Here is a 227,244-nt window from a genome sequence, read left to right as displayed (position 1 = left end):
CACCCGGCGTCGTGGCCCCGAGATCGTCATCGACCTGGCGCACCAGCGGGCGCCCGGCGGCTTCCGCGCGGTGCACGACATCTTCCCGGGCTCCGAACTACAGGACATATCGCAGGAGTTCGCACGGATCGGCGGCTTCGACCCGGCCACCGTCAACGAAGGGGTGTCCCGGTGAGAATCGATGTCTGGTCCGATGTGTCGTGCCCGTGGTGCTACATCAGCAAGCGGACCTTCGAACGCGCCCTCGCCTCCTTCGGGCGGCCCGGCACCGAAGTGGTGGCGCACCCCTACCAGATCGACGGCGAACATCCGGCCGAGCCGATGCCGATGCTGGAGTGGCTCGGCGGCAAGTACGGGGCGGACCGGGCGCGCGCGATGAGCGAGGAGGTCACGGCGGCCGGCCGCGGCCACGGCATCACCTTCCGCAACGAGCGGGGGTTCGCCGCCAACACCCTCGACGCCCACCGTCTGCTGTGGTGGGCGGGGCGGGTGTACGGCCGCGGGGCGCAGAGCCATCTGGAGGAGCTGGTGTTCGCCGCGTACTTCACGGAGGCCGCCGACATCTCGCGGCCCGGGGTGCTGGCCGGCCGCGCGGCGGCGGCCGGGATGGACGAAGGCGCCGCCCGGGCCTTCCTCGGCTCGCGGGAGGGGATCGAAGAGGTCAGGAACGCGGTCCGTTCGGCCCGTGATCTGGGGATTCGGGCCGTACCCGTGTACCGCTTCGACGGAGGGGAACGGTTCGAAGGTGCTCAGACCGATCCGCGGGTTTTCGAAGCGGCGCTGAGCCGGGAGAGTGAGGAGAGCACCGCATGAGCGTGCTGGCGGACATCATCACCGGGGTGCGGGCGGACCTGGAAGGGCGCAAGGCCGCCGTGCCCGAGAGCGAACTGCGGGAGCGGGCGGCGGCGTACGGGGGCGGTCCTGCGGCCGGTGCCGCGACCGCCGCGCGGCTGCGGCGCCTGGAGCCCGGCGGGCTGCGGGTGATCGCCGAGGTGAAGCGGGCGAGCCCGTCCAAGGGGCCGCTGGCGGAGATCGCCGACCCGGCCGCGCTCGCCGCCTCCTACGCGGCGGGTGGCGCGGCGGCGATCAGCGTGCTGACGGAGGGCCGCCGCTTCGGGGGCTCGCTGGCGGACCTGGCGGCGGTGCGGGAACGGGTGCACGTGCCCGTCCTGCGCAAGGACTTCATCGTCGACCCTTACCAGGTGTGGGAGGCGCGGGCGCACGGCGCGGACCTGCTGCTGCTGATCGTGGCGGCGCTCGACCAGCGGCAGCTGACCGGGCTGAGCGCGCTGGCCACGGAGTTGGGGATGTGCCCGCTGGTGGAGGTGCACGACGAGGAGGAGGCAGGGCGCGCGCTGGAGGCGGGCGCGGAGGTGATCGGCGTCAACGCCCGTGATCTGCGCACCCTGCGCGTGGACCCGGACACGTTCGGGCGGGTCGCGCCGCTGATCCCGGAGACGGTCGTGCGGATCGCCGAGTCCGGCGTCCGGGGCCCGGCGGACGCCGCCCGGTACGCGGCGCAGGGCGCGGACGCGGTCCTGGTCGGCGAGTCCCTGGTCACCGGCGGGGATCCGGCCACGGCGGTCGCGGCCCTGACGGCACCCACCGCCCTGCGATGACGCCCGCCCGGTTACTCCGGCGGGGCCCTGAGCGCGGGGCCCCGCACGCGGCGGGTGCGGCGCGCACGTCACCGGGGGCGGTACGGCACGGGCACCGGCTCGGGCACGGCGGATCGCCGGCCTCGTGGTGGGCGACGGCGGGCGGTCGGCGAGCCCCAAAGATGCGCTGCCTGCCGGGGTTCACGCGCACCGGTGGTCACGGCCGGGAACGGCGCCGCGCGCTCCGGCCCCCGCCCCGGGCGGATCAGGCGACCGGCGCGCCCTCCGCGTGCTTCGCGCAGGCGTCCGTCCAGCGGGACAGGACGGCCGCCGCCGCGCCCGAGTCCAGGGCGGCGGTGGCCCGTTCCAGCGCCGTGGCCAGCCGATCGGCGACCGTTCCGTCGGTCGGCTCCAGGGCGGCCAGGCCGGCCGCCGCGTTCAGCAGCACCGCGTCCCGTACCGCCCGCGCCACCGGCTCCCCGCCCAGCAGCGCCCGCGCCACCGCGGCGTTGTACGCCCGGTCCCCGCCGTGCAGCGCGTCCGGGTGCGCGCGCGGAATGCCCAGCGCGGCCGGGTCGAACGTCTCGCGGCGCACCGCGCCGTTCCCTACCGACCAGATCGTGGAGGTGGTGGTCACCGTGATCTCGTCCATGCCGTCGTCGCCCCGGAAGACGAGCGCCGACACGCCCTGCCGGGCCAGTACCCCGGCCAGTGTCCCGGCCGCCGCCGGATCCGCGACGCCCAGCGCCAGCGCGGCCGGCGCGGCCGGATTGGCCAGCGGGCCCAGCAGGTTGAAGACGGTACGCACCCCCAGCTCACGCCGGGTGGCGGCCGCGTGCCGCATCGCGGGATGGAACAGCGGCGCGAACGCGAAGGTGATGCCCGCCTCGTCGGCGATCTCCGCGACGGCCTCCGGGTCCAGCCGTGGCTCCAGGCCCAGTTCCACCCCCAACTCCTCCAGCACGTCGGCCGAACCGCACCGCGAGGACGCCGACCGGTTGCCGTGCTTGACGACCCGCGCTCCGGCCCCGGCCGCCACGATCGCCGCCATGGTGGAGACGTTGACGCTGTCGGAGCCGTCCCCGCCCGTTCCCACGATGTCCACCACCGGACCCGGCACCGACAGCGGCAGCGCGTGCGCGCGCATCGCCCGGGCCAGTCCCTCGATCTCGGCGGACGTCTCGCCCTTGGCACGCAGCGCCACCAGCAGGGCGGCCAGTCGGGCGGACCCCACCTCGCCCGACATCACCCGGCCCATGGCCCATTCGGTGTCGGTGACGTCCAGATCCCGGCCGGCCAGCAGGGAATTCAGCAGCAACGGCCAGCGGTCCTGCTCCGGTTCGGTCACGGAATTCTCCTCCGCTGTGGCGGCGCGGCAAAAGGCCGGGGACAAATGAACGCGCCGCCATCGTGACCGGGAATCCGGCCGCACACCAGACCAGTTCCGCACCGCCGGCACATACCAGTGAGGGAGAGCATTCCCGTGCCCCTGCACATGGCCATCTCCATATCCCGGAATTCCGGGGCATCACTCACCGCGCAGATCCAGGAGTTCATCCGGGAGGAGATCGAGGAGGGCACGCTCCAGCCCGCGACCCGTCTGCCCTCCAGCCGCCGGCTCGCCGAGGATCTCGGCGTCTCGCGCAGCGTCGTGGTCGAGGCGTACGCGCAACTGGTGGCCGAGGGCTACCTGGACACCGCGCGCGGCGCCAGTACCCGCGTCGTGCGGCATCTGCCGCGCGAGACGGTGCTCTCCCCGCTGCTGGACGCGGGCCATGTGCCGTCCGCCCGCTGGGATCTGCGCACCGGCGGCCACAGCAGCGCCGTCTTCCCGCGCGCCGAGTGGCTGGCCGCGTACCAGCGGGCGCTGGCCGCCCCCGGGGCGGGCGACCGGGACGACGGCTATCCGCCGCTGGCGGGCGAGACCGCGCTGCGCGTCGAACTCGCCCGCTACCTGGGCCGCGCGCACGGCGTCCGAACCGCCCCCGAACGCATCGTGATCACCGGCGGGTTCGCACAGGCGCTCAGCCTGCTCGGCGCCGACCTGCTGGAGCGCGGCGTCAGCACGCTCGCCGTGGAGGACCCGGGCCACCCGGGGCTGCGGCACTTCATCCACGCGTCGGGGCTGCGCCCGTGCCCGGTACCGGTGGACGAGGAGGGCATCGACGTGGAGCGGCTGGCGGATTCGGGGGCCCGCGCCGTTCTGGTCACCCCCGCCCACCAGTTCCCCACCGGTATCACGCTCACCCCGGCCCGGCGCGAGGCGCTGGCCCGCTGGGCGCGGGAGCGGGACGGCTGGATCATCGAGGACGACTACGACGGCGGCCTGTGGTACGACCCGGCCCGCACCCGCCCGCTGGCGCTGCAACGGCTCGTCCCGGAACGGGTGATCTACGCGGGCACGGCCAGCAAGACGCTCAGCCCCGGGCTGCGGCTGGGCTGGCTCGCCGCCCCCGAGCCGGTGCTGAGCCGGCTGCTGCGGCTGCGCGCCCGGCTGGACCTGGGCAGCGAATCGCTGAGCCAGCGGGCGTTCGCCGAACTGCTGCGCGGCGGCCTGTTCGACCGGCATCTGCGCCGGCTGAACAAGCTGAACGCCGTCCGCCGCGCCGCCCTGGACGAGGCCGTGCGCCGTCATCTGCCCGGCGCCCGCGTCCTGGGCCCGGCGGCCGGGCTGCACGCCTACGTACGGCTGCCGCGGCACACGGACGAGGCGGCGCTGGTGGCCGGGGCGCTGCGCCGCTCCGTCCTGGTGCGCGGCGGCGCGGCGTTCCACACCCGGCCGCGCCGGGACGCCCCCGCGCTCGTGCTGGGGCACGCCCGGCTGCCCCGGACGGGGGTGGCGGACGCGGTACGGGAGCTTGCGGCCCGGGCGTGAGACGACGGGGGCCGGCCGGCCCACCACGCACCGCGCCCCGCCGCCGTCAGCCGCCGGGGGTCAGTGCCGGGCCGTGCGCGGCGCGGGCCAGGAAGTTCTCCATGATCTGGAGCCCGCCGGTGGTCATCACGCTCTCGGGATGGAACTGCACGCCCTCCACCGGCAGCGTGTGGTGCCGCAGCCCCATCACATAGCCGTGGTCGACGGAGACGGCGGTGGTCAGCAGCGGCTCCGGCAGCGGTTCGGCCACGATCAGGGAGTGGTAGCGGGTGGCCTCCAGGGTGTTGCCGAGGCCGGCGAACACCCCCTCCCCGTCGTGCCGTACCGAGCTGGTGCGCCCGTGCATCACCTGGTCGGCGATCTCCACCCGGCCGCCGTACGCCAGGGCGATCGCCTGATGCCCCAGGCACACCCCCAGCAGCGGCACCCGGCCGGCGAACCGGCGTACCAGCTCCACGTGCCCGGATACGGCCGGATGGCCGGGCCCCGGGCCCAGGACGACGGCGTCCGCGCCGAGCGCGGCCAGTTCGTCCGGCGTCGCGGACCGGGAGCGCACCACCTGGGTGTCGGCGCCGAGGGTGCGCAGGTACTGGTCGATGATGTGCACGAAGCTGTCGTAGGCGTCGACGAGCAGCACCTTGGGCGCGGCGGTCACAGCAACTCCTCACCGGTGAGCGCCCAGTGGGCCGCCCCCATCTTCGCCAGGGTCTCCCGCCATTCGGCCGCCGGATCGGACTGCGCGACCAGGCCGGCCGAGGTCTGGGTGGAGTACGTGGCGCCGTCGTACGCCACGGTGCGGATGCACAGCGCGAGTTCGCTCCAGGTGCCGCGTGCGTCCAGCAGCCCCACCGCCCCCGCGTACGCGCCGCGCGCCTCCTTCTCCAGGCCGTCGATGATCTCCATGGCGCGGATCTTGGGCGCCCCGGTCATGGTCCCGGCCGGGAAGGTGGCCCGGATCGCGTCCCACGCCCCGGTGCCCGGCGCGAGCCGCCCGGTGACGGTGGACACGAGGTGGAAGACGTGCGAGAACGTCTCCACCTCCATCAGGTTCTCCACCGGGCGGGTGCTGGGGACGGCGACCCGGCCCAGGTCGTTGCGGCACAGGTCGACCAGCATCACGTGCTCGGCCCGCTCCTTGGTGCTGGCCCGCAGTTCCTTCACGCGCCGCTGGTTCTCGGCGTCGTCGGGGCCGCGCGGGGTGGTGCCCGCGATGGGCCGCATGGTGATCTCCCCGGCCACGATCCGCAGATGCAGCTCGGGGCTGGCGCCGATCAGCAGCCCGCCGGCGCGCGGCGCCAGATACATGTACGGGGACGGGTTGCGGGCGCGCAGCCGCCGGTAGACGTCACGGGGCGTCAGATCGCTCTGTACGTCGACGCGGTGGCCGATCTGGATCTGGTAGATGTCACCGACCCGGATGTGCTCCAGGCAGCGCTCGGCCCACCCGAGGAAGGTGTCGCGGCTGACGCTGTCCCGTACGGCGTGCGGGCGCGGCGCGTCGGGCACGCCGCGCTCGTCCGCGAGCGGCGGCGGAGGGAGGGGCGGGATTCCCTCCCCGGCCGGGGCGGCGGGGAACGCCTCGCTCTCGGCGTGCAGATGGAGCGCACCGGCCGGGTCGCCGTCGTACCGGACGGCGTCCCGGAACAGCGCGAGCGTGATGTCGGGGCCGTGCGGCGGCTTGGTGCGGGCCGGGAGTTCCTCCATCAGCCAGGCCGACTCGTAGGCGAGGGTGGTCAGGAACCCGAAGGCGTACCGGTCGGGCGGCTGCTCCGTGTCCACGGCGAACAGCCCCTGGACGGCGGCCAGGACGTCCCACACCTGCCGCGGGTCGCCGAACCGCGCCCCGTCCGGGGCCGCGTCCATGCCGTGCCGCCGGGCGAGCGCGGCCAGCGTCCCGCGCAGCGCCGGCACCCCGGTGATCTCCATTCGGCCGCCGCCGCCCTCGGCGGCCCCGTACACGCGCAGTTCCGCCAGCCGCCCGTATCCGACGACGGCGGACCGGCGCCCGCCGTCGTTCTCCAGCTGCTCCAGCAGGAACACGTCGTCGGCCGGCCGCGTCTCGCGCAGCCGCGTCCACAGGTCGAGAGGATCATGCGGAGGAAGTCCGGCCGACGTCACCCGCACCCGAATCGGTTCACTGTCCGGCATCGACATGGCTGAACTCCTCATGAATTCCCGCTCCTTTCGCCACGGGAAAGCGAAACACCGCCTGCCGTACGGGGACCAGACCAGTCCGCCGCTTTCGATGCGGTCCATTCCCGGAATTCTTGACCGGCCCGCCGCCCGTCCCGTGAGCTGGTGGCACACGAGGGGAAAGGAAAGGGGAATCGCCGTGAACGCACAGCAGCCCGACTGGCCGGACCCGGACCTCCTGCGGGCGGTCACCGGCCGCCTCGGAGCGGCCCCGCCGCTGGTCTTCGCCGAGGAGTGCGACCGGCTGCGGGAGCGGCTGGCGGGCGTCGCCCGCGGCGAGGCGCTGCTGCTCCAGGGCGGGGACTGCGCGGAGACCTTCGCCGGGGTGACGGCGGACGCGGTGCGCGGCAAGCTGCGCACGCTGCTGCAGATGGCGGTGGTGCTCAGCCACGCCAGCGGCCTTCCGGTGGTCAAGGTGGGCCGGATGGCGGGGCAGTTCGCCAAGCCCCGGTCGAGCCCCGTGGAGCGGCGCGGCGCGCTGACGCTGCCCTCGTACCGGGGTGACGCCGTCAACGGTCAGGAGTTCACCGAGGCGGCCAGGCGGCCCGATCCGCGCCGTCTGGAGCGGATGTACGAGGCGTCGGTGGCGACGCTCAATCTGCTGCGGGCCCATGTGGGGGGCGGGTTCGCGGACCTGCGGCAGGTGGCGGAGTGGAACGAGGAGTTCGTGGCCGGCTCGCCCTCGGCGGGGCGTTACGCGCGCCGGGCGCGGGAGGTGAGCCGCGCGCTGGCGTTCGTGCGGGCGAGCGGCGCCGATCAGCGCACGCTGCGCACGGCGGAGTTCTTCGTCAGCCACGAGGGGCTGCTGCTGGACTACGAGCGGGCGCTGACCCGTACCGACGAGCGCACCGGCCGTCTCTACGCGACCAGCGGGCATCTGCTGTGGGTGGGGGAGCGCACCCGGCAGCCGGACGGCGCGCACATCGACTTCCTGAGCGGGGTGCACAACCCTGTCGCGGTCAAGCTCGGCCCGGGCACCGAGCCCGACACGGTGCTGCGCTATCTCGACCGGCTCGATCCCGCGCGTACCCCGGGGCGGCTGACCTTCGTGGTGCGGGCGGGCGCCGAACGGGTGCGGGACGTCCTGCCGGTGCTGGTGGAGAAGGCGCTGGCGGAGGGCGCGCGGGTGGGCTGGGTGTGCGACCCGATGCACGGCAACACGGTGACCGCGCCCAGCGGGCACAAGACCCGTGCCTTCGAGGCGATCCTGGACGAGGTGCGCGGCTTCGTGGAGGTGCACCGGGCGCTGGGCAGCCACCCGGGCGGCGTCCATGTGGAGTTGACCGGCGAGGACGTCACGGAGTGCACGGGCGGCGGCTCACCGGTCCGTGCCGAGGACCTCCCGCTGCGCTACACGACGGCGTGCGATCCCCGGCTGAACCACGGTCAGTCGCTGGATCTGGCGTTCCGGCTGGCGGAGTTGTACGCGCGGGCGGGAGACGGGGCGCGGGAGCGCCCCGTCCCGGAGCGGCCCGCGCTCATCTGACCAGGGCGAGGGCGACGTAGCAGGCGAGCGAGAGCGCCAGGCGGAGCACGATGTCCAGCCAGTCCGCCCAGGTTCCGGCGAATGACCAGGTCAGGAGCGCGGCCAGCACACCGGCCGCCGCCATGGTCGTCGCGTACGCGCGGCCGGCGGCACGGCGGTGGACGAGCGTGCCGAGCAGGGCGGCCGGCAGTTGCACCGTGACATGGCAGATGACCACCATCGCGATCCCGGCGAGGATGACCAGTGCTGGCGGATCGATCACGCCGTACGCCTGTGTCTCCCACGCGGGTGGGAGGACGAGGAACGATGCCAGCAGCACGAAACCGCTGACGTGCATCGCCAGCAGGTGGAGGAGCACACGCTTGCTCAGCCGGGGCAGACCCCGGGTCAGAGCCTGCTCGATCCGTACTTCCCTCGGTACGTCCATGACACGTCAGATTACGCCCCGGCAGCAACCCCTGCTATCCGGGTGACCGTTGGTGCTCCGTCCGCTGCCGGGGCAACGCCCATCGCACTCCTGCGGCGGTGAGGCTCCGCTGTGCGCTACGCCGTCCAGCGGCTCACTCCGTCTGCACGCCACTGCCCCCGCCCCCGGGGCGGTCAGCCCAGGCGCGAGCGGTGCTTCACCGTCGCCTTCTCCGTCTTGCCGTGGGTCTTCGCCGCCACCGCCCGGGCCTGGTGCTCGGCCTCCTTGACCCGCTCCGGGGTCAGCGCGTGCTTTCCGTGACCGGCTGTTTCCCGTTCGTGGTGGGCCCGGTGCTTCGACATCGTCACCGTCTCCTCGATCGCGTGCGTCGTCGCGTTCGCATCCCCTGTCCCCTTTGTCCATCCTCTCTCCACCCGTCCCGGATAGCATCCCGGCATGGGAAACGGCCAGTGGTTTCCGGCGGAGTGGGCGGGCCGGGTGCGTGAGTTCGTGCGCGGGGAGATCACGCCCGCCGTGCCCCGGCGGGCCGCCACCGTGCTGCTCACGCGCGAGGGGCCGGGCGGGCCGCAGGTCTTCCTGCTGCGGCGCCGGCTGTCCATGGGGTTCGCGGCCGGCGCGTATGCCTACCCGGGCGGTGGTGTCGATCCCCGGGACGCCGCCGCCGACGCGGTGGCCTGGGCCGGACCGGGGCGCGAGGAGTGGGCCGAGCGGCTCGGGGTGGACGCGGACGGCGCGCAGGCCATCGTGTGCGCCGCCGTCCGCGAGACCTTCGAGGAGTCGGGCGTCCTGCTCGCCGGGCCCGACCCCCACACCGTCGCCGACGACACCACCGGCCCCGGCTGGGAGGCCGACCGCGCCGCCCTGGCCGCCCGCGAGCTCTCGCTCGCCGCGCTCCTCGCCCGCCGCTCCCTCGTGCTGCGCAGCGATCTGCTCACCGCCCGCGCCCGCTGGATCACCCCCGAGTTCGAGCCGCGCCGCTACGACACCTGGTTCTTCAGCGCCGCGCTCCCGGTGGGACAGCGCACCCGCAACGCCTCCACGGAGGCCGACCGCACCGTCTGGCTGTCGCCCGCCGAAGCCCTGGCCGGTTACGCGCGCGGCGAGATGGTGATGATGCCGCCGACCGTCGCCACCCTCCGGCAGCTCGCCGCCGGCCCGCACCCCACGCCCGTGGGGCCCGTCGAGCCCGTTCTCGTACGGCTGCGGACCGAAGGCCACCAGATTGTGCTCAGCTGGCCTGGGCATGACGAGTTCGAAAGGCGGGTGGAGAGATGAGCGACGCGACCGCGCTGCCCGGCGCGCCCCGGATCGGATCACCGGCCGGCCCGGCCACCGAGCGCGCCACCTGTGTGCTCGCGCCGAACCCCTCGGCGATGACCCTGGACGGCACCAACACCTGGATCCTCGCCGAACCCGGCTCCGACCGCGCCGTCGTCCTGGACCCGGGCCCCGAGGACGAGACGCATCTGCGCCGGGTCGCCGAAACCGTCGAGCGGGCCGGACGCCGGGTGGCGTACACCCTGCTCAGCCACGGCCACCAGGACCACAGCGGCGGCGCCGCCCGGTTCGCCGAGCTGACCGGCGCCCCGGTACGCGCCCTCGATCCCCGGCTGCGCCTCGGTGACGAGGGACTGGCCGCCGGGGACGTGCTCACCGCGGGCGGCCTGGAACTGCGCGTCATCGGCACCCCGGGGCACACCGCCGACTCGCTGTGCTTCCTGCTGCCCGCCGACAACGCGCTGCTCACCGGCGACACCGTGCTCGGCCGCGGCACCACGATCATCGCCCACCCCGACGGCCGGCTCGGCGACTACCTCGACTCGCTGCGCGCCATGCGCCGGCTGACCGAGGACGAGGGGGTCCGTACCGTACTGCCCGGCCACGGCCCGGTACTGCGCGACGCCCTGGGCGTCATCGACTACTACCTCGTGCACCGCGCCAAGCGCCTGGCCGAGGTGGAGAACGCGGTCGAGGACGGCTACCGCACCGCGCCCGAGATCGTCGCCCACGTGTACGCGGACGTGGACCGCGCCGTGTGGCCGGCCGCCGAACTCTCCGTCCTCGCGCAGCTGCAATATCTGCGCGAGCACGGGCTGATCCCACCGGACGCCCCGGACGGCGCCCCGTCCGAGTAGGGAGGCCCGCCGGCACCCGCGTCGCGCTCGGCCGGGGGCATGAAAAAGCACACCGGCCACCCGCGAGGGGTGTGCCGATGTGCTCAGCAGGTCCGGATCTGGATCCGGGTCCGGGTCCCGGCCGGGTCAGCGGGAGCGGCGCGCCAGCCGCTCGATGTCCAGCAGGATCACGGCCCGGGCCTCCAGCCGCAGCCAGCCACGGGCGGCGAAGTCGGCCAGCGCCTTGTTGACGGTCTCCCGGGAAGCGCCCACCAGCTGGGCCAGCTCCTCCTGGGTGAGGTCGTGCACCACGTGGATGCCCTCGTCCGACTGCACCCCGAAGCGCCGCGACAGATCCAGCAGCGCCTTGGCGACCCGGCCGGGAACGTCCGAGAAGACCAGGTCGGACATGTTGTCGTTGGTGCGGCGCAGTCGGCGGGCCACCGCGCGCAGCAGCGCCGCCGCGACCTCGGGCCGTACGTTCAGCCAGGGCTGGAGGTCGCCGTGGCCCAGACCGAGCAGCCGTACCTCGGTCAGCGCTGTGGCGGTGGCGGTGCGCGGGCCCGGGTCGAACAGGGACAGCTCGCCGATCAGCTCACCGGCGCCCAGCACGGCCAGCATGTTCTCGCGGCCGTCGGGCGAAGTGCGGTGCAGCTTGACCTTGCCCTCGGTGACGACATAGAGCCGGTCGCCCGGATCGCCCTCATGGAAGAGGGTCTCACCCCGGGCCAGGGTGATCTCGGTCATGGAGCCGCGCAGCTCAGCGGCCTGCTCGTCATCGAGCGCCGCGAAGAGCGGGGCGCGCCGCAGAACGTCGTCCACGAGTTCTCTCTCCTTGTCGGCCAGGCCGTGAAGGGTCATGCACCCCTCATCATGCCGGACACCACAGCAGTGCTATCAGTCACAAGTTTGACTTACCGGGAAAGCCCGGACAGCGCCAGGGGCTGATTCGGGTGACGTATGGGGTGAGCGCCCCACGATCGTCGGTGTGGCCGTTTACGCTGGCCGGGTGGCCAACGGCCCTGTGCACGTACGGGGCTGGGCCACCCGGAGAGACCAGGAAGAGAGGCCGGGAGGGTGAACGCGACGGCGAATTCCGCTGATGGCGAACGCGGGGCGGCCGGGTCGGCGAAACCGGCACGAAAGCCCGCGCGGAGCCGTACGGGCGGGCCGGCGGCGTCGGGAGGATCCGCCGGGGCGGGCACCGCCGCCACCCCCGCGAAGCGGACGAAGCAGGCGAAGCAGGAGAGCCGTACGGCCCTGGTGCGCCGGGCCCGCAAGATCAACCGCGAACTGGCCGAGGTGTACTACTACGCACACCCCGAGCTCGATTTCGAGAACCCGTTCGAGCTGCTGGTCGCCACCGTGCTGTCCGCACAGACCACCGACCTGCGGGTGAACCAGACCACCCCCCGGCTGTTCGCCGCCTACCCCACCCCGGCGGCGATGGCGGACGCCGATCCGGCCGACGTGGAGGAGCTGATCCGCCCCACCGGCTTCTTCCGCAACAAGACCAAGTCGCTGATAGGGCTGTCCACGGCCCTGCGCGACCGCTTCGACGGCGAGGTGCCCGGCCGCCTGGAGGACCTCGTCTCGCTGCCCGGTGTCGGCCGCAAGACCGCCCACGTGGTGCTCGGCAACGCCTTCGGCAAGCCGGGGATAACGGTCGACACCCACTTCCAGCGGCTGGTGCGGCGCTGGAAGTGGACCGAGCAGACCGACCCGGACAAGATCGAGGCCGAGGTCGGGGCGATCTTCCCGAAGAAGGACTGGACGATGCTCTCGCACCGGGTCATCTTCCACGGCCGCCGGATCTGCCACAGCCGCAAGCCCGCCTGCGGCGCCTGCCCGATCGCGCACCTGTGCCCCTCCTTCGGGGAGGGTGAGACCGACCCGGAGAAAGCGAAGAAGCTGCTGAAGTACGAGATGGGCGGCTATCCGGGGCAGCGGCTGAAGCCGCCGGCCGACTACCCGGGCAAGCCCGCCCCGGCGGCGGGCGGCGAGCCGGCCGGCTGAGCGGCCCGCCCCCGTACCGCTGCCGCCCCCCGCGCCGCCGCAGCCGCCGCACCACCGCCCGCCGCCCCCACCGACCGGGGCATCAGCGCCATCCGCCGCCAGCGAAGGGACCATCCCATGACCCCGCGCGACGCCCGCCGCGCCGAGCCACCACCGGTGCGGGTGAGCGCCGAGGGGCTGCCGTCCTGGCTGGAGCCGCTGGCGGAGGTGGCCGTGACCCTGCGGGCCGGGCAGCTCAGCCGCTGGCTGCCGCCGCCGCACGGCGGGCGGCCCTCCGCCGTCCTGGTGCTGTTCGGGTCCGGGCCGCACGGCCCCGAGCTGCTGCTCCTCGAACGCGCCTCCAGCCTGCGCGCCCACGCCGGCCAGGCGTCCTTCCCCGGCGGAGCCCTCGATCCGGAGGACGGCGACCCGGCCGGTCAGGGCCCGCTGCGCGCCGCCCTGCGCGAGGCCGAGGAGGAGACCGGCCTCGATCCGGCCGGGGTGCGGATCTTCGCCGTGCTGCCCCGGCTGTACATCCCGGTCTCCGACTTCACCGTCACCCCCGTCCTGGGCTGGTGGCGCGAGCCGACGCCGGTGGCGCCGGTGGATCCGGCCGAGACGGCGCGGGTGTTCACGGTGCCGGTATCCGAACTGGCCGACCCGGCACGGCGCCGCAGCGCGGTGCACCCCTCCGGATACCGCGGTCCGTGCTTCCTGGTCGGCGACACCCTGGTGTGGGGGTTCACCGCCGGGGTGATCGACCGGGTCCTGCATTTCGCCGGCTGGGAGCTTCCCTGGGACGCCGATCGGGAGATACCTCTGGCTCCCGGGGCATGAACCGCCCATACATGAGAGCGTGTCGGGCATGAATATGCTCGACGTGCTGCTGCTGCTGGCCGCCGTGTGGTTCGCGGTCGTGGGCTACCGGCAGGGCTTCGTCGTGGGGATACTGTCCGTCGCCGGGTTCCTGGGGGGCGGACTCATCGCCCTCTACATCCTCCCCGTGATCTGGAACCGGATCAGCTCCGGCGCCGAACCCGGGCCGATAGGCGTCATCGTGGCGGTCGTCATCGTCATCGTGTGTGCCTGCTCGGGCCAGGCGCTCACCACCCACCTCGGCAACAAGCTGCGCCGCCACATCACCTGGTCACCGGCCAAGGCGCTGGACGCCACCGGCGGCGCGCTCGTCAACGTGATGGCCATGCTGCTCGTCGCCTGGCTGATCGGTTCCGCGCTGGCCACCACCACCCTGCCCACCCTGGGGCGTGAAGTACGCACCTCCCGGGTGCTGCTGGGCGTCTCGCAGGTGATGCCGGTCGAGGCCGGAACCTGGATGAATGACTTTTCGGCCATTCTCGCCCAGCACGGCTTCCCGCAGGTCTTCGCCCCGTTCACCAACGAGCCGATCACCCGCGTCGATCCGCCGGACCCGGCGCTGGCCGGCAGCCCGGTCATCGAGCAGGCGGCCGGCTCCATCGTCCGCGTCTCGGGCACCGCGTCCGGCTGCGGAAAGGTCCTGGAGGGCAGCGGCTTCGTCTTCGCCGAGGACAAGGTGATGACCAACGCCCACGTGGTGGGCGGGGTCACCGAGCCCACCGTGCAGATCAGGGGCGAGGGCAAGCTGTACGACGGCCGGGTCGTGCTCTACGACTGGGAGTCCGACGTGGCCATCCTGGACGTGCCGGGACTCGACGCGCCGCCGCTGGAGTTCAGCGACCGCGACGCGCTCTCGGGCGACGACGCCGTCATCGCCGGCTTTCCGGAGAGCGGCCCCTTCGACGTACGGCCGGCCCGGGTGCGCGAGCGCTTCACCGCCAACGGCCCCGACATCTACCGCCGGGGCACCGTGAGCCGCGATGTCTACTCGCTGTACTCGATGGTCAGGCAGGGCAACTCGGGCGGCCCGCTGCTCACCCCGGAGGGCGAGGTGTACGGCCTGGTGTTCGCCAAGTCCCTGGACGACGACAACACCGGGTACGCGCTCACCCTGGAGGAGATCGAAGACACCATCGAGCGCGGCATGACCGCCACGGCGCCCGTGGACAGCCAGAACTGCGCGATGTGAGACCGGGCGCACCCGCCCGCTCCCGTCCCCGTCCCGGGCCCACGGGCCCCGGTGGGTGGCGCTGTTCTTCCGCCGTGCCGTTCCCGGGTCCGGGCGGGCGGGCCGCGCACCCGCGCGCCGCCGTCCGTCCGTCCGGAGTCAGGCCGGCTGTTACTAGCTTCGCGGATGCCGCAGGCGCGCGCCGACCCAGCGGGCCCGACGGCGCAGGATATGCGGAAAGCCGATCGGCGGATCCGGGAAACCACCCTCCGGAAACCGCCGCACGGCGCTGCCCGGCGCCCGAGCGGCGGCTCCTTTGCCGCTGCGATTACGTGCCACGTCACGGTAGTCGTGCGTCCAGCCCATACTGGGCTCCCTGCCCGGGCCCCAAGGTCAGTAACCTCCCGGTGGCCGGGGAATCGGACTATGCGCCAGGCATGTGTGCGCGGAGGGCACGGGCCGTCAGCGGCGGTCGGGCTCGGGGTCCTTCAGCCAGTCGATGAGTTCGGTGCTGAACGCCACCGGATCCTCCTCGTGCGGGAAATGCCCCAGACCGTCGAACAGCCGCCACCGGTACGGGGCCTCCACGTACTCCCCGGATCCCGCCGAACTGCGCGTGCGCAGCACCGGGTCGAGCGAGCCGTGCAGATGCAGCGTGGGCACCAGCACCGGCCGCTTCATCCGCCGGTTGAACTGGATGCCGTCCGGGCGGGCGATGGAACGCACCATCCACCGGTACGGCTCTATGGCGCAGTGCGCCGTCGACGGGATCGTCATCGCCTGCCGGTACACCCGGACCGTCTCCGGCTCCGGCTGCCGCGGCCCGGACCACTCGGTGAGCATCGTGCCGACCGCCGCCGCGTCGTCCGCGACCAGCTGCCGCTCCGGCAGCCAGGGCCGCTGGAAGCCCCACACTGAACCGCTGGCCAGCGTCTGCTTCGGGTCGCGCAGCAGCGCCGAGCGCCAGCTGCGCGGATGCGGCATGGACGCGACGACCAGCCGCCGGACCAGCTTGGGCCGCATCACGGCCGCCGTCCACGCCAGATAGCCGCCCAGATCGTGGCCCACCAGGGCGGCGTCCGGCTCCCCGAGGGAGCGGATCACGCCGGTGACGTCCAGGGCGAGATTGGCCGGGTCGTAGCCGCGCGGAGTGCGGTCGGAGCCGCCGACGCCGCGCAGATCCATCGCGACCGCCCGGTAGCCGGCCTCCGCCAGTGCGGTGATCTGATGCCGCCAGGTCCACCAGAACTGTGGGAAACCGTGCACCAGCAGGACGAGCGGACCATCACCCTGCTCGGCGATGTGGAATCTGGCGCCGTTGGCCGCCACATGGCGGTGCGTCCACGGCCCGTCGCGCAGCACGACCGCGGAACGGGCCTCGGAGTGTCCCTCGGAGCTCATACGGGCGTGCCGGCCTTGCCGTTCGCGGCGGCCCGCGGGTGCGGCCGTACCCCGGACAGCACGGACGCGGACTCCTTGGCCGAACGGATGGACCGTTCCGGCGGGGAGATCCGCTTGAACTTGGCCGCCGCCAGCGCGGCGAAGATCCCCGCGATCAGCAGGAAGACACCCGCCGTGACGAGGAAGGCGATGGCCGGCGGGGCACCCCACCAGGCGCGGATCCAGAACGCCAGGGCGATCGCCAGCAGCGGCAGCGCCACCAGCGCCAGGACACCGGCGATGACACCCACGACACCGCCCAGTTTCACGCGCTGGACGTCCTGCCTGATCTCGGCCTTGGCCAGCGCGATCTCGTCATGCACCAGTCCGGTGAGATCGTCGGTGGCCGAGGCGACCAGCTCTCGCAGGCTGCGGCCCTCGTCGGCTGCGTCGCTCATCGCGTTCCCCTCTTCCCTCTCCAGGAGGCTCGTGCCGTTGCTGTGTGTGACAGTAGTGCGCGTGGTGCGCCGACGCCGCCCGAGCGGCCGTTTGACGCCCTGTCGTAGCCCTGGGGAGTGATCACAGCCGCCCCGCCCCCACTCGTTCGGCCCCCCTGCATGGTATGCGGGACAGGGCGCCCCACACGCGCGAGGGCGCCCGGCGGGTCGCCGGACGCCCTCGTGCGTCGCTCGGATACGGGGTGGGTCACTCGTCGCGGGCGGCCCCGGGGAGCTTGGCCTGGATCAGATCCATCACCGCCGAGTCGGTCAGGGTGGTCATGTCCCCCAGCTCACGGTTCTCCGCGACATCGCGCAGCAGCCGGCGCATGATCTTCCCGGAGCGGGTCTTGGGCAGTTCGTCCACCGGCAGGATGCGCTGCGGCTTCGCGATCGGCCCCAGCACCCGCGCCACGTGCTGTCGCAGCTCCTCGACCAGGGCGCCGTCCTCGTCGGAGGCGTCCACCGCGCCGCGCAGGATGACGAACGCGCAGATCGCCTGCGTGGTCGTCGGATCCGTGGCGCCCACTACGGCCGCCTCCGCGATCCGGGGGTGGGAGACCAGCGCGGACTCGACCTCGGTGGTGGAGATGTTGTGGCCGGACACCAGCATCACGTCGTCGACCCGGCCCAGCAGCCAGATGTCGCCGTCCTCGTCCTTCTTGGCACCGTCACCCGCGAAGTAGCGGCCGGGGAAACGCGACCAGTAGGTGTCCAGATAGCGCTGGTCATCGCCCCAGATGGTGCGCAGCATGGACGGCCACGGCTCGGTGAGCGCCAGGTAGCCGCCGGATCCGTTGGGCACCTCGTTGCCCTCGTCGTCCAGCACGGTGGCCGAGATGCCCGGCAGCGGCACCTGTGCCGAGCCGGGCTTGGCGACCGTCACCCCGGGCAGCGGGCTGATCATGATGCCGCCGGTCTCGGTCTGCCACCAGGTGTCGACCACGGGGGTGCGGTCGGCACCGATGTGCTTGCGGTACCAGATCCACGCCTCGGGGTTGATCGGCTCACCGACCGAGCCCAGGATCCGCAGGCTGCTCAGGTCGAACTGCGCGGGGATGTCGTCGCCCCACTTCATGCAGGTGCGGATCGCGGTGGGCGCGGTGTAGAGGAGGGTGACGCCGTACTTCTGCACGATCTCCCACCACCGGCCGTTGTGCGGGGTGTTGGGTGTGCCCTCGTACAGCACCTCGGTCGCGCCGTTGGACAGCGGTCCGTACACGATGTACGAGTGCCCGGTCACCCAGCCGACGTCGGCCGTGCACCAGTACACGTCGGTCTCCGGCTTGAGGTCGAAGACCGCGTGATGGGTGTAGGAGATCTGGGTGAGGTAGCCGCCGGTGGTGTGCAGGATGCCCTTGGGCTTCCCGGTGGTGCCGGAGGTGTAGAGGATGAACAGCGGGTGCTCGGCGTCGAACGCCTGCGGGGTGTGCTCGGCGGGCTGGCGCTCCGTCACCTCGTGCCACCACAGGTCCCGGCCCTCCTGCCAGGGGATGTCCTGGCCGGTGCGGCGCACCACCAGGACGTTGCGCACCCGGCCGGCCACCCCGGGGCGGGTGAGGGCCTCGTCCACGGCGGGCTTGAGCGCGGAGGGCGCGCCCCGGCGGTAGCCGCCGTCGGAGGTGATGACCACCTTGGCGTCGGCGTCCTCGATGCGGGCGGCGAGCGCGTCGGCGGAGAACGCTCCGAAGACCACGGAGTGCGGGGCGCCGATCCGTGCGCAGGCCAGCATGGCGACGACGGTCTCGGGGATCATCGGCAGGTAGATGGCGACCCGGTCGCCCGCCTGGACGCCCAGCTCGGTGAGTGCGTGCGCCGCCCGGGAGACCTCGCGCAGCAGCTCGGCGTAGGTGAGGGACCGTGAGTCGCCCGGCTCACCCTCGAAGTGGATGGCCACCCGGTCGCCGTTCCCTGCCTCCACGTGCCGGTCCACGCAGTTGTAGGCGACGTTCAGCGTGCCGTCCGCGAACCACTTGGCGAACGGCGGATTGGACCAGTCGAGCACCTCGGTCGGCTCGTTCTGCCAGCTCAGCCGGCGCGCCTGCTCGGCCCAGAACCCCAGCCGGTCCTCGGCGGCCTCGGCGTACGCCCCGGCGGTGACATTGGCGTCGGCGGCTACCTCGGCGGGGGGAGCGAACCTCCGCTCCTCCGTCATGAGATTGACCAGGCTCTCGTTACCCACAGTCCAGCTCCCTTGCGGCGTGGTCCCACTGCTGTGTCCCAGGGCACACCCCATCAGCACCACGTCCCTTTGACAAGGGAATGCCCCCCGAGTGCGGCGAACGGTCCCCACCCGGCGCCGAACGGTTCCGGAGACCGGTGGGGACCGCCCGCCGTGTGCCGCCCGCCGCCGGTCCCGCGGCGGGCGACCGGGCCGTCAGGCCGTCAGGACATCGGGCCGTACCGGGGTGAACACCGGCGGGCCCGCCATCGGGGTGCTCCCTTCGTGCTCCAGCACATAGGCCTGTGCCTCACCGACATGGAAGTACATCCCGCGCAGCGCCAGGGAACCTTCGGCGAGCCGCTGTGCCACGCACGGGTGCTGGGCCAGATGGTCCAGCTGCTGCACCACATTGGCCAGGCACAGTGTCTCCAGCTCATCGGCCGCCGGCCGCCCGGCCAGCATCGGCCGCGCGTCGTCCGGCGCGGTCAGCCGCGCCACGCTGGGTCGGCCGTGCCGCAGCCACCGGCCGAGCGAGTGGGCCCCCGGCACGGCGAGCCCGCCGTCCACGGTGGCCTGCAGCGCCTGCATCGCGCCGCACCCCGAGTGCCCGCACACGGTGATGGTCGGGACGCGCAGCACCGTCACCGCGTACTCGATGGCCGCGGCCACGGAGTCGTCGGAGGTCTCCGCGCCGGGCAACGGCACCAGATTGCCCACGTTGCGCACCGTGAACAGGTCGCCGGGACCGCTGGAGGTGATCATCGAGGTGACCAGCCGCGAGTCGGCACAGGTCACGAAGAGCTGCCCGGGCTGCTGCCCCTCGGTGGCGAGCCTGGCCAGCTCCTTGCGCACCAGGGGAGCGGTGTGCCGCTGGAAGTTGCGCACCCCGCCCATCAGCCGGTCGTCGTCGCGCCGCCCGCCCGGCACCTGGCCCTTGGGGGCCGGGCTGGCCGTGCACTGGTGGTTGTGCCACGGCGTCCAGGGCCGGCAGCGGTGGGAGGCCTCCGGCTCGGCCACCACCTGCCCGGAGCGACCGGTGATCTCCACCGCCGCCCCGTGCGCGATGTGCGCGGTGCGCCAGTCGTGCAGCGTCTCGTACGCGGCGTGGTCCATGAAGGACCCGTCCAGCTCCACCGACGCCGGGGCGTTCTCGGGGACCTGGGCCAGCGCCCGGCTGAGCCGGGGCACCGCGAGGAACGTCAACTGACCGCGTACCCGCACCAGGTGACTGCCGTCGGGCCGCCGCTCCTGGCTGATCCGGGTCTGGGTGAGCCGGTGCAGCGCGATGGCCACCGCCATCGCGATGCCGATCGCCACCCCTTCCAGTACGCCCAGCAGTGCCACCCCGAGGGCGGTGGCCGCGTACACCACCACCTCCCGGTGCCGGGTGACGGTGCGGATGTGCGTGATGTTGACCATCTGGATGCCGACCACCATCACCAGTGCGGCGAGGGTGGTGAGCGGGATCTCCTCCAGCAGGGCGACGAGCAGCCCGGCGGACAGCAGCACCCAGCAGCCGTGCAGTATCGAGGACCAGCGGGTCATGGCCCCGGCCGCCACATTGGCCGCGCTGCGCACCGCGACCCCGGTGACCGGCAGCCCGCCCAGCGATCCGGAGAGCAGGTTGGCCGCGCCCTGTCCGCGCAGCTCCCGGTCCAGGTCGGCCTTGGGCACCCGTGGCCCGCCCTGTCGCTGCCGCGCCGCGGCCAGCTTGTCCACCGCGACGGCCGACAGGAGCGACTCGACGCTCGCCACCAGGGTGATGGTGAGCACGGCGGCGATCAGGCCCAGCACCGGGCCCTCGGGCATCTGCGGCAGCGCGTGGCTGCTCCAGGAGGGCAGGTCGACCCGTTCGACCCCGGCCGAGGTGGCCCAGGTCAGCACGGTGGCCAGGGTGACGGCGGCCAGCGCGGCGGGGAACGCCTTGCGTACGGTGCCGCCGGCCCGGCCGGGCAGCCGGGGCCACAGCAGCAGCACGGCCACCGTGAGCGCGCCGATCAGCAGCGAGGTGGTGTGCGGCTGCGCCAACTGGCCGGGGAGCTGGGCGAGGTTGGCCAGCGCCTCGCTCTCCGGGCTGCCGCCCAGGACGATGTGGAGCTGGGCGAGCGCGATGGTGATGCCGATGCCGGCGAGCATCCCGTGCACGATGGCGGGGCTCACCACCAGGGCGGCTCTGGCCACCCGCAGTGCGGACAGTCCGAGTTGGGCGAGCCCGGCCAGTGCCGTGATGGCGCAGGTGACGCGCCAGCCGTACTGGATGATCAGCTCGGCGGTGACCACCGTGAGGCCGGCGGCGGGGCCGCTCACCTGGAGTGGGGCACCGCCCAGCCAGCCGACGACGATCCCGCCGACGGCGGCGGCCACCAGCCCGGCCTGGAGCGGGGCTCCGGTGGCCAGGGCGATGCCCAGGGAGAGGGGCAGCGCGATCAGGAAGACCGAGATCGAGGCCGGCAGATCGGCGCGCAGCACGGGGCGGCGTCCGCTCGCGGGCGGTGGGGAGGAAGGGGGTGGGGTGGATGAGGTGGGCGCGGGGGCGCAGGCGGACATTTCCGTCTCCGTCCAGGTCCAGTGTTCAGAACCGAGAGCAGCCACGCTTGGTGACGGTATGACTACTCTCAAGCATTGGTAAACGAAGAGTAATGCCGCGTAAAGCAAGTTTCTAGAGCAGATCCCCGATCGGCGGACAAGTTCCGCCTATTGAGTGAAGTAATCATAAAAGCCGCTTGTCGTACAAACATCTCACCGGATTTACGGAGAGGTTGAGTCCAGGTCGGACCACCCCGGCCACCAGGCACTCAGTACGGCGGGAGGACCGATGGCGGTCACACGCGGCACAGGCGGCACGCGCGAACCACGGGGCGCGCGGCGCACACGGCACACACGGCGCGGAAGGTCGGGGGCGGTGACGGGTACCGCGGTGCTCACCGCTCTGGTGCTCGGCCTGAGCGGCTGCGGAAGCGGCGACGGCGGCCGTGCCGGCACAGCCGCCGACCGCACGGGCGAGGAAGAGGGCGCCGCCGCCCGCGACGCCCCCGCCAAGATCGCCCCGCAGCTGATCGGCGACGGTTCCACCGCGTTCACCGGAACCCAGCCCCACCAGCCCGACGTGACCCGGCTCGAACCGGGCGAGACACCCCCGCAGTTCGTCGTCTTTTCGTGGGACGGGGCCGGTGAGGACAGCAACAAGCTCTTCTCCCGGTTCCGCGAGATCGGCCGGGAGTACGACGCGCACATGACGTACTTCCTCTCCGGCGTCTACCTGCTGCCCGAGGCCGAACGCATGGCGTACCAGCCGCCCGGCCACTCCGCCGGCGCCTCCGACATCGGCTACCTCAAGGACGAGAACATCGCCGCCACCCTCGAACAGGTACGGGGCGCCTGGCTGGACGGCAGCGAGATCGGCACCCACTTCAACGGCCACTTCTGCGGCCCCTCCGGCGTCGACAGCTGGTCCGCCCAGGACTGGATCAGCGAGACCGAGCAGGCCAAGTGGATGGTGCAGAACTGGAAGACCACCACCGGCTGGACCGACCTCGAACCCCTGCCCTTCGACTACGACAAGGAACTCGTCGGCGGACGCACCCCCTGTCTGGAGGGCCGCGACGCCCTCCTGGAGGCCGCCGGCGAGCTCGGCTTCCGCTACGACTCCAGCGGCAACGGCAAGCAGGTGTGGCCCGAGCAGACCGACGGCATCTGGGACGTCCCCCTCCAGGCCGTCCCCATGCCGGGCCGCTCCTTCGAAACCCTGTCCATGGACTACAACTTCATGGTCAACCAGTCAGGGCCCAGCAGCGGCGACCCCGCCATGCACACCACCTGGGGCAACCAGATGCGCGACGGCCTGCTCGCCGCCTTCGACCGCGCCCACAACGGCAACCGCGCCCCGCTGATCATCGGCAACCACTTCAACAGCTGGAACGGCGGCGTGTACATGGACGCCGTCGAGGAAGTGATCAAGGAAGTGTGTCCGAAGGAGGACGTGCACTGCGTCTCCTTCCGGCAGCTCGTCGACTGGCTCGACGCCCAGGACCCGGAGGTCCTGGAGAAGCTGCGCACCCTGGACGTCGGTGAGCAGCCGGCCGAGGGCTGGCAGACCTTCCTGACCACACCCGCCCAGCCGGCCACCGAACCGGACACTCAGCCGACCGCCTGAGCCGCCCGTTCCTCCCGCAGCACGAAACCGGGGTCGACCTGCGCCGCCAGGTCGGCCCCGGTGCGCTCGTTGCCCCAGCTCGCGGCGTTCTTCAGATGGAAGTGCACCATCTGCTGCGTGTAGCGCTCCCAGTCCCGCCCCTCGTACGCCGCGTCCGCCTCGCGGTGCAGGACGGACAGCGCCGCCCGGTTGCCCTCCTCCAGCTCGGGGAACGGCCGCCGCACCCCGCGCTCCAGAGCCCGCACCCAGTCGGACTGCCCCAGCGTCACCAGCAGATCGTCGCCGACGTGCGCGCGCAGGAACTCCTCGTCCTCCGCGCCCAGCACCTTGTTCCCGACGACGCGCAGCGCCACCCCGAAGTCCCGCGCGTACTCCCGGTACTGGCGGTACACCGACACCCCCTTGTGGGTCGGCTCCACCACCAGGAACGTCAGGTCGAAGCGGGTGAACATCCCCGAGGCGAACGAGTCGCTGCCGGCCGTCATGTCGACCACGACGTACTCCTCGCGCCCGTCCACCAGGTGGTTCAGGCACAGCTCCACCGCCCCGGTCTTCGAGTGGTAGCAGGCCACGCCGAGGTCCTCCTCGGTGAACGGCCCCGTCGCCAGCAGCCGGACGGGCCGCCCGCCCGCGACGGGCTCCACCGTGCGCGCGCAGGCGGCGAAGACCGGGTTGTCCTCGTCGAGCCGCAGCAGCCGTGAACCGGCGCCGGGCGGCGTCGTCTTGATCATCGTCTCGGCGGACAGGATCCGCGGGTTGTCGCCGCGCAGGTACTCCTTGATCAGCGGAAGCCGCCCGCCCAGCGGCGGCACCGCGGCCGCCTCCTCGTCCGACAGGCCGAGCGCCGGGCCCAGATGCTGATTGATGTCGGCGTCCACCGCCGTGACCGGCACCCCCCGGTGCGCCAGGTGCCGGATGAACAGCGAGGACAGCGTGGTCTTGCCGCTGCCGCCCTTGCCTACGAAAGCGATCTTCATGTTCATTAGCGTAGTGGTCCGGCGACCCTTCGCGAGCCAAGCCCTAAGCTTCGGCACCATGCACGCCAACACCCCCGCCGACCCCCTCACCCCCCTGGCCGAACTGCCCGGGGTCCCCGACACGGTGGCCTCCGTCCGTACCGCCGTCGACCGGCTGTACGGCCACCGGGTGATGCGCCGCCGCGCCACCGAGGTCGCCGGCGAGGCCGCCCTGCGCGGCGCCCGCGGCTCCGCCGCCCTCTCCGGTGCCGACTGGGCCCTGGAAGAGGTACGCCGGCGCACGGACTTCGGCGACGGCGACCAGGCCCGGACGATCGGCGCCGCGCTGCGGGTCACCGCCGAGGCGGGCGGCTCGCTTCAGGTGTGGCGCGCGACGCCGCTGCGCGTACTGGCCCGGCTGCACCTGCTGGCCGCCTCCCGGGAAGTGCCGGGCGGGGCGCCGGAGGAGACCATCGGCCGCCCCCGGCTGGCGGGCGAGACGGTCGACGAGCCCGCACTGGCGGAGGGTCAGATTCGGCTGCCCGGCGCCGAAGAGCTGGCGGCCCGGCTGGATGGCCTCAACCAGCTGCTGGTGACCGGCTCCGCCGCACCGGCCCTGGTCACGGCGGCCGTCGTGCACGGCGAACTCCTCACCCTGCGCCCCTTCACCACGCACAACGGCCTCGTCGCGCGCGCCGCCCAGCGCATCGTGCTGCTCGGCTCGGGCCTGGACCCCAAGGGCGTGGCCCCGGCCGAGGCCGGACACGCCGAGACCGGAACCGAGGCGTACGCCCAGGCCCTTGCCGGCTACGCCTCCGGCACGGCACAGGGCATGGCGGAGTGGATCGCGCACTGCGGGCGCGCCGTGGAGCTGGGGGTGCGGGAGTCGGTGGCCGTCTGCGAGGCTCTTCAGCGCGGAGCGGCCTGAGCCCGGGTTCCGGCCCCGGGGCGTGAAGCGGCGGCGCCGCTGTGACGCCGCGCCGCCGACCGACATCGAACGCCGAGTGAACAGTGCGTGCGCGACAGTTTGTGCCGATCAGGTGCGGGACTCGCGCCCCGTTCCCTGTGCGGCTGGCCCGGTTGGCGGGTCGGCTTCGCGTGGGTGCCCGGTGTTCATGTCAGACGGTCCGTGGGCCGTTGTGAACGGGATCCTCTCGGATGCCGCTGGTTCACGGGCCGTCAATTCCTTTGTACTCCGTTCGGGGGCGAAGGGAAACCTGAATCGGCCCCGAACGGCCTTTTTTTACTTTTCGCCCGGAACTTTGCGAAACGCCTGAACGGCCCGGACCGCTCGGCCGGCGCGGCGCCGGCCCACGTACCAGACCAGGCCCGCGGTGGCGACGGCGGCGACCACCGCGGCACCGGCCGCCAGCGCGGGCCGGGTGGGCATCGACAGCGACGGCAGCCGCTGCCGCAACGGCACCGGGCGCTCGAACGCCAGCACCGGCCAGGAGCGCGCCGCCGCCTCCTTGCGCAGCGCCCGGTCCGGGTTCACGGCGTGCGGGTGGCCGACCGACTCCAGCATCGGCACATCGGTGATCGAGTCGCTGTAGGCGTAACAGCGCTCCAGGTCGTATCCCTCGGAGGCTGCCAGCTCCCGGACCGCCTCCGCCTTGGTCGGGCCGTAGGCGTAGTAGTCGACCTCGCCCGTGTAGCGGCCGTCCTCGATCACCATCCGGGTGGCCACCACCCGGTCGGCGCCCAGCAGCTGCCCGATGGGCTCGACCACTTCGGAACCCGAGGTGCTGACGATCACCACGTCCCGGCCCGCGGCGTGATGCTGCTCGATGAGAGAGGCGGCCTCGTCGTAGATGATCGGATCGATCACCTGGTGCAGGGTCTCGGCGACGATCTCCTTCACCTGGGCTACGTTCCACCCGCGGCACAGCGCCGACAGATACTCCCGCATCCGCTCGGTCTGCTCGTGGTCCGCGCCGCCCACCAGATAGAGGAACTGGGCGTATGCGGTGCGCAGCACGGCACGGCGATTGATCAGCCCGCCCTGGTAGAAGGAGCGACTGAAAGTGACTGTGCTCGACTTCGCGATGACCGTCTTGTCCAGGTCGAAGAAGGCGGCGGTGCGCGGCTGGGACAGGTTTTCCACCTGCCCGAGCATAAGGGGCCGCCATTCGGCGTACGCTGGGGCGCGTGGGTTTGCCTGAGAAGGCTCTCGGGTACACCATGGAAGTCACGGATCGTTCGCGACCGTGCTAACCCGGTCCGGCTCCTCCCCCCGAGTCGGCCGTGGAAGACGACCCCCGCTCTCCCCCCCGGCGGGGGTCGTCGCATGTCCGGGCCCGGTTACGGCGCCCACCTCGACCGATGCGCCCGCGTGAGCGCCGGGGCGATGGTGAATCCCCACTCCCTTAACCGTAGGTAATCGTTGTGCTGCGGTAAGCCTTTGGCGTGAGGTTCACCGAATGGGGTGACGAAGTTATCCACAGGGCTGTGGTTATCCACAGAATCCCAGCGAGATCCCCGTCATCCCGTGACATCGGTCACCGTGATTCCCGTCGCTGCCGCACCGCCGAAGGGGACGGGACTCATGACCACCACGCGCCCGATTCTGATCGTCACCGAAAACGAGAACACGCTGGACGACCTGTTGCGCCTGTGCGCCGCCGCAGGCGCCCCCGCCGAGGTCGCCCCCGGGGTGCCCACCGCCGAACAGTGGGCGGACGCGCCGCTCGTCCTGGTCGGGGACGACCGGGCGCTCGCCCGGCAGGGCCGCGGCTGGCCGGGGCGGCGTCCCGGGGTGCTGCTCATCGCCCGGGACCTGGACGACCACACGGTGTGGGCGCGGGGCATGGCCCTGGGAGCCGAGGAGGTCGCACATCTGCCGGACGCCGAACCGTGGTTGGCGGACCGCATCGCCGACGCCTTCGAGGCCACCGGCCGCCCCGCGCTGACCATCGGCGTGCTCGGCGGGCGCGGCGGCGTGGGAGCCTCCGCCCTGGCCGGCGCCCTCGCCGTCACCGCCGCTCGCCAGGGCCATCGCACCGTGCTGGTCGACGGCGACCCCTTGGGCGGCGGCCTGGATGTGCTGCTCGGCGGCGAACGCGCCACCGGGTCACGCTGGCCGGCCTTCGTCACCGCACAGGGCCGGCTCTCCCGGGCCGCCCTGGAGGAATCACTGCCCAGAGTGCACGGAGTGAGCCTGCTCAGCTGGGACCGGGGCTCCGTCCTGCGGCTGACCGGGCAGGCCATGCGGTCCGTGCTCACCGCCGCGCAGCGCGGCGGCGGCCTGGTCGTCCTGGACCTGCCGCGCACCGTGGACGAGGCCGGCGCCGAGGCACTGGCCCAACTGGACCTGGGCCTGCTGGTGGTCCCCGGCGAACTGCGCGCCGTCGCAGCCGCCCGCCGGGTCGCGGGCACCGCCGGGGCACTCGTACGGGATCTGCGGGTGGTCGCGCGGGGACCACGGCTGCCCGGCGGGCTGGCCGGAGCCGAACTCGGGCAGGTGCTCGGACTGCCGCTCGCGGGCGAACTGCCGGAGGAACCCGGCCTCTCCCAGAAGATCGAGGAGGGCCGTCCACCCGGCGACAACGCCTCGGGGCCACTCGCCCACTTCTGCGCCGAACTGCTCACCCACGCCCTGCCCGCCGCGCGAGCCGCCGCGTGAACGCCATGGCGGAACTGCTCGAAACGGTCCGCGTACGACTGGCCGAGCGGGGCGCCGAACCGACAGCGGGGAACGTGACCGCCGCACTCGGCGATCGGGGCCGGTTGCTGGGCGACACGACCGTGCGCGAGGTGGTCCGCACCCTGCGATCCGAACTGGACGGTGCCGGGCCGCTGCAACCCCTGCTCGCCGCACCGGACGTCACCGATGTGCTCGTCAACGCCCCCGACGAGGTCTGGATCGAACGCGGCAACGGACTGGAACGGGCCCCGGTGCGCTTCCCCGACGCCGCCGCCGTGCGCCGCCTCGCCCAGCGGCTCGCGGCAACCGCCGGGCGCCGCCTGGACGACGCCAGCCCCTGGACGGACGCCCGGCTGCCGGACGGCACCCGCATGCACGCCGTGCTGCCGCCCGTCGCGGCCGGCGGCAGCACCGTGCTGTCGCTGCGGGTCATCAGGACCCGCGCTTTTCAACTGGCCGACCTGGTCGCCGCCGGAACGGTACCGCCCGGCGGCGAACCACTGCTGCGGGCCGTCCTCGCGGCCCGGCTCTCCTTCCTGGTCACCGGCGGCACCGGCTCCGGCAAGAGCACCCTGCTGGCCACCCTGCTCGGTCTTGCCGATCCGGCGGAGCGGATCGTCCTGGTCGAGGACTCCGCCGAACTGCGGCCCAGCCACCCCCACGTGGTGCGGCTGGAATCCCGCCCGGCCAACCAGGAGGGCGCCGGCCGCGTCACCCTGCGCGACCTGGTGCCGCAGGCCCTGCGGATGCGCCCCGACAGGCTGGTCATCGGCGAGGTCCGAGGACCTGAAGTCCTCGAACTGCTCTACGCCCTGAACACCGGCCACGAAGGCGGCTGCGGAACGCTCCACGCGAACGCCGCGGCCGATGTCCCGGCCCGTCTGGAAGCCCTCGCCAGCGGCGCGGGCCTGTCGAGACCCGCCCTGCACAGCCAAGCGGCCGCCGCCCTCTCCCTGATCGTGCACGTCGTGCGCGACCGTGCCACCGGGCGCCGCCGGATCGACGAGATCCACACCCTGGGCCGCGACCCCGCCACCGGCCTGGTCACCACCACACCGGCGGCCCACTGGAGCGCGGACGGCTTCGTCCCCGACCGGGGCCACGCGGAACTGCTGGCCCTGTGCGCGAGGGGCGGTGCGCAGCTGTGAACAGGACCGGGAGGACGGCCGAAGCACACCCGAGGAGGAGGCGCGGAGATGGATGAGTACCTGACGCGGCTCGCGCCGTTCGTGGTCGCGCTGTGCGCGGGAGCGGCGGCGTGGCTGCTGGTCACGGCCGCGCCGTCGCGCGGTCGCCGGGTCCGGGCGGTGCTGGAGGGCGGTCGCCCGGACCGGGCGAAGCGGTGCCGCCGCCGATGGCGCGTACGGCCGAGGCCACCGGCGGAGGGCACGGCACGGGTGCTCCTGTGGTGCCTGACGGCGGGCGGACTGCTCTCCCTGTGGGGCCGTTCCGTGCTGCCGCTGATCGCGGCCGGTCTGGCGGCACCCGTGGTACTGCGCTGGTGGCGCCGTCGTCAGGAGCGGCGGGAGGCCGACCGGCGCCGCGAGGCGGTGATCGACTTCTGCCGTTCGGTGGCGGCCGAGGTACGGGCCGGACGGCAGCCCTCCCAGGCGCTGGCGGCCACTGGCGTGAGCGGGTTCGGCGGGGCGGGTGCGGCGATCCTGGCCGCCGCCCGGTACGGCGGCGACGTCCCCCGGGCACTGGGCGCCGCCGCCGACCGACCCGGAGCGGAAGGGCTGCGCGGCGTGGCCGCCTGCTGGCGGGTCGCGGTGGACAGCGGCGCGTCCCTGGCCCTGGGCCTGGAGAAGGTCGCGCGGGCGCTGCGCGCCGAACGCGATCAACAGGAGGAACTGCGCGCCCACCTCGCGGGCCCGCGCGCCACCGCCGTGCTGCTGGCCGCCCTGCCCCTGTTCGGGCTGCTGCTGGGCGCGGTGATGGGCGTGGAACCCCTGCGTGTGCTGCTGCACTCCACCGCCGGCCTCGGCTGCCTGCTGATCGGCGTCCTGCTGGAACTCGCGGGCCTGGCCTGGGTCACGGCCATCACCCGCTCGGCGGAGAAGGCGGCGACCCGATGACCGGAACCCTGCGCGCCGCGCTGCCCCTGCTGGCGGCGGTGGCCGCCCCACTGATGCTGCTGCGCGTGCTGGCCGCACGCCGGACGAGGGCCGCCCGGCTGGCAGCCCTGTGGAAGGAGCCCGGCACCGAGCTGTGGCGGGACAGGCTGCGGTGGCCCGGGGTGGGCACGCGCCGGCCTCGTCGTGAGGATCCGCAGTTGCCCTTGCTGGCCGAGCTGTTGGCTGCCTGCCTGGCAGCGGGTGCCGCCCCGGGAGCGGCGGCGGGCGCGGTGGGGGGCTCGCTGAGCGGACCGCTCGCGGCGGGCCTGCGGCGGGCGGCCACCGAGCTGCGGCTGGGCGGCGAGCCGGCCGCCGTATGGAAGAGATTCGGCCAGTTGCCCGGGGCTTCCGGGCTGGCCAGACGGCTGGAGCTGGCCGATGTCAGCGGCGCCCCCGCCGTGGCCACGGTGGCGGCGGAAGCCGCCGAGTGCCGGGCGCGGCGCGGCCGCGCCGCCCAGACGACCGCCCGGCGGGCGGCGGTCCTGGTGACGGGGCCCCTGGGCCTGTGCTTTCTGCCCGCGTTCTTGCTGATCGGGGTCGCCCCCGTGGTGATCGGACTCGCGAAGGAGCTGATGTGAGATGACCAGGTGGATGAAGCGGAGTGCGCTGCGGGGTGCGCGAGGTGACGCCGGGATGAGCACGGCCGAGTACGCGGTGGGAACCATCGCGGCGGCGGCGCTGGCCGCCGTGCTGTACCAGGTGCTCACCTCGGACACCGTTGTCAGCCTGCTGCGCGGCACGATCGAGCAGGCGTTCAGTGGGCCGCTGTGAGCGTCGCCGTGGGCGCGAACGGGGCTATGTCACCGCCGAGACGGCCATTGTCGCGCCCGCGCTGGTGGCTCTGCTCGCCATGCTGCTGTGGGCACTGGGCGCGGTGGCGACCCAGTTGCGCTGCGGTGACGCCGCGCGGGCCGCGACCCGCGCGGCCGCCCGGGGCGAACCGGCCTCCGTCGTGCTGGCGGTGGCGCGGGCCGCTGCGCCCCAGGGCGCGGATGTCCGGTTGCACACCGAGGATCAGCTGCAACGGGTGGAGGTCCGGGCCCGAACCCCCGGCCCCGCCGCCCTGGGACTCGACGTCTCCGCCGCCGCCACCGCCCATGCCGAGCCTCGGGAGAGCCCTGTTCCTGCCATCGCTCAGGCCGACGCCCGCGAAGAGCCTGCCCTCGCCGCCGCCCACGCCGAGGCCCGGGAGGGTCCCGTCCCCGTCGACGCTCATGGCGGGGTCCGGGAGGAGCCTGGACGCTTCACCGGTCCGAGCGGGGCACCGAAGGGCCGGGCGCCGGTCACCGGCGGGTCGGCGGCCCGCGTGGCAAGGGGGCGGCGGGGCCGGCGGGCCGGCGACCGTCCGTCGTCACGGTCCGACTCCGGGCCATGCACCGGGCACGGCCGGGCCGCCACCCCGCTCGGCCGGGACGATCGGGGGATCGCCTCCGTGTGGGGGGCGGCGGTCGGGGCGCTGCTGTGCGGGGCGTTCGGCGCCGTCCTCGTCCTGGGACAGGTGGTCGAGGTACGGCAAAGGGTCGCCACCGGTGCCGACCTGGCGGCGCTCGCCGCCGCCGACCACGCACTCGGCGGGTCCCGTACGGCCTGTGCGGCGGCCGAACGGGTGGCGCTCGCGCATCGGGTGCGACTGGCGCGCTGCGACATGGCCGGGGAGATCTCCGACCTCTCGGTCGAGGGCGGCGTGGGCCCTTACACCGTCACGGCGCGGGCTCGGGCGGGGCCTCATGACGCAGCAGTTCCGTGAGCAGCCGGATGGCGCCGCGCTTGTGCAGGGGCTCGTTGCCGTTGCCGCACTTGGGCGACTGGACGCACGACGGGCAGCCGGCCTCGCAGCCGCAGGCGGCGATCGCATCCCGGGTGGCGGTCAGCCAGGCGCGGGCGGTGTGGAACCCGCGCTCGGCGAAGCCCGCCCCGCCCGGATGGCCGTCGTGGACGAAGACCGTCGGAAGGAGTGTGTCGGGGTGCAGGGCGGTGGAGACGCCACCGATGTCCCAGCGGTCGCAGGTGGCGAACAGCGGCAGCATGCCGATGGAGGCGTGTTCGGCGGCGTGCAGGGCGCCCGGGAGGATCTCCGGGGTGATCCGGGCCGCGTCCAGTTGGTCCTCGGTGACCGTCCACCACACCGCCCGGGTGCGCAGCGAGCGCGGCGGCAGGTCCAGGCTGGTCTCGCCCAGGATCTCGCCCGTCAGCAGTTTGCGGCGCAGATAGGAGACGACCTGGTTGGTCACCTCCACCGAGCCGAAGCACAGCTTCGCCGGGCCCCACGGGATCTCGGTCTCCGTCTCCAGGATCGAGATGTCGGCGACATCACGCGCCGAGGTGGACCAGGGCGGGCTCGACTCCTCGACCAGGGCGACGGAGTCCGTCAGGTCCAGTTCCCGCACGACGTAGCTGGAGCCCCGGTGGAGGTGGACGGCGCCCTCGTGAACGGTGGAGTGGGCGGCGGACGCGTCCACCGTGCCCAGCAGCCGCCCGGTGGCCTGCTCCACCACCTGCACCGGCCGCCCGCCCTGTCCGCGGATGTCGACGAGGTCGGCGGGCCGCTCGCGGCGCGTCCAGTACCAGCCGGTGCCGCGGCGGCGCAGCAGGCCGCGGTCGGCCAGTTTGGGCAGCAGCGCGCCCCCCGCCGCGCCGAACAGGTCCTCACCGCCGTCCGCCTCGGTGAGCGGGACCTCGGCCGCCGCCGCGCACAGGTGCGGGGCGAGCACGTACGGGTTGGCCGGGTCCAGCACCGTCGATTCGACCGGCTGCCGGAAGAGCGCCTCTGGGTGGTGCACCAGGTAGGTGTCCAGCGGGTCGTCGCGGGCCACCATCACGGCCAGCGCGCCCTGCCGTCTGCGTCCCGCCCGCCCGGCCTGCTGCCACAGCGAGGCCCGGGTCCCCGGGTAGCCGGCCAGGATCACGGCGTCCAGGCCCGCGATGTCCACGCCCAGCTCCAGGGCGTTGGTGGCGGCGAGTCCCAGCAGTTCACCGCTGTGCAGGGCGCGTTCCAGGGCGCGGCGTTCCTCGGGGAGGTAGCCGCCCCGGTACGCCTGGACCCGGCCCGCCAGGGAGCGGTCCACCTCGGCGAGACGTTCCTGGGCGATCAGCGAGATCAGTTCGGCGCCGCGCCGCGAGCGCACGAAGGCGACGGTGCGGGCGCCGGCGACCGTGAGGTCGGTGAGCAGGTCGGCGCTCTCTGCGGTGGCGGTGCGGCGCAGCGGTGCGCCGCGTTCCCCGTGGGCCTCGGTGAGGGGTGGCTCCCACAGGGCGAAGACGACCTCGCCGCGCGGGGCGGAGTCCTCGGTGACCTCGGTCACGGGCAGCCCGGTGAGGCGGGTGGCTGCGGCGCCCGGTTCCGCGGTGGTGGCGGAGGCGAGCACGAAGACCGGTTCGGCGCCGTGGTGGCCGGCGACCCGGCGCAGCCGGCGCAGCACCTGGGCGACGTGCGAGCCGAAGACGCCCCGGTAGACGTGGCACTCGTCGACGACGACATAGCGCAGCCGGCGCAGGAAGCCGGACCAGCGGCGGTGTCCCGGCAGCAGGGACCGGTGCAGCATGTCGGGGTTGGTGAGCAGCGCGTTGGCGTGCTCGCGCGCCCAGGTGCGTTCCTCGGGCGGGGTGTCGCCGTCGTACACGGCGGGTCGTACGGCGCTCCCCAGGGGGGCGGCCAGGGCGCGCAGGGCGCGGCGCTGGTCGGCGGCCAGGGCCTTGGTGGGGGCGAGGTAGAGCGCGGTGCCGCCGTCGAGCAGCCCGGTCAGCAGGGGCACCTGATAGGCGAGGGACTTGCCGGAGGCGGTGCCGGTGGACAGCACGACGGAGGTGCCGGCCAGCGCGAGCTCGGCGGTACGTGCCTGGTGGGCCCAGGGCAGGTCGATGCCGGCGGCCCGTACGGCGTCGGTGATCGCGCTCGGTATCCCTTGCGGCCAGGGGGCATGACGGCCCGTTCTGGCGGGCAGGTGCTCCGTATGGGTGATCCGCTCGGAGCGGTCACTTGGCCTGCCCAGGCGCGCCAGCACCTCCCCCGGGGAGGGCCGGCGGGCGGCGGGGACGCCTGCGATTGGCGGTGGCTGGTCGTGGGACATCAGCACCGAGTCTGTCACTGGTTGGACGGACAATGGCTGTAAGACGTCGTCGTGGGCAGGCGGTAGGTGATTGAATGCCATGGCGGCTGCCGATCCATGGGGGGCGACCGCTCGTTAGCAAGGTGCTGGAGGAGTCCGTGGACCTGTCCCTTTCGACCAGGACCGTAGGTGACCGTACGGTCGTCGAGGTCGGTGGCGAGATTGACGTATACACCGCGCCCAAGCTGCGCGAACAGCTGGTAGAGCTGGTGAATGAGGGCAATCACCACCTGGTGGTGGACATGGAGCGCGTGGACTTCCTGGACTCCACCGGTCTGGGTGTGCTGGTTGGTGGTCTGAAGCGGGTCAGGGCCCAGGAGGGTTCGCTGCGGCTGGTGTGCAACCAGGAGCGGATCCTGAAGATCTTCCGGATCACCGGTCTGACGAAGGTGTTCCCGATCCACGAGTCGGTCGAAGAGGCGATCGCGGCGACCGACTGAGTCGGCGCGGGATCCGTACGACATCATCACTGTGAGCCGCCCCGGACCGGCATCGGTCCCCGGGGCGGTGTCCGTGTACGACCGAGGGGGATGGCATGGCCACCGTCGAACTTCGCTTCAGCGCGTCGCCCGAGCATGTGCGGACCGCCCGGCTGGTGGCCGCCGCGGTGGCGCGGCGGGCCGGCGTCGACGAGTCGGCGCTGGACGAGCTGCGGCTCGCGGTGGGTGAGGCGTGCAGCCGTGCCGTGGGGTTGCACACGGCGCACGGGCTGACGTCCCCGGTGCGCGTGACCCTCACCGAGGCGGAGAAGTCGTTCACGATCGAGGTCGGGGACGACGCGCCGAGCGTGGTGCAGGTGCCGCACGGCAAGCCGGCGGCGGAGGCCGCCGAGGAGACGGATGAGCTGGGGCTCGCGGTGATCAGCGGTCTGGTGGACGACGTGGAGGTCATCGCCGATGAGCACGGCGGTGCGATCCGGATGAGCTGGCCCACCATGGACGCCGCTTTCTCCTGATCCGGCCTGCGCTCCGTGATCCCTTTCCCGGGCGGATTTCTTGATCCACCGATTTCTTGATCTCTTTCCTTCTTCGATCTTTCCCCGTTATTGATCGCACGTTTTCCTTTCGCATCCCCTTTTTGGATCGCGTAGTTCTCCCTACACTCCGGCCACGTCCGTTTCGGATCAACGCCTGAGCGTCAAGGAGGACGAATGGCGGGAATTCCGTACATCCATGCCGCCGAGTTGACCGGTGGTGATCGTGGCCTGGTGGTGATCATCGCGGTGGTCGCCGCCGCCGCGCTGGGCCTGGCCGTGGTGCTGGCCCGGCAGGTGCTCGCCGCCGGTGAGGGCACCGCCGGCATGCAGAAGATCGCCGCCGCCGTGCAGGAGGGGGCGAACGCCTATCTCGCCCGCCAGTTGCGCACGGTCTCGGTTTTCGCCGTCGTCGTGTTCTTTCTGCTCTTTCTGCTGCCGGCCGACGACTGGAATCAGCGCATCGGCCGTTCGCTGTTCTTCCTGATCGGCGCGCTTTTCTCCGCCGCCACCGGTTACATCGGAATGTGGCTGGCGGTGCGCAGTAATGTGCGGGTGGCGGCAGCGGCGCGTGCGGCCGATGAGCGCGACGCGGTACCGGCTCGGCATCGGGCGATGCGGATCGCGTTCCGTACCGGCGGTGTGGTCGGCATGTGCACGGTCGGCCTCGGGCTGCTCGGCGCCGCCTGCGTGGTGCTCGTGTACGCGGCCGACGCGCCCAAGGTGCTGGAGGGCTTCGGTCTGGGCGCCGCGCTGATCGCGATGTTCATGCGGGTGGGCGGCGGCATCTTCACCAAGGCAGCCGATGTCGGCGCCGACCTGGTCGGCAAGGTCGAGCAGGGCATCCCCGAGGACGACCCGCGCAACGCCGCCACCATCGCCGACAACGTGGGCGACAACGTCGGCGACTGCGCGGGCATGGCGGCCGACCTGTTCGAGTCGTACGCGGTGACGCTGGTCGCCGCCCTGATCCTGGGCACGGTGGCCTTCGGTGACGCCGGGCTGGCCTTCCCGCTGCTGGTCCCGGCGATCGGTGTCCTCACCGCCATGGCCGGGATCTTCCTCGTCGCACCGCGGCGCGGGGATCGCAGCAGCATGACCGCCATCAACCGTGGCTTCTTCCTCTCGGCGGGTATCTCGCTGGTGCTGGTGGCGGTCGCCGCCTACGCGTACCTCCCGGCCTCCTTCGCCGAGCTGTCCGGGATCGGCGATCCGGAGATCGCCGGGCACGACGCCGACCCCCGGCTGTTCGCGCTCGCCGCCGTGGCCATCGGCATCGTGCTGGCCGCCCTCATCCAGCAGCTCACCGGCTACTTCACCGAGCCGTCCCGGCGTCCCGTGCGGGACATCGGCAAGACCTCGCGGACCGGGCCCGCCACCGTGGTGCTCGCCGGGTTCTCACTCGGTCTGGAGTCGGCCGTCTACACGGCGCTGCTGGTGGGTCTGAGCGTGTACGCGGCGTTCCTGCTGGCCGGCTCGACGATCATGCTGGCGCTGTTCGCGGTGGCCCTGGCGGGTACCGGGCTGCTGACGACGGTCGGGGTCATCGTCGCCATGGACACCTTCGGCCCCGTCGCCGACAACGCGCAGGGCATCGCCGAGATGTCCGGCGACGTGGAGGGCGAGGGCGCCCGGGTGCTCACCGATCTCGACGCGGTCGGCAACACCACCAAGGCCGTCACCAAGGGCATCGCCATCGCCACGGCGGTGCTGGCCGCCGCGGCGTTGTTCGGCTCGTACCGGGACGCCATCGCCACCGCCATCGGAGACGTGGGGGTGGAGAAGATCACCGATGTGACGCTGCTGTCCCTGGACATATCGCAGCCCAACAACCTCGTCGGTCTGATCATCGGGGCGGCGGTGGTCTTCCTGTTCTCCGGGCTCGCCGTCAACGCCGTCTCGCGCTCGGCGGGCTCCGTGGTGTACGAGGTGCGCCGGCAGTTCCGCGAGCGCCCCGGGATCATGGACCACAGCGAGCAGCCCGAGTACGGCAAGGTCGTGGACATCTGCACCCGCGACTCACTGCGCGAGCTGGCCACCCCCGGCCTGCTGGCGGTGCTGGCCCCGATCGCGGTCGGCTTCAGCCTCGGGGTCGGCGCGCTGGGCTCCTACCTCGCCGGATCGATCGCGGCCGGCATCCTGATGGCCGTGTTCCTGGCGAACTCCGGCGGCGCCTGGGACAACGCCAAGAAGCTCGTCGAGGACGGCCACCACGGCGGCAAGGGCAGCGAGGCGCACGCGGCCACCGTCATCGGGGACACGGTCGGCGACCCGTTCAAGGACACCGCGGGCCCGGCCATCAACCCGCTGCTGAAGGTCATGAACCTGGTGGCCCTGCTGATCGCCCCCGCAGTCGTCACGCTCAGCTACGGAGACGACGCGAGCGGGCCGCTGCGGGCCCTGATCACCGCCGTCGCCCTCGTCATCATCGTCGGAGCCGTGTACGTCTCCAAGCGGCGCGGCATCGCGGTCGAGGACGACGAGGAGCACGAGGAGGTGAGTGCCGCGCCCGTTCCCGGACGCTGACCCGGTCGCTCCCCCTCGGTCCCGGTCGCCACGCCTCGGCACCCGGCTCTCGGCCGTCGGCCCCGTGCGGCCGGTCCCGGGGCACGACGCGGACCCGCCGCCGCGTGCGCCCCGGCCGTGACGGCGGCCGCCAGGGCCAGACCCCACACAGCATCCCGCGCCCGGGCCGGCCGCAACACGCCGGCCCGGCGCAGCCGCCCCGCGCCCGCACCCGCCTCCGTTCCGGCCGCTTCGCTCACAGCGCCCCTTCCCGCTCCAGCAACAGCCGCTTGCGCTCGATGCCGCCCGCGTAGCCGGTCAGCGAGCCGTCCGCGCCGATCACCCGGTGACAGGGGCGTACCAGCATGAGCGGATTCGCCCCGATCGCGCCGCCCACGGCACGTACCGCCGCCCGCGACGCCCCGATCGCCTCGGCGACAGCACCGTACGTCGTCGTCGTGCCGTACGGAATGTCCTCCAGCGCCGCCCACACCCGGCGCCGGAACTCCGAACCGAGGGGGAGGTACGTCAGCTCGAAGCGGGTACGGCGCCCTGCGAAGTACTCGGCCAGCTGCCGCACGGCGTCCGCGAACACCGCGTCGTCGCGCCGCCAGCCGGGGTCGACGGCGAAGCCCTTCGGCGACTCCGGGAGCCCGATGGCCGACAGGGCGCCGCCGGGGTCGCCCACCAGCACCAGCTCACCCACCGGGCTGTCCGTACGTGTCCATACCGTGGTCGTCGTCATCGGTTTCTCTCTCCCTCTCCACTCTCACCTGCCAGCCTGCGCCCTCACCGGCCCCGGGTCCGGCGGATTTCGGACATGACAGTGGGCCCGCCCGCACACCGGGTAGGGCCACCCATTCGGGAATCGAGCGCCGTGAGCGGGGAAGGCGTGCCCCATCCGGTGCCTCAGGCGCAGCTCCTCCACACGGCGGACGCTCCCCGGGTGAAGGATGAGATCGACTTCGCTGCGACGCGATCTCGCTCGTGTACGGGTCCCATTCCTGGGCCGACTTGTTGAGGTGACGAAACGTGCTGGGTGCGGTGCTGTGCGACATCGACGGGGTGCTGCGGCTGTGGGACGACACGGACCGGGAGCGGATGCGCCCGGTGTACGAGCTGGCGTTCCAGCCCGACCGGCTGCTGGCCGCCGTCACCGGAGCGGTCACGGACGAGCAGTGGCGGGCCGCCGTGCGTGAGCTGCTGCCCGCCGGTCAGCGTGCGCTGGCCGACGAATGGTCGGCGGGGGCCGGGCGGCTGGATCCCGAGGTGGCGGGGATGCTGCGGGAGGTGCGCCGCAAGGTGCCGGTGGTGCTGGTGTCCAACGGCACCACCCGCCTGGAGGCGGACCTCGCGCGTCTCGGCGCCGCCGATGTGGCCGACGGGGTGGTCAACTCGGCGCGGATCGGCATCGCCAAGCCGCAGCCCGGAATCTACGAGATCGCGGCCCGGCGGGCGGGGGTGGCGCCGGGCCGGTGTCTGTTCGTCGACGATGCCCTGGAGAATGTCCAGGCGGCACGGAGAACCGGAATGACCGGGGTGCACTATCAAGACGCCGGTCAGTTGCGGGAGATGCTGGTGCCGCTGATGCAAATGGCTGCAATCCGGGGCGACCGCACCGCCCGTCACTCGGAAGAGGGATCGACGGCGTAGTAGGTTCCGCCCCAGCGGCTCGAAGGGATGAGGGAACGGTGTACTACGGACGCGCGGTCACATGGTCAAGCGGCGCGGTGCTGGCGCTCACGCTCACGCTGACGGGGTGCGGGAGCGACGACAACGCCAAGGCCGACGAATGGGCCAAGTCCGTCTGCGACAAGATGCAGCCGGAGGTCGAGAAGATCCGTTCCGCCAGCGCCTCCATCACCGAGGCCAGCCAGGGCGGCAAGCCCGCCGCCGAGGTGCAGCAGGCGGACTCCGCGGCGTTCCAGGAGATCTCCGACGCCTACTCCTCGCTCGCCACCATCGTCAATGACGCCGGGGACCCGCCGGTCGACAACGGAGCGCAACTGCGGCAGGACGCGGTCGGTGAGCTGAACAGCATCTCCGAGTCGTACGCCGGTCTGAAGACCTCGGTCGACGAGCTGAACCCGGATGACGTGTCCGCGTTCTCCGACGGCCTGAAGGACATCGCGGGCCAGCTGAGCACGCTGGGGCAGAGCGGTGACCAGGCGCTGAGCGAGTTGCAGTCGGGGGATCTGCGCACGGCGATGCTGAAGCAGGAGGGCTGCCAGAGCTCGCCCGCCCCGTCCGGTTCCGGCAGCGAGAACCAGGAGGACGCCGACGCCGGGAAGGACGCGGACGCCGACGCCGAGGGCGATGAGGACACGGACGGTGCCGACGACGCGGCGGACGCCGACGCCGACGACGCCTGAGCGCGCCCCACAATGGCAGGGTGAGCACTGCTGATCTCCCCCTCCCCACCGCCGCCGGTACCGCCCGCCTCCGGGCGGCGCTGGCGGCGGACGCCTTTACCGCCGACGGCCTGCTGGACTTGCTGGGCGCCCCCGCGTACGCCGCCCTGGCCCGTGGCGAGACCGTCCCGGCGGCCCGCGCGATCCACGGTGACGACGGCGCCGCGGCCGTACTCGTGCGGCTGTTCCTGCTGCAGCGGCCCGTGCCCTACGAGTCGGCGCGCGCCGTGCTCCCGGCCGATGAACTCCTGGGCGACGGCTGGCTGGTGCGCGAGGGCCCGTCCGTGCGGGCCACCGTCGACGTCCGCCCGTACCCCGGCCCGGACGGCGAGGACTGGTGGGTCGTCTCCGACCCGGGGTTCGGCGTCGGCGGTGCCGGCGGCGCCGGCGGCAAGGAACGCGATGTGGTGCTGGGCGTCGGCGGGGCCTCCATGACGCTGGCCCAGCTGACCGTGCGGCAGCCGGTGGGGCGCGTGCTCGACCTGGGGACCGGTTCCGGAATCCAGGCGCTGCACGCCGCACAGCACGCCGAGCGCGTGGTGGCCACCGATGTGAACCCGCGCGCGCTGCGGATGGCGGCGCTCACCCTCGCGCTGTCGGGCGCCGCGGAGCCGGAGCTGCGGCAGGGCTCCCTGTTCGAGCCGGTGGCGCGCGAGGCGGGCTTCGATCTGATCGTCGCCAACCCGCCGTTCGTCATCTCGCCGCGCCGGGACGACACGGACGCGCTCACCTACCGGGACGGCGGGATGGACGGTGACGAGCTGTGCCGCACCCTGGTGGAGCAGTCCGCGGCGCGGTTGAACGACGGCGGCTGGTGCCAGCTGCTCGCCAACTGGCAGCACGTGGAGGGCGAGGACTGGCGGGAGCGGCTGGCCTCCTGGGTGCCGGCCGGCTGCGACGCGTGGATCGTGCAGCGCGAGCGGCAGGACGTGACGGAGTACACCGAGCTGTGGCTGCGGGACGCGGGGGCGCACCGGGGCGACCCGGACGCGTACGAGCGGCTGTACGGGGAGTGGCTGGCCGAATTCGAGCGCCGGCGCACCCGGGGCGTGGGCTTCGGCTGGATCACGCTGCGCAAGACCGGAACCGACCGGCCCGCCATCACGGTGGAGGAGTGGCCGCACGCGGTGGAGCAGCCGCTGGGGGAGACCGTACGGCGGCACTTCGCGCTCGCCGACTTCCTGCGGGAGCACGACGACCAGGCGCTGCTGGCGGCGCGGTACACGCTGGCGGACGGGGTGGTGCAGGAGCAGGTGGGCGCGCCGGGCGCGGAGGACCCGGAGCACGTGGTGCTGCGGCAGCGGCACGGGATGATGCGGGCGCACTCGGTGGACACGGTGGGTGCGGCGCTCGCGGGCAGTTGCGACGGGACGCTGCCGGCCGGGGTCATCGTCGACGCCATCGCGCAGTTGCTGGAGGCGGATCCGGGGCAGGTACGGGCCGGGGTGCCCGAGGTGCTGCGGACCCTGGTGGGCGACGGGTTCCTGCTGCCGGTGTGACCGGTGTGACCGGACGGGAGGGCGGCGGCACGGCAAAAGGGCCGGCCCCGGGCGTCCCGGGGCGGCCCTCCGCCTGGTGCCGTCGGATTACTTCTTCAGGACCAGGCCGTCGGAGTCCGTGCGGTCTTCCTTGACCAGGAAGAGGATGCCGTCGATCAGGGCCCAGATGCCCAGGCCACCGCAGGTCAGCAGCTGGGCCACGGCCATGCCGTAGTGGCCGGTGTACCAGCGGCCGGCGCCGACACCGCCGAGCAGGATCTGCAGGATGCCGGCGACGACCTTGGACTTGGGGGACTCGGGAGCGCCGGCGGGGACACCGGGAGCGGGGGCCGGGGGATAGGTCATGAGCGGGATTCCGTTCCGAATGGTGCGATCAACTGACAAGCCGGTTGGCTTGTTGGTGCTCAGACACCCCGGAACCCCTCCTGGTTGCACTGGATCTGCCACCGATACACAAGTGAGATCCGTTACCCCATCACATTGCGCACAACAGCCCATACCACCGCGATCCCGACGATCGCCGCCATCCCGGCGCGGCCACCGAGCCGGGGCACGTAACGGCGCCCGCGCAGCCCCTCGTACAGCCAGCGGCCCCCCACCCACGCCGCGAGCGGCACCCCGAGAAGCAGCAGCACGGCGTTGTCGTGCAGCGCCGCGGCCACGTCTCCGTGCAGCAGGTCGTACGCCATCCGGGTACCGCCGCAGGCGGGACACTGCAGCCCGGTCGCCCAGTTGACGGGGCAGCGCGGCAGCAGCCCGCCGCCCTCGTGCGGATTGGTGTGCCACAGATAGACGGAGCCGGCCAGGCCGGCGGCGAGGGTGGCCAGCGGCAGCACCGCGGGGTGGAACCGCCGCCGTCCCCGCGTGATGCTGCTCACCCGTCTCCCCTCGCCACCCGGTCCGGCCCCGGTCCCCGTCAGCTCTTGAGGACGCGGCCGTCGGAGTCGGTGCGGTCGTCCTTCACCAGGAACAGGATGCCGTCGATCAGCGACCAGATGCCCATGCCGCCACAGGTGAGCAGCTGGGCCACCGCCAGGCCGTAGTGGCCGGTGTACCAGCGGCCCGCGCCGACACCGCCGAGCACCAGCTGGAGCACGCCCGCGATGATCTTCGACTTGGAGGAGTACGGCCGGCCGTACTGGTCGTAGCCGAACGGCGCGTTGGGGTCGACCGCACCGTAGGCCGCGCCGGGCTGCTGGCCGTACCCGGGCGGCGGGTACTGGCCGTAACCGCCACCGGGCGCGCCCGGCATCGGGCCGGTCGGCTGCTGCGGGTAGCCGTAACCCGGCTGGCCGGGCTGACCCCCGGGCGGCGGAGTCCCCGGCTGACCCGGCTGCTGATACGGGTTCTGGTTCGGGTCCGGCGGCGGCTGCTGATACGGATTCTGGTCGGTCATGAGTCCCCCTTGCGGATGGATGAGCGGATGGGCGGCCGGTCAGGGACGGACCGGGGCCACGGCCGACATCCTGCCAGGGGCATGGGGCGGCGGGAACGCGGGCTGTCGGGTTACGGTTCGAGTGGCGTCGCGGGGTATTCCCGTTTGACACGGAGCCGGGAGGTAGCGTCACACTCCGCACGGGGCGCGGCGAGCGTACCCACCCCGTACGTATCGCACGCAGCACGCCGAGAGCTACCGGAGAAACCGGAGAGAAGAGAGCGAGAAGTTGTCCCCGACCAGCGAGACCACGAACGGCGGACGCCGGCTTGTCATTGTCGAGTCGCCCGCCAAGGCCAAGACGATCAAGGGCTACCTCGGCCCGGGCTATGTGGTAGAGGCGAGCGTCGGACACATCCGCGATCTGCCGAACGGTGCCGCCGAGGTTCCGGCCAAGTACAAGGGGGAGTCCTGGGCCCGGCTCGGCGTGAACGTGGACGCCGGCTTCCAGCCGCTGTACGTCGTCAACAGTGACAAGAAGGACCAGGTCAGAAAGCTCAAGGAGCTGCTGGCCGAATCCGACGAGCTCTACCTGGCCACCGATGAGGACCGCGAGGGCGAGGCGATCGCCTGGCATCTGCGCGAGGTCCTCAAGCCCAAGGTGCCGGTGCGCCGGATGGTCTTCCACGAGATCACCCGGGACGCCATCCGGGCGGCCGTCAACAACCCGCGCGAGCTGAACCAGCTGCTGGTCGACGCCCAGGAGACCCGCCGCATCCTCGACCGGCTCTACGGGTACGAGGTCTCGCCGGTGCTGTGGAAGAAGGTCATGCCCCGGCTGTCGGCGGGACGGGTGCAGTCCGTGGCCACCCGGCTGGTCGTGGAGCGCGAGCGCGAGCGGATCGCGTTCCACCCGGCCGCGTACTGGGACCTGACGGGGACGTTCGCCACGGACGGCGGCGGCGCCGACGGCGGCCCGGACACCTTCGGCGCCCGCCTGGTGTCGGTCGACGGACGGCGCATCGCGCAGGGCCGCGACTTCGGCCCGGACGGGCAGCTCAAGAACCCCGGGCAGGTGCGCCAGCTGGACGAGGCGGCGGCGCGGGAGCTGGCGCAGAGCCTGGCCGGCGCGGCGTTCTCCGTCCGCTCGGTGGAGTCCAAGCCGTACCGGCGCTCCCCGTACGCGCCCTTCCGCACCACCACCCTCCAGCAGGAGGCGTCGCGCAAGCTGGGGATGGGTGCGAAGGCCACCATGCAGGTGGCGCAGCGGCTGTACGAGAACGGCTTCATCACCTATATGCGGACCGACTCGACCACGCTGTCGGAGACGGCCGTCGCGGCGGCGCGGGCGCAGGTGACGCAGCTGTACGGGCGGGAGTACCTGCCGGAGAAGCCGCGCACGTACGCCAGCAAGGTGAAGAACGCGCAGGAGGCGCACGAGGCGATCCGCCCCTCGGGCGACCGCTTCCGCACCCCGGCCGAGACGGGCCTGACCGGCGAGCAGTTCCGGCTGTACGAGCTGATCTGGAAGCGGACCGTCGCCTCGCAGATGAAGGACGCGGTCGGCCAGTCGGTGGCGGTGCGCGTCGCCGGGACCGGCGCGGGCGGGCAGGACTGCGAGTTCGGCGCCACCGGAAAGATCATCACCTTCCACGGCTTCATGAAGGCGTACGTGGAGGGCGCGGACGACCCCAACGCCGAACTGGACGACCGCGAGCGGCGGCTGCCGCAGGTCGCCGAGGGCGACCCGTTGGCCGCGCGCGAGCTGGCGGCGGACGGGCACTCCACCAAACCGCCGGCCCGGTACACCGAGGCCAGCCTGGTCAAGGAGCTGGAGGAGCGGGAGATCGGGCGGCCGTCCACGTACGCCTCGATCATCGGCACCATCCTGGACCGGCGCTACGTCTTCAAGAAGGGGACGGCACTGGTGCCGTCCTTCCTCTCCTTCGCCGTGGTCAATCTGCTGGAGCAGCACTTCGGGCGGCTGGTGGACTACGACTTCACCGCCAAGATGGAGGACGACCTCGACCGGATCGCCACCGGCGACGCGGAGGCGGTGCCGTGGCTGCGCCGCTTCTACTTCGGTGAGGGCGGCGAGGGTGTCGGGGTCGCGGCGGAGGCAGGCAACGGCGACGGCGACCACCTGGGCGGGCTCAAGGAGCTGGTCACCGACCTGGGCGCGATCGACGCCCGGGAGATCTCCTCCTTCCCGGTCGGTGAGGGCATCGTGCTGCGGGTGGGCCGGTACGGCCCGTACGTGGAGGCGCCGCCCGAGGAGGGCGCGGCGGAGGGCGAGCCGGGCAAGCGCGCGGACGTGCCGGACGAACTGCCGCCGGACGAGCTGACGGTGGAGCTGGCGAAGGAGCTGCTGGCGAAGCCCAGCGGCGACTTCGAGCTGGGCACCGACCCGGTCAGCGGGCACCCGATCGTGGGACGGGACGGGCGGTACGGCCCGTACGTCACGGAGGTGCTGCCGGAGGGTACGCCGAAGACCGGCAAGAACGCCGTGAAGCCGCGTACCGCCTCGCTGTTCAAGACGATGCGGCTGGACACGATCACGCTGGACGACGCGCTGAAGCTGCTGTCGTTGCCGCGTGTGGTGGGTACCGACCCGGAGTCCGGTGACGACATCACCGCGCAGAACGGCAGGTACGGCCCGTACCTGAAGAAGGGGACGGACTCGCGCTCGCTGGAGAGCGAGGAGCAGCTGTTCACGATCACCCTGGAGCAGGCGCAGGCGATCTACGCCCAGCCGAAGAAGCGCGGGCGGGCCGCGGCCAAGCCGCCGCTGAAGGAACTGGGGACCGACCCGGTGACGCAGGCTCCGGTGGTGGTGAAGGACGGGCGGTTCGGTCCCTACGTGACGGACGGCGAGACGAACGCGACGCTGCGGCGGGACGACGATCCCGAAACCATCACCCCTGAACGTGGGTTCGAGCTGCTGGCGGAGAAGCGGGCCAAGGGGCCGGCGAAGAAGACCGCGAAGAAGACGGCGGCCAAGAAGACCACCAAGAAGGCCGCGGCGAAGAAGACGACCACGAAGAAGGCCGCCGCCAAGACCACCGCGGCGAAGAAGACCGCCGCGAAGAAAACCTCGGCGGCGACGAAGACGGCGGCCAAGAAGACGACCGCGGCGAAGAAAACCTCGGCGGCGAAAAAGGCCACGTCAAAGGCCGAAAACGGCCCCTCGGAGGAGTAGCCCCGGCAGGGCGGCGCGCGGGAGGCGGAGCCCGGCCGGTGTGTGCGGAAGGAAAGCCGTACGGCCGGGTGGCTCATGGCGGCGCCGCCACGGTCGTTCCCCGGGCAAATGTTCGGGTAGCTGACGCCTGTGTCGGTGGTGGCGGTTACGCTGGCCGAATGACGCGAGCAGAGCAACACCCGGTTGTTGACCCCACCTGCGGCGCCACCGACGAGGCACTCGCCGCGGACTCCCGGGAGCGCGCCCGGCGGGCGTTGCTGCGGGTGCCGGAGCTGCGGCGCCTGTGGGAGGCGCAGTTCACCGGCGGTATCGGCGACATCCTCGCCGTCCTGGTGATCACCCTGCTGTCCGTGCAGGCGGCGTTCCACGTCACCGCGGGCGGCGAGATGCTGTTCGGCGGCGGCTACCGGGGCGTGGCGCTGGCCATCACGCTCGCGCTGACCGTACGGGTGGCGGCCGGGGTGCTGGGCGGCGTCCTGCTGCTGGGGCCCGTCAGCAAGCTGCTCGCGCCGGCCGGAAAGCTGGACCGGCGCTGGACGATGATCGGCGTGGACGGGCTGCGCGCCGCCCTGCTGATCGTCGCCCCGCTGTGGATCGTGTGGGTGCCCGACAGCGCGTACATCTATCTGCTGGTGACGCTCGGTGTGGCCGGGCTCGCCGAGCGGGTGTGGACCACCGCCAAGGACGGCGTGGCCCCCGCCCTGCTGCCGCCCCCGCCGCCGGAGGGCGCCGCCGTACGGCCGCTGCCCGACCACGGCGAGGCACTGCGCCGGCTGTGGCTGCGCAGCGCGTTCCTGTCGGTGCCGGCCGCGGCCGCCGTGCTGGTGGCCGTCACCCTGGTGAGCAATCTGCTGGCCACCGGGATCGACTGGTTCGGCCAGCACCAGGCGGCGCTGGCCTCGTACGTTGCGGCCGGCTTCTTCGCCGCCTCGATCTCGGTGCTGTACTTCCTGAAGCTGCCGGTGGGCGACGGGCGCCGCCCGGTCTCCCCGCTGGAGGGGCTGCGCCGGCCGGCCGCCGGCACCACCCCGGACCGCGGGCGTACGGGCGCGATCCCGGTGCTGGTGCTGGGGTGCGCCGCGCTGGCGGCTGCGGTGGCCGCGGCGGTCGCGCTGGGCGTGCTGCGGGTTCTGGAGTTCGGCGGCGGTCCGGTCGCCTACGGGCTGTTCGTCGCCGGGCTGACCGGCGGGGTCGCGGCCGGGGTGCGCTCGGCGTCCGCGGTGCTGCCCGCCCTGTCGCGGCGGCGGGTCTTCGCGCTGGCGCTGGCGGTCACGGGCCTGGGTCTGTTCGGGGTCGGCATGATCGCCGACCCGGCCACCGTGCTGTTCACGGCGGTGGCCACCGGTGTGGCGGCCGGGGTCGCGGCGGCCACCGGGCACGTCCTGCTGGACCAGGAGACCGAGGAGTTCCGCCGGCCGCGGCTGACGCAGCACCTGCACGCCGTGGTCCGGATCGCGGTCGGGCTCGGGGTCCTGGTGGCCCCGCTGGTGGCGGCGCTGATCGGCCCGCACCGGGTCGAGCGCGGCGACTTCGTCATCGACCACGGGGGCGCGGCGTACACGCTCATGATCATCGGTGCGCTGCTGCTGCCGGTCGGAGCGCTGGTGCTGGGCCGTACGGATGACCGGCGCGGAGTTCCGCTGCGCCGTGACCTGGTGACGGCCGTGCGCGGCGGCGGCGTGGAGCCGGCGCAGGCGACGGCCGCGAACGGGTTCTTCATCGTCGTCGAGGGCGGCGACGGGGCCGGCAAGACCACGCAGGTGGAGAAGCTGGCCGAGTGGATCCGCAGCAAGGGCCACGAGGTGGTGGTGACCCGCGAGCCCGGAGCCACGCCGGTGGGTCAGCGGCTGCGGACGATCCTGCTGGACGTCTCCACCGGCGGGCTCTCGCACCGGGCCGAGGCGCTGCTGTACGCGGCGGACAAGGCCGAGCACGTGGAGACGGTGGTGCGGCCCGCGCTGGAGCGGGGCGCGGTGGTGATCTCCGACCGGTACATCGACTCGGCGGTGGCCTACCAGGGCGCCGGGCGTGACCTGTCGGCCACCGAGGTGGCGCGGATCTCGCGGTGGGCGACGGACGGGCTGCTGCCGCACCTGACCGTGCTGCTGGACGTGTCGCCGGAGACGGCGCGCGAGCGGTTCACGGAGGCGCCGGACCGCCTGGAGTCGGAGCCGAGCGAGTTCCACCAGCGGGTGCGGTCCGGGTTCCTGGCGCTGGCCGCCGCCGACCCGGCGCGCTATCTGGTGGTCGACGCCGGGCAGGACCCGGAGTCCGTCACCACGGCGGCACGGCACCGGCTGGACCAGATGCTGCCGCTGAGCGAGCAGGAGCTGCGGGAGCAGGAGGAGGCCCGGCGCAAGGCCGAGGAGGAGGCGCGGCGGCGCGCCGAGGAGGAGCGCCTGCGCAAGGAGGAGGAAGAGCGCCTGGAGCGGGAGCGTCAGGAGGAGCTGGCGCGGCTGCGGGCGGAGGAAGAGGAACGCAAGGCGCGCGAGGCCGAGGAAGCACGGCTCGCCGAGGAGCGGCGCAAGGCCGAGGAGGCCCGGCGGGTCGCCGAGGAGGCGCGCCGGCTGGCCGAGGAGGAGCGGCGCCGCCGGGAGGCCGAGGAGCGGCTGCGGCGTGCCGAGGAGGAGCGTCTTCGCCGGGAGGCCGAGGAGGAGGCGCGGTTGCGGGCGCAGGCCGAGGAGCGGCGCCGGGAGGTGCAGCGCAAGGCCGAGGAGGCGCTGCTCGCGGCCGAGCGGGCGCGGCTGGCGAAGGCCGACAACAGCGAGACGGTGCAGATCCCGCAGGTCGAGGGCACCGACCGGCCCTCGGGCACGGACGGGGCCGACAGCAACAGCGAGACGATGCAGATCCCGAACTCGTACCCGGGCCCGGGGGACGACGAGACGCGCGTGCTGCCCAAGCCGGGCGAGGCGGGGGAGACCCGGCCGATCCCGAAGGTGGACGAGGAAGGGCGCGGGAATCCCCCGCAGGATCCGCAGCAGCGGTCGCGTCCGGCGTGGGCCGAGGAGACCCCGCTCGATGATCTGCCGACGCTCGCCGATGAGCTGCTGGGACGCCGCCGCGACGAGGACGAGGACGGCAAGGGCCGCTGAGCCGGCCGATCGACGCGTGCAACGGCGCTTCCCCCTGCGGGGGAAGCGCCGTTTCGGCTTGTCGGGGGCCGCGGGTTACCGCTCGGCGGGGGCCGGGAGCGTCTCGGCCCCGTCCCCGGCCTCCGTCCCTGTCTCGGCCCGGAGCAGCGGGAAGGGCTCGTGGATGGTCACCTCCGCGCCGGGGGCGACCCGGTAGGGGCCGTCGCAGACCTCGTCGGGCGCGGGCATGGCGTAGCCGGCGGGGGTCTGCGAGACACAGGCGTAGTACGTGCGCTCCCCGGGCACGAAGGCCACGCCGCACCGGCCGCTGGCGTCGGTGGTGCAGGTGTCGATGAGGGCGCCGCGTTCGTCCACGACGTCGAAGACCACGTCCTTGACCCCGTGCCCGGCGTCGGCGTCCTCGGCGACGGAGATGAGCACGCCTTCCTCGACGACGGCCTCCTCCTCGGCGGGCTCCTCGGCCTCCTCGATCTCCTCCTCTTCCTCCTCCGGCGGCGGGACGAGGGAGGGGCAGGTGACGGACCCGATGACGACATCCCCGGCGAGGAGGCCGGCGCCCTCGCCCAGGGTGAGGCGCAGGGCGTTGACGGTGAGGGAGCCGTCCGCTCCGGTGACCTGCTCGTTCAGGACGATCCGGCCGAGACCTCCCGGCAACTGGAAGGTCGTGTTGGGCTGCGGGTTGCCGGTGACGTTGACCCGGGCGGACTCGGGGACGGCGACGACGGCGTCGTTGACGCGCACCCGGGCGGTGGGTGCGGAGTCCGGCTCGGTGACGCAGCGGGCGCTGACCGAGCCGGTGCTGAGGGTGGCGGCGGTGAGGTCGAGTTCGGTGCTGGCGACCCCGGCCTCGGCCGCGGTCCCGCCCGTACGGTGCTCGCCGGTGACGGCGTAGATGCCGGCGACGGTGCCCAGGGAGCTGAAGCGGGCGGAGGACACATCGGCGCGTACCGGCCCGGTGGGGTAGGCGGCGCGGGCCTCGGTGATCTGGATGCTGCTGCCGAGGGTGGCGGTGAACCCGGTGGCGGCGAAGCCGGTGGGGTCGGCGGCCTGGGCGGAGCCGGGGAGGGCGACGGCGAGGACGGCGGCCAGGGTGACGGCGGGGAGCGCTTTGCGGGGGGACATGAGCCGGGGACTCCAATCATCGTGACACGATGACCACATAGTGTGATGAATGGAATCAAAGGTCTACGCGCCCCACCCGCCGTGCTCCGAACGGCGCAGCGAACCGCGGGTCCCGGACTGTCAGTGGAAGACGGCACAATGAGGGACGGCATTCAGCGGTGTGGAGCGGCTTGGAGCAGTGACGGAATGACGGTCTGGGACGAGCTGGTGGGCCAGGACCGGGTGGCGGCGCAGCTGACGGCGGCGGCCCGGGACGCCGACGCCTACGTCACGGCGATCGACGCCGGGCAGGAGCCGCGGCTGGCGGGGTCCTCGATGACGCACGCCTGGCTGTTCACCGGCCCGCCCGGATCCGGCCGGGCCACCGCGGCGCGGGCGTTCGCCGCCGCCCTCCAGTGCCTGAGCCCGGACCGCGCCCTGGGCGGCGCACCCGGCTGCGGCTTCTGCGACGGCTGCCACACCTCCCTCATCGGCACCCACGCGGACGTCGAGGTCATCCGCACCGACCTGCTCACCATCGGCGTCAAGGAGACCAGGGAGCTGGTCCGCCGCGCCCAGCTGTCACCGGCCGGCGGCCGCTGGCAGGTGATCGTCATGGAGGACGCCGACCGCCTGACCGAGGGCGCGGGGAACGTCCTGCTGAAGGCCGTCGAGGAACCCGCGCCCCGCACCGTGTGGCTGCTGTGCGCACCGTCCACCGAGGACGTCCTGCCCACCATCCGCTCCCGCTGCCGCACGCTGTCGCTGCGCACCCCGCCGGTGGCCGCCGTCGCCGACGTACTCATGCGGCGCGACGGTGTCGACCCCGAGGTGGCGCAGGCCGCCGCGCGGGCCACCCAGGGGCACATCGACCGGGCACGGCGGCTGGCCACCGACGAACGGGCCAGGGCCCGCCGGGCGGCGGTGCTGCGCATCCCGGAGCGGGTGACGGACATCGGCGGCGCGCTGCGCGCCGCACAGGAACTGGTGGACGCCGCCGCCGAGGACGCCAAGCAGCTCGCGGAGGAGCGGGACGACAAGGAGACCGAGGAGCTGCGGGCGGCGCTGGGCGCGGCGGAGGGCAAACGCCTGCCGCGCGGCACCGCGGGCGTGATGAAGGACCTGGAGGACCGCCAGAAGCGCCGCGCCACCCGCACCCAGCGGGACGCCCTCGACCTGGCGCTCACCGAGCTGACCGGGTTCTACCGCGACGTGCTGGCCCGGCAGTTGGGCTCCGCCGTCGCGCTGGCCGGCGGGGAGAGCGCGGCGGCCGTGGAACGGGTGGCGGCGGCGAGCGCGCCGGAACGCACCCTGCGCCGCATGGAGGCGATCCTGGAGTGCCGCACGGCCCTGGACCGCAACGTTTCTCCGTTGCTCGCGGTGGAGGCGATGGCGGTGGCCCTGCGGTGAACGGATACGCTCCAGGGATCCGCGATCAAGGTCACGCACGCCACGGGGGCCCGAAATGACTCGAAAGACCCGGTATCTACCGCTGCTGACGGTCGGCGCACTGCTGCTGGCCTCGGCCTGCAGCTCGGAAGAGCGCGCGGAGGAACGCCCCAGCCCGACCCAGTCGTCCGGCGAGGAGACCGCGACCGGCGGCTCGGAGAGCTCCGAGGGCGGCTCGGCGATCGACGCCCCGGCGCTCGACCCGCTGCCCGAGGAGATCTCGGCCGACCTCCAGCCGTACTACGAGCAGGAGCTGACCTGGCGCGGCTGCACCGGCGTGCCGGGCTTCCAGTGCGCGATGCTGACGGTGCCGCTGGACTACACCAGCGTCGACCCGGCCGACGACATCCAGCTGACCGTCACCCGCGCCCGGGCCGGCGGCGCCGACCGGCTCGGCGCCCTGCTGATGAACCCGGGCGGCCCCGGAGCCTCGGCGGTGGACTTCGCGCAGAGCTCGGCGAGCTACATCTTCCCGGCCGAAGTGCGCGAGCGGTACGACATGGTCGGACTGGACGCGCGCGGCACCGGTGGCAGCGAGCCGATCGAGTGCCTGACCGGCCCCGAGATGGACGCCTCGACCCAGGTGGACCGCACTCCCGACGACGCGGAGGAGCAGCAGGCGCTGCTGACCGCGCACGAGGAGTTCGCGGCCGGCTGCCAGGCCAACTCCGGGCGCCTGCTGGAACACATCTCCACCATCGAGTCGGCCCGCGACATGGATGTCCTGCGCGCGGTGCTGGGCGACGAGCGGCTGCACTACGTCGGCTTCTCCTACGGCACCAAGCTCGGCGCGGTGTACGCCGGGCTGTTCCCGCAGCGCGTCGGGCACCTGGTACTGGACGCCGCCGTGGACCCGCGCCTGTCCACCCTGGACCTGGACCGCGAACAGGCCGGCGGCTTCGAGACGGCCTTCCGTTCCTTCGCCGAGCACTGCGCGGCCCGCAACTCCTGCCCGCTGGGCTCCGAAGGCGGCGACGACGCCTCGCAGCGGCTGTCGGCCTTCTTCGCGGAGCTGGACGAGAAGCCCCTGGCGACCGGCCAGGACCGCCCGCTGACCGAGTCGCTGGCGACGACGGGCGTGGCGATGGCGCTCTACAGCGAGTCCCTGTGGTCGCAGCTGCGGCAGGCCCTGTCGGCCGCGATGAACGAGGGCGACGGCTCGCCGCTGCTGGAGCTGGCCGACACGTACAACGAGCGCGAGGCGGACGGCTCGTACGGCACCACGATGTTCGCCTTCCCGGCGATCAGCTGCCTGGACAGCCCGGCCGCGACGACCACCCCCGAAGAGGTCCTGGCCCAGCTGCCGGCCTACGAGGAGGCGTCCCCCACCTTCGGCCGCGACTTCGCCTGGGCCACCCTGCTGTGCGGCGTGTGGCCGGTCGAGCCCAGCGGCTCCCCGGTGACCATCGCGGCGGCCGGCGCCGACCCCATCCTGGTCATCGGCACCACCCGCGACCCGGCCACCCCGTACGCCTGGTCCGAGGGCCTGGCCGAGCAGCTGGAATCCGGCATCCTGCTGACCAACGACGGTGACGGCCACACCGCCTACGGCGACAACGCCTGCATCGACGCCATGGTGAACGACTACCTGCTGGAGAACGTCAGTCCCGAGGAAGGTGCTTCTTGCCCATAGCCTGTGCGGGCTACCGCCCCGCGATCTCGGCCCGCACGGAGGGCAACCCCCTCCCCGCAGGCATGACGGACGCCCAACTGGACGCTCACTTAACCGAGTGCCCGGACTGCAACCGCTGGGCCAAACGCCTGCGGGCCCTGCGCGCGGCAACGGACGACCTCCACCGCCGCCGCCTCCGTGTCACCCCACCCCCGACCCCCATGTAGAATCAACGAGCACCACCCGCCGCCTTAGCTCAGTCGGCCAGAGCGACGCACTCGTAATGCGTAGGTCAAGGGTTCGATTCCCTTAGGCGGCTCAGCCGGAAGCCCAGGTCACATGCACTGTGACCTGGGCTTTTCCATGCCAGCAGATACGCCGACGGCGGCGTGCGCGCTCAGCTCGGGTCGGCCCGGTCTCAGTTGTGACCTGGGGCGTCGGCATGAAGGCGTCACGCATGCGTCGCATCGCCTACCGTTGCCCCTCTTCTGTCGGTGGTTCGCCGCACCGCCCGGGCAGGAGAGGGTGAAGGGCTGCTGGCAGCGACAGGTCAGCCGCAGGCGCCCTCGCGTGCTGAGACAGAGAGTTTCAGATACGAGGTGGTGCTGGTGCTGCCCTCGGCGCCTGGCACGTACACGTCTTGTGACGATGCCCTAACCACGAGGCAGAAGGGATGCTCCCCAGCAGCGGTGGTCACGGTGTACTGCTCCCCCGACACGTGCGTGGCGACAAGTTCGAGGTCGTGGGGCGAAGCCTGTCGGACAGCCGATTGAACTTGTGAGTTGTAACGTCCGGTTGCCGAGTTGGCGGATCCGCCGCTCGTGACGTCAGCCTCCTCCATCCGCTCGGCCGCCTTTTCGACTGCCTGGCGAACGCGGGCTTCCTCCGACGTGAACGTGCCTTGCCAGTGAGCGGTCGAGAGCGCGCCGACGAAGGATGTCGCTGACAGCGCGATGTATCCGAACCGCTGGACGGTGTAGGCGGCGTCGGATGGTTCGTTGGCCTGTGGGTCTCGGTGAGCCCACGCCCCGAAGGCCCAATAGAGCTGTCGGGGCCCAACCCAGGTCAGCAAGGCGAAGGCGTCGCCCACCACCGCCAGCAGAACAACAAGTGCCATGCCCGTCGCCCTACGTGATCTGCTCGCGTGAAGCTGAGGCCACGCGAGTAACTCAGTGTAAGGATTCGCCGGGGGCAGATACGAAACGCCTCAGGCCCAGGGAAAGCTCATGGTGCCGGACGAAGTGGGTCCGTGCACGGGCTCGATCAGTGCAAGGTCGCAGTCACGCTCCTGCCGTTCATCGAGCGAGTGTCGGCCGTGAGACGAGTTCCGATGGAAAGCCGTCGGACATGAACGCCCTCGTCCGCCGAAATGACATCCAGGCGATAGCCGCGGAGCAGGACCGTGACGGTGTCGCGCTTCGTGGTGGGGTCCGCGATTGCGATCGAGAGGGTGCCGTCGGGGGTGGTGTGGAGGAGGACGGAGGCGGGGCCCTCGATGGTCAGGGGGCCGGTGTGGTGGGGACCGGGGGTGAAGGTGTTGGCCATCAGGAGGGAGAGGTTCCTGTGTTCGACGGCCTGGAGGTGGGGGGTGTTGGACAGGATGGTCAGGGGGCTGTCGCCGTACGAGGCCAGTTGGGCGCGTGTGGCGTTGGGGAGCAGGGCGTAGGCCAGTGAGTGGGGGTGGGGCGTCGGGGGGTGTTCCTGGAGGAGGGTGAAGATCTGTTTTGTGATCGGGGTGTCGGGGTTGGCGGTGCGGATCAGGCGGCGGGAGTTGGTCACCGTGGTGAGCCGTGCGGTGGGGGTGGTGTTGGTGAGGAAGACGTAGCCGAGGGAGAAGTCGGGGCCGGTGCAGTGGAGCCAGTTCGGGCCTTCGGTGAGGGTCAGGGGGGTCGAGGGGGCCGTGATGCGGGTGTCCAGGGTGGTGGTCAGGGGGCGGCCGGCCGGGTCGTGCACGTCGGCGGTCAGGATGACGATCTCGTCGTCGAACATGAACCAGGACTTCGTGGCGCGGGCGTTGGCGTAGGTGACGAAGTCCGGGGGGAGTTCGTGGCGGGCGGCGTGGGCCGCGTCGTCGCCGAGGACGAGGGACGCCGTGCCGTAGGGGCCGAGGTGGGCGCCGCCGGAGTGGGTGTTGGTGGCGAGGGGGAAGTAGACGTACTGGTTTTGGCGCGTGGAGGAGGCCGTGAAGCCGGCCTCCGGGTTGTCGTACCAGGGGGCGCCGTAGAGGTCCGGGATCGTGCGCCGGGGTTCGACCGGGGCCGTGACGCCGGCGAGGTGGTACGGGGAGACCGTCGTGAAGTGGTCGATGCCGAAGGTCTGGGTCTGGTCCTGGCCGGTCAGGTAGAGGTAGTGGGCGCCGTCGCCCTGGAACCAGGGGGTGAGGTTCTCGCCGTTCATGTACTCGTACTTGCTGATCCGCCGCGAGCTGCGGGCCAGGGCGAAGGCGTAGCCGGGGCGGCGGTGGACCGTGCGGTCCATCGCGTTGAAGGCCGCGTGGTGTTCCCGGGGCACGAGGTCCTGGGCCGGGATGGTGGGGTCGGCCAGAATGTCGGCGTACGCGGCGATGGTGAGCGGGGAGACGAAGTCCTGCGGGTCCGGGGGTGAGGGGGAGACCTGGGCGATGGACTTCGCGTAGGACTTGAGGACGTGGGCGTCCTGGTCTGAGGTGTGGGAGGAGAGGTCGGTGACCGCTTCGACGATGGTGGAGACGTCCGCGTAGCCGGTCTGTGGGCGGGAGACGGTGCGGCCCTTGACGATCTCCATCAGCCAGCCCTCGAAGATGACGGGGGCGAAGCTGTGGGTGATCCAGCCCTGGATGACCGGGGCCAGGGGTGTGGCGGGGGCGAAGCCCGTGCCGTGCAGGAGTTTGAGGGTCTGGACGGCGCGGGTGAGGAGGTTCTTGCCGTAGGCGCCGGTGTAGGCGACCGATTCGTGCTGGATGAAGGAGCCGTCGGCGTGAAAGCCGTCGCCCTCCTCGACCGTGGCGTAGACGGTGAGTTGGTCGGCGACCGCCTTGGTCACGCGGGCGCCGTCGCCCGTCAGTGCGCCCTGGAGGATGCGGTTGGTGGTGATGTCGGCGAGGTTGGCGCCGGTGTGGAAGCGGGAGTCGAGGTCGACGTCGCCGTCCTTGCCGTTGCGCAGGTAGGCGTCCATCGAGGCGAGGTAGGTGGCGGTCAGGGTGGGTTGGTGGGTGGCGAGTTCGTCCCGCAGCAGGACGAGGGCCCTGGTCACGTGGGTGGAGATGCCGATCTCCCAGGTGAACCAGTTGCCGTAGTAGCCCCTGGACTGGTCGCCGTAGTACGTGTCGTGGAGCTGGGCCAAGGCGTCGATGACGCGGCGCTGGGTGGCGGGGGACGGGGTGGCGAGGGCGATCTCGTACAGGTAGCGGTAGGTGGTGTGGAGGTTCGGGTCGCTCGTGCCGAGGGGGAGGTTCGGGAAGAGTTCGCCCGGGGTGGCCCGGTCCATCGCGGTGAGGTGACGTTGGGCGGTGGACGCGATGTCGGCGAGTCGCGCGGCCACTTCGGGGTGGGCGTTGGACTCCGGGGTGCCGGTGAGGATCGCGAGGGCGTTGGACAGGATTCTGGCGTGGTCGTCCACCCCCGGCGCGGCGGCCGGGGAGCGCGCGGGCGCCGCCACGCTCAACAGGGCGGACGCGGGCAGGGTGGTCAGCAGGGCGCGGCGTGAGAAATCCATGGGGGCCTCCCCCGTCCAAGCAACCACGCCCGGACGGGGGCGGCAAGACACCCGTCAGGTGGTGGAGAGGTCCAGCAGGACCTTGGAGGCGAGTTCGCGGTTTCCGGCCAGGTCGAAGGCTTCGGTGGCCCGGTCGAGCGGGAAGGTGTGGGTGATGACCGGGTCGACGGGGAGGCCCTGAGCCAGGAGGGACAGGGCCTCGTCGAATTCGGTGTCGAACCGGAAGGCGCCGCGCAGCTCGAGTTCGCGGGTGACCGCGACGTTGCCGAGCAGGCCCACTTCGCCGGGCGGCAGCAGCCCGAGCAGGACGACGGTGCCGCCGCGCCGGGTGCGTTCCACACAGGTGCGCAGGCCGGCCGGGGCGCCGGATGCCTCGATGGTGATGTCGAACGGGGCCGCCCAGGCCGGGTCTTCGGGGTGGTCGGCCCGGACGGTGGCGGTGGCGCCCACCTCGGCGGCGATGCGCAGGGGCTCGTCCACCAGGTCGGAGGCCACGATCTCGGCGGCGCCGTGGTGGCGCAGCGCGGCCACGACGAGGCAGCCGATGGGGCCGGCGCCGGTGACCAGGACGCGCTTGCCCCGTACGTCGCCGGCCCGGTTGACCGCGTGCAGGGCGACGGACAGGGGTTCGGCGAGGACGGCGCGGTGCAGGGTGAGGCCGGGGTGCAGGGCGCGGATCTGGGCGGCCGGCACGGTGACGCGCTGGGCGAACCCGCCCTGGACGTGCGGAAGGTGGGCGGCGCTGCCCAGGTAGCGGGTGTGCCCGCAGATGTTGCGGCGATCGGCGGCGCACTCGGGGCAGCTGCCGCACGGGGTGGCGGGGTGGATCGCGACGGCAGTGCCCACGGCGGGGCCCTCCGTCTCGGGGCCGAGAGCCGCAACGTGGCCGACCACTTCGTGGCCGAGCACCATGGGCTCGCGCACGGCGAAGTCGCCGACCCGGCCCCGGTGGTAGTAGTGCAGGTCGGAGCCGCAGATTCCGCCGAGTGCGATGGCGACCGCGATCTCCCCGGGGGCGGGTGCGGGGGTGGGCCGTTCCTCGATCCGCAGATCGCCGGCGCCGTGGACGGTGCAGGCGCGGATGGTCGTGGGGTGCATGAAGGGCTCCAGAGGGTTACAGGACGGAGAGCATGCCGCCGTCGACGTACAGCAGTTGTCCGTTGACGAAGTCGGATGCGGGCGAGGCGAGGAAGATCAGGGCGCCCACGAGGTCGCCGGTCTGGCCCCAGCGGCCGGCCGGGGTCCGCTTGCGTACCCAGGCGCTGAACTCCTCGTCCGCGACCAGCGCGGAGGTCAGCTCGGTGTCGAAGTAGCCCGGGCCGATGCCGTTGACCTGGATGCCGGAGGGCCCGAGGTCCGCGCACATGCCCTTGGTGAGCATCTTCAGGCCGCCCTTGGTGGCGGAGTACGGGGCGATGCCGGGCCGGACGGCCTCGCTCTGGAGCGAGCAGATGTTGATGATCTTGCCGTGGCCGCGGGGCACCATGCGGCGCGCGACCTCGCGGCCGACGAGGAAGGCGCTGGTGAGGTTGGTGTCGAGCAGGCCGTGCCAGTCCTCGTCGGTGAACTCGGTGAAGGGGGCGCGGCGCTGGGCGCCGGTGTTGTTGACCAGGATGTCGATCGCCCCGGCCCGCTCCTCGATGCGGCCGACGGCGGCGGCCACGCCGGTGGAGTCGGTGACGTCGAAGGCTTCGGCGAGGACGGTGGTGTCGCCGAAGGTCGCGGCCAGCTCCGCGCGGGTGGTCTCCAGGGTGGCGGCGTCGCGGCCGTTGAGGACGACGGTGCAGCCGGCTTCCAGGAGTCCCTGGGCCAGGGCCCGGCCGATGCCGCGGCTCGATCCGGTGACCAGGGCCACCTTGCCGGTGACGTCGAACAGGGGGTGGCTCATGGGGGTCGTCCTCTCAGGTGCGGCACGGCCCGCCTTGCTGGTTTCCCATTGAGTGGAAAACATATCTGCTGACCGGAAATCATCGTTGACATGAGGCCCGCGCGCTGTCAAGCCCAGGATGGGAAGCCTTTCCATTCAGTGGTAATTTCTCGGGCGTGAGCACCAGCGAATCCAGCGCAGTCCCGGCCGATGTCGTCGGCCGGGCGATCCGGCTCCTCGTCCTGGTCGGCGAGCATCCGCACGGCATCACGCTCTCCGAGCTGTCCCGGGCCAGCGGCGTCCCCGTCAGTACGGCCCACCGGCTGGTCAACTCGCTGGCCCGCGAGGGGCTGGTGGACTTCGAGGCGAGCGGCAAGCGCTACAAACCGGGCCTGCGCCTGTTCCAGCTCGGCCAGCAGGCGGGCCAGGCGTACGGATTCGCCGGCACCGCGCTCCCCGTGATGCGACGCGTGACGGAGCGCACCGAGGAAGCCACCCTCATGTCCGTGCTCGACGGCAACCGCCACCTGTACGTGCACTACGTGGACGGTCCGCTGCCGGTCGGGGTGCGCAGCGAGCCCGGGCGCCACGGCCCGCTGCACTGCACCTCGATGGGCAAGGTGCTGATGGCCTTCGCCCCCGAGGAGGTGCGCGAGGACCTGCTGGAACGCGTGGAGCTCACCCCGTACGGGCCGCACAGCATCACCGACCGGGACGTGCTGCGCGCGGAGGTCGCCCGCGCCGCCGCACAGGGGTACGCGACGGCCGACGAGGAGCACCACGCCGGGCTGCGCGCCGTGGCGGTCCCCATCCTGCGGCCCGACGGCAGCCTGTTCGCCTGCCTGTCCACCGCGGCCCCCGCCTTCCGCCGCTCGCTGGACGACCTCGTTGCCCTGGTGCCCGTACTCCGGGAGGCGGCCACCGAACTGGGCGTCCGGCTGCCCGCACGCTGAGGGCGGTACGCCCCGCCGAAACAGGTCGAAGGCCTGGTCCGGCGGTGGATAGAGTGCCGGTGCGGCAGGGGGAGGGGTGACCCATGGGGATGGGTGAGGACGAGCTCGCGGCGTTCGGCGCCACCGTCGCCCGGTTGCGGGCCCTGCCCGCCGACGATCCGGTGCGGCTGCGGGCGGAGCAGATGGTGGCGCCCCTGACCCGCGAGGCACGGCGGCGGCGCGGCAGGGCGCGGCGGGCCGAGGCACGGGAGGCGGACGCCCTGGTGCAGGGGCGCACCGCGACCGGTGACGCCGGGCGGATCGAGGACGCGCCACTGACGGTGGGCGAGGAGACGCCCGGGTGTTACGTCAGGCCACGGCGCTGCTACGTGTGCAAGGAGCCCTACCGCGAAGTCCATCGCTTCTATCACGCGCTGTGCCCCGGATGTGCCGCCGACCATGCCGCGCGGCGCGAGGCGGGGACCGACCTGCGCGGGCGGCGGGCTTTGATCACCGGCGGCCGGGTCAAGATCGGCTTCCAGCTGGCCCTGATGATGCTGCGCGACGGCGCGGAACTGATGGTGACCAGCCGGTTCCCGGCGGATACGCTGCGTCGCTTCCGTGACGTGCCCGGCAGCGGGGAGTGGTTCGGACGGCTCACCGTGATCGGGATCGATCTGCGTGATCCCCGTCAAGTGGCCGGGCTGTGTGACGGGCTGGTGCGCGAGGGCCGGCCGCTGGACGTTCTGGTGAACAACGCGGCGCAGACCATACGGCGTCCCCCGGGCGCCTACGCGGTGCTGTCCGCCGGGGAGCGGGCGGCAGCCGAACTGCCGCCCGCGGGGCGGACCCTGGCCGCGCCCGGGTTCCCGGGCACCGTCGCAGCGGAACTGCCGCCCGGTGTCCTGGCGGAAGTGGACCAGGCCGGGCTGCTGCCGGACCACTCGCCGGTCAACTCCTGGTCGGTGCGGCTCGGTGAGCTGGACGGTGCGGAGATCCTGGAGACGCATCTCATCAACGCCATCGCTCCGCTGCTGCTGTGCGACCGGCTGCTGCCGCTGCTGCTGGCCTCGCCCCGGCCACGCCGCTACATCGTCAACGTCTCGGCGGTGGAAGGCCGTTTCGCCGTACGGAACAAGGCGCCCCGGCATCCGCACACCAACATGGCGAAGGCCGCGCTCAACATGCTGACCCGCACCAGCGGGCCCGAACTGGCAAAGCGGGGCGTGTACATGAGCGCCGTGGACACCGGCTGGATCACCGACGAGAACCCGGCACCCCGGAAGGCCTCGATGGCCGCCGCCGGATTCCGTACCCCACTGGACGTGGTGGACGGCGCGGCACGGGTGTACGACCCGGTCGTGCGCGGCGAGGCGGGGGATCCGGTCGCGGGGGTGTTCTTGAAGGACTACCGCGAGGCGGCCTGGTAGCGAGGACGGTGGTGCGTGGCACGTGTCTGTGCACCGACACGTGTCCGGCCCGCGCGAGGAGTTGGTTCAGGCCGCGAGGGCGGCGGGCCCGGGTGGGGTGAGGCGGAGTTCGAACCAGACGGTTTTGCCGCCCGGGCCCCAGGGGCCGTCTTCGAGGGCGCAGCCGCCCCAGTGGTCGGCGAGGGCGTCGAGCAGGAGCAGACCCCTGCCGTTGTGGGAGTCCGGGGGAGGGGCCGGGCGGGGTGTGCCCGGGGTGTCGGGGAGTGCGGGGCTGGTGTCCCACACGCTGACCCGGAGGACGGGGTGCCGCCAGTGCAGTTGTACGGAGGCCGCTCCGCCGGTGTGGCACACGGCGTTGCAGGCCAGCTCGGAGGTGAGGAGTTCGGCCCGGTCGGTGAGTTCGGTGAGGCCGTGGGCGTGCAGGACGGTGCGGAGGGTGAGCCGGGCGATGCGCGGGGCGCGCGGGTCGCGGGGGAAGTGGAGTTCGTAGCGCCAGGGTTCGGCGAACGGGATGGGGGCGAGGCGGGGAATCCCCGCGCAGGTGGCGTTCTGGGTGGGCACGGTCGGCTGTTGGGGTTCCGGGGACATCGGCGCCTCCTGAGACGCGGTCAGGTGGGGAACGGACGCTGGCCACAGGCTGGTTGTCCGGGCGGTGTCATTGCCGCCTCGCGGGGAGACGGTGCGCTTCCGCCCGAGCGGGCTGGTGGCGTGGACCACACAGTAGAGGGCTGCGTATAACGGTGCTACCGCTTGCCGTTGATCTCACCGGAAGGGGTGAAGGGGAAGCGTGAAGTGGACCCTGTAGCCAGAGGATCGGCACACTGTGCACGAACGAGAGGAGACCCATGGCGCCGAGGCGACAGCCGACGGTCCGTCAGCGCCGATTCGGGGCGGAACTGCGTCGGCTGCGTGAGGCGGCTCAACTGACGCCGTCCACTGTGGCCGGGCTCCTTGAGACGGATCGCACCGTCATCTCCAACGTGGAAGCCGGTCGCTTCGGTATCAGTGAAACCCGGCTCCGCCGACTCGTGGATCTCTACGGGTGCACTGACCACGCTTTGATCGACGGCCTCACCGCGATGATGCGCGGTCGGGAGAATGCCTGGTGGGAGAGGTACCGGGGGAAGGTCCCGGACGGCTTCCTGGACGTGTCGGAGCTTGAGGACAGCGCGCGGGCGATACGCACGTTGCAGACCGCCCAGCTCCCTGGGCTTTTTCAGACCGAAGCACACGCCCGGGCCCTCTTCAACCTGACCGATCCGCCACTGTCACGCCTCGAAGTGGACCTCCGGGTGGATCACCGACTGTCCCGGCAGGCCGTCATCGCAGAGGGCACCATGCCCTACGTAGGGCTTGTCCATGAAGCGGCGCTCCGTATGCGAGTCGGTGGACGGCAAGAGGCGCGACGCCAGATCGACAGCGTGCTGGAGGCGAGCCACCGGGGCAACGTCGCACTGCTGGTGATCCCTTTTTCTGTGGGGGAGTTCCCCATGATGGGCATCTCGTTGATGTATGCCGAGGGGCAGACCCGGCAGTTGGACACCGCCCACATGGACTCGCCGGCGGGCGCGATCTTCATGGACGACCCGGGGTCGCTGGCCAGGTATCGACGGAGGCTGGACACCGTCGAGAAGCTGGCTTTGACGCCTTCGAAGTCCCGTGATCTCATCCGAGCCATCGGCCGGGAAATGTAGGAGGCGGGCCATGTCGGAGCCTCAGTGGTGCAAGTCCTCGTTCTCAGAGGACGGGGGCAACAACTGCGTGGAGATAGCCGTGGTGGGGTCGGGTATCGCGCTTCGGGAGAGTGACGAGCCGGGGCGGGTCATACAGGCGGAACCTGTGGCCTTCCGCGCGCTGACGGGCTGGATCAAGGCGGGCCGGTGGGGTGCGCCAGGTCGGTGAGGGGGCCGGGGAGGGCCAGTTCCTCTTCCTCCCGGTGCGGCGGTCGGGGCGGCGGGGGCGCGGCCCGGTGGGGCCGCGCCCTTCGGTGGGTCAGGCGATCCGCTGGGAGGCGACCGGTTCGTGGGATTCCTGGGGCTCCAGGGCGTGGAAGGGGTGGACAGGGCCGAAGCGGGAGATGAGCTGTTCGTACCAGCGGGTCTCGGTCTCGCGCCGCAGGTGGCTGGGAGGGTACCCGTAGGCGGCCCGGAAGACCCGGCTGAAGTGGGCGTTGTCGGTGAAGCCCCAGCGGACCGCGATGGACTGGATGGGCTGGGCGAACTTGGCCAGGTCGGTGAGGTCGCGCCGGCAGCCTTCGAGGCGCTGGCGGCGTATCCAGGCGGCGACCGTCAGGCCGTGCAGCCGGAACAGCCGGTGCAGGTGGCGCAGCGAGATGTGGTGGGCACAGGCGATGGTGCTGGGTGAGAGGTCGGGGTCCGAGAGACGCTCACGTATGTACTGCTGGACGACGAGGAAGAGTTCCCGTTGCGGCGGCAGGAGTAAGGAGGGGCTCAGCTCCCCGTGGGCCGAGGGTGTCGGCGGCTGATGGTTCGGGCTGTCGCTGTGGTCGGCTGGGAAATCCATTTTTCCCCCTAGGTGTTCTTTGCGCCTTCTTGCAGATGTACCGGCTCGGTTATCGCGTTCCCGTGCGGCGGCGGGCGGTGATGGGAACGTGCTTGTACCCGGAGACGAAGTTGGAGACCATCCGCTCCGGCTTTCCCGCGGGGCGGAAGTCCTCAAAACCCGCCAGCAGTTCCTCGAAGAGGGTCCTTATGGTGATACGGGCGACGCTGTGCCCCACGCAGTAGTGCGGGCCGATGCCGAATGCCAGGTGCTTGTTCGGCTTGCGCCGGATGTCGAACCGTCCGGCGTCGGGGAATTCCCGCTCGTCCCGGTTGGCGGAGCCGATCCACACCACCACGGCGTCCCCGGCCGCGATGGTGGTGCCGTGCAGTTCCAGGTCCCGGGTGGCGTAGCGCAGCATGTGGTTGACCGGCGAGGACCAGCGCAGCGCCTCCTCGACGGCGGTGGGGCCCACTTCGGGATGTGCGGCCCAGTCCTGGAGCACCCCGGACTCGATGAACTCGGCCATCACGTAGTTCGGGGCGTGCGGTGTGGTGACGTTGGCACCCAGCAGCAGGCTGTAGCAGTTGGCGACGATCTCCCCCGGCGACATGTGCCGCCCCTCGAATCGGGTGGAGATCAGTGCGCTCAGCAGGTCATCACCCAGCTGGTCGCGCCGGAAGGAGACCAGGTCCTGGAAGTAGGCGAACAGTTCGCGGTGCGCCGCGGCCAGGGTCGCCTCCTTGCCGCCCGGGTCCTGGTACTCGGGGTCATCCGCGGCGATGCAGGCGGTGGTGGCGCGGATCAGCCAGGGCCAGTCGGAACGCGGCAGCCCGATCATGGTGCCGGTCACCGACATCGGCATGTCGATCATGGCCTGGGCGAAGTCGAAGACCCCGCCGTCGCCCAGCGGTTCGATCAGCTCCAGGACGAGGCCGCGGATCATGTCCCGCTGCTTGTCGACGGTCTTCAGCGCCAGGGCCTTCTTCAGCCGGGCCTGCATGATGGTGTGCCGGGGCGGATCGGTGACCACCAGCTGCTGTCCGCCGGCCGGGTCGTCCATGCCGAGCAGTTCGAGCATGGTGCCGCGTTCGGAGGTGAAGTCGGCCGTGGTGCGCAGGACATGTTCGGTGTCGGCGAACTCCACCACCGACCAGAAGCCCCGGTCGGCGTCCACCTGGGTCCAGCTCAGGGTGTCCAGACCGCGTAAGGCCGCCCACTGGCGGTGCGGCTCGCCGGAGCTGTAGAAGGCCGGGTCGATCAGGTCGGTCGTCCCCAGGTGTACCGGGCAGCCCGAGGTGGTCCGATGGGCGGTCATGTCCGTTCCTCTCTGTCGAACGTCATCGGTTCCCGGCCGGTACGGCCGGGCGGGAACCGGCGACGGCGCGGCGCGTGGGGCGCGCCGCGCCGTCGCCCGGTCACGGGCGCCGGGGCGGTCGTCGCTAGAAGGCCGTGTCGAGCCGGGCCCGCTGGTCCGCGGTCAGCTCCAGGTCGACGGCGGCCAGGCTCTCGTTCAGCTGGGCCACCGAGGAGGCGCCGGTGATCGGCAGCACCGGGATCTCGCCGCCCATCAGCCAGGACAGGACGACCTGGTTGGGGGTGGCGTCCGCCTCCTTGGCCACCTCGCGCAGCGCGGCCAGCCGGATCGGCGTGCCCGGGTGGTCGTAGTCGTGCTCCAGCGGCTTGTCCTCGCGCACGTAACTGCCGGAGAGCAGGGGCGAGTAGGCGACGAGGGTCAGCTCCGGGTGGGCGCGCAGATAGCTCAGCAGCTCACCGTCGAGCAGGCCGGGGCTGCCGTCGGGGGAGCGGCGGGCGGGCAGGTCGGTGCGCGGGCGCAGATAGCTGTGCTGGTACTGGAGCACCTCGTAGCCGGGCAGTCCGGCGGCGGCGGCGATGGACCGGGACCGCTCGACCTTCCACGCCCAGTGGTTGCTGACCCCGGCGATGCCGACGAGGCCGTCCGCCACCAGGTCGGCGAAGGCCTGCACGGTCTCTTCGAGGGGGGTGCCGGGGTCCTCGATGTGCGCGTACATCAGGTGCAGCTTCTCCAGGCCGAGCAGTTCACGGCTGCGCTCGGCCGCCTCGCGCAGGGCCTTGGCGGACAGGCCCTCGATGTTCTCCAGCCGGCCGGTCTCCGCGAAGCTGAGGCCGGGCTTGTTCGGCCGGCCGCCGGCCTTGGTGGCGATGGTGATCTCGTCGCCGACACCCCGGCTGGCCCGCCACCGGCCCAGCAGCGCCTCGCTCTCGCCGCCCTGCGTCCCCTTCGCCCAGAAGGCGTAGTTGTTGGCGGTGTCGATGAACGAACCCCCGGCCTCGGCAAAGCGGTCGAGAATGGCGAAAGACGTTTCCTCGTCCGTGCTCGTGCCGAACAGCATGGCGCCCAGGCCCAGGACACTCACCTCGCGGCGGGTGGTCGGGTTACTGCCAATCGTGCGGTATTTCATGGTTTCCTTCCGTGCGGATTCCATAGGCCGACCAGTTGTTTTCGGCCAGCGGCTGCACCGCGAATGGCGCTCGCGATCGGGGGCGACTGTAGCCGAGCGGGGGTGAAAAATCCGATGCTTGGCGAATACCTGACTATTTGCTCGTGGGAATGATCATTTCGGTGCGGAGGAGCCGTGCACGACCTTGTCGATCAGCGAGACCAGAGAAGCCGCCCCGTCCACCAGATACATGTGTCCGCCCGCCGGTTCGTGCAGGTCGAAACCGGCCGCGGTGACCTCCCGCCAGGCCGCCGCCTGCGCCCGTGGCACCAGTTGGTCCTCCGCCCCCCGGAGCGCGGTGATCGGCACCGGCAGCGGATCCAGCGTGCTGGGCCGGTACGCCTCGTGCATCTCGACGTCCGCGCGCAGCGTGGGCAGCAGCAACTCCCGCAGCTCCGGCACCGCCATCGCGTCGTGGCTGTACCCGGCGATCTCGCCCACCCGATCCAGGAACGCGTCGTCCGGCAGCCCGGTGGCGCGCAGGGTGCGCTGGGTGCCGGGCTCGGGCGAGCCGCTGACGATCAGCCGCAGCACCTCGACCTGCGGTACGGCGCGCAGCCGCTGGGCCAGTTCGTAGGCCAGCACCGCGCCGACACTGTGCCCGAAGAGCACCACCCGGGCGGGGCCGCCGAGTTCCTCCAGCAGATCGGCGAGCAGCCCGTCGGTGGCTCGGTGGACGTCCCGGTACGGTTCGACGTCGATCAGGTGCTCGCGGCCGGGCAGCCGCAGCGGGAGCACCTCGAAGCGCCCGCCGGTGAGTTCGTCCCAGGGCCGGAAGAACGAGGTGCCCGAGCCGCCGAACGGCAGGCACACCAGGCGGATCAGGTCCTGGCCGGCCTCCGCGCCGGTGGTGGCCCCGGCGACCGCGCCGGCCGTGGTCTCAGGCATCGGAGCCCCCGTTCCCCCCGGCGGCCGGCGCCGTGCGCGGCAGCCTGCGGTCGTAGGTGATCGGCAGCCGTTCCAGGCCCCGGCTGGCCGAGTTGTCGTACCGCCACTCCAGCTCGTTCTCCGGCACGGCCAGCGCGAGCCCGGGGAGCCGGCGCAGCAGGGTCGTGAACGCGACCTGGCCCTCCACCCGGGAGAGCGGCGCCCCCGGACAGAAGTGGATGCTGTGCCCGAACGACAGATGGCGGTTGGGCTTGCGCGTGATGTCCAGCCGGTCGGGATCCTCGAAGACCTCCGGGTCGCGGTTGGCCGAGTTGATCAGCAGGTGCACGAAGCTGCGGCAGGGGATGTCCACCCCGCCCACCGTGACGTCCTCGGCGGCGTACCGCGGCGGGGCCCGGTAGACCGGCCCCTCGTAGCGCAGGAACTCCTCGACGGCGGTGTCCACCAGCTCGGGCCGGTCGCGCAGCAGCGTGAGCTGGTCGGGGTGGCGCAGCAGGGCCTGGGTGCCGTTGCCGATCAGGTTGGCGGTGGTCTTGTGGCCGGCGATGATCAGCAGGATCAGGGTGGAGACGAGTTCCTCGTCGGTGTAGGCGTCGTCGGCGTCCGCGGCCCGCAGGATCACGCTGACCAGGTCCTCGCCCAGGTCGGCGCGGCGGGTGCCGAGCAGGTCCGTCAGGTACACCTCGACGGCCTCGCTGACCTCCTTCAGCCGCCGGTTGGACTCCTCGTCGGTGTACGGGGCGCCGCTGAGCACCAGGCCCCACTGGTGGAGCTGTTCGCGGTCCTCCACCGGGATGCCGAGGAACCGGCAGATGACCTTCATCGGGATCTGCAGGGCGAAGTCGTGGAAGAGGTCCACCACTCCGCGCTCGGGCATCTCGTCGATCAGGTCGTCCGCGATCTCCTGGATCCGCGGTCGCAGCAGCTCCATGCGGCGCGGCACGAACGCCTTGCTCACCAGCTTGCGCAGCCGGGTGTGCACGGGCGGGTCGGAGGTCAGCATGTTCTTGATGAGGATGGGGCTGCTTTCCTTCAGCGCCTCACGGAACCAGTCGGGGGCGTGCTCCACGCTCTTGGCGACGGTGTGGTTCCCGAACGTCTCGGCCACCGTGCGGTAGTCGGCGACGACGTACGCCTCGGAGTCCGCCGGGTAGTCGACCCGGCGCACGGGGCAGGTGCGGCGTACTTCCGCGTACCCGTCGTAGGGGTTGTCGCCCGGTGCCATGAAGAACTCCGTCGGCAGCGGGTCGCTGGGCTTCTTGGGTATCTCTGTGGTCATCGCGCAGCCTCCGAGGGGGATCAGGACGCCAGCTCGTGCGGGGCGGGCAGGGTGCGAATGGTCCGGGTGAGGGTGGGCAGGGCGGCCAGGACTCCGGCGACGGCCATGAAGAAGAACACCCAGGTCGGGCCGGCCAGGTCGAAGATGGCGCCGATGGAGAAGATGCCGAGGGGTTGCGCGATCATCCCGACGAAGCCGACCGCGCCCAGGACACGGCCCTGGAGGTCGTCGGGGACGAGTGCGGCGATGTAGCCGTAGATGAGGGCGTTGACGACGCCGGCGCGGACGAAGACGCAGGCGACGATGACGCCCAGCGGCAGGACGCCGGGCGTCAGCATCAGCAGGACGGCCGCCACCGGGCCGATCCACACGGCGTAGACGATGATGAGCGAGGGCTTGACCCACTTCAGGACGAGCCCGGCGAGCAGCGAGCCGATGAGGCCGCCGCTGCCGGCCACGGCGAGCGTGGTGCCGATGGCGGCCTCGGAAGCGTCGCGGTGTTCGGCGGTGGCGATGAGGGCCAGGAACATGCCGGAGTGGTTGAACGCCATGTTGGAGCCCATGGCCCAGATGAGCAGGATGAGGATGACGGGCTGGCGGCGGATGAAGCGGAAGCCCTGGAGCATCCCGCCCTTGGCCGGTTTCCCGGGTTTCCCGTCCTTGCCCTCCTCGCCGTCCTTCCGGCCCTCGGGGTCCGCGTCCCCGGCGGCCGGGGCGCTGTCCGTGACGGCCTCGCGGGGCGCCTGGAGCGGCTTCTTGATGAACAGCAGCAGCACCGCCGAGATCAGGAAGGCCACCGCCGCGCTGAGGAACGGCAGGGCCCGGGCGATGCCGAAGAAGGCGCCGCCGATGGGCGGGCCGATCACGGTGGCCCCGAAGAACCTGATCTGGTTCTGCGCGGTCGCCTGGGTGAACTGGGACGGCGGCACCAGCTGTTTGATCGCGGCGAGCCCGGCCGGGTTGGAGATGCCCAGGCACGCCGCCGACAGCACCACGATCGCGAAGATCACAGCCATCGGCGGGTCCCCGGCGATCACCAGCAGGCCGAACAGCGTCAGCAGCACCACCCGCGCCAGATCGCACAGGATGATGGTCATCCGCCGGTCGAACCGGTCGGTGAGGCTGCCGCCGGGCAGCGACATCAGCCCGGCGACGACCAGTTGGACCGCCCCGACCGCGCCGGCGTAGGTCGCCGAGCCGGTCGTCGCCAGGATCAGCAGCGGATAGGCGATCTCCGCCGACTCCTTGGCCACCGCGGCGAAGAACTGGCTGATCCACATCGCCTGGAAGTCGCGATTGCGGAACAGCGGTTTCTCGGGCGCGGCGGGTACGGCGGCCTCGGCGGCCCCGGCCGCGTCGGCGGGCCCGGTCACCTCGCTCGCCCCGGCGCTCCCGGCCGCCCCGGTGGCGCCGGCGCGCGTGGACTCAGTGGTCATGACCCGACCCTTCGACTCTCGACAGAACAGTGCGCAACCGCTGTGCCAGCACCCCCACATGGGGCGGTGTCAGCAGCGACCAGTGGTCCCCGGGCACCGGGTGGATCTCGACTCCCTGCGCGTAGAGCGGCGCCAGCCGGCCCAGCAGCCGCCGGGCCTGCCGCCGGTCCGTACCGGCCCGCAGCACCACGGCCCGGGTGGCCACCGGCGCCGGGCGGTACACCGCGAGCGTGCGCGACTTGGCGCGCAGCACCCGGGGCAGGCCCGGATCGCGCCGCACCGCCGCGCCGACCGCGCCGACCCCCAGCGCGGCGCCGATCCGCACCCACGCCTGGCCGGCCAGGAACTCCGGGTCGAGACCGACCGGCAGGCCGTACCGGCCCTGGACGAAGGCGTCCAGGCAGACGACGGCGTTCACCCGCTCGCCCGCGGCCACCAGTTGGCGTGCCGCCTCGTGCGCGAGGACGGCGCCGAAGGACCAGCCGCCCAGCAGATAGGGGCCGGTGGGACGGACCCGGCGCAGCGCCGCCACGTGGTGCGCGGCGAGCGCCGCCACGGACTCGGCGCCGGGGGTGCCACCGGCCGGGGCGAGGTCCAGGTCGAGGGCGTGCACGGGCCGGGTGCCGTCGAGTTCGCCGGCCAGTGAACGGTAGGCGAGCGAGCCGCCGGTGGAGTCGGCGATCAGGAACAGCGGCAGACCGGGGCCGTCGGAGGCCAGGGTCACCACCGTCACCGGGCCGGGGCCCGGGGCGGGCGCGACGGTGACCGGTTCCGGTTCCGGGTCGGGTTGCGCCGCCGCGTGGGCCAGCAGGGTGCCGAACGTCGGGTGCGCGGTGAACTCGGCCACCGGGACGGCGATCCCCGTCCGTTCCCGTACCCGGGTCAGCAGCTGGACGGCCATCAGCGACTCGCCGCCCAGCCGGAAGAAGTGGTCGCCCTCCGCTGCCCGGGGCACGCCGAGCGCGGCGCACCACAGTTCCTCGACGGCGGCCAGGATCCGGGTCCGGCCGGTGACCGGGGTGGTACGCGCTCCGGTGGGGGCGGCCGCCGGCCGGGGCCCCGGCTCCGGCGCGGCCTGCGGGCTCACCCGGGCGAAGGGGTGGCCGGGCAGTGAACGGCGCGTGGCCCGGCCGCCGTCCGCCAGGTCGAGGTCGAGCAGCGCCTGCCGTACCTCGTCCACGCCGCACTCCCACAGCGCGCCGAGGGCGGCCGGTATCCCTCGGGCGGCGTCCTCCTCGCGGCCGAGCATCGGGACCGTACGGTGCCCGGCCGGCCAGTCGGGGTGCCGGCGCACGGTGCCCAGCATCGAGGTGCCGGGGCCGAGTTCGACGAAGGTGTCGCAGCCGGCCGCCAGCAGGGTGCCGACCGCGTCGGCCAGCCGTACGGGGCGCCGCAGCTGTTCGGACCAGTAGTCGCTGCCGCGCACCGCGCCCGGATCGGCGAAGGCACCGGTGGTGTTGGAGACGAAGCGCAGGCCGGGCGCGGCGTTCGGGGCGGTGGCGACGGCCTTCGCGAGCGCCTCGGCCGCCGGTTCCATCGCCGCGCAGTGCGACGCCTGCCGGATGTCGAGCCGCCGCACGTCCAGGCCCGCCAGGGCGTCCCCGGCCAGCAGCCGGTCCATCGCCTCCTCGGGGCCAGACAGCACCACGGCCCCGGCGCCCAGGACGGCCACGGTGACCTCGTCGCCGGGCCGCAGCCGCGCCGCGACCTCCTCGTACGGCGCGTGCACGGCCGCCATACCGCCGGGGGCGGTGTCGGCCATGGCGGCGGCCCGTCGGTGCACCAGGTCGGCGGCGACGGTGGGTTCCCACAGCCCGGCCAGGGCGGCGGGCGCGTACTCGCCGACGCTGTTGCCGAGCATCGCCACCGGCCGCACGCCCCAGTCGAGGAGCTGCCGGCCCAGGGCGTGGCCGAGGGCGAACAGGCCCAGGTGGTGGTGGGTGAGGTCGGAGAACCAGCCCGGCTCGGCGGCCCGTTCGTCCACCACCGGGCCCAGGTCGATGCCGTGGGTGGCGCGCACGTGCGCGGACAGCGCGTCGAAGTGGTCGCGGAAGCCCGGCAGCAGCCGGTACGCGCTCGCCCCGGCCGCGTAGGAGAGGGGGCCGTGCCCGGGGAAGAGGAACGCGATCGCGGGCCGGCCGGTGGCCGCCCCGGAGGACGGCGCGGCGGGCGCGGCCAGCAACTCGGCGGCCTCGGCGGCCGAGTCGGCGACCACGGTACGGCGGTGCCGGTGGGCCCGCCGCTCCGTCAGTGACCGGGCGACCTCGGCGAGATCGGCGTCCGGCTCCTCACGCAGCAGTGCCGCGAGCTGGGTGCCCGTGGTCTCCAGCGCCCCGGGGGTGGCGGCGGACAGGGTGAGCGCCCGGGCGCCCCGGCCGGCCGCCGGCCGGGGACGGTGCGGCGGCTGCCCGAGGATGACGTGCGCGTTGGTGCCGCCGACGCCGAAGGAGCTGACGGCGGCGAGGCGCACGCCCCGTTCGGGCCACGGCTGGTGCCGGTCGGCGACCAGGAACGGTGTGGTCTCCAGCTCCTGGAGCGGGTTGGGGCGCCGGTAGTGCACGGTGGGCACGAGTTCGCCGCGCTCCAGCATGAGCACCGTCTTGATGAGCCCGGCCACGCCGGCGGCCGAACCGGTGTGGCCCAGATTGCTCTTGACCGCACCGAGCCGGCACCAGCCGGTGTCCGAGCCGCCGGCCGGGCCGAACGCGTCGGTGAGCGCCTGCACCTCGACGGGATCGCCGATCGGGGTGGCTGTCCCGTGCGCCTCGATGTAGTCGAGGTCGGCCGGGTCGACGCCGGCCATCCGCTGGGCGTGCCGGATGACCTCGCTCTGGCCCGAGACGGAGGGCGCGGTGTAGCCCATCTTCTCGGCGCCGTCGTTGTTGATCGCCGAGCCCATGAGCACGGCGGCGATCCGGTCGCCGTCGCGCAGGGCGTCGGCCAGCCGCCGCAGGACGACCACCCCGACGCCCTCGCTGGGCACGGTCCCCGCCGCGTCGGCGTCGAAGGGGCGGCAGTGGCCGTCGGGCGACAGGATGCCGCCCGGCTCGTAGCGGTAGCCCCGGTCGCGCCGGTCGGCGACGGCGACGCCGCCGGCCAGCGCGGCGTCGCACTCCCCGGCGCGCAGCGCGGCGGCGGCCAGGTGCACGGCGGTCAGCGAGGTGGAGCAGGCGGTCTGCACGGTGACCGCCGGGCCGCGCAGTCCGAGCTTGTAGGCGACCCGGGTGGCCAGGAAGTCGCGTTCGCGCCCGATGAAGCGGGCCAGCTCCCCCATCTCGTCGCCGTCGTGGGGGCTGTCGTCCGCGCCGACCTGGTCGGCGCCGCCGTACACCCCGATCCGGCCCGGGAAGCGGGTGGGATCCAGCGCGGCGTCGTCCAGCGCGGTCGCGGCGGCCTCCAGGAACACCCGCTGCTGCGGGTCGATCCCGGCGGCCTCGGCCCGGCTGTAGCCGAAGTGGGACCAGTCGAAGTCGGTGGCGCCGTCCAGCACGCCCATGGCCGGCACGAAGTCCGGGTGCCGGACCCGTTCGGGGTCGGCGCCGGCCGCCAGCAGGTCCTCGATCCGGAAGCGGGTGATGCCCTCCGTACCGGCGCGCAGCGCGGCCCAGTAGGCGCCGACGGTGGGCGCGCCGGGGAGGCGGCAGGCCATGCCGACGACGGCCAGCGGCTCGTGGGTGTCCATGGTCACCGCCCCCGCGCCGGACCGCCGGCGGGCTCCGCGGCGGCGTCCGTCACCAGCCGGTGCAGCCCTTCGGGAGTGGGCGTGCGCAGGAAGTCGCGCAGCGGTACGGAGACGCCGAAGCGGTCGCGTACCAGCCGCACCAGGCGCACGGCGGCCAGTGAGTTGCCGCCGGCCCGGAAGAAGTCGGTGCCGGGGGCCGGGTCGACCGCCTTGTCGCGCAGCGACTCGGCGAAGACGGCGGCCACTTCCCCGAACCCGGGCCCGGAGACGGGGGCCGGGGTGGTGGACGGCGCGGGCGGCGCCGTTGTCCCGGCCGGTCCCGCGGCGGCGGCCAGGGCGCGCCGGTCCACCTTGCCGTTGGGGGTCAGGGGCACCCGGTCCAGGACGGCCCACAGCACCGGCACCATGTACGACGGCAGCCGCTGCGCCAGCAGATCCCGCAGCCGCGCGGTGTCGGGGATGGTTCCCGGTTCGGGCACGACGGCGGCGATCAGCTGCTTGCCCGCGCTGTCCCCCTCGGTGACGGCCACGACGGCGTCGCGCACGCCCGGGGCCCGGGTCAGTTCGTCGCTGATGGCGCTGAGTTCGACGCGGTAGCCGCGCAGCTTCACCTGGCTGTCGCGCCGGCCGAGGAACCGCACCCGGCCGCCGCCGTCCACCCGCACCAGGTCACCGGTGCGGTAGAGGCGCTCGGGCACGTCGGGGGAGAAGGCGCCGAACGCGCGGGCGGTCTCGGCCTCGTCGTGCAGATAGCCGTCCGCCAGGCCGGCGCCGCCGGTGTACAGCTCGCCGACGCCGCCGGGCGGGACCAGCCGGCGCCGGTCGTCCAGGACGTACACCCGGGTGCCGGGCACCGGGGTGCCGATGGGCAGCGGCCCGTCGGCCTCCTCGGGGGTGCGCACGGTGTGGGTGGTGGTGAAGGTGGTGTTCTCGGTCGGGCCGTAGCCGTTGGTGATCTCCAGCCCCGGGTGGCGGCGCAGCAGGCGCGCGACGTGCTCGTGCGGCACCACGTCCCCGCCGGTGAGCAATTGCCGCAGCCCGCCCAGCGTGTCGGCGGCGAACTCCTCGACGAGCCGGAACAGCCCGGCGGTCAGCCAGGCGACGGTCACCCCGCGCTCGGCCAGGAACTCCCCCAGATCGGTGGGGGCAGGCAGGCCGGGCGGCAGCACCTCCAGGGTGGCGCCGCTCAGCAGGGCGCCCCAGATCTCCAGCGTGGAGGCGTCGAAGGCGAGCGGGGAGAGGCGCAGCACGCGTTCCCCCGGGCCCAGCCGGACGAAGTCCGCCTCGTGCACCAGGCGTACGACGGCGCGGTGGGGCACCTGTACGCCCTTGGGGCGGCCGGTGGAGCCGGAGGTGAACGCCACGTACACCGGCTGGTCGTCCGTCACCGGCGACGGCCCGCCGTCCGCCGCCCCGTCGCCGTCGCCGTCGGTACCGGTGTCCTCCGGTGGGGAGGACGGGTCCCAGGCCGGGGCGGTGGGCACGCCGAGCGCGGCCAGCCGGGGCGCGTCCCGCGGGGTGGCGAGCGCGACCCGGGGCGCGGCGGCGTCGACGATCCGCGCGGTGTGTTCGGACGCCTGGTCCAGGTCGACGCCGACGTAGGCGGCACCGGCGGCGGCCACGCCCAGCAGGGCGACGGCCTCGGCGGCGGAGCGGGGCAGCGCCACCAGGACCCGGTCGCCCGGCCGTACCCCGGCCCGGCGCAACCGCCGCGTCTGCTCGTCGGCGGCCTGCGCCAGCGCGCGGTAGGTCAGTTCGGTGGCGCCGTCCCGTACCGCGATCGCGTCGGGGGTGCGGGCGGCGGTCGCGCGGAACAGCGCGTCGACGGAGCGGGCCGGGAAGTCGCGCCGTACGTCGTTGAGCCGCTCCAGGAGCGCGCGGCGTTCCGGTGCCAGGCAGCGCACGTCGGCCAGCGGGGTGCCGCCGTCGGAGGTGAGGCCGGCGACGGCGGCGGTCAGGTCGGCGAGCAGCCCTTCAACCTCGGCCGCGTCGAACACCCCGGTGGCGTACTCCAGATGGCCGGCCAGCGTGGGATCGGACCGGCCGATCAGCAGCGACAGATCGAACTGGGCCCCGCCGCCGTGCGCCTCCTCGACCCGCAGTTCGACGTCCGCGGTGCGCAGCCGCTGCGGCACCAGCTGGTCGTGCATTCCGAAGGAGACCTGCACCAGGGGGTGGTGGCCCAGGGCGCGTTCCACGCCCAGCCGGGAGGCGAGTTCCTCGAAGGGCAGCCCCCCGGCGTCGATGGCGAGGCCGAGTGAGTGGTGGACGGACCGGAGGTAGTCGTCGACACTCGCGTCGTCGTCCACGTCGACGCGGACCGGCACCAGATTGCCGGCGACCGCGACCAGCTTCTCCAGTTCGCTGGTGTCCCGGCCGGTGAGCGGCACCCCCACGAGCAGGGAGCGGACCCCGGTGCGGCGGGCGAGGGTCAGCGCGAAGGCGGCGAGCAGCAACGCGAACGGGGTGACGCCCGCCTCGCGGGCCCGGGCGGCGACGGCCTCGCTGGCGGCGGCCCCCAGATCCAGCGGGGCGCGGGCACCGGCGGGGTCCTGGAGTGCGGGGCGCGGCCGGTCGGCCGGCACCTCCAGCACGGTGGGCACCCCGTCCAGGTGCTTGACCCAGAACTCGGCCTGCCGCTCCCAGTCGCCGCCGTCGCGGGCGGCGGCCTGGTGGCGGGCGAGCGCCTGGGGCGCCACGCCGGGCTCGGCGGACGGCGCGGGGGTGCCGGCGGTCAGCGCGCCGTACCGGGCGATGACCTCCTCCAGGAGCAGGCCGACGGACCAGCCGTCCAGCACCATGTGGTGGGCCGTCAGCACCAGCGCCTGCCCGCCGGTGCCGTCCTCGATCAGCAGGTAGCGGTGGGCGGGGGCGGCGGCGAGGTCGAAGGGGCGCCGGCCGAACTCCTCGGCGGCCCGCCGCACCGCCGCCTCCGTCCCGGCGGTGTCCGTGGTGGACGGGCCCAGGGTGAGGGTCTCGACCTCGGGCGTGTGGTCGGCGAGGACCTCGGGCACGGCCTCGTCGTCGTGTTCGCGGTAGACGGTGCGCAGGCCGGGATGGCGGGCGGCCGTCTGCGCGAGCGCGGCGGCCAGCGGGGCCGCCTCCAGCCGGCCTGCGGTGACGTGGCAGACGAAGACCAGGTGGTACGGGGAGTCTCCGGTGAGCCGTTCGATGAGCCACATCCCGCGCTGCGCCGGGGAGAGGGCGGCGGGCACCGGTTGCGCCGCGTCGGTTTCCGGGGCGGCGGTGACGGGGCCGCCGGGCGGGGCGGCGGCCACCGCCTCGGCGAACACCCCGGCGAGCGGGGTCCGGTCCAGCAGCGCCGACAACGACAGCCGTACGCCCAGGCGTTCGCGCGCCAGGGCGGCCAGTCTCATGGCGCGCAGCGAATCACCGCCGAGGGCCAGAAAGCTGTGGTCGGTGAAGGTTCCCGGGTCGGTGTCCGGTCCGAGAACGGCGATCGCGCACGCATCAAGCGACATCTTTTCTCTCCAGGGCGAGCCGGATTCCCGCCGCGGCCCGCCCGCGCGCGGCCGGGCACGGCCGCCGGGGCCACAGGCGAGAGGGGAACGAGGTCGGGGCGGACGGTCGGTGACGGGCGGGTGGGGACGGGCGTACGGGGGCCGCGGAGCCGCCACGGGAGGAGCTCCCGGGCGGGCCCGCGGGCATCCGCCGGACAGGAACTAGCCCTGCGGTCCGGCCGCCTTCTGCTGCCGCACCGCGCCGAGCAGCCGGTCGCGCGCGCTGCCACCGCCGCCGTTCCCGTCGCCGGTGGTGCCCAGGGTGGCCAGCAGATCGGCCTGGCCGCGCACGGTGCCGGCCCGGAAGAGGTCCACGGTCTTCACCATCCGCCCGGACACCTCGCGCAGCCGTTCCACCAGGACGACCAGGCGCAGCGAGTCGCCGCCGGCGTCGAAGAAGCTGATGTCGTCGGTGACGTGGTCGGTGCCGAGCACCTCGCACCACACCGCGCGCACCATCTCCAGCCGGGCAGCCGGGTCGTTGACTTTGTCTTCCGCCGCGGGCTTCAGCACCAGGTCCTCCGGGTCGTGTGCGAGATCGGCGGCACCGCGTCGCAGTGCCGTGAGCAGGTCGTTGATGGCGGCGTCGTCGAACAGCGCCGCCGGGTGGTCGAGGGAGAAGCCCAGCCGGGGACGCTCGCCGTCCTCCTCGTCGAGATGGACGAACAGGGCCAGGTCCCACTTGCTGTACTGGGGTTCCAGCGGCCGGTAGCGGCCCCGCACGCCGGGGGCGAGGGCGACGGTGCCGGGGCTGTCGGCCATGTTGACCAGGACGGGGGACAGGGGGAGCCGGCCCACCTCGCGGTCGGCGTCGAGTTCGGCGGCGAGCGCGTCCAGCGGGACGTCGCAGTCGATGAAGGTCTCCATGCCCGCGGTCCGTGCGGTGGCCAGGAGTTCGCGCCAGGTGGTGGTCGCGGTGAGGCCGACCCGCAGGATCAGCGTCGACATGAACATCCCGACGACCTCGGCGGAGGCCGGGTCGTCCCGGCCGGGCCAGACGACGGCGAACAGGAAGTCGCGCTGCTCGCCGCGCCGGGCGAGCGCCCCGGCGAGCAGCGCCACCCCCGTCATGAACGGGGTGCATCCCTCACGGGCGGCGGCCTCGGTCACCCGCTCGGTGGTGCCGGCGTCGAGCGTGGTGCGCTGCCAGCCGCCCAGCATGGGCAGGTCGCCGTGCGGGTCACGGGCGTAGGGCAGGTCCACGGTGGTGGGGGCGCCCCGCAGGCGGGCGGCGGCCTCGCTCACCCGCTCGGCCAGGTCCGCCGCCGGGGCGGCCGGCCGCACCTCGTCCGGGTGGACGGCGCGGCGCGGGGTGAAGGGCGTGCCCAGGACCGCCGCGCGGTAGCGGCCGGTGATCTCGTCCAGGACGAGTTCCCGGGAGGTCGCGTCGAAGACGATGTGGTGCACGGTGAGGACGAGGAGGGTCGTCTCCGTACCGGTGCGGATGATCTCGGCGCGGGCCGGTGCCTCGGCGCCGAGGTCGAACGGGGTGTAGCACAGCGCCTCGATGAGGGCGGCCAGTTCCTGTGCCGTCCACTCCTCGGCGACCGCGTCGATGAAGCCGACCTCCGCGGGCGCTCCGTCGGTGCGGTACTCGACCCGGCGGTGCCGGGTGTCCAGCCGGAACCGGGAGCGCAGGGCGGGGTAACGGGCGAGGGTGGCGCGGGTGGCCCCGGTGAGTGCCTGATGGTCCACGGGGCCGGTGAACTCCAGGACCGAGGGGATGAGATAGGTCGGGCGCAGGCGCTCGATCCGGTCGAGGATCCAGATGCCCTGCTGGGCCGGCGTCGCCCCGTACCAGGTGGTCCGGGGTGTGGAAACGGACGGTGGCGTGGAAACAGACATGCGCAGTCTGACCCTCTGTGAGACATGCGATTCGAGTGAGCCGATCGGCCCGGGAGGCACCCAACTCCGGGAGTCTGCATGAGGAGTACCCGTGCAGGCATTGACGATCAGCGACAACATGTTGGCAATCCGTGCACACCGTGGCGGATGTGTGGCCCCGGCCCGGCGGCGGGCCGGGCGCCGGTGACCTGCGAGGAAGTGGCCGACGCCCGCCCGGGGGCGGTCACCGAACGGTCAGGGGACGGCTGCGGACGGTCATGTGCGCCGGTCGTACGCCCGTCGCAGCCGGCCGGGAGGCGGGGCGCGCGGGGTAAGCCCGGTTTCGGCCGGGTAAATCCCCGATCAACTCCGGTCGACCCGTATCGCAACTCGGCGTATTCACTGTATACAGATGGGCATGAGCCGAGCAGACCGAACTCTCCGGGGTGACGCGGGCGGTGCCGACGCCGTCACCAGTGAGCTGCGCCGACTGGTGGTCGAGGGCGTCTACCCGCCCGGGCACCGCCTGGTGCAGGACGAACTCGCCGACCGCTTCGGCGTGAGCCGCATCCCGCTGCGCGAGGCCATGCGCACCCTGATCAGCGAGGGCCTGCTGCGCTCGACACCGGGCCGCGGCACCTTCGTGACGGTGCTCGACCTGGAGGAGATCGACGAGGTCTACAACCTGCGCCGGCTGATCGAGCCGAGCTTCGCCGAGCACGTCGCCGAGCGCGTGTCGCGGCGCGACATCAGCCGGTTCGAGGAGATGGTGGACCGCATGGACCGCGTCGCCGAGACCGGCGCGGACTCCTGGTCCCGTACCAACCTCGCCTTCCACCTCGACATGTACCGGCTCTCCCGGCTGCCGCTGCGCTACGAGATCATCGCGCAGATGTACCACCGCCTGGAGCCGTACTCGCGGTTCTACGTGCACGGCACCTGCGCCTACGACCGCGTCCAGAGCGAACACGCCGCCATGGTCCAGGCACTGGCCGACGGCGACGCCGCCGAACTCGCCCGGCAGATCACCGCCCACATCGACGGCGGCCAGCAAGGGCTGCACACCGCCTGGGAGAACAGCAGCGGCACCATCGCGGACTACTGGGCGGAGTCCGGCCGATGACCGCGCTCGCCCTCAACACCGATGTCGGCGAAGGCTTCGGCGCCTGGGGCCCGGACGACGAGGGGCCGCTGCTCGACCGGGTCACCGCCGCCAACGTCGCCTGCGGATTCCACGCCGGGGACCCCGACATCCTGCGCCGCACGTGCGCGGACGCCGCCGCCCGGGGGGTCGCGATCGGCGCGCAGGTCTCCTACCGCGACCTGGCCGGCTTCGGCCGGCGCTTCATCGAGGTGCCGCCCGCCACGCTGGTCAACGAACTGCTGTACCAGATGGGCGCGCTGGAGGTCTTCGCCCGGCTGGCCGGGAGCCGGATCAGCTATGTGAAGGCCCACGGAGCGCTCTACAACGCGGCGGCCCGGCACGCCGGGCACGCCTCGGCCATCGTCGAGGCCGTCACCCTCTACGACCGGGAGCTGCCGCTGCTGTGCCAGCCGCGCACCGAGGTCTGGGACCGCGCGCTGATCGCCGGAGTGCGGCCCCTGGCCGAGGCGTTCGTGGACCGCGGCTACACCGACGAGGGCCTGCTCGTCCCGCGCTCCCAGCCCGGCGCCGTGATCACGGACCCGGCCGAGGCGGCGCGGCGCGCGCTGCGGATGGCGCAGACGGGAACGGTGCTCTCGGTGAACGGCCGCGCGGTGCCGGTCGCCCCGGACGGCGGGGACATCGCGGCGCTGTGCGTGCACAGCGACACCCCCGGCGCGGTCGCCATCGCCGCCGCCGTACGGGAGGCCCTGGCGGCGGGCGGGGTCACCGTAGGCACCCCGGCCGAACTCCCGGGCGGGGCGGGCGCGTCGGTGGAGGTCACGGCGGAGGTCACGCCGTGACGGGCGCGGCTGCCGGCGGGGCGCGGCTGCGGCGGGCGGGTGACCGCGGCTGGCTGGTCGAGTGTCCCGGCCACCGCCCCGCCGAACTGGCCCTGGCCATCCGGGCCGCGTCCTGGGCCGCCGAGCTGCGGGAGGTCGTCCCGGCCGCCACCACCGTGCTGGTGGTGGCCGAACACGCCGCCGCCATGGAGCGGCTGGCCGGCCGGCTGACCAGGCTCCTCGACGCGGCGGCGGTCGGTGACGGCGGGGACGGCATACGCTCCGGGCCGCGGGCCGCCGCCCGTACCGTGGTGATCCCGGTCCGCTACGACGGCGCCGACCTCGACGCGGTCGCCGCCCGCGCCGGCCTCACCCGGGCCGAGGCCGTGCGCCGGCACACCGGCGGCCGGCACACCGTCGCCTTCTTCGGCTTCGCCCCCGGATTCGCCTACCTCGACGGCCTCCCCGAACCCCTGCGGCTGCCCCGGCTGGACAGCCCGCGCGCCCGGGTCCCGGCCGGCGTGGTCGCCATAGCCGGGAACCAGACCGTCGTCTACCCCGGCGGAACCCCGGGCGGCTGGCACCAGATCGGGGTCACCACCACGCGGCTGTGGGACGTGGACGCCACCCCGCCGAACCGCCTCGCCATCGGCGACCGCGTCGTCTTCGAGGCGGTCGGCCCATGACCACCGGCACCATCACCACCCCCACCACCGGAACCACCGGCACCCTGACCGTCGCGGCGGCCGGCGTCGCCACCACCGTCCAGGACCTGGGCCGTACCGGGCTCGCCCACCTCGGCGTGCCCACCGCCGGGCCCGCCGACCGGCGCAGCTTCACGCTCGCCAACCGCCTGGTCGGCAACCCCGAGAACACCCCCGCCCTCGAAATGACCCTCGGCGGACTGGAGCTCACGCTCTCGACGGCCCGGTACGCGGCCGTCACCGGGGCCCCGGCGCCGGTGACGGTGAACGGCGTCCGCGTCCCGGACCCCACCCTCGTGCACCTGCCCGCCGGTGCCCGCCTCGCCATCGGACGCCCCTGGGCCGGCTGCCGCACGTACCTGGCGGTCTGCGGCGGTGTCGAGGCCACCCGCGTCCTGGGCTCCGCCTCCCGCGACTCCCTCACCGGCCTCGGGCCCCCGCCCCTGGCCGCCGGTACGGTGCTGGGCCTGGGCCCCGCCCGCCCGGTCCCCGGCGTCCCGGTCGAACTGGCCTTCAGCGCCGTACCGGTCGACGGCGCCGTCACCGCCAGGTTCCGATGGGGGCCGCGCGATGACCTGTTCGACGCGGCCGACCGGCAGCGGCTGACCGCCACCACCTGGCGGATCTCCGCCCAGACCGACCGTGTCGGCGCCCGCCTCACCGGGCCGCCGCTGGCCATCGGCTCCGTACACCTGCCCAGCGAGGGCACGGTGCGCGGCGCCATCCAGATCCCGCCGTCCGGCGAGCCGATCGTGTTCCTCTCCGACCATCCCGTCACCGGCGGCTACCCGGTCATCGGGGTGGTCACGGACACCGACATCGACCTCGTCGGCCAGACCCTGCCCGGGGACGAGCTGCGCCTCGTACCGGCCCGCTGACAGGAGGCCCCGGACCGCACCAGCACACCAGCACACCCGCACGACAACGCCGTCCCCCCTCACCCCTCCCACCGAAAGAGAGCCACCATGACCACCCAGCCCACCGGCCTCGTCCCCTTCCACCTCGCCATCCCGGTCGACGACATCGAAGCGGCCCGCCAGTTCTACGGAACGGTGCTCGGCTTCACCGAGGGCCGCTCGGACACCAAGTGGATCGACTGGAACTTCGGCGGCCACCAGGTCGTCACCCACCAGGTCGGCGACGGCCCCTCCGGCACCCCCCGGGACGGCGTCGCCGGCACCAACCCGGTCGACGGCCACCAGGTCCCGGTGCCGCACTTCGGACTGGTGCTGCCCGTCGAGGAGTTCAAGGCGCTGGCCGAGCGGCTCACCGCGATCGGCACCGCGTTCGTCATCGAGCCCTACGTCCGCTTCGAGGGCGAGCCCGGCGAGCAGTGGACGATGTTCTTCCTCGACCCGGCCGGCAACGCCATGGAGTTCAAGGCGTTTGCCGACCTGGAGCAGCTCTTCGCCGTCTGACACCGCCCGGACGGAGCGACGGTCATCAGCAGGAGGTCCAGTCCTGCAGATGACCGTCATACGGGCCCCCGGGCGCCGTACCCGCACCCGCGTCTGCACGCGGACGCCCCGCACGACTGGCCGCACATCCCTGCCACAGGACATGTCAGAACCGGAGCACGCCCATGACGAGCCTATCAACGCCCCCGCCCGCGACCGGGGAGAGAACAGCGGGTCAGGACAGCACCCCGCGCCGCTCCCGCAGGGCGGCCGTCGCCGCCGCCGCGGGCACGGCCATCGAGTACTACGAGTTCGGCGTCTACGGCTACCTGGCCGTCGTCATCGGACCGCACTTCTTCCCCGACGACGACCCCACCGCCTCGCTGCTGGCCACCCTCGCCGTCTTCGGCAGCGCCTTCCTGATGCGCCCGCTGGGCGGCATCGTGCTCGGCCGGCTCGGTGACCGGATGGGCCGCAAACCCGTGCTGATCCTCACCGTCGTCGGCATGGGCACCGCCACCGCGGCCGTCGGACTGCTGCCCACCGCCGAGACCGTCGGCGTCGCCGCGCCCATCGGGCTCCTCCTGGTACGGCTGGCCCAGGGCTTCTTCGCCGGCGGCGAGGTCACCGGCTCCGCCACCTACCTCGCCGAGTCCGCCCCGCCCGGACGGCGCGGCTTCTTCGGCGCCTTCACCCCCGTCGGCGTCGCGCTCGGCGGCGGAACGGCCGCGCTGGTGGCCGGCGTCCTGAGCACCGTCCTGACCGAACAGCAGCTCCAGGACTTCGGCTGGCGCATCCCCTTCCTGCTCTCCCTGCCGCTCATCGCCGTCGCGCTGCTCGCCCGCAACCGACTTGAGGACTCCGAGGCGTTCCTGACCACCAAGGAGGAGGACGCCACGGCCAAGGCGCCGCTGACCGAGGTGCTCACCCGGTACCGGGGCCCGGTCCTCAAGGTGACGCTGCTGGCGATCGGGTCCAACTGCGGCTACTGGGTCGGCCTGATCTTCATGAACATCTACCTCACCTCGGAACTGGGCTACCCCAAGTCCTCCACCTTCTGGATCATGGGCGGGATCAGCTTCTTCGTGGCCTGCCTGATGCCCCTGTTCGGCGGGCTCTCCGACACCTGGGGCCGCAAGAAGGTCATCACCATCGGCTTCACCGGCTACGCGGTCCTCGTCGTCCCGGCCATGCTCGTCATGGGCGTCGGGAGCTTCCCGCTCGCCGTCCTCGCCATGATCGTCCTCGCCCTGCCGATGCCGATCGTCCAGTCCGTCACCTACCCGACGTACGCCGAACAGTTCCCGACCCGGGTGCGGTACACCGGCCTGTCCTTCAGCTTCAACATCGGCACCATCATCGGCGGCGGCCTCACCCCGTACCTGGCGACCTGGCTCATCGCCACCACCGGCAACCTCCTGGCCCCCGGCTTCCTGCTGATGGGCGCCGCAGCGATGGCGCTGCTCACGCTGCGCACCGTGCCCGAGTCCAGCAAGCTGGAGCTGACATGAGCGCCGGGGCCCCCGACACCCCCCGGGCGCTGCGCGAGCTGGCCGCCGCCGGCCGCTGGAACGGCCCCACGGCCGGGATCCTGGACGGCCACCAGCAGGCCAACCTCGTCATCGTCCCGCGCGAACTGGCCTACGACGTCCTGCTGTACTGCGTCCGCAACCCGAAGCCCTGCCCGGTCATCGCGGTGACCGAGCCCGGCGACCCGGTGGTGCGCGTCGGGACGACGGTGGCCGACCTGCGCACCGACCTGCCGCGCTACCGCCTGTGGCGCCACGGCGAACCGGCCGGCGAGCCGCACGACATCACGCCGTACTGGCGCGACGACTCCGTGGGGTTTCTGCTCGGGTGCAGCCACACCTTCGAGGGGCCGCTGTGCCGGGCCGGCGTCCCGGTGCGGTACGCGCCGGGCTCGGCGGCGCCGCCGGTGTACGTCACGGACGTGCCGACCCGGCCGGCCGGACGGCTGTCGGGGCCGCTCGTGGTCAGCATGCGGGCCATCCCGGCCGCGCTGGTCGCGCGCGCCGTCGAGATCACCGCGCGCTACCCGACCGGCCACGGCGCACCCGTCCACATCGGCGACCCGGCGGCCCTGGGCATCGCCGACCTGTCCCGCCCGGACTTCGGACCCTCCCCGGTGATCGAGGACGGCGACGTCCCGGTCTTCTGGGCCTGCGGGGTCACCCCCCAACTCGCCCTCCCGGCCGCGGCCCCGGAGTACGCCATCACCCACGCCCCGGGCCACATGCTGGTCCTGGACCACCTGGTGGACGCGGCACCCGAAGGACAGTGACACCGGGATCCGGTGCGTCGGACTCCGGCGTTTCCCGGGGTCCGACGCAGCGGGATGACAGGCGACCGGTTCGCTCCGTGCCCGGCCGATGACCGGGTACGACTCGGTGCCGCACCGGGGGCAGGTGCTCAAGCGGGTCGGCGAGGGCGTTTCCGAGGGGGCGGGGCCCCGGGATCGCCGGGCTCGAAGTCCAGTGTGTCCTGTGGGGAGGGTGCCGGGACCCGGGGTGCCTTCTTCGCGGACGGGGACACCGGCAGTACACCGAGGCGGGTGAGTTCGGGGCTGCTGATCTGCGGACCGGCGTCGATCGCGCTCAGCAGAGCCGCCTGATCAGGTTCCATCTTCACCAGCAGGCCCAGGACGTTGAGCACACGCAGCAGCTCTCTGGTGTACTCGGTGGGCCAGCAGTCGGGAAGGATGTCGTTCAGCGGGGTCTGCCGTTCCACGTCGGGCGCCCGCTTGCGGAAGCCGAACCACTTGCGGATCACCTGGACACCGCCGATGCGGTACTCCCACACCTCCCGGGGCACTGGGCTGATCGTGCCGGTGCCGACGGTCAGTGTGCGGGTGCTCGCGTCGTAGGTGATCGTCTCGGGCATGCCGCCCGGTGTGTCCCCGATCGGGTTGCGGCACAACGGGCGCTCCGCGTCCGGGAGGCGCGGGGTGCCGTGCGGGCGCCCCGCCGAGGGGTCGGCACAGCGTTCCCCGAACGTGTGCAGCCACAGAACGCGCCGTCCCGCCTGGACGGTGGCACGCCAGAGTTCGGGATCGCGGGTGAGCGGAATGCGGACTCCCCGGGAGGCCAGTTCCTGTTGATAGTGGGCGGTGTAGCCGGGGTGGGCGGCGACCCCCGCCGTGTAGCTGAAGATGTCCTCGGCCGGTACGGGGATGCCGAGGGCGCCGGACAGAGCGGCGGCCAGGCCCGGGGTGACATTCGGGAGGTTGCCGAACGGGTCGCGGTAGAGGGGGGTGACACGACCGCCTTCGGTCCCCTTGAAGTGGTGCATGTCGGGGAGCAGCGCGGTGAATCCGAGAGCGGGCCCCTGGCGTCCCGCTTCGGTGTGCAACTCGGTGAGATGGATCTGGCGGTCGCCCTGCGCGAGCCACAGCGGCGGACGGGGAAAGTCGATGACCCGGCGGTCCGCCACGATCCATTGTCGATCGAAGGTCATCCTGCCGTACGAGCACAGAACCGCGGAGTTGTCCGTCTCGGTGCTCAGGGTGCTACTCGCTCGCTGACCGGGCAGCGCCGGCTCGGCCTTGTCCGGGTGCCTGTCCCGCGTGCTTTTCAGGAGGTTCGGCTTGCGTGCCTTGGGAGCATTGACGAGGGCGCGCCAGCGTTCGCGCAGTGTGCTCTGATCGGGAGACACAGGCCAGCTGCGGTTGTTCTTGTTTCCCGGGCTGTGCCATGGCAGAAGATCTTCCAGCGACGGCATCGCCGACCAATCGCTTCCCGCCGCCGGCTGGAACGGGTCCGCCCAGCCGTTCGCGCACTCCTGCCACCCGCTCCCCGACCGGTGGCCGTCCGGAGTCAGCCCGTCCAGCCACGCGAACTTCGCTTCCCGGCTGCCCGCCGGCACGTCCAAGCGCCGTACCACGGCCGGTTCGTCCGTGTGTGGCTGCCCGCGCCGCACGAAGACCGCCACGCAGATCTCCCTGTGGACGCCGGCGAAGACCCTGGTTCCGACATCCGGGTAGGGGGAGTGCTCCGGGGTCAGGCCGATGATCCACCCCTCGTCGGCCACCCGGCGCAGATACTGCCGCATCCCCGCCGTGCCCGAACTGTCCAGGAAGCCGGAGTGGGTGATGAAGGCGATCACACCGGGCCGCGTCTCCCCCTCGTCCGACCCGGGCTCGGCCGTGGGGAGATCGAAGACCTTCCAGGCCGCCCACGCCCAGAAGTAGATGTAGAGGTTGTCCAGGGCGTACTGGGTACGGGCCGGTCCGGCTCCCCGGAACCGGTCGAGGATCGCGGTGCGGTCGTTGTCGTTGCCCTCGGCCACCCACCGTCCGAGACCGGCCCGCTTGACCCCGCGCCGGTAAGGGGGATTGCCGATGACGACCATGACCTGCTCGCGTGCCTTGACCTGGTTGGCGAGGCGGCGGTGCTTGGCGATGGCCTCGTAGTGGAAGCCGAGGTGGTGTTCGACGGCGGGGTCGTCCAGGGTGTCCGCCACGTGCAGCCGCAGTGAGTCCTCGGGGATCTCCGTTCCATGGGCCTTGAACGTGTGGCTGAGCCGCAGCTCCGCCACCGCGTACGGCCCGGTCTGCTTCTCGAAGCCGATCAGCCGCCGGGACAGATCCCGCAGGGTGCCCGGCACCAGCCCTTCGCCGAGTTCGTTCGCCTCGTCCTTGGCCACCCGGTCGATGATGTTGATGAGGAACGTTCCGGTGCCGGTCGCCGGGTCCACCACCGTGACGTCCTCGTCGCGGAACCCCTTGCGGCGGCCGAGTCGTTCCCGCAGCAGGGAGTCCGTGAAGCGGACCATGAAGTCCACGACCTCGTTGGGCGTGTAGTACGTGCCCGTCTCCTGCCGCAGCTTCGGGTCGTACGCGGACAGAAAGCGTTCGTAGAAGTGCAGGTAGGCGTCCCCGGTCCGGTCCTCGAACAGCGCCGGGTCCACGGCGGAGACCACCTGGACCATCGTGCCCACCACTCCCCGGAGATCGTCGAGCGCGTCGTCGGTGAGCACGGCGAGGGCCTTGCCCATGAGGGAGTGCGTCTTGCTCAGTTTGCCCGCCACTTCGCGCAGCGGCTGATCGGCGAGGTCGATGCCTTCGACGCGGGCGAGCAGCAGCGCGAAGGTCAGCGTCTGGGCGTACTGGTCGGCGAACTCCTCCCGCGTGGCGTCCGGGAAGAGCAGGTCACGCCAGTCGTTGGCGAGCACGGTGAAGGCCTGGCCGGTCTCCTGGCGGGTCTCGCGCTCCAGGCGTTCACGTACCTCCTCGCGCAGCAGTGAGCAGAGCCGGGCGATCCGGGGGACGAGGACGCCGACGCTGTCCGAGCGCGGCGGGGTGGCGTGGAGGAATCGCGTGATCAGTGCCTCGAATTCCGGGCCCGGGGTGAGCTCCCCGGCACGGAGATCGCCGGCCAGTACGGCGGTCGGGCCGACCTGTGCCCCTTCGCGGTACAGCGCCCAGTGCGTGCCGTCCGTGTACAGCACATTGGTCAGGGCGCGGAATTTCTCCCATTGCCTGCGGTCGTGGTCCTTCGGCCGCCACCGGGTGGGATCGACCCCTTTGCCGGGAGCTTTCAGCTCGATGTTCCCGATGATCCGGTTGCTGATTCCGATGGCGAAGTCGGGTCTGACTCTCAGGCTGGGGATGGGGCTTTGGCCGTGCGCCACCAGGGAGACGCCCTGTCGGCGGCCCATGGCGCGCAGCAGGGTTTCCACGGGTGTGGTCAGTGCGTCTTCTCTGCTACCGGGGCCGCGCAGTTTCGCGGCGACCTCCCGCGCGAAGACGGTCACGAGATGTTCCACGGAATCTGTGGGTGCGATGTGTGACTGGTGTTCTCCGGCATTTCGGCGCGACAACGTCCACCCCCCACCAGGGCTGATTCGGGTCGCGGTGAGCGTAGTGGAATGAGAAATATGGATGAAGAGGCCAACTCATGTTTATTTCATGCGGACTTCCTCTTATGGGGATAATGCGCTCCGTGGGCTTCATGGGTTCCCTGAGGCGGGTCGGGCGGATTGATCAGGACTTCCGGGTGGAGGCGCGGGTGACCGGATAGGCTGGGTCGCTCCGCCGGAGTGTGTGGGGTGTGGGGAGATCGTGAACATGATCCCGGAGCGAATCGGGCGTTATGTGGTGGTACGGGAGCTCGGTACCGGGGGCATGGGGGAGGTATTTCTCGCCTATTCGCCCGCCGGGGCACCCGTCGCCGTCAAACTGATCCGCGGGGACCGGCTCGATCCGCACGCCCGGCAGCGCTTCGAGCGGGAAGCGCTCATCGCCCGGACCGTCAGCGGCACCGACCGGGTCGCCCGCTTCCTCGACGCCGACCCGTACGCGGACCGTCCCTGGATGGCCATGGAGTACGTGCCCGGCGGCACGCTGCTGGAGGGTGTCGACGAGCACGGCCCGCTGCCGCCCGCGCTGGTGGCCAGCGCCGGTGCTCTCCTCGCCGAAGGGCTGTCCGCCGTCCACGCCGTGGGCCTGCTGCACCGTGACCTCAAGCCGCAGAACGTCATCATGGGCGAGGGCGGCCCCAGCATCATCGACTTCGGTCTGGGCGCCATCACCGAGGCCGGCCACGCCACGCTCACCCGATCCGGCGTGGTCATCGGCACCATCCGCTGCATGCCGCCCGAACAAGCGCTGGGCGAAGGCGATCCGAGCCCGGCGGGCGACGTGTACGGGCTCGGCACGGTGCTGCTGTACGCGGCGAGCGGCCACTACCCGTACGACGGGAACGGCTGGGAGGCCGTGCACCGAAAGGTCGTCCTGCGGGAGACCGCCCCGGACCTGAGCGGACTGCCGGCCGGTCCGCTGCACGACCTGCTGGCGGCCATGCTGGCGCACGACCCGCACGCGCGGCCCGGGCTGGAGGAGGTGGGGGAGATCTGCGCCACGCTGCTGCGGGATGCCGGACTGAGCCCGGCCCTGGGGCGCCGCGCCCTGATCACGCGTACGTTCCGCCCGGCGGAGACAGCGCCCGAGGAGAGAATGACCCCGTCGATCGAGGAGCGACTGCGGCGGCTGGAGGAGCAGTTCGGGGCCAGGCTCGACGAGGACGCCCTGGACGCGGTCGGCGCCCCACGGTCCGGTGACGCGGACGCGCCGGCGGAACCCGGCGCCTCCTCCGGCGCGCACGGCTCCGGCTCGCACCGCTCCCGCGCCGCCGACGGCCCCGGGGAGCCCGGCGCTCCGGCCGCCTCCGGCCGGAGCCCTGAGCAAGCGGCACAGCCGGGCCCCGCGGCCGGCACCACGCACCCGGAAACCGACGACAGCACCACCGCCACCGGCGCCCGGCAGCTCACGGGAGGTGGCCACAAGGCCCGCCTGCCCGCCTCCCGGCGCGTCGCCGACGAACTGCGCGCCGCCTACGCGACGGGACCCCAGCTGTGACGCACACCCCCACCCCCGAGCAGCCGCGACACACCGAGAACACCGGTGCCTCGCCCGCCTCCGGCCCGGACGCCGACAACTGGGCCCGCTGGCTCCCCGAACAGTCCGCCACCCCGCCGGACGAGCAGGGCGGACGCGCCCGGCGCCACTCCGGGTTCCCGCCCGGCGCACAGGTCATCGTCCGCGAGGAGCAGTGGCTGGTCCGCAAGTCCGAGAACATTGGCAACGGCGACACTCTGGTCGAGGTCACCGGCGTCAGCCCCTTCGTCCGCGACATCGAGGCCGTCTTCTACGACAAGCTCGACCACATCCAGCTCCTCGACCCGCACGCCACCACCCTGGTCCCCGACCGCTCCGCCAACCACAGCCGGGCCCGCCTCTACCTGGAAGCACTCATCCGCAAGTCGTTCCTGCCCCAGACCGAGCACGGCCTGGCCCTGGCCGACAACTTCCTCATGGACTCCCAGCGCCACCAGCTGCGCCCCGCCGAGCTGGCCCTGTCCATGGCCAACCCGCAGCCCAGGCTGCTGATCGCCGATGTCGTCGGCCTCGGCAAGACCCTGGAGATCGGCCTGCTGCTCGCCGAACTGATCCGCCGCGGCCGGGGCGAGCGCATCCTCGTGGTGAGCCCGCAGCACGTCCTCGAACAGTTCCAGCGCGAACTGTGGACCCGCTTCTCCATCCCCCTGGTACGCCTGGACTCCGCCGGCATCCAGCGCGCCCAGCAGGAAATCCCCTCCGGACGGAACCCGTTCGCCTACTTCAAGCGGGTCATCGTCTCCGTCGACACCCTCAAGAACAAGAACCTCTACGCCCACCACCTGGAGAACACCCGCTGGGACGCCGTCGTCATCGACGAGTCCCACAACCTCATCTCGCGCGGCTCCGAGCGCAACGCCCTCGCCCGGCTGCTGGCCCCCCGCACCGACGCCCTGATCCTGGCCTCGGCCACCCCGCACAACGGCGACCCGGCCTCCTTCGCCGAACTGATCCGGCTGCTGGACCCGGCCGCCATCGCCGACCCGCACCAGTACGAGGTGAAGGACCTCTCCCACCTCTACATCCGCCGCACCAAGACCAGCCCCGAGGTCCGCGAGTCCCTTCAGGGAGCCTGGGCGACGCGCGGCCCCTCACTCCCCGTGCACGCCCCGGCCGGCGAGAAGGAACAGGCCGTCCTCGCCGAACTGGCCGACCGCTGGATCCCGCGCGACGAGGCCACCGCGTCGGTCAGCGGCCACCAGCTGTTCCCGTACACCCTGCTGAAGTCGTTCCTCTCCTCCCACCACGCGCTGCTCGCCACCGTCACCACCCGGCAGCGCACCATCGCCAAGAGCCCCGACCCCGCCGCGCGGGCGGCCGAGAGCGCCGCCCTGGAGGACCTGCGCGCCCTCGCCGCCCGGATCGAGGACCGGGACTCTGCCAAACTCGCCGCACTCGTGGCCCAGTTGCGCGCCCTCGGCGTCGGCCCCGGCTCCGACACCCGCGTCGTGGTCTTCTCCGAGAGTGTGCCCACGCTCACCTGGCTGGGCGCGGCCGTACCCGCGGCCCTCGGCTTCCCGCTGACCGACCCGGAAGCCCGCGAGACCAACCCCAAGAAGCCCTGGCTCGCGTACGGCGGCACCGTCCAGGTGATGCACGGCGACGCCAACAGCGACGAGGAACAGCAGAAGATCGTCAGCGACTTCGGCCTCCAGGCCTCCCCGCTGCGCGTGCTGCTCACCGGCGACATCGCCTCCGAGGGCGTCAACCTCCACCACCAGTGCCACCAGCTGATCCACTACGACCTGCCCTGGTCCCTGATCCGCATCGAACAGCGCAACGGCCGTATCGACCGCTACGGGCAGGAACACAGCCCCGAGTTCCGCGCCCTCGTCCTCACCTCTGACATCCCCTGGCGCTCCGACCCCGAGACCGGCGAGCCACGGCCCCTGGACGACCGCTTGGTCGGTGAGAAGCTGCTCGCCCGCGAGGAACACGCGCACCGCATCGACGGGACGGCGGAAGCCGTCACCGGCCTGTACCGGGCGAAGGAGGAGGACGACCGGCTGACCAAGGACCTGATCGCCGGCCGCACGGTCGAACAGTCCATCGACACCTCCCGCAAGGCCGGCCCCTCCGTCATGGCCGGCCTGCTCGGCCGCGTCGAAGCGGCCCGGGCGCGCGGCGCCGAGGCCTCGGCGCAGGAGATTCCCCGCGCCGAGGTCCCCAGCCTCTTCGAGACCTCCGCCGACTACTTCGACGCCGCCATCCAGCAGGTCTGCGACGGCCGCGCCCCCGAGGACGTCCTGGCGCTGCGCCGCGAACAGGACGGCACCGTCGCCTTCGAGCCACCCGCCGACCTCCAGCACCGCTTCCGCGACCTGCCCCGCTCCTACCTGCGCGAACAGGGCGTCCTGCCCAGCGAGAAGAGCCCCGGCCGGCTCCGGGTCACCTTCGACAAGGCCCTCGCCGGCCGCCGCCTCAAGGCCGCGCTGGACTCCGCCGACACCCAGTGGCCCACCGTCTCCTACGTGAGCGACGTCCACCCCGTCCTGGACTGGCTCACCGACAAGGTGCTGGTGGCCTTCGGCCGCAACGAGGCCCCCGTGCTGTCCGCGCCCGTCCCCGGACCGGTCTTCCTCGTCCAGGGCATCTACTCCAACGCCCTGGGCCGCCCCACCGTCGTGGAGTGGATCGCCGTGACGGCGACCGGGGTGGCGGACGGGAGCGACGGCGCGCCGCCCATGACCGCGGAGCGCATGGACAACGCCTTCCTCGCCCGGTGCGGCGTCACCTCCCGCATGCCGGGACGCGCCGCCACCCCGGACGAGCTGGCACACCTGCAGCACCTCGTCCCCGGCGCCATGGAGGCCGCCCTCGGCCATCTCCGGGAACGGGAGGCCGCCTACGCGCGGCAGATCGAGGACACCCTCGCCCCGTACCGCAAGCGCGTCACCCACTGGAAGCAGGAGGCGATCGGCGGCACCGCCCGGCACCAGGCCGCGGTGACCGCCGATGAGCGGCTGCGACTGGTGAAGTCCATGGAAACCTCAGGCGAACCCATGCTGCGGCTGATGGCCGTACTGCACGGACCGGAAGGAGCGGCAGCCACCCGATGAGCGCCGAATTCCCCTCCCTCGTCAACCGCGGCGAGTACTTCACGGCCCACTACTACGCCGAGCAGCTGGGCACCGACCTGCGCAAGGGCCTGCTCGCCACCTGGTCGGTGCGGGAGAACGACGAGCTCGAACAGCGCCGCACGCCGCGCGAGGCCCTGCGCTCCCTGCGCATGGGCTACGTGACGGACGAGCGGCGCGGCTTCTTCACCCGGCGCGCCCACCGTGAGGACGAGGCCGGTGACGACGCCCTGGGCCTGCACACCCACCAGGACCCGGAGTGGCGCCGGCGGCTCACCGAGTGGCACCGCGAGATCCTGCGGGCCCTCGGCTACGGGGAACACGGGCCGGATCGGGGAGACGGGCCGGCCGACGCGCACAGCGACCCCGGATCCGAGGAGATCACCGTACGGCAGGCGGGACGCGATCACACCGTCCGTGTCGCCTGGCACGGCGACGGCATCATCGCCCTGGACTGCGGCTGGACGGCGGACACCGACGCCGCCGTGGAACCCGAGGGCCCCGGCCGTCTGCTGCACCCGGTACGGATCAGCGCCGCCGAGACCCTCACCTCGGGCGCCGCCCTCGCCTCCTGGCTCTTCCACAGCGACGCCATCACGAGCGGCGGCCCCGCCCCCGGACCCGACGCTTCCGGGCCCGGCGCCGACGACAGCGGCACTGACGCGCCCACGGCCGGAGACACCGAGGACAGTGCCCCCGCGACCACCAGCGAGGCGCCCCGCTTCGTTCTGCTGCTGGCCGGCGGCGTCCTCGTCCTCGCCGACCGCACCACCTGGGGCGAGGGCCGTCACCTCGCCGTCTCCCTGGACACCGCCCTCGAACACAACGACCGCACCCAGACCGGCGAACTCGCCACCATCGCCGCCCTCTTCAGCCACGAGGCACTGCGCCCCGGCGACAACGGCGAAGCACCGCTCATCGACGCGCTGCTCAAGTCCAGCGGTGAGAACGCGGTCGGCGTCTCCGGCGAACTGCGCCACGGCCTCCAGCGCTCCGTGGAGATCATCGCCAACGAGGTACTGGACCGGCTGCGCGCCACCGGCCTCACCCCGGCGGACATCGAGGACCCCGCTATCCCCATCGAGAAGGAACTCACCCGCGAGACACTGCGCTACCTGTACCGCGTCCTCTTCCTGCTGTACGCCGAGGCCCGCCCCGAACTGGGCATCCTGCCCGCGGACGACCGCACGTACGAGGCCGGGTACTCCATGGCCCGGCTGCGTGAACTCGTCGCCCGCGACGTCATGCTGACCGAGCAGGCCGCGCGCGACAGCTGCCACCTGTACGAGTCGCTGAACGTGCTGTTCGCCAAGGTCAACTTCGGCCACCGCCCCTACGGCACCGAGGAGTACGACGACCAGCCGGGCGATGACGAGGAAACCCGCCGGGAGAAGGCCGCCCGCCGCAGCCGTGACCGGGGCCTGCGGTTCGAACCGCTGCACAGCGTCCTGTTCGACCCCAAGTCGATACGGCTCATCGGCCGGGGCGTGCGCGACCCGCGCCGCACCGACGGCGAGGAACCGGCCTGGCTCGACCTGCGCCCCCGCAACCAGGCGCTGCACGAGGTTCTGCGGCTGCTCACCATGAAGCGCGCCGAGAAGCGCGGACGGCGCGGCGGGTTCATCTCGTACCGCAACCTCGGCATCAACCAGCTGGGCGCCGTGTACGAGGGCCTGATGTCCTACACCGGGCGCATCGCCGAGGAGGAACTGCGCGAGGTCGCCAAGAACGGCAAGCCGGAGGGCGGATCGTGGCTGATCCCCGCCAGCCGGCAGCAGGCGTACGACGACAGCGTGTTCGTCCACTACGGCGAGGAGGACGAGCGCAAGGGCCTGCGTGGGCGCAAGGTGTACGAGGAGGGCCGGTTCGTCTACCGGCTCGCCGGACGGGACCGGGAGACCTCCGCCTCGTACTACACACCCGAGTCCCTCACCAAGGTGACGGTCGAACTCGCCCTGCGGCACCTGCTGGACCAGGAGAAGGACGATGCGGGCGAGGTCGTGGAGACCCGGGCCGCCGAACTGCTCACCTACCGGATCTGCGAACCCGCCCTGGGATCGGGCGCGTTCCTCAACGAGGCCATCAACCAGGTCGCCGACGAGTACATCCGGCGGCGCCAGAAGGAACTGGGCCGGCCCATCCCCACGGCCGACCAGCTGACCGAGAAGCAGAAGGTCAAGGCGTACATCGCGCTGCACAACGCCTATGGCGTGGACCTCAACGCCACCGGCGTGGAGCTGGCCGAGGTGTCGATGTGGCTCAACACCATGCACCCCGGCATGCGCGCCCCCTGGTTCGGCCTGCATCTGCGGCGCGGCAACTCGCTGATCGGCGGGCGGCGCGCCGTGTACGCGGCGGAGGATGTGGTCGCCAAGGAGAAGCTCTGGCTCAAGCCGAAGGGCGGACTGCCGCCGACCGACCTGCCGTTCCGGGCCGGGGGCGGGGGCGAGACCGGGGACGAGGCCGAGCGGCAGGAGTTGCCGGACGGCGCCATCCACCACTTCCTGCTCCCGGCGCCCGGATGGGGTGCGGTGGCGGGCGAGGCCGAAGCCAAACGGCTGGCGCCGGTACAGGCGGAAGCACTGGCGAAGTGGCGGCGCGGCATCCGCAAACCGCCGAACGCCAAGGCGACGGGCGGCAGGCGTTCCCAGCTGGAGCGGATGCAGGCGGTGGCCCGGCGGGCGGAGTTCCTGTGGGACCTGGTGATCCGCCGGATGCAGCTCTCGGAGGAGGAGATCTCCCGCCGGATCGAGGTGTGGGGCGCGGACCCGGCCGACCCGGAGTACGCCTTCCTGCGGTGGCCCGACCAGCCGGTGCCCAAGGAGAAGGTTTTCCGGGACCTGTTCGGGACCACCGGGACGCCGTACTGGCGCCTGAAGACGGTCATGGACGCCTGGTGCGCGTTGTGGTTCTGGCCGGTGGACAAGGCCGGTCTGGTGGACGGCACGGACGCGGTGTACGAGGAGACCGCCAGTAGCGCACGCGTCGTCACGGAGTCGGTGCTGGCTGCCCTGCCCCAGGTGGGCGAGCAGCGACGGGACCCGGAACCGCCGCAGCCGCAGCAGAAGCCGGAGCGGGAACCGCAGCCTGTCGCGGCCAAGGCGGTGGCCGCTGCCGGGATGCTGCCGGAACAGGGCGCCATGTTCGTCGTGGACGGCGAACAGACCTCGCTCTTCGCCGAGATGGTGACGGGGGAGGAGGACAGCGGGACGAGCCGGGAGCGCCTGGCCGAGTCGGCTCCTCAGCCCAGGCGCAGGCAGAAGAAGACCGCCCCTGGCGGCTCGAAGGCCGGCACCCCGACCCCGAGCCGTGGCATGGAGGGCCGCCGGGCCCGCATCCCGCTGGCAACGTTCGAGGACTGGCTGGACTTCGCCGAGGCCCTGCTGGGTACTTATGGCGAGGCGGGCGACCTGCTGGAGGCGGACAGTCTCCTGTCCCTGGACGACATCGAGGCGTACGAGCGCGGCCTTGAGGCCCTGATGGGCATGGACGAGGTCTGGCGCCTGGAGGAACGCTTCCCATGGCTGGCCGTGGTCCAGGAGATCGCGGCGGAACAGGGATTCCTGCACTGGGAACTGGACTTCGGCTTCGTCTTCTCCCAACGGGGCGGCTTCGACTTGCAGGTGGGAAACCCGCCCTGGGTGCGGCCCCGGTGGAACGAGCCGGCGGTGCTGGCGGAGTTCGACCCGTGGTTCCTCTTGCAGGAGAAGGCATCGAATTCCGAGAAGGTGCGGCGGCGGGGCGAACTGCTCGAGGATCGCCGAGCTAAGGACTATGTGCTTCGGGAGTTGACTTCTACAAGTGGTACAGTGGCTATATTTGGCTCATCGCAGATGTACCCATTCATTGAGGGAACGCAGCCGGACCTCTACCGGGCCTTTATGTGCCAGACATGGGACCATGCATCAGCTCATGGGACGGTAGGGCTCGTGCATCCTGATAGCCACTTCAGTGGCGACAAGGAGTTGACGCTAAGGGAGAACGCTTATTCTCGGCTGCGGGTGCACGCTGATTTCCTTAACCCTGGACATCGATTCTTTCCTCGTCCGGTTGATGAGAATACTCATTTCGGCGTGCATATTTACGGATCCCGGCGCGAGATCGCTTTCGATCACCTGTCATGGCTGGTATCTCCAGATACCCTGCGATACTCGGGGATTCACGATGGTTCTGGTGAATTCCCTGGAATCAAATTGAATGGTGACTGGGATGTGCGTCCGCATCTCAGTCGTGTTGTGAGAGTGGATCGAGATCTTCTGGCCCGATGGCAACGACTGGATAGCCGAATGGGAGGCCCGCCCGAGCAGGGGCGCCTTCTTTCCTTGGTGAGTACCGGGGAGATGAAGGGAATTGATGCAATTGCCTCCTACCCTTTCCGGTTGGCTGATGAAAATCCCCAAATTTCATCCGGGTTCCACGAGTCCAGCGCGAAGAAAGAAGGGTTGATTAAGTATGAACTTTCGCAGCCCGAATCATGGGGGGAGGTTGTTCTCAAGGGTGTTCAGATCGCTCTAGGTACGGCCATCTTCAAAGATCCAAATGCGGGCAGTAATGACGTACTGGGTCGCAATCTCCTTAACATTCCCGATGGGGATGTTCCGTCTACGGAGTACGTGAGGGCTGTAAGTACTGCAGCCTACCGGGCTGCGCAGGATGCCTGGGTCGATTGGCGCCTTTTCGATAGCCTAATTTCCTCTCCTGAAGAGCTTGAGGCTGCAAGGGGAAAAATCTCGGCATCGCTAGCAGGCTCGAATTTGGAAGTCGATGAAGACTCACTGCGTGAATATCTCCAGGGAAAATCTAGGCGACCGTACTCGGACTTTTATCGACTTGCATGGAGAAGGCAGGTTGCCCCTAACACTGAGCGCAGCTTGTATGCCGCGATCATTCCCCCCGGGGCTGTTCATGTTAATGCAATTCACAGCCTGGCCATGGAAAATAACCGGCAGACGGCTTTGGTTTCTGGATTCTGGTCATCCATTCCGCTGGATTATTTGCTGAGAGTTAGCGCCAGGAGTGATCTAGGTGTTGTGGGTGCGCGAAATTTTCCAACCCCGGTAGCGGGACATCCGCTATCCGCCCCCCTGCTATTGCGAACCCTGCGCCTAAATTGCCTGACAAGTGCCTATGGCGAACTCTGGAATGACGTCTATGAAACTTCCTGGCAGCGGGAACCATGGGCTTACCCGTGGTCCGACCTTCAACCGTTGGGTGATGTGAGCCGACTTTGGGGCCGATCGACTCCATTGCGGTCCGAGCGAGCTCGGCGGTCGGCACTGGTTGAGCTCGATGCACTCGTGGCGGTTTGGATAGGAGTCTCGGCTGACGCGCTTATCGCTATGTATAGGTCTCGCTTTCCAGTCCTTCAGAGATACGATGACTCTACGTGGTTTGACGTAGACGGCTGGAAGATCGCTGGAGTGCACCGCACTCATGGGCAGCGCCAGAAGAAGGAACACTGGGAGCAGTTCGAGCGTTACCTGGAAGATCCCGAGAACACTCCGCCGCCAGAGGGGTACACTGCTCCGTTCTACAAGGCTGACCGGGAGAAGGAGATGCGCGAGGCGCATGCCGTGTTCAAGGCTCGGCTGGATGCGGCTATCGCTCGGGGGGAGTGGGATCCCGAGACGCATTCGGTTCCGGGGACGTGATGGTGCGCTCTCGGTATTCGCGTACGCGGTCAGCCACCCAGCGGTGGCAGTCCCAGCAGGCGAACACCGGAGCGTAGCCGCCGTGATAGCGGGCCGTGCCGTACCAGGTGACCGGCACGGCCTCGTTGCGGCACATCCAGCACAGGCCGAGGTGCCACGACGCCAGTGGCGTGTTCACGCGCCGCGCTGCCTGCGGTAGGGCCGGCGGGCCGGGGCGCACTGGCGGGTGGCTGTCAGAACCGTCTCGGTGTGGATGGTCAGGATCTCGCCCGAGAAGAATTCCATCCGCTTCATGCCGCCCCGCAGTTGCGTCAGATCGATCACCAGGAGTGGACGCCCGCCCACCGTGATGATGTCCCCGCACTGGACGGTGTTCGCGTTGACGGTTACCCGAGTGGGGATCTTGCCCGGGGTGCTCACTTCTTCTCCTTCAGCTGATGTTGGTGGCAGCGGCACACGCAGACGTCGAACCTGATGCCGAGCTTGGTCAGGGGAGAACGGGCCGTTCCGTCCCGGCAGTCGTCGTGCCGCTTGAGGTGGCAAGGCGACGAGACGTACACCGCCTCTGCCTGCGGATGGGTCACCGGGCGCCACACCTGCGGGGCCTCCCGACGTGGATGTGGCGGCAGTCGATGGTGATTCCCAGGCCGGCGAGATGGAACGTTCAGTGGCGGAGACGACAGGTGCAACCCGTATCCGCGCGGTGGTTGGCCGGAACGAGCACCCCCGTCAGGCTGTGGCCACTCCGGGTGAGGGCATGGGTAATACAGTGGGGCACTGTCATCAGCTCTTTTTCTCTCTCTCGGCTGGTGGCCATGCCCCGGGACGGGGGCAACCGTCCCGGGGTCCCTGCGTCAGTCGATCTTCTGACGCTCCGCCGCGCGCCTCAGCACGGCGGTGAGCAGTTCCACGGTCTGCACGTTGCAGCGGCCCAGGTTCACGAGCGGACAGGCGTTCCGGGCGGCCATGGTCATGGGGTCGAGACCGAGGGACGGCAGGGTGATGCCGTTGGCCCTGAGCGCGGCGTCCAGCTCATCGCGGGCGTCCTGCACCAGATTGGTCAACCGGGCGGATTCGGCGGGTCTCTTGCGATGGGCGTTTGTCATATCGCGTTCCCGGAAGGTGAGTCGGTGCGCTGATTATTTCAAGGATTGCCCGGGAAGCGTGCTGACAACAGCGCTACGCTGTGACTAATTGACCCTGGTGTACAGCCAGTTGGGCACAAGGAGGTCGTGCGCAATGGAACTCAATCCCGAAGATGGCACCCGGGCTACCCCTGCGAGTTCCCTGGCGCGACGAGTGAGGAGGGCCCGGGAGAAGGCCGGAATCTCCCTCCGGGATATGGCTGCGCAGATCAACTTCCCGCACTCGTATATCCATCGCATTGAGACGGGGAAACAGCTTCCGTCCGATGACCTGGCCAAGGCATTGGATAGGTTTTTTGACGCCGAAGGACTGTTTGTCGAGTTGCTGGAGATGGCCCGGGACCACTCGCTGCCCGACTACGGGCGCGCAGTGCTTGCGAAGGAGCCATTGGCCCTCCGCATCCAGACGATGACCAGCACCGTTGTGCCGGGACTGCTACAGATCGAGGACTATGCCCGTGAGCTCATTCGGATCGGACATATCTGGGACTCCGAGGATCAGTTGGAGAGTTGGGTAGCCATCCGTATGCGGCGCAAGCAGATCTTTGACCGGAAGGTGCCCCCTCATCATGCGGTGCTTATGGACGAAGCGGTCCTTAAGCGCCCTATTGGGGGCATCACGTGCATGGCATCGCAACTGGAACACCTTCTGCAGGTCTCCGAGAGCGTCTACAGTACGGTTCTGGTGCTGTCCTTTTCATGTGGGGCGCACTCGCTCCCCGGGGGTAGCGCAACGCTGCTGACGCTGGAAGACGGGACGACGGTTGGCCACGTAGAGGGCATCATGGTGGGCGAGCCGGTTGTCAGCCCGGACAGGCTGGTCAAGCTGGCGCGAAAGTTCGACATGGCTCGTTCTAAAGCTCTTCCAGAGCAAGATTCCGTCGAATTGATCCGCCATTACCTGAGAGGATACGTAAGTGGAGGCTAAAAATCCTTCGTTCTCGGCGGCAGATGTCTCTTGGCGCAAGTCGTCATACAGCAATGATGAGGGCGCTGAATGCGTCGAAGTCGCCGACAACCACCCCCACGCCATCCCCGTCCGGGACAGCAAAACCCCCGCCCACCCCCACCTCCTCATCCCCCGGGGCTCCTGGCAGGCGTTCGTGACCCACCTCAAGCAGGGCTGACGGCGGCAGTCCGGAGTGGCTGCCTGCGACCGGCGGTCGTCGCAGGCAGGGGCCGTCCACGTAACCTCCCACTCCGACGCGGCCTGTGGCCCCGGGTCTGCCGCCGGGCCCCGCCGTATCGACCCGGCGGATTCGGCCACACCGCACGGTGCGGGCCCTTAAACTCCGCGATGACGCTGACGGCATCCGGCTGTTGCGCGCTGTCACGGGGGAGGACACGCATGCAGGACCCTTCGGACTCGTCGGAGCACCGCGAGCCTGAGGAGGCCGGCCGGAGCGGGCCCGCCGACGTGCCGGGCACCGGGGGGCCGACCGGCGACGTCCCCGCCGACGCCGCGACCACGTCAACGGTCGTGGCGGAGGTGCTTCCCGGGATCGCCGTTGTCTTCGGCCACCAGCTCCCCGCCGAGTTCAAGGGAGCCTTGACCGACTTCGGGCTCGTCTCGCCCGCCGACCGCGAGAACATCTCCGCCGTCCTCGCCTCCGTCGGCGGCATGGCGACCGTGGGAGGCAACCTCGGCAACGCCTTCACCAGCGCGCAAGGGCTCTACCGCATCGGTGACGCGGGGCGGACCCTGCTGAACTCCGGTGCGACGCTCGCCGTCAAGGACGGCGCGAACCTCGGAGCGGTGCTGGTCAACGGCAAGATCGTCCATCAGGTCCGCTGGGTCCCCGTGCGCGCGATGAGCGCGGCACGGACCACGGCCGCGATCGGGCCCGCGCTGGCCATGGTCGCTCTCCAGTTGCAGTTGAGCGAGGTCGCGGGGCTCGTCAAGACCAACATCGAGCTGACCCGACAGGTGCTCAGCGCCATCCGCACCGAACAGCGCGCCGAACTGACCGGCCTGTGCGCCACCATCGATCGTGCCCTCGACCAGGCGCGGGAGATCGAAGCGGTCCCCGCCTCGCTGTGGGAGAACGTCGCGGGCAGCGAGGTGTCGCTGCGCAAACAACTCAACCTCTACTCGGAGAACATCGTCATCCACGTCGCCCGGATCGACGGTGCCGACCCACGTCGCCGTCGGGAGTACCTCCAGGCGCATGCCGAAGCCATCGTCTTCGACACCTTCGCCCTCCTGGACTCCCTCAAGGCCTGGACCGGATACCAGGCGCTGCGCGTCGGGCGGGCGCGAGACTCCGGACGTGCGGATGCCACCGAGGCACGGTATGCCGATGTCCTGGTGCGTGACACCCGCGCCGAGTTCGACGCGGCGCTCGCCGGGATGACGGGCCTGGTCGCCTCGCTGACCCGGGAACTGCGCGTCATCGCCCTGCTCACCGGACGCGAAACACGGACACCGTCACTGACCGGGAAGCAGAGGAACGCGAAGACGGCTCGCGAGATCTCCGGCCGTCTCCTGGAAGCGATCGAGCCCCTCGCCCGCGTACTCCATCCGCCTGCCCCGCCGCTGACGGTTCCCGAGATCGTGTGCGCACCCGGGTCGCTGGACCCCGAGCCGTACCTGGGCATCCTGCGCTGGTTCCTCCAGGACGGTGAGACGCTGCGGGCTCTCGGCTTCCCCGAACAACTCGACTCCCTCGGCCCGCTGTCCGCGCTCCTGGGCGGAGCGAAGGAGAAATTGGCCGCCGTGCGGGACAAACCGGCCAGGACCCTGGTGGCCGTCACGGACCGCCGCGTCATCACGGCCAGGACCACCGTGTTCCTGGAGCAGGGCGAGATCGCCCAGGACATTCCGATCGATCAGGTGCGCTATGTGCGGTCGGCGGCCTCACCGGACAAGGGCGGGCGCGTGGCGATCGACCTCATCACCCGTGACGAGAACATCCGCTGGCTGTTCCCCACCGACATCGGCAGCCCGCACGTGCACGGGCTGGCCGCCGTACTGGCCGAGTCGATGACCATCCCGGACGCCGAACGCCGGGATCTGCGGCAGCGGGGCCACACCGCCCTTCAGACGGGTACGAGCGGCGGCGAGGACAAGGGGCTGACAGAACCGTCCGGCTGACGCCCGGGCACCACGGCTTCCCGCCGCCCCCGCCAGGGCGCGTGCGGCGGGTTCAGGCCAGCAGCGCGGTGAGGCGCTCCCGGAGCGCCACGGAGCGTGCGTCCTCGTAGGGAGTCAGCAGCCGGAGCGCCGCCGCCCGGTGCTGTGCGGCGGCGCTCCGTGGGTCCGCCGCTGCCTCCTCCGCCTCCGCCTCCGTGTCCGTCCCCGTTTCCGCGGCGGCCCCGTCCCCGTCTCCCGCCGCTTCGAGGGCCCGCGCCAGGAGTTCCAGCGCCAGCGCCTCGTGCCACGCGTCGCCCAGCTCCCGCTGGACGGCGGCCGCCCGGCGGGCGAAGCCGGCCGCCAGGTCCGGGCGTCCCAGCGCAAGGTACGTCTGGCCGGTCTCCCACCACGCCAGCGCCTCGCGCCCTCGCAACCCCAGCCGCCGGTGCAGGGCGGCCGAGCGCTGGTAGCCGGCCAGGGCATCGTGGGGCAGCCCGTTGGCGCGCTGTGCGTTGCCGAGGGTGATGAGCCAGTACGCCTCGCCGATGTGGAACCGCAGCTCAAGAGCGAGGTCCACGGCCTCCTTGGCCGAGGCCAGCGCCGCCCCTACCCGGCCCGCCTCGTTCTGGAGGGCGCTCAGCAGGTGCAGCGCGTTGCCCCTCGGGCGCAGGCCGGCCGGGCCCATTCCGGCGAAGACCGACAGTGCCTCCCGCACGTCGGATTCCGCCCGGTCCAGCAGCCCGGCCCGGTACCGGGTCTCGCCCCGGTTGGCCAGGGCGAGAGCGTACCGGTGGCGTTCGCCCAGCATGTCCCACTGTCCGAGAGCCCGGACGAACCAGCTCTCCGCCTCCCCCAGCCGACGGTCGCGCAGTTCGGTCACGCCCAGCAGGTTCAGGGATTCGGCTACCCCATGCGCGTCCCCGAGCTCCCGCCGGATCGCCAGTGCCTGCTTGTGGTGCTCTCTGGCCGGCGCGGCCCGCCCCGCCTGGGTGTGGGTCATGCCGAGCCGTTCGTGCAGCAGCGCCTCCACGGCACGGTCGCCCTCCGCGCGCGCCGCGCGCAGTCCGGCCGTACCGATCGGCAGCCAGCCCGCCGCCCCACCGGAGGGTGGCAGCGCGTCACGGAGGAGAGTCGCCAGCAACGAGAGCCGCCGTCGTTCACCGGCGCGTTCCGCCGCGCGGGCCAGCGGGAGGGCGTTGGCGTACTCCGTCTCCGTCCAGTTGACGGCCTGGTCGTAGTCGGCGAACGTGACGGCCGGCACACCCTCGGCCGGCCGGTCGAGGGCCACGGGCGCACCGTCCGGGGACAGCCGGGAGCGGGCTGCCGCGACCCCGTGCAGATACCAGTCGAGCAGCCGGCGCAGCGCCTCGCCACGCTCCTGTACCGTCTCGTCGCGCTCCGCCTGGTCCAGCGCGTAGGCGCGCAGCAGGTCGTGGAAGGTGTACCGGTCGGGGCCGCTCTGTTCCAGCAGGTGCGCGCCCACCAGGGTGTCCAGCAGTTGCCGTGCGCGCCGCCGCTCCGTCCCGGACAGCGCTGCGATGGCGTCCAGCCCGAAGCCCTGGCCCGGATGCAGGCCCAGCAGCCGGAAGATCCGGGCGGCGGGCGGGGGCAGCGCACGGTAGGACCAGGCGAAGACGGTGTGGACGGCCTCCGCCTCGTCGCCGTCACCCGCGCCCGCGCTGAGGGCGTCCCACAGGCCGGAGGCGTCACGCAGCTCATCGATCAGCCGGCCGAGGGGCAGGTGGGGGTGCACCGCGGCACGTTCGGCCGCTATGCGCAGAGCGAGCGGCAGCCGGGCGCACAGGCGTGCCAGCTGGGCGAGAAGTTCCGGGTCATCGCCGTGTCGGTGGCGGGCGGTGACGGCGCGCAGCAGGGCGACGGCTTCCGGCTCCGGCAGGACTCCGAGGGTGAGGCGGTGCGCTCCGTCCCGGATGGTCAGGCCCGGCAGGCGTTCGCGGCTGGTGACGATGGCCAGCGAACCGGCCGTTCCGGGCAGCGCGGGCCGCACCTGAGCCGTGGTGGCCGCGTTGTCGAGAAGGACGAGCACGCGGCGGTTCGCCAGCAGGGAACGGTAGAGCGCCGCCGCCGCGTCGAGGTCCTGCGGCACCGCCGGGGCGGGGACACCCAGGGACGTGAGGAAGTACCGCAGCGCCTGCCCGCCGGAGAGCGGTGATCCGGGGTCGTAGCCGCGCAGATTGACGTACAGCTGGCCGTCGGGGAACGCGCCGCTGACCCGATGGGCCCAACGCAGCGCAAGGGAGGTCTTGCCCGCTCCGGCGGTGCCGGCGATCAGGCAGACCGTGGCCGCCGGTTCCCGGCGGTCGGTGCCGCCGTCGGCGGTGCCGGCGTCCGGGCTCGTGCCGATGCCGCCGGAGTCGGAGGCGGCGCCGAACGGACCGTCCATGCCGGTGAGGACGGCGTCCAGCTCGGCGAGCTGTTCCGTGCGGTTCACGAAGCCTCGGGGCGCTGAGGGCAGTTGCCGGGGCGGGTCGCGCCGTGCGGGCTCGCCGGAGGGGTGAAGGGCGGGGGAGTGGAAGTGCACTCCGCCGGTGATGCGGCCGGCCTGGACGGCGTCTCGTGCCGAACCCGACAGCTCGGACCAGCTGCCGGTGGTCGGCCACTGCTCGCTGTCCTCGTGTCCGCCGGCGTCCGGCACCGTGCGCTCTACCTCTCCGGTTCGCTGACGCGCGGTGCGGCGGGCCGGATGTACGGCTCGGTCACCGTCGGCGGCGGGAGGGGAGCCACCTCACGGTCGTGGAAGGCCACCATGTCCCGACCATGCGCGAACAGTTCCCGCAGGAAGCGTTCCCACGGCCGGACGAGCGCCGGATCGGTGAAGCGGATCGCCCCGTCCAGCAGGCCGTCATCGGTGTACTGGACGTGGTAGAGCCGCTCACCGCCGAGGACGACCAGTTCGGGCAGGTGAGCGTCGCTCTCGTAGGGGCGGACGGTCGAGCCGTCGACCACCCGGACCGGAGCCCCGCATTCCGCCTGCTGCCGCAGGGAGGTCAGTTCCCACTGGAGATAGGGCGTCAACGGCCGCTCCACCACCCGCACCCGGTGGAAGAGATGGCCTCGGCCCCGGCTCTCCCGTTCCGTGCGCGCCTGCTCCTCGCGGCGCTCTTCCAGCAGCCGCAGTGAACGTTCCCAGTCGCCGTCCCGGTGTGCCTGCCAGCTGGGGTTGCGCGGCTCCTGGAAGCTCTGCCGGCGCTCCAGCTTCCACGAGGACCGGTGCGCGACGGCATCGTGGAAGGGCCAGAAGTCCGCCGGGTATCCGTCACGGGCCAGCCGGTCCCCGGCCGAGGGATCAAGGGCCGGTGGGTGCTCGTCAGACATCCTGAATGTCCGCCTTGGCCGCGCTCAGTGTGGTGCCCGGGATGATGACGATCCGCTCGTCCGCAGCGACCTTGGCGTCCGCCGGGAGTCTCCCGAGATAGGCACTCGTCAGGTCGCGCCCGATGACGGCGATGTCACCGTTGTCGAGCTGCCAGATGTCCGGGCAGCCGTCCCTGTCATTGGTGTGGCCCAGCTCCGCCGGCGATTTGCCCAGCCGGCGGGTGAAGGAAGCGGTGCGATCCGCCTCCCATGGACGGGTCATGGTCCCCCCTGGCGCTGGAAATCTTCGGACCTTTGTGCGTCATGGCTGACGTTTCCTCAGGTTAGGAAGCGGCCTGCACGCGTGCAAGGGAGCGCGGGGAGCGTCAACCCGAATGAGGTGTACGCCCGGTGTGGTGTTGACCTGAGGTGGTGCGTGGCTGGTTCACGTGAGGCGACCGCTCGCATTCCGCACCACCGACCGGACCGGAGGGAGCGGCCGGACAGCCGCTACGCCATTGTCGCGGGCCCCCGCGATTCCCTACACTGAGTGACGGGCATCACACGCCCTGATCGGCTCGCGAGGGGGAAACGGCCATGGAAAGTCGCTGGGAGGCGGACCCGTCCGCCTTATTCGCCCGCCGACTGGGCAAGTCGGCACAAGAACTGGGCAACTCCGACGAACGCGATCAGTGCCCCGACATCTGGCAGCTCGACAACGGTGACATCGCCGTCATCGGGCGCGATCTGACCAGCGCGTACCGCTCACGGCTTCCGGCGGGCGTCACGCTCGCCGCGGACGAGCGACTGGTCGTCATCCCCGGCAATATGCTCAGCGCGGCCAAGGCAGACATCCCCGATGCGTGACCTGGACCTCCCCACCCTGGATCTTTCACAGGGCACCTGGTTGGAACCCCGCCTACCGCCGGGACTTCCGGGAGCGGACCGCCGGAATCCGGGACGGCGGCTCCTGGAAGCTGGAACGCGCGCAGCACTTCGAGGAGCCGGCCAACCGCAGCCCCAGCCGCGAAGCACTCCGCCAGGGCGAGTGGGAAGCCTCCCTGCGGCTGGAGGACCGTCGCGAGAGTCTCCTGAACGCCTGGCGAGAGGACCAGCGGCGCAACTACGTGTTCCACCGGGTGCGGGTGGTGGAGTGGCCCCTGACCCCCTACGTCCAGTGGGAACTGCACTCGCTGCGGCAGCAGTCCGCGTACGGCGGACGCCGTGCGGGCCCGGGAGACCCGGGGCCGCCTCCCCGAGATCGTCACCCACGACGGCTCCGCCCTCCACCACGTCCGCTACTCGGAGGCGGGGGACCCGCAGGGGGCGTATCTGTTCACCGACCCGGCGGTCGTGAGGCCTTGGGAGGACTACATCAAGGGCCTCTTCGAAGCAGGCGAAGACGTACGGACCTACGTCGAGCGCGACGTGGCACCGCTGCCCCCACCACGGCTCACCATGGCGGGGACACCGGCGGCGGACACGGAGCAGCGGACACGGTGAGTGCGGAGAACGAACTGTCGGTGGTGCCGAGCCGGGGCCGGCTGTCCGGCCTCGCCGTACGGGTCGGCGCCCACCGCCTGACCCTGGGGACCCTGCCCGAGCCGGGGTGGCACTGAGAGAAGCGCGGCACGCCCGCGCCCTGAGCGGGTCCTGAGCGCCGCGACGCCTTCACCGTGAACCACGGGGCCCGTGGGGCGGTACGTGTGCATGAGGTGTACGCCCGGTGTGTGGTTGACATAGGGTAATGCGCTCGAAGTCTTCCGTGACGGGGGTTGGGGCACGATGAGACCGACGCTGGAGGCGCGGGGGCTGAAGGAGAACCTGCTCCAGTACCTCTCCACCACCTACGCGTTGACCGACGAGGGGGCCAGGGAAGCCCTGCACCGGTTCCTGGGCGACGACACCTCCGGCATGTTCCGGGGCCCCTATCTCCGCATCCGGGCCCCGTTCACCGTCGCGGAAGGCCAGACGTGGCGACGGACCCTCGACTGGGCCCCGGACGGGTTCACCCCGTACGCCCACCAGGCCCGTGCCTTCGCGCGGCTGTCCTCCGCGCGCGGACACACCCCGCTGCCCACCCTCATCACCACCGGTACCGGCTCCGGGAAGACCGAGTCGTTCCTCTTCCCCGTGCTCGACCACTGTGCCCGCGAGCGCGCCGCGGGCACCCCGGGGGTCAAGGCACTGCTGCTGTACCCGATGAACGCACTCGCCACCGACCAGGCGCAGCGCATCAACGAACTCCTCATGCGTCACCGCGAGCTGAGCGGTGTCACCGCGGGGCTGTACATCGGCGAGCGGTCCGCCATCCGCTACGAACGGGTGGAGACCCGGCGTTCGGCGATGCAGTCCTCGCCGCCCGACATCCTCATCACCAACTACAAGATGCTGGACCTGCTGCTCCAGCGGGCTGACGACGCCCCGTTGTGGTACCAAGCCGATCTGCGCTATGCCGTCGTCGACGAGTTCCACACCTACGACGGTGCCCAGGGCACCGACGTGGCCATGCTGCTGCGCCGGCTGGCCGCCGCGCTCGGCGCCTCCCGGGAGGGCCGGCCGCTCGGAGACATCTGCCCGGTGGCCACCTCCGCCACCCTGGCCTCCGGAGCAACCGACGACGCGGGCACGGAACGGCTGCGCACCGTGGCCGGGCAGGTGTTCGCGACCCCGTTCCCGGCCGACGCGGTCATCGGCGAGGAACGGCAGCCCGTGGACACCCTCCTGCCCTGGGACGCCATCGACTGGCGGCTGCCCCTGCCCACTCCCGAGGAGCTGACGGCCCTTCCGGACCCGGCCCGGGGCGAAGAGGAGTTCGCGGATCTGGTCGAGGCCGTGACCGGTACCCGGAACACCGACCCGCACGCCCTGGGCGAGGTCATGAAGCGGCACATCCTCACCCGGGCCGTCCTGGCCTCCCTCGCCGACGGGCTCAGGTCGGCTCCCGATGTGCTGGACGCGCTGCGGCAGCACGGCGCCTCCTCGTGGGGGCGCTCCATCACCGAGCGGCCCGGGGTGAGCGCCGACGCGCTCGCCCGGCTCGTCGCCCTCCTGTCGGTGGCCCGCGACCCCCAGTCGCCCCCCGGGGAGCGGGCGCGCCCGTTCGTCCATGTGGAGGTGCACCAGTGGGCGCGGTCGGTGACCCGGCTGCTGCGCGGGGTACTGCCGTGGCCGCGCGCCGAGTTCCGCTGGGACGCGGCGGACGTCCGGGACGAGAGGGCCACGGCGGCCGACCGGGCCGCCCCCGTGCACACCGGCACCTCCGGCCAGGTCGCCAATCTCTTCCTGCCCGCCGTGTACTGCCGCGAGTGCGGCCGGTCCGGCTGGGCGGTGTTCTCACCGGAGAGCGACGATCAGGCCGTCGAGTTCGACCCGGCCCGCATCCGGCGGGCATCCACCAGCCAGGACAAGCTGCGGGTCCGGAACCTGATCGTCGCCACCGACGGTGAGGCGGGGGAGGGCGCCGCCCGCGGACCGGTGCCGGTGAGCGGCCGCACCCAGGGGAACACGGGGTCCGGGCGGCCCACCCCACTGCACGGCGCCGGCGGCATGCTGATGGTGCTGGACGGGGTGAACGGACGGCTGCGCCCGCCCGACCCGGCCCGGGACTACGACCCGGCCACCGGCGAGCCCGACCTGAAGTCGCCGGACACCGCCTTCGTCCTGGTCCTTCTCGGCGAGACCGCCAACACGGCCGGCAAGGAGGACTGGTGCCCCGCCTGCGGCGAGCGGCAGGCCATCCGCTATCTGGGCACCGGCCCCGCCGCCCTCGCCGCCGCCGCGATCACCCGGCTGTTCACCGGGAACGAACTGGGCAGGGACCGCCGGGAGCGCAAGACGCTCATGTTCAGCGACTCCGTCCAGGACGCCGCGCACCGGGCCGGGTTCGTCGCCAACCGCTCGTACACCTTCTCGCTGCGCGCTCTGCTCAAGGGGCAGCTGAGCGCCGAGCGGCCCACCGCGCTCCACGACCTGATCGCCGACACCGTGGCGGCCACCACCGACCCCGAGGTGCTGGCGGCGGTCGTACCCCCGGACCTGCACGGGCTGCGCAACGTGCCCACTCTGCTGGAGGGCGCCGGACGTGGCGGAGATCTGCGCACCTGGCGGCTGGTCGGGGAACGGCTCGCGTTCGACACCGTCATGGAGTTCGGGTTCGGCTCCCGCCGGGGCCGCACGCTGGAGCTGACCCGGACCGTCGCGGCGTCCGTCCGGATCGCCGACCCGGACGCGGCGGCGGCGCTGGTGCGCTCCGTGCACCTGGACCCGCAGGCCAGGCACCGGCACGGACCGGAGCCGGAGGAGCAGACCCCGCAGCGGTATCTGGGCTTCCTGCGGGTGCTGCTGGAACGCCTGCGGACCCGTGGCGCAGTCGGACACCGCTGGCTGGAGCGGTACACGGAACGGATGGGAACCGACCGTTACTTCATCAACGGGCGGCGGGCGCAGGGCATGCGGGCGTTCCCGCCGTGGGTGGCGGCACCCGTGTTCCTGCTCGACAAGCCGAAGGCCGGCAGCGAGTTCGATTTCGCGACCGGCCGGCTGTCCTGGTACGAGCGGTGGGCGCAGAGCGCCCTGCGGCTCACCCGGGAACAGGCGCCGGACTTCTGGCTGCGACTGCTGCCCGCGCTGCACGAGGCCGGGCTGCTGGCCTCCCGGGTGCCCGGTGACAGCGCGCTGCGGGTGTACGGGCTGCGGCCGGGCGGTATCGAAGCGGTCCTGCTGACGGACGAGCAGGTCAATACCGCCTATGTGCGCTGCCCGCACTGCTTCTGGGAGCAGACCGTGCCGCCCGGGCAACTGGCCCAGTGGGACGGCCAGCCCTGCCCCACCTACCGCTGCACCCGCCGCCCGGACGCGCTGCTGGTCGCCGGGGACCGGGCGGCCGAACAGAACATCCACCACCGGGACCGCGACTACCGCGACGACTACTACCGGCGGCTGTACCGCGAGGCCGGCACGTACCAGGTGATCACCGCCGAACACACCGGGCTGCTGGAGCGGGCCCAGCGCGAGGAGACGGAACGGGCCTTCAAAGCGGGCGAGCGGTTCAACGATCCGAACGTCCTGGCCTGTACCCCGACGCTGGAGATGGGCATCGACATCGGGGACCTCTCGGCCGTGGTGCTGGCCTCGCTGCCGCGCACCCCGGCCGGCTACACCCAGCGCGTGGGCCGGGCCGGCCGCCGGGACGGGAACGCCTTCCTGCTGACCATCCCGGAGCGCAAACGGCGCGACCTGTACTTCCTGGAAGAACCGGTGAAGATGATCGCCGGCGAGATCGTGCCGCCCGGCTGCCATCTGTCGGCGGTGGAGATCCTGCGCCGCCAGTACCTGGCGCACCTGCTGGATCTGGCGGCGCGCGGGGAACTGGGCCACCCGGAGCACGGTGTACGGGCTCCGTCCTCCGGCGGCCCGGTGGCGCTGGGCGCGCTGCCCCGCAGGGCACCCCAGTTGTTCGGGCCTCTCGGCTATCTGGCCGAGCTGGTGGAGTGTGCCCTGGCCCGGGGCGAGGAACTGGCGGACCGTTTCCTGGCGTTGTTCCCCGAGGGCGTGAGCGAGGAGTCGGCGGACGAACTGCGCCGGTACGCCACGGGCGGTCTGCGCGGCGCCGCCGAGCGGGCCGAGGCGGAGTGGTGGAGCCATGACCGTGCTCTGCGGGCCCGGCTGGACGCCATCGCCGACGCCCACCAGGAGCTGACGGAGCGGGAGGAACGCCAGGGCGCGGACGAGGAGGAGAAGCGGCAGCTCGCCGAACTGGACGCCGAACGGCGCGGGGTCGGCAGGCAGCTGATGCGGCTGGGCGAGGTGCCCGCGCAGCAGGCCCTGTGCGATGCGGGGCTGCTGCCCAACTACGCGCTCGCCGACGCCAGGACCACCCTCAGCGCCGGTCTGTACTCGCGGGACGGGGAGCACCCGGTCACCGGCCGGGCCCAGTACCGGAACGATCCCCGGACGTACGAGCGGCCCCGGCGGTTCGCGGTGACCGAGCTGGCGCCGGGCAACACCTTCTACGCCAACGGCTACCGGCACCGGATCACCGGGCTGGAGATCGGCACCCCGGGGCACCGGGCGTGGCAGACCTGGCGACTGTGCCAGGACTGCGGCTACGTGCGCACGGCGGACGCGGAGACCGACACGAGCCCGTGCCCCCGCTGCCATTCGATGCGGCTCGCGGACGACGGCTCCTCGCTCTTCCGGGTGATCCAGCCGTCCACCGTCACTTCCTGGGACCGGGCCGAGGACGCCCGGATCCGCGACGACCGGGACGAACGCGACTTCCGCACCTACCAGGTGGTGGACGCCGTGGACATCCCGCCGGAGGCGATCGAGCCCGGGAAGTCCTGGCGGCACACCTCACAGACGTTCGGTGTGGACTTCACCCGCGCCGCCGTGATCCGCAAGGTGAACGTCGGCGTGGCCCGCCAGGGTCTGCCCGCCCGGGAGGAGATCGCCGGGCAGTCGGTGCGGCTGAACCCGTTCCACGTGTGCACGGGGTGCGGGGCGGCCACGGCCGACGGGCAGCCGCTGTTCGAGCACGAGCCGGACGGGGCCTCGTCCTCGGGCGGCCGTGATCCCAGGCTGCGGAACCACCGGCCGTGGTGTCCGCGCCGCAGGGGCCGTACGTCCTCGGCGGCGGGGGAGCCGGTCCGGGACGAACGGCTGCTGCTGGCCCACGAACTGCACACCGAGGCGCTGCGGGTGCTGCTGCCCGCGGCCACCATGCTGGTGCAGGAGAAGATCCACTCCTTCCGGGCGGCTCTGCGGCTCGGAGTGGACCAGCACTTCGGCGGCGACCCGCAGCACCTGGACACGACCATGGCCTCCATGCCCGACGCGGGGACAGGGGAACGGCGCTGGTTCCTGGTGCTGTTCGACACGCTGCCCGGCGGCACCGGCTATCTGCACCGGCTCGTCGACCCGGACACTTTCCGGCAGACGCTGGCCGACGCCCACCGCGCGCTGACCGAGTGCCCGTGCGCGGAGGAGGAACGCCGCGCCTGCCACCGCTGTCTGCGGCGGTACACCCCCGACGAGCATCAGGACGTGGTGTCCCGGCGGGAAGCCCTCGACCTCATCGAATCGCTGCTGACGGGCCCGGACGGCGAGGACATCTGGGCAACGGAACCGGTGCGGCACACCGGCCTCATCGGACTGGACGCCCAGGTCGAATCCGACCTGGAGGCCCGGTTCCTCGCGATTCTGCGGGACTGGTCGAAGCGGCAGGAGGACGCGGCGCTGGACGAGGACGGCCGGGCGAGCGGACATCTGCGGTTCACGGGCGGGTCCTCGGTGACGCACTGGCGGCTGACCGCGCAGCAGCGGCTGCGGGGTACGCGTACCGACTTCACCTTCACCCGCGCCGACGGTCAGGCCCGCGGCGTCAAGGTCTACCTCGACGGCCGCCGCTTCCACGCCACCGGGGAACACAACCGGCTGGCACAGGACGCGGCGCGGCGCAACGCGCTGCGGGCGGACGGACAGGTGGTCTTCCAGCTGACCTGGGACGACCTGGACCTGTTCGAAGGGCGTTCCGGGCGGGCGCGTCCGGTGTGGCCGCCGTACGGGCCCGTCCCGCAGGAGGGTGCGAAGGACCTGTACGAGCAGTGCGGGGGCAGCCGGGCGGGCTTCGCCGGGCAGGTGTACGTCAATCCCCTGGACACGCTGCTGGCTTATCTGCGGGACCCCGAGGACCGGGTGTGGGCTCTGCGGGCCGGTGCCCTGGTCAGTGGGCTGATGGCGGTGCCGTCGGTGGAGCCGGTGGCGTCCACCCGCTCGCGGGCCGGTGTCGTCCAGGGGCTGAGGAAGGCCCTCACCGGTGACGGGACCGGGGAGAGCGAACCGGCCGAGGACGCCGTGCACATCTTCCGGGCGCACGACGCCACCGGGCTGCCGCTGGTGTTCACCACGGCGGTCGACGACACAGGGCTGCCGCGGTGGAGCCTGCTGGCCGTACTGGACGACTCGGCCCCGGCCCTGGAGCGCGAGCGGCACCGGGAACAGTGGCGCGCGTGGCTGTACTGGACCAACCTCGCCCAGTTCCTGGACCATGCCGGCGGGGACGGAGTCCAGCTCACGACGGGCGGCGTGGACGCCTACCCGCTGGAGGCGCTCGCGGTGTGCGGCGGCGCGCGCTCCGGGAGGGAACCCGACCCGGAGCCGGTCGCGCGGGCACGGGCACAGGACCCCGAGCACGCCGCCGTGGTCCGGGCGCGGCTCGCGGACGTGCTGCGCGACCCGGAGTGGGAGACCGGCATCCTGCCGTTCCTCAACGAGGACGGCACCGAACCCGAACTCGCGGAGCTCGCCGACCGGCTGGCCGCGGCCGGAAAGAAGGCCCCGGTCTGCGGCCACGAGCTGGGATCCGGACACTGGCTGGCCGAATTCGCCTGGGAGGAGCACGGACTGAAGGTCGCTGTCGTACCCGGCGGTCATCATGGACCGGAAGCGGAGGGCGACCAGGAGGCCGAGCGGCGGGACGCGGCCTACGCCGCGGCCGGCTGGACGGTACGCACCGCCGCCGGCTGGCTGGAGCACTTCGAGTCGATGATCGCGCTGCTGCCCGATGTGCCGCAGAAACCGGAAAGTGAGGGTGCCGCCCGATGAACGCCCGGCTGAGTCTGTACCAGAAGGCCGAAGAGGAGCTGTACAAGCTCGACCGGACCGTCAAGAGCGACTTCTACAACTTCTGTCACCGGTTCCGGCTCAACCCCGATCACCCGGGGCTCGACCTCAAGCCGCTCAAGGGCAACGCGCGGATCTACCGGGCGAAGCTCGGCAGTTCCTACCGTGTCCTGCTGGCACGGGCCGGAGAGGACGTCAAGGGCCTGCCGAGCTGGCTGGTGCTCGCCGTCCGGCACCGCAAGGACGTGTACGAGCAACTCGATGTCGCCGTCAACCGGATCAGCGGCGAGATCGAGTTCGTCGATCTGTCCGTCGTCGGGGAAAGCACCCTGCGCCGGGCCGGGGTGCGGCTGACCCGGGCGGAACCCGAGGCGGCGCCGGCGCCTGAGGAAGCTCCCGCGCCCGCTGCCGAACCCGTCAGCGTCACGCCCGCCACCCCACTGCTCACCGGGCACACCGCCGGGGAACTGCGGGACCTCGGCGTCGCCGAGCCGCTGATCGACCTCGCGCTGGCCGTCACCGACGAGGCGGAGCTCGACTCCCTGGTCCGGGACGCCCCCCTGCTGTCCAAGGACGTGCTGTACGGACTGGCGGCCGGAATGCCGCCGGAGGACATCCGGGCCGAGATCACCAGTCAGATGCGGGCCGACACCCCGGTGGACCCGGACGACTTCGGCTCGGCGCTGAGCCGGATGACGGTCACCACGGTGGACGAGGATGTCCAGGCCGCCATCGAGGAGGGTGACTTCCGGCTCTGGAAGGTCTTTCTGCACCCCAGCCAGGCGCGGCTGGTGGAGCGGGAGTACAGCGGCCCGGCCCGGGTCTCCGGAGGGCCGGGCACCGGCAAGACCATCGTTGCTCTGCACCGCGTGCACCACCTGGCGCGGCAACTGCCGCCCGGTCACAGCAAGCCGATCCTGCTCACCACCTTCACCAAGAACCTCACCACCGAGCTGCGGGCCCGGCTGTCCTCCCTCATGGCGCCCGAGCTGATGGCCCGGGTGGACATCGTGAACATCGACCAGCTCGCGGCCCGGGTGGCCGGCGAGAGCGCGCCGCCCGGACGGATCAAGAACCGGGTCGAGGACCGGGTCGCGCTGCGCGAGCTGCGGCACCTCCTGGCGGAGGCCGAGCTGGAATCCGGACCGGTCGGCTGGGACGCGGAGTTCCTCTTCGAGGAGTGGGAGCAGGTCATCCTCGGCCAGTCCGTGCCGACCCGCGCCGCGTACTTCCGGGCCCGCCGCGCCGGCCGGGGCAAGGCACTCACCCGCCCCGACCGGGACCGGGTGTGGAAGCTCATCGAGCAGTTCACCGCGCGGCTGGACAAGCTCGGCGTCGAGACCTGGGGCCAGTCGGCCGAGCGGGCGGCCCGTTTCGAGATCGAGCGTGCCGCGAAGATCGCGGCACGCCGTGAGCACAAGGCGGAGATCGGCGGCGGCGACCTGGTGCACCGGGACGGCGACGACGGCTCCGGCATGCGGTATCTGCGGCACCGCTACCGGCACATCGTGGTGGACGAGGCCCAGGACCTGCGGCCCGCGCACTGGAAGATGCTGCGTGCCATGGCCGAGCCGGGCCCCGACGACCTGTTCATCGCGGGCGATACCCACCAGCGCCTGTACGGGAACCAGGTCGCGCTGGGCGCCGTCGGGATCAACATCCGGGGCCGGGCCTCCCGGCTCACGCTCAGCTACCGGACCACCCGCGAGATCCTGGCCGAGGCCATGGCGGTGGTCCGGGGCGAGAGCTTCGACGATCTCGACGACGGCACCGACACCCTCGACGGGTACCGTTCGGTCCTGCGCGGCCCGGCGCCCCTGCTGGCCGGCTACGCCACCTGGGACGACGAACTGGCCGCGCTGGCACAGACCCTGCTGGCCTGGCGGACCGAGCTGACCGGGGGAGAGGGCGGCGCGGCCGGTGTGGCGGGCAGGATCGCGGTGTGTGCCGCCGACCAGGAGCGGGTCGGCCGGATCGCGGAGTACCTGGCCCGGCACGCGGGACTGACATGCGCGGAACTCAGCAAGGACGGGCCGCGGGGTGGCGGCGAGATTCACGTGGGCACGATGCACCGGCTGAAGGGCCTGGAGTACCAGCGGCTCGCCATCGCCGGAGTCAGCGAGGGGGTGCTGCCGCGTTCGGCAGTGTCCGGCAGGCCGCGGACCGAGGACCCGCAGCGGGCCGCGCGCGAGCTGCGGCGGGCCCGCTCCGTCCTCTTCGTGGCGGCGACCCGGGCCCGCGACGTCCTGAGCATCACCTGGCACGGGACCCCGAGCCCGCTGCTGGGGGTTCGCTGAGGAGAGCCCCATGGGGGGCCCGCAAGCCCATGATTTCTGTACTTGAGTGCCTTGTCATGCTCTATCCTGATGGGTTCGCCGGTTGGAGGTGAACTCCGGTGGTGCCTGGCCGGGATGAGTGATGGTGTACCCGGGAGGGGAGCTGTGAACGGCACGGATCCGCGCGTCCAGACGGACAGGGTGATCGCTGCGGCGCACGAGTGGGCGGACGAGCTCATCGACCTGGGACCCAGGAACACCCTGCTGCACTTCAGGAACATCAAGACCGCGAGCCTGGAACTCACGGGGGCGGCTCCCGAAGCGATCGGATCTCTGGTGGCCGGGAAGGGCGTGCGCCTGCGCGAGCTGTTCCCCGATGCCGCGCAGCACCGCGATGCCTGCAACCGGGCACGCGGTCTGCGGCGCAGGCTCGTGGAGCTGTCCGAGGAACAGGGTGTCGAGGCAGGGGGAGTCGGGCGCGGACTGCTGCGAGTGGACCCACCGACCACCCGTGGCACGGCACCGGTCCGGCCGCTTCGGGCACCGCTGCTGCTGCACCCGCTGGTCCTGCGGGCCCACACCGCTTCCGAGACCGACTATGTGCTGGAAGCGGGCCCCGACCCGGAGATCAACCCGGTTCTGCTCTACGCGCTGAGCCGGCAGTTCGGTGTCGATGACGACATCGAGGAGCTCTCCGAGAAGGCCATCACGGCATGGGACGAGTTCACCGATCCGAGTGACCAGACCCGTGCGGTGTATGACGTCATCGCCGGTCCGCTCGCCGCGGCAGGGCTTTCCGCCGAGTTGGAGGACGCCGTGGTGGCCGGCGTCTTCAGCTTCGACCGACTGCCGATGGTCAACGACCTCCGCAAAGCCGGCGAACTGCTCGCCGCACACCCGGTGGTGGCGGCACTGGCAGGCGATGAGAGGGCCAAACAGAGACTCGCGGAAGGCGAAGGACTCAGCGATCCCGTGGGGGCCGATGCGCTGCCGCCCCGGTCGGAATATCTTGTCCAGGACGCCGACGCCTCTCAGCAGCGCGCGCTCAGCACGGCCCTTTCCGGTGAACATCTCGTCATCGAGGGACCGCCCGGTACCGGCAAGAGCCAGACCATCGCCAATCTGATCGCCGGCTTCGCCGCACTGGGGCAGCGTGTCCTCTTCGTGGCGGAGAAACGAGCAGCCATCGAGGCCGTGACGGACCGACTGGCCCGCGTCGACCTCGACGGCCTGGTCTTCGACCTGCACGGCAACAAGCTGAACAAACGGCTGGTCGCACAGCAGTTGGCCGAGAGCCTGGATCGGGCCGAACAGGAACCCCGGCCCAGCAAGGACGGGCTGCACGAGCAGTTGGACCACCACCGGGGCCAGGCGACACAGCATGTGGCGGAATTCCACCGGCAGTACGCCCCTTGGTGCGTGAGCGCCTATGAGGCCATCAGCCGGCTGTCGGACTTTCCGGACGAACACCGGGGCGGACTGCGACTGCGCGGTGGCGACCTGGAGAAACTGGCCGGCGACCGGCTGCGGCTGGCCCAGCGGGACCTTCGCGACTTCGTCTCCGGGGACGGACTGCGCATCCGGCGGGCCGAATCACCGTGGTCGCGGGCCAGAATCCGCAATGAGGCGGAACTACGCTCGGTAGTTGCCATTCTGGACCAACTGACCGGCACCGCACTGCGGGACACCCGTCGTGAGATGGAAGATCTTGTCGCCTCTGCCGGCCTGAGCCCGGCGACCGACATCAGCGGCTGGCAACAGCGCCTCGGTCTGCTGGGGGCTGTGGCCGGCACGCTTGAGGTGTTTGATCAGGAGGCCTTCGGCGACCACCTGGACGAACTCGCCGCAGCCACGGGTGAGCGAGCATGGCGCACACAGCGGGGAATCCGGCTCGGTTGGTGGCAGCGTCACACCCTGCTGAACACGGCCCGGAAACTGCGCCGCGACGGTGTGCGGGACCGGCGCACACTGCACGCGGCACTGGTACGTGCCCAGGAGCAGCGCACCGCATGGCGGTCACTGGCCGTGAACGGCGGCGCTCCGTCGTCGGTCGAGGGCCTGCCGGAAGCGTTGGGCAACTTCACCGAGTTGCGCGACTGGCTGGCCGCCGTGGCCCTGCACACCAGATTCGACGGCTTGGAGTCCCGGCCGCAGGAGGAAGTCGATCAACTGATCCAGCGCCTGCAGGAAGACCGCTCCACGTTGATGATCATGCCGGAGATCAACCAGTTCACGGAGCGCCTTGAGGCAGTGGGCCTTGCCCCGCTGCTGGACGAACTGGCCCGGCGGAACGTCGCCCCCGATGTCGCTGTCGCCATCTTCGACGCCATGTGGTGGTCCTCGGTGCTGGACGAGATCACGTTCCGTTCTCCCCACATCAGAACGTTCAAGGGCGACGGACACGACTACACGGTCGCCGAGTTCCGGCGCGAGGACGCCGAGCACATCAGGCGCAACGCCCAGCGGGTGCGCTACAAGGTGGCCACCCGGCTGCGGCAGACCCGCGACAGCCACCCGGAGCAGAGCAACGAGGTGCGGACCCAGGCTCGTCGCAAGTCCCGGCACATGCCCCTGCGCAAGTTGGTGCAGAAGGCCCCGGACGTTCTGCTGGCGGCCAAACCCTGCTGGGCGATGTCGCCGCTGGTGGTGAGCCGGCTGCTGCCGCTGGAACCGCTGTTCGATGTGGTGATCTTCGATGAGGCGAGTCAGATCCTGCCGTCGGACGCCATCACCTCGATCCTCCGCGCCCGGCGGGTGATCGTCGCGGGGGACCCCAAGCAGCTGCCGCCCAGCACGTTCTTCCAGCAGGCGCTGAGCGGATCTTCCGACGAGGACGAGGACGACGATGCCTCGGACGTCAAGGATTTCGAATCACTGCTGGACATGCTCGGAGCCCGGCTCCCGCGTCGACAGCGCCTGCGCTGGCACTACCGCAGCAGCGACGAGCGTCTGATCGCCTTCTCCAACCGGGAGATCTACGGTGATGAGCTGGTGACCTTTCCCGGCACGGCGGTGGAGAGCCCGGTGCGCCTGGAGGTGGTCGACGGCCACGCGACGCCGGGGCAGAGCGGATCGGCTCCCCACGAGGTCGAGCGGGTGGTGGCCCTCGCGCTCGAACATGCGGCCGAGCGGCCGGGGCTCAGTCTGGGAGTGATCACGATGGGCCGTCCGCACGCCGACCGGATTGAGATGACGCTCCGCAAGGCTTTGAGTGACCGGCCTGAGCTCCAGGGATTCTTCAGCCCTGACGCGGGGCCGGGCAAGCGCTTCTTCATCAAGAGCCTCGAACAGGTGCAGGGTGATGAGCGGGACGCCATCATCCTCAGCATCGGCTACGCGAAGGCCGCCACCGGACGGCTCAGCATGAATTTCGGACCGCTCAGCAAGGAGGGCGGTGAACGGCGGCTCAACGTCGCGGTCACCCGGGCCCGCGAAGCGATGACCGTGGTGAGTTCCTTCTCGCACGAGGACTTCGATCCGCGTGCCCTGGACGCGACCCGGTACCGAGGCCCCAAACTCCTGAGCCAGTTCCTTCAATTCTGCGCCCACCGGGGCGACTGGACACGCACCGCATCCGCGCAGCCCACGTATGAACTCAACGGTTTCGAGCGGCAGATCCTGGCAGCCCTGGAACAGGAGGAGATCCCGGTCGTCCCGCAGTGGGGAGTCTCCGGCTACCGCATCGACTTTGCCCTGGCCCACCCGGAGCGGCCCGGCCAGATGGTGCTGGCCGTCGAGGCGGACGGGGACCGCTACCACCGGGCGGCCAGCGCCCGCGACCGTGACCGGCTGAGACAGGAGCACCTGGAACGGCTCGGTTGGCGTTTCCACCGGATCTGGGCGGCGGACTGGTTCCGTGATCCGCAGGCCCAGACAGCGCGCGTGGTGAAGGCATGGCGCGAGGCCGTACGGAACACGGACGCGGACGCACCACCGGTGAACACGCACCGGGATAGGGGTGTGGTTCAAGAGCCGGTGCCTGAGGCCAAGCCGACAAGGCGGCCATCCCGTCCGGTACGGCGCCTTCCGCATCCGCGTCTGCCCTCGCACCGACCCATCAAGGAATACACGGAACAGGAGTTGTTCAGCCTCGCCCACTGGATCCTCAGCGACGGCTATCAACTGGACCGGGACAGCCGTATCGCCGAGGCCATGACCGAGCTCGGTTTCAAGAAACGGGGCAAGATCATCGTCGCGCGGCTGACCAAGGCTTTCGAACAGGCCCAGCGTGTGGTGGACAAGGAGATCTCCGGATGAAGAAGCCGCTCGACCCCATGACCATCGAGCGCGTCGCTCACCTGATCGTCGATATGGACGGGCCCTACGAGCGCCGTGGCTGGCAACTGACCCAACTCCTCCAGCACGCGGGCTGGCAGGACGCCCCGGAGTATGACGGTTTGCCGCGCCTTGAGTGGATGAAGACGGTCATGGAGAAGGCGACCGATGACATCGAGGCCATCGAGCGGCTCCTGTGCCGAATCTGCGACCCGATCGAGTACCGGGAGGGCGCCCCCGCTGCGGAGGCCGTTCAGGACGAACTCAACCGCATCCTGGTACTTGAGGGCCTGGCGGTGAGACAGGTCTCCGGCCGTCCCGTGCTGGGGGAATTGACCGATGACGGCCAGTCGGCGGTGTTCACGGCACCGGATGACCTCGAAGCGCGGCTGAGACCGCTGGTCAGCGGTGAGGATGCCCTGCGGCAGTTGCTGGAACGGGTGGAGGAAGCGCGAATCTGCGAGCGCAACGGTGCGTATGTCCTCGCCCTGGTCGGTATCGGAAGCTTCACCGAAGGACTGCTCCTCAACGTTCTCATCCACCGGGACCCCGATCTGCTCAAGGGCTTTCCTGTGGGCAAGGGGGCGAAGCGCAAGGACCTGGACTATGTGAGTCTGGAGATGCTGCTCGACACGGCGCACGACCGCGGATGGATCCGTAAGGACCGCCACGAGTTCATGACCATCGTCCGGCAGTACCGCAACTTCGTGCACATCCGGGCCCAGCAGCGTCGTGGTGTGGTGCCGGACCAGCACACGGTGGGCATGTGCTGGGGCCCGGTGCGGGTCGTCCTGGAGGATCTGGAGGCAAGCCAGTAGCCCATGCCGCGCTGCGCCACGTGCGGTGAAGGGGCGGGCCCTCGTCATGCCGGGGCCCGCCTGTGCGAGCCCCGGCAACGCCGGCCACGGTCAGCCGTTGACCCAGATGTTGGAGTTGCCGCTGCTCTGGTAGCCCTCGGTGGCCATGATCATGTAGTAGTTGAAGGAGCCCAGGTTCATGCCGGAGCGTGACCAGGCGTCGAAGTGGTTGCCGGTGGTGATGGTGCCGCCGACGCGCCGGGACTGGCGGACGCTCCAGAACTGGGGGAAGGTGCGGGTGCCCTCGACCGAGGGGGCGTTGTAACGCATCGTGTGGTAGATGTCGTACGTGCCGCCGTCGCTGTTGACCGAGCCGCGGTACTCGCCGGTGGGCCGGTAGTTGCCCCAGCTGTCGACGATGTAGTACTCGACCAGGGGGTTGCTGGTCCAGCCGTACAGGCACAGGTAGCCGTTGCCCGAGGGGTTGAAGCTCCCGGAGTAGGTGACGTTGCGGCGCGAGCCGTTGGGCCAGCCCTTGCCGCAGACGAAGTTGCCGGTGTTCCGCCACGAGGTGCTGTAGTTGCCGCCGCTTCCCAGGGTCATGGAGACGGTGTTCTGGGCGTCGGTCCAGAACGAGTAGTAGAAGCCGTTGTGGGTGCCGGTCTGGTTCTGGGTGATGGTCTGGGCGTGCGCGACGCCCGGCAGCACCAGGGCCGAGGCCGAGGCGGCGGCCAGGCTCACGGCACCGGTACGGGCGATGAAGCGCCGGCGGCTGAGCGGCCGGGCGGGAGTGCTGTCCTCGTGCATGCGTCCTCCAAGCAGCGGGACATGACCGTGCGGGTCAGTCGGTGGGGGTGGTGCTCGGTGTGCCCAGCAGTGTTGGGCCGGGCCTCGGGTGCGTCAACGGTTCTCGCAAGGATTCCGGAAGGAAAAAGCGCCTTCTTGGCTTGTACAGAGGGCTTTCCGGTCAATCGTCGGGCAGTTGAATCGGGATGGGTTCTGAAAAGTTTCGGCGATTTTCCGGAGTGATGGCGCGCGCCGTCGACATGGTCGCCGTGTGCGCCGTCAGCCGCCCGAGGGGTCCGCTTTCCTGACGCGTCGTCACTGTCAGTGACGTGTGTCACGATGCGGGTGCTGAGGAGGTGGTGTCCGTGGAGCCGATCGAGCCCGAGGCGCTGGGGGAGCTGGCGCGGGGTGTGGTGGCCGATCACGCCGCGGCCGTCGGCCGGGTGCGGGAGGCGGTGCGGCCGCTGCGGGAGGACGTGGTCGCCGAGCGGCTCGGGACGATGGCGGTGGAGCGGCTGCGGGAGGTCACCGAGGGGCGGTTGCGGGTGGCCGCCCTGGAGGAGGGCGGATACCGGACGGTCGGCAGTGTGTGGGCCGCGACCGTGGGGGAGTTGCAGCTGGTCCCGGGGGTGGGGAGACAGACCGCCGGGCAGGCGCTGGCCGCCGCGCGCCGCATCGGGCGCGCGGTGGAACGCACGGTATCGGTCTGGCTGGACGTGGAGGAGCCGAGCCCGGCGACCACCGCCGTCGTCATCGCGCTGCACCGGCTGCTGGCGGCCGGGCCCGGCCTGCGCAGGACGGTGGAGGCGGCGCGGGGTGTCGAGGAGCGGCTGGCGGAGTTGCTGCCGGCGGCCCGGCCCGCGAGGGGGCGGTTGCGGATGCTGCTCGCCGGGCGGGAGGGGCGGGCCAGGGCGCGGGCCGCGGTCGCCGCGATCGAGGAGTTGACGGCGGACGCCGAACGCCGGGGCCTGACCGGGGCGTTCCGGCAGGCCGCGGTCGATCTGCTGCGCGACCCGGCGACCGATGTCGAGGCCTGGGTGGACTTCGAGCTGCGGTCCGCCGACTACTACAGCCTCCTCGCCGAACTCGACGGGCAGCCACCGGACTCCGACGCCGCGCAGGGCTTCGTGCCGGCCGAGATCGGCGACCGGGTCCGGGCCTTCGAGCTGGACGACTCCCAGCTGCGGGTGTCGCTGCGCGGGTACCAGTCCTTCGGGGCGCGCTTTCTGCTCGCCCAGCGGCGGGTGCTGCTCGGCGACGAGATGGGCCTGGGGAAGACGGTGCAGGCCGTCGCCGCGCTCGCGCATCTGGCGGCGCGCGGCGAGAGCCACTTCCTGGTGGTCTGCCCGGCGAGTGTGCTGATCAACTGGACGCGGGAGATACGGGCGCGCAGCACGCTGCGGGCGGTGCCCGTGCACGGCCCGGAGCGTGCCGCGGAGTTCGCGCGCTGGGAGGCGGACGGAGGCGTCGCCGTGACGACGTTCGACGCGCTGCGCGGGACGGAGTCCGTGGTGCCCACGGCCATGCTGGTGGTCGACGAGGCGCACTACGTGAAGAACCCGGACGCCCTGCGGTCGCGGGCCGTGGGGCGGTGGGCGGCGCGCGCCGGGCGGGTCGCCTACCTGACCGGGACCCCGATGGAGAACCGGGTGGCCGAGTTCCGGTCGCTGGTGCGGCAGTTGCAGCCCGAGGTGCTGCCACGGGTGGCAGGGCGGGAGCTGGTGGCCGGCTCGCGCGCGTTCCGGCAGGCCGTGGCCCCCGTCTATCTGCGCCGCAACCAGGAGGACGTGCTCGCCGAACTGCCCGCGCTGGTGCGGGTGGACGAGTGGGAGGAGTTCGGCCCGCAGGACGGGGCCGCCTACCGGGAGGCGGTGGAATCGGGGAACTTCATGGCCATGCGGCGCGCCGCGTACGCCTCCCCGGAGTCGATGAAGGTGCGGCGGATACGGGAGCTGGTGGCCGAGGCCGCCGACGCCGGGACGAAGGTGGTGGTCTTCTCCTACTTCCGGGCGGTGCTGGAGACGGTCGGGGCCGCGCTTGGCACGGACCGGGTCACCGGGGTCATCAGCGGGACGACATCGGTGGCCGGACGGCAGCAGCTGGTGGACGCGTTCACGGCAGTGCGCGGGCACGCCGTGCTGCTCAGCCAGATCCAGGCGGGTGGCGTGGGGCTCAACCTCCAGGCCGCCTCGGTGGTGATCCTGTGCGAGCCGCAGATCAAGCCGACGATGGAGCACCAGGCGGTGGCGCGGGCGCACCGGATGGGGCAGGTGCGGAGCGTGCGCGTGCACCGGCTGCTGGTCGCCGACAGTGTCGACCAGCGGATGCTGGAGGTACTGGCCGGCAAGAGCGCGCTGTTCGACGCGTACGCGCGGCGCAGTGAGGTGGCCGCGGCCACGCCGGACGCGGTGGATGTGTCGCAGGGGGAGCTGGCCCGGCGGATCGTGGAGGAGGAGCGGCTGCGGCTCAGCGCAGGTGCCCTGCCCTCAGGGTGAGCACCAGGTCCGCCGCCGCCGCTTCGTCCGGGTGGTGGGTGGCGTGGACGACGGTGGTGCCGTCCTCCGCCGCGATCCGGGACAGGGTCGCGGTGATCTGCCGCTGGGCCTCGGCGTCCAGGGACGCGGTGGGTTCGTCCAGCAGGAGCAGCGGGGAACGCTGTGCCAGGGCCTGGGCGATCAGGGCGCGCTGGCGCTGACCGCCGGAGAGGCCGCCGAGTTGGCGGCGGGCGAGGTGGGCGATGCCCAGCCGGTCCAGGCACTCGTCCACGATCACGCGGTCGGCGCGGGTCAGCCGGCGCCAGGGTCCGCGGTCCGCCCAGCGGCCCATGGCGACGGTCTCGCGGACGGTGAGAGGGAGGGTGTCCGGCACCGCGCTGCGCTGGATGACGTACGCGGGGCGGCAGGGGCGCGCGTACGTGAGGGTGCCGCTGGTGGGGGTGAGGGTACCGGCCAGCAGGTTCAACAGGGTTGATTTGCCGGAGCCGTTGGGGCCCGTGAGCGCGGTGACCCGGCCGGCGGGAAGGGAGGCGCTGACGCCGTGCAGGGCGCGGTGGCCCGCGTAGTCGGCGGTGACCTCGTGGAGTGTGACCGGCATGACAGTCCTTAATTGCTGACGATAATCGTTTTCATTATAGAGTGACCCGTCATGGAGTGGTTGCTCGAACCGTTCGCGGTGTCCTTCGTTCAACGGGCGCTGTGGGGCGGGATCCTCGTTTCGCTGATCTGTGCCCTGGCCGGCACGTGGGTCGTGCTGCGCGGCATGGCCTTCCTCGGCGACGCGATGGCGCACGGGATGCTGCCGGGCGTCGCACTGGCCTCGCTGCTCGGCGGGTCCCTGCTGATCGGGGCGGCGGCCAGCGCCGGGGCGATGGCGTTCGGGGTGACCGTGCTGGGGCGTTCGAAGCGGATCTCCCGGGACACGGGGATCGGGCTGCTGTTCGTCGGCATGCTGTCGCTCGGCGTCATCATCGTCTCGCGCTCGCAGTCGTTCGCGGTCGACCTGACCGGCTTCCTGTTCGGCGACGTGCTCGCGGTGCGGGACGGGGACCTGGTCTTCCTGGCCGTGGCGCTGGGATGCGCGGCGCTGGTGGCCGTGCTCGGCCACCGGGCCTTCCTGGCCCTGGCGTTCGACGCCCGCAAGGCGCACACCCTGGGGCTGCGGCCGCGCTGGGCGCACGGGGTGCTGGTCGGCCTGGTGACGCTGGCGATCGTCGCGTCCTTCCATGTGGTCGGCACGCTGCTGGTGTTCGGGTTGCTGATCGCCCCGCCCGCCGCGGCGGCGCTGTGGGCACGGCGGGTTCCGCTGATCATGCTCGGCGCGGCGCTGCTCGGTGCCCTGTCGACGGCCGCGGGCCTGGTCATCTCCTGGCACGCGGGGACGGCCGCCGGGGCCACGATCGCCGCTGTCGCGGTGGGGCTGTTCTTCGCCTCCGCGCTCGCCACCCTCGCCAAGTCCCTGCTGGAAAAGAGAGCTCATTCATGAGACTTAGGAATGTCATGCTCGCGGCAACCCTGCCCGCGCTGCTGCTGGCCGGGTGCGCCTCGCCCGACGACGAGACCGCGCCCGGAACGGAGGAGGAGAACGGGACCGAGGCCGCCGAGTCCACTCCGCACGGCTATGTGGAGGGCGCCGAGGAGGCCGCCGAACCGCAGTCCCGGCTGGTCCTCGCCGACGCCGCCACCGGTGAGATCCGTGTGCTCGACCTGATCACCGAGGAGATCACCGACGTCGGCCACGCCCAGGAGCCCACCGGGATCCGCGGCGACGGCCGGTACGGATATCTGACGGCCGCCGACGGCTCCGTCCAGATCGTCGACAGCGGTGCCTGGACCGTCGATCACGGCGACCACGCGCACTACTACCGCGCCGCCATCGCCCTGGGCGAGACCCTCCCGGCCGGCACGGTCCCCTACAAGGACGCCGAAGTGACCGTCGCGGACGGCACCGTACGGGCGCCCGGCGTCGACGAGCCGTGCGCCGCCCCCACGGGCACCGCCGTCACCCGGGCCGGACTCGTCCTCGGCTGCGCCGACGGCGCGCTGCTGATCACGGCGGCGGAGAAGGAAAGCGGCACGGAGGAGGCGGAGTTCACCGCCGAGCGGCTCCCGTACCCGGACGGTACGGCGGAAGACGAGCGGGCCGGCGCGTTCCGGCACCGGGCCGGCAGCACCACGCTGGCCGCCACCGCGGTGAACGGCGAAGGCTTCTGGACCCTCGATGTCCTCACCGGACAGTGGAAATTCACCGCCGACGACTCCGTCATCGCCGTGAACGCCGTCGGGAACGGGGGCGTGGTGCTCGCGCTCACCGACGGAGGGGAACTGCTGTCCCTCGACCCCGACAGCGGCGAGGTGATCGCACGGACCGAACTGCCGGGAGACAGCGTTGAGGTGGACAGCAGCCGTGCCTATGTCAGTGATGTGGCGGGGCAGAAGGTTCATGAGATCGATTACGCGGATGATCTCCGGATAGCCCGCACCTTCGACCTCGACATCGCTCCCTCCCACATGGTGGAGACCGGGCGATGAGGGCGCACACGATCCGCGCGGGCCTCGCGGCGCTGGCCGCGGCCCTCGGGCTCGGGCTGCTCGGCACCGGCTGCTCCACCGCCGCCGAGGACCGGGCCGGGGTAGTGGTCACCACCAACATCCTCGGCGACATCACCCAGCGGATCGTCGGCGATCAGGCCGAGGTCACCGTCCTGATGGGAGCCGGAACCGACCCCCACTCCTTCGGAATCTCCGCCCGCCAGGCCGCCGGCATCGAGAGCGCCGCACTGCTCGTGTACAACGGCCTCGGCCTGGAGGAAGGCGTCCTGCGGCACGTGGAGGCGGCGGCCGGAACCGGCACCCCCACGCTGGAGGTCGGCGCCGGCATCGACCCCCTCCCGTACACCTCCGACGCCATGGCCGGGGAGCCCGATCCGCACTTCTGGACCGACCCCGCCCGGGTCGCCACCGCCGTCGGTCTCATCGCCGACCAGGTGACCGAGCGGGTCCCGGGCGTCGATCCGGAGGCGGTCCGCGCCAACAGCGAGGCGTATCTCGCCGAACTCGACGAGCTGGACGTCTGGATGACGCAGCAGTTCGCCGGCATCCCGGACGAGCGCCGCAGCCTGGTCACCAACCACCACGTCTTCGGCTACCTCGCCGACCGCTACGCCTTCGACGTCGTCGGCGCCGTCATCCCCAGCGGCACGACGCTCGCCTCACCGTCCGCCGCCGACCTGGAATCCCTGGCCGGCGCCATCCGGGAATCCGGCGTCCCCGCGATCTTCGTCGACGCCGAACAGCCCGACCGGCTCGCCCGGGTGCTCGCCGAGGAGACCGGACTGCACGTCGACGTCGTACCCCTGTTCTCGGAATCCCTGAGCGCCCCCGGCGGCGGGGCCGAGACCTACCTCGACCTGATGCGTTCCAACACCGAAGCCATCGTCACCGGCTTGCGGTAAGAAGAGAGAAGAGAAGAGAAGAATCATGCGGAAGAAGAGAATCGCCGCGTCGGTGGCCGTGCTGGCCGCCTCGGCCCTCGTCCTCGGCGCCTGCGGATCCTCCGAGGACAGCAGCGCGGCAAAGGAGGCCGACAAGCCGCAGGACAGCGCGCCGCCCACCGTCCAGGCCGCCGAACCGCTGGTCGTCACCTACGACGGCGGGCTGCTCGTCCTGGACGGCACCACGTTCGAGGTCGTCGGGGACCTCCCGCTCGACGGCTTCAACCGGATCAACCCGGCCGGTGACGACCAGCACGTGCTGGTCTCCACCTCCACCGGGTTCCAGGTCCTGGACGCGGTCGGCGCCCGGCTGACCGGCGCCGAGTTCGCGGGCGAGAAGCCGGGCCACGTCGTCCGGCACGGCGACCGCACGGTGCTGTTCGCGGACGGCACCGGCGAGGTCACCCTGTTCGACCCGCACGACCTGGGCGGGGACGGCCTGCCGGACACCGACACCTACCAGTCCGCCGAGGCCCACCACGGTGTCGCCGTCGAGCTGGAGAGCGGCGACCTGCTGGTCACCCTCGGCAACGAGGAGAGCCGTGTCGGCGCCATGGTCCTGGACGCCGGCGGCGAGGAGATCGCCCGCAGCGAGGAGTGCCCCGGCGTCCACGGCGAGGCCGCGGCCAAGGACGACGTCATCGTGATCGGCTGCGAGGACGGCGTCCTCGTCTACCGCGACGGCGCGTTCACCAAGGTGGACAGCCCCACCGCGTACGGCCGGATCGGCAACCAGGCCGGCTCGGACGAGTCCACCGTGGTCCTCGGCGACTACAAGCAGGACAAGGACGCCGAACTGGAGCGCCCCGAGCAGATATCCCTCATCGACACCGTCGACGGTTCGCTGAAGCTCGTCGACCTCGGGACCAGCTACACCTTCCGCTCCCTGGCACGCGGCCCGCACGGCGAGGCCCTGGTCCTGGGAACCGACGGCCGGATCCACGTCATCGACCCGGAGGCCGGCGAGGTCACGGACACCATCCCGGTGATCGACGCCTGGGAGGAGCCGCTGGAGTGGCAGCAGCCGCGCCCGGCGATCTTCGTCCGTGACCACACCGTCTTCGTCACCGAGCCGGGCAGCAAGGAACTGCACGCCGTGGACATCCACTCGGGCGAGGTGCTGAACAGCGTCGAACTGCCGCAGGTGCCCAACGAACTGAGCGGCGTGGTCGGCGCGGCCGGCCACTGACGTGCGCGAAGCGCCCGGGGGTGCGCCCCCGGGCGCTTCCCGCGCGCCGTCAAGCGCCCTGGTGAGGCGGCCGATCCGTGCTGATCATGAGGTGTGACGCAAGATCCTGTGACCTCCAACGCCGAGTACGCCGCCTCCCGGCACGCCGTATGGGTGTGTGCCACCGCGCTGATGACCGACCCGTGGGGGCGGGTGCTGCTCGTACGGCCCTCCTACCGCGACACCTGGCTGCTGCCGGGCGGCGGAGTGGAGGCGGGCGAACTGCCCAGCGAGGGCTGCCGGCGCGAGGTGTGGGAGGAGACCGGCCTCACCAGGACACCGGGTGCGGCCCTCGCCGTCGACCACGTCAGTCCGCGCATCGAGGGGCTGCCCGAGGACCTGCCGTTCCCCGGTGAGTTCCACACGGTCTTCGACGGCGGCACGGTCGGGTCCGCCGACGCGGCGCGCATCCGGCTGCCCGCCGGCGAACTGGAGGACCACGCGTTCCTCGACGCCGCCGAGGCGGCCGACCGGATGGCTGGCCCCGACGCCCGCCGCATGCTGGCCGCGCTGCGCGCCCGGCTCGGCGGCACCGGCACCGTCTACCTCCAGGACGGCCGGCACACCGGCCCGCGCCCTCCGCTGGAGGAGCACTCGGTGATCACCCGGGTCGTGCGGGGACACGACTGGCCCTGGCGCACCGACCGCCCCGTGGCGCACCGCACCCCCGTGACCCAGGTGTGGGGCTGGCTGTTCGCCCCGGACGGGCGGGTGGTGATACTCGTCGACCCGAAGGAGGGCGTGGTCCTGCTCCCCGGCGGAACGGTGGAGGCGCAGGACGGCCCCGACCCGGTGCGCACGCTCACCCGCGAGGCGTACGAGGAGGCCCGGCTCACCGTCGGCGAGGCGCGCTGGCTGGGCTGGGTCCACTCCCCGGCGGGCCCGGAACGGGCGCTGGCCCGCATGGCGGGGCGGGTGACCGCGATCGGCCCGCGCGGTGTCGACCCGGCCACCGGGCTGAGGTACCACCGGCTGCTCGCCACCCCGGCACAGGCCGCCGAACTCCTGGGCTGGGGGCCGGCCGCACGCCACCAGGCGGCCGAGGCGGCCCGGATCGCCGCCGAACGCTGGGGCATCCCGTACGCCACGGACCGTCCCGTCACGGAGGTCGACGCATGAGCCCGTCCACGCACCGCGAGCCCACTCCCGTACCGCCCGAACACCCCCGGCCCCCGGCGCCGCCCGACCGGCCGCCGCCGCCCACGCCCGCCGAGCCGCCGGTGCCGCCCGAGCACCCCACCCCGCCCCCGCCCCCGCCGTCGCCCGAGCCGCAGGAGCGGTGAGACGCGGCGCTGCGCCGGCCCGGGCGCCGTTCTGGCCGAGAAGGCGCTCTGGCGGACGCGGGCGCGTACCTCCCACACTGGCGCGCCATGGGCGGAAAGCGGCAGAACCAGCGGAATCGGCGGAAGCGGCAGGTGCGGCGCAACCGGTGGGGCGCCACGGGGATCGCGGTGGTGGCGGCGGTGGTGATCTTCTGGCCCTACACGCTGATCGCGCTCGGCGCCGCCGCGCTCGGGGCACTCGGCTGGTGGCTGTGGCGGCGCGACCGGCGGGCCAGGGCGGCGGACCGGGAGTTCCGCGCGGCGGACCGGCGCGCGCGGGCGCGGGCCACGGTGGCGGCGCTGGACATACTGAGCTGGCGGGAGTTCGAGGAGCATGTCGCCTGGCTGTGCCGCCGCGACGGCTGCGGCCAGGTCGAGGTGACGGGGCGGGCCGGTGACCTGGGCGCCGATGTGACGGCGCTGCTGCCGGACGGGCGGCGGCTGGTGGTGCAGTGCAAGCAGTACCGGGCGGACCGCTCGGTGGGCAGCGCGGACATGCAGAAGTTCCTGGGCACGGTGTACCAGCACCACCGGGCGGACCTGGCGGTGTTCGTGACCACGGCGGGGGCGTTCACCCGGCAGGCGCTCGAACTGGCGACGCAGCAACGGGTTCTGGCCATTCACCGCGACTATCTGGGGCTGTGGAACAGCGGTACGCCGCTGCTCGACCTGATCGCGGTCAACGGGGCGGGACAGGGCCGGCGTGAACGGCGCAAGGGCGGGTAAACAGGGGGCGGGAACGGAAGGGGGGCGGTCACCCATGGTCGATCCGCTGTCATTGGCGGCCATCACCGCGGCGGTCTCGGCCGCCGCCGGGGCACTCGGCACGGAGGCGGGAACGCGCAGTTGGGCGATGCTCGCCCGGCTGGGCCGGCGCGCCCTGGGGCGCGCCGACGCCGAGCCGGACCCGGACCCGGAGCCCGCGCCGTCCCCCGCCGCCGGCCCCGGCCCGCAGCCCGCGCCCGCCGTACGGCCCGATGACCCCGAGGTGCGGCAGCTCGCGGCCGTCATCTACGCCCGCGCGCTCCAGGACGCCGCCTTCGCCGCCGACCTGCGGAGCTGGATGCTGGAGAGCGAGGCGGCGCGCGGCGCGGCCGGCGGCGTGACCGTCCACAACGTCGTCCAGGGCAACGCCCGGGTGCGCAACCTGATCCAGGCGAACGAGGTGACCTGGCACTCCACCCGGTAACGTGGCCGCTGTGTCCGGTCCCCGTCACCGGCCCGAGCGGTACGACCCCGCCTGGGCGACGCTGCGCCCCCTCCCGGCGGTTGACGTTCTCGGGGTGGCCCGCACTCTCACCTCCGCGACCCGGCTGCGCGATCTGGTGCGGCTGCTGCCGCCGCAGGACGTGGAGCTGTTCTTCACCATCAACACCGGGTCCGCGTTCTCGGCCGGCCTGGAGGAGTACGTACGGTCGCTCCCCGGCCGCTTCCTGACCTGGGAGGAGGCCACGGCGCCCGGCCGCAGCTTCGATCTGGCCGTGGCGTTCGCCGTCCACCCCAGCATGCGCGAGGTGGACGCGCCGCTGATGGTGCTGCCGCACGGGGTCGGCTACAACCGGCTGGTGCCGGAGGTCACGGACGGCGGGCTCGGCGCGCCCGGCGAGGCGGCGGCTCGGGTGCGGCGAGCGCTGTACGGCTTCTTCGCCGGGCGGGGCGTACGGGAGCCGGCCGGGGACGCCCGGGAGGCGCTCGGCGCGCTGCCCGACCCTCCCCGCCGGACGGCGCACACGGACGCCCCAGGCGTGTGCACCTTCGATGTGACCGGGGACTGTACGGACGGCGTGGTGACGCTGCGCCGCTTCCCGGTCGTCGCGCGCAGCGGACGGACGGAGCCGCGCGGCTTCCTGGCGGTGACCGACGGCGAGACCAGCCCGCTGTGGCGGCAGGCGGCCGAGGTCGCGGCGCGCACCGTGACCGACGCCGGACTCCCGGCGGCGGACTGGCTGGAGCGCCGCGCGGCGGACAGCCCCGCCCTGCTGGTCGCGACGGCCGCACTGAGCCCGCACCGCTGTCTGCTGCGGCTGCGCGACGGCCGGCTGCTGGAGGCCGAGACCGCGCGGGAATGGGGCCTGCCCCGGCCGGAGCTGCACCCGCTGGTGCTGGGTGCGGCGGTGAACCTGTGGCAGTACGGGGGCGGCGGCGGCGCGGCCGAGCCGGCCACCGGCGGCCTGCTGATCCGGACCGGGGCGGCGGCCGTCCGGGTGCGGTTCGTGCCGCAGGACCGGACCGGCGACTGAGACGGCGCGCGCGGCGGCCGTACGCCGGGTCGCGCCCCGGGGTCAGCCGTCCTGGCGCAGCGCGCTCCGCCGGGCCTGCGCCGCCGTGCGCAGCGCGGTGTCTCCCAGGCGCTCCGCCGCCCCGATCACCAGGGTCAGGGCCTGGTCCAGCTTGGGGTGCTGGCCCAGGCGGGCGGCCCACTGGGCGGCCGTGGTCGCGTGCCGCAGTGCCGTCCGGGCGTCGTCCGCCGCCAGCGCCGCCTTGGCCAGCACGATGCCGATCCTGGACCGCATCGGGTCGTCACCGGTCCGTTCCACCACCGCCAGCGCGTCCTCCAGCGCCGCCGTCGCGGCCGGGAGGTCCCCGGCGGCCAGGTGGGCCTGGGCCAGGTTGTAGGTCTGCACCGCCACACCGTGCCGGTCGCCGGCCGCCTCGTTGGCCGCGAGTGCGCGGGCGAACAGCGGCAGGGCCCGGCGCGGTTGGCCGTCCGCCACCCACAGCAGCCCGCCGGTCTCCCAGATCACCCCGCGCAGCACCGGCGGCACCGGACCCGGACCGTCCGCGCCGTCCGCGCCGTCCGGACCACCCGGGCCGTCCCCGCCGGCGGCGCCGAAGAGTTCCTCCGCCACCGACAGCAGTTCCCTGGCCGAGGCCCGGTGCGCCCGCGCCTCCTCGCCGTCCGCGCTCTGATCGGCCATCGCGTGGTGGTAGCGCGCCAGCTGATTGAGTATCCGCACCTGCGCGGGTGTCCGCCCCTCCCAGCGGGCGGCCTCAAGACCGAGCCGGTTGGCCTCCAGCCAGTCCGCGTACAGCAGCCGCCCGTGGTGCAGCGCCCACAGCGACTCGCTCAGCCGCCACACCGGCTCGTACCAGCCGCTCTCGTACGCCGCCCGCTGCACCGCCAGCAGATTGCTGCGCTCCGCGTCCAGCCAGCCCACCGCCGCCTCCCGGCCGGAGAAGGGGGAGGGGCCGCCGGGCGGCGGCGCGATGCGGTAGCGGTCGCCGAGCACGAGCGCGTCCGCTGCCGCCGCCAGCGTGACGTAGTCGTCGACGACGGCGCGCAGCAGCCGTTCGCGGTCGGCGGCGGTCAGCTCCCGCCGGGCGCGGTCGGCGGCGTGCTCGCGTACGAGATCGTTCAGCCGGAACCAGCCGGTCTCCTTGGCGGGCCCTGCCAGGTGCGACCGGGCCAGCTCGCGCAGCCCCGCCCCGGCGGCCGGTCCCGCGACGCGGGTGACCAGGTCCTTCGTGAAAGTCGCACCGGGGTGGACGCCGAGCAGCAGATAGGCCTGGCGCGCGGCCGGCGGAAAGTCGGCGAACGCCGCGTCAAAGACCTGGGACACCGACAGTTCTCCCATCCGTCGGCGCGCGTCGCGGAGCCTGGTGAGGATCTCGGCGCCGGTCTCGCCGAATCCGCCCTGGTCGGCAAGGAGTTCGCTCACAGCGAACAGCGCCTGCGGATGCCCGGCGCACAGCCGCACCAGTTCGAGCAGCTCCTCCGGCGCCGTCGTGTCCGCCGGCCCCACCAGGGTGCGGACGAGATCCGTTCCGGCGGCGCCGTCCAGCGGCCCCACGGTCAGGGTCAGATCCGCCCGCAGCGCGAGACCGGGCAGCGCGCGCCGGGCGGCCACCACCAGAACGCCCCGGGTGGGCAGCAGCGGCAGTACCTCGGAGGCGTTGAGCACGCCGTCCACGAACAGCAGCAGCCGCCGTTCCGCCGTGAGGGTGCGGAACCGCTTCTCGCGGGCCGGCAGCGAGGCGGGCGGGCCCGCGCCCTCCCCCTCCAGCGAACGCAGCAGGTCCGTCAGCACCGCCCCGATGTCCACCGCCCCGTCCCGCCGGTGCTGGGCGAGATCGACGTACAGGTCCCCGTCCGGGGAGTGCAGTTCCCGGTCCAGGGCGTGGATCCAGTGGCCCAGCAGCGAGGTCTTGCCGATCCCGCCGAGCCCTGTGACGACCACGACCACGCGGCCGTCCCGGTGCCGGCCGGTCTCCAGCAGGGCCGCCAGCCGGGTGAGTTCGGCGGCGCGGTTGACGAACGGCCCCAGCGGCGGCCGTACCTCGCGCGGCAGCGGCCGGGGGCGGGCCGGCGGGGCGGGGTCCAGATTCATGATGACGTGCCGCGCCTGGACGATGGTGTCCGCCCGGACCTGCCCCGAGACGGAGTTGACGGACACGTCCTGGGCGTCATCGCGGCCATCCATCCGTCGGACGCTATCAGCGGGGCAGGCCCTTGTCAGGAGAGCGCACGAGGGAGGCCCCGCGGGTCGCCGGGCCCGAGGGCGCGCGGCGACGCGGCGGTGCCGGCCGCGGTGTGCCGCGGCGGCTCAGCTGTTCGCGACGGGCGTGGGGGCGGGCCAGTTGCGCAGCAGGGCGTCGAGGGAGTCCAGGATCCGGATCCAGGTCTCCTGGGTGTCGGGAGCGCTGTGGCTGAAGCCGCCGCCCAGCTCCAGGCTGACGTAGCCGTGGAAGACGCTGCCCAGCAGCCGCACGGCGTGCGTCTGGTCCGGCTCGCCCAGCGCGTACCCGCGCAGGATCGCCCTGGTCATCCGGGCGTGCCGGCCACCGGCGCTGGCCGCGGCGGCCTGCGGATCCAGGCGCAGCTGGGCGGCGGCGTAGCGGCCGGGGTGCGCGCGGGCGTAGTCGCGGTAGACGTCGCCGAGGGCGGCGAGCGCGTCGCGCCCGGACCGTCCGGCGAGGGCGGCGTCGCCACGCTCGGCCATCTCCTCCAGGGCCAGCAGCGCGATGCGGGTCCGCAGGTCCTGGGAGTTCTTCAGGTGGGAGTAGAGGCTGGCGACCTTGACGCCGAGGCGGCGGGCGAGCGCGGAGACGGTCACCTCGTCGAAGCCGACCTCGTCGGCCAGCTCCGCTCCGGCCCGCACCACACGTTCCGTGGTCAGCCCCGCACGCACCATGACGTTCCTCGCTCGCTCTTGTGACCGTTTCCCGAAAGCGATTATGCGTTTGCCTAACATCTTTAGGCAAATTAGCCTGGCTCTCCATGAAGGCACTGACCGAGAACGAGATCCGCGCCTCCTTCGTCAACTGCTCCAAGGGCGAGACGAAGCGGCTGTACGTCCCCCTCGACCTGGCCACCCGCCCCTGGGACGAACTGGACTACCTCGGCTGGCGGGACCCCCGGGCGCCCGACCGCGCCTACCTGGTCGCCGACGTCGGCGGCCGTCCGCAGGCCATCGCCCTGCGCAGCACCGCCCCGTCCCCCGGCCGCAAGCGGCACAGCATGTGCTCGATCTGCCTCACCACCCGGGCGGGCGGCGTCGCCCTGATGGTCGCCCCGCGCGCCGGGCGGGCCGGCAAGCAGGGCGACTCGGTGGGCAGCTACCTCTGCGACGACCTGGACTGCTCGCTGTACGTGCGCGGCAGGAAGGACCCGGGCGACGGCGCCCGGGTGTACGAGACGCTCACCGTGGAGGAGAAGGTCCGGCGGACCGTGGACAACCTGGCCGCGTTCATCGCCAAGGTCACCGCCACGCCGTAGGCCCGGTCCGGTCACCGACCGGGTGGCGGATCGGGGATCTGAGCTCCTCGGCCTGCCCCGGCGGCGCGATCACCGTCCTCGCCGCGGGAGTACGTTTCCCCCATGCCCCGCTACCTCGCTGTCGTTCCCGTCCGCTTCACCCACGAGCCCACCGAGGACGCACTGAACGACTTCAACGACGCCCTCGCCGCCTACGATCCCCGCGGCCGCAGGGGCAGGATCGTCACCCATCGCACCGACGCCGGGGACATCACCTTCAGCATCATCGTCGAATCCGCCGACGACCAGGAGGCGAAGCGCGTGGCGCGGGAGACCGCCGCCTCCGCGCTCCTCGACACCGGCCACCGGAGCGACGCCGCCACCGTGCGGGGCGACACGATCGAGGTCATCCCCGGGTAGCGGCTGCGCCCACCAGGGACGGGCCACCCGCGCCCGCGCCGCGCCAAGAGGCGGCCGTCAGTCCAGGCCCTGTACGGGCAGCCGCGCGGGCGCGTGGCTGCGGAAGGTGGTCCGCCACGCGGGTTCGCCCGCGAGCCGCAGGCCGGGGAAGCGGCGCAGCAGGGTGCCGAGCGCGATCTCGATCTGGGCGCGGGCCAGCGGCGCGCCCAGGCAGTAGTGCAGGCCCTGGCCCAGCGCCAGATGGGCCTTCTCGGCACGGTGGATGTCGAAGCGGTCCGGCCGCGGGTACCGGGCCGAGTCACGGTGCGCCGCGGCCAGACCGAGCAGGACCGTCTCGCCGCGCGGGATGACCGTACCGCCCACCTCGATGTCCTCCACCGGGAAGCGGCGGATGGCCGTCACATTGGGGTGCACGTAGCGCAGCAGCTCCTCCACGGCCTCCGGCAGCAGCGCGTCGGGGGCGCCGCGCACGGCGGTCAGCTGCTCCGGGTGGGTCAGCAGGGTGTGGAGGCCGCCCGAGATGAGGTGGGTGACGTTCTCGATGCCGGCGCCCACGATGAGGAAGGCGAGCGAGACCAGCTCGCTCTCGCTGAGCTGTTCGCCCTCGTCGCGGGCGGCGATCAGGCCCGAGAGCAGGTCGTCGCCGGGTGTGGCGCGCCGGTCGGCGATCAGGGCGCGCATGAACGCGGCGATCGCGTCGACGGCCTCGCCCGCCTCCTGCGGCCTGCGGGCCGAGATGACGGTGCCGATCAGTGCGGCGAAGGACCGCCGGCCCTCGGCGGGCAGCCCGAACAGTTCGCCCATGACCGTCATCGGCAGCGGCCTGGCGTAGGCGCGGACCAGGTCCACCGGGCCGGACCGTCCCGCGAGGGCCACCGCCTCCGCGAGCTGTCCGGCCGCCTCCGCGATCCGGGGCCGCAGCGCTTCCACCCGGCGCGGGGTGAACGCCTTGGACACCAGCCGGCGCAGCCGCAGATGGTCGGCGCCGTCCATGTTGAGCAGGTTGGCGTCCAGCTCGGGCGGGAGGGAGAAGCCCTGATAGCCGGTGGTGGAGTGCGACTTGTCGAGCGACAGCCGCGGATCCCCCATCCAGGCCCGCACATCGGCCTCCCGCGTGATCACCCAGGCCGCCGTGCCCTCGGGGAGGGTGACCCGCACGACGGGGGTGTCCCGGCGCAGCCGCGCGAAGGTGCCGTGCGGGTCGGCGGCGAAGACCTCGGGGTCGAAGGGCATCGGTGCCTGAGCGAGCGTCATGTGCCCAGCGTAGGGGGGTGGCCGGCGGCCCGGCCCGGCGCGCGGTGGTTCGGTTCCGGCCGGTTCGGTGCCGGGTGCGCGCCGGGCCGTCGCGGGCCGGGGGTCAGCGCGCGCCGGCCGTGTACTCCGCCGCCGCCGCGGCGACATCGACGGCGAAGGTGCCCTGGGTGACCGAGGTGGCGCCGCCGTCCACGGGGATGATCGCGCCGGTCACGAACTGGGCCAGGTCGCTGGCGAGGAACGAGGCGACGCGGGCGATGTCGTCCCCGGTGCCGACCCGGCCCAGGGGCTGGCTGCCGCCGAGCCGGTCGGCGAGGAACCCGGTGAACGCCTCGGCCTCCTCCATCGGCACCCCGAAGGACCGGGCCATGATCGGCGTCATGATGATGCCCGGCGCGATCGCGTTGGAGCGGATGCCGAGCGGGGCGAGTTCGGCGACGGCCTGGTGGACGACGCCGACCACCGCGTGCTTGGCGATCGTGTAGCCGGCGGCGCTCCAGCCGCCCTGCAGCGCGGCGGCGCTCGCGGTGCTGATGATCGAGCCGGGGCCGCCCTGTGCCTGGAACTGGCGGGCGGCGTACTTGTGGCCCAGCACCACGGACCGGGTGAGCAGGTCGATGGTGCGGGAGAAGCCCTCGGCGCCGATCTCGGTCAGCGGCGAGGGGTCGCCCTGCGCGCCGGCGTTGTTGAACATGACGTCGAGCCGGCCGAAGTGCTCGGCGGTGCGGCGCACGACGTTCTCGATGGCGGCCTCGTCGGTGACGTCGGTGCGGACGTACAGGGCCCGCTCGCCCAGCCGCGCGGCGAGCGCCTCGCCGGCCTCGTCCTGGATGTCGGCGATGGTGACGCGGGCTCCGTCGGCGATGAACCGCTCGACGGTCGCCTCTCCGATTCCGCTGCTGCCACCGGTGACGATGGCGACCTTGTTCTCCAGAAGTCCTGACATGGTGGTATCGACTTTCCTGCGGTGCGGTGCGATGCGATGGAGTGTGGGGGTGGGGTGGGGGTCAGCGGGCCCCGGCGAGGACACCCGACGCGAAGGCGTCGAGATGGGCGTCGAATAACGGCTCGGGGTCCTGGCCGGTGCGGGCCATTCCCTCCAACGCGAGCCGGGTGGCGGAGGCCACGGCGGCCGCGGCCGTTCGGGTGCCGATGGCGTCGGGCGCGCTCCCGAGCCGGGGGGCGAGCGCCGCGGCCAGCGTGGTCTCACCGTGGTGGACGGCGCGCAGGAAGACGGACCACATGCCGGGGTCGGCGAAGACCAGCGGGAACAAGGCACGGGTGCGGGCGGCGTGCGTACCGCCGAGCATGACGCGGAAGCCGTCCCGCAGCACGCCGGTCAGCGGCCCCGGCGGGGCCGTGCGCACGTGGGTGTTGAAAGTGTCCGTCGTCCAGTCGAAGACCGGCTGGACGGTGTCGGCCTTGGTGGGGAAATAGCGGTGGAACGAGCGCGCGGAGATGCCGATGGCCGCGGTCAGCTCGGCCACGGTGAGGGAGGTGGTGCCGCGGCTGATGTACAGCTCGCAGCACTTCTCGGACGCCCTCATCGCGGCGTCGTCCCTGACGCGTCCCATGGCTCGCACCCTACGCCCGGGTGGCAGAATCTGCCAGGGGGTCGGATGTGAGCCACAGGGCGCCTCCGGGCGTCAGCCGGTACGGTCGGCCTGTCCGGCCACCGTGGCCGGTGCGGCGGGGTCCGGTGCCGGTTCCGGTGCCGGTGCGCCAGCGGGGCCGGTCTCCGGCTCCGGATCGGGCAGGGTGTACGTGCGCAGCGGCCGGTTCGTCACCGCCACCACAAGGACCCCCACCGCACCCGCCAGACCGCCCGTCACCAGCGCGACCGGTGCCGAGGTGAGCGAGGCGACCAGGCCGCCCCGGAAGTTGCCGACCTCGGGTCCCGCCATGCCGATGACGTGCTCCACGGAGGACACCCGTCCCCGGTACGCGTCGGGCGTCTCCAGCTGGACCAGCGCCCCCCGCGTCACCACCGAGATGGTGTCCGCGCCGCCCGCCACCGCCAGGCAGCCCAGCGCCAGCCACAGCGGCCCCGCCAGCCCGAACCCGGCCAGCGCCAGCCCCCACACCAGCGCGGCGGTCAACTGCACCGCCCCCGCCCGCCGCAGCCGGGTCACCGTGCCGGAGAACAGTCCCGCCGTGATCCCGCCGACCGCCACCGCCGACAGGAACAGGCCGAGCGTGCGCGGATCCCCGTCGAACCTGATCTCGTTGATCAGCGGGAAGAGGGAGATCGGCATGGCCAGCAGCGTCGCGGACAGGTCCGTGGCGAAGGCGCCCCACAGGGTGGGCCGGCGCAGGATGTAGAGCCAGCCGCCGCGTTCGGGCCGGCGCAGCCGGGCGGCTCCGCCGCCGTTCCCCGCGCCGGACGCCGTCGGGCTCAGCGGCGGCATCGGCGGCAGCCGGAACAGGACGGCCAGGGAGATCAGGACGGCGCACGCCTGGAGCCCGTACGCCGCCGGGAACCGCCACTGTGCCAGCACGAGTCCGGCCAGCGCGGGGCCGGCCAGCATCGACACCTGGAACGCCATGCCCTGCAGGGCCAGCCCCGCGGCCAGCTGGTCGGACGGCAGCAGCCGCACCGGGAACGTACGCCGGGCGGGCGCCCCCAGCGCGCTCGCCCCGCTGCTGGCCCCCACCAGCGCGAGCAGCAGCAGGACCGAACGGTTCCCGGCCGCCGCCTGCCCCACCAGCGCCAGCGCGGCCAGCAACTGGACGGCGGTGGTGGCCCGTACCAGGGACCGCCGGTCCATCGCGTCGGCGAGCGCACCCCCGGCCACGCCCAGCACGATGGCGGGCCCGGCGGCGGCCAGGCCGATGGCCCCCGTCCACAGCGGACTGCCCGTCAGCTCCCACACCTGCGCCAGCACGGCCACCGTGGCGATCTGCTGGCCGAGCGAGCCCAGCGAGGCGCCGATCCACAGCGCGCGGAAGGGCGGACTGGTGCGCAGCGGCCGCACGTCCACGAACCGTGTCCGGCGGCTCACGACGGTTCTTCGAGGCGGTCGAGGATCCGGTCCTTCATCGACCGGCGTTCCAGCGCCGCGGCCAGCGCGACGGCGGCGGCGCTGAGCGGGTACGGCAGCTCCTCGTCCAGCTCGGCGACCACCGCGTGGGTGGCCCGCCACTCCGCCTCCAGGAAGGGCACCAGCGCGCGACCGCGTTCGGTGAGCGTGATCCTGCGGGTGCGGGCGTCCTCCTCGCCGGGCGCGGAGTCGATCAGGCCCTCGCGGCGCATGGCGGTCAGGGTCTGGCTGAGGGCGGAGTGCGAGCGGTCCAGGGAGTCGGCCAGCTCCCGGATGGTGAGCGGTCCGGTGTGCGCGAGGCGGATCAGCGGATAGGCGAACCGGGGCCGTACGCCGTGGATGCCGCGCAGCGCGTACACCTCGCCGATCTCGTCGTCCATGGCGCGGAAGAGCTGGTGCAGCGGCACCCAGCGGTCCGGCTCGGAGGTGGGGTCGCCACCGGCCGGTTCAGGAGGCCCGGGAGATGTCATAGCGCTAATATAACAGCGCTTATGGAATACGGGCCCGGGCCGGAGCCCACCGTCCGCCCCGGGCCGCGCCCGGTGTCGGTGCTGTTGCCGCCGAGGGCCCCGGGGCGGGGGCCGTTAGGATCCAGCGGGAATGGACGGGTATGGAAGGGCAGGTGCACAGCCATGAAGTACCGCATGATCGGAGCCGCGCGGGTCAGCGAGATCGGCCTCGGCGCGATGCCGATGTCGATCGAGGGACGGCCGCAGGACGAGAGCCGTTCGATCGCCACCATCAAGGCCGCGCTGGACGCGGGCATCACCCTCATCGACACCGCCGACGCGTACAGCCTCGGCGACGCCGACGACGCGGGGCACAACGAGTCACTGATCGCCCGGGCGCTCGCCGGGGACCCGCGCAGGGACGACGTACTGATCGCCACCAAGGGCGGCCACACCCGGCCCGGCGACGGCAGCTGGGGCTGAACGGCTCCCCGCAGTACCTGCGTTCGGCCTGCGAGGCGTCGCTGCGCCGGCTGGGGGTGGAGGCCATCGGCCTCTACCAGTTCCACCGGCCCGATCCGGCCGTGCCCTACGCCGAGTCGGTCGGCACGCTGGCCGAACTGCTGGACGAGGGCAAGATCCGGATGGCCGGCGTCTCCAACGCCGACCCGGAACAGATCGAGCAGGCCAACGCGATCCTGGGCGGCCGGCTGGTGTCCGTCCAGAACCAGTACTCGCCGGCCTTCCGCTCCAGCGAGGCGGAGCTCGAACTGTGCACGGAGCTGGGCATCGCGTTCCTGCCGTGGAGCCCGCTGGGTGGCATCGCGCAGGCGGGCGACCTGGGTTCGCGCTTCGCACCGTTCGCCCAGGTGGCGCGGGATCGCGGGGTGAGTCCGCAACGGGTGTGCCTGGCCTGGATGCTGGCGAAGTCCCCGATGGTCGTCCCGATCCCCGGCGCCAGCCGCCCGGAGACGATCACGGACTCGGCCGCCGCCCCGGAGCTGACACTGACGGCGGACGAGCTGGCAACACTCGACTGAGCAGGAACAGGTGACACGATGCGACTGATGCGCATAGGCGAACCGGGCCGCGAACGCCCGGTACTGGCGGCGGCCGACGGCTCGCGCCACTACGATCTGCGGGGCGTCACGCAGGACATCGACGCCGCCTTCCTCGCGGCGGTGACGGAGAACCCGGGGATCGTCCCGGCCGTGGACACCCTGCCGGAGACCAGCATCGAGGGGGAACGGATCGGCGCCCCGGTCACCCGCCCCTCGGCGGTGCTGTGCATCGGGCAGAACTACGCGGCACACGCCGCCGAGTCGGGGTCCGCGCCGCCGAAGTGGCCGATCCTCTTCTACAAGTCGCCGAACACCGTGGTCGGACCGAACGACGCGGTGCACATCCCGCGCGGGGCCTCGACCACCGACTGGGAGGTCGAACTGGCCGTCGTCATCGGCCGGCGCGCCCGCTACCTCGACAGCCCGCGGGACGCGTTCGCGCACATCGCCGGATACACGATCGCCAACGACGTCTCCGAGCGCACGTACCAGAAGGACGAGTCGGGCGGTCAGTGGTCCAAGGGCAAGAGCTGTGAGACCTTCAACCCGCTGGGCCCGGTGCTGGTGACGGTGGACGAGGTGCCGGACCCGCAGAACCTCACGCTGCGTTCCTGGGTCAACGGCGAGCCGCGGCAGGACTCCACCACCGCCGACATGATCTTCAGCGTGGCGCACCTGGTCCACCACCTCTCCCAGTACCTGGTACTGGAGCCCGGTGACGTGATCAACACCGGAACGCCGCAGGGTGTCGCGATGTCGGGCAACTTCCCGTACCTGGCCGCCGGTGACGTGATGGAGCTGGAGATCACCGGTCTCGGCCGCCAGCGCTCGCCGCTGCGGGCTGCTCCGTCATCGTGATGGCCGTCACCCGTCCGAGTGAGGAATCGGGGGCGGCCGTCCGATTTGGCGGCCCTTGACATGATTCACGGGGGGAAGCCCAAGGTGACACCTGGTTAGGTTGGACGCCATGGCTTCCCCCCACGTGATCAAAGTCCGCTTCGACGGCGGCCCCCGTCACGGCCGGACGATCGATCTCGTCATCACCGGCCATGTTCCCCTGATGCTCTCCGGCCGCCCCGACAGCAACGGCCTGTACGAACTGCGCTGCACGGAGGGCCGGGGCACCCGCTACACCTGGATCGACGACGTCCCGGTCCGCAAGTAGCGCGCCGCACGCGGACATCGCCTGGGGGACGGCCGGGGCCCGATCGGCTCCCGGCGGGCGCGTGGTGGCGGCCCGGTGTTCAGCGGCCCAGCGACCGGAAGCGGCGCAGCGCCAGCGGGACGGCCAGGCCCAGCAGCACGAGGGGCCACCCCACCGCGAGCGCGACGGGGTGTTCGGCCGGCCAGGAGGCGCTGCTCCAGGTGGGGTTGCCGAACAGTTCGCGCACCGCGCTCGCCGTGGCCGACATCGGGTTCCACTCGGCCACCGCCCCCAGCCATCCCGGCATGGTGTCCGGTGAGGTGAACGCGCTCGACAGGAATCCCACCGGCCACACCAGGATCTGCACGGTCTGCACCATCTCCGGGCGCCCCGCGACCAGGCCCAGCCAGATGCCGACCCACAGCATCGCGAAGCGCAGCAGGAGCAGCAGCCCCACGGCCCCCAGCGCCGCCGCCGCGCCGCCGTGCCAGCGCCAGCCGATGGCGAGCCCGGCGCCGATCATGACCAGCAGCGCGGCGGCCGAGCTGAGCATGTCGAGCAGACTGCGCCCGATCAGGAACGAGGACGGGACGATCGGCATCGAACGGAACCGGTCGAGCACCCCCTTGTTGATGTCCTGGGTGAGCGCCACCATCGTGCTTTCCAGGCCGAAGGCCATGGTCAGCGCCAGCATCCCCGGGATCAGGAACTCCTTGTAGTCCCCGCCGCCGGCCACCTCCATCCCGCCGCCGATGAAGTACGCGAACATCACCAGCAGCATCACCGGGAAGATCAGCTGTGCGGCGAACTGGCCCGGCTGCCGTGCCCAGTGGGCCAGGCCCCGGCGGGTCATCGTGACCGAGTCCGTCCACAGGCGCGGTCCGGTGTACGTGGTGGTCATGCCGTCTCCGTTCCGGTCAGGGTGAGGAAGACCTCGTCGAGGGTGGGGCGGCGCAGGGCGATGTCCTGGGCCTCGACGCCGGCCGCCGCCAGCGCCGTCACGGTGGCGGTCAGGGCGGTCATCCGGTCCGGCGCCGGGCGGCTGACCAGCCGGCGGTCCGTGTCCACGACGGTTCCGCCGACGGCCGCCGCCGCGGCGTCCAGCCGGTCCCGTTCGCGCACCACGATGTCGATCCGGTCGGCGCCTGCCCGCGCCTTGAGCTCGTCGGCGGTGCCCTCCGCGATGCGCCGGCCCCGGTCGAGGACGGAGATCCGGTCGGCGAGCTGGTCGGCCTCCTCCAGGTACTGGGTGGTGAGCAGGACGGTCGTGCCGCCGCCGGTCAGCCGGCGCACCGCCTGCCACACCTCGGCCCGCCCGCGCGGGTCGAGCCCGGTGGTCGGTTCGTCGAGGAAGAGCACCGGCGGGTGGACGACGAGGGAGGCGGCGAGGTCCAGGCGGCGGCGCATGCCGCCGCTGTAGGTGGTGACGGGGCGGTGGCCGGTGTCGGCGAGCGAGAACTCCGCGAGCAGCGCGTCGGCCCGCCGTGCGGCGGCCTTCGCGCCCAGGTGGTGGAGGCGGCCGAACAGCTCCAGGTTCTGCCGTCCGCTCAGCCCTTCGTCCAGGGCGGCGTGCTGCCCGACCAGGCCGATGCGGTGGCGCACCGCGTCCGGGGCGCGGGCGACGTCGTGGCCGGCCACTTCCGCCAGTCCGGAGGTGGGGCGCAGCAGGGTGGTGAGGATGCGGACGGCGGTGGTCTTGCCCGCTCCGTTGGGGCCGAGTACGGCGTGCACGGTGCCTTCATCGGCGGTGAGGTCCAGCCCGTCGAGGGCGTTCCGGTTTCCGTAGGTCCTGGTGAGTTCGCGGACTCTGATCATCTGGCGCACTGCGTGCCCTCACACCCCTCGCTATTCAAACTTGATGAGCGAGGGCCGAGGGTAGAGGGCACGGCGCGACTAGTCAAACTTGAAGAGTGAGCCCGGTGAGAGACTGTCCGCACAGACACACCCCAGACGATCCGCGCAAGGGGAGGGCGAGTGATGTCGGTCATCCGGCTGCTGGTGCTGGGTTCGGTGCGCCAGCACGGGCGCACCCACGGGTACCAGGTCCTCAACGACCTGGAGTTCTGGGGCGCCCACGAGTGGTCCAACGCCAAGCCGGGCTCGATCTACCACGCGCTGAAGGCCATGGCCAAGCAGGGACTGCTGCTCGCCCACGAGGCCGCCCCCAGCCCGGCCGGCGGCCCGCCCCGTACCGAGTACGAGATCACCGACGCCGGCGAGGACGTGTTCTTCGACCTGCTCCGGCACGCGCTGCGCGCCCACGACGAGCGGATCGACGTCCTGACGGCGGGCGTCGGCTTCATCGTCGATCTGCCACGCGCCGAGGCCGTCGGCCTGCTGCGGGAACGGGTCGCGGCACTGGAGGGCTGGCGCGCCGAGGTGCGCAAGCACTGGAGCCCGCCCGAGGACACCCCGGAGCAGTGGGGGCACATCGGCGAGATCATGCGGCTGTGGGTGCACGAGTCGTCCAGCGACGAGGCGTGGACGCGCGGCCTGATCGACCGCATCGAGGCGGGCGCGTACGTCTTCGCGGACGAGGGCGAACGGCAGATGGACGTGCTGCCGCCCGGCGTACCGAATCCGTACGCGAAGAACTGAACCGGGCGCCGGCGCGGTGCCGGGCCGCTCGGACTCAGAGAAGCTTCCGCACGACGCGGTTCAGCAGCTCCCGCGACTCCGCCGGCGGCTGCGCCGCGTCGGAGAGCCGGTCCAGGACCGCCTGGTAGGAGGCGACGTCCTCGCGCTTGTCGAGATAGAGCGCGCCCGTCAGCTGCTCGACGTAGGCCACGTCCGACAACTCCCGCTCGGCGAAGCGCAGCACGGTGAACGCCCCGCTCTCCGCGACATGCCCGCCGTACGCGAAGGGGACGATCTGGAGCGTGACGTGGGGCAGCTCGGAGAACTCCAGCAGCAGTTTGATCTGGTCCGCCATGACCTGCCGGCCGCCGTACCCCCGGTGCAGCGCGGCCTCGTCCAGCACGCAGTGCACCTGCGGGGCCCGCTCGCCGAACAGCAGCTTCTGGCGCTGCATGCGCAGTTCGACGCGGCGCTCGATCTCGGTGCGCGGCAGTCCGCCCCGGTGGCCGCTGATGATCACGGCCTCGGCGTACGCCTCGGTCTGGAGCAGCCCGTGCACGAACTGCACCTCGTAGGCGGCGATCCGGGCGGCCGCCGCCTCCAGGCCGACATAGGTCTGGAACCAGCCCGGCAGCACGTCGTTGTAGCTGTGCCACCAGCCGGCGTGGCCGGAGGAACGCGCGAGGCCGAGCAGCGATTCGCGCTCGGCCTCGTCCACCACCCCGTACAGCGTGAGCAGGTCCGCCACGTCCCGCTGCTTGAAGCTGACCCGCCCCAACTCCATCCGGCTGATCTTGGATTCGGAGGCGCGGATCGAGTATCCGGCCGCCTCGCGGGTCACCCCGCGCGACTCGCGCAGCCGGCGCAGCTGTGATCCCAGCAGGATCCGGCGGACCATCGAGCCGCTGTCATCTCGCTCGGCCATGGCCATGCTGGCACTGCCCCCTGTGTTCCGCTGCTGCGGCTGTCGCTGCCGGTGGGTGGTGGTCGGTGCGGTCATTCGGTCAGCCCTCCACTTCGGACTGTGCGAAGTCTGCCATCTCCAGGCTTCATTCGGTGGTGGCTTGATTACAGTCAATTGATTTTTGAACATGCACGTGCATCTGCCCTTGCATTCGGCCGGGGCGTTGGGAAGCATGAGGATCTACGCGCTGGGAGCCGGTGCGTCTGTAGGAGCCTGCCCGGACCACCGCCGCCGTGATCGCCAGGAGTGCCGCATGGGGAACGAGAGAACGCCCGTGCTCGATGTGTTAGGGCCGTCGTTCCCCGCCTTCGACAGCCGCACCGTGGCCGGTACGGCCACCCTCGGCCTCCCCGACCGGCCGGAATCGGTCCGCAGCGCAAGGGACTTCACCCGCAGCACGCTGCGCTTCTGGCGGCTGAGCGAGCAGTTCGACTCCGTCTCCCTGGTGGTGTCGGAACTGGTCACCAACGCGCTGCGGTACGGGGACCCCGCGATCGAGCTGGAACTGGTGCGCGGCAGCCGGCGGCTGGTGTGCGCGGTGCGCGACGCCAGTGCCACCGCGCCCTGCCGCACGGAGGCGGACCCGGGCGCGGAATCGGGGCGCGGGCTGCACCTGGTGGAGTGCTTCAGCGACGGCTGGGGCTGGCGCCATCAGACCGAGAGCGGCGGCAAAGTGGTCTGGGCGGTCTTCCGCATCTGAACTCCCCCGTACCATGGGCGCGTTACGGACGGCCGTGTCGGGGGGACGATCATGCGGCGCCAGGCAAAGGGATCCATACGCGCGACCACATCGGGGGCGGTGCTGCTCACCCTGCTCACCGCCCTGGCGGTGGGCGGCTGTGGGAGCGGCGGCGACAAGGAGTGCGAGACCGGGGAGGTCGGCACCGTCGCGCACCCCGGACGCTCATCGGGGGGTTCGGGCGGCGGGCGCGGTGGCGGCCGCACCCGGCCCGGCGGCATCGCGACCACGGGCGGCAGCAGTAGCAGCGGCGGTTCGGGCGGTGACGACTGCCCGCGCCCCTCGCCCACCCCGACGCCCACCGCGCCGGCGTTCCGGCCCTGACGGGTCCGCGGCCTCACCCCGCCCCTGCCGGGGCGATATTCACTGTCCGACGGGCAGCCGCTGTGCCAGGGTCGGCGGATGCACGCATCCCGCACCGCGCTGCTGCGGTGGCAGTTCGAGATGACCTGGTCGCTGTTCGAGTACCACCTGGAGCGCCTGGAGCCCGACGACTTTCTGTGGGAGCCGGCGGGCCCCGCCCACTGCTGGACGGTACGGCCCGACGCCGAGGGCCGCTGGCTCCCGGACTGGGCGGATGTCGAGCCCGACCCCGTCCCGGTGCCCACGATCGGCTGGGTCAGCTGGCACATCGACTGGTGGTGGAGCGTCACCCTCGACCACGCGCGAGGGCGCACGCCCAGGGACCGCACCGAGGTCCACTGGGCGGGTGACGGTCCCGCCGCCATCGCCCGGCTCCGCGAGCTGCGGACGGGATGGCTGGCTCTGCTGGATGACCTGTCCGACACCGACCTGGACGCCACCGCCCCCTTCCCCTGGCAGGACGACCCGGCCCACACGGTCGGCCACATGCTGAGCTGGGCGAACGCCGAACTGATGAAGAACGTCGCGGAGATCGGGCAGCTCCGCATGCTGCGCGCCGCCTCCGCCGCCCCCGGTTAGGCCGGGCGCCGCGCGTCAGCGCACCAGGTGGTCGAACTCGCCGTCCTTCACGCCCAGCAGGAGGGCGGCGACCTCCGCACGCGTGTAGACCAGCGCCGGGCCGTCGGGGAAGCGGGAGTTGCGCATCGCCACCTCACCACTGGGGAGCTGGGCGAACTCGGCGCAGGTGCCCTGGGAGTTGCTGTGGCTGCTCTTGAGCCACTGCACATCTTCCAGTTGCTGCGCGGCCATGCCGTTGTAAACGTCGGGCACTGGGGCTCTCCCGGGGGTCGTGCTACATGTGCGAAGTCTCAACTCCCGTACAGCATAACGTCGTTCATATGCAGGTGCACGTGAGGATGCACGTGCACAACGGGCAGTCGTCGCCCCATCACCCCTGGTCAGAGCCCATCCCCGACGATCGGCTCAGCGGGTCGCGTACGGCAGCAGCGCCATCTCCCTCGCGTTCTTGATCGCCCGCGCCAGCGCCCGCTGCTGCCGCACCGTGACCCGGGTGACCCGGCGGCTGCGGATCTTCCCCCGGTCCGAGATGAACTTCCGCAGCAGGTCGGTGTCCTTGTAGTCGATGTACGTGATCCCCGCCGCGTCCAGCGGGTTGGGGCGGGGTTTGGCCGACTGCCTGCGGTCTTTGGACGTACGGCGCTGGTTCATCGTTCCGGCACTCCCGAGGTGGTGGGGTCGAGCAGTTCGTCGAAGGAGGACGGCCGCAGGCCGGCCCAGGCGGTGCGCCCGGCCGCGTACTCGGCGTCCGTCAGCAGGCAGGAGTCCAGCAGTTCCGTCAGCCCGCCGCTGTCGAGACCGGGCGAGGTGAACACCAGATGCTGGACGCGGTCCCCGCACACCGGGTCCCAGTCCAGCGCGGCGGCGGCGCGGCGTACCGGCGGCACCAGGTCCCAGGCGGCGTCCGGGAGCGAGGCCAGCCACGGCCCGGCCGGTTCCACGCACAGCGCTCCGCCCGCCGCGTCCCAGGAGAGCAGCACATCGGGCCGGTCGGCCAGCCAGAACCGCCCCCGGCTGCGGGCGGCGGCGCAGGTCAGATCCTCCAGCGCCGCGTACAGCCGATCGGGGTGGAAGGGACGCCGCTGCCGCCACACCAGCGTGGTGACCCCCGACGCGTCGGCGGCCTGCGGCAGCAGCGCGGACGCCGGGTGCAGCCGGTCGGCCGCCGCCGCCGGGTCGAACCCGGCCATCGCCAGCGCCGCGAACCGCGGCTCGGTGACCTCCACCCGCCGGGCGGTGGGATGCAGTTGGGCGAGCAGCGCGTGGTCGGCGTCGTCCGCCTCCTCGCTCTGCGCGCCCGGTGCGAGGGCGAGCAGTGTCGCGTACTCCAGTTGTCGCGCCCAGGTGTCGCCCACCGTGCGCTGATCGGTCGCGGCGGCGGCCAGCCCGTGTTCGGCGAGGTCGTCGCCGCACCCCAGGAAGGGCAGTCCCAGTGCCGGGTCCACGGCGGTGACCACCCCGGCCACGCGCAGCGCGTCCGGGTCCGCGTGCTCGGTGATCACCTCGGCCATGGACTTGGGCTCCACCGAGTCCCACAGTTCGACGACCGCCAGGGCGCAGTCGCCGCCGGCCGCCAGCCGGGCAAGCTCGGGGACCAGGTCCTCGCGCAGCGCGCAGCAGGCGCAGTCGTTGACCAGCGGTGCCTCGCCGCTGCCGATGACGCCGAGCGGGGCGTTGCGGATGGTCCGGGTGACGGTGCCCCGGGCGGCGCCGTCGGTCAGGTCGTGGTGCAGCGCGACGGAGCCGGGCACGGTGCGCAGCAGCGCGTCGACGGCGGCGCGGCGGGCGTCCGCGTGCAGCCCGGCGACGATGACGACGGGCAGGCCCGCCGCCGGCTGTGGGCCGCGGTCGGCGCCGGTCATCGCTGCCGCCCGTAGCGGCGCTCGAACCGTTCCACCCGTCCCGCCGTGTCCACGACGCGTGCGTTGCCCGTGTAGAAGGGGTGGCTGGCGGAGGAGATCTCCACGTCGATGACGGGGTAGGTGGCGCCGTCCTCCCACTCCACCGTCTTGTCGCTGGTGGCGGTCGAGCGGGTGAGGAAGGCGAAGCCGGCGGCGCGGTCACGGAAGACGACGGGCCGGTACGGGGGGTGGATGCCTGGCTTCATGGTCGTGGGTGCTCCTCAGCGCTCTTCGCGGAACTCGACGTGGCGGCGCGCGACCGGGTCGTACTTGCGCAGGACGAGGCGGTCGGGGTCGTTGCGGCGGTTCTTGCGGGTGACGTACGTGTAGCCGGTGCCGGCCGTGGACTTCAGCTTGATGACCGGGCGGATGTCGTTCCTGGGCATGCCAGCTACTATACAGAAACGGTAACCATTTTCATTAAGGAGTTCTTCCTTGTCCGCGCACTGCCAGCTGACGGGCCGCGCGCCCCGCTTCGGCAAGACCATCTCGCACTCCCACGTGCGCACCCCGCGCCGCTTCGACCCCAACATCCAGCGCAAGCGCTACTGGCTCCCCAGCGAGGGCCGCTTCGTCCGGCTCACCCTCAGCACCAAGGGCATCAAGGCCGTCGACACCCTCGGCATTGAGGCCGCCGTCGCCCGCATCCGCGCCCGGGGAGGAAAGGTCTGATGGCCAAGAAGAGCAAGATCGCGCAGAACGAACGGCGCAAGGCCGTCGTCGCCCGCTACGCCGCCCGCCGCGCCGAACTCAAGGAGCTGATCCGCTCCCCGCGCACCGGCGACGCCGAACGCGCCGCCGCCCAGCGCGAACTGCGCGCCCAGCCGCGCGACGCCAGCGCCACCCGGATCCGCAACCGCGACAGCACCGACGGCCGCCCCCGCGGCCACCTGCGGGCCTTCGGACTCTCCCGCATCTCACTGCGGCAGCAGGCGCACGCCGGGTATCTGCCCGGCGTGCGCAAGTCCAGCTGGTAACGGGGCGGGGTGCGCCTCAGTCGGTGTGCAGACTGAACGCCAGCACCACCTCGTCCTCCGCGCCCGGCAGATAGTGCACCCTCACCATCCGCCCCACCTGCACCTTCGGCACCGCGTCCGCCGGCAGGAAGCGCCGCACCGTGGCCGGGAAGGTGGAGCCGTCGCCGGGGTTGGTCACCACCAGCTCCAGCGCCAGCTCCGCCATCCCGTCCCGCACCGCGCCCGTCACCTCCAGCGCCCGCACCACCGCCTGTGCCGCCACCCCGCGCGCCGCGATGTCCAGACGGCGCTCGGTCGTCAGCCCGCGCTTGACCATCGCGCGGTTGATCGCGGCCTGCGCCTCGGCGGTGTCCCCGGAGAAGTCGATCTCCACCTGCACCACTTCCCCCGGGCGGTGACCGGGCAGATAACGCACCGGCAGCATCGCCCCCGGCCGCACCAGCTGAGTGCCGTCCATCGGCCCGAGCGCGACCTTCGCGTACGCCTCGAACGTCTCGTCCCGCGCCCCCAGCACGCTCAGCGCAACCCGCAGCACCGGACGGCCGTTGATCTCCACCCCGGCCGGCCGCGCCGACAGCACCGTGCCGACCCCCAGCAGCCCCTCCTTGCGCATCCTCGCGCTGTTGCCGCCCGCGCCGTACGCGCTGAGCAGCCGGCGGGCGAACGCGCCGGCGCTCAGAGCCGACAGCACGATGCTGCCCACGATCGGCAGCGCCAGCTGCGGCCCGACCCACGCACTCGGGTACAGGTCCGTGTCGCCCTGACCGGTGAGCCCGTACCAGAGGTAGTAGCCGATCGCGCCCAGCGCCGCCAGGGCGAGCAGAACCCGGACCAGTACGGAGACTTTGCTGACCATGACGCGCACTCCTTCATCGACGTGATGCCGTGACGGTAGGAAGCGAATCCGCGCTACCGATCCCAGGTTTGCGGGCCGCCGCTTAGGCTGGCGGACGTGGCGCACCTATCGGACATACAGGCGGGGGCACGGCCGCGCGCGGCCGTGATCCACGAGGCGTGGCAGCGGCTGGAAGGCGTCGACCCGCTCAGCGGCGCGCACGGCGGCCCGCTCAGCCGCACCGTCAAACTGATCCTGGATCCGCTGGTCATCCGCCCGCTCCAGCACCCGCAGTGCGCCGGGAGCGTGGTCGGCGCGGACGGCGCCGTCCTGCTGGCCTCCCTCCTCTACGCGGCCGGGGACGTCCTGAGCGAGACGGCGCGCTGGTACGAACTGCTCAAGCGGGTACGGCGCGAGCTGCGGATCACGGACGGGCATCCGCAGGACCGCTACTTCCAGCGCTGCTTCGAACTGGCCACCACCGGAGAACCCCGCGACCGGGCCACGGCGGAGCACATCCTGCGCGCACTCCACGGGACGGCGCACGGCCGCACCACGCGCGACCTGCGGGAGCACCTGGCCGACCCCGCGCGGGCGGCCCGGCTGACGGAACTGATCGACACCACCTGGACGCGCCGCGAGCGGACGGCCGACCCGGACCCGGCCAGGACCGCCGCGCTGATCACCGCCGTGCTCGACGGCGCGGGCGCAGACGTCGCCGCACCCCTCGCCGAACTGACCGCCCGCCGGGCCGGGTCGGCCACGGGCACCTCGCTGACCGACCCCGACCGCGTCCCCCCGGCCCGCCGGCTGGGCCTCACCGAGCGGCCGGCACCCGAGCGGCCCCGGCTCACGGCGAGCACCATGACCTTCGGCGCACCCCTGGACCGCACCGTCCACGAACGGGTCTTCACCACCCTGCGGGCCGCCGCCGACCGCTCCGCGCTGCCGCCGCTGCCCGCCCTGGTGACCGAGGAGATCACCCGGGGCTGCGCGCCGTGGGGGCTGACCGACGAGACGCTGCGGGTGACGGCCGCCGTCGGCGAACGCCTCGCCCTCGGACTGCGCCCGCTGGGCGCCGCCCCCGGTGACACCGCGGCCGGGCGGGCGCTCAACGCCCGCTGGCGGCGCGAGGCGTACGTCCTGCGGGCCCGCCGCATGCTGATCCGGCCCGACGCGCCCGCCGCGGGACCGGACGATCCGCTGCACCGGATCGCGCGTGAACTGCGCCACCCCTGGCAGGGCTACCTGCGGCGGCTGTGGGCCCGGCTGCACGGCCGGGACGTACGGCAGGCGCCCGTCGAGGCGTCGCAGGAGCTGTGGGATCTGCTGGACGGGGTGGCCCGCTCGGTGATCCTCGACCACCGCACCCGGGTACGCCGCGCCCTGACCGTACGGATGACGCGGCCGGACACGGCGACCGAGACGGACACGGACACGGACACGGAAACGGTGAACGCCTGATGGCCGGTGCGGACAGCGCGGTCCTGGAGGTGGCGGGCGGGCATCTCACCTGGACCGTGTGGGATATCGCGGCCGATCCGGTCGCGGTGCTCGACGACCTGCCGGCGGCGCAGGGCTGGCTGTGGGCCCTGTACGGCGAGGCGGCGGCGCTGCGCGCGGCGTCCGGGGAACCGCTCGGCCCGGCGGTGCCCGCGCTGCCGGGGCTCGCGCGCGCGGCACGGCGGCTGGCGTACGCGCACTGGGCGGCCCGCTGGTGGCCGGCCTCCGTCATCGACGGCATCCCGCCGCTGGACGACCGGCTGCTGACGGCGGAGATCGCCGAACTGGAGCAGGAGTGCGAACTGCTGTCCGGCGGTGAGGAGTACGGGGAGTACAGGGAGTACGGGGAGCACGGTGCGTCCGAGGAGTACGGGGACGGCGGGGCGGCCACCTCACCGGCGGGCACCCCGCCCCGTACGGACTACGCCCTGGCGGCCGGGCCCGGCGCGTCCGCCAGCGCCCGCGTCCTGGCGCGCGGCACGGCCGGCACCGACTGGCGCCGGGTCCCGCCCGGCCTGCTCGACGCCTCGGAACAGGCCCTGAGCTGGGAGATCGTACGCTCCGCGACACGACGCACGGAGGTCGAGCTGAGCGTCGTGGCCGGTGCGGGACTGACCGACCGGGTGCCGGTGCCCGCCCAGCTGCTGCCCCGCGCCACCGTCACGGCGGCCGACGGGAGCACCGCCCAAGCGCCGCTGCGCCTGACCGACGACAGTTGGACGGGCACCACCGAACTCCCCGGCGCGGGACCGCTGACCTTCACCGTCCACCTGCCCGCCTTCCCCGATCCGCCGACCCCCGACGACGCCGCGCAGCGCGCCCTGCGGGAACGCGTCCGCGCCCTGGCCCGCGCCCGCCTCGCCGGAGTCCCCTCGGACATCGCCCCGCTGCGCGCCGAACGCGCCGCCGAGCAGGAGTACTGATGACCGATCCCTTCGCGGTCTCCGTCACGGTCGCCGAACTGGCCGACGCGGGCATCGAGGAGTTCCGCCGGGGCGCGCCGCAGGCCGCGCACGACCTGTTCGAGCGGGCCGCCCGCGCGGCCGAACCCCACCCCGAACTGGCCGGCCAGCACCTCCAGATCCTCGTCAACCTCGCCACCACGGCCGCCCACCTGGGCGACCACCCGGCGGCGATCGCCACCCTCCGGCGCACGCTGGACGCCCCCGGCGCCGACCCGGCGCTGCGCCCGGCGATCCTGCTCAACCTCTCCCAGTCGCTGCTGGAAACCGGGGCGTACGAGGAGGCGGAGGCGGTGCTGACCGAATGCCACGCCCTGGCGACGGCGGCGCTCCCGCACCCCGGCGCCCGGGGCCCGGACGCGGAGTCCGTGCCCGCCGCCTCGGCGACAGGGGCCACGGCGCCGCTCCCCGGGCCCGGCGAGCGGGACATCCCGGTGGGCGACACCCCTGCCGCCGCCGCCGGTTCGCCGCAGTGGCCCGGCCCCGCCGCCACGCCCGCCGGCCCGTACGGCATCCCAGGCACCGGCCCCGCCGCCCCCGACCCCGCCGACCCCCCGTCCGGCGCCGCCGAACTGCTGATGTCCTGCCTCGTCGCCCTCAGCACCGTCGCCATCCAGCGCGAGGACTGGCCACGGGCCGAACAGCTCACCGCCGAGGCGCTGGAGGTGGTGACCCGGATCAGGCCGGACCTGGTCGGGCGCCCACTGATGAACGTCGCCGCCCTCGCGCTCGCCACCGGACGGTACGAACCCGCCGAGGACTTCGCCGAAGCGGCACTCGCCGCCTGCGAGGCCGGCCGCGAACCGGCGGGCGCCGCCTCCGTCCGCCTCATGCTCGCCCAGCTGTACACCGCGACCGGCCGCGCGGAGCAGGCAGAACCCCTGCTGCACGCCGCACTCGCCCACACCGGGCCGGCCGGGCTGACGGTGGAGACCGCCGTCGGCTGGGAACAGCTCGGCCTGCTCGCCGCCTCCCGCGGCGAACTCGACGAGGCCCAGACGCTGTACGGCCGCGCCCAGAGCCTCCTGCGGCAGGCCGGCGCCACCCCCACCGAGGCCGCACTGGCGGTACGCCGCGCCGAGGTTGCCCACCTCGCCGGGCGGCCGGCCGAGGCCGAGGAACTGCTCACCCACGCCGCCGACACCTTCGCCGCGCTCGGCCTCGGACTGCGCCACGCGCAGACCCACCTCGCCCACGCCGCCCTCCTCGAACAGGGCGGCGACCCGGGGCAGCTGGCCCGCGCCCTGGACCTGGCCGTCCCGGCGGCGCTGGCCATCGACGCCGTACGGTACGGGCTGGCCGCCGGACGGCAGCGCGACCGCTGGCGGCGCAACGTCGCCGAACCCGCGCTCCGGCTCGTCTTCCGGCTGGCCGCACGCGCCGGTGAGGCGCTGCTCGTCGCGCACCTGATCGAGGTGCAGTGTGCCACCACGCCGATCCTGCGCGAGAACGCCGTCCCGCCCCCGGACGGTCCCGGCCCGCTCGGCTCCCTCCTGGACGAACCACCCCCGCACGCCCACGCCTTCGCCGTGGCGCCGCCGCCCCGGCTGCTGCTCACCCCGGACGGGGACGGCGAGGGGGACGGCGAGGTCGCGCTGGCCGACCGGATCGCGCTCGCCGAACAGCGGTACGGCCTCCCGGTGCGCGACACGCGAACGGTGCCGAGCTGGTGACCCGCTACACGGTGCAGGTGCGCTTCGCGGACGCCGGGGACCTGTACGTCTCCTGGCGCTGGACCCACGCCCTGTCCGAGGTGGGCGTCACCGTCATCCCGCAGGACCAGGTCAGCGCCGCCATGGCCGCGCTCGCCGCCGCCCGCCCGGGGGACCCGGCCGGCGGGTTCACGGTGTACGACACGGAACGCGCGCTCGCCGAGCAACTCGCCCGCACCCTCGTCCCGTACGGCCTCGCCTTCCAGCTCCACCAGCTGTACCAGCAGGGCATCCGGCCGCTGCTGCGCGTCCAGCCCTCCCCGCGCGTCGCCCAGGTGCCCTGGGAACTCCTCGCCCTCGACTCCGCCCCCGAGATCCGGCTGCTGGAGGTGGCGGACGTCAGCGTGCTGGCGCCGGCCAGCATCGTGCACGCCCCCGGGCGTACCCCCCGCTCCTGGGCGGCGACCCGCACGCTGCCGGTGGTCGCCGTACTGGACCCCCGGGTGCCGGGGTACGGCACCGGCTCCCGGCTCGGCTCCGTCCTCGGGCCGGTGCCCTCCGACGCGCCGCTCGCCCGGCAGCTGGCCGGTTACGCGTCCGCCGGCCGGCTGGTGCCCGCCCCGCCGGGCGGGCTGTTCCGCCGTACCGACACCGACCGCGCCTGGCTGTCCGCCGCCCTCACCGCGGGCGCCGGCCGGCTGCTGTACGCGGGCCATGTGACGGCCGCCGACCACGGCTCCGGACAGAGCGAGGACGCCCGGCTCCACCTCGCCTGCACGGACGCGCACCCCGGCCACGCCCCGGCGCTGCGCGGCCACCGCCCGCTGTCCGCCAAGGACCTGCTGCTGGACTCCGACCGCTGGCCGGTGCCCGGCAGAGTGGCCCTGATCGCCTGCGAGAGCGGCGGGGACCTGCGGTTCGGCGACGCGCTCGGCCTGGCGGCGGCAATGATCAGCGGCGGCGCCGAACTGGTGACCTGCACCCGCTGGTCACTGCCCACCGACCACGCCTTCGCGCTCGCCGGCGCCGACCGTGCGGCGTACCCCCTGCGAGAGGCGATCCGCGCGATCGACGCCGCGCACGAGAGCGACGATCCGGTGCGGGCGCTGGCCGGCTGGCAGCGCGAACGGCTCGCGGCGTGGCGGGAACGGCGTACGGTCGAGCATTCCCCGGTGCTGTGGGGCGCGTTCGCGACCCTCACCGCGTGACGGCCCGCCCCCGGCTGACGCTCTGGTGGTCCATGTCGCCGGCGGCCGGAGCCCGCACCTGCCACGCGCCGGGTATTCCGGCTGAGAAGGGGAGGGCGGGTTGCCTGCGGGGCGGGTCTTCTGTCACGACTTCGCACCTGGATTCGCCCAGATCTCCCGCCGGGTTCCGGCCATCGCTAGGGTGGCGCGCGTGACGAGCAGGATGCGTGAAAAGCGAATCAGGCGCGCGGGCCTGGCAGCCGGCCTGGCCCTCACCCTGGCCACGGTCGCCGGCTGCTCATCCGACGGCGGCGACAACGACGAACCCATCGACACGGGCGACCAGTCGTCCGCTTCCCCGGACGCGGAGGGCGGGGAAGCGGACGACGAGGCGGCCTTGGTGGCGCTGTACGAGGCGTACTGGGACGCCATGGTGGAACTCCAGAAGGAGTCGGACGCCCTGGACGCGTCCCTCTTGAACGATGTGGCGACGAGGGCGGTGATCGAGGCTCAGCTGAGCCGGATCGACACCTACTTCGGCCAGGGGATCTTCCGTGAGGGTGCCCCGACGATCGAGAATGTGACCGTCACGGTTGACGGTGACGAGGGCCGCATCGAGGCATGCAAGAACGAAGCCGACTGGCCCCTTCTGAAAGATGGTGAGCCCCTGGAGGGCGGCATGCCTGTGGAGCTTACGGAGACACGTCCGACCGTGGTCACGGCTGAGCGTTCCGCTGAAGGCGACTGGCTCATCAACGCGACGCTCCCGGTTGAGGAGGCGACGATCACATGTTGATGGCCGGACGGGGGCGCGGAGCGACGACGGGTGGGCTGCTCGTCGTCCTCGCGATGGTCGTGGGCCTGTTGTCCTTCCTGGGTGCGGGGCGGGCGGCAGCCGATCCGGACTGCGACGGATACGTCAACGCGGATGGTGATTTCGTCTACGACTGCCGGGAGACGACACCGGGCGAGAACGGCAGCGGTGGTGGTTCCGGAGGCGGGGGCGGCGGGAACACCGAGCCGGCGTGTGCCCTGGACTGGGTGAAGGAGCACGCGCCCGGCGCGGACGAGTGGTACTGCATGGGTCAGAACGCCTGCTGGGTGAACAACCCCACGGCCTACTACCCGACTCCTGATACCTGGCCGGAGGAGCCCCCCTCCGAGGGCGCCGTCTACGTCTACCGGTACTGCTACGCGCCGGATGGGTCAGTGGCCTCTGAGGGATACACCTGGTACACCGGGCCGGAGGACGAGGGGCCATCGATCGAAGAGCTGGCCCTTCAGGCCTTCGGTGCCCTGAGCACTCCCGACTTCAGTCTCGCCCACAGCCCGCCCCGGAACTCCATCATCTACATCGACACCTGGTGGTGGGCGGACGGTCCTTCCAGCGGGACGATCTCGGGCAGCGCCGCTCTGGGCGTCGTCGCCGTCGGAACCCCCTCGCACATCGAGGTCGATCCCGGTGACGGCAGTGGCGTGATGACCTGTGACTTCGTCACGGCCGAGAGCGACGCCTGCTCGTACACCTACGACCGGGCCGGCGACTACACGTCGCGGGGCCGGCTGGTCTACGACGTGCACTTCGAGCAGAACGGCTCCCCGCTGGACATCGCCGGTCTGCCGGACTCCCTGGAGAGCGGCTGGCAGGAGAGCACCATCACCGTGGCCGAGTCCCAGGCGGTCGTGGTTCCCTGACCGTCCCGCAGCGCGTAGCACGACCGAGGTGACCCGCCGGGCTCCGGCGGGTCACCTTCTGCGTGCATAGCGGGCATATGTGGTGAACTTCCCCGCATGAGAGTACGTGCGCTGGTCCTGGCCATGGTGCTGGGCGTTCTGGTGGCCGGGTGTGGTGGCAGCGGTGGGGACGGTGGAGGGGGTCAGAGCGACGGGGGTGAGACCGGTGGGGCCAAGGCGGCCTCACCGTTCACCGGGGAGGATGTCGCCGCCGGGCCCGTCCTGGCCGTCAAGGTGGACAACGCCCCGCAGGCCAGGCCGCAGGTCGGCCTCGGGGACGCCGACATCGTGTACGCCGAGCAGGTCGAGGCGGGGCTGAGCCGTTTCCTCGCGGTGTTCTCCGGGACGCTGCCCGACGAGGTCGGCCCCGTCCGCTCGGCGCGGCAGTCGGACCTGGAGCTGCTGCGGCAGTTCGGTACCCCGGCGCTGGCCTACTCCGGGGTGCAGAGCGCGCTCCAGCCCGAACTGGACGACGCCCGGCTGATCCAGCTGACGCCGGGGATGGCCCCCGAGGCGTACGAGCGGCACGACGACCGGGACGCCCCGCACAATCTCTTCGGCAAGCCCAAGGAACTGCTCGCCGCCGCACCCGATGCCTCCGACGCCGCCGACATCGGCTTCCGCTTCGGGGACGCTCCCGCCTCCGGGGGTGCCGACACCACCGAGGAGAAGGTGTCGTTCCCGGCGGCCGAGTTCGGCTTCAGCTGGTCGGCGCAGGACAAGCACTGGAAGGTGAGCCTCGACGGGGACAACACCGACCTGGCCCCGGCCACGGTGGTCGTGCAGCACGTGACGATCTCTCAGTCGGAGTTCCACGACAGCTCCGGCGCGTTCACCCCGTTCACCCAGACGACGGGTGAGGGCGCCGCCACGGTGCTGCGGGACGGCAAGAAGTACGAGGGTCGCTGGTCACGGCCGGACGCCGACAGCGGTACCACCTTCACCACCCCGGACGGCGAGCCCTTGCGCTTCGCCACCGGTCAGGTCTGGGTGGTGCTCGCCGAAGCGTGACGCGGGCGGTGAAGCGGGCAAGGGGCCTGCCGCGCCGTACCTCCGGACCCGCACCCGTCGTGGTGCGGGTCCGATTCGTTGTCCGGGCCATGTCCGCAGGGCGCACGGGCCGAAGCCGCCGCGCGCCGGGCGGACGAACCAAGCCCTCGCCCTCCGCGCCGACCACGCCACCGGTGTCATCGTATGTACTTCATACGGCCATGTCGGTGGTTGTACGTGCTCTGACGGAGTGTTGGACGCCCCGTGCGGAGCACTCCAGCGGGCGTCTCCGGTGGCGGGTACACAAGATGATCAGTATGACCCTCAGTCTTGACCATCTCCGTCGTTGCACTGTGGCCGCCGACCTGGGCGCGTCCCGTACCCGCGTCTACCTCAAGCAGTCAGGACTCATCGTCGACGAACCGTCAGTCGTCGCCGTCAACACCAAGACCGGCGCCCTGCTCGCGGTCGGCTCCCCCGCCGAGCGGATGGCCGGACGCACCCCCGCCAACATCCGGGTCGTGCGCCCCATCAACGGCGGCACCGTCGTCGACATCGACATGGCCCAGCGCATGCTGCGCGCCATGGTCGGCCCCAAGCTGCGCCGAGCCTTCCGCCGCAAGCCGCTGCTGCGCGCCGCCGTGTGCATCCCGCACGACGCCGACCCGCTCGCCCGCCGCGCCGCGCTGGAGACCCTCATCGGGCTCGGCGCCCGCCGCGTCGAACTCGTCGACTCCCTCGTCACCGCCGGCATCGGCTGCGGGCTCCCGGTCGAGCAGCCCGAGGCCACCATGATCGTGCAGGTCGGGGCCGCCACCACCCAGGTCGCGGTGCTCTCCCTCGGCTCCATCGTCGCCGCCGAGAAGGTGCCGATCGGCGGCGAGACGTTCGACCGCGCCCTCGTCCAGCACCTGCGCAACCAGCACGAGCTGCTGCTGCCCTCGCTGGCGGTCCGGCCACTGCACCAGGTGCTCAACGGCGACATCCCGCAGATCACCGAGGTGCACGGGCGCGACGTCGCCACCGGTCTGGCCCGCACGGTCAAGGTCGACCCCGAGAGCCTGCGGCTGGCGGTGCGCACCCCGCTCACCTCCCTGCTGGACGCCATCCGCGCCGTCCTGCACCGCTGCCCGCCCGACCTGGTGGCCGACCTCGCCGACCGCGGCATCATGCTCACCGGCGGCGCCGCCCAGCTGCCGGGCCTGGACACCACGCTGCGCGAAAACACCGGCATGCCGGTCAACGTCGCCGAGGACCCGGGGCTGTGCGCGGTCCAGGGGCTCGGCGCGATGCTGGAGGGCCGGGTACGGCCGCTGCCCGTTCCCGAGCCGGCGAACTGACCCGTGGCCGGCGTGGGTCCCGGCGTTAACATGACGCCACCATGGACAAGCCCAGGCCGCCGCGCCCGTCCGCCGGGCCCGCGCCCACGGTGGTACTCGCCGTGGCGCTGGGCGGCGGACTGGGCGCGACGGCACGGTACGGTGCGACGCGGCTGTGGGAAGTGCCCGCCGAGAGCGGCTTTCCCTGGACGATTCTCGCGGTCAACGCCCTCGGGTGTGCCCTCATCGGGGCGCTGATGGTGATCACCGAGGAACGCGGGCACCCGCTGGCACGGTCCTTCCTGGGCACCGGTGTGCTGGGCGGCTTCACCACCTTCTCCGCGTACGCCGAGGGCATCCGCGCCCTGACGGACGCGGGGCGGGTGGGGCCCGCGCTGGGGTATCTGGTGGCGACCCTGGCGGCGGCGATGGCCGCCGTGTGGGCGGGTACGGCGTCCACGCGCGCGGTCCTGGCCCGGCGACGGAGGCCGGCATGACGTCCGGGGCGACCGGGGCGACGGCGGCGACCGGGGCGGCGGGACCAGCGGGAACGGCGGGACGGACGACGGCGGGACTGCGGCTCACCGTGCTGGTCGGTGAGGGCGACCTGCACGGGCACCGGCCGCTGTACAGCGAGATCGTGCACCGGGCGCACCGGGCCCGGCTCGCGGGGGCGAGCGTCTTCCGCGGCATCGAGGGCTTCGGCGCGTCCTCGCTGATCCACACCACCCGGCTGCTGTCGCTGAGCGAGGAGCTGCCGGTGGCGGTGGTCGTCGTGGATGTGGCGGAACGGGTGCGGGCGTTCGTGGCGGAGCTGCGGGAAGTGGTGGGGGAGACCCTGGTGGCGTGGGTGGACGAGGTGGAGATCGTCCGGTGAACTGGATCCTGGTGTTCGTGGGCGGCATGGTGGGCGCGCCGCTGCGCTATCTGACCGACCGTGCGGTGCAGGCCCGGCACGATCAGCTCTTTCCGTGGGGCACCTTCACGGTGAACGTGGCCGGCTGCGCGGTGTTCGGCGCGCTGACCGGCGCGGCGGCGGCCGGGGCGGCCTCCTCCTCCGCGCAACTGCTGCTGGGCACGGGGATGATGGGGGCGATGACGACGTACTCCACCTTCTCCTACGAGACGCTGCGGCTGGCCGAGTCGGGGGCCAGGCTGCTGGCGGCCCTCAACATGGCGGTCAGCGTCGTCACCGGTACGGCGGCCGTCTTCGCGGCGCACGCGCTGGCCGAGCGGCTGCTGTGAACCCCGGTGTGCGACGCGCGACGGGCGGACGGTGGACGGTGGACGGGTGGCACGGCATCGTGCCACCGCAAGCTCACCGGGTCACCGGGTCACAGGGTCACGCCGTGGTCGCGCAGCCAGGGGGCCGGGTCGATGGCCGACCCGACGTACGGGGTCAGGCGGATCTCGAAGTGCAGGTGCGGCCCGGTGGAGTTCCCGGTGCTGCCGGACAGGCCCAGGCGCTGACCGACGGCGATGCGGCTGCCCTCCGCCACCTCGGTGAGGGAGAGATGCGCGTACTGGCTGTAGTAGCCGTTCCCGTGGTCGATGATCACACTGTTGCCGAAGGCGTCTCCGCAGCTCACCGACACGACGGTGCCGGAGCCGATCGCCCGTACGGGGGTTCCGGTGGGCACCGCGAAGTCCTGGCCGGTGTGGGCCGAGGACCACATCCCGCCGTTCTGCGCGAACGACGCCGAGAGCGTGTACCGCTCCACCGGCGCCACCCAGGACGCGCCGCCGCCCGCCGGTTCGGCCAGCTCGGCCGCGTCGCGGACCCGCGTCGCGCAGTCGCCGGCCGGAACGAGGGCGGGCAGCGCGGCGGCGGGCTGCGCGGTGGCGCGCCGCTTCCTGGCCTCCTGCCGTTCGCGCAGCTCACGCAGTTCCGTCAGCCGCCGCTCCGCCTCCGCGAGGCTCCGCTCGACCTCCTCGCGCACCTCCCGCTGCCGCTCGGCCTCCTGCCGCATGCGGGTGTAGGTACGGGAGGCGCGCAGTTCTTCCCTGGCCAGTGCCGCCTCGGCGTCGCGCACCTCCTCCAGCAACTGGCGGGCCGCGTGGTCGCCGCGCCCCAGCAGGGAGACCCGGCGCAGGAAGATGTCGGGGGAGTCGGCCAGTATCAGCTGGGCGAGCCCGGTGCCGCCGCCGCCCGAGCGGTACTGCTCGCGGGCCCGCTGCCCGGCGATGTCCCGCAGGGCGGCCAGCCGTTCGCGCTCCGCCGTCAGCCGCTCGCGCACCTCGGCCACCTCGGCGCGCTGGTCGATCTGCCGTCTTCGCAGCCGCTCGTGGGTGGCGGTGGCGCTGGCGGCCTCCGCCCGCAGCTCCCTGACCTCGGCCGTCAGGGACTCGACCGTCGGTGGCGTCGCGGCCGCCCCGGGGGAGGGACACGCTGCGGCGAGCACCACCGCGAGGGCGACGCCTCGCTGAAATGTACGGATTCGCTGACGCACGTCGCCGATGCTGGCGCCGCCACACCGTACGGCCGCCGCTGACACACCTTCAGCCCCCGACCAGAACCCGGATGCCGTAGTCGCCCCCTGCTGTCAGGATGACGGCCATGGCCGCACCCGAACCACAGATCGTTCACACCGCGCAGCTGGACGCCGACACCCGCACGGCGGTCCGCGCCCTCCTCGACGAGGCGTTCGACGGCGACTTCACCGACGAGGACTGGTCCCACACCCTGGGCGGACTGCACGCCCTGATCCGTACGCCGGACGGGCTCGTCATCGGGCACGGCGCCGTCATCCAGCGCCGGCTGCTGCACGGCGGGCGGGCGATCCGGACCGGGTACCTCGAAGGGGTCGCGGTCCGTGCCGGGCACCGCGGGCACGGCCACGGCGCCGCGCTGCTGCGCGCGCTGGAGGAGATCGTGCGCCGCGCGTACGACCTGGGAGCGCTCGCCTCCTCCGAGGACGCGCGGGACTTCTACGCGGCGCGCGGCTGGCGGAAGTGGCAGGGGCCCACCTTCGCGATGACGGCCGAGGGCCTGGCCCGTACGGCGGAGGACGACGACGGGGTGTTCGTCCTGCCGGTACGGCCTCCGGCCGACATCCCGCTCGACCTGGCCGGCGAGCTGTCCTGCGACTGGCGGGACGGCGACGTGTGGTAGGTGCGGCGTAGTGTCGGTGGCACAGCCATCAGCCACCCCTTCACCCAGAAAGCGTGAGACGCATGAGCACGCACTATGACGTCGTCGTCCTGGGCGCCGGACCCGGCGGCTACACCGCCGCCGTCCGCGCCAGCCAGCTCGGACTGCGGACCGCGGTCATCGAGGCGAAGTACTGGGGCGGGGTCTGTCTGAACGTCGGGTGCATCCCCTCCAAGGCCCTGCTGCGCAACGCGGAACTGGCCCACCTGTTCACCCATGAGGCGCAGACCTTCGGGATCAAGGTCGAGGGACGGGTCAGCTTCGACTACACCGAGGCGTACAGCCGCAGCCGCAAGGTCGCCGACGGGCGGGTGGCCGGCGTGCACTACCTGATGAAGAAGAACGGCATCACCGAGTACCAGGGCCGCGGCACCTTCGCCGACGACCACACGCTGCGGGTGGAGCTGAACTCCGGCGGCACCGAGACCGTCACCTTCGACCACTGCGTCATCGCCTCCGGCGCCACCACCAAGCTGCTGCCGGGCACCAGCCTCAGCGAGCGCGTGGTCACCTACGAGGAGCAGATCCTGGAGTCGGAGCTGCCCGGCTCCATCATCATCGCGGGTGCCGGGGCGATCGGGGTGGAGTTCGCGTACGTCCTGGCCTCCTACGGCGTCAAGGTGACGATCGTGGAGTTCCTGGACCGGCTGGTGCCGCTGGAGGACGCGGACGTCTCCAAGGAGCTGGCGCGGCAGTACCGCAAGCTGGGCATCGAGGCGCTCACCTCCACCCGGGTCGAGTCGATCGACGACGGCGACCCGGCCGCGCCGGTACGGGTGACCGTGACCCGCGCGGATGGCACCCGGCAGGTGCTGGAGGCCGACAAGGTGCTCCAGGCGATCGGCTTCGCGCCGCGGGTGACGGGCTACGGGCTGGAGAACACCGGGGTACGGCTCACCGAGCGCGGCGCCATCGACGTCGACGGGCGGCTGCGTACCTCGGTGCCGCACATCTTCGCGATCGGGGACGTCACCGCCAAGCTCATGCTGGCGCACGCCGCCGAGTCCATGGGCATCATCGCGGCCGAGACGATCGCGGGCGCCGAGACGATGGAGCTCGACTACGTGATGATCCCGCGCGCCACCTACTGCCAGCCGCAGATCGCCAGTTTCGGCTGGACCGAGGCGCAGGCGAAGGAGCAGGCGGCGGAGCGGGGCTGGGACGTGAAGGTGGTGAAGTTCCCCTTCACCGCCAACGGCAAGGCGCACGGGCTGGGGCAGGCCACCGGTTTCGCCAAGATCATCTCGGACGACACGCACGGCGAGCTGCTCGGCGCGCACCTCATCGGCCCCGAGGTGACCGAGCTGCTGCCGGAGCTGACCCTGGCGCAGCAGTGGGACCTGACCGTCCATGAGGTGGCGCGGAACGTGCACGCGCACCCCACGCTGGGCGAGGCGGTCAAGGAGGCCATCCACGGGCTCTCGGGGCACATGATCAATATGTAGCGGGGCGGACGGCGGTCGTTCCGGCCGGGCCCTCACCGGCCGGAACTACTCCCGCTGGAGTACGCGCCCGGGCGACCGCGCCCGTACGGTGAGTCGTGTGGCGAGCGTGGCGAGGCGGCTGACGGTCCGGGATGTGGCGCTGAGCGTGGCCGTGGGCTGCGTCACGACGGCGGACCTGGCCGCCGATGTGCCGGGTTCGGGCGAGCCCGACTGGTTCAGCTGGCTGGTGCTGGCCCTGTCCGTGGCCGGCCTGCTGGCGCACCGTGTGCTGCCGCTGTCCTCGGCGGTGGTGACCGGCGCCGGCTCCCTCGCCTGGACGCTGTACGGGCACATCGGCGAGCTGCTGAACCTGCCGTTCATGGTGAGTCTGTACTTCGTGGCGGTCTCGGGGCACCGCGGCCGTACGGTGCGGGTCGCGGTGGTGGCCGCGCTGCTGTCCGGGGCGGCGGCTGTGCTCGCCGGGCGCGAGGCGGGCAACGCCGTGCCCTCACCCGTACTTGAGTTGGCGGTGCCGCTGGTGCCGCTGCTGCTCGGCGAGGCGGTGCGAGGGCGGCGCGAGCTGACCGCCCACTACGCCGAACGGGCCCGGCACGCCGAGCGGGAGCGGGAGCGGGAGGCGGACCGCCGGGTGCGCGAGGAACGGGTACGCATCGCGCGCGAGCTGCACGACATCGTCGCCCACACGGTCTCCGCGATGACCGTCCAGGCCGCGGTCGCCCTGGACGCCCTGGACCACAGACCCGAGGTGGCGCGTGGCGCGCTGCGGCAGGTGCGCGCCTCGGGGCGCGAGGCGGTGCGCGAGCTGAGCGCCACGGTGGCGGTGCTGCGCGAGGACGGTCCCGGCGCGGACGGCGGGCCGCCGCCGACGGCGCCCATACCGCGGCTGTCGCAGCTGGAGGAGCTGATCGCGCGGATGTCGGGTGACCGGCTACGGGTCACCCTGCGCGACGGATCGGGGGCCGGGGCCGCGCTGCCCACGGTGGTGGAGCTGGCGGCCTACCGGATCGTGCAGGAGGCGCTGACCAACGTGGTCAAGCACTCGGCGGCGCGCACGGCGGGCGTGTGGATCCACCGTTCGGGTGAGGGCGGCGCCGGGCCGCTGACCGTTGAGGTGGTGGACGAGGGTCCGCCGGCGGCGGGCAGCGGCCGGGTGGGGGAGGCCGTAGGCGGGTTCGGGCTGCTCGGCATGCGGGAACGGGCCGCCACCGTCGGTGGCAGTATCGCCTGCGGCCCGACCCCGGACGGCGGCTTCCGGGTCCGGGCCGTGCTGCCGGTCCATCCGCGCGGCACCACTGCCACCGCCATCGCCACGAACACCGGGGAGACGTGATGAACGACGGCAGCCGGGTGCGGGTCGTGCTGGCCGACGACCAGCCGGTGGTGCGCGCCGGGTTCCGGGCGCTGCTCGACCTGACCGAGGACCTGGTGGTGGTGGCCGAGGCGGCGGACGGGGCCCAGGCCCTGGCGGCGGTGCGCACCACCCGGCCCGATGTGGTGCTGATGGACATCCGGATGCCCCGCATGGACGGTCTCGAGGCGATCCGGCACATTGCCGCCGACCCCGCGCTGGACGCCGTACGGGTGCTGGTGCTGACCACCTTCGAGGTGGACGAGTACGTCTTCGAGGCGCTGCGGTCGGGCGCGGCGGGGTTCTTGCTGAAGGACATCGAGCCGGAGCGGCTGCGGGAGGCGATCCGCACGGTGGCGCAGGGGCACAGCCTGCTGGCGGCCTCGGTGACCCGCCGGGTGATCGAGGAGTTCGCCCGGCTGCGGACGGCCCGCCCGGTGGACGCGGAACGGCGGCTGGCGGTGCTGACCGAGCGGGAGCGCGAGGTGGTGTCGCTGGTGGCGGCCGGACTGAGCAACGCGGACATCGGCGCCCGGCTGTTCATGTCGCCGCTGACCGCGAAGACCCACGTCAGCCGGGCCATGACCAAGCTCGGCGTGCGCGACCGCGCGCAACTGGTGGTGCTGGCCTACGAAACCGGCCTGGTCACGGCCGGGGCGGGCCGCGAGCGGCGGCCGGCCCGCTGAATACTCCGGCGGGAGTAGCGGCCGACTCCCGCAGGCGGATTCGGGGGACACCCGGTCGCTCGTAGCGTCGGTGACATGATCGAGGTACGGGAGCTGACCAAGCGATACGGAGCGCGGACGGCCGTGGAGGGACTGACCTTCACGGTGCGGCCGGGCCGGGTGACCGGCTTTCTCGGCCCGAACGGGGCGGGCAAGTCGACGACGATGCGGATGATGCTGGGCCTGGACACGCCCACGGCGGGCAGCGTGCTGATCGCGGGCCGCACCTACCGCGAACTGCCCACGCCATTACGGGACATCGGCTCGTTGCTGGACGCCAAGGGGGTGCACGGCGGCCGGTCGGCGTACGCACATCTGGCAGGGCTGGCCGCCAGCAACGGCATCCCGCGCCGGCGGGTGGACGAGGTGCTGGCGATGGCCGGCCTGGACGCGGCCACCGCCCGGCGCAGAACCCGTGGGTTCTCCCTGGGCATGGGGCAGCGGCTGGGCATCGCGGCGGCGCTGCTGGGTGATCCGCGGACCCTCCTCCTGGACGAGCCGGTCAACGGGCTCGACACCGAGGGCATCCGGTGGATCCGGGACCTGATGAAGTCGCTGGCGGCGGAAGGGCGCACGGTGTTCCTGTCCAGCCATCTCATGAGTGAGATGGAGCTGACGGCGGACCATCTGATCGTGATCGGGCGCGGGCGGCTGCTCGCGGACACCTCGGTGCGGGAGTTCATCGAGGCCAACTCGCGGGCCCACACCGTGGTGCGGGCAGGCGAGGGAGCGGGGGAGGCGGAGCGGCTGCGGGCCCTGCTGGAGGGCGAGCCCGGGGCACGGGTGCGGCTGGACTCCGGTGGCGGCTGGCTGGTGGAGGGTCCGGCCCCGGCACGGATCGGAGAGCTGGCGCGGGCCCACGGCGTGGCGCTGCGGGAGCTGACGCCCCGGCGCGCCTCGCTGGAAGACGTCTACACGGAGATGGCGCGTTCGTCCGTGGAGTTCGGGGGAGTGGGCCGGTGAGGGGGATGCGGGCAGCGCTGGCCCACGAGTGGATCAAGTTCCGCAGCGTCCGCTCCACGGTGTGGACCGCCGTGGTGATGGCGGTGCTGCCGGTCCCCGGCGCGGTGTTCGTCGCGGCCACGGAGAGTCTTCAGCCGGACGACACGGTGCTGGGCGGCGCGCTGACGCTCTCGGTCCCGGCGATGATGCTGGCGGCAGTGGTCGGCGCGCTGGTCATGAGCGGCGAGTACAGCAGCGGCACGATCCGCACCACCTTCGCAGCGACACCGCGGCGGCGCACGGTGCTCGGGGCGAAGGCCGTGCTGGTGGCGGGCGGTCTGTATCTGCTGGCACTGCCGTCCGTCAGCTGCGCCTATCTGGTGGGCGGCGCGCTGCTGGGCGACGGGTACGCGCACGGCGACCCGATGCCAGCACTGTTGGGGGTGGCGGGTGCCTTCTCGGTCGCCGGGCTGCTCGGTCTCGCGGTGGGCACCCTGGTACGGCACTCGGCGGGGGCGGTGACCACCGTGCTCGGGGTGCTGCTGCTGCCCTCGCTGTTCGGTCCGCTGTTCGGCGACGCGCAGCGCTGGGTGGCGGGCATATCGCCCACGGCGGCGCTGGAGAAGCTGACCCAGACCTCCGACGCCACGGCTGAGGCGGTGGGGTCCCTGGCGGCCTGGCCGTCCCTGGCCCTGGTCGGCGGGTACACCGTGCTGCTCCTGCTGGCGGCCGATACGGCTCTGGGCCGCAGGGACGCCTGAGCGCGCGCTGCCGGGCTCCAGCCGATGCGCCGCCCGGCACACCGCCCCGCCCGGTCGACGGGCAGAACCGGGTGTCATTCCCGCTCCTCGCGGTCCTCCTCGATCTCCTCCTGGAGGCGCTCACAGATGCGGGTCAGCAGCCGGGAGACATGCATCTGGGAAATACCCATCCGGTCGGCAATCTTGCTCTGTGTCAACTCGTCGAAAAAACGGAGATACAGAATGTGCTGGTCCCGCTCGGGAAGACAGCGGAGTTTCGGTTTGACCGCTTCCCGGAAGACCACCTGGTCATATCCGGGATCAGGTACCCCCAGCGTGTCCTTGAGGGAGTAGCCGTCATCCGTGCCCGGGAGTTCCGCGTCGAGGGACAGCGGACTGTAACTCTCCAGCGCCTCAAGGCCGGTCATGACCTCCTCGGGGCTCAGCCCGCTGAACTCGGCGAGTTCCGCCACGGTGGGCCGCCGGTCATCGGGGCGGCATTCCAGCTGGCGGCTGGCGGCCCGCACCTGATTGCGGAGTTCCTGGGTGCGGCGCGGCACGTGCACACCCCACAGGTGGTCGCGGAAGTGGCGTTTCACCTCGCCGACGATCGTGGGCACCGCGAAGCTCTCGAAGGCGCTGCCGCGCCCCGGATCGTAGCGGTGCACCGCCTTGACCAGGCCGAGGGCCGCCACCTGCTCCAGGTCCTCCAGGGCCTCGCCCCGGTCGCGGAAGTTGCGGGCCAGCCGTCCCGCCATCGGCATCCAGGCGCAGATCACCTCCTGGCACAGCTCCTCCCGCTCGGGGCAGTCGGGCAGGGCGGCGATGCGGTCGAATTGGCGAGCGGTGTCGGGGGCGTCGTCGTGCGGATGGCGTCCACGCCGCCGCCGGGGGGCGGCAGCGGTGTGCGGGGTACTCCGTGCGGACGTGCTCATGGCACCTCCCTGAGGTCGAGGGCAGTCAGCCGGCTACTCTCTGTTGTTTCCGCAAGATACTGCGGCGGAGCCATTCCCCCGGGGATCCCCCCTGCATCCACGGCACTTTCTGCCCATGCCCTACCGGTGCGGGCATAAACGCCACCCCCCACAAAGTCCCGGAAGAATGGGGAAGATTTCCGCTGAAGGTGCGGAGAGCGGCGGGCCGCTATACGGTGGTTGCTGCCCGGCTCCATCCCCGATCCCCGCTCGTTCCTCCTCCGCTTTTCTGGAGGTTTTCGGCATGGATATTCTCGTACTGATCGGCCGGATTCTTTTCGCGCTGCTGTTCCTCGGATCCGCTTTCAACCACCTGTCGCAGAGCAGAGCGATGGCGGGTTACGTCGAATCCAAGGGCCTGCCCTCGGGTGAGAACCTCGTACGCGGCTCCGGCATCCTCATGCTGCTCGGCGCGCTGAGCGTCGCCTTCGGCATCTGGGCCGACCTGGGCGCGCTCCTGCTGGTCGTCTTCCTGGTCCCCACGGCGTTCCTCATGCACGCCTTCTGGAAGGAGAGCGACCCCGGCACCCGGCAGAACGAGATGACGCAGTTCCTCAAGGACATCTCGCTGGCCGGCGCCGCCCTGGCGCTGCTGGGCCTGTTCGCCATCGCCGGCCACAAGGTGGGCCTCACCTTCACCGGGCCGCTCTTCGGCTGACGCGCGCCGCGCACCGCCCGCGCGGACACACGGTCACAAGGAAGACATCGGGAACCAGCAGGGCATTCACCCACGTTTCCCATCATGACGAGAGGGGCCCCGGTGAATCTGCTCGACGTCATCCTTGTGATCGCCGCGATCGCCTTCGCCATATCGGGGTACCGGCTGGGCCTGGTCGCCGCCCTGATCACCCTCGCCGGGTTCGTCGGGGGCGCGGCGATCGGGGTGTGGCTGCTGCCGCTGGCCGTGGAACACATGGCGCCGGGCACCCTCACCGTCACCCTCACCGCCCTGCTCCTGGTACTGGTGCCCGCCGCCATCGGCCAGGCCCTGGCCGGGGCGCTCGCCGTGCGGCTGCGCGACGGCCTCACCTGGACCCCGGTGCGCTGGGCCGACGGAGCGGGCGGCGCCGTGCTCAACGCCACCGCCGTCCTGCTGGTGGCCTGGATCGCCGCCAGCGCGCTGATCAGCTCCCCCTACCCCGGGCTCAACCAGGCGATCCGGGAGTCCCGGGTGCTCACCGGTGTGCAGGACCGGATGCCGGCCCAGGCGCCGACCTGGTTCAGCCGGGCCGCCGGCGCGCTCAGCGAAGCCGGCTTCCCCCGGGTCTTCAACCCCTTCGAACGCGACGCGTCCGCCCTCGACACCTCCACCGTGCCGACGGCCGACGAGGTCCCCGCCGCCGCCCAGCAGGCCGCCGAGGACAGCACGGTCAAGATCGTCGCCACCTCGGGGGACCAGATCCAGGAGGGCAGCGGCTTCGTCTTCGACGACGGACTGGTGATGACCAACGCCCATGTCGTGGAGGGCGCCATCACCCAGACCGTGCAGGTCGGCGGCTCGGGCGCCGCCCAGGGCGCCGATGTGGTCCTCTTCGACCCCGAGACCGACGTCGCAGTCCTCCAGGTGACCGGACTCACCGCCCCCGCCCTCGACTTCGCCGGGGAGGCCAAACGCGGCGACAAGGCGGTGGTGGCCGGCTACCCCGAGAACCAGGGCCTGGACCTCCGGGGCGCCACCGTCGCCGGCCGCACCGATGCCCGCGGCCAGGACATCTACGGCACCAACGTCGTCACCCGCGACGTCTACACGTTGCGGGCCAACGTCCGCCCCGGGAACTCCGGCGGCCCGCTCCTCACCTCGGACGGCAAGGTCTACGGCATGGTCTTCGCCCGCTCCTCCACCGATGCCGACACCGGCTACGCGCTGACCGCCGACCAGATCAGACCGCAGGCCAAGGAGGCGTCCCAGAGCGCCGGCACCGGTCACTGACCGCCCGGCAGCACCGCCTCCACCGCCGGCGCGGACCAGTGCCCGGCCGCCCCCGGGCAGGACGCCAGAAAGCGCGCGACACGCGCCACCGGCCAGCCGTGCGCCTCGGCGATGCCCGAGCCCAGCTGCCGCAGATACGGCCCCGTCGGCGCCACCGGCGGCACCTCGTGCAGCCCCCACGGCGCCGTGAACGTCAGCAGCGGCAGCCCGTCCAGCGTCCCGGCCCGCACCAGCGTCTCGTACCGTCCCGGACCGAGCCGGTCCCGGCCGTGCCGCAGCACCCGGCGCAGGTCCAGCTCCGTCCCCGGCGCCCGGAACATCTCCTGATGCGCGATGTCCGAGAACTGGCCCGCCGTCAGCAGATAGGCCCGCGCCGGGATCTCCCCCGCCACCGCCGGATCGTAGAAGGCCCGGCCGCCGCCCCACACCGGTGACCGCGTGGCGAAGTACAGCGCCCCCGGCAGCATGACGCCCACGGTGCGCTCCGGCGGGCGCGGATCCCGGCAGCCCGGGTACGTACGGTCGCCCCCGTCCGCCGAGCGCCCGCCCCGCAGATACGCGTCCAGCCGCGCCCGGTGCGTATTGGAGCCGTACGCCACGTACCACAGCCGGGAAACAACCGGGGAAGGCTCGTCGAACTCCGCCTCGGACCCTGTCACCACTGCCTCCTCCGCACGATACTCAGCCAGGCCGTACCCCCCGCGTCCTGGAGGAACCGTGGCCCATCCCAGCAGGCGGCTCGCCCTCACCGCCACCGCCGGCGCGCTCGCCGTCCCCGCCCTCATCGGTGCCCGCCCCACCCCGCCCGCCGAACCCCCCTTCGCGCGCCGCGCCCACGCGCACAACGACTACGAGCACCCCCGCCCGCTCCACGACGCCCTCGACCACGGCTTCGCCAGTGTCGAGGCCGACATCTGGCTGATGGGCGGTCAGCTCCTGGTCGCCCACGACGAGAGCGACCTCGATCCGGCACGCACCCTCCAGTCCCTCTACCTCGATCCGCTCGCCGCCCGCATCCGCGCCAACGGCGGCTCGGTGTACCGCTCCGCGCCCCGGCAGTCCCTGCAACTCCTCATCGATCTCAAGACGGCGGGCGAGCCCACCTACCGCGCGCTGTCCCGGGCGCTGCGCCCGTACCGGTCGATCCTCGGCTCGGCCACCGCCGCCGGGCGGGTACGGCGCGGGGCGGTCACCGCCGTCGTCTCCGGGGACCGGGCGGCGCGCGCCCCGATGGAGGCCGAAGCCGTCCGGTGGGCCTTCTACGACGGCAGGACCGAGGACCTGGGCGGCCCGGCGCCGGCCTCCTTCATGCCGCTCATCAGCGGCAACTGGAACACCTTCTTCCGCTGGCAGGGCACCGGACCGATCCCGGCCGCCGAACGCGCCGCGCTGCACGACCTCACGGCCCGCGCGCACGCGGCCGGGCAGACCGTCCGGTTCTGGGCCACCCCGGACGCGCCCGGCCCGGCCAGGGACGCGGTGTGGGGTGAACTCCTGGCCGCCGGTGCCGACTGGATCAACACCGATGACCTGCCAGGGCTCGCGGCCTTCCTGCGCACCCATGACGCTGTCAGTGGCGGCCGCTAACTTCGGGACGCATGACGATCCCCGCGGTCATCCCCATCCAGCACGAGCCAGGCCACCGCACCGACACCATCGGCCACTACCAGCACGGACAGTTCTTCGCCTCCGTCACCGCGACCCTCGACGAGCAGGAGAGGCGCTGGTACGCCGTGCTCCACCTGTTCGACGGGGCCGGCCGGCACCGTTCCTCCCGGATCGAGGCCACGTGCACCGCGGCCGACGGGCTGACCCGGCTCGGCGACTGGCTGGCGGCGCTGCCCGGGCGCCGGTTCGCGGACATCGCGATAGGCCCGTTCTCCGTCCACCACGAGGGGCAGTTGTTCGGCCTCGTGGTGGAGGAGGACCGGGAATGGGCCGAGCTCTACCCCGACCGGCTGGGATTCTCCGCACCCTGGGACGGCCTGTACGACACCTGACCCGGGGAGGCCAGCGCCTGGTCCAGCAGGCCGGTGGGCGACAGCACGCTGCGGACGATCTCCAGCGCCTTGGCGCGCTCGCCCTCCGGCAGCCCCTCGCGGTCCAGCACCTGGGCCGCGGGGACCGCCACGTCCTCCAGGGCACGCACACAGCGGTAGTACGTCAGCCGGTCCGCGTCGAGATCGGCCGGGCCGTACCCCTCGAAGAACCACGTGCGCTGTTCGTCCGTCACCTGCGCGAAGGGCAGTACACCGCCCAGCACGAACAGCAGGTCCTGTTCGGGCGCCGCGCACACCGCGTCGTCCCAGTCGATCAGCCACACCCGGTCACCGTCCCCGAGCAGCACATTGCCCAGATGCGGATCGGCGTGGCAGATCACCCCCGGCGCGGCCCGGTCGGTGGCCGCGGGACGCAGCGCGCCGGCCCGGGCCACCAGCGCGGCCAGCCGACCCGACCCCTCCCGCCAGGCATCGGCCAGCCCCCGCACCAGCGGATCGCCGGCCGGCGCCGGCGCGGCCCCGGACGCGGGCAACAGCCAGCGCTCCAGCGCCCGTACGGCGTCGGCCATCGGTCGGTGGCTCTGCGCCGGCGGCATCCCCGGCGGCACCGGCGCGGCGTGCACCCGCGCCAGCAGCCGGCCGAACGCCCGCCAGTGCCCGGCACCCATCGGGCCCTCCAGCGCCGGGGTGCCGTCGATCCACGGCACCACCGACAGCCGGCGCCCGGTGCGCACGCTCCACCACCCGCCGCGCCGGGCGGGCAGCGGCCCCGGTACCCCCGGCACCTCCTCCGCCGCCAGCAGCCCGGCCACTCGCGGCCCCGCGGCGGAACCACCTCCGCTCAGCTTGACCGCGTACGCCGCGCCCTCCTGCGTACGCCCGCGCCACAGCCGGGCGTTCTCATCGGCGCCGCCCGCCACATCCTCCAAGGAGACAAGGCCCACCCCGAAGTCGGCCCGCACCCATCGCCGTACCTTCTCCTCCATCACAGGAACAGGCTCCCATGGCGCGGGGACCGGCCGGGCGGTCGGCGCCGGCCCCCCGGAACCCGCCGCCCCGAAAGCGCCGTGACGCTACCGTGGGGCGATGCCGAGCCTCCTGGACAGCGCCGTGTGGGCCGAGCACCGGGCGGCGGTGTTCGGGGCCGCCTACCGGATCCTGGGAAGCGTCGCGGACGCCGAGGACATCGTCCAGGAGGTCTGGCTGCGCGCCCACCGCGCCGATCTGTCGCAGGTGCGGGACCTGCGCGCGTGGCTGGTGACCGTGGCCGCCCGGCGGTCCTACGACGAACTGCGTTCGGCCCGCGCCCGCCGCGAGACCTATGTCGGCCCGTGGCTGCCCGAGCCGCTGCTCACCGGCCCCGACGCCGCCGAACCGGTGCTGCTGGACGAGCTGGTGTCCACCGCCGTGCTCCTCGTCATGGAGGAGCTGACCCCCTCCGAGCGGGTGGCCCTGGTCCTGCACGACGCCTTCGGGCTCGCCTTCGCCGAGATCGCCCCCGTCCTGGGCGGCACCCCCGCCGCCGCCCGGCAGCACGCCTCCCGCGCCCGGCGCCGGATCGCCGCCGCCCGCGAGCGGCAGGTCACGGCCGACCGCGCCGAACACGCCCGCGTCCTGGCCGCGTTCCGGTCCGCCTACGAGAACGGGGACCTGCCCGCCCTCGTGCGGCTGCTGCACCCCGACGCCGTCTACCTCACCGACGGCGGCGGCCAGGTGCGCGCCGCCCGCAAACCCATCACCGGCGGCGCCCGGATCGCCGAGGTGCTGCTGCGCGTCGCGCGCCGCCGGTTCGGCGGCGCAACGCGCGCCTTCCGCCCCATCGAGGCGGGCGGCGAACCCGCCCTGCTCGTCGTCCACGCCGGGCGTCCCCTCTGCGTGGACACCCTGAGCGTCGAGGACGGCCGCATCACCGTCCTGCACCGGCTCCTCAACCCGGACAAGCTCCGCCACCTGCCGCCCGGACTGTGACCGCCGTCACTGTCACATCCGCGGGACCCGCCCCGTCTCCCTGCCGACAGCACCACCCACCAGCGAGGGAGCAGCGACCCATGTCCCGTCTGAACATCGCCGAGGCCGCCCCGGCGTCCTACCAAGCGCTCATCCGCAGCCAGCGCGCGGTGCACGACAGCCCGCTCGACAACGCGCTCTGCGAACTGGTCAAGATCCGTGTCTCGCAGCTCAACGGCTGCCTGTTCTGCATCGACATGCACACCACCCAGGCCCGCCGGGACGGCGAGAGCGAGCAGCGGCTGCACCACCTGGCCGCCTGGCACGAGTCCCCCCTGTACGACGAGCGTGAGCGTGCCGCGCTGGCCTACGCCGAGGCCGTCACCCGCTGCGAGAACGTCGGCGACGCCCAGTGGGCCGATCTGCGCGCCCGCTTCCCCGCCGAGGAGGAACTGGGCCACCTGGTCCTCCAGGTGGCCCTGATCAACGCCCTCAACCGGCTCGCCGTCCCGCTGCGCACGGAACCGCTGCTCGGGTCTCCCATGGCGTGAGCCGACCGTGTGGCCGGTGACCGGACGCACGGGGGCAGCGGTCAAGAGCCGCCCGCCCGGACCGGTCGCCGCCCACGCGGCGCACGCCGGAGCGGCCCCGCGCACGAAAAAGGTGGCGGCCCCGCCCCCTCGGGGGGCAGGACCGCCACCACGGTCTGCTCCGTCGTCACACCCGCGCGTGCCGGCGGCGCGCCCGCTGCGCGGGCGGCGGGGTGCAGTCCCCGTCGTCGTGCCCGTCCCCGGCCGCCGCGGCCGCCCGCTCCTTGCGGTGACCGATCACCAGCACCGTGGCCACCACCACGAAACCGGCCAGCCCCAGCGCCAGCGTCAGCGGCACACCCTCGGTGGGCGCGTACAGCGAGGTGTCGTGCTCGTCCTCACCCTGCCAGGGCCACAGCGCCCGCAGCGCGCCCGCCATCACACCGGTGAGGATGACCAGCGTCACCCGGTGGAAGTTCTCCAGCAGCCAGCGCAGCACCTTCACAATGAGCGCCAGACCGACGAGCAGTCCGCCCATGAAGACGCCGAGATAGCCGAAGTCACGCTCGTTCAGCGCCTCGATCGTCGGCTCGTACATGCCGAGCGCCAGCAGCAGGAACGACCCGGAGAGCCCCGGCAGGATCAGCGCGGAGACGGCGATCGCGCCGGAGAAGAACACCACCAGCATGTTGTCCGGCGACACCGAGGCCGACAGCGACGTCAGCCAGAACGCGGCGCCCGCGCCCACCAGCGCCAGCGGCCACTCGCGCAGCCCCCAGTGCCGCCCCGAGCCGCTGAACGGCACCCACAGCGAGGCCAGCACCAGGCCGAAGAACACGGCGTACGCGTACTGCTTGTGGTCCGTCACCAGCGGCGCCAGCAGCGCGCTGGACAGCAGCAGGCCCACCACCATGCCGATCATCAGCGGCACGATCATCCGCCAGTCGGCCTGCCGGAACTCGGCACCGGCCCGGCGCAGACCCTGCCCGCGCGGCACGTCCGCGATGCCCAGACGTATCGCGCTCGTCACATGGCTCGCCCCGGCGATCAGCCGTTCGTAGACGCCGACGATCAGCGCGACCGTGCCCCCGCTGATCCCTGGCAACGCCTCCGACGCTCCGACCAGGGAACCTTTGAAGGCATCGGCCACACGGCTGCTGCTGGCTTGCTTCGCCATGAATCTCCACTCTCGGTATACGCCGGGCATGGCGGAAGGCGCCCTGGGGCGCTCTTGAGGCGTTGCGGTGAGGAACATCCTATGCTTCGCATCGTGGGTCCCTCAGTGGGGCCAACCCCACAATTCCGGGAGGCGAGGAGAGCAGCGGAGTGGCCGGCGAGCACAAACGATTCGGCGAGGACGGCGAGGGTGGCGAAGGCGATCCGCGGCGTCTGACCACCCCGCAGCTCATCCCCGTGCTGCGCCCCGAAGGCTACGCCCACCCGCAGCCGGTGCCCGAGGCCGACGACCACCCCACCTCCGAGTTCGCGCTCCCCGAGGGCCTGGCCAGGCCGCCCGCGGCCGAGCCGGAAGAGGAGGAGGCCTCCGGGTTCACCGTCCCCGAGGGCCTCACCACCAGCGCGCCCGTCGAGGAGCGCAGCGAGTTCCGCACCCCCGGCGGGGCCACCCCGCCCAGCGGTACGGCTCAGCTGCCCGTGACGCTGCGCCGCGCCGCGCCCGGGATTCTGTGGCAGGACCGGATGCGGTCCATCGTGCGGGCCGCCCCCACCACCGAGCGCATCACCCCGGAGCTGCCGCCCTCCCGCGCCGACGAGGAGGCGGGCGAGCAGCCGGCCGTGCCCCGGGTGCTGGATCTGACGCTGCGCATCGGCGAGCTGCTGCTGGCGGGCGGCGAGGGCGCCGAGGACGTGGAGACGGCGATGTTCGCGGTCGCCCACGCGTACGGCCTGGACCGCTGCGACGCCACCGTCACCTTCACCCTCATCTCGATCAGCTATCAGCCCTCGCTGGTGGACCCGCCGTTCACGCTCAGCCGTACCGTGCGCCGCCGGGGCACCGACTACACGCGGCTTGCGGCCGTCTTCCGGCTCATCGACGACATCTCCTCCGGCGAGGTGACGATGGAGGAGTCGTACGGCCGGCTGGCGACCATCCGGCGCAACCGGCACCCGTACACCAAGTGGCAGCTGACCTTCGCCAGCGGACTGCTGGCGGGCGCCGCCTCCACCCTGGTGGGCGGCAACTGGGTCGTCTTCCTGCTGGCGATGGTCGGCGCCATGCTGGGCGACCGGCTGGCGTGGCTGGCGTCGGGGCGCGGGCTGCCGGAGTTCTACCAGTTCGTGGCCGCCGCCATGGCCCCCGCCCTGATGGGGGTGGGCTGGGCGGCCGGGCACGACAACGCCGCCGGGAAGATCCAGGCGGCCGCCATCATCACCGGCGGCCTGTTCGCGCTGATCCCGGGACGGGCCCTGGTGGCCGGCGTGCAGGACGGGCTGACGGGCTACTACCTGACCGCCTCCGCCCGCCTCCTCGAAGTGGTCTATCTGATCGTCGGCATCGTGTGCGGGGTGCTCGCGGTGCTGTACCTGGGCGAGGTGTCCGGCGTCAGCCTGGAGCCCGAGGTGGTGGTACGGCACAGCCGGCCCGTCATCCAGCTGTGCGCCGCGCTGCTGCTGTCCCTGACCTTCTGCGTCCTCCTCCAGCAGGAACGCTCCACCGTGCTCGCCGCCACCGTCAACGGCGGGATCGCCTGGCTGATCTACGGCGCGATGCGGGACACCGGCGGCCTGTCACCGTTCGCGGCCACCGCCGTGGCGGCCGGACTCGTCGGCCTGTTCGGGCAGTTGCAGTCGCGGTACCGGTTCACGTCCTCGCTGCCCTACGTCACGGCCGCCATCGGGCCGCTGCTGCCGGGCTCCGCCGTCTACCTGGGGCTGCTCGGCTTCGCACAGGGCCAGGTCGACACCGGCATCCAGAACCTGCTGCTGGCGGTCTCGCTGGCGCTCGCGATCGCCATCGGGGTGAATCTGGGCAGCGAAATGGCCCGGCTCTTCATCAAGACGCCGGGCCAGACCACTCCGCTGTCCCCGCTGGGCAGGCGGGGAGCCAAACGGACGCGCGGGTTCTAGGGCCTGTCTGACACATGGCGCCGGTCGGGCCCGCGTTGTCTGGTGCTGGGGGCACCTCCCGGCCGAAGGCTGGGGGAGCATCGCAAGGCGGAGGGGCGTCCTCGTAGTGGGCTACTTGGGCGTCTCGACAACGCAGCGAGGTGCCGTGCCAGGCGACGCGGGCCAGGCGGGATGTGTCAGACAGGCCCTAGCCGCTCAGTGCTCGCCGCCCTGCTCCGCGAGGCGCTTGTACGAACGCTCGATCTCGGCCTCCGCCTCGACCCGGCCCACCCAGTTGGCGCCCTCGACGGACTTGCCGGGCTCCAGGTCCTTGTACACCTCGAAGAAGTGCTGGATCTCCAGGCGGTCGAACTCGCTGACGTGGTGGATGTCCCGCAGGTGCTCCATCCGGGGGTCGGCCGAGGGCACGCACAGCAGCTTGTCGTCGCCGCCCGCCTCGTCGGTCATCCGGAACATGCCGATGGCGCGGCACTGGATCAGGCAGCCGGGGAACGTCGGCTCGTCCAGCAGCACCAGGGCGTCCAGCGGGTCCCCGTCCTCGCCGAGGGTGCCCTCGACGAAGCCGTAGTCCGCCGGGTAGACGGTCGAGGTGAACAGGTGCCGGTCCAGGCGGATGCGGCCGGTCTTGTGGTCCACCTCGTACTTGTTCCGAGAACCCTTCGGAATCTCGATGGTGACGTCGAACTCCACAGGGGGCTCCTTAAGCGATCTGTGCTGGCTACAGGGGTTAAGTTTCCCTCACGCAAGTGTGTGCTCGCGAAAGGGGCTGGTCGCTGTGCCGGTGCGGTGGTCAAGAGCGGTGCATGTGGCGCTGGGCGCGCCCACCCGGCGGCTGGTCACCGCGGCCGGAGCCGCGGGTCTGGCAGCCGCCGCGCTGACCGTCGCGCTGGCCGGACCGTGGGACTCGGGACAGCGTACGGCCGAACGGCAGGCCGCCGCCGGGCTGGCCGCCGAACGCGAGGTCGCCGACCTGGAGAAGATCGTCGCCGGCCTGCCCTCCGCGCCACCCGTCCTGGACCCGCTGGGCGAACGCGTCTCGGGCTCGGGCCCGGACGCGGTCACCGACCTGAGCGGGGTCCTGTCCCCCCTGAACGACGCGGCGCTGGGCGGCGGCGCCGCCGTCTCGGTGGTCGACATCGCGGACGGCACCGTGCTGTACGCCTCCGGCCCCGGCACCGGCAGGACCCCCGCCTCCACCGTCAAGCTCGTCACCGCCGTGGCGGCGCTCCAGGCCCTGGGCCCCGACCACCGGCTGTCCACCACCACCGGCTGGGACGAGGCCGCCCGGCGGGTGGTGCTGGTGGGCGGCGGCGACCCGACGGTGATGGCCGAGGACTACCAGGCGCTCGCCGAGGAGACGGCCCGGGCGCTGGCGGAGCGCGGCGTCGGCGAGGTGAGCGTGGGCTACGACCTCTCGCTGTGGGACGGCGGCGAGGCACTGCACCCGATCGGCTTCAACGACAACATCGCCGCGCTCACCGCCCTTCAGGTCAACGAGGGCCGGCTGGACGGCTCCACGCACGGCCCGACCGTACGCTCCACGGACCCGGCCGCGGACGCGGTCCGCACCTTCACCGGCGCGCTGTCGGCCGCGGGGGTGACGGTCGTGGGGGAGCCGGCCGCCGCGAGCGGCCAGGACACCGAACGGCTGGGCCGGCACCGCTCGGCGCCGCTGTCGGTCCTGGTGGAGCGGATGCTGACGTACAGCGACAACGACCTGGCGGAGGCGCTGGGCCGGGCGACGGCGCTCAAGGCGGGACAGCCGGTCACCTTCGCCGGGGTGGGCCGGGCGATCACCGACGAACTCGCCGGGCTCGGACTGCCGATGGACCAGGTGCGCATCGCGGACGCCAGCGGCCTGGACCGCGAGGGCGTGGTCACCGCGCAGTTGCTGACCGGTGTGCTGACGGCCGCGGCCGACCCCCGGCGGCCCGAACTGCGGCCCGCGCTGACCGGGATGCCGGTGGCGGGCTTCACCGGCACGCTGACCGGCCGTTACGGGGCCGGGGCGGACGCGACGGGCGGCGGCACCGGGGACGGCGCGGGTGTGGTCCGGGCCAAGACCGGCACACTGACCGGCGTCAACACCCTGGCCGGCACGGCCGTCACCGCCGACGGCCGGGTCCTGGCGTTCGCCTTCCTGGCCAACGAGACGCTGGACGCGAACGCCGCCCAGAACGCCCTGGACGCGGCGGCGACGGGCCTGGCGACCTGCCACTGCGGTTAGACCGTCCCTTTCGCACCCTCACGGGGCCGCGCCTCCGAAGGCCGGGGCACCGCCGGACCGCACCGGACGGACCCCGTCCGGTGACGTCGGGCCGACCGCTCCCGGCCCTCCGGGGCCGCCCGTCCCCCGTACGGCGCAGTCCCCTCCGGGCCCGCCCCGCCCCGCCCCACGGCGGTGAGGGGGGCCAGGAGGGGGCGGGCGGCGGCTACCGGTCCCGGGGGCAGCGCCGTACCGTGGGGCGCATGACGAGTTTCGGCGGTGGCGGTACGGATCTGGTCGACTGGAATCTCGCCGTGTCCACGGCGGCCCGGATGACGCGGCCGGGGCCCGAGGTGAGCCGCGACGAGGCCCGCGCAGCCGTCGCCGAGCTGCGCAGGCACGCCGAGGCGGCCCAGCTGCACGTGAACGGCTTCACCGGCCTCGACAACGGGGCCGCCGACACCCCGGTGCTGGTCGTGGACCGCCCCGGCTGGATCCGCGCCAACGTCGCCGGATTCCGCGAACTGCTCTCCCCGGTGATGGTCCGGATGCGCGAACGCCGCTCCGCCGTCCCCGGCGGCGCGGCCCTGACCGCCGTCGGCTCCAAGGTCACCGGCGTCGAGGTCGGGATGCTGATGTCCTTCCTGTCCTCCCGGGTGCTGGGCCAGTACGAGACCTTCGCGCCGCCCACCGCCGGTCTCCCGGCCCGCCCCGGCGGCGGCCGGCTGCTCCTGGTCGCCCCCAACATCGTCCAGGTCGAACGCGAGCTCGCCGTCAAGCCACACGACTTCCGGCTGTGGGTGTGTCTGCACGAGGAGACCCACCGCACCCAGTTCACCGCCGTGCCGTGGCTGCGCGACCACATGGAGGGCGAGATCCAGGGCTTCCTCAAGGAGTCCGACGTCGACCCGGGCACCCTGGTGGAGCGTTTCCGGCAGGCCGCCCAGTCCGTCACCGGCCGCGCCCCCGAGTCCGGGGCCGACAGCGGGCGCGGCCTGGTCGATCTCGTGCAGACCCCGCGCCAGCGCGAGATCCTCGACCGGCTCACCGCCGTGATGTCCCTGCTGGAGGGCCACGCCGACTACGTCATGGACGGCGTCGGGCCGGCCATCGTGCCCTCCGTCGCCGAGATCCGGGAGAAGTTCACCCGCCGCCGCGCCGCCGGCGCCGGGCGGCTGGACCGGGCGCTGCGCAAGATGCTGGGCATGGACGCCAAGCTGCGCCAGTACCAGGAGGGCGAGCGGTTCGTGCGCACCGTCGTGGAGCAGGCCGGCATGACCGGCTTCAACAAGGTGTGGACCTCGCCGAACACCCTCCCCACCAAGGAGGAGATCACCGACCCGGAGAAGTGGGTGGCCCGGGTGCGGCCCGCCGCGGGGTGAGCCACGGGCGGCCCGGCTCGGTGGCGGACCGGCGGGCCCGGCGGCAGGCATACGCACCGATATCACTCGTACGAGGGACCGTCGGGCGATAGTTGGCGTGCGATGCTCGGGTACCAGGGCTCCTCTGTCACCATTTACGCACCCAGCGTGACATTGCTCCCCGAGCCCCCACCCTCCCCAGCTCCCCCGAGCTTCCCCAGGAAGAAGTGATTCGGACATGGGTCCCCACCCCGCGGTCGCGGCGATACGTCTGGCAGTCCGCCGTGTGCTCCACGAGCTGCTGCACGAAGCCCCAGGCCCCTCCCCACTCGATCCGCCGCACCACCCCCCGCTCGTCCTGGTCGCCGCCTCCGGTGGCGCCGACTCCATGGCCCTGGCCTCCGCGCTCGCCTTCGAGGCCCCCCGGGCCGGCCTGCGGGCCGGCGCCGTCACCGTAGACCACGGCCTCCAGGACGGTTCCGCCGCCCGCGCCGCCGAAGTCGCCGACCGCCTCACCGCCCTCGGCCTGACCCCCGTCGACATCGCCGCCGTGACCGTGGGCCGCTCCGGCGGCACCGAGGCCGCCGCCCGCACCGCCCGCTACCGGGCCCTGGACACCGCCGCCGACCGCCACCACGCCGCCGCCGTGCTCCTCGGCCACACCCGCGACGACCAGGCCGAGACCGTACTGCTCGGCCTCGCCCGCGGCTCCGGCGTCCGCTCGCTGTCCGGGATGGCCGCCGTCTCCGGCGGCACCGCGGGGCACACCGGCCGCTACCGCCGCCCGTTCCTGGGCATCGACCGGCAGACCACCCGCAAGGCCTGCCTGGTGCAGTCCCTGCCCGTGTGGGACGACCCGCACAACACCGACCCGTCCTACACCCGCTCCCGGGTCCGCCACGAGGCCCTGCCCATCCTGGAGAAGGCCCTGGGCCGCGGCGTCGTCGAGGCGCTGGCCCGCACCGCCGCCCTCGCCCGCGACGACGCCGACGCACTCGACCTGTGGGCCGCCGACGCCGAGGGCACCGCCACCGCCGAGGACGGCACCCTCGCCATCGCCGCGCTCGCCCCGCTGCCCCCGGCCGTACGCCGCCGGGTGCTGCGCCGGGCGGCCGTCGCGGCGGGCGCCCCGGCGGGTTCGCTCTTCGCCCGGCACATCGAGGAGACCGACCGGCTCATCACCGACTGGCACGGTCAGCGGCCCCTGAACCTGCCCGGCCGCGTGGAGGTCGCGAGGCAGGGTGGCAGACTGGTTCTCCGGCAGGCGGACCGAGCAGACGGGGCGGACCGCTGAGAGCGGCAAGCGGCAGAGAGTGACGCGGGTGCACGAGAAGGACATGGGCGCGGACCTGGAGTCGGTGCTCATCACCAAGGAAGAGATCGACGCGAAGCTGGCGGAGCTGGCCGCGAAGATCGACACGGAGTACGCGGGCAAGGACCTGCTCCTGGTCGGGGTGCTCAAGGGAGCGGTGATGGTCATGGCGGACCTCGCCCGTGCCCTGTCCTCGCCCGTCACCATGGACTGGATGGCGGTGTCCTCCTACGGCGCGGGCACCCAGTCCTCCGGGGTGGTGCGGATCCTCAAGGATCTGGACGCCGACATCAAGGGCCGGGACGTCCTGATCGTCGAGGACATCATCGACTCGGGGCTGACCCTGTCCTGGCTGCTGTCGAACCTCGGTTCGCGCGAGCCGGCGTCGCTCAAGGTGGTGACGCTGCTGCGCAAGCCCGACGCGGCGAAGGTCGACATAGAGGTGGAGTGGGTCGGCTTCGACATCCCGAATGAATTCGTGGTGGGATACGGCCTGGACTACGCCGAGAAGTACCGGAATCTCCCCTTTGTCGGTACGCTCGCGCCGCACGTCTACCAGGGCTGAGCGGACCGCGCGGAACGCATCGGGGCCGTCCGGCGTTGCGTGTTTATGGACAAGCGGCCATATCCCACTGTCCCCGGCGCCGCCGGAGGGCCGCTTTGGGGTACGGTCGCGGTTGAACGAGACGTAGGACACCGCCGCGCACAGCGGATCCCAGCCGGGGGCTGTGCCTCTACATGGCAGGAGGGACGGGGCCGCACCGCCCCGTGTGAATAGACGTGAAGCGCTATTTCCGTGGGCCAGTGATGTGGATCGTACTGGCCGTCCTTGCCGTGGTTCTGCTGATGCAGGTGTTCACCTCGTCCGAGGGCTACAAGAAGGTGGACACGGGCAAGGTCGTCCAGGCGATCGCCCAGAACCACGTCCAGTCCGCCGAGCTCACCACCGGCGACGAGCAGACCATCAAGATCGAGCTGAAGAGCGGCCAGGAGATCGAGGGCACCACCAAGGTCCAGGCCAACTACATCGACGGTCAGGGCGAGAACCTGGCCGGCACGCTCCAGGACAAGCTCGCCGCCGGCGACCTGGAGGGCGGCTACACCGTCTCCCCGAAGTCGCAGAACCCGTTCGTCGGGATGCTGCTGTCCATCCTGCCGTTCCTGCTGATCATCGTGGTCTTCCTGTTCCTGATGAACCAGATGCAGGGCGGCGGCTCCCGGGTCATGCAGTTCGGGAAGTCCAAGGCCAAGCTGATCAGCAAGGACACCCCGAAGACCACCTTCGCCGACGTGGCCGGTTCGGACGAGGCCGTCGAGGAGCTCCACGAGATCAAGGAGTTCCTCCAGGAGCCGGGCAAGTTCCAGGCCGTCGGCGCCAAGATTCCCAAGGGTGTGCTGCTGTACGGCCCGCCCGGTACCGGCAAGACGCTGCTGGCACGCGCCGTGGCCGGCGAGGCCGGGGTGCCGTTCTACTCGATCTCCGGCTCCGACTTCGTCGAGATGTTCGTGGGTGTCGGCGCCTCCCGGGTCCGTGACCTGTTCGAGCAGGCCAAGGCGAACGCCCCGGCGATCGTCTTCGTCGACGAGATCGACGCCGTCGGCCGGCACCGCGGCGCCGGCATGGGCGGCGGGCACGACGAGCGCGAGCAGACCCTCAACCAGCTGCTGGTCGAGATGGACGGCTTCGACGTCAAGGGCGGCGTCATCCTGATCGCCGCCACCAACCGCCCCGACATCCTCGACCCGGCGCTGCTGCGGCCGGGCCGGTTCGACCGGCAGATCGCGGTCGACCGTCCCGACATGCAGGGCCGTCTGGAGATCCTCAAGGTTCACCAGAAGGGCAAGCCGGTCGCCCCGGACGTCGACCTGGGGGCCGTCGCCCGGCGTACCCCCGGCTTCACCGGCGCCGATCTGAACAACGTCCTCAACGAGGCGGCGCTGCTGGCCGCCCGCGGCAACGCCAAGCTGATCGACAACAAGTTCCTTGACGAGGCGATCGACCGCGTCGTGGCCGGTCCGCAGAAGCGCACCCGCATCATGAGCGACAAGGAGAAGATGATCACCGCGTACCACGAGGGCGGACACGCCCTGGTCGCGGCGGCCTCTCCGAACAGCGACCCGGTGCACAAGGTGACGATCCTGTCCCGCGGCCGGGCGCTGGGCTACACCATGGTGCTGCCGGAGGAGGACAAGTACTCCACCACGCGCAACGAGATGCTGGACCGGCTCGCCTACATGATGGGCGGTCGCGCCGCCGAGGAACTGGTCTTCCACGACCCGACCACCGGCGCGGGCGACGACATCGAGAAGGCGACGGGCACGGCGCGCTCGATGGTCACCCAGTACGGGATGACCGAGCGGCTCGGCGCGATCAAGTTCGGCTCCGACCAGTCCGAGCCCTTCCTGGGCAAGGAGATGTCCCACCAGCGCGACTACTCCGAGGAGGTCGCCGGGCTGGTGGACGAGGAGGTCAAGAAGCTGATCGAGACCGCGCACAACGAGGCGTGGGAGATCCTGGTGGAGAACCGGGACGTGCTCGACAACCTCGTGCTGGAGCTGCTGGAGAAGGAGACCCTCAACAAGGAGGAGCTCGCGGAGATCTTCCGCCCGGTCATCAAGCGTCCGGCCCGCCCGGCGTGGACCGGCTCCGCCCGGCGCACCCCCTCGACCCGGCCCCCGGTGTCCGTCCCGGTGAAGAACGTGCAGCTGGCCAACGGCAGCGGCGAGAACGGCACCACCTCCCTGGAGAAGGTCATCGGCACCGAGCCGGGGGAGCGACCCGGCACCGAGTGAACCTGGTCACCACGTCGTACCGGCCGTGCCCCCCACGCCTTAGGCTTGGGGGCACGGCCGTTCATTCGGGCCGATCAGCCGCATTGCCTGACAGAAACAAGGCGGGAAGTACATGACGGACCCGGTGACGGCGCAAGCGGGCCAGATGGGCACGTTCGACGAGAAGCGCGCCGAGAACGCCATCCGTGAGCTGCTGATAGCGGTCGGCGAGGACCCGGACCGCGAGGGACTGCGGGACACCCCGGCCCGGGTGGCCCGGGCCTACCGGGAGATATTCGCCGGGCTGTGGCAGGAGCCGGAGGATGTGCTGACCACCACCTTCGACCTGGGCCACGACGAGATGGTGCTGGTGAAGGACATCGAGGTGATGTCCTCGTGCGAGCACCACCTGGTGCCGTTCGTGGGCAAGGCCCATGTCGGGTACATCCCGTCCTCCAGCGGGAAGATCACCGGGCTGTCGAAGCTGGCCCGGCTGGTGGACGTCTTCGCCCGCCGCCCGCAGGTGCAGGAGCGCCTGACCACGCAGATCGCCGACTCGCTCATGCGGATCCTGGAGCCGCGCGGGGTGATCGTGGTCGTGGAGTGCGAGCACATGTGCATGACGATGCGCGGGGTCCGCAAGCCGGGCGCCAAGACCACCACCTCGGCGGTACGCGGCCAGCTGCGGGACGCGGCGACCCGTGCCGAGGCGATGAGCCTGATCCTCTCCCGCTGAGCGGCCGAGGAGCGGCGCCGGGCTAGCCGCGTTCCACGATGCCCTTGAGGGTGGCCAGATCGGCCTCGACCATTCCGGCGTCGCGGCGGAAGTCCTCGGGGGTGGTTCCCGGCTGCCGGCGCAGGGTGAAGACCACCTCGCAGGTGTCCTCCTCGTCCGGGATCACGCGCATCGGGTTGAGGACCGTCTCGCCGCTCGGCAGGGTCACCTCGTGGTCGAGCACACCGAACGTGTTGCGCGGGGCGAAGGCCACCTCCACCCGGCCCATGGGGGAGGAGGTCGCGATCCACCGGCCTTTGATCAGTTCGATGGAACCGCCGAGTCCGGCGGCCCAGGCGGGCAGATTGACCGGGTCGGCCGCGTAGGCGTAGACCTCGTCGGCGGCGCGGTCGATGTGGATGCTGAGGTGTGTCGACTCCATGCCGGTCACGCTATCCAGCGGCCGGTGGCCCGGCCTTGAACGAAACGGCCGCGCCGCGGCGTCTCAGCGCTTGGCGGTGCGCGGCTTGCCGAAGAAGTCGAACCCGCCGGCGGGCTCGGTGCTCTCCCGGCCGGCGCCGGGAGGCGCCCCCTGCGGCGGCACCGCCACCGGCGGTGCGGGCCGGGCGGGCGCTGCGTCGGCTGTGCCGGGGGACTCGGCCGCCCCGGCCTCCCGCGGTTCGCGCCGCCGCTCCTGCTCCCGGTTCTCCTGCTGCCGGTTCTCCTCCTGACGGGCGCCGTTGCGCGACAGCTTGCCGAGCGCCTCGTACGCCTGGAGGTAGGTCAGCTGCGACGGCGCGCCGCCCGAGGTGCGGTGGTCGGTGGCCCGGGAGGGCAGCGCCTTGGCCGGCTCGGCCGCCTCCAGCGCCAGCTGCCGGCGGCCCTCCAGCGCCTTGGCCCGCTCGGTCTCGGCGTTGGCGTACCGGCGCAGCAGGTCGGCGTGTTCGGAGCGGAGCCGGCCCAGTTCGATGCGCTTGGCCCTGACCTTGGCCTCCAGGGTGGAGACCAGTTCCTGGGACTCCTCCAGCTCGGCCTGCTTCTCCTCGATCTGCCAGCTGATGCCGGCCTTCGCGGCACGTTCGCGGGCGACCTTGCGTCCGGCCTCCAGATCCCAGCGGCGCAGCAGGAGGGCGGCGCTCACGGCGGCCGCCGCGGCCAGCGCGGTCAGGGAGCGCAGGACGACGATCGCGCCGTCGCTGCTGCCGGTGCCCACGAACCAGGCGGCGCCGGCGCTCAGTACGGCGGCGCCGCCCAGCGCGGCAGGAATCAGCACCCGGTGCAGTGGTGCGTTGCGGTGACGTCCACGTGCCATGCCCGAAACTTACCGTGACGCCCGGGGCTGCCGGGACCCACCCGGCGGACCGTTCTCAGGTGGTTACATTCCGCTGTGGTGGCTCAGTGGCTCAGCAGCCCCTTGTCGTGCAGGTAACTCCCGGCCACGTCAACCGCTTTGAGGCGCTCGGAGTCCACCTGGCGGTTGAGTTCGATCAGATCGTCGGTGGTGAGGGTCCCGGTGAGGCGGTTGAGGGCGGCGGTGATCTTCTCGTCGTCGCCGATGCCGGAGTGGAGCACGGGCAGCAGATTGTCGGCGAGTTGGAGGTTCTGGTCGTCCTCCAGCAGCACCAGGCCGAAGTCGTCCAGGGTGGCGTCGGTGGTGGAGACCAGCACCAGGTCGTCGGTGCCGTCCTTGACGGCCTGCTTGGCCTGGACGGTGCCGACACCCTTGGGGTCTATGCCGGTGATGTCGATGCCGTAGACGTCCTCAAGACCCGGCTGGCAGAACGGGCGTTCGGAGCATTCATCGCCGGCCGCCAGCTTGATCGGCAGCCCGGAGGCACCGAGGTCGGAGAGCGTGGTCAGCCCGTGTTCCTCCGCGAACTCCCGGGTGACGGCGAAGGCGTTCTGGTTGACGGCCTCGCCCGGCTCCAGCACGGTCAGCCCGCGCGGGGTGGCCAGTTCGCGCAGCGCGTCCACGGTGGCGACCGGGTCGGAGGAGGCGATCAGCGGGGCGCCCTCGCCGTTGACCCGGGCGTTGAGGAACTCGGCCAGGGTGGCGGCGTATTCGGGCACGATGTCGATCGAGCCCTTCTCCAGCTCCGGCGCGTACAGTTCGCGGCTCTGCACCGTGATGACCTCGGTGGTGTAGCCGGCGTCCGTGAGCAGCTGGGAGTACAGCTCGGCCATGATGGTGGCCTCGGTGAAGTCGCCGCCGCCGATGGTGAGGGTGTCGGCGGACTGCGAGGTGTCCTGGTCCCCGCCGCCACCGCCTTCCGACTCCAGGCTGTCCCCGCCGCCGCACGCGGTGAGGGCCAGGGCGAGCGCGGCGCTGCCGCAGGTGGCGCCCAGCAGCCGGCGCAGGGAGGTACGGGGGGTGGTCGCGGTCACGTGTCTTGCCCTTCGACGGTGGATGGTGCCCGGCCCGGGGCCGGACGGTTGCCTGGGGACGTCTTCGTCAGGGAGGCGCCCGCCGCGGCCGGTGCCGGAGCGGCGGGAGCCGGCTCCGGCGGGGCCTCCGGGGACTTGCGCGGACCGGCCGGGGCCGCGCTGGTGCGGCGGCGCCGGGGCGAGCGGGGGTCGAGCAGCCGCTGGAGCAGTGCCATCAGCCCTTCGACGGCCAGCGCCAGCAGCGCGACGAGGATGGCGCCCGCCACCACCTGGGAGGTGCGGTAGGTGGCGAAGCCGGCGGTGATGATCCGGCCGAGACCGCCGCCGCCGGGCAGCGCGGCCAAGGTGGCGGTGGCCACGATCTGGACGGCCGCGGTGCGCACCCCGGTCATCAGCAGGGGGAAGGCGAGCGGGAGTTCCACCCGGGCCAGGATCTGGCCGCGCGACATGCCCATGCCGCGCGCGGCCTGCACGATGTCCCGGTCGGTGCCGGCGATCCCCACGTAGGCGTTGGTGAGCAGCGGGGGCACCGCGAACAGCACCAGCGCGATGAGGGTGGGGAGTTCGCCGTAGCGGGCGAGCGGGGTGAGGGTGAGCAGCACCAGCACGGCGAAGGTGGGCACGGCGCGGCCGACGTTGGAGATGTTGATGGCCACCGCCCCGCCGATCCGGCGGCCGCCGCCGTGGCCCAGCCACATGGCCAGCGGCAGCGCGATGGCGCAGGCGGCCAGCAGGGCGAGGGCGGTGAGATACAGGTGCTCGCCCAGCCGCTGGGTGATGCCGCCGTCGCCGCTCCAGTGCGCCGCGGTGGTGAGCCAGCTCCAGGCCCCGGTCATGGCGTTCACGCGACAGCGCCCTTCGACGGGCCGGCGGCGGCCCGCGACCAGGGGGTGAGGGCCCGCTGGACGCCGAGCAGCAGCAGATCGGCGGTGACGGCGAGCAGGACGCACAGCACGGAGGCGGTGAGCACCTCGGCCTTGAAGTAGCTCTGCATGCCGCTGTAGATGAGGTTGCCGAGCCCGCCGTGGCCGACGATGGCGCCGACGGTGGTCAGGGAGACGGCGGAGACGGTGGCGATCCTTATCCCGGCCATGACGGCGGGCAGGGCCAGCGGCAGTTCGACGGTGAGCAGCAGCCGTCCGCGCCCGTACCCCATGCCGAGCGCCGCCTCCCGTACCTCGGCGGGGACCGAGCGCAGCCCGGTGAGCATGTTGCGCACCAGCACGGTGAGGGAGTACAGCACCAGGCCGCACACCACGACCGACATCGACAGGCCGAAGAAGGGCAGCAGCAGCGCGTACATGGCGAGCGAGGGGATGGTGTACAGGACGGTGGTCAGCCCCAGGAGTGAGCCGGCCGCCGGCCGCCAGCGGCGGGCCAGCAGGGCGAGCGGGAAGGCGACCGCGACGGCGATGGCGATCGCGGAGGCCGTGATGGCGAGGTGCTGCACGGTGGCGTCGGTCAGCTCCTGGCCGCGGGTGCGTACGTACTCCCCGCAGATCCAGTCGTTCGCCACCAGACAGCTCTTCGCACTCATGTCCATGACCCTAGGCGGTAAACCTGACAAACTCATGAACATGCTGCTCTTCGACCACGTCACCAAGCGCTACCCGGACGGCACCCGCGCGGTGGACGATCTGTGTCTGGAGGTGGCGGAGGGCGAACTGGTCACCCTCGTCGGGCCGTCGGGGTGCGGCAAGACGACCACCATGAAGATGGTCAACCGGCTGGAGGTGCCCACCTCCGGACGCGTCCTGCTGAACGGTGAGGACATCGCCGGCCACGACCCGGTGCGGCTGCGGCGCCGGATCGGCTACGTCATCCAGCAGGTCGGCCTCTTCCCGCACAAGACGGTGCTCGACAACACCGCCACCGTCCCCGTCCTGCTGGGCGAGCGCCGCACGGCGGCCCGGCGGCGCGCCGCCGAACTGCTGGAACTGGTCGGCCTGGACCCGGCCGTGTACGGCGGGCGCTACCCCGACCAGCTCTCCGGCGGGCAGCGGCAGCGGGTCGGCGTGGCGCGGGCCCTGGCCGCCGACCCGCCGGTGCTGCTCATGGACGAGCCCTTCGGCGCGGTGGACCCGGTGGTGCGCGAGCACCTCCAGAACGAATTCCTGCGGCTGCAGGCCGAGGTGCGCAAGACCGTGCTGTTCGTGACGCACGACATCGAGGAGGCGGTACGGCTCGGGGACCGGATCGCGGTGTTCGGGCAGGGGCGGGTCGAACAGTTCGACACCCCGGCCACGGTGCTCGGCGCGCCCGCCAACGACTACGTGGCGTCCTTCGTGGGCAGTGACCGGGGGCTCAAGCGGCTGTCGGTGACCCCGGTGGAGACCGCCGATCTGGAGCAGCCGCCGGTGGTCCATCTGGCCGATCCGATGGCGCTGGCCTGCGACCGGATGCGGGCCGAGGGCGCCCGCTGGGCCGTGGTGCTGGACGAGCACGACGGGCTGCACGGCTGGGTGCTGATACCGCCGGAGGGCGCGGGACCGCAGCCGGAGGGCACCGTCGCCGGGCGGGCCCGGCGGATGGAGGCGTGGCTGCCGGTGGGCGCCTCGCTGAAGCAGGCGTTCGCCACGATGCTCCAGTACGACGCGGGGTGGATCGCCGTGCTGGACGGTGACCGGTTCCTGGGAGTGCTCACCCCGGCGAGCCTGCACGCCGCGCTGCGGCGCTCGGTGCAGGAATCGGCGGCCGTCGAGGTGTAGCGGGGCGGATCAGATGGGGGAGCCCATCGGTCCGCGCCGGTCGCGGTGGTCGTCGTCGCCGTTGCCGTCCGGGAGCTTGCAGACCCGTTCCAGGTACAGGGCGGCGGCGCACACCGCGACGCCCGCGACGACGGACAGGCCCGCGTACAGGGCCTGTTCGCGGCGGTTGGGGACCTCCATCCGCTCCAGCAGCAGGAACAGTCCGAAGCCCCCGTACAACCCGGCCACCAGGGACGAGACGAGCGCGCTCGCCTGGCCGAAGACCACCGCGCGGGCCGCCACGAGTGGCTCCACCGGGCGGGCGCCCTCGCGGCTCCCCCAGCCTTCGGCCGGGCGGTGCCCCCAGGTGCGCTGCGCCCGCAGCCGGGCGCGCAGGGACAGCGCGGTCGCCAGCAGGACGGCGGCGATCAGCGCCAGGACGACCGGGGCGAGCAGCGGGACCGCGGGCAGCGTGCCCAGCGCGTCCCACAGCCCGGCCCCGGCCCAGCCGAAGGCGAACGCGGCGGCGAACAGACCGGCCAGATTTCTGATCCGCAGTTGATTCACCGCTGTGCGTGCCCCTCGTCCGTCAGCTGTTCCGTGCTCGCCCCGCTCAGTCGGGCAGGGCCAGCTTCAGGTCGGCGCGCGCGGTGATGCCCTGCTCCGGCAGCGTCGACAGAAGATCGGCGACCGGGCCGTGCCCCGGCACTTCGGCCGCCGGATCGACATCGTGCCACGGCACCAGGACGAAGGCGCGCTCGTGGGCCCGCGGATGCGGCAGGGTCAGATCCGGGTCCCGCGAGATGACGCCCTGGTAGGCGACGATGTCCACGTCGATGGTGCGCGGCCCCCAGCGCTCGTCGCGTACGCGCTCGAAGGCCTCCTCGATGGCGTGCGCGCGCTCCAGGAGCGAGGCCGGCGGGAGCGTCGTCTTCACGACGATCACCGCGTTGAAATACGTGGACTGGCTGCCGGTGGGCACCCCCCACGGCTCGGTCTCGTACACCGGGGAGACGGCTTTCACCCGCAGCCCCGGGGTGTCCTCCAGCGCGTCGATGGCGCCCTGGAGGGTCTCCAGGCGGTTGCCGAGGTTGCTGCCGAGGGAGAGGACGGCGCGTTTGGGGTTGTGCAGGGTGGTGTCGGCGGCGTCGACCTGCTGCACCACGGAGGCGGGCACCGGCTGGACGGTCGGGTCGGGAGTGGACGCGGCATTGCTGGGGGTCATGCTCGGCTCCGCTTGATGGTGATGGTCACGTCGTCGAAGGGAACGGTGATCGGCGCCTGCGGTTTGTGGAGGGTGACCTCTGCCTCGCGCACCGGGGTGAACGCGAGGCAACGATCGGCGATCCGCTGGGCGAGCGTCTCCAGAAGATCGACGGGCTCGCCGGCGACGACGGCGGTGATCTCCTGGGCCACCATCCCGTAGTCCACGGTCTTCGCCAGATCGTCGGTCGCCGCGGCGGGACGGGTGTCCAGGCCCAGTGTGAGGTCAACCGTGAACCACTGGCCCCCCTCCCGTTCGTGCGGGAGCACACCGTGGAACCCCCTGACCCGCAGCCCGCTGAGCGTGATGCGATCCATGGTCTGCTCCCTTCTCCCGGTCGTGCACCGGCGTGTTGCCGCCGGCACATTCGAATCTACCTGCGGATGGTGACAGCCCTTGTCAGCGGCGGCTACCCGCGCACCGCAACGGCTAAGCTCCGCCGCCACCCCATCACGAGGTCCGGAGCGCCGGCGGGCCGGGGTCGCCGCCGCCCGCCGGGCCCCCGGCCGGACCGGGCGGGGTGCGGGGATCAGCGGTGCGCCTAGGGCTTGTCTGACGGATGGCGCCGGTCAGGCCCGTGGCGTCTGGTGCGGTGCATCGCAAGGCGCGGGGGCGCCCTCGTAGTGGGCTACTTGGGCGTCTCTGCAACGCAGCGAGGTGCCGTGCCAGACGCCACGGGCCAGGCGGGATCCGTCAGACAAGCCCTAGGGTGGAGGCATGGCTGAGATGCGTCGTCGGGTGGCCGGGTTGCCGGAGTGGAATCGGTGTGCGGTCATGGGGGTCGTCAACGTGACGCCCGATTCCTTCTCCGACGGCGGGCGCTGGTTCGACCCGGAGACGGCCGTCAAGCACGGACTCGATCTGGTGGCCGCCGGAGCCGATCTCGTCGATGTCGGGGGCGAGTCCACCCGCCCCGGCGCCACCCGGGTGGACGAGGCCGAGGAACTGCGCCGGGTGCTGCCCGTGGTGCGCGAACTGGCCGCCGAGGGGGTGATCGTGAGCGTCGACACCATGCGCGCCTCGGTCGCCGAGCAGTCGATCGCCGCCGGGGCCCGGATCGTCAACGACGTCAGCGGGGGCCGCGCCGACGCCCGGATGGTGCCCGCGGTCGCCGACGCCCGGGTCCCGTTCGTCGTCATGCACTGGCGCGGCCAGAGCATCGACATGAACGACCGCGCCCGGTACACGGACGTCACCGGCGAGGTCGTCGCCGAACTGCGCGCGTCCATCGAGCGTGCCGTCGCCGGCGGCATCGACCCGGCCCGTATCATCGCCGATCCCGGGCTCGGCTTCGCCAAGCGGGCCGAGCACGATCTGGCCCTGGTGGCGGGCCTTGACCGGCTGCGCCGGGAACTGGAGTGGCCGCTGCTGATCGCGGCCTCCCGCAAGCGGTTCCTCGGACGGGTGCTGGCCGGCCCCGGGGCACTCCGCCGCCCGCCGCCGAGCGGGATCACGCCACCGCCGCCATCTCGGCGCTCGCGGCCCGTGTGGGGGCATGGGCAGTGCGGGTACACGAGGTACGAGCCAGCGCGGACGCGGTCCGGGTGGCCCAGGCCGTCGAGGACGCGACGCACGTGCACGCCGGAACGGAAGGGGATACGGCCCATACATGAGTGGTACCCGGACGGACATCGAAGCGGTGGAAGCCGCCAACACCGCGCTGTACGACGCGCTGGAGCAGGGCGATCTGGACGCCATGGCGGACCGCTGGATCGACGCCGAGGAGATCAGCGTCATCCATCCGGGCTGGCCGGTGATCACCGGCCGCGGGGAGGTGCTGCGCTCCTACGCGCTGATCATGGCGAACACCGAGTACATCCAGTTCTTCCTCACCGATGTCGAGGTCTCCGTGATGGGCGACACGGCCCTGGTGACCTGCACCGAGAACATCCTCAGCGGCGGGCCCGCCGAGGAGGACGGCAGCGCCGGGCCGCTGGTGGGCGGCCTGGTGGTGGCCACCAACCTCTTCCGCCGCGCGGAGGGCGGTGAGGGCGAGTGGAAGCTGTGGTCGCACCACGGCTCGCCGGTCCTCATCGATCAGGAGGAGGACGAGGGCGACGAGGAACAGCAGCCCGACGACGGCGGTGGCGGCACGGTGATCTGACGGGCGGTGGCGCGGCGCCGCACCACCGCCCCGCCGCCCCTTCGCCCGGCCGCACCACCGGCCCGGCCGGCGGCCGTCAGCGCGTCAGCCAGCGCTCCGGGGCGGCGTTGCGCCGCCCCAGCCGGGAGCGGTCCGCCTGCGCGGCGACCTCCCGGGCCGCCTCGGCGGCGTCCCGCAGCCGGGCGGTGGCCGTCCCGTTGGCGCCGTGGTCGACATGGATGTCGGCCAGCCCGAGCCGCTGCTCCCACGGCCCCTGTGTCATCCGTACGCTCTGCACCTTGGCGTGCGGCACCAGCGTGTAGCGGCGGCTCAGCCGTCCCGCGCGGGCCACGAACACGGCGTCGGTCACCCCGTGCCCGTACCCGTGCCGCCACACCGGTACAGCCCAGCGCGAGCGCCGCGGCACGGCCGTGATGGACGCCATCGTCTTGTCGATGTCGACCTCGGGCAGGATCCGCCCGATCAGCTCACCCGCCTGCGCGCGGCCGGCGACCGGGACGAGCAGCCCGCTCTCGTTGCCCTCACCGGCCACCGACAGCTCCACCCGCACCCAGCCCTGGCGGCGCCACAGCAGCGGTTCGACGATGCGCACCGACTGCACCCGGCCGGGCGGCACGGTGGCGTGGTCGCGCTGGAGCAGCCCGTGGTCCAGCCGGAGCCCGTCCGGGGACTCGCTGACGGTCCAGCCGTACTGGGTGAGGAAGCGGCCCAGGGTGCCGCCCCACACGCCGGCCAGCATCGGCAGCGCGACGGTGAGCGCGACGAACAGGCCCGCCCCCAGCACGTACAGCGTCACGGGCAGGGCGATCCCGGCGACCAGCAGCAGGGCCCAGCCGCCGCTGAGGGACTCCAGGGCGAGGGCCTTGGCCAGCACCGGGGTCGGCACGGCCGCCACCCGGCGGGCCGGGGCCTCTCCGGCGCTGGGCGCGGCGAGCGGGTCGATGCCGGCCGCGCGGGCGAGGAGTTCGGCGCGCAGCGCGGTGGCCTCGGACTCCCCGAGGTAGGCGAGTTCGTCGGAGTCGCCGGAGCCGACCACGTCCATCTTGAGCTTGGCGACGCCGACGGCGCGGGCGAGCAGCGGGCGGGTGACGTCGATGGACTGGATGCGGTCCAGCCGCAGGTGCGCGGTGCGGCGGAACAGCAGACCAGTACGGATGCGCAGTTCGGTGTCGGTGACGAGGTAGCGGGTGACGCGCCAGGACAGGAAGCCGTAGCCGGCGCCGCACAGCATGAGGGCGACCAGCAGGGCGGCGAGCCAGCCCAGGCCCAGGGAGGTGGTCCAGGACCGGATGTTCTCGGCGTTGTTGAGACCGACCGCGAACAGCCCGGCCAGGGGGGCCCAGGCCCGCCGCCACGGGGTGACGGGGTGCAGACGCTTGCCGTCCCGCTCCAGCGAGGGCTCGGTGGGCGGGGCCGTCGGGTCCGCGGTCATGGTCACCCCGTTCGTGTTCACAGTCCCGCCGACCGGGCTTCGCCGAGCGCGGTGAGCCGGTCGCGCAGCCGTTCCGCCTCGGCCGGTTCGAGGCCCGGGATGGTGGCGTCGCTGGCGGCCGCCGCGGTGTGCAGCTGAAGTCTGGCCAGGTCGAACTTGCGGTCCAGCGGTCCGGAGGTGACCTCGACGAGCTGCATCCGGCCGTAGGGCACCACCGTCAGCTGCCGCCACAGCACGCCCCGGCTGATCAGCAGATCGTCGTCCCGTTCCTGGTAGCGCCAGGAGCGGAAATTGCGCCCCAGCGCCCGCCACCCCCACGCGCCCAGCAGCAGCGGCGCCAGCGCGGGCAGCGACCACACCGGCGCCCCGAGCACCGCCGGAATGACGGCCGCGGCCAGCACCAGCGGGCCGAGCCACAGTGCCAGTACCAGCCGCCGCATGGTCAGCAGTCCCGGCCGTACCCCGTGCCAGGCGGCCTCTTCCCCTACCTCGTCCATGCCAAAAGCTTAGAGCGCGCTCACTGATCGTGGTGGGCTGTCCGGGTGAGCTGTCAGACTGTCGCCATGACGGAGACGATGGTCGGGGTCGGCGGCGCCGCCGAGTCCACCGACATGGTGCTCAACATCGGCCCTCAGCATCCCTCCACCCACGGCGTGCTGCGGCTGCGCCTGGTGCTCGACGGGGAACGGATCTCGGCCGCCGAACCGGTGATCGGCTACATGCACCGGGGCGCGGAGAAGCTCTTCGAGGCGCGCGACTACCGGCAGATCATCGTGCTGGCCAACCGCCACGACTGGCTGTCCGCGTTCTCCAACGAGCTGGGCGTGGTGCTGGCCGTCGAGCGGATGCTGGGCATGGAGGTCCCCGAGCGGGCCGTGTGGCTGCGCACCCTGCTCGCCGAGCTGAACCGGGTGCTCAACCATCTGATGTTCCTCGGCTCCTATCCGCTGGAGCTGGGCGGCATCACCCCCATGTTCTACGCCTTCACCGAGCGCGAATCCCTCCAGCACGTGATGGAGGAGGCGTCCGGCGGGCGGATGCACTACATGTTCAACCGGGTCGGCGGCCTCAAGGAGGACCTGCCGGCCGGCTGGACCGGGCGGGCCCGGCAGGCGGTCGCGGCGGTACGCGGCGGCATGGACCGGCTGGACGGCCTGATCCTGGGCAACGAGGTCTTCCGGGCCCGCACCCGCGGCATCGGCGTGCTGAGCCCGGAGACCGCCCACGCCTACGGGATCTCGGGCCCCATCGCCCGCGCCAGCGGCGTCGACTTCGACCTGCGCCGCGACGAGCCGTACCTGGCGTACGGGGAGCTGGGGGACGTGCTGAGGGTGAGCACCCGCACCGCCGGGGACAGCCTCGCCCGTTTCGAGGTGCTGCTGGAGCAGACCAAGAACTCCCTGGAGCTGGCCGACGCCTGCCTGGACCGGCTCGCCGAACTGCCGCCGGGTCCCGTCAACCAGCGGCTGCCCAAGGTCCTCAAGGCCCCCGAGGGCGCCACCTACGCCTGGACCGAGAACCCGCTGGGCCTCAACGGCTACTACCTGGTCTCGCGCGGCGAGCGCACCCCGTACCGGCTGAAGCTGCGCTCCGCCTCCTTCAACAACATCCAGGCGCTCAGCCGGCTACTCCCCGGCACCCTGGTGGCCGACATGGTGGCGATCCTGGGCTCGTTCTTCTTCGTCGTCGGCGACATCGACAAGTAGCCGGGCCGCCGCCACCCCGCCGGGGCCGGCCGCCGACAGCAGCCAGCCGAAGCCGCCGAGCCCGCCGGGATCGGTCAGCTCCGCCGCCTGTCCGGCGAGCGCCAGGGCGCGTACGTACCCGGCCGGGTCGGTGGCGGCCAGCGCGAGCGGCGGCCGGTCGCCGCGCACCCCGAGGCGGTGCAGCGCCGTGCGCTGGGTCAGCCGCCAGGACGGGGCGCCGCCCGGCGCGGTGGCGGCGGCGCAGGCGTCCAGCGCCACGTGGGCGGTCAGATCGCAGCCGCCGTCCGGCACCGGCGGCACCTCGCGCCCGTCCCGGAATCCGGTGAGGGAGCCCAGCGGCGGGCGGGTCGCGGCGGTGTGCCCGTAGTCGGCCGCCACCGCCAGGCCGTCGGCGAGGGTGCCCACGGCGGCCGCCCAGGCGGCGTCGCGCGGCCCGCCCGGTTCGGCGCGCAGCCCCGGTTCCGGCGGCAGCGGCCACCAGCGGGCCAGCCAGTCGGCGTCCGGGCCGGTCACCGGGTCGCCGAGCCGCTCCTGGCCGTCGGGGGCGACCAGCACGTACCGGGGGACGCCGTTCCCGTCGACCTCGGCCACCTCCACCGGGACGTTGTCCAGCCACTCGTTCGCGAACAGCAGCCCGCGCACCCCGCGCGGCGGCTCCGCGCACCAGCGCACCCGGGCGTCGAGTCCGGCCGGCCGGGCCGCCCGCTCCACCGCGTACGGCACCACGCGCGCCGCCACCGGTGCCTCCAGCGCCGCCAGGACCCCGGCCGTCAACTCGCCGCGTCCGGCGCCCAGGTCCACCAGGGCCAGCTCCGCGGGGTGCCCCAGCGCGGCGTCGACGCCCGCCAGCAGCCGGGCGACGGCCCGCGCGTACAGCGGGGAGGCGTGCACCGCGGTGCGGAAGTGCGCGGCGGGGGCGTGCCGCACGTAGAACCCGCCGGGCCCGTACAGCGCGCGCTCCGCCGCCGCCCGCCACCGTGTCGCCTCACCGCTCATCGGCCTCACGGTACGCGCCCCCAGCTCCCGGCCGGGGGTGCCCCCGGCTGCCGTGTCCACCTTGAGGAGTAGCCGCCGGCCGCACGGATCGGCCCATCGGCTGACTCCCGGGCCGTGCGCGATCCCTACTGTGGGTGACATGAACCGGCTCTACGACCTCGTGCGCCGTCACCCCGGCTGGGTGGACGGGTTCTGGGGCGTCGTATGGCTGTTCGGCACCGTGGTGGTGCTGGTGGCGCCGGGCAACGCGGACTCCGTGTACCGCGGCTCCGAGGCCGCCGCCATGGTCACCGCCCTGACGCTGACCGGCGCGCTGGCCGTGCGCCGCCGCGCGCCGGAGAAGGCGCTGCTGGTGAGCATCGCCGCGGGCCTGTTCCAGCTGGCCGCCGACGTCCCGCCGATCCCCTCCGACTTCGTCTTCCTGATCCTCGTGTTCACCGTGGCGTCCCGGCCGGTGCGCTGGGCGTCCCGGCTGGCGCTGGGCGCCTCGCTCACCGCGCCGGGCCTGGCCTCCGTGCGCTGGCCGGACAGCAACGAGGAATCGCTGACCGGCACCATCGTCTCCACCGTCTTCCTCACCGTGATGTTCCTGCTCGCCTGGGTGCTGGGCGACTCGCTGCGCACCCGCCGCGCCTACTACGCCGAGCTGGAGGAGCGTGCCGCCCGGCTGGAGCGCGAACGCGAGACCCAGTCGCGGATCGCGGTCGCCGCCGAACGCGCCAGGATCGCGCGCGAACTCCACGACGTCGTGGCGCACAACGTGTCCGTGATGGTGGTGCAGGCCGACGGCGCCGCCTACGTCCTGGACAGCCACCCCGAGCAGTGCCGCACCGCCCTGGCCACCATCTCCGGCACCGGGCGGCAGGCGCTCACCGAGATGCGCCGGCTGCTGGGCGTGCTGCGCGGGGACGGCGCGAGCACCGCCACCGCGCAGGACTATGTGCCGCAGCCAGGCGTCGAGCAGCTCGCCGAACTCGTCGACCAGGTCCGCGACACCGGGCTGCCCGTCGACTTCCGGATCAGCGGCACCCCGCGCCCGCTGCCCAGCGGCGTCGAGCTGACCGCGTACCGCATCGTCCAGGAGGCACTGACCAACACCCGCAAGCACGGCGGCCCCGACGCCGGCGCCCGGGTCTGCCTGGACTACGCGGGCGACGCGCTGACGGTGCTCGCCGAGGACGACGGGCGCGGCGCGCAGCGCGAGCTGTACGAGGAGCGTGGCGTCGACGGTCTGGGGCAGGGGCTGATCGGGATGCGCGAACGGGTCGGGATGGTCGGCGGCGAACTGCTCGCCGGGCCCCGGCCCGGCGGCGGCTTCCGGATCTCCGCCACACTGCCGCTGGCCGCCCATCCCTGAGCCCCGCCGCCCCGGCCACGCGCCCCGAGTACGAACCCCGAATACGAACCCCGCGTCACACTCCGCGAGCCACGGCCTCCGCGCCACAACCCCCGGGCCCCGGCCCCGAGGAAGGACCCCCTGGTGACCACGACACCGCAGCCGCCCATCAAAGTCATGCTGGTGGACGACCAGGTCCTGCTGCGCACCGGCTTCCGGATGGTGCTGGACGCCCAGGAGGACATGACGGTCGCCGCCGAGGCCGGGGACGGCGTCGAGGCGCTGGAGGTGCTGCGCTCCACCACCGTGGACGTGGTCCTGATGGATGTGCGGATGCCGCGGCTGGACGGGGTGGAGACCACCCGCCGGATCTGCAAGGAGGGCGCGGGCGGCCCCGGCGACCCCAAGGTGCTGATCCTGACCACCTTCGACCTCGACGAGTACGCCTTCTCCGGCCTCAAGGCGGGCGCGGCCGGGTTCATGCTCAAGGACGTGCCCCCGGACGAACTGCTGGCCGCCATCCGCTCCGTGCACAGCGGCGACGCGGTGGTCGCCCCCTCCACCACCCGGCGGCTGCTGGACCGGTTCATGACGCTGATCCCGGCCGAGCGGCAGCCCGCCCACCCCGAGATCGAGCAGCTCACCGACCGCGAGCGCGAGGTGCTGCTGCTGATCGCGCAGGGCCTGTCCAACGGGGAGATCGCCGGGCAGCTGTTCGTCTCCGAGGCCACCGTGAAGACCCACGTCGGCCGCATCCTCGCCAAGCTCCAGCTGCGTGACCGGGTGCAGGCCGTGGTGCTCGCGTACGAGACGGGCCTGGTGCAGGCGGGCGGCAACGAAAGGCGGCTGGGCCCGTAACCGCGCCGGGCCCGTAGCATGGCGTCGACGTCCGGTACCGAGCACACGGACCGGAACGGATGCGAAAGAGGCTGAGCGAGCGCCGTGAACGAGTCGTGACCACCTCCCGCCCCGCCCGGCTGCGCGTGGGCGTGGTCGGCGCCGGCCGCGTCGGCCCCGCGCTGGCCGCCGCCCTCGCCCTGGCCGGACACCGGCCGGTCGCCGCCTCCGGGGTCTCCGACGCCTCCCGGCGGCGCGCCGAGGCGCTGCTGCCCGGGGTGCCGCTGGTCGAGCCCGCCGAGGTACTGGCCCGCTCCGAACTGGTCCTGCTGACCGTCCCGGACGACGCGCTGCCGGCGCTGGTCGCCGGGCTGGCCGAGACCGGGGCCGTGCGCCCGGGCCAGCTGATCGCGCACGCCTCGGGCCGGTACGGCACCGCCGTCCTCGGCCCCGCCACCCGGGCCGGCGGGCTGCCGCTGGCCCTGCACCCGGTGATGACCTTCACCGGCTCGGCGGTGGACGTGCAGCGGCTGGCCGGCTGCTCCTTCGGGGTGACCGCCCCGCTGGAGCTGCGGCTGGCCGCCGAGGCGCTGGTCATCGAGATGGGCGGCGAACCCGAGTGGATCGAGGAGCGCGACCGTCCGCTGTACCACGCGGCGCTGGCGCTCGGGGCGAACCATCTGGTCACCCTCGTCGCCCAGTCCCTCGAACTGCTGCGCACCGCCGGGGTCGAGGCCCCGGACCGGATGCTCGGCCCGCTGCTGGGCGCGGCGCTGGACAACGCGCTGCGCTCCGGGGACGCGGCTCTCACCGGCCCCGTGGCGCGCGGCGACGCCGGTACGGTCGCGGCGCACCTGGCCGAACTGCGGGCGCACGCCCCCGGCGCGCTGCCCGGCTACCTGGCGATGGCGCGCACCACCGCCGACCGCGCCCTGGACCACGGGCTGCTGCGTCCGGAAGCGGCCCAGGAACTGCTGGGCGTGCTGGCGGACGGCCCGGGTCCCGACGAGGGCGGGACGGAAGGAGACGAGGACCGATGAGGATCGTGCACACACCGCAGGAGCTGGGTGAGCCCTACGGTGCCGGGCCGCCGCGCGCGGTCGTCCCCACCATGGGCGCGCTGCACGAGGGGCACGCGGCGAACATCCGCGCGGCGCGCGCGCTGCTGCCGCCCGGCGGCCAGGTGATCGTGACGGTGTACGTCAACCCGCTCCAGTTCGGGGCGGGCGAGGACTTCGACCGCTACCCGCGCACCCTTCAGGCCGACGCCCGGGTGGCCGAGGCCGCCGGCGCCGATGTGATCTTCGCACCGTCGGACGCGCTCATGTACCCGTCCGGCGAGCCCCTGGTCCGGCTGAGCGCCGGCCCGATGGGCGAACCGCTGGAGGGCGCCACCCGGCCCGGTCACTTCGACGGCATGCTGACGGTCGTCGCCAAGCTGCTGCATCTGACGGCCCCGCGCTACGCGATGTTCGGCGAGAAGGACGCGCAGCAGGTGGCGCTGGTGCGGCGGATGGTCGCCGATCTGAACTTCCCCGTGGAGATCGTCGCCGTCCCCACGGTGCGCGAGGAGGACGGCCTGGCGCTCTCCAGCCGCAACCGCTACCTGAACGCGGCGGAGCGGCGCACCGCGCTGGCGCTGTCCCGGGCGCTGTTCGCGGCCCGCGACCGGCTGTCGGCCGAGGCAGCGCTCGCCGACCGGGCCGCCGCCGGCCGGGCGCCCTTCGGCGACCGCGCCCAGGCCCTGGCCGCCCTGCACGAGGAACGCGCCTCGGCCGACGCCGCCGCCCTGGCCGCCGCGACCGCCGTGCGCACCGGCTCCGCCGCCTCGGCGCGGGCCGCCGCGCACACCGTCCTGACCGAGGCGGCCGGGCTGAACCCGCCCCTGGACCTGGACTACCTGGCCCTGGTGGACCCGGCCACCTTCCGCGAGGTCCCCGACACCCACACCGGCGAGGCGATCATGGCCGTGGCCGCGAAGGTCGGCACCACCCGGCTGATCGACAACACCCGGCTGACCCTGGGAGCCCCGAGATGACGGCACCCGGCACCACCCCCGCCCCGGCCGCGCCCCCCGCGCCCGCCGCCGGGCCCGCGCCCGCCCTCGCCCTGCTGCCCGCCCCAGCCGCCGGGTGGGAGGTGGCCGCCGATGTCGTCGTGGTCGGATCGGGCGTCGCCGGGCTCACCGTCGCACTGCGCTGCGCCGCCGCCGGGCAGCGCACCGTCATCGTCACCAAGGCCCGCCTCACCGACGGCTCCACCCGGTGGGCCCAGGGCGGCATAGCCGCCGCCCTCGGCGAGGGCGACACCCCCGAGCAGCACCGCGCCGACACCCACACCGCCGGCGCCGGGCTGTGCGACGACGCGGCCGTCACCACCCTGGTCACCGAGGGCCCCGGCGCCGTGCGCCGGCTCATCGCCGAGGGCGCGCGCTTCGACACCACCGACGACGGTGCCATCGCCCTCACCCGCGAGGGCGGCCACCACCGGCGCCGCATCGCCCACGCGGGCGGCGACGCCACCGGCGCCGAGATCTCCCGCGCGCTGCTCGACGCCGTCCGCGCGGCCGGCATCGAGACCATCGAGAACGCCCTCGCGCTCGACCTCCTCAAGGACGCCGAGGGGCGCGCCGCCGGCGTCACCCTGCACGTCATGGGCGAGGGCCGGCACGACGGCGTCGGAGCCGTACGGGCCCCCGCCGTGGTGCTCGCCACCGGCGGCATGGGGCAGATCTTCTCCGCCACCACCAACCCCCCGGTCTCCACCGGCGACGGCGTCGCCATCGCGCTGCGCGCCGGCGCCGAGGTCTCCGACCTGGAGTTCGTGCAGTTCCACCCCACCGTCCTGTACCTGGGCCCCGGGGCCGAGGGACAGCAGCCGCTCATCTCCGAGGCGGTGCGCGGCGAGGGCGCCCATCTGGTGGACGCCGACGGCGTCCGCTTCATGACCGGGCAGCACGAGCTGGGCGAACTGGCCCCCCGCGACATCGTCGCCAAGGGCATCATGCGGCGCATGCGCGAGCGCGGCACCGACCACATGTATCTCGACGGCCGGCACTTCGGGGCGGCCATGTGGGAGCACCGCTTCCCCACCATCCTGGCCGCCTGCCGCGCCCACGGCATCGACCCGGTCACCGGCCTCATCCCCGTCGCGCCCGCCGCCCACTACGCCTCGGGCGGGGTCCGTACCGATCTGCACGGCCGGACGACGGTGCCCGGCCTGTACGCGTGCGGCGAGACCGCCTGTACGGGGGTGCACGGCGCCAACCGGCTCGCCTCGAACTCCCTGCTCGAAGGACTGGTCTTCGCCGAGCGCATCGCGGCGCACATCGCGTCGGCGCCCCGCACGGCGGCCACCGCCCCAGCGGCGCCCGGCCGGCGGGGACCGCCCCGTCCGTACGGCTGCTGCCCCCCGAGGCCAGGACCGCCATCCAGCGCATCATGACCGAGGGCGCCGGGGTGCTGCGCGATCACGCGGGACTCACCGCCGCCGCCCGCGCCCTGGACGAGCTGGCCGGCGGCCCGGCGGAGGCCGACCGCAAGCCGGCCGAGCCCGGCGCCGACACCTGGGAGACCGCTAACCTGCATCTGGTCGCCCGGGTCCTGGTGACCGCCGCCCTGCGCCGCACCGAGACGCGCGGCTGCCACTGGCGCGAGGACCATCCGGGGCGGGACGACCAGAACTGGCGGCACCACCTCGTGCTCGCCCTGCGGCCGGGCGGCGACGGCGCCCGCGACCCGTACATACGCCCCGATCAGTCAGAGCTTTCGTTCCGAGGAGACACCCCGTGACCACCCCACCGCCCCGGCCGGCCCCCGTGGAGCTGACCCTGCTGCCCTTCGGCACCGCCCCGGGCGCCTCCGGCCCCGCTCCCGGAGGCTGCGGCGACGGCTGCGGCTGTGGCGACGACGGCGCCGGCCCGGCCCACGACCCGCTGGAGTGCGGCCTGGACCCCGATCTGGCGGCGCTGCTGTCGGACGCCGGTCTTGACCCGGTGCTCGTCGAGGATGTCGCGCACCTCACCATCGAGGAGGACCTCGACAACGGGGTCGACGTCACCACCGTGGCCACCGTTCCCGAGGACGCCGTCGCGACGGCCGACTTCACCGCCCGCGAGGCCGGTACGGTCGCCGGGCTGCGGATCGCCGAGGCCGTGCTGTCCGTGGTCTGCACGGACGAGTTCGAGGTCGAACGGCACGCCGAGGACGGGGACCGGGTCGAGGCCGGGCAGGTACTGCTGTCGGTGACCGCCCGCACCCGCGATCTGCTCACCGGCGAGCGCGGCGCGCTGAACCTGCTGTGCCGGCTCTCCGGCGTGGCCACCGCCACCCGGGCGTGGGCGGACGTGCTGGAGGGCACCGGCGCCCGGGTCCGCGACACCCGCAAGACCACCCCCGGGCTGCGCGCCCTGGAGAAGTACGCGGTGCGCTGCGGCGGCGGCGTCAACCACCGGATGTCGCTGTCGGACGCGGCCCTGGTGAAGGACAACCACGTGGTGGCGGCCGGTGGTGTCGGGGAGGCGTTCCGGCGCGTCCGCGAGGAGTTCCCCGGGGTGCCGATCGAGGTCGAGGTGGACCGCCTGGACCAGCTGGCCGAGGTGCTCGACGAGGGCGCCGACCTGATCCTGCTGGACAACTTCACCCCCGAGGACACCGCTCGCGCCGTGGAGCTGACCGCGGGGCGCGCCACGCTGGAGTCCTCGGGCCGGCTCACCCTCGCGAACGCGGCCCGGTACGCGGCCACCGGCGTCGACTACCTCGCGGTGGGGGCGCTCACCCACTCCGCGCCCATCCTGGACATCGGTCTCGACCTGCGCGCGGCCGAGGGGCGGGGCTGAGGATGCTGCTCACCATCGATGTCGGCAACACCCACACGGTGCTCGGCCTGTTCGACGGCGAGGAGATCGTCGAGCACTGGCGGATCTCCACCGACGCCCGCCGCACCGCCGACGAGCTGGCGGTGCTGCTCCAGGGGCTGATGGGCATGCACCCGCTGCTGGGGGAGGAGCTGGGGGACGGCATCGACGGCATCTGCGTGTGCTCCACCGTGCCCTCGGTGCTGCACGAACTGCGCGAGGTGACCCGGCGCTACTACGGGGACATCCCGGCGGTGCTGGTGGAGCCGGGGGTGAAGACGGGGGTGCCGATCCTCACGGACAACCCCAAGGAGGTCGGCGCGGACCGCATCATCAACGCCGTGGCGGCGGTGGAGCTGTACGGCGGCCCCTGCATCGTGGTCGACTTCGGTACGGCCACGACGTACGACGCGGTCTCGGCGCGCGGCGAGTACGCGGGCGGGGCGATCGCGCCGGGCATCGAGATCTCGGTGGAGGCGCTGGGGCTGCGCGGCGCGCAGCTGCGGAAGGTGGAGCTGGCCAGGCCGCGCCATGTGATCGGCAAGAACACCGTGGAGTCGATGCAGTCCGGCATCCTGTACGGCTTCGCCGGGCAGGTGGACGGCGTGGTGGAGCGGATGGCGCGGGAGCTGGCAGACGATCCGGACGATGTGACGGTGATCGCGACCGGTGGGCTGGCGCCGATGGTGCTGCGCGAGGCGACGGTGATCGACGAGCACGAGCCGTGGCTGACGCTGGTGGGGCTGCGGCTGGTGTACGAGCGGAACGTCACCCGTTCCTGACGCCTCCGGGATCCGGGCGGAGCGGCGCCACGCCGTATGGCAGAGCAATAAGTGCAGATTGTCTGCTAAGCACTTAATGTCAGATTATGTTCACGTCAAAGGGTTCTCCCGTCTTCGCGAAGACCGGTGACGAGCGCGGCAGGGGCGAGCAGGAGCCGCGCCGCCCCGGGAAGGCGCCCGCGCCCGGTGCGAAGCCCAAGCGGCCCGTACCGACCCCCGCGGAGGTCTTCCCGCCGCACCGGCGCAAGCCCGCCCCGGCGCAGCAGCCGCCGGCCCCCGCCGCTCCGCCGCCGGACAAGGACGGCGCGGAGCAGGGGGGCGGTCCGGGCGAGGGGTGACACCGGGTCCGGCTCCGCGCGGTGCGGTCGGTAGTGTGGTCCCGCACGGACACAGGAGGCCGGTCACTCATGGACTACATCGCCGCACTCTTCCCTCCCACGGTGATGGCCATCGCCTTCATCGGGGTCATCGTGACCATGGTCAAGTCGCAGGGCGGGGCGAACAAGTACAAGGAAGACGCCGCCGTTGACGCGGCGTTCGCCGCGCGCGCGAAGGCGGAGCCGGGCGCGGGCGAGACCCGCGACTGAGCGGGAGCGCGCTCACCAAACCGGACCAAAGCCATATTCCGCCGCCCGGCGGCTATTCTTCAGTTGTGCCTCGGCCATTGGGTGAACTGGAAGACGCGGTGATGACCCGCGTATGGGAGTGGAACCGTCCTGTGACGGTCCGGGAAGTTCTCGAAGATCTGCGCCAGGATCGTTCGATCGCCTATACGACGGTGATGACGGTCCTGGACAACCTGCACCAGAAGGGCTGGGTCCGCCGCGAGCAGGAGGGGCGGGCCTATCGCTATGAGGCCGTCTCCACCCGGGCCGCTTACTCTGCGGCATTGATGAATGACGCCTGGTCCGAGTCGGACAACCCGGCCGCGGCCCTCGTCGCATTCTTCGGGATGATGTCGGCCGAGCAGACCGAGGCATTGCGCGACGCGCTCCGGGTTACCGCTCTGGACGGCTCCCGGGAGGGAACCCGCGAGCGGCCCCCCGCGCCGGAAGAGGGACCTTCCCAGCGATAGCCTCCGTTCGTGTCAGACGCATCGGAAGCCAAGAACGCCCCGCGCCGGGTAACGGAAGTCACGGTCCGCAGGGCCAGGACCTCGGATGTGCCCGAGGTGCGCCGTCTCATCGATCTCTACGCGCGCGACCGCATCCTCCTCGACAAGGCGACGGTGACCCTTTACGAGGACATTCAGGAGTTCTGGGTGGCCGAACGCGACTCCGATGCCCGCCTGGTCGGCTGCGGCGCCCTGCACGTCATGTGGGAGGACCTGGCGGAGGTGCGCACCCTGGCCGTCGATCCCCAGTTGAAGGGGCACGCGGTCGGCCACCGGGTACTGGAGAAGTTGCTCCAGACGGCACGCTGGCTCGGTGTTCGGCGCATTTTCTGTCTGACCTTCGAAGTGGAGTTCTTCATGCGCCACGGCTTCACCGAGATCGGTGAAGCCCCGGTCGCGGGGGATGTCTACAGCGAGCTGCTCCGTTCCAATGACGAGGGCGTGGCGGAGTTCCTCGGTCTCGAGCGAGTGAAGCCCAACACATTGGGTAACAGTCGGATGCTGCTGCATCTCTGATAGCAACAGAGGCGCGGGAGTTATGTCCGAATCGTCCCTCTGTGTCTTATGGAGTTGCCGGGTAATCAGCACTCGGGGTTTGTGTTTTCCCAGGAATGGCGGTTTGATTACACCGCAAGCATGTATTGGTATTCGGCGACTATGAATGAGGAGCAGCCCGGTGGCACAGAAGGTTCAGGTCCTTCTCCTCGATGACCTCAGCGGTGGCGAGGCGGAGGAGACCGTTACGTTCGCCCTTGACGGCAAGACTTACGAGATCGACCTCAACTCCGAAAACGCGGACAAGCTGCGTGACGCTCTCGACCCCTACGTGAAGGCCGGCCGGCGTGCCGGAAGCGGTCGTGGCGCGCGTGGCCGTGGCCGTACGGCGGCCCCGGCGGCGGGAAGCGGTCAGGACACCGCGAAAATCCGCGCGTGGGCGAAGGAAAACGGATTCGACGTGAATGACCGGGGCCGCGTTCCCGCCAACATTCGCGAGGCTTACGAGAAGGCCGGCGTCTGATTCAGCGGCCGGGCGCCGGGGGTGCTTCCCCCGGCCGCGCTCAGTCGCCCCGCCGGGGCCTGTCCCGGCGGACCAAGCGCTTCCCCACCTGGGGGGCCGTACCCCCGTGGGCGGCCCCCCGCGGTGTGTCCCGGGGCCGCCGGTTCACCGGTGTCATGTCTTGAGCGGCCGACCGCGGCATGCGAAGGTTACGCACAGTCGGCGGGCGGGCGCTCAGCGTACGCACGCCGCGGGTGTCCCCCGACCGGCCGGAACACGGCGAGGAATTATTCGCGTTCGCCTGTAGCGGATGTCCGTTGCCGCGGCGGCATGGAGTGTCAGTCTTGACGGGTAGGAATCCCACATGGTTGCCCATGACTGAAGGGGCGATTTCCGTAGGTCCGGGTGTGTTGCCCGGCGGCGTTCGCCGTCGGCGTACTCATCCGGGGGTCAAGAGCTTGGCCAGCGGGAACATCGTCTCGCACCATCGGGTTGGAACTGATGTCGCCTGTTCGGGGCACCGGGGCCGGGGACAGGAGCAGACAGTCGGAATGAGCGGTCCCCCGTTGCGGGACTAAGCTGCGGAAGGACAGGGAGGGGACCGACCCCTTTACTGCCTGACCGCTCTGAGGAGCGATTAACGATGTTCGAGAGGTTCACCGACCGTGCGCGGCGGGTTGTCGTCCTGGCTCAGGAAGAAGCCCGGATGCTCAACCACAACTACATCGGCACCGAGCACATCCTCCTGGGCCTGATCCACGAGGGTGAGGGTGTCGCCGCTAAGGCCCTGGAGAGCCTCGGGATCTCTCTTGAGGCGGTCCGCCAGCAGGTGGAGGAGATCATCGGCCAGGGCCAGCAGGCGCCCTCCGGCCACATCCCCTTCACCCCCCGGGCGAAGAAGGTCCTGGAGCTGTCGCTCCGCGAGGCCCTTCAGCTCGGCCACAACTACATCGGCACCGAGCACATCCTGCTCGGCCTGATCCGCGAGGGCGAGGGCGTCGCCGCCCAGGTCCTCGTGAAGCTGGGCGCCGATCTCAACCGGGTGCGGCAGCAGGTCATCCAGCTGCTCTCCGGTTACTCGGGCGGCAAGGAGGCGGCCACCGCGGGCGCCGGCCCCTCCGAGGGCACGCCGTCCACCTCCCTCGTCCTGGACCAGTTCGGCCGCAACCTCACGCAGGCCGCCCGGGAGACCAAGCTCGACCCCGTCATCGGGCGCGAGAAGGAAATCGAGCGGGTCATGCAGGTGCTGTCCCGCCGCACCAAGAACAACCCGGTCCTCATCGGCGAGCCCGGCGTCGGCAAGACCGCCGTCGTCGAGGGCCTGGCGCAGGCCATCGTCAAGGGCGAGGTGCCCGAGACCCTCAAGGACAAGCACCTCTACACCCTGGACCTGGGCGCGCTGGTCGCCGGCTCCCGGTACCGCGGTGACTTCGAGGAGCGCCTGAAGAAGGTGCTCAAGGAGATCCGCACCCGGGGCGACATCATCCTGTTCATCGATGAGCTGCACACCCTGGTCGGCGCGGGCGCCGCCGAGGGCGCCATCGACGCGGCGAGCATCCTCAAGCCGATGCTGGCCCGCGGCGAGCTGCAGACCATCGGTGCCACCACTCTGGACGAGTACCGCAAGTACCTGGAGAAGGACGCGGCCCTCGAGCGCCGCTTCCAGCCCATCCAGGTGGCCGAGCCGTCCCTGCCGCACACCATCGAGATCCTCAAGGGTCTGCGGGACCGGTACGAGGCGCACCACCGGGTGTCCATCACCGACTCCGCGCTGGTGGCGGCGGCCCAGCTGGCCGACCGGTACATCTCGGACCGCTTCCTGCCGGACAAGGCGATCGACCTGATCGACGAGGCCGGCTCCCGGATGCGCATCCGCCGGATGACCGCGCCGCCGGACCTGCGGGAATTCGACGAGAAGATCGCCAACGTGCGCCGGGAGAAGGAGTCCGCGATCGATTCGCAGGACTTCGAGAAGGCCGCTTCGCTGCGCGACGACGAAAAGCAGCTGCTGACGGCCAAGGCGCAGCGCGAGAAGGAATGGAAGTCCGGCGACATGGATGTCGTCGCCGAGGTCGATGAAGAACTGATCGCCGAGGTGCTGGCGGCTTCCACCGGTATTCCGGTCTTCAAGCTGACCGAGGAGGAGACCTCCCGGCTGCTGCGCATGGAGGACGAACTCCACAAGCGCGTCATCGGGCAGAAGGACGCGATCAAGGCGCTCTCGCAGGCCATTCGCCGTACGCGGGCGGGCCTGAAGGACCCGAAGCGCCCCGGTGGCTCGTTCATCTTCGCCGGCCCCTCCGGTGTCGGTAAGACGGAGCTGTCCAAGACGCTCGCCGAATTCCTGTTCGGCGACGAGGACGCGCTGATCGCGCTCGACATGTCGGAGTTCGGCGAGAAGCACACGGTCTCGCGTCTCTTCGGTTCCCCGCCCGGATACGTGGGCTACGAAGAGGGCGGCCAGCTGACGGAGAAGGTGCGGCGCAAGCCGTTCTCGGTGGTCCTTTTCGACGAGGTCGAGAAGGCGCACCCGGACATCTTCAACTCGCTGCTGCAGATCCTGGAGGACGGTCGTCTGACCGACTCCCAGGGCCGGGTCGTGGACTTCAAGAACACCGTCATCATCATGACCACCAACCTGGGGACGCGTGACATCTCCAAGGGCTTCAACATGGGCTTCGCGGTGGCCGGCGATGTCGCCACCGGGTACGACCGGATGAAGGCCAAGGTCAATGACGAGCTGAAGCAGCACTTCCGGCCGGAGTTCCTCAACCGTGTCGACGACACGGTGGTCTTCCACCAGCTGACGCAGGACGACATCATCCAGATCGTGGACCTGATGATCGCCCAGGTGGACGAGCGGCTGAAGGACCGCGACATGGGCATCGAGCTGTCGACGGACGCCAAGCAGTTCCTGGCGAAGCGCGGCTACGACCCGGTCCTCGGCGCCCGCCCGCTGCGCCGGACGATCCAGCGCGACATCGAGGACATCCTGTCGGAGAAGATCCTCTTCGGCGAGCTGCGCCCCGGTCACATCGTGGTGGTCGACACGGAGGGTGAAGGGGACGACAAGAAGTTCACCTTCCGCGGTGAGGAGAAGTCCTCTCTGCCGGACACCCCCCCGGTCGAGCAGGCGGCGAAGGGCGGCCCGAACCTCTCCAAGGAGGCGTAAGGGCGACCCCTGGCCACTGAGCCGGTCCGAGGCCCCCGCAACCCGTCAGGGTTGCGGGGGCCTCGGCGTGTGCGGGGGGAGGGAGGGTCAGTAGCGGGCCGGGGGATGCAGCAGGACGCTGATGTGGGGAGGGAGCTGATCGGCGTCGGCGACCGGGATGGTGTCGGAGCAGGTGATGCGGCGCAGGCCGGGGAGCGCGGCGAGCGGCGCCAGGGAGACGGGGGCGCGACGCCCGCCGGTCAGGTTGAGGGTGGCCAGTGACGGGAAGCTGTCGGCGACGGTGGGCAGCCGGTGCGGTGCGTCGGAGATGTCGGCCGTCAGCACGGTGACCGCCGGAAAGCGCAGGCCGGTGCCGGTCAGCTCGGAGAAGCCCACGGCGGGGACGGTCAGAGTGGAGAGCGCCGGCAGGGCGGCGACGGCGTTCCAGCTCGCGGAGCCCATCCGGGTCTGCCGTTCCTGGAGTCTCAGGCCGCGCAGTGTCGGCCAGCCGGCGATGGCGGTCAGATCCTCGACGTACCCGGGCAGGCTCAACTGCACGAGCGCCGCACGGGCGGGGAGCGCGGTCAGATCGCCATGGATGACGTCGTCCCACAGATAGAGCTCGGAGAGGTGAGGCAGCTCGTTCATCCATCCCAGGTCTCCGGCGTTCCCCGGGCCCCGCAGATTCAGGCTGCTGATCGGGAGGCCGGCGAGTGTGGAGAGGTCGTCCTGTCCGGTCACATTCGACAGGAGCAGCCGCTGCAGTCCGGGAAACCGGTGGAGAAAGCCGAGTTCGTACAGTCGGTCACCGAGGAAGAGATGGACCTCGGCCACATCCTTTCCGGCCAGGGCCCGGCTGACCTCGTCGGCGGTGAAGTTCCCGCGCAGCGAGTAGTACCGGTGGTCAGGCAGCTCACGCAGCAGTTCCAGCTCTCGCGGGGTGGACGCGGCGATCCGGTAGTGGCCCTCCCGGGAGAGCTGGGACAGCACCTCCCGCGCGTACCTCTCGGTGTCGAAGGAGCTCCACTCGGAGGCGAGCCAGCTCCGTACGGAGGCCGAAGGGTGACGGCAGTAGGGCACCAGCCGGGGTATCGCGGCGTCCGTGCCGATACGGGTGGCCGTGATGACCACGGCTCGTGCCTCTTGCTCGGACAGCCCTTCGGGCCCCGGAAGCAGTTCCAGGACCACGGGCCCGAGGTCGGCCAGTCGGTTGGCCTCGGACTCCAGGCGCGGCGGGATCAGCGCGGAGGCCCGCCGCTCCACCAGCTCCCGGACCGCGGGGTCCAGCTGGGTGGCCTGCTCCAGACAGGCCATCGCCAGCAGATGCAGGCGGACCCGGTGGCGGTCTTCCTCGTCGCCCCGCCGCACCAGGGAGTCGAGGAGAGCGGCGCGTTCGTCGGGGCGGGCGTGGGCGACCGCCATGCGGATGATGTCCTCCCACTGGTCCAGGTGGGCGTTGCGCAGCAGCACGCCGAAGTCCCGTTCCTCCACGGCCTCCCGGGCGCCGAGGTAGTCCTGGAAGGTGCGGTGGACGAAGTCCACGGTGCCCGGAGCCGGCTCGCGCAGCAGGCCCGAACGGTCCAGGAGATGGCGGAAGATCTCCTCGGCCGTGCCCTGGCCGGCGACATGCGGCATGGCCGGCAGTAACCGCCGGACCAGGTCGAGGGCGATGTCCCTCTCCATCTCGTACTGGCCGTTGCGGATCAGCCAGTAGGCGAGTTTCTGGAGCAGCAGGGACATCGATTCGGCGTCCAGTTCGACGCGGGTGCCGGTGATGCCGCGTTCGCGGTCGCGGCGTTCCAGCAGCATCAGCAGGGCGGCGTCGTACAGCCCCTTGCGGCCGTGCGGGAGATAGCCGCGCCGTTCGCGGTGCAGAGCGCAGATCAGGCCGCACATCAGGGGGTTGGTGGCAAGCCGTCCGAGGTCGCGCTGGGTGCGGATCGCCTTCTGCAGGCGCTCGCCGAGTGCGGGCTCCGTCCGAGCCGCCCGATGCCAGCGGTCGGTGAAGGCGGCGATGTCCTGCCGGCTCATCCGGGCGAGGGCGAGGTCGGTGAATCCGTCCCCGGCCAGCCAGTTGTCGCGTACGGCCGAGGGCCGGGAGGTGACCAGCCACAGGTTGCCGGGGTACGCGTGCAGCAGCTCGCGCAGCCAGCGGCGGGCGGGCTCGCGGTCCTTCTCGGGGATCTCGTCGATGCCGTCGATCAGCAGCAGCCCGCGCCGGGAAGCGAGGACCCGGTCGATCCAGCCGGCCGGCTGGGCGGTGTGGAACGGGCAGCCGACGGCGGACAGGAAGGCGTCGGGGGAGGGGAGATCCCGGCCGCCCCGGGTGAGGGTCCGCAGCGGCAGGACGAAGGGGATACGGCCCAGGAGATGGGTCATACCGTCCGCCGCCTCCTGGCGGGCGGTGGTGGTGGCGAGCCACTGGACGAGGGTGGTCTTGCCTGACCCGGCCTCGCCGCGCAGCAGGACCCGGTCACGGCCCGCCAGGGCGCGGTCGGCGGGCTGGGGCGGGCTCGGCGGCGTCGCCGACTCCTCGGCCTCGCTTTCCCCGACCGGGTGGGGCGCGTCGCGCTCCGTCGTCCGCAGGCTCAGATAGGCGGTGTCCAGGGGCCAGTCCCGGGCCTGGTGGAGGTCGATCCCGTAGATGGTGAGGGTGCTGTGCTTGTCGGTGATGTAGCGGAGGTACCGCTCCTCGAAGCGGGCGTCCTCCGCCGTCTGGAGGGGGATGCGCTCGGCCAGCAGGTCCACTTTCCGGATCAGGAGGTCCAGATCGCGGCTCTGCTCGACCAGGGTGCGGGCGACGAAGGTGGAGCGCTGGGTGAAGAAGTTCAGGATGTGGACGCAGGTGGCCAGGAGGAGTCCGTCGTAGCGGGCCCCGGCCGCCGCCGAGAGGTCGCCGGGGTGGGCGAGGCGGGCCGCCAGGCGTTCCGGGCCCAGCCGGACGGCCTGGACGTCGTCCATGTCCAGCCGGCCGAGGTCGCCGAGGGACCGTGTCAGGGCGTCGGTCAGTTCCTCCCGCACCTCGGCGGTGGGGGCCTCGTGCGGGCCCGCCGCCTTCGTCGCGCGGTCGACCAGCTCCCCGCTGAGCCTGCGCAGTTCCCGCTCGCCCAGCGTGCGCGTTTCGCCACGGAAGGACACCAGGGCGGAGATGCGCACCGGGCGGTCGACCAGGCCGGCGCCCGGGCCGTCCTGGTGGAAGAGTTTCTTGATCAGCGGCGCGATGACGCTCGATGCGAGTCGGAGCCCGCCCCCGGTCGGATCCATGGACAGGAGCGTAGGCGTTCGGCTCGCATCCCGTGAGGGGGAGTTCCATCATGGAAGGAGGGCAGTACGAGGAGGTGAGCCGCCATGGCTTCGTCGCACACGATGTGGGCCGAGTACGTCGATCCCGGCGAACCCGGGGCTGTGAAGTGGTGGCACATGGTGCGTGAGGGGGACGGGAACGTCGCCATGTGCGGCAAGGAGATGGGGGACGGTGTGGAGCGGCGGTCGGACCGGGAGTGGGGGAACACCGCGGAGCCGTCCTGCCACACCTGTGGCGCGATGTATCTGCGGGAGGTCCCGTACCGGGCGGCGGCCTGAGCCCGGGCGGGAATGTCGGTGCCCTGATGCACACTGTGGGGCATGAGCGACACAACGCCTGCGGTGGCCGGCCCGGACGGGCGGCTGCGCTGCCCCTGGGGCGTGCAGCCGGATGACTACCGCGCGTACCACGACACGGAATGGGGCCGGGAGGTCCGGGGGGACGACGAGCTGTTCGAGCGGCTGTGCCTGGAGGCGTTCCAGTCCGGGCTGTCCTGGCTGACGATCCTGCGCCGCCGGGAGGGCTTCCGGTCTGCCTTCGCGCGGTTCCGGATCGAGAAGGTGGCGGCGTACACGGAGGAGGACGCCGTCCGGCTGCTCGCCGACCCGGGGATCATCCGGAACCGGATGAAGATCGACGCCACGCTGCACAACGCGCGGGTGCTCGCGGAGTGGAAGAAGGGCGAGCTGACCGAGCTGATCTGGTCGCACGCCCCGGCGGCGCAGGGCCGTCCCGCGCCCAGGGGGCACGATGACATACCGGCCACGACGGCCGAGTCGACGGCCCTGGCCAAGGACCTCAAGAAGCGCGGTGTCCGCTTTGTCGGGCCGACCACGGCGTACGCCCTGATGCAGGCGTGCGGTCTGGTCAACGACCACCTGGCGGACTGCGCCTACCGCTGACGCGGCGCGTGGTCCCGGAGGTGGAGCCCGCCGGTCTTGATGCGGGTCAGTAACGCCCGGGTGGCGGCGGGTGAGGCGGTGAGCGTGATGGCCGGGACGTCGCTCTCCCGGATCCAGACCGCGGCGGTGGTGGCCGCCAGTTCGACGCAGGCTCCGTTGCCGCCGGAGCCGCTGAAACTGGACTTCTGCCAGGCCAGATGACGCATGGTTCCCTTCCTACAAGGTGTACAGCAGATGCTGCGGGGACGGTTGGGGGCCGGGAGGCCCCGAACGTCCCTTCCCCGCAAGGCATTCCGCTTAACGCCGCGCCGCGAGTCGGCACCCACTTTGTAGATGTTCCACAGGTTGGCCGCCCCAGTGTTGTGCTGACGGGGCGCCCCCCGACAGCGCCGTCCGTGTGCCGTCGCTCAAGGCACTCGTCACGGCATATTGATGACGTTGCGTCACCGTGCGACGGGTGGGCCAGTGCCCCCGAGGAGGGCACCGGCGAGGACCTCCTCACCGGGACCCAGACGATCACCGTAGGTGACCACACGGTGAAGGTGTCCTGCTCGGGCGAACCGGCGGCCGGCCGGCCGCTCGTCGTCCTGCTGCACGGCGGCGACGACCTGACCACCATGACCGCTTTCCAGGAGACGCTGAGCGCGGACGGCCGGGTCTGCTCGTACGACCGGCTCGGCGCGGGCGGCAGCGACCAGCCCGAGGGCCCGCAGGACTACGACAGCGTCGGCGAGACGCTGACCGGCGTGCTGGACCAGGTCGCGGGTGACGAACCGGTCGTCCTCGTCCGGCACTCCATGGGCGGGCTGATCGCCGGCCGGTACGCCCCCGACCACCAGGACCGGGGCGCCGGGCTGGTGCTGCTGGACAGCACCTCGCCCACCGCGGTCGCCGATGTCAGCGACCGGATCCCCGAGTCCGACACCGGTCCGGCCGGCGAACTGCGCGCGCAGACCCTCGCGATCTTCGCCGGGGAGAACCCGGAACTGCTCGTCTTCACGGACGGCGAGGTCACCTCCGCCGGGGACATCCCGGTGCGGCTGATCCAGCACGGGCAGCAGTACCTGGGCGAGGTGCCCGAGTACGGGGAGGGCCTGGAGGAGGACTGGACCGCCGGCCAGCACAAGTGGCTGGCGCTCTCCGAGGACAGTGAGCTGAGCACCGCGGAGAACAGCGGCCACTACATCCACGTCGATGAGCCCGACGTGGCCGTGGCCGCCATCGACGAGGTCACCACGCGGGCCGCCGGCCGACGGCCGTCCTCACCGCTTCCGCGCGACCGTGCCGACCTTGCCCTTGCGCAGGTGCAGAACCCGGTCGGACCCGGCGGCCAGCGCCTGGTCGTGGGTGACGACGATGACGCACTTGCGCTGCTCGTGGGCGAGTTCCCCGAAGAGCGCGACGATGCCCTCGGCCGTCTCCTCGTCGAGATTGCCGGTGGGCTCGTCCGCGCACAGCACGTCGACGTCACAGGCGAGCGCCCGGGCGATGGCGACGCGCTGCTGCTGACCGCCGGACAGCTTCAGCACGTTGCGGCGGGCTAGGTCGCCGTCCAGGCCGACCTTCGCCAGCAGCTCCAGCGCGTGGGCCCTGCGGCTCGTGCCGGCGGGCCGGGACCCGGTGATCTCCATGGCGGTGGTGACGTTCTGCAGCGCCGTCATGTACGTCAGCAGGTTGTACTGCTGGAAGATCGTCGCCACGTGCCGGTTGCGGTAGCGCTGCAGCCCCAGCGCCGCCACGTCCTGTCCGTCGAAGCGGACGGTGCCCCTGGTGGGGCTCTCCAGGCCGCCGGCCAGACTGAGCAGCGTGGTCTTCCCGCTGCCCGAGGGGCCCAGGATCGTGGAGAAGGTGCCCCGTTCGAAGTCGAGGCTGATCTGCCGCAGCACGGTGCTCTTGCGGCCCCGGTCCTGGTACGTGTGGCTGACCTCGGTCAGGGACAGGACGGGCGGCTGCGCGGTGGTGGAGGTCGTCGCGGTCACGGTCAGATGCCCTTCGTGAGGATCGTACGGGGGGTCAGGCGCAGGATCGCGGTGGCCGGTACGGCGGCGGCGAGCAGGCCGATGCCGAGCCCGGCGCCGGCGAGGGTGCCCACGGCCGGGGGGTCGAGCCGTACGGTGATGGTGTCGATGGGGTCGGCGTTCTCGACCGGGGCGTCCAGGGGGTCGATGCCTTCGGCGAGCCCGGTGGAGCCGGGCGCCGGGGCCTGCCAGGCGTCGATCTCCTCGTGGGCGGCGCTGACTTCCCGCCGCAGCAGCGCGTCGCCCGCCCACTGCGTCACCCGCTCGGCGAGGACCGCGCTCAGCGCGATGGCGAACGCCGCGACCACCACGATCTCCAGGGTCTGCTGGGCGATCAGTTTCCCCTTCGGCTCGCCCATCGCCAGCAGGATGCCGCACTCCCTGCGGCGGCCCTTGACCGTGAGCGCGGTGAACAGGCCCAGGACGACGGCGCCCGCCCCACCGATCAGCCACATGGCGGCCGTCGCGGACGCGGTGATGCCGCGCAGCGGGCCGGTCATCTGCCGGATCGCCTTGTCGTTGACGGTGAGCGCGAACCCGTCCAGCTCCGCCCCGGCCGTCTCGCGGGCCATCGCGGTGAACGCGTCGAACGTCGCGGGGTCCTTCAGCTGGAAGGTGGCCGAGCCGACCTGCACCGGCACGTCGTCACTCCCGGAGTTCAGCCGGCTCAGCGCCCGCGCCGGGATGATCAGCCAGTCCCCGGGCTCCTGCCAGTACTCCGGGTCGGGCTCGTCTGAGGGGTTGCGGAAGATGCCCTGGACGGTGAAGTCCTCCTGGTTGTCGCCCGCGGGGTCGTTCTCGGTGAGGGTGAGGGTGTCGCCCACCGCGAGCTGGTTGTGCCGCGCCAGCCGCTCCTCGATGAGGATCACGTTCCGGTCCTGGTCCTCGGCCGTGATCGGCGTGCCGGACAGCAGCCGCCACGTTCCGCTGCTGAAGTCGGGCAGCAGCGAGGAGTCCAGGACACCGTGCACCAGGGTGTGGCCGTCGGCCAACCCGTCGCCGACGGTGGAGTGCCCGCCGAGCAGCCGGGTGCCGTCGAAGGACCGGTAGCTGTACTTCTCGACCAGCGGGGAGCCGCCGATGCGGTCCACCGTCTCCGCACCGATCCGCGGCGCGGTCAGCTGCCCGCCGCTGACCAGCGCGTCCATGTCGAGGTCCAGTGCGACCTCGGCGCCGACCCGTTCCCTCGCCTCCCGTCCGGCCTGCGCCGCGGCGTCCCTGATGAGGACGCCGCTGAGCACCATGACGGAGATGACCAGGAAGGTCAGCAGCAGGAGCAGGGTTCTGCCGGGGCGGGAGCGCAGGCTCAGCGCCGCGCGGGTGATGACGTTCATGACCGTGTTCGCCTTCGGTTATTCGCTGTGGGTGAGGAGGGAGCGCGGGTGCAGGCGCACGATGGCGGCGCCGGGCAGGACGGTGGCCGCCAGCGCGATGCCGAGCCCGATCGCGGCGACCGAGCCCACATCGCCGGCCGTCATCAGCAACGGAGTGGGCCCGTCCGGTGACGGCGGCAGCAGCGCCTCGCCCGCCGGCCGGGCCAGGACCAGCCCGAGCGCGGCCGCCAGCGCCAGGGCGGGAACGGCGACGGCCACCGCCTCCGCCGTGTGCTGGCCGAGGAGCTTCCACTTCCGCTCACCGAGGGAGAGGAGCATCCCCAGTTCGGCGCGTCGGGACCGGATCTCCAGCGTCACGATCAGCCCGAGCACCGCCGCTCCGCCCAGCGAGGTCAGCCACCCGAAGACCCCCGCGAGCACGCCGACCCGCTGGAGCGGCTCGACCTGCTCCCGGTACGCCTTGTCGTTGACGTCGGCGCGGAACCCGTCCGGACCCAGCAGCTCTTCGGCCAGTGCCGCCAGTTCCCGCGCCGCGTCCGGGGAACCGGCCGTGAGGGCCACCTCGTCCAGCGCGCTGCCGAACCCGAGCGCGGAGACCGCCGGGAGGGGCGCGTAGAGCTGGTTGGCGGGGATGTCGCGGGGCGGCACCCACGCGGCGGGGGTGGGCAGCGGTGTGCGGTAGAGGCCGATGATCTCGAAGGAGGTCCGTACCGCGCCGTCCGGCGAGGCCAGCTCGACGGTGTCCCCCACCCGCAGCCCGTTCCGCTCGGCCAGCCGTTCCTCCAGCAGGAGCACCTGGTGGTCCGCGTCGTGTGCGGTGATGCCCCGGCCGGCGACGAGCTCCATACGGCCGCGGGCGAAGTCGGGCAGCAGCCCGCTGTCGCGGATCCCGCTCAGTGCCAGCCCGTCGCCCCCGACGCCGTCCCGGGCGTCGTCCCCCGCCCCGGCCGGCTCCGGCGCGTCCGAGGTGACGGGGTCAAGACCCGGCGGCGCCGTGGTCCCCCGCAGTATCGGGTTGTACCGCTCCACCAGGGGCGACCCGCCCAGCGCGGCGGCGGTGTCCGTGGTCAGCCCGTCCCCGCGCACCGTGACGTCCACGCCGATCCGGCGCTGGGCGTCGGCCTCCTGCCGGGCCGTCGCGCCGCGCAGCAGGGAACTGCCCAGGAGCAGCACGCCGATGACCAGGAAGATCCCCAGCAGCATCGCGGTTCTGCCCTTCCGGGCGGCGAGGCTGTGGGCCGCGCGCTTGACGAAGTTCATGCCGCAGAGCACAGCAGGCGGGCGTTCGCAGGCGGGTAAGGCCCGTTACACGCGGATAAGCTCCGCCGCCGCGCACGCTTACCCCGCTGCAACCGGGCCCGTGCTTTCATCGGCGCCATGCGGATCCTGGTAGCCGAAGACCACCGTGTGCTCGCGCGGAACATCGCCACCGGCCTGCGCCGGCAGTCCATGGCGGTCGACATCGCCGCGGCGGGCGACGAGGCCGAGCGGATGTGTCTGCTCACCGCGTACGACGTGCTGATCCTGGACCGCGACCTGCCGGTGCTGACGGGCGACGAGGTGTGCCGGCGGCTCAACGAACTGGCCGACCCGCCGCGCATCCTCATGCTCACGGCCGCCGGGGAGATCGGGGACCGGGTCTACGGCCTGGAGCAGCTGGGTGCCGACGACTATCTCGCCAAGCCCTTCGACTTCGCCGAACTCGTCGCCCGGGTACGGGCCCTGAGCCGCCGCGCCCCCAAACCGGCGGCGGTCGCCCTGCGGCACGGCGGCATCGTCCTGGACAGGGGCCGGCACGAGGTCAGGATCGACGGCACCCCCCTGGAGCTCACCCCCAAGGAGTTCGCCGTCCTGCGGATGCTGATGGAGGCCGGCGGCGAGGCGGTGCCCCACCGGGAACTGGTGCGCGCCGTGTGGGACGAGCACCTGAGCCCCCGGACCAGTGCCGTGCGCGCCACCGTCAGCCGGCTGCGCGGAAAGCTGGGCACCCCAGACCTCATCGCCGCGGACACCGGCGAGGGGTACCGGCTGTGCGGCTGACGGGTCCGGGGAGGCCGGATCCGCGCGAAGGGCCCAGCAGGTGGCGACGCCTGCCCCGGCCGACCTTCCGCGCCCGCCTCGCCCTGGCCATCACCGGCCTGCTCCTGCTCGCCGGCGTCGCCCTGCTCACCTTCGTGGTGCTGCTGGCCCGGCACGGCACGGCCCAGCAGGTCAGCTCCATGGAGGTGGTCCGCCTGGACTGCGTGACGCGGCCCGCGGACGCCGAATGTCAGGAGAGCGGCTCCGTGGGCCCGATGCAACCAGTGGGACCCACGGGGGCCGGGACATCGCCCGCGCCCCGGGGCGAGCCCCTGCCGGACGCGGTGGCCCTGCGCCTGGTGGACGAGACGGTACGCGCGGTGCAGGACACCGTGCTCCGGCAGCTGCTGCTGTGGTCCGCGATCGGCCTGCTGCTGATCGCCGCGCTGACCGGCCTCATGGGCTGGTGGCTCGCCGGCCGGGCGCTGCGGCCGGTCGCCGCCGTCACCGATACCGCCCGCCGGATCAGCGAGCAGCACCTGCACGAACGCCTCGCGCTCACCGGCCCCGACGACGAACTGCACCGGCTCGCCTCCACCTTCGACAGCATGCTGGACCGGCTGGAGAAGTCCTTCGAGAGCCGCCGCCGCTTCGTCGCCAACGCCTCGCACGAACTGCGCACCCCGCTGGCCGTCCAGCGCACCAGCCTGGAGGTCGGGCTCGCCGATCCGCTCCCGGAAGGGCTGGCGGAGGTACGGGAGGAACTGCTCGCCGTCAACCGGGACGCCGAGTGGCTGATCGCCTCCCTGCTGCTGCTCGCTCGCAGCGATCTCGGCCTGGACGAGGAGGAGAGCCGGGAGAGCGATCTGGCGGACGCCGCCCGGCAGGCGATCAGGGAATGGGGGCCACGGGGGGCGGAACGGGAGGTCGCGCTCTCCCTGGACACCGCGGGGCCGTTTCCGGTGGCCGGGGATCCGGTGCTGCTGCGGCACCTGGTGACCAACCTGGTGGACAACGCCGTACGGTACAACCGGCCCGGCGGCACCGTGGCGGTGCGGCTCGCCGGACGCACGCTCACCGTCGTCAACACCGGCCCCCCGGTGGAACCCGGCCAGGTGGAGCGGCTCTTCGAACCGTTCCAGCGGCTGGGCCAGGACCGCACCAGCGTCTCGGGGCACGGTCTCGGCCTGTCCATCGTCGCCTCGATCGCCGAGGCCCACCGGGCCCGGGTCACCGCCCGCCCGGGGCGGGACGGGGGGCTCGCCGTCTCGGTGGTGTTCGCCGCCGCTCCGTGACCGGCCGCGCGGCCGGCCGGTCCGGCTCCGGAGCGGCGATCCGCGTCAGTCCGTGCCGGGCAGCCGGTAACGCCCGTCCGGCAGCCGTTCCACCAGACCGTCGGTGAGCAGCCCGGTCAGGGCGCGGGACCGCTGCTCCGGGTCGTGCCACACCGCGTCCAGCGCGGCCCGCTCCACCGGCCGGGTCGACTCCCGCAGAACGGCGAGCAGTTTGCCGCGTACCTGCCGGTCGGTACCCGCGTACGTCTGGCCCCGGCGCGGCGGCCCCTCGTGGGCGGGGGAGCCCGCGCCACGCCAGGCGCACAGGTCGACGATCGGGCAGCCGCCGCACGACGGCGTGCGCGCCGTGCACACCAGCGCACCCAGCTCCATGGTGGCCGCCGCCCAGCGCGAGGCCGTGGTGTCGTCCTCCGGCAGCAGCATCCGGGCCAGCTTGCGCTCGGCGGCGGTGGTGGCGTTCGGCGGGTACTGGGAGCCGCTCACCGCGCGGGCGAAGACCCGGCGGACGTTGGTGTCCAGCACCGCGTGCCGCTGCCCGTACGCGAAGGAGGCCACGGCCGCCGCCGTGTACTCCCCGACGCCGGGCAGCGCCAGCAACTGATGGTGGTCCTTGGGGACATCACCGCCGTGCCGTTCCGCTATGGCGGCGGCGGCGCCGTGCAGCCGCAGCGCCCGGCGGGGATATCCGAGGCGG

The 227,244-nt window shown here is 72.4% G+C and carries 199 protein-coding genes, 1 tRNA gene and 5 pseudogenes (2 of these 205 running past the window's edge); 125 read left to right on the top strand and 80 right to left on the bottom strand.

The window, feature by feature from the left end; genetic code table 11:
* The 3 genes in view from SXIM_RS12215 to trpC are tightly spaced (each overlapping or abutting the next) and all read left to right on the top strand, a layout consistent with a single transcriptional unit that may run on beyond the window.
* Window positions 1-175, top strand: partial view of a flavin-dependent oxidoreductase gene (locus SXIM_RS12215; RefSeq protein ID WP_046723949.1) — the final stretch only. The gene continues 1,061 nt to the left of window position 1, outside the view; the window shows 175 of its 1,236 coding nt (coding positions 1,062-1,236); its start codon lies beyond the left edge, outside the window; it ends in the stop codon at window positions 173-175.
* Window positions 172-813 (top strand): DsbA family oxidoreductase, encoded by a 642-nt coding sequence (locus SXIM_RS12210; protein ID WP_046723947.1) that lies wholly within the window; start codon window positions 172-174, stop codon window positions 811-813. The genes SXIM_RS12215 and SXIM_RS12210 overlap by 4 nt, the downstream gene beginning before the upstream one ends.
* On the top strand, window positions 810-1,619 hold the full coding sequence (gene trpC, locus SXIM_RS12205) for an indole-3-glycerol phosphate synthase TrpC (protein ID WP_107073921.1): 810 nt from the start codon (window positions 810-812) through the stop codon (window positions 1,617-1,619). The genes SXIM_RS12210 and trpC overlap by 4 nt, the downstream gene beginning before the upstream one ends.
* Window positions 1,620-1,863: 244 nt before the next feature.
* Here the strand turns inward: trpC and trpD are convergent, their stop codons facing one another.
* Complete coding sequence (gene trpD / locus SXIM_RS12200; protein WP_046723945.1) at window positions 1,864-2,946, bottom strand: anthranilate phosphoribosyltransferase; 1,083 nt, start codon at window positions 2,944-2,946, stop codon at window positions 1,864-1,866.
* Window positions 2,947-3,081: 135 nt separating this feature from the next.
* Here trpD and pdxR point away from each other — a divergent pair, with 135 nt between their 5' ends.
* Window positions 3,082-4,473: a MocR-like pyridoxine biosynthesis transcription factor PdxR gene (pdxR, locus tag SXIM_RS12195; RefSeq protein ID WP_053116173.1), complete on the top strand. Its 1,392-nt coding sequence runs from the start codon at window positions 3,082-3,084 to the stop codon at window positions 4,471-4,473.
* Window positions 4,474-4,519: 46 nt separating this feature from the next.
* Here the strand turns inward: pdxR and SXIM_RS12190 are convergent, their stop codons facing one another.
* Both SXIM_RS12190 and SXIM_RS12185 read right to left on the bottom strand, forming a co-directional pair.
* Entirely contained in the window at window positions 4,520-5,128 is a 609-nt protein-coding gene (locus SXIM_RS12190) for an anthranilate synthase component II (protein WP_046723943.1), read from the bottom strand.
* Complete coding sequence (locus tag SXIM_RS12185; RefSeq protein WP_046723942.1) at window positions 5,125-6,642, bottom strand: anthranilate synthase component I family protein; 1,518 nt, start codon at window positions 6,640-6,642, stop codon at window positions 5,125-5,127. Before SXIM_RS12185 ends, SXIM_RS12190 begins: the two co-directional genes overlap by 4 nt.
* 163 nt (window positions 6,643-6,805) lie before the next feature.
* Here SXIM_RS12185 and SXIM_RS12180 point away from each other — a divergent pair, with 163 nt between their 5' ends.
* The gene (locus SXIM_RS12180; RefSeq protein ID WP_246156880.1) at window positions 6,806-8,152 is read left to right on the top strand and encodes a class II 3-deoxy-7-phosphoheptulonate synthase; all 1,347 of its coding nucleotides are present in this window, start codon (window positions 6,806-6,808) and stop codon (window positions 8,150-8,152) included.
* On the opposite strand, the gene SXIM_RS12175 is transcribed toward SXIM_RS12180, so the two are convergent.
* Together SXIM_RS12175 and SXIM_RS27405 are read right to left on the bottom strand one after the other, a co-directional pair.
* Window positions 8,145-8,579 carry a hypothetical protein gene (locus SXIM_RS12175; protein WP_046723940.1) on the bottom strand — a complete coding sequence of 145 codons (435 nt, stop codon included), beginning with the start codon at window positions 8,577-8,579 and terminating at the stop codon, window positions 8,145-8,147. The genes SXIM_RS12180 and SXIM_RS12175 overlap by 8 nt on opposite strands.
* A gap of 173 nt (window positions 8,580-8,752) precedes the next feature.
* Window positions 8,753-8,920 carry a hypothetical protein gene (locus SXIM_RS27405; RefSeq protein ID WP_158708055.1) on the bottom strand — a complete coding sequence of 56 codons (168 nt, stop codon included), beginning with the start codon at window positions 8,918-8,920 and terminating at the stop codon, window positions 8,753-8,755.
* A 94-nt stretch (window positions 8,921-9,014) separates the two neighbouring features.
* Here SXIM_RS27405 and SXIM_RS12170 point away from each other — a divergent pair, with 94 nt between their 5' ends.
* Together SXIM_RS12170 and SXIM_RS12165 are read left to right on the top strand one after the other, a co-directional pair.
* The gene (locus SXIM_RS12170; protein ID WP_030735433.1) at window positions 9,015-9,854 is read left to right on the top strand and encodes an NUDIX hydrolase; all 840 of its coding nucleotides are present in this window, start codon (window positions 9,015-9,017) and stop codon (window positions 9,852-9,854) included.
* Window positions 9,851-10,714 (top strand): MBL fold metallo-hydrolase, encoded by an 864-nt coding sequence (locus tag SXIM_RS12165; RefSeq protein ID WP_046723938.1) that lies wholly within the window; start codon window positions 9,851-9,853, stop codon window positions 10,712-10,714. The genes SXIM_RS12170 and SXIM_RS12165 overlap by 4 nt, the downstream gene beginning before the upstream one ends.
* 126 nt (window positions 10,715-10,840) lie before the next feature.
* On the opposite strand, the gene SXIM_RS12160 is transcribed toward SXIM_RS12165, so the two are convergent.
* Entirely contained in the window at window positions 10,841-11,515 is a 675-nt protein-coding gene (locus tag SXIM_RS12160) for a Crp/Fnr family transcriptional regulator (RefSeq protein ID WP_030735429.1), read from the bottom strand.
* A 255-nt stretch (window positions 11,516-11,770) separates the two neighbouring features.
* Between SXIM_RS12160 and nth the strand changes: the two genes are divergently transcribed.
* The 3 genes from nth to SXIM_RS12145 all read left to right on the top strand — a co-directional run bounded on the left by nth (window position 11,771) and on the right by SXIM_RS12145 (window position 14,753).
* Window positions 11,771-12,709 carry an endonuclease III gene (gene nth / locus SXIM_RS12155; protein ID WP_168222762.1) on the top strand — a complete coding sequence of 313 codons (939 nt, stop codon included), beginning with the start codon at window positions 11,771-11,773 and terminating at the stop codon, window positions 12,707-12,709.
* A 117-nt stretch (window positions 12,710-12,826) separates the two neighbouring features.
* A complete protein-coding gene (locus SXIM_RS12150; protein ID WP_030735425.1) occupies window positions 12,827-13,525 on the top strand; it encodes an NUDIX hydrolase in 699 nt (232 codons plus the stop codon).
* Window positions 13,526-13,553: 28 nt separating this feature from the next.
* On the top strand, window positions 13,554-14,753 hold the full coding sequence (locus tag SXIM_RS12145) for a MarP family serine protease (protein WP_030735423.1): 1,200 nt from the start codon (window positions 13,554-13,556) through the stop codon (window positions 14,751-14,753).
* Between the two features lie 153 nt (window positions 14,754-14,906).
* On the opposite strand, the gene SXIM_RS28090 is transcribed toward SXIM_RS12145, so the two are convergent.
* The 5 genes from SXIM_RS28090 to SXIM_RS12120 form a co-directional block, all read right to left on the bottom strand.
* Complete coding sequence (locus SXIM_RS28090; RefSeq protein WP_078846898.1) at window positions 14,907-15,098, bottom strand: hypothetical protein; 192 nt, start codon at window positions 15,096-15,098, stop codon at window positions 14,907-14,909.
* Between the two features lie 96 nt (window positions 15,099-15,194).
* Window positions 15,195-16,133, bottom strand: a complete 939-nt coding sequence (locus SXIM_RS12135; protein ID WP_030735421.1) for an alpha/beta fold hydrolase — start codon at window positions 16,131-16,133, stop codon at window positions 15,195-15,197.
* Window positions 16,130-16,570, bottom strand: coding sequence for a phage holin family protein (locus tag SXIM_RS12130; protein ID WP_030735420.1), 441 nt, complete (start codon window positions 16,568-16,570; stop codon window positions 16,130-16,132). The genes SXIM_RS12135 and SXIM_RS12130 overlap by 4 nt, the downstream gene beginning before the upstream one ends.
* Window positions 16,571-16,817: 247 nt before the next feature.
* The gene (acs, locus tag SXIM_RS12125; RefSeq protein ID WP_030735418.1) at window positions 16,818-18,791 is read right to left on the bottom strand and encodes an acetate--CoA ligase; all 1,974 of its coding nucleotides are present in this window, start codon (window positions 18,789-18,791) and stop codon (window positions 16,818-16,820) included.
* Window positions 18,792-18,986: 195 nt separating this feature from the next.
* On the bottom strand, window positions 18,987-21,320 hold the full coding sequence (locus tag SXIM_RS12120) for a SulP family inorganic anion transporter (RefSeq protein ID WP_046723936.1): 2,334 nt from the start codon (window positions 21,318-21,320) through the stop codon (window positions 18,987-18,989).
* Window positions 21,321-21,588: 268 nt separating this feature from the next.
* Here SXIM_RS12120 and SXIM_RS12115 point away from each other — a divergent pair, with 268 nt between their 5' ends.
* Window positions 21,589-22,926 (top strand): polysaccharide deacetylase family protein, encoded by a 1,338-nt coding sequence (locus SXIM_RS12115; protein WP_030735411.1) that lies wholly within the window; start codon window positions 21,589-21,591, stop codon window positions 22,924-22,926.
* Here the strand turns inward: SXIM_RS12115 and SXIM_RS12110 are convergent.
* The gene (locus SXIM_RS12110) at window positions 22,911-23,903 is read right to left on the bottom strand and encodes an ATP-binding protein (RefSeq protein ID WP_046725612.1); all 993 of its coding nucleotides are present in this window, start codon (window positions 23,901-23,903) and stop codon (window positions 22,911-22,913) included. The genes SXIM_RS12115 and SXIM_RS12110 overlap by 16 nt on opposite strands.
* Window positions 23,904-23,961: 58 nt before the next feature.
* Here SXIM_RS12110 and SXIM_RS12105 point away from each other — a divergent pair, with 58 nt between their 5' ends.
* Complete coding sequence (locus SXIM_RS12105; RefSeq protein WP_046723934.1) at window positions 23,962-24,810, top strand: Fic family protein; 849 nt, start codon at window positions 23,962-23,964, stop codon at window positions 24,808-24,810.
* A gap of 315 nt (window positions 24,811-25,125) precedes the next feature.
* Here SXIM_RS12105 and SXIM_RS12100 read toward each other — a convergent pair whose 3' ends face one another.
* The gene (locus SXIM_RS12100; RefSeq protein ID WP_046723933.1) at window positions 25,126-25,998 is read right to left on the bottom strand and encodes an HAD family hydrolase; all 873 of its coding nucleotides are present in this window, start codon (window positions 25,996-25,998) and stop codon (window positions 25,126-25,128) included.
* Window positions 25,999-26,427: 429 nt separating this feature from the next.
* Between SXIM_RS12100 and ssd the strand changes: the two genes are divergently transcribed.
* Genes ssd through SXIM_RS28715 form a run of 6 tightly spaced genes read left to right on the top strand, consistent with a single transcriptional unit; the run spans window position 26,428 to window position 31,386 of the window.
* Window positions 26,428-27,504 (top strand): septum site-determining protein Ssd, encoded by a 1,077-nt coding sequence (ssd, locus tag SXIM_RS12095; protein ID WP_046723932.1) that lies wholly within the window; start codon window positions 26,428-26,430, stop codon window positions 27,502-27,504.
* Between the two features lie 5 nt (window positions 27,505-27,509).
* Window positions 27,510-28,673, top strand: coding sequence for a TadA family conjugal transfer-associated ATPase (locus SXIM_RS12090; protein WP_046723931.1), 1,164 nt, complete (start codon window positions 27,510-27,512; stop codon window positions 28,671-28,673).
* A gap of 48 nt (window positions 28,674-28,721) precedes the next feature.
* Entirely contained in the window at window positions 28,722-29,600 is an 879-nt protein-coding gene (locus tag SXIM_RS28085; RefSeq protein ID WP_046723929.1) for a type II secretion system F family protein, read from the top strand.
* A complete protein-coding gene (locus SXIM_RS28080; RefSeq protein ID WP_053116172.1) occupies window positions 29,597-30,217 on the top strand; it encodes a type II secretion system F family protein in 621 nt (206 codons plus the stop codon). The genes SXIM_RS28085 and SXIM_RS28080 overlap by 4 nt, the downstream gene beginning before the upstream one ends.
* 55 nt (window positions 30,218-30,272) lie before the next feature.
* Window positions 30,273-30,410: a DUF4244 domain-containing protein gene (locus SXIM_RS12075; protein WP_234306929.1), complete on the top strand. Its 138-nt coding sequence runs from the start codon at window positions 30,273-30,275 to the stop codon at window positions 30,408-30,410.
* On the top strand, window positions 30,397-31,386 hold the full coding sequence (locus tag SXIM_RS28715) for an Rv3654c family TadE-like protein (protein ID WP_342783590.1): 990 nt from the start codon (window positions 30,397-30,399) through the stop codon (window positions 31,384-31,386). Before SXIM_RS12075 ends, SXIM_RS28715 begins: the two co-directional genes overlap by 14 nt.
* On the opposite strand, the gene SXIM_RS12060 is transcribed toward SXIM_RS28715, so the two are convergent.
* Window positions 31,340-33,787, bottom strand: a complete 2,448-nt coding sequence (locus SXIM_RS12060; protein WP_030735387.1) for a DEAD/DEAH box helicase — start codon at window positions 33,785-33,787, stop codon at window positions 31,340-31,342. The genes SXIM_RS28715 and SXIM_RS12060 overlap by 47 nt on opposite strands.
* A gap of 56 nt (window positions 33,788-33,843) precedes the next feature.
* Between SXIM_RS12060 and SXIM_RS12055 the strand changes: the two genes are divergently transcribed.
* The 3 genes from SXIM_RS12055 (at window position 33,844) to SXIM_RS12045 (ending at window position 37,244) form a co-directional block, all read left to right on the top strand.
* Window positions 33,844-34,185, top strand: a complete 342-nt coding sequence (locus SXIM_RS12055) for an STAS domain-containing protein (protein WP_026047464.1) — start codon at window positions 33,844-33,846, stop codon at window positions 34,183-34,185.
* A 95-nt stretch (window positions 34,186-34,280) separates the two neighbouring features.
* On the top strand, window positions 34,281-34,700 hold the full coding sequence (locus tag SXIM_RS12050; protein WP_030735380.1) for an ATP-binding protein: 420 nt from the start codon (window positions 34,281-34,283) through the stop codon (window positions 34,698-34,700).
* 195 nt (window positions 34,701-34,895) lie between these two features.
* Window positions 34,896-37,244: a sodium-translocating pyrophosphatase gene (locus SXIM_RS12045; RefSeq protein ID WP_046723927.1), complete on the top strand. Its 2,349-nt coding sequence runs from the start codon at window positions 34,896-34,898 to the stop codon at window positions 37,242-37,244.
* Between the two features lie 235 nt (window positions 37,245-37,479).
* On the opposite strand, the gene SXIM_RS12040 is transcribed toward SXIM_RS12045, so the two are convergent.
* Window positions 37,480-37,968 (bottom strand): methylated-DNA--[protein]-cysteine S-methyltransferase, encoded by a 489-nt coding sequence (locus SXIM_RS12040; protein WP_030735375.1) that lies wholly within the window; start codon window positions 37,966-37,968, stop codon window positions 37,480-37,482.
* Between the two features lie 287 nt (window positions 37,969-38,255).
* Between SXIM_RS12040 and SXIM_RS12035 the strand changes: the two genes are divergently transcribed.
* The 3 genes from SXIM_RS12035 to SXIM_RS12025 are packed head-to-tail and all read left to right on the top strand — an operon-like array spanning window position 38,256 to window position 41,133.
* Window positions 38,256-38,876 (top strand): HAD family hydrolase, encoded by a 621-nt coding sequence (locus tag SXIM_RS12035; RefSeq protein WP_046723925.1) that lies wholly within the window; start codon window positions 38,256-38,258, stop codon window positions 38,874-38,876.
* A 38-nt stretch (window positions 38,877-38,914) separates the two neighbouring features.
* Window positions 38,915-39,595 (top strand): hypothetical protein, encoded by a 681-nt coding sequence (locus SXIM_RS12030; protein WP_030735370.1) that lies wholly within the window; start codon window positions 38,915-38,917, stop codon window positions 39,593-39,595.
* A gap of 20 nt (window positions 39,596-39,615) precedes the next feature.
* Window positions 39,616-41,133 (top strand): DUF7059 domain-containing protein, encoded by a 1,518-nt coding sequence (locus SXIM_RS12025; protein ID WP_078846896.1) that lies wholly within the window; start codon window positions 39,616-39,618, stop codon window positions 41,131-41,133.
* Window positions 41,134-41,220: 87 nt separating this feature from the next.
* On the opposite strand, the gene SXIM_RS12020 is transcribed toward SXIM_RS12025, so the two are convergent.
* From SXIM_RS12020 to SXIM_RS12010, 3 genes are all read right to left on the bottom strand, one after another.
* Window positions 41,221-41,478 carry a TM2 domain-containing protein gene (locus SXIM_RS12020; protein WP_030735359.1) on the bottom strand — a complete coding sequence of 86 codons (258 nt, stop codon included), beginning with the start codon at window positions 41,476-41,478 and terminating at the stop codon, window positions 41,221-41,223.
* 122 nt (window positions 41,479-41,600) lie between these two features.
* Complete coding sequence (locus tag SXIM_RS12015; protein ID WP_174864315.1) at window positions 41,601-42,011, bottom strand: DUF2752 domain-containing protein; 411 nt, start codon at window positions 42,009-42,011, stop codon at window positions 41,601-41,603.
* A gap of 38 nt (window positions 42,012-42,049) precedes the next feature.
* On the bottom strand, window positions 42,050-42,529 hold the full coding sequence (locus tag SXIM_RS12010) for a TM2 domain-containing protein (RefSeq protein WP_030735354.1): 480 nt from the start codon (window positions 42,527-42,529) through the stop codon (window positions 42,050-42,052).
* A gap of 268 nt (window positions 42,530-42,797) precedes the next feature.
* On the opposite strand from SXIM_RS12010, the gene topA reads away from it, so the two are divergent.
* Entirely contained in the window at window positions 42,798-45,707 is a 2,910-nt protein-coding gene (gene topA, locus SXIM_RS12005; RefSeq protein WP_046723921.1) for a type I DNA topoisomerase, read from the top strand.
* A 158-nt stretch (window positions 45,708-45,865) separates the two neighbouring features.
* Window positions 45,866-48,802 (top strand): dTMP kinase, encoded by a 2,937-nt coding sequence (tmk, locus tag SXIM_RS12000; protein ID WP_030735349.1) that lies wholly within the window; start codon window positions 45,866-45,868, stop codon window positions 48,800-48,802.
* Window positions 48,803-48,877: 75 nt separating this feature from the next.
* Here the strand turns inward: tmk and SXIM_RS11995 are convergent, their stop codons facing one another.
* On the bottom strand, window positions 48,878-49,924 hold the full coding sequence (locus tag SXIM_RS11995; RefSeq protein ID WP_046723919.1) for a choice-of-anchor P family protein: 1,047 nt from the start codon (window positions 49,922-49,924) through the stop codon (window positions 48,878-48,880).
* Window positions 49,925-50,110: 186 nt separating this feature from the next.
* Here SXIM_RS11995 and SXIM_RS11990 point away from each other — a divergent pair, with 186 nt between their 5' ends.
* The 3 genes from SXIM_RS11990 to SXIM_RS11980 all read left to right on the top strand — a co-directional run bounded on the left by SXIM_RS11990 (window position 50,111) and on the right by SXIM_RS11980 (window position 53,283).
* Window positions 50,111-51,313 (top strand): DNA polymerase III subunit delta', encoded by a 1,203-nt coding sequence (locus SXIM_RS11990; protein ID WP_030735343.1) that lies wholly within the window; start codon window positions 50,111-50,113, stop codon window positions 51,311-51,313.
* Window positions 51,314-51,368: 55 nt separating this feature from the next.
* Window positions 51,369-52,985, top strand: a complete 1,617-nt coding sequence (locus SXIM_RS11985; protein WP_030735340.1) for an alpha/beta hydrolase — start codon at window positions 51,369-51,371, stop codon at window positions 52,983-52,985.
* A gap of 224 nt (window positions 52,986-53,209) precedes the next feature.
* Window positions 53,210-53,283 (top strand) — tRNA-Thr (locus tag SXIM_RS11980).
* A 231-nt stretch (window positions 53,284-53,514) separates the two neighbouring features.
* Here the strand turns inward: SXIM_RS11980 and SXIM_RS11975 are convergent.
* The 4 genes from SXIM_RS11975 to SXIM_RS11960 form a co-directional block, all read right to left on the bottom strand.
* Window positions 53,515-54,081 (bottom strand): DUF6199 family natural product biosynthesis protein, encoded by a 567-nt coding sequence (locus SXIM_RS11975; protein WP_046723917.1) that lies wholly within the window; start codon window positions 54,079-54,081, stop codon window positions 53,515-53,517.
* A 146-nt stretch (window positions 54,082-54,227) separates the two neighbouring features.
* Window positions 54,228-56,657 (bottom strand): polysaccharide lyase family 8 super-sandwich domain-containing protein, encoded by a 2,430-nt coding sequence (locus SXIM_RS11970; protein WP_046723915.1) that lies wholly within the window; start codon window positions 56,655-56,657, stop codon window positions 54,228-54,230.
* A gap of 54 nt (window positions 56,658-56,711) precedes the next feature.
* The gene (locus tag SXIM_RS11965; RefSeq protein ID WP_046723913.1) at window positions 56,712-57,755 is read right to left on the bottom strand and encodes an L-idonate 5-dehydrogenase; all 1,044 of its coding nucleotides are present in this window, start codon (window positions 57,753-57,755) and stop codon (window positions 56,712-56,714) included.
* A gap of 16 nt (window positions 57,756-57,771) precedes the next feature.
* Window positions 57,772-58,545, bottom strand: a complete 774-nt coding sequence (locus SXIM_RS11960) for an SDR family oxidoreductase (RefSeq protein WP_046723911.1) — start codon at window positions 58,543-58,545, stop codon at window positions 57,772-57,774.
* Between the two features lie 155 nt (window positions 58,546-58,700).
* Here SXIM_RS11960 and SXIM_RS11955 point away from each other — a divergent pair, with 155 nt between their 5' ends.
* Window positions 58,701-59,477, top strand: a complete 777-nt coding sequence (locus tag SXIM_RS11955) for an IclR family transcriptional regulator (protein ID WP_046723909.1) — start codon at window positions 58,701-58,703, stop codon at window positions 59,475-59,477.
* Window positions 59,478-59,566: 89 nt separating this feature from the next.
* A complete protein-coding gene (locus SXIM_RS11950) occupies window positions 59,567-60,886 on the top strand; it encodes an SDR family NAD(P)-dependent oxidoreductase (protein WP_078847084.1) in 1,320 nt (439 codons plus the stop codon).
* A 66-nt stretch (window positions 60,887-60,952) separates the two neighbouring features.
* Here the strand turns inward: SXIM_RS11950 and SXIM_RS11945 are convergent, their stop codons facing one another.
* Window positions 60,953-61,474, bottom strand: a complete 522-nt coding sequence (locus tag SXIM_RS11945) for an ATP-binding protein (protein WP_078846895.1) — start codon at window positions 61,472-61,474, stop codon at window positions 60,953-60,955.
* A 257-nt stretch (window positions 61,475-61,731) separates the two neighbouring features.
* On the opposite strand from SXIM_RS11945, the gene SXIM_RS11940 reads away from it, so the two are divergent.
* Together SXIM_RS11940 and SXIM_RS11935 are read left to right on the top strand one after the other, a co-directional pair.
* Complete coding sequence (locus tag SXIM_RS11940) at window positions 61,732-62,580, top strand: helix-turn-helix domain-containing protein (protein WP_046723906.1); 849 nt, start codon at window positions 61,732-61,734, stop codon at window positions 62,578-62,580.
* Between the two features lie 10 nt (window positions 62,581-62,590).
* Window positions 62,591-62,788: a DUF397 domain-containing protein gene (locus tag SXIM_RS11935; protein ID WP_053116171.1), complete on the top strand. Its 198-nt coding sequence runs from the start codon at window positions 62,591-62,593 to the stop codon at window positions 62,786-62,788.
* 90 nt (window positions 62,789-62,878) lie between these two features.
* Here SXIM_RS11935 and SXIM_RS11930 read toward each other — a convergent pair whose 3' ends face one another.
* From SXIM_RS11930 to SXIM_RS11890, 9 genes are all read right to left on the bottom strand, one after another.
* Window positions 62,879-63,409: a helix-turn-helix domain-containing protein gene (locus SXIM_RS11930; RefSeq protein ID WP_030735289.1), complete on the bottom strand. Its 531-nt coding sequence runs from the start codon at window positions 63,407-63,409 to the stop codon at window positions 62,879-62,881.
* 49 nt (window positions 63,410-63,458) lie between these two features.
* Window positions 63,459-64,706 (bottom strand): cytochrome P450, encoded by a 1,248-nt coding sequence (locus SXIM_RS11925; RefSeq protein WP_030735286.1) that lies wholly within the window; start codon window positions 64,704-64,706, stop codon window positions 63,459-63,461.
* A 124-nt stretch (window positions 64,707-64,830) separates the two neighbouring features.
* The gene (locus SXIM_RS11920; protein ID WP_030735283.1) at window positions 64,831-65,832 is read right to left on the bottom strand and encodes an aldo/keto reductase; all 1,002 of its coding nucleotides are present in this window, start codon (window positions 65,830-65,832) and stop codon (window positions 64,831-64,833) included.
* Window positions 65,833-65,985: 153 nt separating this feature from the next.
* Complete coding sequence (locus tag SXIM_RS11915) at window positions 65,986-66,759, bottom strand: thioesterase II family protein (protein ID WP_078846894.1); 774 nt, start codon at window positions 66,757-66,759, stop codon at window positions 65,986-65,988.
* Window positions 66,752-68,038, bottom strand: a complete 1,287-nt coding sequence (locus SXIM_RS11910; protein ID WP_046723904.1) for a cytochrome P450 family protein — start codon at window positions 68,036-68,038, stop codon at window positions 66,752-66,754. The genes SXIM_RS11915 and SXIM_RS11910 overlap by 8 nt, the downstream gene beginning before the upstream one ends.
* A gap of 20 nt (window positions 68,039-68,058) precedes the next feature.
* Window positions 68,059-69,474 (bottom strand): MFS transporter, encoded by a 1,416-nt coding sequence (locus SXIM_RS11905; RefSeq protein ID WP_078846893.1) that lies wholly within the window; start codon window positions 69,472-69,474, stop codon window positions 68,059-68,061.
* On the bottom strand, window positions 69,464-73,156 hold the full coding sequence (locus tag SXIM_RS11900) for a type I polyketide synthase (protein WP_046723903.1): 3,693 nt from the start codon (window positions 73,154-73,156) through the stop codon (window positions 69,464-69,466). Before SXIM_RS11900 ends, SXIM_RS11905 begins: the two co-directional genes overlap by 11 nt.
* Before the next feature lie 2 nt (window positions 73,157-73,158).
* Window positions 73,159-76,638, bottom strand: coding sequence for a non-ribosomal peptide synthetase (locus SXIM_RS11895; RefSeq protein ID WP_046723902.1), 3,480 nt, complete (start codon window positions 76,636-76,638; stop codon window positions 73,159-73,161).
* 201 nt (window positions 76,639-76,839) lie between these two features.
* On the bottom strand, window positions 76,840-78,522 hold the full coding sequence (locus SXIM_RS11890; protein WP_046723900.1) for a condensation domain-containing protein: 1,683 nt from the start codon (window positions 78,520-78,522) through the stop codon (window positions 76,840-76,842).
* 397 nt (window positions 78,523-78,919) lie between these two features.
* Between SXIM_RS11890 and SXIM_RS11885 the strand changes: the two genes are divergently transcribed.
* The 7 genes from SXIM_RS11885 to SXIM_RS11855 all read left to right on the top strand — a co-directional run bounded on the left by SXIM_RS11885 (window position 78,920) and on the right by SXIM_RS11855 (window position 84,830).
* Complete coding sequence (locus tag SXIM_RS11885; RefSeq protein ID WP_158708054.1) at window positions 78,920-79,624, top strand: GntR family transcriptional regulator; 705 nt, start codon at window positions 78,920-78,922, stop codon at window positions 79,622-79,624.
* A complete protein-coding gene (locus SXIM_RS11880; protein WP_046723898.1) occupies window positions 79,621-80,448 on the top strand; it encodes a 5-oxoprolinase subunit PxpA in 828 nt (275 codons plus the stop codon). Before SXIM_RS11885 ends, SXIM_RS11880 begins: the two co-directional genes overlap by 4 nt.
* A complete protein-coding gene (locus SXIM_RS11875; RefSeq protein WP_246156878.1) occupies window positions 80,445-81,113 on the top strand; it encodes a 5-oxoprolinase subunit B family protein in 669 nt (222 codons plus the stop codon). The genes SXIM_RS11880 and SXIM_RS11875 overlap by 4 nt, the downstream gene beginning before the upstream one ends.
* A complete protein-coding gene (locus SXIM_RS11870; protein ID WP_046723896.1) occupies window positions 81,110-82,009 on the top strand; it encodes a 5-oxoprolinase subunit C family protein in 900 nt (299 codons plus the stop codon). Before SXIM_RS11875 ends, SXIM_RS11870 begins: the two co-directional genes overlap by 4 nt.
* A gap of 87 nt (window positions 82,010-82,096) precedes the next feature.
* A complete protein-coding gene (locus SXIM_RS11865; RefSeq protein WP_046723895.1) occupies window positions 82,097-82,549 on the top strand; it encodes a VOC family protein in 453 nt (150 codons plus the stop codon).
* A 164-nt stretch (window positions 82,550-82,713) separates the two neighbouring features.
* Window positions 82,714-84,039 (top strand): MFS transporter, encoded by a 1,326-nt coding sequence (locus SXIM_RS11860; protein ID WP_030735248.1) that lies wholly within the window; start codon window positions 82,714-82,716, stop codon window positions 84,037-84,039.
* On the top strand, window positions 84,036-84,830 hold the full coding sequence (locus tag SXIM_RS11855) for a putative hydro-lyase (protein ID WP_046723893.1): 795 nt from the start codon (window positions 84,036-84,038) through the stop codon (window positions 84,828-84,830). The genes SXIM_RS11860 and SXIM_RS11855 overlap by 4 nt, the downstream gene beginning before the upstream one ends.
* Window positions 84,831-84,958: 128 nt before the next feature.
* Here SXIM_RS11855 and SXIM_RS11850 read toward each other — a convergent pair whose 3' ends face one another.
* Window positions 84,959-88,312 (bottom strand): type ISP restriction/modification enzyme, encoded by a 3,354-nt coding sequence (locus SXIM_RS11850; RefSeq protein WP_148236104.1) that lies wholly within the window; start codon window positions 88,310-88,312, stop codon window positions 84,959-84,961.
* A 301-nt stretch (window positions 88,313-88,613) separates the two neighbouring features.
* Between SXIM_RS11850 and SXIM_RS11845 the strand changes: the two genes are divergently transcribed.
* Genes SXIM_RS11845 through SXIM_RS11835 form a run of 3 tightly spaced genes read left to right on the top strand, consistent with a single transcriptional unit; the run spans window position 88,614 to window position 98,670 of the window.
* Window positions 88,614-89,903, top strand: coding sequence for a serine/threonine-protein kinase (locus tag SXIM_RS11845; RefSeq protein WP_046723891.1), 1,290 nt, complete (start codon window positions 88,614-88,616; stop codon window positions 89,901-89,903).
* Entirely contained in the window at window positions 89,900-93,001 is a 3,102-nt protein-coding gene (locus SXIM_RS11840) for a DEAD/DEAH box helicase (protein ID WP_246156877.1), read from the top strand. Before SXIM_RS11845 ends, SXIM_RS11840 begins: the two co-directional genes overlap by 4 nt.
* Window positions 92,998-98,670: a DNA methyltransferase family protein gene (locus SXIM_RS11835; protein ID WP_046723890.1), complete on the top strand. Its 5,673-nt coding sequence runs from the start codon at window positions 92,998-93,000 to the stop codon at window positions 98,668-98,670. Before SXIM_RS11840 ends, SXIM_RS11835 begins: the two co-directional genes overlap by 4 nt.
* Window positions 98,671-98,844: 174 nt before the next feature.
* On the opposite strand, the gene SXIM_RS11830 is transcribed toward SXIM_RS11835, so the two are convergent.
* Both SXIM_RS11830 and SXIM_RS11825 read right to left on the bottom strand, forming a co-directional pair.
* Complete coding sequence (locus tag SXIM_RS11830; RefSeq protein ID WP_046723889.1) at window positions 98,845-99,090, bottom strand: hypothetical protein; 246 nt, start codon at window positions 99,088-99,090, stop codon at window positions 98,845-98,847.
* 434 nt (window positions 99,091-99,524) lie between these two features.
* The gene (locus SXIM_RS11825) at window positions 99,525-99,776 is read right to left on the bottom strand and encodes a hypothetical protein (RefSeq protein ID WP_046723887.1); all 252 of its coding nucleotides are present in this window, start codon (window positions 99,774-99,776) and stop codon (window positions 99,525-99,527) included.
* Between the two features lie 133 nt (window positions 99,777-99,909).
* Here SXIM_RS11825 and SXIM_RS11820 point away from each other — a divergent pair, with 133 nt between their 5' ends.
* The 3 genes from SXIM_RS11820 to SXIM_RS11810 all read left to right on the top strand — a co-directional run bounded on the left by SXIM_RS11820 (window position 99,910) and on the right by SXIM_RS11810 (window position 102,909).
* Window positions 99,910-100,743, top strand: coding sequence for a helix-turn-helix domain-containing protein (locus SXIM_RS11820; RefSeq protein WP_046723885.1), 834 nt, complete (start codon window positions 99,910-99,912; stop codon window positions 100,741-100,743).
* Complete coding sequence (locus tag SXIM_RS11815; RefSeq protein WP_078846892.1) at window positions 100,733-100,942, top strand: DUF397 domain-containing protein; 210 nt, start codon at window positions 100,733-100,735, stop codon at window positions 100,940-100,942. Before SXIM_RS11820 ends, SXIM_RS11815 begins: the two co-directional genes overlap by 11 nt.
* A gap of 221 nt (window positions 100,943-101,163) precedes the next feature.
* Entirely contained in the window at window positions 101,164-102,909 is a 1,746-nt protein-coding gene (locus SXIM_RS11810; RefSeq protein WP_046723883.1) for a hypothetical protein, read from the top strand.
* Between the two features lie 52 nt (window positions 102,910-102,961).
* Here SXIM_RS11810 and SXIM_RS11805 read toward each other — a convergent pair whose 3' ends face one another.
* From SXIM_RS11805 to SXIM_RS11795, 3 genes are read right to left on the bottom strand one after another with little or no spacing between them, the layout of a single operon-like run.
* The gene (locus tag SXIM_RS11805; protein ID WP_246156875.1) at window positions 102,962-105,544 is read right to left on the bottom strand and encodes an ATP-binding protein; all 2,583 of its coding nucleotides are present in this window, start codon (window positions 105,542-105,544) and stop codon (window positions 102,962-102,964) included.
* 8 nt (window positions 105,545-105,552) lie between these two features.
* On the bottom strand, window positions 105,553-106,224 hold the full coding sequence (locus SXIM_RS11800) for a DUF6879 family protein (RefSeq protein ID WP_046723881.1): 672 nt from the start codon (window positions 106,222-106,224) through the stop codon (window positions 105,553-105,555).
* The gene (locus SXIM_RS11795) at window positions 106,217-106,486 is read right to left on the bottom strand and encodes a hypothetical protein (protein WP_046723879.1); all 270 of its coding nucleotides are present in this window, start codon (window positions 106,484-106,486) and stop codon (window positions 106,217-106,219) included. The genes SXIM_RS11800 and SXIM_RS11795 overlap by 8 nt, the downstream gene beginning before the upstream one ends.
* 314 nt (window positions 106,487-106,800) lie before the next feature.
* Between SXIM_RS11795 and SXIM_RS11790 the strand changes: the two genes are divergently transcribed.
* The 6 genes and pseudogenes from SXIM_RS11790 (at window position 106,801) to SXIM_RS11765 (ending at window position 122,197) form a co-directional block, all read left to right on the top strand.
* A complete protein-coding gene (locus tag SXIM_RS11790; RefSeq protein ID WP_046723877.1) occupies window positions 106,801-107,070 on the top strand; it encodes a hypothetical protein in 270 nt (89 codons plus the stop codon).
* Window positions 107,067-107,706, top strand: a pseudogene (locus SXIM_RS28810) (DUF6879 family protein). The gene SXIM_RS11790 and the pseudogene SXIM_RS28810 overlap by 4 nt, the downstream one beginning before the upstream one ends.
* A gap of 282 nt (window positions 107,707-107,988) precedes the next feature.
* Window positions 107,989-114,810 carry a DEAD/DEAH box helicase gene (locus tag SXIM_RS11780; RefSeq protein WP_046723875.1) on the top strand — a complete coding sequence of 2,274 codons (6,822 nt, stop codon included), beginning with the start codon at window positions 107,989-107,991 and terminating at the stop codon, window positions 114,808-114,810.
* Window positions 114,807-117,125, top strand: a complete 2,319-nt coding sequence (locus tag SXIM_RS11775; protein WP_046723873.1) for a UvrD-helicase domain-containing protein — start codon at window positions 114,807-114,809, stop codon at window positions 117,123-117,125. The genes SXIM_RS11780 and SXIM_RS11775 overlap by 4 nt, the downstream gene beginning before the upstream one ends.
* A 144-nt stretch (window positions 117,126-117,269) precedes the next feature.
* Window positions 117,270-121,361: an AAA domain-containing protein gene (locus tag SXIM_RS11770; RefSeq protein WP_053116168.1), complete on the top strand. Its 4,092-nt coding sequence runs from the start codon at window positions 117,270-117,272 to the stop codon at window positions 121,359-121,361.
* On the top strand, window positions 121,358-122,197 hold the full coding sequence (locus tag SXIM_RS11765) for a hypothetical protein (protein ID WP_046723870.1): 840 nt from the start codon (window positions 121,358-121,360) through the stop codon (window positions 122,195-122,197). Before SXIM_RS11770 ends, SXIM_RS11765 begins: the two co-directional genes overlap by 4 nt.
* A gap of 90 nt (window positions 122,198-122,287) precedes the next feature.
* Here SXIM_RS11765 and SXIM_RS11760 read toward each other — a convergent pair whose 3' ends face one another.
* The gene (locus SXIM_RS11760) at window positions 122,288-122,983 is read right to left on the bottom strand and encodes a glycoside hydrolase family 11 protein (RefSeq protein ID WP_030735235.1); all 696 of its coding nucleotides are present in this window, start codon (window positions 122,981-122,983) and stop codon (window positions 122,288-122,290) included.
* A gap of 344 nt (window positions 122,984-123,327) precedes the next feature.
* Between SXIM_RS11760 and SXIM_RS11755 the strand changes: the two genes are divergently transcribed.
* On the top strand, window positions 123,328-125,457 hold the full coding sequence (locus tag SXIM_RS11755; protein ID WP_425473460.1) for a DEAD/DEAH box helicase: 2,130 nt from the start codon (window positions 123,328-123,330) through the stop codon (window positions 125,455-125,457).
* Here SXIM_RS11755 and aztA read toward each other — a convergent pair.
* The gene (gene aztA / locus SXIM_RS11750; RefSeq protein WP_046723867.1) at window positions 125,429-126,055 is read right to left on the bottom strand and encodes a zinc ABC transporter ATP-binding protein AztA; all 627 of its coding nucleotides are present in this window, start codon (window positions 126,053-126,055) and stop codon (window positions 125,429-125,431) included. The genes SXIM_RS11755 and aztA overlap by 29 nt on opposite strands.
* Window positions 126,056-126,106: 51 nt before the next feature.
* Here aztA and aztB point away from each other — a divergent pair, with 51 nt between their 5' ends.
* From aztB to SXIM_RS11705, 9 genes are all read left to right on the top strand, one after another.
* A complete protein-coding gene (aztB, locus tag SXIM_RS11745) occupies window positions 126,107-126,943 on the top strand; it encodes a zinc ABC transporter permease AztB (RefSeq protein WP_043178111.1) in 837 nt (278 codons plus the stop codon).
* A 14-nt stretch (window positions 126,944-126,957) separates the two neighbouring features.
* Window positions 126,958-127,989 carry a PQQ-binding-like beta-propeller repeat protein gene (locus SXIM_RS11740; RefSeq protein WP_052385370.1) on the top strand — a complete coding sequence of 344 codons (1,032 nt, stop codon included), beginning with the start codon at window positions 126,958-126,960 and terminating at the stop codon, window positions 127,987-127,989.
* Window positions 127,986-128,912 carry a zinc ABC transporter substrate-binding protein AztC gene (gene aztC / locus SXIM_RS11735; RefSeq protein ID WP_046723865.1) on the top strand — a complete coding sequence of 309 codons (927 nt, stop codon included), beginning with the start codon at window positions 127,986-127,988 and terminating at the stop codon, window positions 128,910-128,912. Before SXIM_RS11740 ends, aztC begins: the two co-directional genes overlap by 4 nt.
* 25 nt (window positions 128,913-128,937) lie before the next feature.
* Window positions 128,938-130,140 (top strand): zinc metallochaperone AztD, encoded by a 1,203-nt coding sequence (gene aztD, locus SXIM_RS11730; RefSeq protein ID WP_030735217.1) that lies wholly within the window; start codon window positions 128,938-128,940, stop codon window positions 130,138-130,140.
* Between the two features lie 108 nt (window positions 130,141-130,248).
* Window positions 130,249-131,298, top strand: coding sequence for an NUDIX hydrolase (locus tag SXIM_RS11725; RefSeq protein WP_246156873.1), 1,050 nt, complete (start codon window positions 130,249-130,251; stop codon window positions 131,296-131,298).
* Window positions 131,295-131,462 (top strand): hypothetical protein, encoded by a 168-nt coding sequence (locus SXIM_RS27395; protein ID WP_158708053.1) that lies wholly within the window; start codon window positions 131,295-131,297, stop codon window positions 131,460-131,462. The genes SXIM_RS11725 and SXIM_RS27395 overlap by 4 nt, the downstream gene beginning before the upstream one ends.
* An 87-nt stretch (window positions 131,463-131,549) precedes the next feature.
* Window positions 131,550-132,227, top strand: coding sequence for a restriction endonuclease (locus SXIM_RS11715; protein WP_030735211.1), 678 nt, complete (start codon window positions 131,550-131,552; stop codon window positions 132,225-132,227).
* A 34-nt stretch (window positions 132,228-132,261) separates the two neighbouring features.
* The gene (locus SXIM_RS11710) at window positions 132,262-132,690 is read left to right on the top strand and encodes a hypothetical protein (protein ID WP_046723863.1); all 429 of its coding nucleotides are present in this window, start codon (window positions 132,262-132,264) and stop codon (window positions 132,688-132,690) included.
* Between the two features lie 10 nt (window positions 132,691-132,700).
* Window positions 132,701-133,741, top strand: a complete 1,041-nt coding sequence (locus SXIM_RS11705; protein ID WP_246156872.1) for a hypothetical protein — start codon at window positions 132,701-132,703, stop codon at window positions 133,739-133,741.
* Window positions 133,742-133,783: 42 nt separating this feature from the next.
* Here SXIM_RS11705 and SXIM_RS11700 read toward each other — a convergent pair whose 3' ends face one another.
* Window positions 133,784-135,922: an AAA family ATPase gene (locus SXIM_RS11700; protein WP_053116167.1), complete on the bottom strand. Its 2,139-nt coding sequence runs from the start codon at window positions 135,920-135,922 to the stop codon at window positions 133,784-133,786.
* A gap of 123 nt (window positions 135,923-136,045) precedes the next feature.
* Window positions 136,046-136,633 carry a TetR/AcrR family transcriptional regulator gene (locus tag SXIM_RS11695; protein ID WP_046723859.1) on the bottom strand — a complete coding sequence of 196 codons (588 nt, stop codon included), beginning with the start codon at window positions 136,631-136,633 and terminating at the stop codon, window positions 136,046-136,048.
* Between the two features lie 86 nt (window positions 136,634-136,719).
* Here SXIM_RS11695 and SXIM_RS11690 point away from each other — a divergent pair, with 86 nt between their 5' ends.
* Both SXIM_RS11690 and SXIM_RS11685 read left to right on the top strand, forming a co-directional pair.
* Entirely contained in the window at window positions 136,720-137,217 is a 498-nt protein-coding gene (locus SXIM_RS11690; protein WP_030735195.1) for an FBP domain-containing protein, read from the top strand.
* Window positions 137,218-137,319: 102 nt separating this feature from the next.
* Window positions 137,320-137,616 carry a hypothetical protein gene (locus SXIM_RS11685; protein WP_046723857.1) on the top strand — a complete coding sequence of 99 codons (297 nt, stop codon included), beginning with the start codon at window positions 137,320-137,322 and terminating at the stop codon, window positions 137,614-137,616.
* Between the two features lie 57 nt (window positions 137,617-137,673).
* Here SXIM_RS11685 and SXIM_RS11680 read toward each other — a convergent pair whose 3' ends face one another.
* The 5 genes from SXIM_RS11680 to SXIM_RS11660 all read right to left on the bottom strand — a co-directional run bounded on the left by SXIM_RS11680 (window position 137,674) and on the right by SXIM_RS11660 (window position 142,381).
* The gene (locus SXIM_RS11680) at window positions 137,674-138,870 is read right to left on the bottom strand and encodes a cytochrome P450 family protein (protein WP_046723856.1); all 1,197 of its coding nucleotides are present in this window, start codon (window positions 138,868-138,870) and stop codon (window positions 137,674-137,676) included.
* Between the two features lie 103 nt (window positions 138,871-138,973).
* Window positions 138,974-139,816 carry an SDR family NAD(P)-dependent oxidoreductase gene (locus SXIM_RS11675; protein ID WP_030735186.1) on the bottom strand — a complete coding sequence of 281 codons (843 nt, stop codon included), beginning with the start codon at window positions 139,814-139,816 and terminating at the stop codon, window positions 138,974-138,976.
* 61 nt (window positions 139,817-139,877) lie between these two features.
* Entirely contained in the window at window positions 139,878-140,444 is a 567-nt protein-coding gene (locus SXIM_RS11670) for a TetR/AcrR family transcriptional regulator (protein ID WP_030735183.1), read from the bottom strand.
* Window positions 140,445-140,516: 72 nt separating this feature from the next.
* Entirely contained in the window at window positions 140,517-141,872 is a 1,356-nt protein-coding gene (locus SXIM_RS11665) for an MFS transporter (protein ID WP_046723855.1), read from the bottom strand.
* A complete protein-coding gene (locus SXIM_RS11660; RefSeq protein ID WP_046723853.1) occupies window positions 141,869-142,381 on the bottom strand; it encodes a MarR family winged helix-turn-helix transcriptional regulator in 513 nt (170 codons plus the stop codon). Before SXIM_RS11660 ends, SXIM_RS11665 begins: the two co-directional genes overlap by 4 nt.
* Window positions 142,382-142,543: 162 nt before the next feature.
* Here SXIM_RS11660 and SXIM_RS11655 point away from each other — a divergent pair.
* From SXIM_RS11655 to SXIM_RS11645, 3 genes and pseudogenes are all read left to right on the top strand, one after another.
* Window positions 142,544-143,400: pseudogene (locus SXIM_RS11655) on the top strand (aldo/keto reductase).
* A gap of 18 nt (window positions 143,401-143,418) precedes the next feature.
* Window positions 143,419-144,279 (top strand): fumarylacetoacetate hydrolase family protein, encoded by an 861-nt coding sequence (locus tag SXIM_RS11650; protein ID WP_030735172.1) that lies wholly within the window; start codon window positions 143,419-143,421, stop codon window positions 144,277-144,279.
* 109 nt (window positions 144,280-144,388) lie between these two features.
* Window positions 144,389-144,586: a hypothetical protein gene (locus tag SXIM_RS11645; RefSeq protein ID WP_030735170.1), complete on the top strand. Its 198-nt coding sequence runs from the start codon at window positions 144,389-144,391 to the stop codon at window positions 144,584-144,586.
* A gap of 79 nt (window positions 144,587-144,665) precedes the next feature.
* Here the strand turns inward: SXIM_RS11645 and SXIM_RS11640 are convergent, their stop codons facing one another.
* Window positions 144,666-145,466: an ABC transporter permease gene (locus SXIM_RS11640; RefSeq protein WP_046723849.1), complete on the bottom strand. Its 801-nt coding sequence runs from the start codon at window positions 145,464-145,466 to the stop codon at window positions 144,666-144,668.
* Complete coding sequence (locus SXIM_RS11635; protein WP_046725599.1) at window positions 145,463-146,380, bottom strand: ATP-binding cassette domain-containing protein; 918 nt, start codon at window positions 146,378-146,380, stop codon at window positions 145,463-145,465. Before SXIM_RS11635 ends, SXIM_RS11640 begins: the two co-directional genes overlap by 4 nt.
* Window positions 146,381-146,542: 162 nt before the next feature.
* On the opposite strand from SXIM_RS11635, the gene SXIM_RS11630 reads away from it, so the two are divergent.
* Window positions 146,543-147,163, top strand: coding sequence for a PadR family transcriptional regulator (locus SXIM_RS11630; protein WP_030735157.1), 621 nt, complete (start codon window positions 146,543-146,545; stop codon window positions 147,161-147,163).
* Window positions 147,164-147,197: 34 nt separating this feature from the next.
* Here the strand turns inward: SXIM_RS11630 and SXIM_RS11625 are convergent, their stop codons facing one another.
* Window positions 147,198-148,067, bottom strand: coding sequence for a helix-turn-helix domain-containing protein (locus tag SXIM_RS11625; protein ID WP_046725598.1), 870 nt, complete (start codon window positions 148,065-148,067; stop codon window positions 147,198-147,200).
* A gap of 292 nt (window positions 148,068-148,359) precedes the next feature.
* Here SXIM_RS11625 and SXIM_RS11620 point away from each other — a divergent pair, with 292 nt between their 5' ends.
* The 3 genes from SXIM_RS11620 (at window position 148,360) to SXIM_RS11610 (ending at window position 149,787) form a co-directional block, all read left to right on the top strand.
* A complete protein-coding gene (locus SXIM_RS11620; protein WP_030735147.1) occupies window positions 148,360-148,806 on the top strand; it encodes an ATP-binding protein in 447 nt (148 codons plus the stop codon).
* Between the two features lie 51 nt (window positions 148,807-148,857).
* Window positions 148,858-149,169, top strand: coding sequence for a hypothetical protein (locus SXIM_RS11615; protein WP_148236103.1), 312 nt, complete (start codon window positions 148,858-148,860; stop codon window positions 149,167-149,169).
* A gap of 78 nt (window positions 149,170-149,247) precedes the next feature.
* Window positions 149,248-149,787 (top strand): DinB family protein, encoded by a 540-nt coding sequence (locus SXIM_RS11610; RefSeq protein ID WP_030735137.1) that lies wholly within the window; start codon window positions 149,248-149,250, stop codon window positions 149,785-149,787.
* 15 nt (window positions 149,788-149,802) lie between these two features.
* Here SXIM_RS11610 and SXIM_RS11605 read toward each other — a convergent pair whose 3' ends face one another.
* The 5 genes from SXIM_RS11605 to rpmG form a co-directional block, all read right to left on the bottom strand.
* On the bottom strand, window positions 149,803-150,018 hold the full coding sequence (locus SXIM_RS11605; protein ID WP_046725597.1) for a DUF397 domain-containing protein: 216 nt from the start codon (window positions 150,016-150,018) through the stop codon (window positions 149,803-149,805).
* 174 nt (window positions 150,019-150,192) lie between these two features.
* Window positions 150,193-150,438 carry a 30S ribosomal protein S18 gene (gene rpsR, locus SXIM_RS11600; protein ID WP_030735124.1) on the bottom strand — a complete coding sequence of 82 codons (246 nt, stop codon included), beginning with the start codon at window positions 150,436-150,438 and terminating at the stop codon, window positions 150,193-150,195.
* Entirely contained in the window at window positions 150,435-151,649 is a 1,215-nt protein-coding gene (locus tag SXIM_RS11595) for a CobW family GTP-binding protein (RefSeq protein ID WP_046723848.1), read from the bottom strand. The genes rpsR and SXIM_RS11595 overlap by 4 nt, the downstream gene beginning before the upstream one ends.
* Window positions 151,646-151,894: a type B 50S ribosomal protein L31 gene (locus SXIM_RS11590; protein WP_030735119.1), complete on the bottom strand. Its 249-nt coding sequence runs from the start codon at window positions 151,892-151,894 to the stop codon at window positions 151,646-151,648. Before SXIM_RS11590 ends, SXIM_RS11595 begins: the two co-directional genes overlap by 4 nt.
* A 15-nt stretch (window positions 151,895-151,909) precedes the next feature.
* Window positions 151,910-152,074 (bottom strand): 50S ribosomal protein L33, encoded by a 165-nt coding sequence (gene rpmG / locus SXIM_RS11585; RefSeq protein WP_030735116.1) that lies wholly within the window; start codon window positions 152,072-152,074, stop codon window positions 151,910-151,912.
* A gap of 49 nt (window positions 152,075-152,123) precedes the next feature.
* Between rpmG and rpmB the strand changes: the two genes are divergently transcribed.
* Window positions 152,124-152,360, top strand: coding sequence for a 50S ribosomal protein L28 (rpmB, locus tag SXIM_RS11580; RefSeq protein ID WP_030735113.1), 237 nt, complete (start codon window positions 152,124-152,126; stop codon window positions 152,358-152,360).
* Complete coding sequence (gene rpsN, locus SXIM_RS11575; protein WP_030735111.1) at window positions 152,360-152,665, top strand: 30S ribosomal protein S14; 306 nt, start codon at window positions 152,360-152,362, stop codon at window positions 152,663-152,665. The genes rpmB and rpsN overlap by 1 nt, the downstream gene beginning before the upstream one ends.
* A gap of 16 nt (window positions 152,666-152,681) precedes the next feature.
* On the opposite strand, the gene SXIM_RS11570 is transcribed toward rpsN, so the two are convergent.
* Window positions 152,682-153,521: a hypothetical protein gene (locus SXIM_RS11570; protein ID WP_046723847.1), complete on the bottom strand. Its 840-nt coding sequence runs from the start codon at window positions 153,519-153,521 to the stop codon at window positions 152,682-152,684.
* A 96-nt stretch (window positions 153,522-153,617) separates the two neighbouring features.
* Between SXIM_RS11570 and SXIM_RS11565 the strand changes: the two genes are divergently transcribed.
* The 11 genes from SXIM_RS11565 to crcB all read left to right on the top strand — a co-directional run bounded on the left by SXIM_RS11565 (window position 153,618) and on the right by crcB (window position 164,092).
* Window positions 153,618-154,964 (top strand): hypothetical protein, encoded by a 1,347-nt coding sequence (locus SXIM_RS11565; RefSeq protein ID WP_218941160.1) that lies wholly within the window; start codon window positions 153,618-153,620, stop codon window positions 154,962-154,964.
* The gene (locus SXIM_RS11560; RefSeq protein WP_053116166.1) at window positions 154,964-155,926 is read left to right on the top strand and encodes a hypothetical protein; all 963 of its coding nucleotides are present in this window, start codon (window positions 154,964-154,966) and stop codon (window positions 155,924-155,926) included. The genes SXIM_RS11565 and SXIM_RS11560 overlap by 1 nt, the downstream gene beginning before the upstream one ends.
* Entirely contained in the window at window positions 155,926-157,638 is a 1,713-nt protein-coding gene (locus tag SXIM_RS11555) for a tetratricopeptide repeat protein (protein ID WP_053116165.1), read from the top strand. The genes SXIM_RS11560 and SXIM_RS11555 overlap by 1 nt, the downstream gene beginning before the upstream one ends.
* Window positions 157,635-158,825 (top strand): CHAT domain-containing protein, encoded by a 1,191-nt coding sequence (locus SXIM_RS11550; protein WP_246156871.1) that lies wholly within the window; start codon window positions 157,635-157,637, stop codon window positions 158,823-158,825. Before SXIM_RS11555 ends, SXIM_RS11550 begins: the two co-directional genes overlap by 4 nt.
* A 190-nt stretch (window positions 158,826-159,015) precedes the next feature.
* Window positions 159,016-159,600 carry a hypothetical protein gene (locus SXIM_RS11545; RefSeq protein ID WP_053116164.1) on the top strand — a complete coding sequence of 195 codons (585 nt, stop codon included), beginning with the start codon at window positions 159,016-159,018 and terminating at the stop codon, window positions 159,598-159,600.
* Window positions 159,594-160,499, top strand: coding sequence for a hypothetical protein (locus tag SXIM_RS11540; protein WP_148236102.1), 906 nt, complete (start codon window positions 159,594-159,596; stop codon window positions 160,497-160,499). The genes SXIM_RS11545 and SXIM_RS11540 overlap by 7 nt, the downstream gene beginning before the upstream one ends.
* Window positions 160,500-160,595: 96 nt before the next feature.
* Window positions 160,596-161,549 (top strand): DUF3048 domain-containing protein, encoded by a 954-nt coding sequence (locus tag SXIM_RS11535; protein WP_046723844.1) that lies wholly within the window; start codon window positions 160,596-160,598, stop codon window positions 161,547-161,549.
* 296 nt (window positions 161,550-161,845) lie between these two features.
* Window positions 161,846-162,868 (top strand): rod shape-determining protein, encoded by a 1,023-nt coding sequence (mreB, locus tag SXIM_RS11530; protein WP_030735092.1) that lies wholly within the window; start codon window positions 161,846-161,848, stop codon window positions 162,866-162,868.
* Window positions 162,869-162,909: 41 nt separating this feature from the next.
* Entirely contained in the window at window positions 162,910-163,344 is a 435-nt protein-coding gene (locus SXIM_RS11525; protein WP_046723843.1) for a fluoride efflux transporter FluC, read from the top strand.
* On the top strand, window positions 163,341-163,724 hold the full coding sequence (locus SXIM_RS11520) for a DUF190 domain-containing protein (RefSeq protein ID WP_078846889.1): 384 nt from the start codon (window positions 163,341-163,343) through the stop codon (window positions 163,722-163,724). Before SXIM_RS11525 ends, SXIM_RS11520 begins: the two co-directional genes overlap by 4 nt.
* Window positions 163,721-164,092 carry a fluoride efflux transporter CrcB gene (gene crcB, locus SXIM_RS11515; protein WP_030735083.1) on the top strand — a complete coding sequence of 124 codons (372 nt, stop codon included), beginning with the start codon at window positions 163,721-163,723 and terminating at the stop codon, window positions 164,090-164,092. The genes SXIM_RS11520 and crcB overlap by 4 nt, the downstream gene beginning before the upstream one ends.
* Window positions 164,093-164,181: 89 nt before the next feature.
* Here crcB and SXIM_RS11510 read toward each other — a convergent pair whose 3' ends face one another.
* A complete protein-coding gene (locus SXIM_RS11510) occupies window positions 164,182-165,297 on the bottom strand; it encodes a murein hydrolase activator EnvC family protein (RefSeq protein ID WP_148236101.1) in 1,116 nt (371 codons plus the stop codon).
* Window positions 165,298-165,404: 107 nt separating this feature from the next.
* Between SXIM_RS11510 and SXIM_RS11505 the strand changes: the two genes are divergently transcribed.
* The 6 genes from SXIM_RS11505 to SXIM_RS11480 all read left to right on the top strand — a co-directional run bounded on the left by SXIM_RS11505 (window position 165,405) and on the right by SXIM_RS11480 (window position 171,219).
* Window positions 165,405-165,959, top strand: coding sequence for a GNAT family N-acetyltransferase (locus SXIM_RS11505; RefSeq protein ID WP_375879408.1), 555 nt, complete (start codon window positions 165,405-165,407; stop codon window positions 165,957-165,959).
* A 62-nt stretch (window positions 165,960-166,021) separates the two neighbouring features.
* Window positions 166,022-167,443, top strand: a complete 1,422-nt coding sequence (lpdA, locus tag SXIM_RS11500) for a dihydrolipoyl dehydrogenase (RefSeq protein ID WP_046723837.1) — start codon at window positions 166,022-166,024, stop codon at window positions 167,441-167,443.
* 97 nt (window positions 167,444-167,540) lie between these two features.
* Window positions 167,541-168,773 carry a sensor histidine kinase gene (locus SXIM_RS11495; RefSeq protein ID WP_246156870.1) on the top strand — a complete coding sequence of 411 codons (1,233 nt, stop codon included), beginning with the start codon at window positions 167,541-167,543 and terminating at the stop codon, window positions 168,771-168,773.
* Window positions 168,773-169,477, top strand: a complete 705-nt coding sequence (locus SXIM_RS11490; protein WP_046723834.1) for a response regulator — start codon at window positions 168,773-168,775, stop codon at window positions 169,475-169,477. Before SXIM_RS11495 ends, SXIM_RS11490 begins: the two co-directional genes overlap by 1 nt.
* Window positions 169,478-169,552: 75 nt before the next feature.
* Complete coding sequence (locus SXIM_RS11485; protein ID WP_030735066.1) at window positions 169,553-170,479, top strand: ABC transporter ATP-binding protein; 927 nt, start codon at window positions 169,553-169,555, stop codon at window positions 170,477-170,479.
* 5 nt (window positions 170,480-170,484) lie between these two features.
* Window positions 170,485-171,219, top strand: coding sequence for an ABC transporter permease (locus SXIM_RS11480; RefSeq protein ID WP_046723833.1), 735 nt, complete (start codon window positions 170,485-170,487; stop codon window positions 171,217-171,219).
* 74 nt (window positions 171,220-171,293) lie between these two features.
* Here SXIM_RS11480 and SXIM_RS11475 read toward each other — a convergent pair whose 3' ends face one another.
* On the bottom strand, window positions 171,294-172,133 hold the full coding sequence (locus tag SXIM_RS11475; RefSeq protein WP_043178101.1) for a SigB/SigF/SigG family RNA polymerase sigma factor: 840 nt from the start codon (window positions 172,131-172,133) through the stop codon (window positions 171,294-171,296).
* Between the two features lie 283 nt (window positions 172,134-172,416).
* On the opposite strand from SXIM_RS11475, the gene SXIM_RS11470 reads away from it, so the two are divergent.
* Both SXIM_RS11470 and SXIM_RS11465 read left to right on the top strand, forming a co-directional pair.
* Window positions 172,417-172,830, top strand: coding sequence for a DoxX family protein (locus SXIM_RS11470; protein WP_030735057.1), 414 nt, complete (start codon window positions 172,417-172,419; stop codon window positions 172,828-172,830).
* Between the two features lie 102 nt (window positions 172,831-172,932).
* A complete protein-coding gene (locus SXIM_RS11465) occupies window positions 172,933-174,102 on the top strand; it encodes a MarP family serine protease (RefSeq protein ID WP_030735054.1) in 1,170 nt (389 codons plus the stop codon).
* On the opposite strand, the gene SXIM_RS11460 is transcribed toward SXIM_RS11465, so the two are convergent.
* Window positions 174,096-174,761: a histone deacetylase gene (locus tag SXIM_RS11460; RefSeq protein WP_078846888.1), complete on the bottom strand. Its 666-nt coding sequence runs from the start codon at window positions 174,759-174,761 to the stop codon at window positions 174,096-174,098. The genes SXIM_RS11465 and SXIM_RS11460 overlap by 7 nt on opposite strands.
* 58 nt (window positions 174,762-174,819) lie before the next feature.
* Between SXIM_RS11460 and SXIM_RS11455 the strand changes: the two genes are divergently transcribed.
* A complete protein-coding gene (locus SXIM_RS11455; RefSeq protein ID WP_046723830.1) occupies window positions 174,820-175,689 on the top strand; it encodes a phosphatidylinositol-specific phospholipase C/glycerophosphodiester phosphodiesterase family protein in 870 nt (289 codons plus the stop codon).
* A gap of 11 nt (window positions 175,690-175,700) precedes the next feature.
* Window positions 175,701-176,102: a hypothetical protein gene (locus SXIM_RS11450; protein WP_046723828.1), complete on the top strand. Its 402-nt coding sequence runs from the start codon at window positions 175,701-175,703 to the stop codon at window positions 176,100-176,102.
* On the opposite strand, the gene SXIM_RS11445 is transcribed toward SXIM_RS11450, so the two are convergent.
* On the bottom strand, window positions 176,048-177,088 hold the full coding sequence (locus SXIM_RS11445; protein ID WP_046723825.1) for a phosphotransferase enzyme family protein: 1,041 nt from the start codon (window positions 177,086-177,088) through the stop codon (window positions 176,048-176,050). The two genes, SXIM_RS11450 and SXIM_RS11445, sit on opposite strands and share 55 nt — an antisense overlap.
* Window positions 177,089-177,188: 100 nt before the next feature.
* Between SXIM_RS11445 and sigJ the strand changes: the two genes are divergently transcribed.
* Window positions 177,189-178,070 carry an RNA polymerase sigma factor SigJ gene (gene sigJ / locus SXIM_RS11440; protein ID WP_046723824.1) on the top strand — a complete coding sequence of 294 codons (882 nt, stop codon included), beginning with the start codon at window positions 177,189-177,191 and terminating at the stop codon, window positions 178,068-178,070.
* Window positions 178,071-178,150: 80 nt separating this feature from the next.
* Entirely contained in the window at window positions 178,151-178,600 is a 450-nt protein-coding gene (locus SXIM_RS11435; RefSeq protein ID WP_030735037.1) for a carboxymuconolactone decarboxylase family protein, read from the top strand.
* A gap of 166 nt (window positions 178,601-178,766) precedes the next feature.
* On the opposite strand, the gene SXIM_RS11430 is transcribed toward SXIM_RS11435, so the two are convergent.
* A complete protein-coding gene (locus SXIM_RS11430) occupies window positions 178,767-179,756 on the bottom strand; it encodes a DUF368 domain-containing protein (RefSeq protein ID WP_046723822.1) in 990 nt (329 codons plus the stop codon).
* Between the two features lie 149 nt (window positions 179,757-179,905).
* Here SXIM_RS11430 and SXIM_RS11425 point away from each other — a divergent pair, with 149 nt between their 5' ends.
* Window positions 179,906-181,666: a threonine/serine exporter family protein gene (locus SXIM_RS11425; protein ID WP_030735031.1), complete on the top strand. Its 1,761-nt coding sequence runs from the start codon at window positions 179,906-179,908 to the stop codon at window positions 181,664-181,666.
* Window positions 181,667-181,861: 195 nt separating this feature from the next.
* Here SXIM_RS11425 and SXIM_RS11420 read toward each other — a convergent pair whose 3' ends face one another.
* Window positions 181,862-182,356, bottom strand: coding sequence for an inorganic diphosphatase (locus SXIM_RS11420; protein WP_030735028.1), 495 nt, complete (start codon window positions 182,354-182,356; stop codon window positions 181,862-181,864).
* A 91-nt stretch (window positions 182,357-182,447) separates the two neighbouring features.
* On the opposite strand from SXIM_RS11420, the gene dacB reads away from it, so the two are divergent.
* From dacB to folE, 6 genes are all read left to right on the top strand, one after another.
* The gene (gene dacB / locus SXIM_RS11415) at window positions 182,448-183,893 is read left to right on the top strand and encodes a D-alanyl-D-alanine carboxypeptidase/D-alanyl-D-alanine endopeptidase (RefSeq protein WP_246156869.1); all 1,446 of its coding nucleotides are present in this window, start codon (window positions 182,448-182,450) and stop codon (window positions 183,891-183,893) included.
* Between the two features lie 242 nt (window positions 183,894-184,135).
* Complete coding sequence (locus tag SXIM_RS11410) at window positions 184,136-185,254, top strand: zinc-dependent metalloprotease (protein ID WP_030735022.1); 1,119 nt, start codon at window positions 184,136-184,138, stop codon at window positions 185,252-185,254.
* Window positions 185,255-185,471: 217 nt separating this feature from the next.
* A complete protein-coding gene (gene tilS, locus SXIM_RS11405) occupies window positions 185,472-186,527 on the top strand; it encodes a tRNA lysidine(34) synthetase TilS (protein WP_046723820.1) in 1,056 nt (351 codons plus the stop codon).
* A 43-nt stretch (window positions 186,528-186,570) separates the two neighbouring features.
* Window positions 186,571-187,110 (top strand): hypoxanthine phosphoribosyltransferase, encoded by a 540-nt coding sequence (hpt, locus tag SXIM_RS11400; RefSeq protein ID WP_030735016.1) that lies wholly within the window; start codon window positions 186,571-186,573, stop codon window positions 187,108-187,110.
* A gap of 209 nt (window positions 187,111-187,319) precedes the next feature.
* Window positions 187,320-189,338 carry an ATP-dependent zinc metalloprotease FtsH gene (gene ftsH / locus SXIM_RS11395; protein WP_030735013.1) on the top strand — a complete coding sequence of 673 codons (2,019 nt, stop codon included), beginning with the start codon at window positions 187,320-187,322 and terminating at the stop codon, window positions 189,336-189,338.
* A gap of 112 nt (window positions 189,339-189,450) precedes the next feature.
* Window positions 189,451-190,053 (top strand): GTP cyclohydrolase I FolE, encoded by a 603-nt coding sequence (folE, locus tag SXIM_RS11390; protein ID WP_030735010.1) that lies wholly within the window; start codon window positions 189,451-189,453, stop codon window positions 190,051-190,053.
* Window positions 190,054-190,075: 22 nt separating this feature from the next.
* Here the strand turns inward: folE and SXIM_RS11385 are convergent, their stop codons facing one another.
* From SXIM_RS11385 to SXIM_RS11365, 5 genes are all read right to left on the bottom strand, one after another.
* Window positions 190,076-190,474, bottom strand: coding sequence for an SRPBCC family protein (locus SXIM_RS11385; RefSeq protein WP_030735007.1), 399 nt, complete (start codon window positions 190,472-190,474; stop codon window positions 190,076-190,078).
* 63 nt (window positions 190,475-190,537) lie between these two features.
* The gene (locus SXIM_RS11380; RefSeq protein ID WP_030735004.1) at window positions 190,538-191,344 is read right to left on the bottom strand and encodes a hypothetical protein; all 807 of its coding nucleotides are present in this window, start codon (window positions 191,342-191,344) and stop codon (window positions 190,538-190,540) included.
* 83 nt (window positions 191,345-191,427) lie between these two features.
* A complete protein-coding gene (locus SXIM_RS11375; protein WP_030735001.1) occupies window positions 191,428-192,417 on the bottom strand; it encodes an ABC transporter substrate-binding protein in 990 nt (329 codons plus the stop codon).
* On the bottom strand, window positions 192,414-193,262 hold the full coding sequence (locus tag SXIM_RS11370; protein ID WP_078635649.1) for an ABC transporter permease: 849 nt from the start codon (window positions 193,260-193,262) through the stop codon (window positions 192,414-192,416). Before SXIM_RS11370 ends, SXIM_RS11375 begins: the two co-directional genes overlap by 4 nt.
* Window positions 193,259-193,954 carry an ABC transporter permease gene (locus SXIM_RS11365; protein WP_043178096.1) on the bottom strand — a complete coding sequence of 232 codons (696 nt, stop codon included), beginning with the start codon at window positions 193,952-193,954 and terminating at the stop codon, window positions 193,259-193,261. Before SXIM_RS11365 ends, SXIM_RS11370 begins: the two co-directional genes overlap by 4 nt.
* A 40-nt stretch (window positions 193,955-193,994) precedes the next feature.
* On the opposite strand from SXIM_RS11365, the gene SXIM_RS11360 reads away from it, so the two are divergent.
* The gene (locus SXIM_RS11360; RefSeq protein ID WP_046725589.1) at window positions 193,995-195,125 is read left to right on the top strand and encodes an ABC transporter ATP-binding protein; all 1,131 of its coding nucleotides are present in this window, start codon (window positions 193,995-193,997) and stop codon (window positions 195,123-195,125) included.
* Between the two features lie 9 nt (window positions 195,126-195,134).
* Here SXIM_RS11360 and SXIM_RS11355 read toward each other — a convergent pair whose 3' ends face one another.
* From SXIM_RS11355 to folB, 3 genes are read right to left on the bottom strand one after another with little or no spacing between them, the layout of a single operon-like run.
* The gene (locus SXIM_RS11355; protein ID WP_046723819.1) at window positions 195,135-195,671 is read right to left on the bottom strand and encodes a DUF3180 domain-containing protein; all 537 of its coding nucleotides are present in this window, start codon (window positions 195,669-195,671) and stop codon (window positions 195,135-195,137) included.
* A gap of 46 nt (window positions 195,672-195,717) precedes the next feature.
* Window positions 195,718-196,329 (bottom strand): 2-amino-4-hydroxy-6-hydroxymethyldihydropteridine diphosphokinase, encoded by a 612-nt coding sequence (gene folK / locus SXIM_RS11350; protein WP_030734985.1) that lies wholly within the window; start codon window positions 196,327-196,329, stop codon window positions 195,718-195,720.
* Complete coding sequence (gene folB / locus SXIM_RS11345; RefSeq protein WP_030734983.1) at window positions 196,326-196,685, bottom strand: dihydroneopterin aldolase; 360 nt, start codon at window positions 196,683-196,685, stop codon at window positions 196,326-196,328. Before folB ends, folK begins: the two co-directional genes overlap by 4 nt.
* 400 nt (window positions 196,686-197,085) lie before the next feature.
* Between folB and folP the strand changes: the two are divergent.
* Together folP and SXIM_RS11335 are read left to right on the top strand one after the other, a co-directional pair.
* Window positions 197,086-197,981: pseudogene (folP, locus tag SXIM_RS11340) on the top strand (dihydropteroate synthase).
* A complete protein-coding gene (locus SXIM_RS11335; protein ID WP_030734978.1) occupies window positions 197,978-198,472 on the top strand; it encodes a nuclear transport factor 2 family protein in 495 nt (164 codons plus the stop codon). Before folP ends, SXIM_RS11335 begins: the two are co-directional and overlap by 4 nt.
* A gap of 76 nt (window positions 198,473-198,548) precedes the next feature.
* Here the strand turns inward: SXIM_RS11335 and SXIM_RS11330 are convergent, their stop codons facing one another.
* Window positions 198,549-199,904: a PH domain-containing protein gene (locus SXIM_RS11330; RefSeq protein ID WP_030734975.1), complete on the bottom strand. Its 1,356-nt coding sequence runs from the start codon at window positions 199,902-199,904 to the stop codon at window positions 198,549-198,551.
* 17 nt (window positions 199,905-199,921) lie between these two features.
* Window positions 199,922-200,401 carry a PH domain-containing protein gene (locus SXIM_RS11325; RefSeq protein WP_030734972.1) on the bottom strand — a complete coding sequence of 160 codons (480 nt, stop codon included), beginning with the start codon at window positions 200,399-200,401 and terminating at the stop codon, window positions 199,922-199,924.
* 66 nt (window positions 200,402-200,467) lie between these two features.
* Between SXIM_RS11325 and SXIM_RS11320 the strand changes: the two genes are divergently transcribed.
* The gene (locus SXIM_RS11320; RefSeq protein WP_030734970.1) at window positions 200,468-201,610 is read left to right on the top strand and encodes an NADH-quinone oxidoreductase subunit D; all 1,143 of its coding nucleotides are present in this window, start codon (window positions 200,468-200,470) and stop codon (window positions 201,608-201,610) included.
* Here the strand turns inward: SXIM_RS11320 and SXIM_RS11315 are convergent.
* A complete protein-coding gene (locus SXIM_RS11315; RefSeq protein WP_030734968.1) occupies window positions 201,530-202,606 on the bottom strand; it encodes an SAM-dependent methyltransferase in 1,077 nt (358 codons plus the stop codon). The genes SXIM_RS11320 and SXIM_RS11315 overlap by 81 nt on opposite strands.
* Window positions 202,607-202,745: 139 nt before the next feature.
* Here SXIM_RS11315 and SXIM_RS11310 point away from each other — a divergent pair, with 139 nt between their 5' ends.
* The 13 genes and pseudogenes from SXIM_RS11310 to SXIM_RS11245 all read left to right on the top strand — a co-directional run bounded on the left by SXIM_RS11310 (window position 202,746) and on the right by SXIM_RS11245 (window position 215,699).
* Window positions 202,746-203,963 (top strand): sensor histidine kinase, encoded by a 1,218-nt coding sequence (locus SXIM_RS11310; protein ID WP_030734964.1) that lies wholly within the window; start codon window positions 202,746-202,748, stop codon window positions 203,961-203,963.
* Window positions 203,964-204,119: 156 nt separating this feature from the next.
* Window positions 204,120-204,800 (top strand): response regulator, encoded by a 681-nt coding sequence (locus tag SXIM_RS11305; protein ID WP_030734959.1) that lies wholly within the window; start codon window positions 204,120-204,122, stop codon window positions 204,798-204,800.
* Window positions 204,801-204,895: 95 nt separating this feature from the next.
* Window positions 204,896-205,819, top strand: a complete 924-nt coding sequence (locus SXIM_RS11300; RefSeq protein WP_246156868.1) for a Rossmann-like and DUF2520 domain-containing protein — start codon at window positions 204,896-204,898, stop codon at window positions 205,817-205,819.
* Window positions 205,816-206,817 carry a pantoate--beta-alanine ligase gene (gene panC / locus SXIM_RS11295; protein ID WP_046723815.1) on the top strand — a complete coding sequence of 334 codons (1,002 nt, stop codon included), beginning with the start codon at window positions 205,816-205,818 and terminating at the stop codon, window positions 206,815-206,817. Before SXIM_RS11300 ends, panC begins: the two co-directional genes overlap by 4 nt.
* Window positions 206,814-208,570: pseudogene (locus tag SXIM_RS11290) on the top strand (L-aspartate oxidase). The gene panC and the pseudogene SXIM_RS11290 overlap by 4 nt, the downstream one beginning before the upstream one ends.
* Entirely contained in the window at window positions 208,567-209,616 is a 1,050-nt protein-coding gene (gene nadC / locus SXIM_RS11285) for a carboxylating nicotinate-nucleotide diphosphorylase (RefSeq protein ID WP_046723814.1), read from the top strand. Before SXIM_RS11290 ends, nadC begins: the two are co-directional and overlap by 4 nt.
* 2 nt (window positions 209,617-209,618) lie before the next feature.
* Entirely contained in the window at window positions 209,619-210,416 is a 798-nt protein-coding gene (locus tag SXIM_RS11280; RefSeq protein ID WP_030734945.1) for a type III pantothenate kinase, read from the top strand.
* Window positions 210,417-210,502: 86 nt separating this feature from the next.
* Window positions 210,503-210,754: a hypothetical protein gene (locus SXIM_RS28060; protein WP_030734942.1), complete on the top strand. Its 252-nt coding sequence runs from the start codon at window positions 210,503-210,505 to the stop codon at window positions 210,752-210,754.
* Window positions 210,755-210,823: 69 nt separating this feature from the next.
* Window positions 210,824-211,003 (top strand): hypothetical protein, encoded by a 180-nt coding sequence (locus SXIM_RS11270; RefSeq protein WP_030734939.1) that lies wholly within the window; start codon window positions 210,824-210,826, stop codon window positions 211,001-211,003.
* A 65-nt stretch (window positions 211,004-211,068) separates the two neighbouring features.
* Complete coding sequence (locus SXIM_RS11265) at window positions 211,069-211,491, top strand: BlaI/MecI/CopY family transcriptional regulator (RefSeq protein WP_078635647.1); 423 nt, start codon at window positions 211,069-211,071, stop codon at window positions 211,489-211,491.
* Between the two features lie 9 nt (window positions 211,492-211,500).
* Window positions 211,501-212,046, top strand: a complete 546-nt coding sequence (locus SXIM_RS11260) for an amino-acid N-acetyltransferase (protein ID WP_078635645.1) — start codon at window positions 211,501-211,503, stop codon at window positions 212,044-212,046.
* A 160-nt stretch (window positions 212,047-212,206) separates the two neighbouring features.
* Window positions 212,207-212,548 carry a histone-like nucleoid-structuring protein Lsr2 gene (locus tag SXIM_RS11255; RefSeq protein WP_030734930.1) on the top strand — a complete coding sequence of 114 codons (342 nt, stop codon included), beginning with the start codon at window positions 212,207-212,209 and terminating at the stop codon, window positions 212,546-212,548.
* A gap of 622 nt (window positions 212,549-213,170) precedes the next feature.
* Window positions 213,171-215,699 (top strand): ATP-dependent Clp protease ATP-binding subunit, encoded by a 2,529-nt coding sequence (locus SXIM_RS11245; RefSeq protein WP_030734928.1) that lies wholly within the window; start codon window positions 213,171-213,173, stop codon window positions 215,697-215,699.
* A gap of 87 nt (window positions 215,700-215,786) precedes the next feature.
* Here SXIM_RS11245 and SXIM_RS11240 read toward each other — a convergent pair whose 3' ends face one another.
* Window positions 215,787-218,942 carry an NACHT domain-containing protein gene (locus SXIM_RS11240; RefSeq protein WP_046723812.1) on the bottom strand — a complete coding sequence of 1,052 codons (3,156 nt, stop codon included), beginning with the start codon at window positions 218,940-218,942 and terminating at the stop codon, window positions 215,787-215,789.
* A gap of 84 nt (window positions 218,943-219,026) precedes the next feature.
* Here SXIM_RS11240 and SXIM_RS11235 point away from each other — a divergent pair, with 84 nt between their 5' ends.
* Together SXIM_RS11235 and SXIM_RS11230 are read left to right on the top strand one after the other, a co-directional pair.
* Complete coding sequence (locus tag SXIM_RS11235) at window positions 219,027-219,260, top strand: hypothetical protein (protein ID WP_030734922.1); 234 nt, start codon at window positions 219,027-219,029, stop codon at window positions 219,258-219,260.
* A gap of 42 nt (window positions 219,261-219,302) precedes the next feature.
* A complete protein-coding gene (locus SXIM_RS11230; RefSeq protein WP_030734919.1) occupies window positions 219,303-219,884 on the top strand; it encodes a DNA-3-methyladenine glycosylase I in 582 nt (193 codons plus the stop codon).
* Here SXIM_RS11230 and SXIM_RS11225 read toward each other — a convergent pair.
* Window positions 219,875-220,090 carry a DUF397 domain-containing protein gene (locus SXIM_RS11225; protein WP_030734916.1) on the bottom strand — a complete coding sequence of 72 codons (216 nt, stop codon included), beginning with the start codon at window positions 220,088-220,090 and terminating at the stop codon, window positions 219,875-219,877. The genes SXIM_RS11230 and SXIM_RS11225 overlap by 10 nt on opposite strands.
* Here SXIM_RS11225 and SXIM_RS28540 point away from each other — a divergent pair.
* A pseudogene (locus SXIM_RS28540) lies at window positions 220,082-221,092 on the top strand (alpha/beta fold hydrolase); the annotation flags it as partial. The gene SXIM_RS11225 and the pseudogene SXIM_RS28540 sit on opposite strands and share 9 nt — an antisense overlap.
* 54 nt (window positions 221,093-221,146) lie before the next feature.
* On the opposite strand, the gene SXIM_RS11215 reads toward SXIM_RS28540, so the two are convergent.
* Genes SXIM_RS11215 through SXIM_RS11205 form a run of 3 tightly spaced genes read right to left on the bottom strand, consistent with a single transcriptional unit; the run spans window position 221,147 to window position 224,496 of the window.
* Complete coding sequence (locus SXIM_RS11215) at window positions 221,147-221,863, bottom strand: ABC transporter ATP-binding protein (protein ID WP_046723810.1); 717 nt, start codon at window positions 221,861-221,863, stop codon at window positions 221,147-221,149.
* A gap of 2 nt (window positions 221,864-221,865) precedes the next feature.
* On the bottom strand, window positions 221,866-223,236 hold the full coding sequence (locus SXIM_RS11210; RefSeq protein WP_046723808.1) for an ABC transporter permease: 1,371 nt from the start codon (window positions 223,234-223,236) through the stop codon (window positions 221,866-221,868).
* Between the two features lie 18 nt (window positions 223,237-223,254).
* Window positions 223,255-224,496: an FtsX-like permease family protein gene (locus SXIM_RS11205; RefSeq protein WP_046723806.1), complete on the bottom strand. Its 1,242-nt coding sequence runs from the start codon at window positions 224,494-224,496 to the stop codon at window positions 223,255-223,257.
* Between the two features lie 117 nt (window positions 224,497-224,613).
* Between SXIM_RS11205 and SXIM_RS11200 the strand changes: the two genes are divergently transcribed.
* Together SXIM_RS11200 and SXIM_RS11195 are read left to right on the top strand one after the other, a co-directional pair.
* Window positions 224,614-225,276, top strand: a complete 663-nt coding sequence (locus tag SXIM_RS11200; RefSeq protein WP_046723805.1) for a response regulator transcription factor — start codon at window positions 224,614-224,616, stop codon at window positions 225,274-225,276.
* On the top strand, window positions 225,267-226,550 hold the full coding sequence (locus SXIM_RS11195) for a sensor histidine kinase (RefSeq protein ID WP_246156867.1): 1,284 nt from the start codon (window positions 225,267-225,269) through the stop codon (window positions 226,548-226,550). Before SXIM_RS11200 ends, SXIM_RS11195 begins: the two co-directional genes overlap by 10 nt.
* 45 nt (window positions 226,551-226,595) lie before the next feature.
* Here the strand turns inward: SXIM_RS11195 and SXIM_RS11190 are convergent, their stop codons facing one another.
* A protein-coding gene (locus SXIM_RS11190; RefSeq protein ID WP_046723804.1) for an HhH-GPD family protein crosses the window boundary here: on the bottom strand, window positions 226,596-227,244 show its 3' portion. It continues 263 nt past the right edge of the window; the window shows 649 of its 912 coding nt (coding positions 264-912); its start codon lies beyond the right edge, outside the window; its stop codon occupies window positions 226,596-226,598.

The sequence above is a fragment of the Streptomyces xiamenensis genome, assembly GCF_000993785.3.
Classification (GTDB): domain Bacteria; phylum Actinomycetota; class Actinomycetes; order Streptomycetales; family Streptomycetaceae; genus Streptomyces; species Streptomyces xiamenensis.
This window is presented reverse-complemented; position numbering and strand designations above follow the sequence as displayed.

Coding starts and splice junctions, on each gene's coding strand:
- trpC (WP_107073921.1), top strand. CDS start 810: ATGAGCGTGCTGGCGGACATCATCACCGGGGTGCGGGCGGACCTGGAA.
- SXIM_RS12185 (WP_046723942.1), bottom strand. CDS start 6,642: ATGAGGAGTTCAGCCATGTCGATGCCGGACAGTGAACCGATTCGGGTG.
- SXIM_RS12175 (WP_046723940.1), bottom strand. CDS start 8,579: ATGGACGTACCGAGGGAAGTACGGATCGAGCAGGCTCTGACCCGGGGT.
- SXIM_RS27405 (WP_158708055.1), bottom strand. CDS start 8,920: ATGTCGAAGCACCGGGCCCACCACGAACGGGAAACAGCCGGTCACGGA.
- SXIM_RS12170 (WP_030735433.1), top strand. CDS start 9,015: ATGGGAAACGGCCAGTGGTTTCCGGCGGAGTGGGCGGGCCGGGTGCGT.
- SXIM_RS12165 (WP_046723938.1), top strand. CDS start 9,851: ATGAGCGACGCGACCGCGCTGCCCGGCGCGCCCCGGATCGGATCACCG.
- SXIM_RS12150 (WP_030735425.1), top strand. CDS start 12,827: ATGACCCCGCGCGACGCCCGCCGCGCCGAGCCACCACCGGTGCGGGTG.
- SXIM_RS12145 (WP_030735423.1), top strand. CDS start 13,554: ATGAATATGCTCGACGTGCTGCTGCTGCTGGCCGCCGTGTGGTTCGCG.
- SXIM_RS28090 (WP_078846898.1), bottom strand. CDS start 15,098: ATGGGCTGGACGCACGACTACCGTGACGTGGCACGTAATCGCAGCGGC.
- SXIM_RS12135 (WP_030735421.1), bottom strand. CDS start 16,133: ATGAGCTCCGAGGGACACTCCGAGGCCCGTTCCGCGGTCGTGCTGCGC.
- SXIM_RS12130 (WP_030735420.1), bottom strand. CDS start 16,570: ATGAGCGACGCAGCCGACGAGGGCCGCAGCCTGCGAGAGCTGGTCGCC.
- SXIM_RS12120 (WP_046723936.1), bottom strand. CDS start 21,320: ATGTCCGCCTGCGCCCCCGCGCCCACCTCATCCACCCCACCCCCTTCC.
- SXIM_RS12115 (WP_030735411.1), top strand. CDS start 21,589: ATGGCGGTCACACGCGGCACAGGCGGCACGCGCGAACCACGGGGCGCG.
- SXIM_RS12110 (WP_046725612.1), bottom strand. CDS start 23,903: ATGAAGATCGCTTTCGTAGGCAAGGGCGGCAGCGGCAAGACCACGCTG.
- SXIM_RS12105 (WP_046723934.1), top strand. CDS start 23,962: ATGCACGCCAACACCCCCGCCGACCCCCTCACCCCCCTGGCCGAACTG.
- SXIM_RS12100 (WP_046723933.1), bottom strand. CDS start 25,998: ATGCTCGGGCAGGTGGAAAACCTGTCCCAGCCGCGCACCGCCGCCTTC.
- ssd (WP_046723932.1), top strand. CDS start 26,428: ATGACCACCACGCGCCCGATTCTGATCGTCACCGAAAACGAGAACACG.
- SXIM_RS12090 (WP_046723931.1), top strand. CDS start 27,510: ATGGCGGAACTGCTCGAAACGGTCCGCGTACGACTGGCCGAGCGGGGC.
- SXIM_RS28085 (WP_046723929.1), top strand. CDS start 28,722: ATGGATGAGTACCTGACGCGGCTCGCGCCGTTCGTGGTCGCGCTGTGC.
- SXIM_RS28080 (WP_053116172.1), top strand. CDS start 29,597: ATGACCGGAACCCTGCGCGCCGCGCTGCCCCTGCTGGCGGCGGTGGCC.
- SXIM_RS12075 (WP_234306929.1), top strand. CDS start 30,273: ATGAGCACGGCCGAGTACGCGGTGGGAACCATCGCGGCGGCGGCGCTG.
- SXIM_RS12060 (WP_030735387.1), bottom strand. CDS start 33,787: ATGGCATTCAATCACCTACCGCCTGCCCACGACGACGTCTTACAGCCA.
- SXIM_RS12050 (WP_030735380.1), top strand. CDS start 34,281: ATGGCCACCGTCGAACTTCGCTTCAGCGCGTCGCCCGAGCATGTGCGG.
- SXIM_RS12045 (WP_046723927.1), top strand. CDS start 34,896: ATGGCGGGAATTCCGTACATCCATGCCGCCGAGTTGACCGGTGGTGAT.
- SXIM_RS12040 (WP_030735375.1), bottom strand. CDS start 37,968: ATGACGACGACCACGGTATGGACACGTACGGACAGCCCGGTGGGTGAG.
- SXIM_RS12020 (WP_030735359.1), bottom strand. CDS start 41,478: ATGACCTATCCCCCGGCCCCCGCTCCCGGTGTCCCCGCCGGCGCTCCC.
- SXIM_RS12010 (WP_030735354.1), bottom strand. CDS start 42,529: ATGACCGACCAGAATCCGTATCAGCAGCCGCCGCCGGACCCGAACCAG.
- tmk (WP_030735349.1), top strand. CDS start 45,866: ATGACGCGAGCAGAGCAACACCCGGTTGTTGACCCCACCTGCGGCGCC.
- SXIM_RS11995 (WP_046723919.1), bottom strand. CDS start 49,924: ATGTCCCCCCGCAAAGCGCTCCCCGCCGTCACCCTGGCCGCCGTCCTC.
- SXIM_RS11990 (WP_030735343.1), top strand. CDS start 50,111: ATGACGGTCTGGGACGAGCTGGTGGGCCAGGACCGGGTGGCGGCGCAG.
- SXIM_RS11985 (WP_030735340.1), top strand. CDS start 51,369: ATGACTCGAAAGACCCGGTATCTACCGCTGCTGACGGTCGGCGCACTG.
- SXIM_RS11975 (WP_046723917.1), bottom strand. CDS start 54,081: ATGGCACTTGTTGTTCTGCTGGCGGTGGTGGGCGACGCCTTCGCCTTG.
- SXIM_RS11970 (WP_046723915.1), bottom strand. CDS start 56,657: ATGGATTTCTCACGCCGCGCCCTGCTGACCACCCTGCCCGCGTCCGCC.
- SXIM_RS11965 (WP_046723913.1), bottom strand. CDS start 57,755: ATGCACCCCACGACCATCCGCGCCTGCACCGTCCACGGCGCCGGCGAT.
- SXIM_RS11960 (WP_046723911.1), bottom strand. CDS start 58,545: ATGAGCCACCCCCTGTTCGACGTCACCGGCAAGGTGGCCCTGGTCACC.
- SXIM_RS11950 (WP_078847084.1), top strand. CDS start 59,567: ATGGGTGAGGACGAGCTCGCGGCGTTCGGCGCCACCGTCGCCCGGTTG.
- SXIM_RS11945 (WP_078846895.1), bottom strand. CDS start 61,474: ATGTCCCCGGAACCCCAACAGCCGACCGTGCCCACCCAGAACGCCACC.
- SXIM_RS11940 (WP_046723906.1), top strand. CDS start 61,732: ATGGCGCCGAGGCGACAGCCGACGGTCCGTCAGCGCCGATTCGGGGCG.
- SXIM_RS11935 (WP_053116171.1), top strand. CDS start 62,591: ATGTCGGAGCCTCAGTGGTGCAAGTCCTCGTTCTCAGAGGACGGGGGC.
- SXIM_RS11930 (WP_030735289.1), bottom strand. CDS start 63,409: ATGGATTTCCCAGCCGACCACAGCGACAGCCCGAACCATCAGCCGCCG.
- SXIM_RS11925 (WP_030735286.1), bottom strand. CDS start 64,706: ATGACCGCCCATCGGACCACCTCGGGCTGCCCGGTACACCTGGGGACG.
- SXIM_RS11920 (WP_030735283.1), bottom strand. CDS start 65,832: ATGAAATACCGCACGATTGGCAGTAACCCGACCACCCGCCGCGAGGTG.
- SXIM_RS11915 (WP_078846894.1), bottom strand. CDS start 66,759: ATGCCTGAGACCACGGCCGGCGCGGTCGCCGGGGCCACCACCGGCGCG.
- SXIM_RS11910 (WP_046723904.1), bottom strand. CDS start 68,038: ATGACCACAGAGATACCCAAGAAGCCCAGCGACCCGCTGCCGACGGAG.
- SXIM_RS11905 (WP_078846893.1), bottom strand. CDS start 69,474: ATGACCACTGAGTCCACGCGCGCCGGCGCCACCGGGGCGGCCGGGAGC.
- SXIM_RS11900 (WP_046723903.1), bottom strand. CDS start 73,156: ATGGACACCCACGAGCCGCTGGCCGTCGTCGGCATGGCCTGCCGCCTC.
- SXIM_RS11895 (WP_046723902.1), bottom strand. CDS start 76,638: ATGTCGCTTGATGCGTGCGCGATCGCCGTTCTCGGACCGGACACCGAC.
- SXIM_RS11890 (WP_046723900.1), bottom strand. CDS start 78,522: ATGTCTGTTTCCACGCCACCGTCCGTTTCCACACCCCGGACCACCTGG.
- SXIM_RS11885 (WP_158708054.1), top strand. CDS start 78,920: ATGAGCCGAGCAGACCGAACTCTCCGGGGTGACGCGGGCGGTGCCGAC.
- SXIM_RS11880 (WP_046723898.1), top strand. CDS start 79,621: ATGACCGCGCTCGCCCTCAACACCGATGTCGGCGAAGGCTTCGGCGCC.
- SXIM_RS11870 (WP_046723896.1), top strand. CDS start 81,110: ATGACCACCGGCACCATCACCACCCCCACCACCGGAACCACCGGCACC.
- SXIM_RS11865 (WP_046723895.1), top strand. CDS start 82,097: ATGACCACCCAGCCCACCGGCCTCGTCCCCTTCCACCTCGCCATCCCG.
- SXIM_RS11860 (WP_030735248.1), top strand. CDS start 82,714: ATGACGAGCCTATCAACGCCCCCGCCCGCGACCGGGGAGAGAACAGCG.
- SXIM_RS11855 (WP_046723893.1), top strand. CDS start 84,036: ATGAGCGCCGGGGCCCCCGACACCCCCCGGGCGCTGCGCGAGCTGGCC.
- SXIM_RS11845 (WP_046723891.1), top strand. CDS start 88,614: ATGATCCCGGAGCGAATCGGGCGTTATGTGGTGGTACGGGAGCTCGGT.
- SXIM_RS11835 (WP_046723890.1), top strand. CDS start 92,998: ATGAGCGCCGAATTCCCCTCCCTCGTCAACCGCGGCGAGTACTTCACG.
- SXIM_RS11825 (WP_046723887.1), bottom strand. CDS start 99,776: ATGACAAACGCCCATCGCAAGAGACCCGCCGAATCCGCCCGGTTGACC.
- SXIM_RS11820 (WP_046723885.1), top strand. CDS start 99,910: ATGGAACTCAATCCCGAAGATGGCACCCGGGCTACCCCTGCGAGTTCC.
- SXIM_RS11810 (WP_046723883.1), top strand. CDS start 101,164: ATGCAGGACCCTTCGGACTCGTCGGAGCACCGCGAGCCTGAGGAGGCC.
- SXIM_RS11800 (WP_046723881.1), bottom strand. CDS start 106,224: ATGTCTGACGAGCACCCACCGGCCCTTGATCCCTCGGCCGGGGACCGG.
- SXIM_RS11795 (WP_046723879.1), bottom strand. CDS start 106,486: ATGACCCGTCCATGGGAGGCGGATCGCACCGCTTCCTTCACCCGCCGG.
- SXIM_RS11790 (WP_046723877.1), top strand. CDS start 106,801: ATGGAAAGTCGCTGGGAGGCGGACCCGTCCGCCTTATTCGCCCGCCGA.
- SXIM_RS11780 (WP_046723875.1), top strand. CDS start 107,989: ATGAGACCGACGCTGGAGGCGCGGGGGCTGAAGGAGAACCTGCTCCAG.
- SXIM_RS11775 (WP_046723873.1), top strand. CDS start 114,807: ATGAACGCCCGGCTGAGTCTGTACCAGAAGGCCGAAGAGGAGCTGTAC.
- SXIM_RS11765 (WP_046723870.1), top strand. CDS start 121,358: ATGAAGAAGCCGCTCGACCCCATGACCATCGAGCGCGTCGCTCACCTG.
- SXIM_RS11760 (WP_030735235.1), bottom strand. CDS start 122,983: ATGCACGAGGACAGCACTCCCGCCCGGCCGCTCAGCCGCCGGCGCTTC.
- aztA (WP_046723867.1), bottom strand. CDS start 126,055: ATGCCGGTCACACTCCACGAGGTCACCGCCGACTACGCGGGCCACCGC.
- aztB (WP_043178111.1), top strand. CDS start 126,107: ATGGAGTGGTTGCTCGAACCGTTCGCGGTGTCCTTCGTTCAACGGGCG.
- SXIM_RS11740 (WP_052385370.1), top strand. CDS start 126,958: ATGCTCGCGGCAACCCTGCCCGCGCTGCTGCTGGCCGGGTGCGCCTCG.
- aztC (WP_046723865.1), top strand. CDS start 127,986: ATGAGGGCGCACACGATCCGCGCGGGCCTCGCGGCGCTGGCCGCGGCC.
- aztD (WP_030735217.1), top strand. CDS start 128,938: ATGCGGAAGAAGAGAATCGCCGCGTCGGTGGCCGTGCTGGCCGCCTCG.
- SXIM_RS27395 (WP_158708053.1), top strand. CDS start 131,295: ATGAGCCCGTCCACGCACCGCGAGCCCACTCCCGTACCGCCCGAACAC.
- SXIM_RS11715 (WP_030735211.1), top strand. CDS start 131,550: ATGGGCGGAAAGCGGCAGAACCAGCGGAATCGGCGGAAGCGGCAGGTG.
- SXIM_RS11710 (WP_046723863.1), top strand. CDS start 132,262: ATGGTCGATCCGCTGTCATTGGCGGCCATCACCGCGGCGGTCTCGGCC.
- SXIM_RS11700 (WP_053116167.1), bottom strand. CDS start 135,922: ATGGATGGCCGCGATGACGCCCAGGACGTGTCCGTCAACTCCGTCTCG.
- SXIM_RS11695 (WP_046723859.1), bottom strand. CDS start 136,633: ATGGTGCGTGCGGGGCTGACCACGGAACGTGTGGTGCGGGCCGGAGCG.
- SXIM_RS11690 (WP_030735195.1), top strand. CDS start 136,720: ATGAAGGCACTGACCGAGAACGAGATCCGCGCCTCCTTCGTCAACTGC.
- SXIM_RS11685 (WP_046723857.1), top strand. CDS start 137,320: ATGCCCCGCTACCTCGCTGTCGTTCCCGTCCGCTTCACCCACGAGCCC.
- SXIM_RS11680 (WP_046723856.1), bottom strand. CDS start 138,870: ATGACGCTCGCTCAGGCACCGATGCCCTTCGACCCCGAGGTCTTCGCC.
- SXIM_RS11675 (WP_030735186.1), bottom strand. CDS start 139,816: ATGTCAGGACTTCTGGAGAACAAGGTCGCCATCGTCACCGGTGGCAGC.
- SXIM_RS11670 (WP_030735183.1), bottom strand. CDS start 140,444: ATGGGACGCGTCAGGGACGACGCCGCGATGAGGGCGTCCGAGAAGTGC.
- SXIM_RS11660 (WP_046723853.1), bottom strand. CDS start 142,381: ATGACATCTCCCGGGCCTCCTGAACCGGCCGGTGGCGACCCCACCTCC.
- SXIM_RS11650 (WP_030735172.1), top strand. CDS start 143,419: ATGCGACTGATGCGCATAGGCGAACCGGGCCGCGAACGCCCGGTACTG.
- SXIM_RS11645 (WP_030735170.1), top strand. CDS start 144,389: ATGGCTTCCCCCCACGTGATCAAAGTCCGCTTCGACGGCGGCCCCCGT.
- SXIM_RS11640 (WP_046723849.1), bottom strand. CDS start 145,466: ATGACCACCACGTACACCGGACCGCGCCTGTGGACGGACTCGGTCACG.
- SXIM_RS11635 (WP_046725599.1), bottom strand. CDS start 146,380: ATGATCAGAGTCCGCGAACTCACCAGGACCTACGGAAACCGGAACGCC.
- SXIM_RS11630 (WP_030735157.1), top strand. CDS start 146,543: ATGTCGGTCATCCGGCTGCTGGTGCTGGGTTCGGTGCGCCAGCACGGG.
- SXIM_RS11625 (WP_046725598.1), bottom strand. CDS start 148,067: ATGGCCGAGCGAGATGACAGCGGCTCGATGGTCCGCCGGATCCTGCTG.
- SXIM_RS11620 (WP_030735147.1), top strand. CDS start 148,360: ATGGGGAACGAGAGAACGCCCGTGCTCGATGTGTTAGGGCCGTCGTTC.
- SXIM_RS11615 (WP_148236103.1), top strand. CDS start 148,858: ATGCGGCGCCAGGCAAAGGGATCCATACGCGCGACCACATCGGGGGCG.
- SXIM_RS11610 (WP_030735137.1), top strand. CDS start 149,248: ATGCACGCATCCCGCACCGCGCTGCTGCGGTGGCAGTTCGAGATGACC.
- SXIM_RS11605 (WP_046725597.1), bottom strand. CDS start 150,018: ATGGCCGCGCAGCAACTGGAAGATGTGCAGTGGCTCAAGAGCAGCCAC.
- rpsR (WP_030735124.1), bottom strand. CDS start 150,438: ATGAACCAGCGCCGTACGTCCAAAGACCGCAGGCAGTCGGCCAAACCC.
- SXIM_RS11595 (WP_046723848.1), bottom strand. CDS start 151,649: ATGACCGGCGCCGACCGCGGCCCACAGCCGGCGGCGGGCCTGCCCGTC.
- SXIM_RS11590 (WP_030735119.1), bottom strand. CDS start 151,894: ATGAAGCCAGGCATCCACCCCCCGTACCGGCCCGTCGTCTTCCGTGAC.
- rpmG (WP_030735116.1), bottom strand. CDS start 152,074: ATGCCCAGGAACGACATCCGCCCGGTCATCAAGCTGAAGTCCACGGCC.
- rpsN (WP_030735111.1), top strand. CDS start 152,360: ATGGCCAAGAAGAGCAAGATCGCGCAGAACGAACGGCGCAAGGCCGTC.
- SXIM_RS11570 (WP_046723847.1), bottom strand. CDS start 153,521: ATGGTCAGCAAAGTCTCCGTACTGGTCCGGGTTCTGCTCGCCCTGGCG.
- SXIM_RS11560 (WP_053116166.1), top strand. CDS start 154,964: ATGGCCGGTGCGGACAGCGCGGTCCTGGAGGTGGCGGGCGGGCATCTC.
- SXIM_RS11555 (WP_053116165.1), top strand. CDS start 155,926: ATGACCGATCCCTTCGCGGTCTCCGTCACGGTCGCCGAACTGGCCGAC.
- SXIM_RS11540 (WP_148236102.1), top strand. CDS start 159,594: ATGTTGATGGCCGGACGGGGGCGCGGAGCGACGACGGGTGGGCTGCTC.
- SXIM_RS11535 (WP_046723844.1), top strand. CDS start 160,596: ATGAGAGTACGTGCGCTGGTCCTGGCCATGGTGCTGGGCGTTCTGGTG.
- mreB (WP_030735092.1), top strand. CDS start 161,846: ATGACCCTCAGTCTTGACCATCTCCGTCGTTGCACTGTGGCCGCCGAC.
- SXIM_RS11525 (WP_046723843.1), top strand. CDS start 162,910: ATGGACAAGCCCAGGCCGCCGCGCCCGTCCGCCGGGCCCGCGCCCACG.
- SXIM_RS11520 (WP_078846889.1), top strand. CDS start 163,341: ATGACGTCCGGGGCGACCGGGGCGACGGCGGCGACCGGGGCGGCGGGA.
- SXIM_RS11505 (WP_375879408.1), top strand. CDS start 165,405: ATGGCCGCACCCGAACCACAGATCGTTCACACCGCGCAGCTGGACGCC.
- lpdA (WP_046723837.1), top strand. CDS start 166,022: ATGAGCACGCACTATGACGTCGTCGTCCTGGGCGCCGGACCCGGCGGC.
- SXIM_RS11490 (WP_046723834.1), top strand. CDS start 168,773: ATGAACGACGGCAGCCGGGTGCGGGTCGTGCTGGCCGACGACCAGCCG.
- SXIM_RS11485 (WP_030735066.1), top strand. CDS start 169,553: ATGATCGAGGTACGGGAGCTGACCAAGCGATACGGAGCGCGGACGGCC.
- SXIM_RS11480 (WP_046723833.1), top strand. CDS start 170,485: ATGCGGGCAGCGCTGGCCCACGAGTGGATCAAGTTCCGCAGCGTCCGC.
- SXIM_RS11475 (WP_043178101.1), bottom strand. CDS start 172,133: ATGAGCACGTCCGCACGGAGTACCCCGCACACCGCTGCCGCCCCCCGG.
- SXIM_RS11470 (WP_030735057.1), top strand. CDS start 172,417: ATGGATATTCTCGTACTGATCGGCCGGATTCTTTTCGCGCTGCTGTTC.
- SXIM_RS11450 (WP_046723828.1), top strand. CDS start 175,701: ATGACGATCCCCGCGGTCATCCCCATCCAGCACGAGCCAGGCCACCGC.
- SXIM_RS11445 (WP_046723825.1), bottom strand. CDS start 177,088: ATGGAGGAGAAGGTACGGCGATGGGTGCGGGCCGACTTCGGGGTGGGC.
- sigJ (WP_046723824.1), top strand. CDS start 177,189: ATGCCGAGCCTCCTGGACAGCGCCGTGTGGGCCGAGCACCGGGCGGCG.
- SXIM_RS11435 (WP_030735037.1), top strand. CDS start 178,151: ATGTCCCGTCTGAACATCGCCGAGGCCGCCCCGGCGTCCTACCAAGCG.
- SXIM_RS11430 (WP_046723822.1), bottom strand. CDS start 179,756: ATGGCGAAGCAAGCCAGCAGCAGCCGTGTGGCCGATGCCTTCAAAGGT.
- SXIM_RS11410 (WP_030735022.1), top strand. CDS start 184,136: ATGACGAGTTTCGGCGGTGGCGGTACGGATCTGGTCGACTGGAATCTC.
- tilS (WP_046723820.1), top strand. CDS start 185,472: ATGGGTCCCCACCCCGCGGTCGCGGCGATACGTCTGGCAGTCCGCCGT.
- hpt (WP_030735016.1), top strand. CDS start 186,571: ATGGGCGCGGACCTGGAGTCGGTGCTCATCACCAAGGAAGAGATCGAC.
- folE (WP_030735010.1), top strand. CDS start 189,451: ATGACGGACCCGGTGACGGCGCAAGCGGGCCAGATGGGCACGTTCGAC.
- SXIM_RS11385 (WP_030735007.1), bottom strand. CDS start 190,474: ATGGAGTCGACACACCTCAGCATCCACATCGACCGCGCCGCCGACGAG.
- SXIM_RS11380 (WP_030735004.1), bottom strand. CDS start 191,344: ATGGCACGTGGACGTCACCGCAACGCACCACTGCACCGGGTGCTGATT.
- SXIM_RS11365 (WP_043178096.1), bottom strand. CDS start 193,954: ATGAGTGCGAAGAGCTGTCTGGTGGCGAACGACTGGATCTGCGGGGAG.
- SXIM_RS11360 (WP_046725589.1), top strand. CDS start 193,995: ATGCTGCTCTTCGACCACGTCACCAAGCGCTACCCGGACGGCACCCGC.
- folK (WP_030734985.1), bottom strand. CDS start 196,329: ATGACCCCCAGCAATGCCGCGTCCACTCCCGACCCGACCGTCCAGCCG.
- folB (WP_030734983.1), bottom strand. CDS start 196,685: ATGGATCGCATCACGCTCAGCGGGCTGCGGGTCAGGGGGTTCCACGGT.
- SXIM_RS11335 (WP_030734978.1), top strand. CDS start 197,978: ATGAGTGGTACCCGGACGGACATCGAAGCGGTGGAAGCCGCCAACACC.
- SXIM_RS11330 (WP_030734975.1), bottom strand. CDS start 199,904: ATGACCGCGGACCCGACGGCCCCGCCCACCGAGCCCTCGCTGGAGCGG.
- SXIM_RS11325 (WP_030734972.1), bottom strand. CDS start 200,401: ATGGACGAGGTAGGGGAAGAGGCCGCCTGGCACGGGGTACGGCCGGGA.
- SXIM_RS11320 (WP_030734970.1), top strand. CDS start 200,468: ATGACGGAGACGATGGTCGGGGTCGGCGGCGCCGCCGAGTCCACCGAC.
- SXIM_RS11315 (WP_030734968.1), bottom strand. CDS start 202,606: ATGAGCGGTGAGGCGACACGGTGGCGGGCGGCGGCGGAGCGCGCGCTG.
- SXIM_RS11310 (WP_030734964.1), top strand. CDS start 202,746: ATGAACCGGCTCTACGACCTCGTGCGCCGTCACCCCGGCTGGGTGGAC.
- SXIM_RS11305 (WP_030734959.1), top strand. CDS start 204,120: ATGCTGGTGGACGACCAGGTCCTGCTGCGCACCGGCTTCCGGATGGTG.
- panC (WP_046723815.1), top strand. CDS start 205,816: ATGAGGATCGTGCACACACCGCAGGAGCTGGGTGAGCCCTACGGTGCC.
- SXIM_RS11280 (WP_030734945.1), top strand. CDS start 209,619: ATGCTGCTCACCATCGATGTCGGCAACACCCACACGGTGCTCGGCCTG.
- SXIM_RS28060 (WP_030734942.1), top strand. CDS start 210,503: ATGTTCACGTCAAAGGGTTCTCCCGTCTTCGCGAAGACCGGTGACGAG.
- SXIM_RS11270 (WP_030734939.1), top strand. CDS start 210,824: ATGGACTACATCGCCGCACTCTTCCCTCCCACGGTGATGGCCATCGCC.
- SXIM_RS11245 (WP_030734928.1), top strand. CDS start 213,171: ATGTTCGAGAGGTTCACCGACCGTGCGCGGCGGGTTGTCGTCCTGGCT.
- SXIM_RS11240 (WP_046723812.1), bottom strand. CDS start 218,942: ATGGATCCGACCGGGGGCGGGCTCCGACTCGCATCGAGCGTCATCGCG.
- SXIM_RS11235 (WP_030734922.1), top strand. CDS start 219,027: ATGGCTTCGTCGCACACGATGTGGGCCGAGTACGTCGATCCCGGCGAA.
- SXIM_RS11230 (WP_030734919.1), top strand. CDS start 219,303: ATGAGCGACACAACGCCTGCGGTGGCCGGCCCGGACGGGCGGCTGCGC.
- SXIM_RS11225 (WP_030734916.1), bottom strand. CDS start 220,090: ATGCGTCATCTGGCCTGGCAGAAGTCCAGTTTCAGCGGCTCCGGCGGC.
- SXIM_RS11210 (WP_046723808.1), bottom strand. CDS start 223,236: ATGAACGTCATCACCCGCGCGGCGCTGAGCCTGCGCTCCCGCCCCGGC.
- SXIM_RS11205 (WP_046723806.1), bottom strand. CDS start 224,496: ATGAACTTCGTCAAGCGCGCGGCCCACAGCCTCGCCGCCCGGAAGGGC.
- SXIM_RS11200 (WP_046723805.1), top strand. CDS start 224,614: ATGCGGATCCTGGTAGCCGAAGACCACCGTGTGCTCGCGCGGAACATC.